This is a genomic window from Streptomyces sp. NRRL S-1813 (assembly GCF_000719605.1).
Lineage (GTDB): Bacteria > Actinomycetota > Actinomycetes > Streptomycetales > Streptomycetaceae > Streptomyces > Streptomyces decoyicus.
In genome coordinates this window covers 1-224,602 of the sequence record NZ_JOHB01000012.1, presented here as the reverse complement: position 1 = coordinate 224,602, position 224,602 = coordinate 1, and the positions used below count along the sequence as shown (strand labels likewise).

Here is a 224,602-nt window from a genome sequence, read left to right as displayed (position 1 = left end):
GGCGGGGTACTGGCGGCGGCCGGCGGCCTGTTGATCGTCCTCGCGCGGCATCCGGCCATGGCGATGGGCGGGTTCGGCCTGATGGGCCTCGGCATCGCGGTGGTCGTCCCACTGTCCTTCGCGGCCGCCGGGCGCAGCGGTCCCGCGCCCAGCCAGGCAATCGCGGGTGTCGCCACGATCACCTACACCTCCGGGCTGATCGCACCCTCCGCCATCGGCGGTATCGCCCAGGCGACCTCGCTGACGATGTCGTTCGTGCTGGTGACGACGCTGGCGTGCGGGCTGGTGGTGGGTGCGCGGGTGCTGCGGGTGCCGAGCCGTACGGCCTCCGGCAGCGCCCCCGCGGTGGCCGGCGATCTGGAGCGGTCCTAGCCCGCTCCCCCGACGGCTCAGGCCGCGTCCGCCTCCGTGCCCGCGTCCGTCTCCTCCGGGCGGAGGAGCTGGGCGGCGACGCTCCGGGCGCGGTCGGACCACGGTGTGGGGCGCAGCGTCTGCGCGTCGACGCGGACCAGCACCCGGTGGCCGTGGGCGTAGGTCTCGGTGCCGTCGGCCGAGCAGAGCCGGAAGCCGTAGGTGAGGCCGGTGCGGCCGAGGCGTGCGACCCACAGGTGCGCCGCATAGCGGCCGGGGCGGGTGACCGAACGCTCGTAGGAGATGTGCATCTCCTTGATGACGTTGCACATGTCACCCGCGGCGGACCAGTCGCCGTCGAAGCCGAAGCCCTGCCCGTGCCAGTACTCCGCCCAGGCGCGTTCGACCAGCAGCGGGTAGCGGGAGTTGTGGAGCATGCCGAGCGCGTCGAGGTCGTCGAAGTGGACGGTGACGGGGACCAGTTCGCCGTACGGGACGGTGGCGGTCTGGAGGGTTTCGACACTCACGGGTGGTGCTCCTGGGGTCGGGGTGCGCCGGCCGGCGCTGTTGATGCGGATGGCGCTGGTGACGTGGGTGGTACTTGTGTGACCATCCGGAGCCATCGTAAGCGGATGCTTAGAATGCTTTGGCCGCCGGGATGCGGGGCGTGAGGGCCTTGAGCCGTCGGTCAGGGAGCAGCGGCCGGGCTCAGTGACCGAGGACATAGCGACCACGAACCGTAATGCACCGGGATGAAGCGGATTTACCCCGCACTAACATTGCCCGGTCATCACCGTGTGAAGAAGTGGAGCAGTCATGGGCCTCGGCGTGCGCTGGACCGTGCATGGCGACGGGCGCAACCCGGCCCCTGGGGCAGTGGTCAGACCGGATGAGCGGCTGTCGTGGCCGCGCACCGTGGGCCTGGGCGCGCAGCATGTCGTCGCGATGTTCGGCGCGAGTTTCGTCGCTCCGGTGCTGATGGGACTGGACCCGAACCTCGCGATCATGATGTCCGGCGTGGCGACGGTCATCTTCCTGCTGGCCACCCGCGGCCGGATCCCCTCGTATCTGGGCTGTTCGCTCTCGTTCGTCGGAGTGGCCGCCGTGATCCGGGCGCAGGGCGGCACCAGCGCGACCGTCACCGGAGCGGTTCTGGTCGTCGGGGTGGCGCTCTTCCTCGTCGGCGTCGCCGTCCAGCGGTTCGGCGCCCGGATCATCCATGCCGCGATGCCGCCGGTGGTCACCGGCGCCGTGGTGATGCTGATCGGCTTCAACCTGGCGCCGGTCACGGCGAGTACGTACTGGCCCCAGGACCAGTGGGTGGCGCTGCTCACCATGCTGTTCACCGGCTTCGCCGTGGTCTGTCTGCGCGGTTTCTGGTCGCGTATCGCGATCTTCCTCGGGCTGGTCTTCGGCTATGCCGTCTCCTGGATCTTCGACCGGGCCTTCGGGATGATCCACTCGCTGAACGGCGCGGGGAAGGTCACCGACCACTGGCGGCTGGACTTCTCCGCGGTCGGCAAGGCCGACTGGATCGGTCTGCCGCACTTCCACGGGCCCAGCTTCCAGTGGTCGGCGGTCCTGGTCGCGCTGCCCGTCGTGATCGCCCTGGTCGCGGAGAACGCCGGACACGTCAAGGCGGTCGGCGAAATGACCGGCGACCCGCTGGACGACCAGCTCGGCACCGCGATCTCCGCCGACGGCGCGGCCTCGGTGCTCTCCACCGCCCTCGGCGGCCCGCCCAACACCACGTACTCCGAGAACATCGGCGTGATGGCGGCGACCCGCGTCTACTCGACCGCCGCCTACTGGGCGGCCGCCGGTTTCGCCCTGCTCTTCGGCCTGTGCCCGAAGTTCGGTGCCATCGTCGCCGCGATTCCCGGCGGGGTGCTGGGCGGCATCACCGTCATCCTGTACGGCATGATCGGCCTGCTCGGCGCACAGATCTGGGTGAACAACAAGGTGGACCTGCGCAATCCGCTCCATCTCGTACCGGTCGCCGCGGGCGTCATCATCGGCGTCGGCGGGGTGAGCCTGCGGATCAGCGACAACTTCGAACTGAGCGGTATCGCTCTGGGCACGATCGTGGTGCTCACGGGCTATCACGCGCTGCGCGCGCTGGCCCCCGCACACCTCAAGCCGCAGCCGCCGCTGCTGGACGAGGGCACCTCGTCGTACGACGAGGACTGACCGCGCGGCGGCCGGCGGGGCCCGGAGGCGGAGCGGGGCCCGGAGGCGGAGCGGGGCGGACCACAACGGGGCGCGCCGCTCATTACCCCGTTCCGGTCAACGGCCACCGGCACAGCGCGTTTTCCGGCCTCGCACTGTCACGCTGAGTGGATGACAACGACTCAGTGTAATGACGGCCGGGTGTGGCCGGACCCGGCCGGAGGGTGCGTCGCCCGGCCCTCCGACGGCCCGGGATCGGCGGGCTCCGCGGGGGTGGTGGAGGTCCTGGCCCGGATGCGGGCGCTGGCCGCGGCGCTGCCGGCCGAGGACGGGGTGGCCGTCTTCAACGGGGTCTATCTGGCCGTCACCGAAGCCGTGGCGCGGCGCATCGGGGACGGCGCCTTCCAGGACCCGGCGGCCGCGGGCGAGCTGGACCTCCGTTTCGCGCGGCGGTACTTCGACGCGGTGGATGCCACGGCCGCCGGGCTGCGGCCACCGGCCTGCTGGCGTCCGCTCTTCCAGCTCCGCCGCCACCCCGGGGTCCATCCGCTTCAGTTCGCGCTGGCCGGGATCAACGCGCACATCGGCCACGATCTGGCGCTGGCGGTGCTGGACACCTGCCGGGCGCTGGAGTGCGAACCGGCCGCGCTGGAGACCGATTTCGACCGGGTCGGCGGGGTGCTGACGAGCCTGGAGGAGGGGATCCGCGAGCGGCTGATGCCCGGCCCCGATGTCCTGGATGTCGCCGATCCGCTGACGCATCTGATCGGGTCGTGGAGTCTGGACAAGGCCAGGGACGGCGCCTGGGCGGCGGCCAGGGCGCTGTGGAGCGTACGCCGGCTGCCGGATGTCACCGAGGAACTCACCGAGCGGCTGGACGCCGGGGTGGGCCTGGTCGGGCGGATGCTGCTGACTCCGCTGCCCGGCTGATCCTGGCGACCGGCCCGGCCGCCGGGTCGCGGCGGTCCTCTGTAACTCCCTTGTTCCGGCAGTACGTTGACCGAGGGGGCCGACAGTGAGGAGTACAGCTATGGCCATTCGGCTCGGTCTGGGTCTTCCGCAGATGCGGCAGTACGACATCGGACGCGACGTCCCCGACGTGGCGCGGGCCGCGGAGGAGACCGGTTACGAGAGCCTCTGGGTCTTCGAGCGGATCCTGTTCCCCGAGCCCGTCTCCCAGGGGCTGTACGGCATCCCGGGCCTCCCCTGGCCCGACGCGTACCGCTCGGTGGCCGACCCGCTGGTGACCCTGGCCCTGGCCGCGGCCGCCACGCGGCGGGCGCGGCTCGGCACGAGTGTGCTGGTCGCCCCGCTGCACATCCCCTTCCAGCTGGCCCGCACCCTCGCGTCGCTGGACGTGGCGAGCGGCGGCCGGGTGGTCGCGGGATTCGGCACGGGCTGGTCGCTGGACGAGTACGCGGCCGCTTCCGTCGCCCCGTTCGAGCAGCGCGGCAGGGTCCTCGACGAGCTGATCGACGTCTGCCACGCGGTGTGGGGCCCGGACCCGGTGGCGTACGAAGGCGAGTGGACGACCATCGCCCCGTCCGTGGTCGGTCCCAAGCCGAGGCGGCCGATCCCGATCCTGCTGCCCGCCAACAGCCCGCGCGCACTGCGCCGGCTGGTCGACCGCGCGGACGGCTGGATGCCGATCGGCATGGGCGCCGAGGCCCTCGCCACCCAGCGGCAGCGGCTTCAGGACCTGGCCGCCGAGCGGGGGCGCAAGGAGCCGGTGGCCAGTGTGCTGCGGGTGAACGCCCAGCACACGGCCAAGCCGTACGAGGGCCGGGACCGCAAGCCCTTCCAGGGCGGCGTCGAGCAGATCGTGGCGGATCTGGCCGCCCATGCCGCGGTGGGTCCGGAGGAGATCCTCATCGATCTACAGGGCGGGGCCCGGGACGCCGAGGAGCTGAAGGACGTTGCCACGGAGGTGTACACGGCGGCGCGGGCGGCCGGTCTCTAGAGGCCGGCGGGCCGGGGAGGCCGGCGAGTCGGGCAGGGGCGGCCAGGCCGTGGTGGAGGGGCCCGCCGATACGACGTGCCGGGCCCCGTCCTCCCAGGGGCGCGCCGCCCCGAGTAGGCCCTTAAGAGGGGCCTCTCCCTAGTCCTCGGGCAGTTCGACCGGGGCGATCTCGTCGTAGACGTCGCCAGGACCCGGGTTGGTGGCGTCCGTCGCACCGCCGAAGTGGTGCATCACGCCCCACACCGCGTTCAGTGCGGTCTGCACGGCGCCCTCCGCCCAGCCCGCGGTCCAGGAGATGTCGTCGCCCGCGAGGAACAGGCCCCGCTTGTCCTCGGGGAGCCGGTCCTGCATGAAGTGCGTGAACAGACGCCGCTGGTAGCGGTAGTGGCCGGGCAGGTTCGCCTTGAAGGCGCCCATGAAGTAGGGCTCGTTCTCCCAGGACACGGTGACCGGGTTGCCGATGATGTGCTTGCGGATGTCGACCTTCGGATAGATCTCCGACAGCGACTTCAGCATGACCTCCATCCGCTCGTTGGCGTTCAGCGGCAGCCACTTCAGGCTGTCGTCGCACCAGGTGTAGGAGAGGCAGATGACGGCGGGCTCGTCCGGTCCGTTGTCGAGCAGATAGGTACCACGGGTCATCCGGTCGGTCAGCGTCATCGACATGACGTCCCGGCCGGTGTCCTCGTCCTTGTCGAGCCAGAACGGCCGGTCGACGGGCACGAAGAGCTTGCTGGACTCCATGTAGTGGGTGCGCTCCATCGCCGTCCAGTGGTCGATGGGGAACAGCGAGTCGTCACACGCGATCTTGCTCAGCAGCATCCAGGACTGCGCGGTGAAGACGGCGGCCTCGTAGGTGCGGATGTCGCTGTCGGCGTCGGTCACCGTGATGCGGTTGCCGGCGGTGCGGTGCAGACGGGTCACCGCGGGACGGGGTGCACCGTCGTGCAGCGACGAGAGCGAGGTGCCCGGCGCCCAGTGCACGATCTTCGCCGGTTCCCGCTCCCACAGGCGCAGCGGCAGCTGCTGGCTGCCGCCGACGATGCCGCGGTGGTGGTCGTCGGCCTCGGTGTAGACGACCCGTAGGATCTCCAGGATGGAGTTGGGGAAGTCGGTGTCCCAGCCGCCGGTGCCGAAGCCGACCTGGCCGAAGATCTCGCGGTGCCGGAAGGACTTGAAGGCCGTCGAGTCGCAGAGGTAGCCGTAGAAGGTCTGGTTGTCGAGCTTCTCGACGAGCCGGGACCAGATCTCGCGGATGCGTGGGACATCGCGCTCGCGGATCGCCCGGTTCATGTCGGAGAAGTCCGCGCCCTCCTCCAGGCAGGCGTTCCACGCGTCCATGACCTGGTGGTAGACCTCGGGGAGGTCGTCGACCGTCCGGGCGTAGTGCGATTCGCCCTTGAGATCGACCACGGTCGACGGGGTGTCCGCCGCCAGCGGGTTGGGGAACGGCGTGGTCGTGAGGCCCACCAGGTCGATGTAGTGCTGGAGCGCCGTCGAGGACGGCGGGAAGCGCATCGCGCCCATCTCGGCGGTCAGGCCCGCGGCGTCGGACGAGGTGCCCTCGAAGCCGACGGTGCGCAGCCGGCCGCCTATCTGGTCGGCCTCGTAGACGACGGGCTTGAGGCCCATCTTCATCAGCTCGTAGGCGGTGACGATGCCGGAGAGGCCGCCGCCGATGACCGCGACCTCCTTGCCGTGCTCGATCGCGGGGATCTGGCCGAGGCCCGCCGGGTGGGCGAGGAAGTCGTCATAGGCGTACGGGAAGTCCGGGCCGAACATGGTGATCGGCGGCTGGACATCCGCGTGGTGGGCGGCGGTGGGCACCGTGGACGTCATCGGGGACGGACTCCTTGCAGACAGGGCACAGCAGGCAGGGCAGCGCGGACCGGGCAGGCGGCCTGCGGCGGATCAGAGGGGGGGCGGGTCAGTTCATGTCAGCGGGCCGTACAGCTCCGGCCGGCGGTCGTGCAGATAGGGGTTGTCCGCCCGGGATTCCTTCAGGAAGGCGGGGTCGACATCGGCCCGCACCAGCTGCTCGGTACGGCCGGCACGGGTACGGACGACACCGTCCGGACCGGCCAGACAGCTGAGGCCGACGAACTCGAACTCGCCCTCGGCGCCGACCCGGTTGACGTACGCGACGTACATCTGGTTCTCGAAGGCGCGGACCGGGATGACGGACTCGGCGACGAACTGGAAGGGGTGCATCTGCGCGGTGGGGACCAGCAGCAGATCGGTGCCGGCCAGCGCATGGGCCCGGACGTTCTCCGGGAACTCCACGTCGTAGCAGATCAGCAGGCCGATCCGGAGGCCGGCCAGTTCGGCCTGGACGACGGCCTGCTCCCCGGGGGTGAACCATTCGTGCTCGAAGCAGCCGAAGAGGTGGGTCTTGCGGTAGTTCGCGAGTCGCTCGCCCTCCGGGCCGATGAGCTGCGCCGCGTTGTAGACCGCGGCGCTGTCGGGCTCGTCCTGCGCGGCGCGCTCGGGGTAGCCGTAGAGCACCGCGATGCCGTGCTCGGCGGCGATCCTTCCGATGGCCTGTGCGCTGTCGCCGTCGGCGGTCTCGGCGAGGCGGTGGACGTCGCCGCCGATCGCGTAGCCGGTCAGGAACAGCTCGGGGCAGGCGAGCAGTCCGGCGCCGGTCGCCGCCGCCTCGCGCGCCGCGTCGTCGAGGACCCGCAGATTGTGCGCGACATCGCCGGGCCGGCCCGAACTCTGGAGCAGGGCGGTGTGCAGCGACGTCATGGGACCCCTCGGCGGGACGGTGCGGGTGGACGCATTGACGGTACGGGCCGCCGACGATTCCGGACAAGGCGCCACCGTTGCGTGCCGACGGACGATTCGTTGCGCGTTCAAGGGACTGTGCGGTGATTCGTTGCGCCCCGCAGCCGGGGCGCCCCCGGGACCGTGCACGCCGGGCTCCGGGTGCACGTCCGGGTCCGGTACAGGCGGGGGCTCCGGTGCACGCCCGGGTCCGGTACAGGCCCGGCTCCGGTGCACGTCGGTCCGCCCGTCAGCGTCCGGACGCCATGCTGGCCGTCATCCGGTCGAGGACGGCGACGGTACGGACGTAGTCGTCCTCGGTGAGCCCGCGCAGCAGACGGGCGCGGCTGACGTCGACCAGGGACGCTGCCTCCGCGTGGGCCCGCCGGCCGGCCGTGGTGAGCGCGAGGGTGTCACCGTCGGCGGTGATCCGGCCCCGGTCGGCCAGGGCGTGGACGACCTCGTCGAGGGTGCGCGCTCCCGGCTCCCGGAAGGGCCCGAGGAGGCGGCCCAGCGTCTGCCGGGTGAGCGGGCCCTGGAGGGCGAGGCTGTTGAGCACCTGCCAGTCGCGCCGGGTCAGCTCGTGTGCGGACAGGGACCGGGCGAAGTCCTCGTCGATCAGGGCGTCCAGCGCCTTGAGGTAGTAGCCGATGGGCTTGTACGGGGTGGTGGTCATGGTGGTGCCTCCCGGAAGCAGATATGCATGCACAATGACAAGTACCTGTTGCCGAGTATGCTTCTCCCGGAGCGACGGGGCAACGGGTTATGGCGGCGGGACGAGCGCGAGCAGAGCGCGAGGAGAGTGCGGATGCACGACGCGGAGCGGGACAGAGCGGCCGGCGATCCGGATGTGGAGGTCGCGGCGATCGACGCGGAGACCGATGCGGACGTCGATACGGACGTCGATGCGGAGGTCGCGGCGATCGAGCGCGCCATGGTGGCCCTGCGCCGCAGCGCCGCCCGCCGGACGCTGGCGCGCCGGGCGGAGCGGCAGGCCGGGGCGCCGGTGCCGGGGGGCGCCGCGTTCGATGTGCTGGATGTCGTCGAGGCCGCCGAGGAGCGCGGGGAACCGGCCGGGGTGCGCGAGGTGGCGGATGCGCTCCGGGTCGACCAGCCGCGGGCGAGCAAGCTGGTGGCGGCGGCCGTGCAAGCCGGTCATCTCCGCCGGGAGGCCGACCAGACGGACGGCCGGCGCACTCTGCTGGCCGTCACCCCGGACGGACGGGAGCTGCTGGAGACCGTGCACACCTTCCGGCGGGCCATGGTGGCGCGGGTGACCCGGGACTGGCCGGCCGCCGACCGTGCCGCGTTCGCCCGGCTGTTCACCCGCTTCATGGACGATTTCGGCGCGGCGAGCGGGGCGCCGGGGACGGACTGACCGCCCAGGAGGGACTGACCGGACAAGCGAGCCCGCCCAGGACCGACTGACCGGGATGGACCGAGAGGGGTCGCCCGGGACGGACCGACCGGGCAGGAGAGCCGACCGGAACGGACCGACCGGATCCGGGAGCCGACCGGCCCGGCCGGGCCACCGCGCTCAGTCCTCCTCGGGCGGCAGCTCCCGCAGGGCCTCCCGCACCGTCTCCCGCACCATCCCGCGCAGCCAGCGGTGCCCCGCGTCGGCCTCCTGGCGCGGGTGCCAGGCCATCTCCATGATCATTGGGGGCAGTTCGAGCGGGATCGGCAGCGTGCGCAGCCCCAGACCGCGGACCGTCGAGGCCGCGGCGCGTGCGTTGGCCAGGCCGACCGCATCGCTGTCCCGGACCATCATCAGCGAGGCGGCGAAGGTCGGGACGGTAGCGATCACCGTGCGCCGCAGCCCGCGTTCGGCGAGCGCCGCGTCGAGCGGTCCGGTCAGCCGGCCGCGGCGGGAGAAGTTGAGGTGCGGGGCGGCGGCGAAACGGCGCGCGGTGAGTTTCCCGGTGGTCAGCGGGTGCCCCTCGCGCACCACCGCGACGCTGTGGTCGACGAACAGCTGCTCCCTGCGGATCTCCGGCTCCAGGCTGTCGATGACGCCCAGCTCCAGGTCCGCCGCGCCGTCCCGCAGCAACGGCACATCGACATGGCTCTCCCCGAGGAAGCGCAGCACAACCCGCGGCGCCTCCTCGGCGACGCGGGCGACCAGCCGCGGGCCGAGGGCGGTGACGAAGAGGTCATTGGCGTAGAGGGTGAACACCCGGGCCAGTTCGGCCGGGTCGGCCGGCGCGGACGGGGCCAGCACTCCATGGGCCGCCTCCACCAGCCGGCGTACCTCGGCCCTGATCTCCAACGCGCGCGGGGTGGGCACCATATGACGGCCGGCCCGCACCAGGACGGGGTCGCCGACGATGCGGCGGATACGGCCGAGTGCCCGGCTCATGGCCGGTCCGGAGAGCCCGAGCCGGTCGGCGGCCGCGGTCACGCTCTCTTCTTCGAGCAGGGCATCCAGCGCCGTCAGCAGGTTGAGGTCGATGTTTGCGTTTCGCGCAACCATGAAGTGCACCCCTTGCATTTGAGGTCAACTCACCCGGACTCTAGCTTCCTGCCATGACCTCGACCGCTTCACCTCCCCACTCCCCTCCCCCGCTCCTCGGCACCCTCACCCGGCGGCGCTCGGTGACGGCCGCGATGTGCGCCTGCGTGCTGGTGGCGCAGTCGTTGGTGGCCGCGATGAATCTCGCGATACCCAAGATCGCCGCGAGCGGGCTGCACCCCTCCCCCGCCCAGCTGCTGTGGATCGTCGACACCTATGTACTCGTCTTCGCGGGGCTGCTGATCCCGGCCGGTGCGCTCGGCGACCGGGTGGGCCGCAAGGGCGTACTGCTCACCGGGCTCGGCGTGTTCGCCGCGGGCGCCCTGCTGAGTGCGCCCGCGACCACGCTGCCGGTGCTCCTGGCGGGCCGGGCGCTCTCGGGCGCGGGGGCCGCCCTCCTGGTCCCGGCGACCATGTCCGTCCTGCTGCACGCCTCCCCGCCCGACCGCAAGGCCGGGGCCGTCGCCGCATGGAGCACGGCGGTCGGCCTCGGCGGGATGGCGGGCAACGCGGGCGGCGCGCTGATCCTCCAATACCTGCCCTGGCAGGGGCTGTTCTGGGCGTATGTGCCCCTCGCCCTGGCCCTGCTGGCCTGGGTCGCGAAGGCCGCGCCCCGGGTTCCCCGGCAGACCGCGACGCTGGATCTGCCGGGCTCGGCGCTGCTGGTCCTCGGAGCGGCTGCGCTGCTCTTCGGCATCATCGAAGGCCCGGGGCTGGGCTGGCTCTCGTTCCCGGTGGCCGGCGCCTTCGCCCTGGCGCTGGTGGTGTTCGCGCTGTTCGTACGGCACGGGCTGCGGGCCGCGCATCCGGTGCTGGACCCCCGGCTGTTCCGGCTGGGGCGGCTGCGGGCCGGCAGCATCGGCATCGCCGTCACCTTCTTCGGGATGTTCGCGCTCTTCTACGTCAACGCGCAGTTCCTGCAATACGTGAAGGGGTACTCACCGCTACAGACGGGCTGTGCGCTCGTGCCGCTCGCCTTCGGGATGATGGCGGTGACGAAGTACGGGATGCGCGGGGCGCAACGGGCCGGCGAGGCCAGGACGGCCGGCGCGGGGCTGGCGCTGATCGCAGCCGGTCTGCTGCTGCTCTCCACCACGGACGCCCACACCCCCTACCTCCGCTATCTGGCGTTTCTCCTGGTGATGTCGGCCGGTGCGGGGCTGGCGATGCCGACGCTCTCGCATGCGATCGTGGCGTCCGTACCCGCCGGACGCTCCGGGATGGGCTCCGGACTCCAGGGCGCGGCACGGGAGTTGGGCGCGGCGCTGGGCGTCGCCGTGGTGGGCACGGTCCTGTCCGTGCGCTTCGCCTCGGGTATGGGACACGGTGCCGCGGTGGCCGCCGCGTTCACGGATGCCACGGCGCTGGGCTACCGGATCGCGGCGGGTGTGGTGCTGGTGGTGGGACTCTTCGTGGTGCGCGGTCTGCGCACCGGCTCGCGGGCCGAGCGGGATCCGGCCTTGACCTGAAGCGCGCTTGAGGTAGCAGCATCGTCGCCATGGACACCGAAGCGATGCAACGCCAACTCCAGTATCTGACGGACCGGGCGGAGATCACCGACCTGCTGGACCGCTACCTCCGCTCCCTGGACGAGGGGAGGTTCGACGAGGCCTGGGCCCGCGCCTTCCACACCGAGGACGTCACCGCCGAGCTGCCCGTCGGCACCGTCCACGGCCGCAGCGCCCTGCTGGCGCGGGTCGGCGCCGCGATGGCCCTGTTCGACCGCACCGTGCATCTGGGCACCAACGCCGTCCTGGAGATCGACGGCGACCGGGCCACCGCCCGCGGCACCCAGCTGAGCACCCATGTCCTCGCGGACGGCTCCGAGGGGGTCTTCCTCTCGGCAGGTCATGCCGACAGTGAGCTGGTCAGGACCCCGGAGGGCTGGCGGATCGCGGCCTCGTCGCTGCGTATCGCCTGGACACAGGGCACTCCGCCGCGGGTGCCGGCGGATCTCGGGGCGGGCGTCTGAGAGGGCCCGGGAGAACCCCTACCCCGGCGCCCCCGAGCTGTAGCGCCGCAGCAGCGGCGAGAGCACCAGCACGGACTTCGTCCGCTCCACGAACGGCTCGCCCGCGATCCGCTCCAGCACCCGCTCGAAGTGCCGCATGTCGGAGGCGAAGACCTGGACGACGGCGTCCGCCTCACCGGTAACGGTGGAGGCGGACGCCACTTCCGGGTAGCGCGACAGGCCGCGGTGGATCGCCTCGGGCGAGGTGTTGCGGCGGCAGTAGATCTCGATGAACCCCTCGGTCTCCCAGCCGAGCGCGGCCGGATCGACCCGTACCGTGAAGCCGGTGATCGCGCCGTCGGCCCGCAGCCGGTCCACCCGGCGCTTGACGGCCGGCGCGGACAGTCCGACCTCCTGGCCGATGTCGGCATAGCTGCGGCGGGCGTCCTCGGCGAGGGCGTGGACGATGCGTTCGTCGAGATCGTTCAGTCGCACTGCGGGTGGATCACTTCTCTGCGGTGGCCAATCGGGAGCGGCGCAAGCCGTATCCGAAGTAGACCACAAGGCCCACGGCCATCCAGACACCGAAGACCACCCAGGTCACGGCGCCGAGGCTGCCCATCATGTAGAGGCACAGCAGAAAGCCGATCGCCGGGAAGAGCGGCGAGAGCGGGGTGCGGAAGCTGCGCGGCATGTCGGGCCGGGTGCGGCGCAGCACGATCACCGCGATATTGACCAGCGCGAAGGCGAACAGCGTGCCGATGCTGGTGGCGTCGGCCAGCTCGCCCAGCGGCACCGCGGCGGCGAGGATCCCGCAGAACAGCGAGACGATCACGGTGTTGGCACGCGGCGCACCGCTCTTGGGGTGCACTTTGGCGAACACCTTCGGCATCAGCCCGTCCCGGGACATCGCGAACAGGATGCGGGTCTGGCCGTAGAGCACGGTCAGCACGACGCTGGCGATGGCGATGACCGCGCCGAAGGCGAGCAGCACGGCCCAGAAGCTCTGGCCGGTGACGTCCTTCATGATCCCGGCCAGCGCGGCCTCCGAGCCCTTGAACTTCTGCCAGGGCATGGCGCCGACGGCGATGGCCGCGACCAGGCAGTACAGCGCGGTGACGATCACCAGCGAGAGCATGATCGCGCGCGGCATGTCGCGCTGCGGGTTCTTGGCCTCCTCACCCGCGGTGGAGGCGGCGTCGAAGCCGATGTACGAGAAGAACAGGGTGGCGCCGGCGGCGCTGACACCCGCCATGCCCATCGGCATGAAGTTCGCGTAGTTGCCCGACCGCACGCCCTGCACGGCGACGCCGCAGAACAGCAGCAGGGCGACGATCTTGACGACGACCATGATCGTGTTGGCCCGGGCGCTCTCCTTGGCCCCGCCCAGCAGGAACACCATCGCGAGCAGCACGACCAGCAGCGCCGGCAGGTTGAAGATGCCGCCGTCGCCGGGCGGCTGGGACAGCGCGTCCGGGATGGTGAACCCGAGCGTGCCGGCGAGCAGTTCGTTCAGATACTGGCCCCAGCCCACGGCGACGGCCGCGACCGAGACGCCGTACTCCAGGATCAGGCACCAGCCGCAGACCCAGGCGACCAGCTCACCGAGGGTGGCGTAGGCGTAGGAGTACGACGATCCGGAGACCGGGATGGTGCCGGCCAGCTCCGCGTAGGACAGCGCGGAGAACAGGGCGGTGATACCGGCGATGACGAAGGAGATGATGACTGCGGGCCCGGCGTCCGGGACGGCCTCGCCGAGGACCACGAAGATGCCGGTGCCGAGCGTGGCACCGATGCTGATCATGGTCAGCTGCCACATGCCCATCGTGCGGCGGAGCGATCCCCCCTCGCCCTTGCCGCCCTCCGCAACCAGCCGCTCGACGGGCTTGCGCCGCATAAGCCGGGTGCCGAGGCCTCCGGGGGCGGGCGGTGAGGGCCCTGCGGGCGGGGCTGCGCCGTGCTCCAACACTGGGGTGGCTCCTTTATCGCTGCCGATCAGATGACGGGTACGGATGACGGCGACCGGCAGCGGTCGGTACAAGGGCATGCCGGAGCATGCCGCAGCAGGAGACCGCCGAGCAGACGGACTCCGTCACTCCACGTACAGCGCTTGACCTTACGGCCCGCCGCTGACCTGCCGTAATGCAGGTTCTTTGCGCAACAACGAAGGTTCGTTGCGCACCGGTGCGGTGGGCGGCCGTTCGTTGCGCGCCGGGGTCCGATCGTACGGGTTCCGGCGGAGCGGGGCGGACCGGGGGACCGGGTTCCGGATATGCGAGCGGCCCCGCACCGAGTCGGGATGCCGTTGGTTAATCCGGGGCCGAGCGTGACGTCGGCCTTCAAGACCCGGTTGGGGTCTTGAAGGCCGACGTTGTCGTTTGGGGAGGACGCAGGTGTCGATGCAGCCTGGGGAGGCGGGTGAAGTCCCGGGCGAGACGGTACGGGTGGCCAGGGCGGCGTTCCCGAAGGGGAGCCTGGCGATCCGGCTCAGGGACGAGCTGGGAGTGCTGTTCACCGACGAGCAGTTCGCCGCCCTGTTCCCTGTCCGGGGCAGGCCCGCGTGGTCGCCGGGCCGGCTGGCGCTGGTGTCGGTATTGCAGTTCGCCGAAGGGCTGCCGGACCGGCAGGCGGCCCTGGCCGTGCGGGCCCGGATCGACTGGAAGTACGCCTTAGGCCTGGAGCTGACCGATCCCGGCTTCGACTACTGCGTGCTCAGCGAGTTCCGCACCCGGCTGGTGGAGGCCGACGCCGGGCAGCAGGTTTTCGACCGGGTCCTGGACGCCGCCCGCAAGGCCGGCGTGCTCAGGCCGCCAGGCCGGGCCAGGACGGATTCCACACATGTACTGGCCGCGATCCGGTCGCTGAACCGGCTGGAGTTCGTCATCGAGACCCTCCGGGCGGCGCTCAACGCGCTCGCGGCCGCCGCCCCCGACCGGCTGACCGCTCATGCCGACCCTGCCTGGTTCGACCGGTATGCCTCCCGGCCGGAGGATTACCGGCTGCCCTCCGCCAAGGCCAAACGGTGCGAGCCGGCCGAGCAGACCGGCCGGGACGGCATGCGCCTGCTCGCCGGCGCATACGCTCCCGACGCGCCGGGCCGGCTGCGTGAACTACCCGCCGTCCAGACCCTGCGCCAGGCATGGGTGCAGCAGTACTTCCTCGACGCGGAGGGCGAGGCGATCCGGCAGGCCCGCGCCGCCCAGGGCACCCCCGAGTGGAGGGAACGCTACGCGGCCCGCAACGGCATCGAGCAAACCATCTCCCAGGCCATCCGCAGCACGGTCCTGCGGCAATGCCGCTACCGCGGACTCGACAGAACCGCGCTTCAGCACCAACTCCCGCAACCGCGATCAACCTCGCCCGCCTCGACGCCTGGACCACCGCGGCGCCCCGGGCCCGCACCCGAACCTCCCACCTGGCAGCACTTCGCCCCGCCGAGCAACAAGCTCGGCGGGGCGAAACAACCCCGACCCCGGATTAACCAACGGCATCCCGAGTCGGTGCGGGGCCGGTGTGCGGCGGTGCCGGGGCCCGCGCGTGGCCCCGTGGCGGGTCAGTTCCAGCTGTCGTGCAGCGGCTTGCCCTCGGCGTAGCCGGCGGCACTCTGCACACCGACCACGGCCTTCTCGGCGAACTCCGCCAGGGAGGCGGCGCCCGCGTAGGTGCAGGAGCTGCGGACACCCGCGATGACCGAGTCGATCAGGTCCTCGACACCGGGGCGCGCCGGGTCGATGAACATCCGCGAGGTGGAGATGCCCTCCTCGAAGAGTCCCTTGCGGGCACGGTCGTAGGCCGACTCGTCGCTCGTACGGTTGCGCACCGCACGCGCGGAGGCCATGCCGAAGCTCTCCTTGTACGGCCGGCCGTCGGCGGTGTGCTGGAGGTCGCCGGGCGATTCGAGGGTGCCGGCGAACCAGGAGCCGATCATGACGTTGGACGCACCCGCGGCCAGTGCCATGGCGACGTCGCGGGGGTGCCGGATGCCACCGTCGGCCCAGACGTGCTTGCCGAACTTCCTGGCCTCGGCGGCGCACTCCAGGACCGCGGAGAACTGCGGCCGGCCGACGCCGGTCATCATCCGGGTGGTGCACATCGCGCCCGGTCCCACACCGACCTTGATGATGTCCGCGCCGGCCTCGACCAGATCGCGGACGCCCTCGGCGGAGACGATGTTGCCCGCCACGATCGGCACCTGCGGGTCCAGCCCGCGGACGGCCCTGACCGCGGTGATCATCGACTCCTGGTGGCCGTGCGCGGTGTCCACCACGAGGGTGTCCACCCCGGCTTCCAGCAGCGCCTTGGCCCGGCCGGCCACATCGCCGTTGATGCCGACGGCGGCCGCGATCCGCAGCTTGCCGTCGGCGTCCGTGGCGGGGGTGTACAGGGTGGCGCGGAGCGCGCCCTTGCGGGTGAGGATGCCGACCAGCATGCCGTCCGCGTCGACCGCGGGCGCGAGCTTGCGGTTGGCGGCGTCGAGGCGGTTGAAGGCCTCCCGCGGATCGATGTCCGCGTCCAGGACGAGCAGGTCCCTGGACATGACCTCGGCCACCTGGGTGAAGCGGTCCACACCGGCCAGGTCGTGCTCGGTGACGACGCCGACCGGACGGCCGCCGTCGACGACGATGCCCGCGCCGTGCGCCCGCTTGGGCAGCAGCGCCAGGGCGTCGGCCACGGTCGCGACCGGGGACAGCACGATCGGGGTGTCCAGAACCAGATGACGGCGCTTGACCCAGGTCACGACCTCGGTGACGACGTCGAGCGGAATGTCCTGCGGAATGACGACCAGGCCACCACGGCGGGCAACGGTCTCGGCCATCCGGCGGCCGGCGATCGCCGTCATGTTGGCGACCACGAGCGGGATGGTGGTACCCGTCCCGTCGTGCGAGGAGAGGTCCACTCCCTGGCGGGAGCCCACGGCGGAGCGGCCGGGCACCATGAACACATCGTCGTAGGTCAGGTCGTAGGGCACCGAAGAACTCTCTTCGAGCGCGCCGTTCTTCGGATTCAGGAATCGCATATGGCCAGGATACGGGCCCTGACCAGGGGTCATGTGATAATCCGAGCCACGCCCCGGCCGTGTGTGCGATCCGCCAAACGGCACCGTGGCGGCTGAGGTGACCACGCCGGGACGGGGCGTTCCGCGCGGACGGCGGACCGCCTGGCATCGCCGCCGGTCAGGCCGGGTACGGCGGCGCTACACGCCCTGCCGGTCCCGCCCCCTGGCCATGATCACGGCCAGGCCGGTGTCTGTGTCGCGCCAGTAACCCACCGCATCGGCCAGGACGCCCTCGACGATGCTCCACTCGTCCGGCGCCGCGGCCGCATAGCCCTGCCAGCCCGTCAGGACGAGCAGCCGGCCACGGTCGGCGGGGCACCAGGACAGATCGGTGAGGCAGTCGGCGAGCGCGTCCCAGTTGCGGCCGAACCAGTCCGGCAGCCGCAGCGCCCGCACGCACCCCTCCATGAAGGCGGCCTTGTCCACGACCCCCTCCAGGTCCAGGGACCCGGCCGTCCAGCCGGCGTCCCGCGCGGCGGCGAGCGCCTCCGCCACCGAGCGCTCCGCGGGCCACGGCAGCACTCCCGGGGGCGTACTGCCGTCGAGCACCGCCGCGAGCGGCCGGGGCACAGAACCCGTCATCGGAGCACCGCCTTGAAGGTCCGGTAGTGGTCGTCGGTGTAGTAGGTCTCATGGCTCTGGCCGGTGACGAGCCGGCGGGCGCCGCGGTCCGGCGAGCCGGGCGTGCGGACCGTGTACTCGTGGTAGTGGCCGCGCGGCTGACGGGGCAGCAGCCGCTCGCGGTTGCCGAAGACGGTCCCGTCCTGCGCGTACGGAAAGGGCCCGCCGGCGTCGATGAGCCGGAGGGTGTCCCGCGCCTGGGAGGGCAGCGCGCCGACCGGGACGACCGGCATGCCCTGCGCCCAGTCCGGTACGCGGGTGGGGCTCGGCGCCTCGGCGACGGCCGTGGCGGTGGACCGCCCCGATCCGGGTGAACTCCCCGCGTCGCCACCGCCTGTGGCACACCCGGCCAGTACGAGGAGCAGCCCGGCGAGCAGCGTGCCGAGGACAGCGGCGGCACGGCGCGGGATGGAGCGGATCACCATGCGCCGATGCTGTCACAGGGCCGCGCAGGCTGCTCGTCGATGACGGCGTCCGGGGCGCCCGGGGCGGGGCCGCGGGGCGGACGCCCGCTGCCGCCCGCGCCGGGTCATGCTGCGGCGGAGGTCACGCCCCGTCAGGGTCCGCCCGGTCCAGTGCGGGGCGCGGCCCGGGGCCGGTCTCCAGCAGCAGATGGTCGGCGGCGGCGGTGTCCGTGACCAGGCTCGTCACCAGCCCGGAGCGCAGGACCGCGCCGATCGCGTCGGCCTTGCGCCGGCCGCCGGCGATGGCGACGACCTCCGGGATGCGGCGCAGCCGGTCCGCCTCGACGGTGATGCACCGCTCGCCGAGGTCCCGGCCGATCCGCCGCCCCTCGGTGTCGAAGAGGTGCGCCGACATCTCGGCGGCCGCACCCAGCGAGGCGTAGTGCTCTCGCTCCTGCTCCGAGAGCATGTCGTAGACGGTGGAGACGCCCGGCTCCCAGGAACCGATGGAGACACAGGCGACGGTGACCTTGTCGAAGTAGTCGAAGGCGCGGGCGATACCGGTCTGGCGGCGCAGCGCCTCGGCGGTCGCCGAGTCGGGCAGCAGCATCGGCGCATAGATCGGGTGCGCCTCGCCGCCGGCGACATCGGCCGCACGGCGCACCGCCTCGACCGACCCGCGGTCGGCGGTGCCCGCGTCGTAGACACCGGTCAACTGCACGACGGTGCACGGCGGGAGGTGGTGCAGCGCGGCCGCCATGTGAATGGTCGACCGGCCCCAGGCCAGCCCGAGCACATCGCCCTCGGTGACCAGCTCGCCGAGGAGGTCGGCCGCGACCTCGCCGAGGTTCTCGGGGTCGGCGGCGTCATCGGGCGGGGTCTGGCCGCCGAAGGCGGGGGGAGCGTCCGCGGGGGACTCGACGACCACCGCGTGCCGCAGGCCGTAGCGGGCCCGCAGGGCGTCGGAGCGTTCGGCGTCCAGCTCGGAGGGCACCCGGATCTCGATCCGTACGAGATCGCGCTCCAGGGCGGTCTCCAGCACCCGCGCGACCTTGAACCGGCTGACGCCGAACTCCTCCGCGATCTGGATCTTCGACTTGCCCTCAAGATAGAAACGGCGGGCCATGGCCGCGGCCTGCACCAGCTCGGCAGGGCCCATTCCGGACTGTGGGCGGCTGGCTACCACGAAATTCTCCCCTTTTGCGCATCTGATCGAGTCTTTGCTCATCCTTTCAGAAACCCGGCGGCAACGGGGACCACGACCGCCCCGACCTCGTGAACGCTGGGTTGCGCCACGTACAACGGGCGGCACGGCCCCGCCACGGACGGATTTCCGTGGCGTGAATGAGACGGACCGCCTGCCCGTCCCCGCCGGCCGCCGTCAGTGCAGGCAGCCCCAGCCCGCTGCCGCGGTCGCCGTCTCGGCCTTCTCGCGCAGATCCCGGACCGCCTTCGCCGGGTCGTCCGCGCCGTACACCGCGGAGCCCGCCACGAACACGTCGGCGCCCGCCTCCGCGCACCGCTCGATGGTCTCCGCCGAGACCCCGCCGTCCACCTGGAGCGCCAGCTCCAGCCCGTGCCGGGAGATCAGCTCACGGGTGCGGCGGATCTTCGGAAGCATGATGTCCAGGAACGCCTGACCGCCGAAGCCGGGCTCCACGGTCATGATCAGCAGCATGTCGAGCTCGGGCAGCAGATCCTCGTACGGCTCGATCGGCGTGGCCGGCTTCAGCGCCATCGACGCCCGTGCGCCCTTGGCCCGGATCTCCCGTGCCAGCCGCACCGGCGCGGCCGCCGCCTCCACATGGAAGGTCACGGAACCGGCCCCGGCCTCGATGTACTGCGGCGCCCAGCGGTCCGGGTCCTCGATCATCAGATGCAGATCGAGGGGGGTGTCCGTCGCCTTGCTCAGCGACTCGACCACCGGCACACCCAGGGTGAGATTCGGGACGAAGTGGTTGTCCATGACGTCGACGTGCAGCCAGTCGGCGCCCTCGACGGCCCGCGCCTCCTCGGCGAGGCGGGCGAAGTCTGCGGACAGGATGCTGGGGTTGATCAAGGCCATGCCCCCAGTATGGCGTGCGGGCCGGGAGCGGACACAGGCGGGACGGAACGGGACCGGGACGGATGCCGGAGGGGGCTCAGAGGCGATCCGGCGGCGCGTTGCGGCGGCGGGCGACAGGAGCCGTCGACCGCCGCGTGACGCTGCCGGCGGCCGCGGCCCGCCGCGCTCAGCCCGTCCGTCGCAGCAGCGCCAGGTACATCGCGTCCGTGCCGTGCAGATGCGGCCACAGCTGGACGTCCGGGCCGTCGCCCAGGGCCGGTACGCCGGGCATCAGGGGCCGGGCGTCGACCCACTCCACCTGCACCGGTTCGCCGCCCCGCCCCTTGAGGACGTCGTCCACCACGGCCCGGGTCTCGGCGGGATGCGGCGAGCAGGTCGCATAGCCGACGACACCGCCGACCCGCACCGCCGCGAGTGCCTGGCGCAGCAGCTCGCGCTGGAGCGGGGCGAACCCGTCCAGGTCCTCGGGGCGGCGCCGCCAGCGCGCCTCCGGCCGCCGGCGCAGCGCGCCCAGGCCGGTGCACGGCACGTCCACCAGGACCCGGTCGAAGGCGCCGGGCTGCCAGGCGGGGCGGGTGCCGTCGGCGGTGATGACCGCGTACGGGCCGGGGTTGCCCTCCAGCGCCCGTGCCACCAGACGTGCGCGGTGCGGCTGCTTCTCCGACGCCAGCAGGGCGGCACCACGCTGCGCCGCGAGCGCCGCCAGCAGCGCCGCCTTGCCGCCCGGGCCCGCACAGCCGTCGAGCCAGGCGCGGTCGGAGCCCTCGACGGGCGCGTTCGCCAGCGCGAGGGCGACGAGCTGGCTGCCCTCGTCCTGCACCCCGGCGCGTCCCTCGCGGACCGGGTCCAGGGCGCCCGGCTCGCCGCCTTCCGCGAGCCGTACCGCATACGGGGACCAGCGCCCGGGGAGCGCGCTGTCCTCGCCCACCACCGCCAGCAGCTCCTCGGCGGTGGACCGGCCGGGCCGGGCCACCAACGTCACCTCGGGGCGTTCGTTGTCCGCCTCCAGCAGGTCCTCGATGCCGGCCCGGCCTCCGCCGAGCGCGTCCCACAGGGCCGAAACGATCCAGCGGGGGTGCGCATGCACGATGCCGAGGTGGTCCTCGGGGTCCTCGTCGTACTCCGGGGCGACCCGCTCCAGCCAGCCGTCCAGGTCATGGGCCGCGATCTTGCGCAGCACCGCGTTGACGAACTTCGCCCGCCCGTCGCCCAGCACCACCCGCGCCAGCTCGACGCTGGCACTCACCGCGGCATGGGTGGGAATCCTGGTGCCGAGCAACTGGTGCGCCCCGAGGGTCAGCACGTCCAGGACCGGCGGGTCCACCTCCCGCAGCGGGCGGTCCACGCACTGCGCGATGATCGCGTCATACGTCCCCTGCCGCCGCAGCGACCCGTAGACCAGCTCCGTCGCCAGCGCCGCGTCCCGGGAGTCGAAGTCGCCGCCCTCACGCGCCTTGCGCAGCAACGGCGGCAGCACGAGATTCGCGTACGCGTCCCGCTCGTCGACGGCCCGCAACGCCTCGAACGCGAGGATCCTGACCGGGTCCTTCTGCGGGCGGCGATAGGGCTTGCTGGGGCGGCGACGCGGCTGCTGACTCACAGAAAAGGTGCTCCGGGTACGAGATGAGGGGTCCGTCCCAGCCTACGCGGGCGCGCGGCCGGAGCGCGCGCGAGGCCGGACGGCGGACCGGGCCGCCGCCCGGAGGCAACAGGCCCCGCGACAGGGCGGCTCCGGGCCGGGTTCCGGCGGCCGGGGCTCAGTCCCCCAGCCGCTCCCCGCCCTCGATACGCACCCCGCGCGCCCAGTCCGCCGCCTTCATGGGCTTCTTGCCCTGCGGCTGGACCCAGACGAGTTCGACAGGATGACTGCCGGTGCCGACGTACACCGCCTTCTTCGTGACGGCGAGTTCACCGGGCGCCAGGGCCGGCTCGGCGTGGCTCGCGGCGGAGGCGGCCGACATCAGCTTGAGGCGCTCATCGCGGAACACCGTCCAGGCCCCGGGCGCGGGCGCACAACCCCGGATCACCCGGTCGACCCGCAGCGCGGGCGCCGTCCAGTCCACCTTGGCGTCCTCGACCTCGATCTTCGGGGCGAGCGTGACGCCCTCGGCCGGCTGCGGCACCGCCTCCAGCGTGCCGTCCTCGATGCCGTCCATCGTCGCCACGAGCAGCCCTGAACCGGCGAACGCCAGCCGGGTCAGCAGATCGCCGCTGGTGTCCGTCGGCCGGACCTCCTCGGTCAGCACCCCGAAGACCGGACCGGAGTCCAGTCCGGTCTCGATCTGGAACGTCGAGGCGCCGGTCACCTCATCCCCCGCCAGCACCGCATGCTGCACGGGCGCCGCGCCCCGCCATGCGGGCAGCAGCGAGAAGTGCAGATTGACCCACCCCTTGGCGGGAATGTCGAGCGCGGACTTCGGCAGCAGCGCACCGTAGGCGACCACCGGGCAGCAGTCCGGCGCGATCTCCCGCAGCCGGGCCAGAAAGTCCTCGTCGCGCGGCTTGACGGGCTTGAGCACCTCGATGCCCGCCTCCTCCGCACGCTCCGCCACCGGGCTGGCGACCAGCTTCCGGCCGCGTCCGGCGGGCGCGTCGGGCCGGGTGACGACGGCCACGACCTCGTGCCGGTCCGAGGCGATCAGGGCATCGAGGGCGGGTACGGCAACCTCGGGGGTGCCGGCGAAGACAAGCCTCATGGGTGGCGAACTACCTCTCACACGCAGCGGAACGACACACCAGTCTATGGGTCCCGTCCCAGGCCATGGGTGGTGGATCCGGGGGGCGTACAAGATTTCCCGCGCCTCGTACGGAAGCTCGTGCGCCCCCATACCGTGACCAGAGCCGCTGCTGTCGCGTTGGTCAAACAGCATTGACCCGGACCGGGCCGCTTTGGCGGCCCGCTCGCTTTCACCCTTCCTTTTCCACGCCGGTTCGAGAGGCTTGCTCATGGCCGACCACGCAACCCACGACGCCCAGGCGCGCGCCAGCCTGCATCTCCTGGTGCGGGACATCGAGCGGGTGCGCCGGCAGGTGGACGCACTGCGCACGCTGACCGCGCAGCTCGGCAACGTCTACCGGCCGCGGCGCACGGGGCCCTCCGCGGGCTTCGTCGTCTACGGACGCGCCCCCGCCCCGACAGTGCGCCTCGCCCAGGAGCTACGGGACAGCGTCGAAACACTCGTCACGGCCGCGGTCGATTTCGACCGTTCGCTGGGATTCTCCTGGGACGCGGTGGGCTCGGCGCTCGGCGTCACCAAACAGGCGGTGCACCGCCGTTACGGTGCCCGCAGAGCCACCGCCCAGCCCACCGCGGAGACCAACGGCGGTGAGCCGACGGTGCGTTCGTCCGATGCCGCCGCCGCGACCCGCGCGGTGACCATGGCCGCGGGCCTGCCCGGTTCCGCGGCCGTCCCGGCCGCCCGCTCCATGCCCGCCCAGCTCTCCGCGGTCTCCCGCGACGAGCCGGCCCGCCCGGGTGCCTTCCCCGGCCCCCGCAACGGCTGAACCACCCCGGCACCGAGCGCCCACCGCTCCCCCGTCGCTCGCCAACGCCCTGGGACCACCCACTGACACCGGTCCCGGGGCGGCGCCATGTCCGGAGGCTGAAGGGCGACATGACGTCACGTCATCACCCGCGCGTCCCGCCTCGTCTCCGTGCATCACTCGGGCGTCCCGTCCCGTCCCGTCTCGGCTCCGTGCATCCCGGCTCCCGGCTCCCGGCTCCCGGCTCCCGGCTCCCGGCTCCCGGCTCCCGGCTCCCGGCGACAGTGCCACGGCCGGAGCGCCCGCACCTCTCTCACCGCGGTGCGGCGGACTCCCCCGGACCGGACGACGCACCCGCCGACTCCACGGCTGCGCGGCTTCGCCCACAACCCCGTCCGTCGCCCGCCACCCCGCTCATCGCCCCTCACCCCAGATCGGGCGGATCGATCCGCACGCGGACGGCCTCCCCCTCCCGCTTGACCAGCCGGGCCGCGCGGGCGGCCTTGAGCGCCGCGGCGAGGGCGGCTCCCTGGCCGGGACGGACGCGTACCAGTGCGCGCTCCCACTGCTCGCCGGGCGGAGGGTCACCCGGCCGGCGCGGGCGCCCGGGGTCCGGCACCGGCAGCGGTACGGGCCCCAACACCTCGGCTTCCGCGGGGAGTTCGGCGTCCCGCAGCAGCTCGACGACGTCCTCGGCGCGGCCGGCCACGGAGGCCATCCGGGACACCGGAGGGAAACCCAGCTCGGCCCGCTCGGCCAGCTCGCGGACCGCATGGCCGACCGGATCCCAGCGCACCAGCGCCTGCACCGGCCGCAGCGTCGGCTCCGCGATCACCGCGACCGTGCCGCCCTCCGCCTGGCCACGGACCAGCGCGGCGGCGCCCAGCCAGCGGCGCAGCGCCTCCTCCCCCGCCCGCAGATCCGGCCGCCCCAGCAGCGCCCAGCCGTCCAGCAGCAGGGCCGCCGCGTACCCGCCGTCCTCGGCCACCGGCTCGGCGCCCGGGGTGCTCACCACGAGCGCGGGGGCACCCGGAACCGTGACCAGCACATGATCACGCCCCGAGGTGCGCACCGGGACCGAGGGAAACACCCGGCCCAGCTCCTCCGCCGTCCGCCGCGCCCCCACGATCTGGGCCCGCAGCCGCGCGCCGCCGCATTCGGCACAGTGCCAGTCCGGCTCCGGACGGCCGCACCAGGCACAGGCCAGCTCCCCCGCCTCCTGCGACTCCAGCGGACCCGCGCAGGCCCGGCAGCGCGCGGGGGTACGACACCGTTCGCAGGCCAGCCGGGGCGCATATCCGCGGCGCGGCACCTGGACGAGCACCGGTCCGTGCTTGAGGCCCTCGCGCACCACCTGCCAGGCCATCGACGGCAGCCGGGCGGCGCGCGCGGCGGCGTCCCGCGCCTCGTCACCGTCGCTGACCGTACGCACCAGGGGCGCCGCGGCCCGCACCTGCTCGCGCTCGGCGGCCAGCGGGCGCGCCCAGCCCGTCTCGACCAGCTGGGCCGCCTCGACCGTGCAGCTCAGCCCGCCCAGCAGAAACCCGGCGTGCTCGTTGACCGACCGCTGGATGAGGACCTCGCGGGCATGGGGCTGGGGTGCATGCGGATCACTGTGGCTGGCGTCCCCGTCGTCCCACAGGGCGACCAGGCCCAGGTCGGCAACCGGCGCGAACATCGCCGCCCGGGTCCCGACCACGGCGCGCACCGCACCACGGCTGACCGCCAGCCAGCGACGATAGCGCTCCTCGGGCCCGGCATCGGCGGTCAGCAGCACATGCCGGCCCTCCCCGATCAGCTCGCCGAGCGCCGCGTCCACCCGCGCCGCGGCGCGCCCGTCCGGCACCACCACCAGCGCACCACGCCCGCCCGCCAGCGCCGCGGCCGCCGCCCGCGCCAGCTCCCCGGGCCAGGTCGCCCCGGGCAGCGCCGTCCACACCGCGCGCGGCGCATCCCCCCGCGTCAGCGCCGCCAGGAACCCGGGCCCTGCCCCGTACCGCTCCCAACTACCGGGCTCCGGCGGCGCGTTGGGCGGCAGTGGCGCAGGCGACGGCTTGGCCTCCGCCCGTGCCCGCCGTGGCGGCACCGCCAGCTGCACCACATCGGCGAGCGTCCCGGCATAGCGGTCCGCCACCGCCCGGCACAGCCCCAGCAGCTCGGGCGTCAGCACCCGCTCGGACGACAGCACCTGCGCGATCGGGGCGAGCACCCCCCGGTAGTCGCTCTCCGCGGCCCGCTCGACGATGTACCCGCTGACCAGCTTGCCGCCCTCACGGCGGCCGCCCTTCTCGCCCGCCCCGAACCGCACCCGCACCCGCACCCCGGGCTGCGCCTCGGCATCCATCGCCGCGGGCACCGCGTAGTCGAAATACCGGTCGAGGTGCACCAGCCCCTTGTCGACCAGCACCCGCGCCACCGGCAGCCCGGCGGCCAGCTCGGCCCCCCGCCACGTCCGCGGCTTCGCCCGCTCCGCCTTGGTCTCCCGCACGGCCTCCCGGATGAGGGCCAACTGCTCGCCCGCACCCGCCGCCCCCGCCTCCGGTCGCCCGTTCTCCCTGCTCACAGCATCAAGTCTTAGCAGACGGCACTGACAGCGCGCGTCGCCCTGTGGACAGCCGACGGCCCCGGACCGCCAAGCGGTCCGGGGCCGTGCTCACAGCGAGTGGCGTGCAGGGGGACTTACAGCCCCGCAGCCTTCTTCAGTGCCTCCACCCGGTCCGTGCGCTCCCAGGTGAAGTCCTCCAGCTCACGGCCGAAGTGGCCGTAGGCGGCGGTCTCCGCGTAGATGGGGCGGAGCAGGTTGAGGTCACGGATGATCGCGGCCGGGCGGAGGTCGAAGACCTCGGCGATGGCCTGTTCGATCTTGTCCGTGTCGACGGTGGCCGTGCCGAAGGTCTCGACGAAGAGACCGACCGGCTCGGCCTTGCCGATCGCGTACGCGACCTGGACCTCGCAGCGGGCCGCGAGGCCGGCGGCGACGACGTTCTTGGCGACCCAGCGCATCGCGTAGGCGGCCGAACGGTCGACCTTGGACGGGTCCTTGCCGGAGAAGGCGCCGCCACCGTGGCGGGCCATGCCGCCGTAGGTGTCGATGATGATCTTGCGGCCGGTGAGGCCGGCGTCACCCATCGGGCCGCCGATCTCGAAGCGGCCGGTCGGGTTGACCAGCAGGCGGTAGCCGTCGGTGTCCAGCTTGATGCCGTCCTCGACGAGCTGGTTGAGGACGTGCTCGACGACGAACTCGCGGATGTCGGGTGCCAGGAGCGAGTCGAGGTCGATGTCGCTGGCGTGCTGCGAGGAGACCACGACGGTGTCGAGGCGGACGGCCTTGTGGCCGTCGTACTCGATGGTGACCTGGGTCTTGCCGTCGGGACGGAGGTAAGGAATGGTGCCGTTCTTGCGGACCTCGGAGAGACGGCGGGAGAGCCGGTGCGCGAGGTTGATCGGGAGCGGCATCAGCTCCGGGGTCTCGTCGCAGGCGTAGCCGAACATCAGGCCCTGGTCGCCGGCGCCCTGCTTGTCCAGCTCGTCGTCATCGCCCTCGACACGGTTCTCGTACGCGGTGTCGACACCCTGGGCGATGTCCGGGGACTGCGCGCCGATGGACACCGAGACGCCACAGGAAGCGCCGTCGAAGCCCTTCTTGGACGAGTCGTAGCCGATGTCCAGGATCTTGTTGCGGACGAGATTGGGGATGTCGGCGTACGCCTTCGTCGTCACCTCGCCGGCCACATGTACCAGGCCGGTGGTGATCAACGTCTCCACGGCGACCCGGGACGTCGGGTCTTCCTTGAGGAGCGCGTCGAGAATGGTGTCGCTGATCTGGTCAGCGATCTTGTCAGGGTGGCCCTCGGTCACGGACTCCGAGGTGAACAGGCGGCGGGACACATCGCTCCCTGGGGTTGCAGCGGCTGCTGGCTGATCATTGGCGGAAGGGCCGAGAGCTGCGCTCGGCCCGATCCACTCGCCAGTTTATCGGTCGTGTGCGGTGTTCGGGCACGCGGTCTCGATTTATGGACCCCCTGTGACCTGGGACACCGCGGCCCACGGTAGGACGATCACGTTGAGCATGGGCCTGGTCAAGGGGGCATGCCGGATTTTAGGGGGCCGGTGGAGTGGTTCCGCGGCCTGTACGGGCACGTCAGGGGCGACTCTCGGCCAGGCGCGGGGCGACCAGATCCCAGACCGTGTCGGCCAGGTCTTCCTTGGGGCCGTACGGGACCGGGGTCTCGGTTCCGTCAGCCGCCAGGATCACCGCCTCGTTCCCGTCCGAGCCGAACGCCTTGGTCTCCCCGACCTCATTGACGACCAACAGGTCACAGCCCTTGCGGGCGAGCTTGGCGCGGCCGTTGGCGAGCACGTCGTCGGTCTCCGCGGCAAAGCCGACCACGAGCTGACCGGGGCGGGTGCGCTCGGCGGAGAGCTCGGCAAGGATGTCCGGATTTCGTACCAGAGTGACCGGTTCCGGCTCCTGGCCGTCGACTTTCTTGATCTTGCCGGTGGTGTAGACGGCGGGCCGGAAATCGGCGACGGCGGCGGCCATGACCACGGCATCGGCGTCCGCGGCGGCCTTCAGCACGGCCTCGTGGAGCTGACGGGCCGTCCCGATGTGGATCACGTCCACACCGGCCGGATCCGGCAGCTCGGTGTTGCCGGCGACGAGGGTGACCCGGGCACCGCGGGCCGCCGCCGTACCGGCGAGCGCATAGCCCTGCTTGCCGGAGGAACGGTTGCCCAGGTAGCGGACGGGGTCCAGCGGCTCGCGGGTGCCGCCCGCGCTGACCACGACATGGCGGCCGGCCAGATCCTGCTCCGCCGCCCGTGGGCCGCGGGCCAGCACCCGGCGGCAGAATTCGAAGATCGCGGCCGGGTCGGGGAAGCGGCCCTTGCCGGTGTCGACACCGGTCAGCCGGCCGACGGCCGGGTCGATGACGAGCGCGCCACGGCGGCGCAGCGTGGCGACGTTCTCCTGGGTGGCGGGGTTCTCCCACATCTCGGTGTGCATCGCCGGGGCGAACACCACCGGGCAGCGCGCGGTGAGCAGGGTGTTGGTCAGCAGGTCGTCGGCGAGGCCGTGGGCGGCCTTGGCGAGCAGGTCGGCGGTGGCGGGGGCGACCACGACGAGATCGGCGGCCTGGCCGATACGGACGTGCGGGACCTCGTGGACGGACTCCCAGACCTCGGTGGTGGCCGGGTTTCCGGACAGCGCCGACCAGGTGGCCTCGCCGACGAAGTGCAGCGCCGAGGCGGTCGGCACGACCCGTACGTCGTGCCCGGACTCGGTCAGCCGCCGCAGCAGCTCACACGCCTTGTACGCGGCGATCCCGCCGCTGACCCCAAGGACGACCCTGGGCCGCTCCCGCTCACGCTTGTCCATCGCTTCGCCGCTCCCCGGCCTAGGTCCGTCCGTATGCCCCTATGACACACCAAGGGCCCGGCGGTCGCGCCGCCGGGCCCTTGGTGCATTCGTTCCGCTGCTTACTGAGCCGGGCCCTCGATGGCCTCGGAGGTCAGCAGACCCGCGTTGATCTCGCGGAGCGCGATCGACAGGGGCTTCTCGTGGACGTGGGTGTCCACGAGCGGGCCGACGTACTCGAGCAGGCCCTCGCCGAGCTGCGAGTAGTACGCGTTGATCTGACGCGCGCGCTTGGCGGCGTAGATCACAAGGCTGTACTTCGAATCGGTGGCCTCGAGAAGCTCATCAATGGGCGGGTTGATGATGCCCTCGGGTGCAGTGATGGAAGAGGACACTCTCTACCTTCCGAAGGGGGATGAAGCGGGGGTGTAGCGAAAAGTCTCGGACGATCCGGGGAGCTACGCGGTCAGCCGCTGGAGTTCTGGTCTCCGGATCGATTCAGCATCAAGGCTAGCAGCTCACGGCTGACGTCCTCGACGGAGGTGTTGACAAGCGTCACATCGAACTCTTTCTCCGCTGCCAGCTCGACCCTGGCGGCGGCCAGCCGACGCTCGATGACCTCCGGCGCCTCCGTGCCCCGGCCGGTGAGCCGGCGGACCAGCTCGTCCCAGCTCGGCGGGGCCAGGAAGACCAGATTCGCCTCCGGCATGGACTCACGAACCTGGCGGGCGCCCTGGAGGTCGATCTCCAGCAGGACCGGCTCCCCGGCCTCCAGGCGGTCCAGCACCGCCTTGCGGGGGGTGCCGTAGCGGTTGCCCGCGAATTCCGCCCACTCGAGCAGCTCACCGTTGGCGATGAGCTTGTCGAATTCTCCGTCGTCGACGAAGAAGTAGTGGACACCGTGCCGCTCCCCGGGCCGCGGCTTGCGGGTGGTGGCCGAAACCGAGAGCCAGACCTCGGGGTGGACCTTGCGCATATGCGCGACGACCGTGCTCTTGCCGACCCCGGAGGGGCCGGAGAGCACGGTCAGTCGCGGTTGTCTGGCCGGGGGCGCGGGGGTCGTCCCCCCGGAGACTGCAGAACTCATGCAGCGATTATTCCAGCTTCCCGGTGATGCCGGAAAATTCAGGAAGCAGTGCTGCCGAACTCGCGCTCCAGCGACGCGATCTGGTTGGAGCCAAGACCCCGGACTCGGCGGCTCTCGGAGATCCCGAGTCGCTCCATGATCTGCTTGGCGCGGACCTTGCCGACGCCCGGCAGGGACTCAAGGAGCGCGGAGACCTTCATCTTGCCGATGACGTCGTTCTCCTGGCCCTGCTTGATGACCTCATGGAGGGAAGCACCGGAGTGCTTGAGCCGATTCTTGACCTCGGCGCGCTCCCGGCGAGCCGCGGCGGCCTTCTCGAGCGCGGCTGCGCGCTGTTCAGGGGTAAGGGGCGGAAGAGCCACGCCTACGTCACCTCGGATGTCGAACTGTCGGATACGGACCGGTGTGGAACCTAGTCGCCCCGCATCAGCGGAGCAACGAGCAACGCGCTTACGTGCAGTGCTCTCGTCGGAGACTAGCGCCAGAGGGCGCCGGAGTCAGCGAGAACAAGCGAAAAGTCCTGGTCAGACTCTGCTGACCAGGACAATTCGGGACCAAAGTCCCCGTCGGAAGGCTCTCAATCGAGCGCGGTGCGCACTTCCTCGGTGAATCGGGCCGCCGCGTCGCGCAGAGCTGCGGTGTCCGGGCCGTGCCGCAGCACCCCCCGGCTGACGCTCGGCACGACGTTGCGCACGGCGTCACCGAAGACCTTCGGGAGGTCGGCGGGGGTGGCGCCCTGGGCACCGATGCCGGGTGCGAGCAGCGGGCCGTTGATCGCCAGGTCGAACGAGGAGAGATCGCCGAGCGTGGCGCCGACGACCGCGCCGAAGGAGCCCAGCGGCTCGGCACCGGCGTTCTCGGCCGCGAGGTGGCCGAGCATGGTCGCGGCGAGCGTGCGGCCGTCCTCGCGCACCGCCCGCTGGACCTCGGCGCCCTCCGGGTTGGAGGTGAGGGCGAGGACGAAGAGCCCGGCGCCGCTCTCGCGGGCCAGGTCGACGGCCGGCTTCAGCGAGCCGTAGCCGAGGTACGGAGACACGGTGAGCGCGTCGGAGAACAGCGGCGAGTCCTTGCGCAGGTAGGTCTCGGCGTAGGCGGCCATGGTCGAGCCGATGTCGCCGCGCTTGGCGTCCATCAGGACCAGGGCGCCGCGCTCGCGCGCCTCCTCGACGGCGGTCTCCAGTACGGCGAGGCCGCGTGAGCCGAAGCGCTCGAAGAAGGCGGACTGTGGCTTGAAGACGGCGACCGTCTCGCCGAGGGACTCCACGACGGTCCGGGTGAACCGCGCCAGGCCCGCGACATCGTCGTTCAGGCCCCAGTCGGCCAGCAGCGAGGCGTGCGGGTCGATGCCGACGCAGAGCGGGCCGCGCTCGTCCATGGCACGGCGCAGGCGGGCCCCGAAGGGGTTCGCAGACGAATCCTGCGGCCCGGAGGGACTCGGTGAGGGGTGGTGGTCGGGCGACGGGCGGGCGCCGAAGGGCTCGGTCATGCGGTCACCTTCTTGTGCTCGGCGCCGATGGCATCGGCGAGGGTGGCGTACGGGCTGTTGCGCAGACGGGCAGCGAGGCCCTTGTGGATCGCGCGGCACCAGAACGGGCCCTGGTAGATGAAGGCGCTGTAGCCCTGGACGAGGGTGGCGCCGGCGAGGATGCGCTGCCAGGCGTCCTCGGCGTTCTCGATGCCGCCCACCCCGACGAGGGTGATCCGGTCGCCGACCCGGGCGTAGAGGCGGCGCAGGACCTCCAGGGAGCGCTCCTTGACGGGCGCGCCGGAGAGTCCGCCGGTCTCGGCGACCAGCCGGGGGTCGGAGGTCAGGCCGAGGCCCTCGCGGGCGATGGTGGTGTTGGTGGCGATGATCCCGTCCAGGCCCAGCTCGACGGCCAGGTCGGCGACCGCGTCCACGTCCGCGTCGGCGAGGTCGGGAGCGATCTTGACCAGCAGCGGGACCCGGCGCTCGGTGACCGTGCGGTCGGCGGCCTCGCGTACGGCCGTCAGCAGCGGGCGGAGGTGGTCGACGGCCTGGAGGTTGCGCAGCCCCGGGGTGTTCGGGGAGGAGACGTTGACCACCAGGTAGTCGGCGTGCCGGGCGAGGCGCTCGGTGGAGGTGACGTAGTCGGCGGTGGCCTCGGCCTCCGGTACGACCTTGGTCTTGCCGATGTTGACGCCGACGGTGGCCGGGAAAACGGGGTTGCGGGCGGCCAGACGGGCCGCCACGGACGCCGAGCCGTCGTTGTTGAAGCCCATCCGGTTGATCAGCGCGCGGTCCGGTACGAGCCGGAACAGACGCTTCTTGGGGTTGCCGGGCTGCGGCTGGGCGGTGACCGTGCCGATCTCGACGTGGTCAAAGCCGAGCATGGTCATCCCGTCGATGGCGACGGCGTTCTTGTCGAAGCCGGCGGCCAGGCCGAAGGGGCCGTGCATCCGGCGGCCCAGGGCCTCGGTGCGCAGCTCCTTGTAGCGGGGCGCGAGGGCGGCCGCCAGGAAGGTGCGCAGCACGGGGAGGCGCACGGCCAGCTGGATCCAGCGGAAGGCCAGGTGGTGGGCCTGCTCGGGGTCCATGCGCTTGAAGATCAGGTGGAAGAAGAGGCGGTACATCGTCGGGTGGGCCTTCCGGGGTGAGGAGCGAGGGGGCACGAAGAGGGGGACACCGCATCGGTGTCCCCCTCCTGGCCGCTACTCCTCGCGGGCCGCGGTGAGATGTTCGGCGTGTTCCTGGAGGGAACGCACGCCCACATCACCGCGGGACATGGCCTCGATGCCCTGGACCGCGGCCGCCAGCGCCTGGACCGTGGTCAGGCAGGGCACGGCGCGGGCCACCGCGGCGGTGCGGATGTCGTAGCCGTCCAGCCGGCCGCCGGTGCCGTAGGGGGTGTTGACGATCAGGTCGACCTGGCCGTCGTGGATCAGCTGGACGATGGTCTTCTCACCGTCCGGGCCCTCGCCCTCGGACTGCTTGCGCACCACGGTGGCGTTGATGCCGTTGCGGCGCAGCACCTCGGCGGTGCCGGAGGTGGCGAGCAGCTCGAAGCCGTGCGCGACCAGTTCGCGGGCCGGGAAGATCATCGAGCGCTTGTCGCGGTTGGCGACCGAGACGAAGGCGCGGCCCTTGGTGGGCAGTGCCCCGTAGGCGCCGGTCTGCGACTTGGCGTAGGCGGTGCCGAAGACCGAGTCGATACCCATGACCTCGCCGGTGGAGCGCATCTCCGGGCCGAGGATGGTGTCCACACCGCGGCCGTGGATGTCGCGGAACCGCGACCAGGGCATCACGGCTTCCTTGACGGAGATCGGCGCGTCCAGCGGCAGGGTGCCGCCGTCGCCGGTCCTGGGCAGCATGCCCTCGGCGCGCAGCTCGGCGATGGTCGCGCCCAGCGAGATCCGGGCGGCGGCCTTGGCCAGCGGCACCGCGGTGGCCTTCGAGGTGAAGGGCACCGTACGGGAGGCGCGCGGGTTGGCCTCCAGGACGTAGAGGATGTCGCCGGCCATCGCGAACTGGATGTTGATCAGGCCGCGGACGCCGACGCCCTCGGCGATCGCCTCCGTCGAGGCCCGCAGGCGCTTGATGTCGAAGCCGCCGAGGGTGATCGGGGGCAGCGCGCAGGCGGAGTCGCCGGAGTGGATGCCGGCCTCCTCGATGTGCTCCATGACACCGCCGAGGTAGAGCTCGGTGCCGTCGTAGAGCGCGTCGACGTCGATCTCGATGGCGTCGTCGAGGAACCGGTCGATGAGGACCGGGTGGCGGTCGATCAGGCCGGCGTGGCGGGTGAGGTACTCGCCCAGCGACGGCTCGTCGTAGACGATCTCCATACCGCGGCCGCCGAGCACGTAGGACGGGCGGACCATGACCGGGTAGCCGATCTCGGTGGCGATCCGCTTGGCCTCGTCGAAGGAGAAGGCGGTGCCGTACTTGGGGGCGGGCAGCCCGGCCTCGGTGAGCACCCGGCCGAAGGCGCCGCGCTCCTCGGCGAGGTCGATCGCCTCGGGCGAGGTGCCGACGATCGGCACGCCGTTGTCCTTGAGCGCCTGCGCCAGGCCGAGCGGGGTCTGCCCGCCGAGCTGGACGATGACGCCGGCGACCGGTCCTGCCTGGGTCTCGGCGTGCACGACCTCCAGGACGTCCTCCAGGGTGAGCGGCTCGAAGTAGAGCCGGTCGGAGGTGTCGTAGTCCGTGGAGACGGTCTCCGGGTTGCAGTTGACCATCACGGTCTCGTAGCCGGCGTCGCTGAGCGCGAACGAGGCGTGGACGCAGGAGTAGTCGAACTCGATGCCCTGGCCGATGCGGTTGGGCCCGGAGCCGAGGATGATCACGGCCGGCTTCTCGCGGGGCGCGACCTCGCTCTCCTCGTCGTAGGAGGAGTAGAAGTACGGGGTCTTCGCGGCGAATTCGGCGGCGCAGGTGTCGACCGTCTTGTAGACCGGGCGGACACCGAGGGCGTGCCGGACCTCGCGGACGACGTCCTCGCGCAGCCCCCGGATCGCGGCGATCTGGGCGTCGGAGAAGCCGTAGCGCTTTGCGTCCGCAAGGATCTCCGGGTGGAGCTTCTCGGCGGCCGCGATCTCGTCCGCGATCTCCTTGACCAGGAAGAGCTGGTCGACGAACCAGGGGTCGATCTTCGTGGCGTCGAAGACCTCCTGGGGCGTGGCACCGGCCCGGATCGCCGCCATGACGGTGTTGATCCGGCCGTCGGTGGGGACCTGGGCCTTCTCCAGCAGCGCGGCCTTCTCGCCCGGCTCGCCGACGAAGTCGAACTGACTGCCCTTCTTCTCCAGGGAGCGCAGGGCCTTGTTGAGCGCCTCGGGGAAGTTACGGCCGATGGCCATGGCCTCGCCGACCGACTTCATGGTCGTGGTGAGGGTGGCGTCGGCGGCCGGGAACTTCTCGAAGGCGAAGCGCGGCACCTTGACGACGACATAGTCGAGGGTCGGCTCGAAGGAGGCCGGGGTCTTCTCGGTGATGTCGTTGGGGATCTCGTCGAGGGTGTAGCCGACGGCGAGCCGGGCGGCGATCTTCGCGATCGGGAAGCCGGTAGCCTTGGACGCCAGCGCCGACGAGCGCGAGACGCGGGGGTTCATCTCGATGACGATGACCCGGCCGTCCTCGGGGTTGACCGCAAACTGGATGTTGCAGCCGCCGGTGTCGACGCCGACCTCGCGGATCACCGCGATGCCGATGTCCCGCAGGGTCTGGTACTCACGGTCGGTGAGCGTCATCGCCGGGGCGACGGTGATCGAGTCACCGGTGTGCACGCCCATCGGGTCGAAGTTCTCGATGGAGCAGACGACCACGACGTTGTCGTTCTTGTCGCGCATCAGTTCCAGCTCGTACTCCTTCCAGCCGAGGATGGACTCCTCCAGGAGCACCTCGGTGGTCGGCGAGAGCGTCAGGCCCTGGCCGGCGATCCGGCGCAGCTCCTCCTCGTCGTGCGCGAAGCCGGAGCCGGCGCCGCCCATGGTGAAGGAGGGGCGGACGACGACGGGGTAGCCGCCGAGCTCGTCGACGCCCGCCAGGACGTCGTCCATGGAGTGGCAGATGACCGAGCGGGCGGACTCGCCGTGGCCGATCTTGGTGCGGACGGCCTCGACGACCTCCTTGAACAGGTCGCGGTCCTCGCCCTTGTTGATCGCCTCGACGTTCGCGCCGATCAGCTCGACGCCGTACTTGTCGAGGGTGCCGGACTCGTGCAGGGAGATCGCGGTGTTCAGGGCCGTCTGGCCGCCCAGGGTGGGCAGGAGCGCGTCCGGGCGCTCCTTGGCGATGATCTTCTCGACGAAGTCCGGGGTGATCGGCTCGACGTAGGTGGCGTCGGCGATCTCCGGGTCGGTCATGATCGTCGCCGGGTTGGAGTTCACCAGGATGACGCGCAGGCCCTCGGACTTGAGGACCCGGCAGGCCTGGGTGCCGGAGTAGTCGAACTCGGCGGCCTGGCCGATGACGATCGGGCCGGAGCCGATGACCAGGACGGACTGGATATCGGTGCGCTTAGGCACGCTGGCCCTCCATCAGGGAAACGAAGCGGTCGAAGAGGTACGCGGCGTCGTGCGGACCCGCGGCGGCTTCGGGGTGGTACTGGACGCTGAAGGCCGGCTGGTCGAGGAGGTGCAGACCCTCCACCACGTTGTCGTTCAGGCAGACGTGGGAGACCTCGGCGCGGCCGAAGGGGGTGTCGGAGATCTTGTCGAGCGGGGCGTCGACGGCGAACCCGTGGTTGTGCGCGGTGACCTCGACCTTGCCGGTCGTACGGTCCTGCACCGGCTGGTTGATGCCGCGGTGCCCGTACTTGAGCTTGTAGGTGCCGAAGCCCAGCGCGCGGCCCAGGATCTGGTTGCCGAAGCAGATGCCGAACAGCGGCGTCTTCCGCTCCAGGACGCCCTGCATGACGGAGACCGGGTGGCCGGCGGTGGCCGGGTCGCCGGGGCCGTTGGAGAAGAACACGCCGTCCGGGTTCACCGCGTAGACGTCCTCGACGGTGGCGGTGGCGGGCAGGACGTGCACCTCGATGCCGCGCTCGGCCATCCGGTGCGGGGTCATGCCCTTGATGCCCAGGTCGATCGCGGCGACGGTGAACTTCGCCGCACCGACCGGGACGGCTGCGCCGTCGGGGCCGATCGCCGGGACGACGTAGGACTCCTTGGTGGCGACCTGCGTGGAGAGGTCGGCGCCCTCCATCTCGGGGGCCTGGCGGACCTTGGCCAGCATCGTGCCCTCGTCGGGCAGCGCCTCGCCGGAGAAGATGCCGACCCGCATGGCACCGCGCTCGCGCAGATGGCGGGTCAGAGCCCGGGTGTCGACGCCGCTGATGCCGACGACGCCCTGGGCGACCAGCTCGTCGTCCAGCGAGCGCACCGAGCGCCAGTTGGACGGGATACGGGCGGGGTCGCGGACGACATAGCCGGAGACCCAGATCCGCTGCGACTCGGGGTCCTCGTCGTTCACACCGGTGTTGCCGATGTGCGGGGCGGTCATGACGACCACCTGGCGGTGGTACGAGGGATCGGTCAGCGTCTCCTGGTAGCCGGTCATGCCGGTGGAGAACACCGCTTCGCCGAAGGTCTCCCCCACCGCCCCGTAGGCGCGGCCGCGGAAGCTGCGGCCGTCCTCCAGGACGAGAACGGCGGGGAGCCCCCTTGTGCCGTGGGCGGTACCCCTGGTGGAGGTCGTCATCGTGCGCCTTCCGTTTCGGTGTGCTCGGTGGTGCTGGTGTGGTGCTCGGTGGTGCTGAGTTCGTTGAGGGCCTCGACCCAGGCCGGGTGCTCGTCCGCACGGTCGGAGCGGAAGCCGGAGTCGATCTGCCGGCCGCCGTGCTCCCAGGTGACGATCAGCAGGCCGCCCTCGGTCAGGACCTTGCCGGCGATGCCCTTGTCGAGGCGGGCGCCGCGCAGTGCGGCGGCCGGCACGAAGAAGTCCGCGGCGCCCGGCCGTACGACGTCCAGCCCCTGGTCGGTGAGGGTCAGCTCGGCGCGGCTGCGGGTGCCCAGACCGCGCGCCACGATCCGGTCGAGCCACTGCCCGGCGGTGGTGGACCCGTGGTAGCGGCCAGACATGGTCAGCGGCGGCTTGCCGCCTCCACCCGGGGTGGTGGCGGGCGAGGGGCCGGCCGTCAGCAGCGGGCTGCCGGAGTTCTCCGGGGTGGCGGGCAGCTCGGGCAGATCGCCCTGGAGCGTGCCGCGCCACTTCCAGCCCTGACGCATCAGCCAGTAGACGAAGACGATGAAGACCAGCAGGCCGACGACCCAGCCGATCCGTGCGGCCCAGTCGGTGACCGGCGCGGACTTCTGCGCTTCGGCCAAATGGATCAGTGGAGGAGTCACGCCAGCTTCCCGTCGACGACCGTTGCCCGGCCCCGCAGGAAGGTGTGGGTGACGCGCCCCGGCAGCTCACGGCCCTCGTAGGGGGTGTTGCGGCTGCGGGAGGCGAAGCCCGCGGGGTCCACCTCTCCACGGTAAGCGGAATCGAGCAGTGTGAGGTTGGCGGGCTCACCAGCCGAGACGGGGCGGCCGTGGCCCTCCAGGCGGCCGATGTGCGCCGGGCGGAAGGACATCCGGTCGGCGACGCCGGCCCAGTCCAGCAGTCCGCTGTCGACCATCGTGTGCTGGACGACGGAGAGCGCGGTCTCCAGGCCGACCATGCCCATGGCCGCCGCGCCCCACTCGCAGTCCTTGTCCTCGTGCGGGTGCGGGGCATGGTCGGTGGCGACGCAGTCGATGGTGCCGTCGGCGAGCGCCTCGCGCAGCGCCAGGACGTCGGCCTCGGTGCGCAGCGGCGGGTTCACCTTGTAGACGGGGTTGTAGCTGCGGACGAGCTCGTCGGTGAGCAGCAGGTGGTGCGGGGTGACCTCGGCGGTGACGTTCCAGCCCTTGGACTTGGCCCAGCGGACGATCTCGACCGAGCCGGCCGTCGACAGGTGGCAGATGTGGACGCGGGAGCCGACGTGCGCGGCGAGCAGCACATCGCGGGCGATGATCGACTCCTCGGCGACCGCGGGCCAGCCGCCGAGGCCCAGCTCGGCCGAGACGATGCCCTCGTTCATCTGGGCGCCCTCGGTGAGCCGGGGCTCCTGGGCGTGCTGGGCGACGACACCGTCGAAGGCCTTCACGTACTCCAGGGCGCGCCGCATGATCACGGCGTCGTCCACACACTTGCCGTCGTCGGAGAAGACCCGGACGCCGGCCGCGGAGTCGTGCATCGCGCCCAGCTCGGCGAGCTTCTTGCCCTCCAGGCCGACGGTGACCGCACCGACGGGCTGGACGTCGCAGTAGCCGGACTCCTTGCCCAGCCGCCAGACCTGCTCGACGACGCCCGCGGTGTCCGCGACGGGGAAGGTGTTGGCCATGGCGTGGACGGCGGTGAAGCCGCCGACGGCGGCGGCCTTCGTGCCGGTCAGCACGGTCTCGGAGTCCTCGCGGCCCGGCTCGCGCAGGTGGGTGTGGAGATCGACCAGGCCCGGCAGCAGGATCTTGCCGTCCGCCTCGATGACCTGTGCGCCCTCGGCGCTCAGCCCGGTGCCGACCTCCGCGACGGTCTCACCGTCGATCAGCACGTCCTGCGGCTCGCCACCGAGGACCTTCGCCCCGCGAATAAGGATCTTGCTCATGATTACTTGCTCTCCTCGGTGCGCATGCTGGTGCCGTTGCCGGCGGTGAGGGCGGGCTCGTTGCCGCCCAGAAGCAGATAGAGAACGGCCATCCGGATGCTGACGCCGTTGGTGACCTGTTCGACGGCGGTGCAACGGGGCGAGTCGGCGACCTGCGCGGTGATCTCCATGCCGCGGTTCATCGGCCCGGGGTGCATCACGATCGCGTGCTCGGGCATACGGGCCATCCGGTCGCCGTCGAGACCGTAGCGCCGCGCGTACTCCCGCTCCGTCGGGAAGAACGCCGCGTTCATCCGCTCGCGCTGGACGCGCAGCATCATCACCGCGTCGGACTTGGCGACCACCGCGTCCAGGTCGTACGAGACCTCGCAGGGCCACTGCTCCACGCCGATCGGCACCAGCGTCGGCGGTGCGACCAGGGTGACCTCGGCGCCGAGCGTGGTCAGCAGATGAACGTTGGAGCGGGCGACCCGGCTGTGCAGGATGTCGCCGACGATGGTGATGCGGCGGCCGGAGAGGTCCTGGCCCACGCCCGCGTCGACGCCGACCAGGCGACGGCGCATCGTGAAGGCGTCGAGCAGCGCCTGGGTGGGGTGTTCGTGGGTGCCGTCACCGGCGTTCACCACGGAGCCGCCGATCCAGCCGGAGGTCGCCAGGCGGTGCGGGGCGCCGGAATCGTGGTGCCGGATGACCACGGCGTCCGCGCCCATCGCCTCCAGGGTGAGGGCGGTGTCCTTGAGCGACTCGCCCTTGGAGACCGACGAGCCCTTGGCGGAGAAGTTGATGACGTCGGCGGAGAGGCGCTTCGCCGCGGCTTCGAACGAGATACGGGTGCGGGTCGAGTCCTCGAAGAAGAGGTTGACGACGGTGCGCCCGCGCAGGGTGGGGAGCTTCTTGATCGGCCGGTCGGCGACCCGGGCCATCTCCTCGGCGGTGTCGAGGATCAGAACGGCGTCGTCGCGCGTGAGGTCGGCGGCCGAGATGAGGTGACGCTTCATCCGGTTTTCTCCGTGAGTGAAGGAGGTGTACGGGAATGTCCGTCGAGCAGGCATGCCTGCGGGCCCGGGGTCACCGGGTCCGTCAGCGGTGCGCTAACGCTCGCCGGCCGGGGCGGTGTGCTTCAGGCCGAGCAGCACGGCGTCCCGGCCGTCCTCCTCGGTGAGCTGGACCTTGACCGTCTCCCGCAGCGACGTGGGGAGGTTCTTGCCTACGTAGTCGGCGCGGATCGGCAGTTCGCGGTGGCCGCGGTCGACGAGGACCGCCAGCTGCACGGCGCGCGGCCGTCCGATGTCGCCCAGCGCGTCCAGCGCGGCGCGGATGGTGCGGCCGGAGAAGAGGACGTCGTCGACGAGCAGGACGACCCGGCCCTCGACGCCGTCGGCGGGGATGTCCGTGCGGGCGAGCGTGCGGGCCGGGCCCAGGCGCAGGTCGTCGCGGTACATCGTGATGTCGAGCGAGCCGACCGGGACCGTACGGCCGGTGATCTCTTCGAGCTTGGCAGCGAGCCGCCGGGCGAGGAAGACGCCGCGGGTCGGGATCCCCAGGAGCACCACATCGTCCGCGCCCTTGGCGCGCTCGACGATTTCATGGGCGATACGGGTGAGCATCCGCGCGATGTCCGGGCCTTCGAGCACCGGCCGTGCGGGGAGCTGAGCTGTCGTGTCGGAACTGCTTGCGTCCATATGAAACGGACCTCCTTCTCCGCCTCACGGGACGGACCTTAAAGGACGTCGAAATTACACAGCCCAGGCTATCAGGAGCCCCCTCAGGAGCCGTCCGCACCCCTGACGGGTGAGGGTCTGCCCCGTTCCGCTTGACGAAGTCAGATTACGCTGCGTAACCTCACAGTGAGTTACCAGCCCGCGGCGGAGCCGCATGTCGATACAGCCGTCTGGGGAGTTTTATGTCCAGCGAATACGCCAAACAGCTCGGGGCCAAGCTCCGTGCCATCCGCACCCAGCAGGGCCTTTCTCTCCACGGCGTCGAGGAGAAGTCCCAGGGCCGCTGGAAGGCCGTGGTGGTGGGTTCGTACGAGCGCGGCGACCGTGCCGTGACCGTACAGCGCCTTGCCGAGCTGGCGGACTTCTACGGCGTCCCGGTGCAGGAACTGCTGCCGGGCACGACACCGGGCGGAGCGGCCGAGCCGCCGCCGAAGCTGGTGCTCGACCTGGAGCGCCTCGCCCATGTCCCGCAGGAGAAGGCCGGCCCGCTCCAGCGCTACGCCGCCACCATCCAGAGCCAGCGCGGTGACTACAACGGCAAGGTCCTCTCGATCCGCCAGGACGACCTGCGCACCCTCGCGGTCATCTACGACCAGTCGCCCTCGGTGCTGACCGAGCAGCTGATCAGCTGGGGCGTGCTCGACGCCGAAGCACGCCGCGCCGTGCAGCACGACGAGATCTGACCCCCCGCACCACCAGCAGAAACGTACCGCCGCTCCGGTCTGCCGGGCGGCGGTTTCTGCGTACCGGCGCACTGACGGCGCACACCGGCGGCGCGCAGTGCACCAGGAGAGCCCCCGTATGCCGTTCTGCGGGCATGCGAAGGGCCCGGAGCATCACCCATCACTCCGGGCCCGTTCACACGCTCTGCCGACCGCCTACTACGCCTCGCGCCGCAGGCTCGGCTTCAGCTCCTTGAGCCGGCCGAGGAGGCCGTTGACGAAGGCCGGGGAATCGTCCGTGGAGAACTCCCTGGCGAGCTGCACAGCTTCGTCGAGCGCCACGGCGTCCGGCGTGTCGTCCACCCAGAGCAGCTCATAGGCGCCTAGCCGCAGAATGCTGCGGTCGGCCGCCGGCATCCGGTCGAGGTCCCAGTCGACCGCGTAGGTGGAGATCAGCTCGTCGATGCGGGCCACATGATCCGCATACCCCTCGACCAACTGGAGGGTGTATTCGTTCACCGGCGGCTGCCGTGGGTCGGTCCGGGCGTGCCGCATCCAGTCCGCGAGCACGGACTGCACATCGGCACCGCGCTGGTCGGCCTCGAAGAGAATCTGGAAGGCGCGCTTACGGGCCTTGGTACGGGCAGCCACGGTTAGCTGTTCACCCGGCCGAGGTAGTCGCCCGTGCGAGTGTCGACCTTGATCTTCTCGCCCTCGGTGATGAAGAGCGGCACCTGGATCTCGTAGCCGGTCTCCAGCGTGGCGGGCTTGGAGCCGCCGGTGGAGCGGTCGCCCTGGACGCCGGGCTCGGTGTGCTGGATGACGAGCTCGACGGCGGCCGGCAGCTCGACGTAGAGCACCTCGCCCTCGTGCTGCGCCACGACGGCCTCGAAGCCCTCGAGGAGGAAGTTCGCGGCGTCACCGACGGCCTTGCGGTCGACCATCAGCTGGTCGTAGGTGTCCATGTCCATGAAGACGAAGTACTCGCCGTCCATGTACGAGAACTGCATCCCACGCTTGTCGACAGTGGCCGTCTCGACCTTCACACCGGCATTGAAGGTCTTGTCCACCACCTTGCCGGAGAGCACATTCTTCAGCTTGGTGCGGACGAAGGCCGGGCCCTTACCGGGCTTGACGTGCTGGAACTCGACGACGGACCAGAGCTGGCCCCCTTCGAGCTTGAGCACCAGGCCGTTCTTGAGGTCGTTCGTGGAAGCCACGGTTGCGGAATCTCCTGGACTGCAGGTGGTGGGTACCTCGAAGCCGTACGCCGCAAGCCGTGGGGCTCACAGCGCGAGCAGCTCCTTGGTCGTGATCGTGAGTAGCTCGGGTCCGCCGTCCGCCTCGGGGCGGACGACGAGGGTGTCGTCGATCCGGACACCCCCACGGCCCGGGATGTGAACCCCCGGCTCGACGGTGACCGGCACGCAAGCGTCCAGTTTACCCATGGCCGCAGGCGACAATTGAGGGTCCTCGTCGATTTCGAGTCCCACGCCGTGCCCGGTCCACGCCCCGAGCCGCTCACCGTACCCCGCCGCGTCCAGCACATGGCGGGTCACCCGGTCCACGTCACGGCACTCCACACCCGGCGCCAGCGCCTCGCGACCGGCCCGCTGGGCTGCGAAAACAAGGTCGTACAGCTCGATCTGCCAGTCCGAGGGCGTGGTGCCGATGACGAAGGTCCGGCCGATCTCACAACGGTAGCCGCGGTAATTGGCGCCCAGGCAGACACTGAGGAAGTCGCCCTCCTCGACCCGCCGGTCGGTGGGCAGATGTCCGGAGCGGCCGGCGTTCGGGCCGGTCGCGACGGACGTGGGGAAGGCCGGGCCGTCCGCGCCGTGGTCGACCAGCCGGCGCTCCAGTTCCAGCGCGAGATGCCGCTCGGTGCGGCCGACCAGGATCGATTCGAGGAGCTCTCCCAGGGCCTGGTCGGAGATCTCGGCGGCGATCCGCAGACAGGCGATCTCCTCGTCGTCCTTCACCAGCCGCTGCCCCTCGACCGCGCAGGCCAGGTCGGTCAGCCGCAGCCGGGGCGCGACCTGGGAGAGCGCACGGTGCCGGGTGACGGTGAGGTGGTGCTCCTCGACGGCCAGGGTGTCCGCACCGGCCGTCGCGGCCAGGTCGGCGCCGGCCACGACCGGGTCGCCACCGCGGCTGGGCAGCACCGACACCCGGACGTCGTCGGCCGGCCGGCCCTCGGCGGGATCACCGCTCAGCGGTCTGCCGCACAGCAGCACATCGTCGGCCGGACCGAGCAGCAGCGCGGCGCCGGGCGGTGCGCAGCCCGTGAGGTAGCGGACGTTCGCGGGGCGCGAGATCAGTGCGGCGGCACTTCCGGTTGCGGCGCAGCGGTCGCGCAGCCGCGTGCGCCGGGCCGCGTACAACTCGGACATATCACGAGCGTACGGCCGGTCCCCCGAGGCGGCCGGTCGAGCGGGGCCGCCCGGGGGACCGGGCCGGTGCCGCCCGCTACCAGCTCGGCGGGCTGGCGATGCTGCGGGCGACGACGTCGTCCAGCACCCGCACGGTCGTGGCGACATCGTGCTGGGAGTTGTCGATGATCGGCAGGCCCGAGCCGTACCAGCCGGCCATCCGCCCGTGGATCCTGGCCACTTCTTCGTCGGACAGCCGGCGGTTGCCGCTGCGCCGGGCGTTGCGCTCCAGGACGATCTCCAGGCCGGGCAGCAGCACGATCGGCAGCAGGCCGGGGCCCACATGGCGCTTCCAGCCGCCGAGGCCGACGACCGGGCGGTCGGGGAAGACGGCGTCGTCGAGGATGCAGGAGATGCCGTTGGCGAGGAAGTTGCGGGCCGCGAAGCCGCAGGTGCGGCGGGCGAGGCGGTACTGGGCCTCGGAGTGGTCGTTCCAGCCGGCCTGCGGATCGGCGAAACCGGACCGGACCCATTCGCGGACGTCGTCGAGGCTGATGTGCGCGGTCGGCACCCGCCGGCTGTCGGCCCAGTGGCGCGCCACACTGGTCTTGCCGGCCCCGGCCGGACCGATGAGCAGCACCGCGACGGCCGCCAGCGTGGCGTCCGGCGCTGCGGTGTCGGTGGGCGGGCTGGGCAGCGGCACCGGGGCGGCCGGGGGGAGCTGCACATGGCCGGTGATGTCCGTGCTGTGTGAGGTGGGCGGGGCCTGCTGGGGCGCGGGCCCGTGCCAGCCCTGACCGGGGGCGGGCGGAGGCGGGGCCGGCGGCGAAGCGGGCGGGGTGTGCTGCCCCGGGTTGGGCGTCCAGTTCATGGCGGCACCGGGTGATGCCTGCCCGCGGGGCGGTGGCAGCGGAGCCCCCACTGCGTACTGCATCCGGTGGCTCTCCGTCTCGTGCGGTCGATGTGGTGCGGTGCTCCGTCGGCCAACGTCGGGTGGGGCTGCCCACCGGACGCCGGGGCTCGGCTGCCCGGTGCGTCCTGCGGTAACCCACCGGCCCGGAGGGGCCGTTGTGCCCCACGGCCGTCGGCGTGGGCGGTGCTGCTGCGAACGGTACCCTCCCGGCCGCGGCCGCAGGGCTTCCTCCCCCGGCGCTCGGTACATGAACGGCCGGGGGTGGAGTGACGTTCCGTGGGGAGGGTCAGCCGTCCAGTTCCTCGGCCAGCGCACGGAGCGCGAGACGGTACGAGCCGATGCCGAAGCCCGCGACCGTACCGCTGGCGACGGCCGCGAGGACCGAATTGTGGCGGAACTCCTCGCGCGCGTACGGGTTCGAGATGTGCACCTCGATCAGCGGGGCGGTGCGCTGGGCGGCCGCGTCCCGCATGCCGTACGAATAGTGCGTGAAGGCACCGGGGTTGATGACGACCGGAATGCGTCCGTCGGCGGCCTCGTGCAGCCAGCGGATCATCTCCCCCTCGTCGTTGGTCTCCCGGACCTCGGCCTCGAACCCCAGCTCCTTGCCCAGCCGGGTGCACTCCTCGACCAGGCCGGCGTAGGACGTGGCGCCGTAGACATCGGGTTCACGGGAGCCCAGCCGGCCGAGGTTGGGGCCGTTGAGGACCAGCACCCGGCGGGTCATGCCGCGATCTCCGCGTGCGCGGCGAGCAGCATGGCCGGGTCCGGGCCCTCCAGGACGGTCGGCTTGGCGAGGCCGTCCAGGACGATGAAGCGCAGCCGGTCACCGCGGGACTTCTTGTCGACCTTCATGGTCTCCAGCAGCTTGGGCCACTGGTCGCCGCGGTAGGTCAGCGGCAGCCCGACGGACTCCAGGACGGAGCGGTGCCGGTCGGCGGTGGCGTCGTCCAGGCGGCCGGCGATCCGGCCGAGTTCGGCGGCGAAGACCATGCCGACGGAGACGGCCGCGCCGTGCCGCCAGTTGTACCGCTCGTTCTTCTCGATGGCGTGCGCCAGGGTGTGGCCGTAGTTGAGGATCTCGCGCAGACCGGACTCCTTGAGGTCCGCGGAGACCACCTCGGCCTTGACCCGGATCGCCCGCTCGATCAGCTCAGCGGTGTGCTCACCGTCCGGGCGCTTGGCGGCCTCCGGGTCCGACTCGATCAGGTCGAGGATCGCCGGGTCGGCGATGAAGCCGGCCTTGATGACCTCGGCCAGACCGGAGACGTAGTCGTGCACCGGCAGCGAGTCGAGCGCGGCCAGGTCGCAGAGGACTCCGGCCGGCGGGTGGAAGGCGCCGACGAGGTTCTTGCCCTCGGCGGTGTTGATGCCGGTCTTGCCGCCGACCGCCGCGTCCACCATGCCCAGGACCGTCGTCGGCACCGCGATCCAGCGCACCCCGCGCAGCCAGGTCGCGGCGACGAAGCCGGCCAGGTCGGTGGTGGCGCCGCCGCCGACGCCGACGAGCACATCGCTGCGGGTGAAGCCGGACTGGCCGAGCGCCTTCCAGCAGTACGCCGCGACCTCGGCGGTCTTGGCCTCCTCGGCGTTCGGCAGCTGGACGGCGATCGCCTCGTAGCCCTGGGAGGCCAGGTCCTCGCGCAGCGCCTCGCCGGTGGCGGCCAGCGCCTCCGGGTGCAGCACCGCGACCCGCTTCGCGCTGTCGCCGATCAGACCCGGGAGTTCGCCGAGCAGCTGCCGTCCGACGAGCACCTCGTACGGGTCGGTGCCCGCCGTGCCGCCGACCTGGATACGGGTGGCCTGCTCCGTCATGCCTGTTCCTCCCTGTGGGCGGCCGGCGGGGTCTGCCCCGCGGCCTGCCGTAGCTCCAAAGCGTCCAGGATCGCCTCGGCGACCTGCGCGGGGCTGCGCTCCGCCGTGCTGATCACTGCGCGCGCCACCTCGGTGTACAGCGGGCGGCGGCGTTCCATCAGCTCACGCCACTGCTTCCGCGGGTTGACGGCCAGCAGCGGGCGGGGCGCGTCGAGGCCCACCCGCTTGACGGCATCGGCGAGTTGGACGTCCAGGAAGACCACCGGCAGGCCGGCCAGCAGCTTGCGGGTGCCGTCGTCCAGGATCGCGCCGCCGCCGAGCGAGAGCACGCCCGGGTGGCTCTCCAGCGCGTCGCGCACCGCGGTCCGCTCCAGTTCGCGGAAGTGCGGCTCGCCCTCGTCGATGAAGATCTCGGCGATCGGCCGGCCGGCCATGGCGACGATATCGGCGTCGGTGTCCCGGTAGCCGACGCCCAGCCGGTCGGCCAGCAGCGCGCCCACCGTCGACTTGCCGGCCCCGGGCGGGCCGACCAGCACGACGAGCGGGGACGTCATTTGATCGCCAGGTTGTCGAGGAAGCTGCGCACATTGCGGCGGGTCTCGGGCACGCTGTCGCCGCCGAACTTCTCCAGCACCGCGTCCGCCAGCACGAGGGCCACCATCGCCTCGGCGACGATGCCCGCGGCGGGCACCGCGCAGACGTCCGAGCGCTGGTGGTGCGCCTTGGCCGCTTCACCGGTGGTCACATCGATGGTCGCCAGCGCCTTCGGCACCGTCGCGATCGGCTTCATCGCGGCGCGCACCCGCAGCAGCTCGCCGGTCGTCAGCCCGCCCTCGGTGCCGCCGGAGCGGCCCGAGCTGCGCTTGATCCCGTCGTCGGTCGAGAGGATCTCGTCATGGGCCTTCGAGCCCGGCACCCGCGCCAGGTCGAAGCCGTCACCGACCTCGACGCCCTTGATCGCCTGGATGCCCATGAGGGCGGACGCCAGCCGGGCGTCCAGACGCCGGTCCCAGTGGACGTGCGAGCCGAGGCCCACGGGCACGCCGTACGCCAGCACCTCGACCACGCCGCCGAGGGTGTCGCCGTCCTTGTGGGCCTGGTCGATCTCGGCCACCATCGCCTTGCTCGCGTCCGCGTCCAGGCAGCGCACCGGGTCGGCGTCCAGCTTCTCCACGTCGGAGGGCTTCGGGTAGACCCCGTACGGGGCCTTGGCCGCGGCCAGCTCGACGACGTGCGAGACGATCTCGATGCCGGCCGTCTCCTTGAGGAAGGAACGGGCGACGGCCCCCAGGGCGACCCGGGCGGCGGTCTCACGGGCGGAGGCGCGCTCCAGGATCGGGCGGGCCTCGTCGAAGCCGTACTTCTGCATCCCGGCGAGGTCGGCGTGGCCGGGGCGGGGACGGGTCAGCGGCGCGTTACGGGCCAGCGCGGCCAGCTCCTCCGCGTCCACCGGGTCGGCCGCCATCACCTGCTCCCACTTGGGCCACTCGGTGTTGCCGACCATCACGGCCACCGGCGAGCCCAGCGACAGGCCGTGCCGCACCCCGCCCAGGAACGTGACCTGGTCCTGCTCGAACTTCATCCGGGCACCGCGGCCGTAGCCGAGCCGGCGCCGGGCCAGGGCGTCCGCCACCATCGCCGTGGTGATCGGGACTCCGGCCGGAAGGCCCTCCAGCGTCGCCACGAGTGCGGGGCCGTGCGACTCCCCCGCCGTCAGCCAGCGCAACCTGCTCAACGGTGCTCCTCATGTACTGCTCATCCGCATACGGTCTTCCCCCGATCCTCCCACGTCGCGCGCGACGGGCGGCGCCCAGTCCAGGGGGCGGACCGGGCGCGTGAGGACGGAAGGGGCGGGGCGGGACGGACCGGACGGGTCAGCGGGCGGCGAGCGCCGCCTCGCCGGCCGTGCGCATCGCGGCCAGCGGCGCCGGGGACCGCCCCGTCATGTGCTCCATCTGGAGTACGGCCTGGTGGACCAGCAGGTCCAGGCCGCCGACCACGGCGCCGCCACGGGCGGCCCAGGCGGTGGCCAGCGTCGTCGGCCAGGGCTCGTAGAGGACGTCGAAGAGCGTGCCGGGCCGCTCGGGGACGGCTGCGGCGAGCGCGTCGGTGGTGCCCGCCGGGGTCGTGGCGATGGTCAGCGGCGCCTCGAAGGCCGCGGCGGCGTCCTCCCAGGCGGCGGTGCGGACCGTGACGCCCAGCCGCTCGCCCCAGCCGCGCATCTCGTCGGCGCGCGCCCGGCTGCGGACGTACGCGGTGACCTCGCCGGTGCAGATCCGGGAGAGCGCGGCGAGCGCCGAGGAGGCGGTGGCGCCGGCGCCCAGGACCGACGCGCGCTCGACCTGCCGCACGCCGCGTTCGCGCAGCGCGGCGAGCATGCCCGGGATATCGGTGTTGTCGCCGAGGCGGCGCCCGTCGGCGGTGAGGACGACGGTGTTCACCGCCTCGACCGACGCCGCGGTGGCACTGATCTCGTCGAGCAGCGGGATCACCGCGCGCTTGAGCGGCATGGTGAGCGAGAGACCCGCCCAGGTGGCGTCGAGGCGCTCCATGAAGGCGGGCAGCGCCGCTTCATCGACCTCGTGGCGGTCGTACGTCCACTCGCTCAGCCCCAGTTCCCGGTAGGCGGCGCGGTGCAGCACCGGCGAGAGGGAATGGGCAATCGGGGAGCCGAGAACCGCGGCTCGACGTGTGGCGCTCATTGCTTGTTTTTCTCTTGTTCCTTTTCGTAGATGCGCCGGTTCCGCTCGTGCTCTTCGTTCGTCACAGCGAACAGCGTCTTTTCCGGGTTGATCGAGACGAAGTAGTACCAGTTGCCCTTTTCCGGGGCGATGGCCGACTTGAGCGCCACCTCACCCGGATTGCCGATCGGGCCCGGCGGCAGTCCCTTGAACTTGTAGGTGTTGTACGGATCGTTGAAATTCCGCAGATTGTCGACGGATCCGGTGTCCAGGGTGCTCTGGGACTTGGCGTAGTTCACCGTCGAGTCGAAGTCCAGCAGGCCGTACGTCTCGGTGTTGTCCGGCTTGAGGCGGTTGTAGACGACGCGCGCGACCTTGACGAAGTCATGCTTGTACTTGCCTTCGGCCTGCGTGAGGCTGGCGACGGTGAGCAGCTGCATCGGCGAATCGAGCTTGAGCTTGCGCGCATTCCCTTCCAGGTCGTATTTCGTATAGACCTGGTTCGCCCGCGCCACCATCTGCTTCAGGACCGCGGCCGGCTTCGTCTTGCCGCCCACGCTGTACGTGGAGGGGTAGAGGAATCCCTCCAGCGGGTCCTTCAGCTTCGAGGAGTTGTCCGCCCACGACGGGAGCCCGAGGTTCTTGGCCTCGCTCTCGGCGACACCCTCGGTCGTGCCCTTCTTGAGGTGCAGCTTGGTGTCGATGAGTTTGTAGACGTCGGCGGAGCGCAGGCCCTCACGGATCGTCAGGCCGTTACGGCTCTTGGGGTCCAGCATCAGCTCGATGGCCGAGGCCGCCGACATCTGCTTGCGCAGCGAGTACGTACCGGCCTGGAGGCTCTTGTCGCCGGCCGCCTCGGTGAAGGCGCCGACGCTCTTGATGACGCCCTCGCGCTGGAGGATCTGGCCCATGTCCGAGAGCGTCGAACCGTCCGGGATGTCGACCTGGACATCGCCGGACCCCTCGCCCTCGTAGTCGGGGGCCGATCCGAAGTGCGCCATGAAGAAGTCGTAGCCGAAATAGCCGACCGTGCCCACGGCCCCGGCGAAGACCAGCGCGACGACCAGGCAAGCGGTGCCGCTGCGCCGTTTTTTGTTCTTCTTGCCACGGCGCTCGCGGCCGGCCCGGCGCTGTTCGCGCGGGTCGTTGTCGTCGTGGCCGTCGTCCTCGCCGCCACCCGCGAAGAACGCATGCTCCGGCTCCGGCTCGCGGGGTTCCGGTTCGGCCCGCCAGTCGTCGCCGGCGCCGTCGCCCTCGCCGTAGTGCGGCTCCGTCTGCTGCGGATACTGCGGGCTCTGCTGCTGGTACTGCTGCTGTTGTTGCTGCTGCTGCCGCAGATGCTGAGGCTGCGGCGGCGGATAGGCGTCGGGAGTGGCGTAGTAGTCGGGGCTCGTACCGCTGTACGGGTCGACCGGCGGGTGCTGCTGCCCGTAGGGGTCGTACGGCTCGTACGGCAGCTGCCCGCCCTGCGAGGTGTCCCAGCCGCCGTCGTAGTGCTGCTGGGCATACGGGTCGGCCTGCTGCTGGGGGTACCGGGGGGCCGGCTGTCCGTCCCACTGAGGCTGCTGCGCCTGGCCTCCGGAGGAACCCTGGTCTCCGTAGAGCGGGTCCTCGGGGTGCCACGGTTCGGAGCCGTAGCCCCGGCCATACTCGGTCATCGATCCCCTAGAGCCGAGAGGCGGTGCGCTCCGGCCTGGCAGCGCGCTTGCTGTACCCGACCCGCCTCTACTTGCACGCGCGGCTGTTCGAACGCCGCACATCGCGCGGAACGTTACCGTACCGCGATCAGATGACCACTTCGACGCTCTCGCCCGGAGGTTCCCCGGAGACACGTTCGGTCTCCAGCGCGCTCTGGAGGATGACCACCGCCGCCGCCTGGTCGACGACCGAGCGGCCCTTCTTGCTCCGCACGCCCGAGGCCCGCAGGCCCTGGGTCGCGGTGACCGTCGACATCCGCTCGTCGACCAGCCGGACCCCTACGGGTGCGATGTTCCGGGCCATCTCCTGGGCGAAGGCCCGGACCTTGGCCGCGGCCGGCCCCTCTCCCCCATTGAGGGAGCGGGGCAGGCCGACCACGACTTCGAGGGGCTCGTACTCGTCGACGATCGCCTTGAGACGACGGTGTGCTGACGGAACGTCCCGTCCCGGCACGGTCTCGACGGGAGTGGCGAGGACCCCGTCGGGGTCGCACGAGGCGACCCCGATACGGGCGTCCCCGACATCCACCGCGAGGCGTCGGCCGCGTCGCATCTCACTCACGCGCGTCAGGCCGCCTCGGCGACGAGGCGCTCGACGGCCTCGATGGCCTCGGGCACCGCAGCGGCGTTCTGGCCGCCGCCCTGGGCGACGTCCGGCTTGCCGCCGCCACCGCCACCGAGCGTCTTGGCGGCCGTACGAACCAGGTCACCGGCCTTGATGCCGCGCTCGCGGGCGGCCTCGTTGGTGGCGATGACCGTCACCGGGCGGCCGCCCGCCACCGTGAAGAGCGCCACCACGGCGGCCCGGTCGCCGGGGATCCGGCCGCGCACATCGAGCACCAGCTTGCGCAGATCGTCGGCGGAGGTGCCGTCCGGGACCTGACCGGCGGCGAGCGCCACACCGCGGACGTCCTTGGCGCCCGCGGCCAGCCCGGCGGCGGCCTGGAGCACCTTCTCGGCGCGGAACTTCTCGATCTCCTTCTCGGCGTCCTTCAGCTTGGCCAGGACGCCGGAGATCTTCTCGGGCAGCTCCTCCGGGCGTCCCTTGACCAGCTCGGTGAGCTGGGAGACGACGGTGTGCTCGCGGGCGAGGAACTTGTAGGCGTCCACACCGACCAGCGCCTCGACGCGGCGTACGCCGGAGCCGATGGAGGACTCACCGAGCAGCTTCACCAGACCCAGCTGAGCGGTGTTGTGGACGTGCGTGCCGCCGCACAGCTCCTTGGAGAAGTCACCGATGGTGACCACGCGGACGCGGTCGCCGTACTTCTCGCCGAATTCGGCGATGGCGCCCTGCTTCTTGGCGTCCTCCATGCTCATGACCTCGGCGTGCACGTCGAGCTCGCGGGAGAGCACCTCGTTGATCTTCTGCTCGACGTCCGTGAGGACTCCGCCGGGCACGGCGGCCGGCGAACCGAAGTCGAAGCGGAAGCGGCCCGGGGAGTTCTCCGAGCCGGCCTGCGCGGCCGTCGGGCCGAGGGCGTCGCGCAGCGCCTGGTGCGTGAGGTGGGTGGCGCTGTGGGCGCGGGCGATGGCGCGCCGGCGGGTGATGTCGATGGTGGCGTACGCGGCGGAGCCGAGCACCACCTCACCGACCTGGACGGCGCCCTTGTGGACCGTGACACCGGGCACCGGCTGCTGGACGTCGCGGACCTCGACGACGGCGCCGGAGTCCAGCTTGATCCGGCCGGTGTCGGCGAGCTGGCCGCCGCCCTCGGCGTAGAAGGGGGTGCGGTCCAGGACGACCTCGACCTCGTCGCCCTCATGGGCGGCGGGGGCCGGGACGCCGTTGACCAGCAGGCCGACGATGGCGGACTCGCCCTCGGTGGCGCTGTAGCCGGTGAACTCCGTGGCACCGGACTTGTCGGCGACCTCGCGGTAGGCGGACAGGTCGGCGTGGCCGCTCTTCTTCGACTGGGCGTCGGCCTTGGCGCGCTCCCGCTGCTCCTTCATCAGGCGGCGGAAGCCGTCCTCGTCCACCGACAGGCCCTGTTCGGCGGCCATTTCGAGGGTGAGGTCGATCGGGAAGCCCCAGGTGTCGTGGAGCAGGAAGGCCTTGTCGCCGGCCAGGACCTTGCCGCCGGAGGCCTTGGTGTCGGTGACGGCGGTGTCGAGGATGTTCGTGCCGGCCTTCAGTGTCTTGACGAAGGCGGCCTCCTCGGCGAGGGCGACCGTCTCGATGCGACGGCGGTCCTCGAGCAGCTCCGGGTACTGCTGGCCCATGGTCTTGATGACCACGTCCAGCAGCTCGCCGACGACCAGGCCGGAGGCACCGAGCAGCCGCATGTTGCGGATGGCACGGCGCATGATGCGGCGCAGGACGTAACCGCGGCCCTCGTTGCCGGGGGTGACGCCGTCGCCGATGAGCATCGTGGACGTACGGATGTGGTCGGCGACCACGCGCAGCGAGACATCGCTGTCGTGCGCGGTGCCGTAGCGGACCCCGGTCAGCTCGGTGGCCTTGTCGATGACGACACGCAGGGTGTCCGTCTCGTACATGTTCGGGACGTCCTGGAGGATCATCGCCAGGCGCTCGAGGCCGAGGCCGGTGTCGATGTTCTTGCTGGGCAGCTCGCCGAGGATCTCGAAATCCTCCTTGCCGGTGCCCTGGCCCCGCTCGTACTGCATGAAGACCAGGTTCCAGATCTCCACGTACCGCTCGTCGTTGACGGCCGGGCCGCCCTCGACGCCGAATTCCGGACCACGGTCGTAGTTGATCTCGGAGCACGGGCCGCAGGGGCCCGGGACGCCCATGGACCAGTAGTTCTCCTTCTTGCCCAGGCGCTGGATGCGCTCCTTGGGCACCCCGATGACCTCGTGCCAGATGCGCTCGGCGTCGTCGTCCTCGAGGTAGACGGTGATCCAGAGCTTCTCCGGGTCGAGGGCGTAGCCACCGTCGGCCTGGGAGCCGGTCAGCAGCTCCCAGGCGTACTTGATGGCGCCTTCCTTGAAGTAGTCGCCGAAGGAGAAGTTGCCGCACATCTGGAAGAACGTGCCGTGCCGGGTGGTCTTGCCGACCTCTTCGATGTCCGGCGTACGGACGCACTTCTGGACGCTGGTGGCGCGCGGGGCGGGCGGCTTGACCTCACCGAGGAAGTACGGCTTGAAGGGGACCATGCCCGCGTTGACGAGCAGCAGCGTCGGGTCGTCCGCGATGAGCGACGCCGACGGCACGACGGTGTGCCCGCGCTCCTCGAAGAAGCGCAGCCAGCGGCGGCGGATTTCAGCCGACTCCATCAGTGGTCCTCTTTTCCAGTCGGTCCGGTCAGACCGGTAGATCCGGTTGTTCTCGTGGTGCGGTACTGCGATTCGAGCACCGCGCGGCGAGGCGCGGGCAGCTCACGCACCTCGCCCGTCCCGCCGAGGCCCAGGGCCTCGTGCAGCTGCTCTTCACGGTCCGCCATTCCGGTCCGTACGTCCAATGCAAATTGGCGCAGCCGGTGTCCGGTCTCGACGGCCTTGTCCGCGGCCTGTGCGGCGAGGCTGTCGGGCTGCAACTTGCGCAGCTTGCGGTGGACCTTGTTGGTGGCCCAGACGCCGGCGGCGGCGCCGGTGGTGAACCAGAATGCGCGGCGGAACATCGCTGTGATCAGTCCTTGGAGCGACGGTTGCGGCGCCCGCCGCGGCGGGCGCCGGGCAGGGTACGGCCGAGGACGACGGTGCGCTCCGCGCGCCGGGCGGCAGGGGCTTCCTCGCCCTTCTTGCCGATCGCGCGGCGCACGCCGTAGCCGAACGCCGCCATCTTGACCAGCGGGCCGCCGAAGGCGGAGGAGACGGTCGAGGAGAGCGCGGAGGCGTTGGCGGTGACCTCTTGGACGTCGGAGGCAATGGCGTCGACGCGGGCCAGCTGGGTGTGCGCGGAGCGGACGGTCGCGGAGGCGTCGGCCAGGAGCGGGACAGCCCGCTCGGACACTTCGGCCACCATCTTGGTGGTCGCCTTGAGCGTCTGCGCGAGCCTCACCAGCACGAGGGCGAGGAACGACACAAGGATCGCCCAGAAGACGGCCACGAGGATCCCGGCCACCTCTCCACCGGACACGTTGGCACCACACTCCGACTGATTTGGTCTGGGCTCGTTCCCGCTCGGCTGTCCCGCTCGAACGGCAACCTTGACCTTATCGCGCCGTGACTGTCCGTCCGTACCCCGTTCCCCCTGGAACGCGGAGCGCCGGCCCCGGATTCCCGAGGCGTGTTTGTACGGTGCGCATCCTGCCGAGTACGCTCCGTGTGCCATGCGACGCCTCACGCGCCCCGGCCCTGCTCCCCGTCCCTCCCCCGCGCGTCTGCGGGAGCCGGACCGGCCGGGGAATCTGCCCGCGGAGCTCAACGGCTTCATCGGCCGCCACGACGAACTGGCCGCGCTGGCACGGCAGCTGGAATCCGCCCGGCTGGTGACGCTCACCGGCCTCGGCGGCGTCGGCAAGTCGCGACTTGCCCGCCATGCGGCAGGGATCTTGCAGGATCGCTTCTGCGATGGGGTGTGGCTGGTCGAACTGGCCTCCCTGCACGAACCGCACCTCCTGGACCACACCGTCGCCGAGGCGCTGGGAGCCACCGGCCACAGCGGCCGCCCGGTGCGCTCCGCCCTGTGCGACCTCCTCGCCGACCGGGACCTGCTGCTCGTCTTGGACGGCTACGAGCACCTGGTCGACGCCTGCGCCGAACTGACCGGGCAGCTGCTGCGCCGCGCCCCCGGGCTCCAGGTGCTGGCCGCGGGCCGGCGGCCGCTCGGGCTCGACGGCGAGCGGACCGTGCCGCTGGCGCCGATGAACACCGCCGATGCGACCGCCCTGTTCGCCGACCGCGCCGCTGCCGTCGTCCCCGGGTTCACCGTCGAGCCGTCCAACGAGACGGCGGTCACCGAGCTCTGCGACCGGCTCGACGGCATTCCGCTCGCGCTGGAGCTGGCCGCCGGACGGCTGCGGGCACTGTCCGTGGACCAGGTGCTGCACCGGCTCGACGACCGTTTCCGGCTGCTGACCGGCACCCGCCCGCGGCGCTCCCCCGACCTCTCGGCCGCACTCGGTCAAGGGGGACTCCAGTCCAAGGTCCCGGCCCCGCGCCGGCAGGGCGGGCCCCCGCCGCGCCACCAGACGCTGCGTACCGCGATCGGCTGGAGCCACGAGCTGTGTACGTCCGAGGAACGGCTGCTGTGGGCGCGGCTGACGGTCTTCGCCGGGCACTTCGATCTGGAGGCGGCCGAATACGTCTGCTCGGGGCCGGAGCTGCCGGCCGAGGAACTCCTCGACGTCCTCACCGAGTTGGTCACCCAGTCGGTGCTCGTACGCGAGGAGACCGCGGCCGGGGTCCGCTACCGGATGCTGGACACCGTACGGGCCTACGGGGCGGGCTGGCTGGCGGCGACGCCCGACGGCGAGCGGCTGCGGCGCCGGCACCGCGACTGGTATCTGGGGCTGGCCACCTGGTGCGAACTGGACTGGTTCAGCTCCCGGCAGGCCGAGATCGCGGCCCGGATCGAGGCCGAGCTGCCCAATCTGCGGGTGGCGCTGGAACAGAGCCTGGAGACCCCCGCCGATACCCACCTGGGCCAGTACCTGGCGGGCACGCTGTGGTTCTACTGGGTCGGCTGCGGCCGGCTCTCGGAGGGCCGGCACTGGCTGGACTGGGCCCTGGAGCTGGAGAGCACCCACGACGAGGCGCGGATGAAGGCGCTGTGGGTGACCGGCTACGTCGCGGTGCTCCAGGGGGACACCGTCGGCGCGCTGGGGGCCCTCCAGGAGTGCCGTGACGAGGCCGAGCGGACCGGCAACGCCACCGCGGCCGCGTATGCGCTGCACCGCACCGGCTGTCTGGCACTGGTCTGCGACGACATGCCGCGCGCCGAGAAGCTGCTGCGCGCGGCGCTGGACCGCTACCGGGAGATCGGCGAGCTCAACAGCACTGTGCTGCTGGGGCAGGTCGCGCTGGCGATGGCAGTGGCCTTCCAGGGCGAGCTGGCGGACGCGGTGCGGATGTGCGAGGACGTCCTGGAGGTGTGCGAGGAGCACGGCGAGCGCTGGACGCTGGCGTACGCCCAGTACGTGCTGGCCTTCGCGGCATGGTCCCGTGGGGACGGCGGGCGGGCCCGTGCGCTGCTGGAGGAGTGCCTGGCCATCGATCACACCTTCCACGATCTGCTGGGCGCGGTGCTGGCGATCGAGCTGCTGGCCCTGGTGACGCTCGGCGAGGGCGATGCGGAGGAGGCGGCGGTGCTCCAGGGCGCCGCGGGACGGATCTGGCCGTCGGTGGGGCTGCCGCTGTTCGGCTCGCGGCACTTCAACCAGCCGCATGCGCTCTGCGAGGAACAGGCCCGCGAGCGGCTGGGAGCCGAGCGCTACGAGCACTGCCGGCGGGTGGGCGAGCGGCTCGACCTGGACACGGCGGTGGCCCGGGTCCTGCGGCCCGCCGGCCTGCTGCCCGCGCAGCTCCGTACGGTGCGGATCACGGCGCCGGGCACGCACGAGCCCGCCGCCTCCCCCTCCGCGAGCGGCGGGGAGACGGCGGGCTGAGGTGGTGCTGCGCCTGCGGTGGTGCTTAGCGGGCGTAGTACTCGACGACGAGCTGCTCGTCGCAGATCACCGGGATCTCCTTGCGGTTCGGGTCCCGGTCGAGACGGAACGCCAGAGCCGGCAGGTTGACCTCGAGGTAGCGCGGGGTCTCACCGTCGGTGTCGTAGCCACCCTCGCGGGCGACCTGGAAGGGGTGCTTCTCGCGGCTGCGCTCGCGGACCATCACGACGTCGCCGGGGCGGACGCGGAAGGACGGCTTGTCGACCTTGCGGTCGTTCACCGAGATGTGGCCGTGGACGACCATCTGACGAGCCTGGTAGATGGTGCGGGCGATGCCCGACCGCAGGACGAGCGCGTCCAGACGGCGCTCAAGCTCGATGATCAGCGCTTCGCCGGTCTTGCCTTCGACCTTCCGAGCGCGGTCGTAGGCACGCGCCATCTGGCGCTCGCTGATGTCGTACTGCGCACGCAGACGCTGCTTCTCGAGCAGACGGACCTTGTAGTCACTGCTCTGCTTGCGGCCACGGCCGTGCTCGCCGGGCGGGTAGGGACGGGCCTCGAAGTACTTGACGGCCTTCGGCGTCAGCGCGATGCCGAGCGCGCGGGACTTCTTGACCTTGGGACGCGACTGGTTCACGTGGAACGGACCTCCGTGTAAGTTAGGTGAGGCTTACCTTAGCGCGAGGAGGACGTATGTTTCGACCTGGGATCCCCCTGCCCAGTGCGCACCGCACCGAGGCGGGTCAGCCGCGTCCCGTGGAAGACGCCCAGCAGCCCACAGCCGCCGAGCGCGTACGAACCCTCGTCGAGTCCAATGGTATGGCGTCTTTGAGCATCCCTGGTGTCGAGGACCCCGACGAGACGGGTCTCTCGGCTCCTGTCTGCCGCGCGGTGACACCCGACGGAGACGTGCTGTTGCTGGTTCCAGGCGATTCTGCGGCGGCTCGGGCCGCCGCACACGCTCAGGACGACGACCTGACGGCAGTGATGGAGATCACGGACGTCGCACCGGTTTCGGTGCCTCATCGCATCCGCGGACGGGCCTGGGTGGCCGGCTGGCTGACCCCCGTACGCAATGAGCAGCGCGCCGAGGCGGCGATGCTGCTCGCGGAGCGGCATCCGGTGGGCGAGCTGCTCGGTATCGGTGAGGCACTCCAGCCGGACCCGGCACCGGGCCTCTACGGGCGGACCGCCTGGATGATGCTGCGCCTGGAGGTCGGTGAGGGAGCGGTGGACGACCTGTGGGGCGCCGAACCCGTCGAGCCCGACGAGTTCGCCACCGCGGCCCCCGATCCGCTGGCCGCCCATGAGGCGGAGCTGCTCCAGCATCTGCACGCGGCACACAACGAGCAGGTGCGCGGGCTGTGCGCCCTGCTGGGCGACCGCCAGGAGCTCTGCGGCCTGCGCGACCGGGCCGTGCCGGTGGGTCTGGACCGCTTCGGGCTGCGGGTCCGCTTCACGGATGCCGAGCAGCGGTCCTTCGACGCGCGGTTCGACTTCCCCGAGCCCGTACGGGACGTGGCGGAGCTGCGGCGGGCGATGCATCTCCTCTTCGAGGCAGCGGCCGGGTAGCCCGGAGCCGCTCGTCGGCCACGGTGCGCTGCGAGCCCCCGCCCGGCCCGGGGCACCCGGCAGGGCGGTCGTCCCCCGGGGTCCGGCGGGGCCTGCGCGCCGGCCGGTCCGGCCGGATCAGCCGGCAACCACTCGGCTGCCGGCTACTCGGCGGCCGCCTCGCCGGAGGCCGAGCGCAGGCGGACGCGGACGCGCTCGACCACATCGGCATAGCGCGCCTCGGCACCATGGCGGGTGGGCTCGTAGTAGCGCTTGCCGTGCACCTCGTCCGGCGCGTACTGCTGCGCCGCGATGCCGCCCGGCAGGTCATGGGGGTACTGATAGCCCTGGCCGTGGCCGAGCTTCTGAGCACCCTTGTAATGACTGTCGCGCAGATGCGGCGGCACCGCGCCCGCCTGACCGGCCCGCACGTCCGCCAGGGCGGCGTCGATGGCCATATAGGCGGCGTTCGACTTCGGGGCGAGGGCGAGCGCGATGGTGGCCTGGCTCAGCGTGATCCGCGCCTCCGGGAAGCCGATCATCGCCACGGCCTGGGCGGCGGCGACCGCGGTCTGGAGTGCCGTCGGATCGGCCAGGCCGATGTCCTCGCTCGCGGAGATCATCAGCCGGCGGGCGATGAACCGCGGGTCCTCCCCCGCCTCGATCATGCGCGCCAGGTAATGCAGCGCGGCATCGACGTCCGATCCCCGGATGGACTTGATCAGCGCGCTGGCGACGTCGTAATGCTGGTCCCCGTCGCGGTCGTACTTCACCGCCGCCCGGTTGACGGACTCCTCCAGCGTCTGGAGGGTGACCTCCTTCTCCCCCTTGGCCAGCGCGGAGCCGGCACCGGCCTCCAGGGCCGTCAGCGCCCGCCGGGCATCGCCACCCGCGATACGCAGCAGATGCCCTTCGGTGTCCTCGGGGAGGGTGACCGAGCCCGCCAGCCCGCGCGCATCGGTCAGCGCACGCTGGAGCAGGCCGCGCAGATCGTCGTCCGTGAGGGGTTCGAGGGTCAGCAGCAGTGAACGGGACAGCAGCGGCGAGATCACCGAGAAATACGGGTTCTCGGTCGTCGCGGCGATCAGGGTGACCCAGCGGTTCTCCACGGCGGGCAGCAGGGAATCCTGCTGGGCCTTGCTGAAGCGGTGGATCTCGTCGAGGAAGAGGACGGTCTCCTTGCCGAAGCCGCCCGAGGCGCGCCGGGCGCCGTCGATGACCGCGCGGACCTCCTTGACGCCCGCCGTGATCGCCGAGAGCTCCACGAAGCGCTTGTTCGTCGCCTGGCTGACGACATACGCGAGGGTCGTCTTGCCGATCCCCGGCGGCCCCCACAGGAACACCGAGGACGGCCCGGCCGGGCCTCCGTTGCCCTCGCCCACCAGCCGGCGCAACGGCGAGCCCGGCTTGAGCAGATGCTGCTGGCCCACGACTTCGTCGAGGGTGCGCGGACGCATCCGCACGGCGAGCGGGGACCCCGCGGGGTCTTTCTCCTGGCGGTCTTCGGCAGCGGCGGTGAACAGGTCGGGCTCCACGCTCATGAGCCTAAGCCACCCCACTGACAACGCCCCGGCCGCCGTCATGGACGGGCCGGGGCGTCAGCGCCGTACGCGCAGGCTCGGGCCTAGAGCAGGGTGCTCCAGTAGGACCACCACTTGGTAAGGATCAGCAGCGCGATCACGCCGTACCAGAGCACCGGTACGACCCAGTGGAACTCCACCACCGTCCGGCGCAGCCCCGCGGGGGCCGGGATGATGCCGTGCTTGAGGTTGTGCGCGGTGGTGTACCAGAACATCAGGATGGTCACGCACCAGGTCAGCGTGCACCACAGGCACAGCGAATTGATGCTGTACAGCGACTGGTCCATCAGCCACATGCAGAAGACCGCGCCGAGGCCCGTGCCGATGTTCAGCCCGATCCAGTACCAGCGGCGGAAGCGGGCGCCGGCCAGCAGGGCCATGCCGATCGCGACGACCACGCCGAAGCCGACCAGCCCGGCCATCGGGTTCGGGAAGCCGAAGACGTCCGCCTGCTTGCTCTGCATGATGTTGGTGCAGGAGATGATCGGGTTGAGACTGCACGCCGGCTTGTAGTTCGGGTCCTTCAGCAGCTCGAACTTGTCCAGGGTGATGATCCAGGCGGCGAAGATGCCCAGTGCGCCGGTGATCACCAGGAGCAGGGCGAAACCGCGACCCGAGCCGATGGTGCCCGCGCCGCTCGCGCGGTCGTCGTCGGTGGACACGTCGTCAAGCGCTGTCGTCGTCATATCGCCGTTCCGTCGATCCCTGAGGAGATGGTCTGAGCAAGCGGGCCCCGGTCGCGGCGCCGCCGTTCATTCTGCCCCAACTCCACCATGACCCACTGTGCGATGAACATAAAGCCGAGGCGTCCGCACACAGCGTTCTCTCAGCCTTCGCCCGCTCCGGCCCTGCCCGGCCGCCCGTCCGGGGGCGCGCCGCCGCCGCTGCGGCGGTCCCGGAATCCCTCCGCCGGGATGAATGCGCAGCGGGCATTGACACGGGACGCCCGGCAGCACGAGGGCCCGGACGGCCGATCGCCGTCCGGGCCCCTCGGGGTCTGTCTGCCGTGCGGCCTCAGCCCAGCCGGCGCCGGATCTCCTCGGCGACACCGTCCAGCGCGACCGCGGCCTGCTCGCCGCTCTCCAGGTCCTTGAGCTGGACGACGCCCTCGGCGAGGTCCCGCTCGCCCGCCACGAGCGCCAGCCGCGCGCCGGAGCGGTTGGCGGACTTCATGGCGTTCTTCAGGCCCTTGCCGCCGAACGCGAAGTCGGTGGCGACACCGGACCGGCGCAGCTCGGTGACCACCCCGAACAGCACCCGGCGGGCCTCCTCGCCGAGCGGTACCGCGTACACGGCGGTGGCGGCGGGGATGTCGAGCGTGACGCCCTCCGCCTCCAGGGCCAGCGCCGTACGGTCGACGCCCAGCGCCCAGCCGACGGACGGCAGCGCGGGGCCCCCGATCATCTCGGAGAGGCCGTCGTAGCGGCCGCCGCCGCCCACCGCGGACTGCGAGCCGAGGCCGTCGTGGACGAACTCGAAGGTGGTGCGGGTGTAGTAGTCCAGGCCGCGGACCAGCTTCTCGTCGTCCTCGAAGGCCACGCCCGCCGCGGTCAGCAGCTCGCGCACCTGCTCGTGGTACGCCTTGCATGCCTCACAGAGGTAGTCGCGGAGCTTGGGCGCCCCGTCGAGCTGCTTCTGTACGGACTCGCGCTTGTCGTCCAGGACGCGCAGCGGGTTGATGTCGACCCGGCGGCGGGTGTCCTCGTCCAGGTCGAGCCCGCGCAGGAAGTCCTGGAGCGCGGCGCGGTAGACCGGCCGGCACTCCTTGTCGCCCAGGGAGTTCAGCAGGATGCGGAAGCTCCGCAGGCCCAGCGCGCGGTAGGCCTGGTCGGCCAGGATGATCAACTCGGCGTCCAGCGCCGGGTCTTCGGTGCCGATCGCCTCCGCGCCGACCTGCGAGAAGTGGCGGTAACGGCCCTTCTGCGGACGCTCGTAGCGGTAGTACGAGCCGGAGTACCAGAGCTTGACCGGCAGGTTGCCGGCCTTGTGGAGGCTGGCCTCCAGCGCGGCGCGCAGCACGGACGCGGTGCCCTCGGGGCGCAGCGCCAGCTGGTCGCCGCCCTTGGTCTCGAAGGCGTACATCTCCTTGGTCACGATGTCGGTGGACTCACCGACGCCGCGCGCGAACAGCTCGACGTTCTCAAAACCGGGCGTCTCGATGTAGCCGTACCCGGAGTTCTTCAGCGGCGCGGCGATCGCCTCGCGCACCGCGAGATAGGTGGCGGACTGCGGCGGAATCAGGTCGTACGTGCCCTTGGGGGCCTTGAAGGTGCTCACGGAAGCTCTCGTCACATTCCTCGTCGTGGAGCGGCGCTGAAGCCGTCTCCGAGGCCGGCGGCCACTTCCCGCAGGAAGGGGTTGGCGGCGCGCTCGCGGCCGATGGTGGTCTGGGGGCCGTGGCCGGACAGGACGACGGTCGAGTCCTCCAGCGGCAGGCACACACGCGCCAGCGACTGCAAGATCTCGGCGTGGTCGCCGCCCGGCAGGTCGGTGCGTCCGATGGAGCCGGCGAACAGCAGGTCGCCCGAGAAGAAGACCGGCGGAATGTCGGCCTGCTCGGGCATCCTGAACGTCACCGACCCCTTGGTATGGCCCGGGGCGTGCGCGACGGAGAATTCCATCCCGGCGAGTTCCAGGGCGGCACCGTCGCTCAGCTCCTTGACGTCGTCCGGCTCCCCCACCGTGAGTTCGCCCATGAGCTGCTGTCCGATGGAGCGGCCGATGGCCTTCTCCGGGTCGCTCATCATGTAGCGGTCCGAGGGGTGGATCCAGGCCGGGACATCGTGCGCGCCGCACACCGGTACGACGGAGGCGACATGGTCGATGTGGCCATGGGTGAGGACGACCGCGACGGGCTTGAGCCGATGCTTTTTGACCGCGTCCTCGACTCCTTGGGCCGCCTGGTGGCCCGGGTCGATGATGACGCACTCCTCGCCTGCTGCGGGGGCGACCAAGTAGCAGTTGGTGCCCCAGGCCCCGGCGGGGAACCCGGCAATCAGCACGTTCGTCCTTAAAGGTCGGTGTGGAGATCGGTCCGCCAGACCGCTTCTCCCGGACATCTCGGCAGCTCCAGAGCCTACCGGCGGGACTCCCGGCAGGGCGAACCCATATACCGTACGGCCACGGCGCACGAGCGCGATCGATGATCGGACAAGGAGACGACCGGTGGTCAGCAAAGATCAGCGGCGGCGGCAGCTCGCCCGCGAGAAGTACGAGCGTCAGCAGCAACGGCGGTCCGTGGCCCAGCGGAAGAACAAACGCCGCACCGTGATCATCGCGTCCGTCGTGGCCGTCGCGCTGGCCGCCGGAGCCGCGGTCTACGCCACCGCCGGGCTCGCGGGCGGCAGCGACGAGGTGTCCGACCGGGCCGCGGCCCCGACGCCGTCCAAGGCACCGGACCCGTGCAACAGGCCCGTGAAGGGCGCACCGTCGCAGAAGACCTGGCCGAAGGAGCCGGCGATGTCGGTCGACACGTCGGCCTCGTACGCCGTGAAGCTGGCGACGACCTGCGGCACGATCGGTCTGAAGCTGGACGCGGGCAAGGCGCCCCACACGGTCAACTCCTTCGCCTTCCTGGCCGGCCAGGGCTACTTCGACCACAGCAAGTGCCACCGCCTGGTCGACGCGGACATCCACGTCCTCCAGTGCGGCGACCCGAAGGGCACCGGCCGCGGTACCCCCGGCTACACCATCCCGGACGAGAACCTCAAGGACCCGCGGCTCAAGGGCGGCGTCTATCCGGCGGGCACGGTCGCGATGGCCAACCGCTACGACGGAGCGAGCGACAAGAGCCGCAACTCCGGTGGCAGCCAGTTCTTCCTCGTCTACCAGGACAGCAAGCTGCCCGCGAACTACACACCGTTCGGCACCGTCACGGGCGGTATGGACGTCCTGCGGAAGATCGCCAAGGCCGGTTCGACGCTGGACCCGCAGACCCGCAACACGGCGCCCAACGCCACCGTCGTGATCGACAAGGCGTCCGTGAAGAAGTCCTGACCAGCCGGGCGACCCGGGGGCGGCGCCACGGCACCGCCCCCGGCGAACCGCGGAATTTCGTCGTGCTGGATGCGGACAGCCGACCGCCGGTCGCCTAGATTGGCGTTGTGTAGGGTGCCTGCTCCGACGGCTGCCACCCTCACCCGCAAATCAGCCCGTCGGACCGGCCAGGGCGCGGCTCTGCCGGACAGAAACTGTGGACGATGCCGGGGGGCCGCACGCCCCCGTCGGCATCATGTGGAGGAGGCGCTGTGAGCAGCGACCCATGGGGCCGCGTCGACGAGACGGGGACCGTGTACGTGCGTACCGCCGATGGCGAGCAGGTCGTCGGATCGTGGCAGGCGGGAACTCCCGAGGAGGCCCTCGCCTACTTCGAGCGCAAGTATGAGGGCCTGGTCGTCGAGATCGGCCTCCTCGAGCGCCGGGTCAAGACCACCGACCTGTCGGCGAAGGACGCGACGACCGCGATCGGCCATCTGCGCACCCAGGTCGACGAACACCACGCGGTGGGCGATCTGGACGCGCTGCGCAAGCGGCTGGACAAGCTCGTGGAGACCGTCGAGTCGCGCCGCGAGGAGCGCAAGGCGCAGAAGGCCCGGCAGAGCGACGAGGCCCGGCACGCCAAGGAGAAGCTGGTCGCCGAGGCGGAGGAACTGGCGGCCAGCGAGCAGTGGCGGGTGGCCGGCGAGCGGCTGCGTGCGCTGGTCGACACCTGGAAGGGCCTGCCGCGGCTCGACCGCAAGGCGGACGACGAACTGTGGCACCGCTTCTCGCACGCCCGCTCGGCGTTCTCCAAGCGGCGCAAGGCGCACTTCGCGTCGCTGGACGCGCAGCGCGAGGAGTCCCGTAAGGCGAAGGAGAAGCTGGTCTCCGAGGCCGAGTCGCTGTCGAACTCGACGGACTGGGGGGCCACCGCGGCCCGCTACCGCGAGCTGATGGCGGACTGGAAGGCCGCGGGCCGCGCCCAGCGCGAGCACGAGGACGACCTGTGGAACCGCTTCCGCGGCGCCCAGGACATCTTCTTCCAGGCCCGCGGTGAGGTCTTCGCGGAGCGCGACGCCGAGCAGCAGGAGAACCTGACCCGCAAGGAGGAGCTGGCCGTCGAGGCCGAGAAGCTGCTTCCGGTCTCGGACCTGAAGGCCGCGCGGGCGGCGTTCCGCTCGATCAACGAGCGGTGGGAGGCCATCGGCCATGTCCCGCGGGACGCCCGCCCCAAGATCGAGGGCCGGATGCACGCTGTCGAGCGGGCCATCCAGGAGGCCGAGGAGAGCGAGTGGCGCCGTACGAACCCTGAGGCGCGGGCCCGCGCCGCGGGGCTGACCGGCCAGCTCCAGGACGCGGTCGACAAGCTGGAGAAGCAGATCGACACGGCCCGGGCGGCGGGCAACAACGCCAAGGCCGACAAGCTCGGCCGGGAGCTGGAGGGCCGCAAGGCGCTGCTGGACCAGGCGCTCAAGGGCCTGGAGGAGTTCGGCGGGTGACAAGCCCGGTGGACGTGAGGCGGCCCCGGTACGGATCTTCCGTACCGGGGCCGCCTCGTGTGCGTTACGGCCTGCGGGCCGAGGTCACGCGGTAGACGTCGTACACGCCCTCCACGCCCCGCACGGCCTTCAGTACATGCCCCAGATGCTTCGGGTCGCCCATCTCGAAGGTGAAGCGTGAGGTGGCGACGCGGTCGCGGGAGGTCTGGACGGCGGCCGAGAGGATGTTGACGTGCTGGTCGGACAGGATCCGGGTGACGTCCGAGAGGAGCCGTGAACGGTCCAGGGCCTCGACCTGGATGGCGACCAGGAAGACCGAGGACTGGGTGGGCGCCCACTCGACGTCCAGGATCCGCTCCGGCTGCCGGGACAGCGAGTCGACGTTGACGCAGTCGGCGCGGTGCACCGAGACGCCGTTGCCGCGGGTGACGAAGCCGATGATGGGGTCGCCCGGCACCGGCGTACAGCAACGGGCGAGCTTGACCCACACATCGTCGACGCCCTTGACGACCACACCGGGGTCGGTGCTGGAGCGGCGCTTGGAGCGCGGCCGGATCGGGGTGGACTCGGCGATGTCCTCGGTGGCCTCGTCCTGGCCGCCGAGCGCCTGCACCAGCTTCTGGACGACGCCCTGGGCGGCGACATGGCCCTCGCCGATGGCGGCGTAGAGCGAGGAGATGTCCGGGTAGCGCATCTCGTGCGCGAGGGTGACCAGGGAGTCGCCGGTCAGGATCCGCTGGATCGGCAGGTTCTGCTTGCGCATGGCGCGCGCGATGGCGTCCTTGCCCTGCTCGATGGCCTCGTCGCGGCGCTCCTTGGAGAACCAGCCACGGATCTTGTTGCGGGCGCGCGGGGACTTGACGAAGCCGAGCCAGTCGCGGGAGGGCCCGGCGCCCGCCGCCTTGGAGGTGAAGACCTCGACCAAGTCGCCGTTGTCCAGGGTCGATTCGAGCGGTACGAGGCGCCCGTTGACCCGCGCTCCTATCGTGCGGTGGCCGACCTCGGTGTGCACCGCGTACGCGAAGTCGACGGGGGTGGCGCCGGCCGGCAGCGCTATCACGTCGCCCTTCGGCGTGAAGACGAAGACCTCGTTGCGGGACAGGTCGAAGCGCAGCGACTCCAGGAACTCGCCGGGGTCCTCGGTCTCCTTCTGCCAGTCCAGCAACTGTCGCAGCCAGGCCATGTCGTTGACGGTGTCGCCCTTGCCGATGCCCTTGGGCGCGTCCGTGCGCACCTTGGATGTGCCGGCGACCGCCTCCTGCTTGTACTTCCAGTGCGCGGCGATGCCGTACTCGGCGCGGCGGTGCATGTCGAACGTACGGATCTGGAGCTCAACGGGCTTGCCGCTGGGGCCGATCACCGTCGTGTGCAGCGACTGGTACATGTTGAACTTGGGCATCGCGATGTAGTCCTTGAACCGGCCGGGGACCGGGTTCCATCGCGCGTGGATGGTGCCGAGAGCGGCGTAGCAGTCGCGGACGGTGTCGACGAGGACGCGGATGCCCACCAGGTCGTAGATCTCGGCGAAGTCGCGGCCGCGCACGATCATCTTCTGGTAGACGCTGTAGTAGTGCTTCGGGCGGCCCGTGACGGTGGCCTTGATGCGGGCGGCGCGCAGATCGGCCTGGACCTCGTCGGTCACTATGGCCAGATACTCGTCGCGCTTGGGCGCCCGCTCGGCGACCAGCCGCACGATCTCGTCGTACATCTTGGGGTAGAGGATCGCGAAGGCGAGGTCCTCCAGCTCCCACTTGATGGTGTTCATGCCCAGGCGGTGGGCGAGCGGAGCGTAGATCTCCAGCGTCTCGCGGGCCTTCTTCTCCTGCTTCTCCCGCTTGAGGTAGCGCATGGTGCGCATGTTGTGCAGCCGGTCGGCGAGCTTGATCACCAGGACGCGCGGGTCCTTGGCCATCGCGACGACCATCTTGCGCACCGTCTCCGCCTGCGCGGCCTCGCCGAACTTGACGCGGTCGAGCTTGGTGACACCGTCGACCAGCAGCGCGACCTGGTCGCCGAAATCGCTCCGCAGGGTGTCCAGGCCGTACTCGGTGTCCTCGACGGTGTCGTGCAGCAGGCCGGCCATCAGGGTCGCCGGGTCCATGCCCAGCTCGGCGAGGATCGTCGTCACCGCGAGCGGGTGGGTGATGTACGGGTCGCCGCTCTTGCGCTTCTGGCCGCGGTGCCAGCGTTCGGCGACCTGATAGGCACGCTCGATCTGGCGCAGCGTCCCGGTCTCGATCTTGGGGTCGTTGCCGCGCACGGCCCGCAGCAGCGGCTCCAGGACCGGGTTGTACGGGCTGGAGCGCTGGACGCCCAGCCGGGCGAGGCGGGCCCGTACCCGGTTGGGCGAGCCGGAGCGGCCGGCGGGGGTGGGCGTCGGCGGCTTGGGCGCCGGGGGCTGGTCGGCCTTGGCGGGCGGCTTGGCCGCGCGGGACGGCGACGCAGGCTGGGGCGACGAGGCGGCGGGCCCCGGCTGGGGCGCCGTACGGGGCCGCTCGGCGGGGGCCTGCGGCGCGGCGGAGCCGCCGGCGGGGGGCCGGGGCGTGGCGGTGCCGTCGGCGGGCGGCCGGGGCGTGGCGGTGCCGTCGGACGCACCCTGCCGCTCGGGCTGGGGCGCGTCCGAGGAAGCCGCGTCCGACAGCTTGGGCTCGTCCGGGCGCGCGGCGTCGGATCCCGCCGGACGCAGTCCGGGGGAGAGCGGCTGGGCCTCGTCTGGCAAGAGCACTCCTCAAGCGGTTCCGGACCCCAGGACCTCGAACGGGCCGGGGTGCCATCGTATCGACCCCGGGGCCGCTGCTCCCGCCCGGACGGGGTTCCGTACATGACACAGCAGCAGGGGCACCCGAATTCTTCCGGGTGCCCCTGCGTGCGGAGGTGCTGTGCGCGTGCGGCTCAGACCGTGATCAGGACCTCCAGCGGAGCGCCCTTCAGGCCCGGCTCCAGGCGCTGCCGCCCGGCCAGGAAGTCCAGTTCGAGCAGGACCGCCACGCCCGCGACCTCGGCACCCGCACGGCGGATGAGCTGCAACGACGCGTCGGCGGTGCCACCGGTGGCGAGGACGTCGTCGATCACCAGCACCCGGTCTCCCGGGGCCAGCGCATCGGCGTGGATCTCGATCTCGGCGGTGCCGTACTCCAGCTCGTACGCCTGCCGGAGCGTCGCGCGGGGCAGCTTGCCGGCCTTGCGAACGGGGACGAACCCGACGCCGGCCCGGATGGCGACCGGGGCGGCGAGGATGAAGCCGCGCGCCTCCAGGCCCACGACCTTGTCCACCCGATGGCGCTCGCACAGCTCGACGAACGCCTCGGTCAGCGCGCCGAAGGCGGCCGGGTCGTCCAGCAGCGGGGTGATGTCCTTGAACACCACACCCGGCTGCGGGTGGTCCGGGACGTCCGAGATCCGGCTGAGCAGCAGTTCACGCAGGCCCGCCGGGGCGCTCATCGGCGCTTGCCCGACGGGCGGCCGCGGCCGCGGTTGCGGGAGGCGGGCTGCTGACGGGGGCCGACGACCGTGCCGTCGTCACCGTCCTCGGCGTCCGCCGGGTCGGGCGCCGCATCCTGCGCGTCCTCCTGGCTCGCGCCCTTGGCCGCGGCCGCGGCGCGCTTCGCCTTGACCCGCTTGGCCAGCGCCTTCATCTCCGGCTGGCGTTCCTTCAGATCGGCGACCAGCGGCGTCGCGATGAAGATCGAGGAGTACGCACCGGCGGCGAGACCGACGAACAGGGCCAGCGAGATGTCGTTGAGCATGCCCGCGCCGAGGACACCGCCGCCGACGAACAGCAGACCGGCGACCGGGAGCAGCGCCACGACAGTGGTGTTGATGGAGCGCACCAGGGTGCCGTTGATGCTGCGGTTGGCGATCTCGCTGTAGGTGAAGCGGGTCTGCTTGGTGATGTCCTTGGAGGCTTCCTTGAGGCTGTCGAAGACGACGACCGTGTCGTAGAGGGAGTAACCGAGGATCGTCAGCAGACCGATGACCGTGCCGGGGGTGACCTCGAAGCCGACCAGCGCGTAGATACCGACCGTGATCGTGAGGTCGTGGATCAGCGCGACCAGGGCGGCGACCGCCATCCGCCACTCGAAGGCGATGGCCAGGTAGAGCACCACGAGGACCATGAAGATCCCCAGGCCCAGCCAGGCCTTGTTGGCGATCTGCTCACCCCAGCTCGGGCCGACCAGCTGGGTGTTGACGTCCTTGACCGGGACGTTCAGGTCCTTGGCGAGCCCTTCCTGGACGGGCACCGCCTGCTCGGTGTCCAGACCGCTGATCTGGATGCGCAGGGCGCCGTCGCCGAGCTTCTGCACCATGGCCTGGTGGCCGCCGGCCGCCGACTCGGCCTTGTGCTGCGCCTCCGGGGCGGACACGGAGGTCTTCGGGGTGGTGAAGACCGCGCCGCCGGAGAACTCGATGCCCATGTTCAGGCCGCGCACCCCCAGGCCGACGATGGCCACGATGGTGATGAGGATCGAGAGTCCGTACCAGATCTTCCGCTTGCCGATGAAGTCGTAGCCGACCTCGCCGCGGTAGAGCCGGGCGCCGATGTTTCCGAGCTTGGACATCTCACGCCTCCTTCGTGGTGGGGGCGGCGCCGCGACGGCGGCGCAGCGGCGGCTTGGCGCCCAGGCGCTTGGGGTCGAGGCCGGACCAGGGATGGCCGTCGGAGAAGAACTTCCGCCGGGCCAGCAGCGTCATCAGGGGCTTGGTGAAGAGGAAGACCACGACGACGTCGAGGACGGTGGTCAGGCCGAGCGTGAAGGCGAAGCCCTGCACCTTGCCGACGGTGACGGCGAACAGCACCGCGGCGGCCAGGAACGACACGAAGTCGGAGACCAGGATCGTGCGGCGGGCCCGCGGCCAGCCGCGCTCGACGGCCGGGCGCAGGGTGCGTCCCTCGCGGATCTCGTCCCGGATGCGTTCGAAGTAGACGATGAACGAGTCGGCGGTGATACCGATGGCGACGATGGCACCACAGACCGCCGGGAGGTTCAGCGCGAACCCGATGGCCGGGCCGAGCAAGGTCATGATCGTGTACGTCAGGACCGCCGAGACGCCCAGGCTCGCCAGCGCGACCAGCGCCAGTCCCCGGTAGTAGGCGACGAGGTAGATGACGACCAGTGCGAGGCCGATGGCGCCCGCGATCAGACCGGCGTGCAGCTGCTCGCCACCGAGCGCCGCGGTGACCGTGGTCTCGTCGTCGATCTTGAAGGAGAGCGGCAGGGCACCGTAGGACAGCATGTTGCCGAGGTCCTCGGCGGTCTGCTGGGTGAAGCCGCCGGAGATGGTGGCTCCGCCGCCCATGATGGCCTTGTCGACCGAGGGGGAGGAGACGACCGCGCCGTCCAGGACGATGCCGAACTGGTTCTGCGGCGGCGCCTTGGCGGCGAGCTTGCCGGTGATGTCCCCGAACTTCTTGCCGCCCTCGGAGGTGAAGTCCATCTGGACGATCCAGCCCTGGCCCTGCTGGCTGTCGAAGACGGCCTTGGCGCCGCTGACGTCCGTGCCCTCGACGCCGACCGGGCCGAGCGCGTACTTCTGGGCGCCGTCCTCCTTGCACGCCACGATCGGGTCGGACGGCTTGGTGTTGGCTGCCTTCTCGCCCGCGGCGGCGCGGCTCTTCTTCGTGGAGCAGTCCAGCGCGTTGAGCTGCTTCTGGAGAGCCGGCGGGATGTCTGCGCCGGCCGGCGGCGTCGGCTGCGCCGGGGGCGCGGTGGGCTTGCCGGAGGGGGTGGGCTTGGCGGACGGCGCCTTCTTCAGCGAGTCCGTCACCGCGCGGCCCTGCGTCGTCGGCTTCGCGCTCGGCGACTGCGAGGAGGCGTTCTGCTGGGTGCCCGGCTGGGCCTTGTCACCCGAGGCCTTGTCGCCCTTGCCCTTGCCGTTCGCGCCGCTCTGGGAGGGGCTGGGCTTGGGCTCGGGGGTCTTCGTCCCCGCGGTGGTGGTCAGCACCGGCCGGAATCCGAGCTGGGCGGTGGTGCCGACCTGCTGGCGGGCCTGCTTCGCGTCCGTCCCCTTGGGGATGTTCACGATGATGTGGTTGCTGCCCTGCGTCTGGACCTCGGACTCGGTCACACCGAGACCGTTGACCCGCCGCTCCATGATGTCGGCGGCGGTCTTCATGTTGGTCTCGTTGATCGCGTTGGGCTTGCCCGGCTGGTTCTGGGCCGCCAGCGTGAAGCTGGTGCCGCCGGCCAGGTCGATGCCCAGTCGCGGCGTCAGCGTGCCGGAGTAGAACATCCCTCCGACCAGCCCCACCATGGCGATCAGGACCAGGATCAGGGTGCGGCCCGGATGCCCCTGGCTCGCGGGCGCCCTGCGGCCCTTCTTCGGTGCTGCCACCTTCTCGTATCTCCCTGTCCAACCCCTCGGCCCGGGATGCCGGCCGAGCGGCCACGAAGTCTTGTGGGGACGTGCCCCCGCCGGAGCCTAAACCGTCACGGAACCGCGGTGCACGACACACCACGCGTGCTCCGCGGTTCCGTGGGGCGGACTACTTGGCTTCGTCGTCGCCGGACTTCTTCTCGTCCTTGACGGTGTCCGCGTCCGCCTTGACGGCGTCCTTGGTGTCCTCGGCGGCCTTGGTGTCCTTCGCCTGGTCGGCGGCGGGCTCGTCCACGGCGGGCTCGGCGGCCGCGGCCTCGGTCTTGCCCAGGTCGATCTTGTCGCCCTTGTCGCCGGCCTCGTCGGCGGAGGCGGCGGTCAGCGAGGACGCGTCGTCCGGGACGACCGGCTCGCCGCCGTGGATCGGGTCGGCACCGTCCAGGATGCGGTTGTACTCCTCGTCCGCGAGCACGGCGCCGATGGCGTTCTTCGCGTAGATCGCGTGCACGCCGGGGGCGACCTCCAGGAGGACGGTTTCCTCGTGGATTTCCTTGACGGTGGCGTACATGCCGCCGATGGTCCGGACGCCGGTGCCGACCTGCATTTCATTGCGCATCTGCGCGGCCGCCTGCTGCTTCTTCTTGGCAGACCGGGTCATCAGGAACATGGCCCCGATGAGGACGATGAAGGGGAGGAGAGTCACGATACTCACGGGACGGAAATCCTTCGCACGACCGCGGATGCGCGGTCTCATATACGGGGGTGGGTATGCCGTCCATACGGATGGCATCGGCGGAGTCTAAGCGAGTCCCCACCAGTGGAACAACGCCCAGCATCGCACCGCAGTTCCTGACCGGGCGAGTCCCCGCGCCGTCAGGCCCCGAACAAGCCCTGCTGCCCGCTTCCGCCCGCTTGCTGCTGCGGCGGCACGAGTCCCAGATGGGCCCACGCCGCCGGGGTCGCGACCCGGCCCCTGGGGGTCCTGGCCAGCAGTCCTTCCCGTACGAGGAAGGGCTCGGCGACCTCCTCGACGGTCTCGCGCTCCTCCCCCACCGCGACCGCGAGGGTGGACAGGCCGACCGGGCCGCCGCCGAACAGCTTGAGCAGGGCCGTGAGCACGGCGCGGTCGAGACGGTCCAGGCCGCGGGCGTCGACCTCGTAGACCCCGAGCGCCTGGGAGGCGATCTCGCGGGTGATCAAGCCGTCGGCCTTCACCTGGGCGTAGTCGCGGACGCGGCGCAGCAGGCGGTTGGCGATACGGGGCGTGCCGCGGGAGCGGCCGGCGATCTCGGCGGCGCCCTCGGGTTCTATGTCCAGGTCCAGCAGCCCGGCCGAGCGGTGGATGACCCGCTCCAGCTCGGCGGGGGCGTAGAACTCCATATGGGCCGTGAAGCCGAAGCGGTCGCGCAGCGGGGGCGGCAGCAGACCGGCCCGGGTCGTGGCGCCGACCAGGGTGAACGGGGGGAGTTCGAGGGGGATGGCGGTGGCTCCCGGGCCCTTTCCGACGATCACGTCGACGCGGAAGTCCTCCATGGCCATGTAGAGCATTTCCTCGGCGGGCCGGGACATCCGGTGGATCTCGTCGAGAAAGAGGACCTCACCCTCCTGGAGGGAGGAGAGGATCGCGGCGAGATCTCCGGCGTGCTGGATGGCGGGGCCGGAGGTGATCCGGATCGGCGCGCCCATCTCGGCAGCGATGATCATCGAGAGGGTCGTCTTGCCGAGGCCTGGCGCCCCGGACAGCAGGACATGATCGGCGGTGGCGCCGCGGGCGCGGGCGGCGCGCAGCACCAGGTCGAGCTGTTCGCGCACCCGCTCCTGGCCGACGAATTCCTCGAGGTCCTTGGGCCTCAGCGCGGCCTCGACGGCGGTGTCCTCGCCGTCCGCGTCCGCCCCGACCAGCCGGTCGGGCGCGCCTGTGGCGGTCTCCTCGGCGGTGCTGTGCGGTGCGGTGTCGTCCCAGTTCACTGCGGATTGCCTCGCGGGGTCGGGGCGGCCGGGCCGCCTGCGTGGTCGTACGGTCGGGGGCGCGGGGCCCGGCCGGCGGCGGTCATCGCGCCCGGTTGAGGGTCTGGAGGGCGGCCTTGAGCAGCTGCGGCACCTGGGGCACACCGCCCTCGGCCACGGCCGCCTCGGCCTGCGGGGCGACCGCGGCGACCGCTTCGTCCGCCTCGCGGGTGGCATAGCCGAGGCCGATCAGGGCGGCGTGCAGCTGGTCGCGCCAGCCGGCCGTGACGGCGCTGCCGACGCCCGCGCGGCCGGTGCCCACCGGCTCCCCGAGCCGGTCCTTGAGCTCCAGGAGCAGCTTCTGTGCACCCTTCTTGCCGATGCCCGGAACGGCGGTCAGGGTCTTCTCGTCACCGGTCGAGACGGCGAGGCGCAGGGTGTCCGGGGCGTGCACGGCCAGCATCGCCTGCGCGAGCCGGGGGCCGACGCCGCTGGCGGTCTGGAGCAGCTCGAAGGTCTGGCGCTCGTCGTCGTCGGCGAAGCCGTAGAGCGTGAGCGAGTCCTCGCGGACGACGAGGGACGTGGCGAGCTTGGCCTGCTGTCCGATCCGGAGGGTGGACAGGGTGTTCGGTGTGCACTGGACGGCCATGCCGATACCGCCGACCTCGACGACGGCGGTGTCCGGGGCGAGGGCCGCGACCGGGCCGGAGACGAAGGCGATCATCGGGTGCCCTTCTGGGGAGTCGCCCGGCGCGGGCCGGAGGACGAGATGGTGGCGGGAGCGGCGCGGCGGGCCGCGGCATGCGCCTGCTGGAGGCGGTTGACCGCGGGGGCGCGCCAGATATGACAGATGGCCAGGGCCAGGGCATCGGCGGCGTCGGCCGGCTTCGGCGGCGCGTCGAGCCGCAGCAGGCGCGTGACCATCGCGCCGACCTGGGCCTTGTCGGCCCGGCCCGATCCGGTGACGGCGGCCTTGACCTCGCTGGGGGTGTGCAGCGCGACCGGCAGCCCGCGGCGCGCCGCGCACAGCATGGCGACCGCGCTGGCCTGGGCGGTGCCCATGACCGTACGGACGTTGTGCTGGCTGAAGACCCGCTCCACGGCGACGTACTCCGGGCGGTGCTCGTCGAGCCAGGCGTCTATTCCGCGCTCGATCTCGACGAGGCGGAGGGCGATATCGGCGTCCGCGGGAGTGCGGACGACGCCCACGCCGACCATCGTCAGCGGGCGCCCCGCGACCCCGTCGACCACGCCGACTCCGCAGCGCGTCAGCCCCGGGTCCACCCCCAGCACCTTCATCGGTCCCCGCCCCTCGCACTGTCGGTCAGCTGTTCGTGATCAGAGAGCGGATGCCCCCTGATCAGCACAGTAGTGGCTGCCACTGACAAACCGACGGGCCGACGGGGTGTGTCCCCGTCGGCCCGTCAGTCGACCGAGCGTGCCACGCCTGTCAGGCGTCGACCTTGGCCATCACATCGTCCGAGACGTCGAAGTTGGCGAAGACGTTCTGCACGTCGTCGCTGTCCTCCAGCGCGTCGATCAGCTTGAAGATCTTGCGCGCGCCCTCTTCCTCCAGCTCGACCTGCATGGTCGGGACGAAGTTGGCGTCGGCGGAGTCGTAGTCGATACCGGACTCCTGGAGGGCGCTGCGGACCGCGACCAGGTCGGTGGCCTCGCTGAGCACCTCGAAGGACTCGCCGAGGTCGTTGACTTCCTCGGCGCCGGCGTCCAGGACCGCGCCCAGGACGTCGTCCTCGGTCAGTTCACCCTTGGGGACGATCACCACGCCCTTGCGGTTGAACAGGTACGACACCGAACCCGGGTCGGCCATCGAACCGCCGTTGCGGGTCATGGCGACGCGGACGTCCGAGGCGGCACGGTTGCGGTTGTCGGTGAGGCACTCGATGAGCACCGCGACACCGTTGGGGCCGTACCCCTCGTACATGATGGTTTCGTAGTCGGCGCCACCGGCTTCGAGACCCGCACCGCGCTTGACCGCGGAGTCGATGTTCTTGTTGGGCACCGAGCTCTTCTTGGCCTTCTGGATGGCATCGAAGAGGGTCGGGTTTCCGTCCGGGTCGGCGCCGCCGGTCCGGGCGGCGACCTCGATGTTCTTGATCAGCTTCGCGAAGAGCTTGCCGCGCTTGGCATCGATCACGGCCTTCTTGTGCTTCGTCGTAGCCCATTTAGAGTGGCCGGACATCCGCCTGTCTCCTTCGCGTAACCAACGTCTGAAACGAACGCCTAGATCCTACCGGGGACAGGTCACACGGTGTCACTCCCGCCCGTCGCCCGGCCACCACGGGGCGGAGCCCTAAGCGCGCCGCACCATGTCCACGAACAGGGCGTGGACCCGGTGGTCGCCGGTGAGCTCCGGGTGGAAGGACGTGGCGAGGACGTTACCCTGCCGCACGGCCACGGTGTGCCCGTCGTACGTCGCCAGGACCTCGACCGCTCCGCCGACCGACTCGACCCAGGGCGCCCGGATGAAGACGCCTTCGACCGGTCCGCCGGGGATCCCGGTGACGTCGACGGCCGCCTCGAACGACTCGTTCTGCCGCCCGAAGGCGTTACGGCGCACGATCATGTCGATGCCGCCGAACGTCTCCTGGTCCTCACGGGCGTCCAGCAGCTTGTCCGCGACCATGATCATGCCGGCGCAGGTGCCGTAGACCGGCTTGCCCGCGGCGACGAAGGCGCGCAGCGGCTCCAGCATGCCGAAGACGATCGCCAGCTTGGACATTGTGGTGGACTCGCCGCCCGGTATGACCAGGCCGTCGACCTCGTCCAGCTCCTCGGGGCGGCGCACCGGCCGGGCCAGGGCACCGGCGTCCGCGAGCGCCTTGACATGCTCGCGGACGTCACCCTGGAGGGCCAGCACACCGATGGTGGGGGTGCTCATCTACGTTCCTACCAGCCGCGGTTGGCGTAGCGCTCGGCCTCGGGGAGGGTGTCGCAGTTGATGCCGACCATGGCCTCGCCCAGGTTGCGGGAGACATCCGCGATGACCTTCGGGTCGTCGTAGAAGGTGGTGGCCTTCACGATCGCGGCGGCGCGCTTGGCGGGGTCGCCGGACTTGAAGATGCCGGAGCCGACGAACACGCCCTCGGCGCCGAGCTGACGCATCAGCGCGGCATCGGCCGGGGTGGCCACACCACCGGCGGAGAACAGCACGACCGGCAGCTTGCCGAGCTCGGCGACCTCCTTGACCAGCTCGTACGGGGCGCGCAGCTCCTTGGCGGCGGCGAACAGCTCGTTGTTGTCGTAGCTGCGCAGCCGGGCGATCTCGCCCTTGATCTGACGCATGTGGCGCACCGCCTCGACGACGTTGCCGGTGCCGGCCTCGCCCTTCGAGCGGATCATGGCCGCGCCCTCGGTGATCCGGCGCAGCGCCTCGCCCAGGTTGGTGGCACCACACACGAAGGGGGTGGTGAACGCCCACTTGTCGGAGTGGTTGACCTCGTCGGCCGGGGTGAGGACCTCGGACTCGTCGATGTAGTCGACACCCAGCGACTGGAGGACCTGCGCCTCGACGAAGTGGCCGATACGGGACTTGGCCATGACCGGGATGGAGACGGCGCTGATGATGCCGTCGATCATGTCGGGGTCGGACATCCGGGCCACGCCGCCGTCCTTGCGGATGTCGGCGGGGACCCGCTCCAGGGCCATGACGGCGACGGCGCCCGCGTCCTCGGCGATCTTCGCCTCTTCCGGCGTGACGACGTCCATGATCACGCCGCCCTTGAGCTGCTCGGCCATTCCGCGCTTGACGCGCGCGGTTCCGGTCTCGGGGTTCTGGGGCGTGGTGGGCGTGCTGGACACGGTTTGACCTCACTCAATGCGGGTGGCTGTACTGCTGCGCCTACACAACCGTTAGTCAGTGGCCCGGGGAAAGGGCCAATTAGAGGTCAGTGGCTCGTCACCGCTGGGAGTCGCAGCCTCCGGCGCTCATGCGCCGGGTCCCGCATCCCGGCTCAGTTCCCGGCCGAGCGGTCGTCCAGGACGGCCGGCGGCTCGTCGTCCATCTCGAAGGCCAGCGGGAAGGGCGCATGGCCGGCGAGCCGGAGGTAGCGCACCACCCGGTGACGCCGGACGGCGCGGGCGGCCCGTACGGCGTCGTTGTGGAAGCGGCGCGCCATCGGGACCCGGCGCACCGCGGCGGTGAGTTCGGTGACCGTCCGCTCCCCGCCGGGCGCCTCCCGTACGGCCTCCAGCTGCGCCTCCTCGTCGAAGATGGCCCGCAGCGCCTGGCTCAGCTCACTCTCCGCGACCTCCCGGTGGTCCTCCTCGGCCTGCCGGGCCTCGTGCGCGGCCTGGTAGAGGACGATCGAGGCGGCCGGATCGAGGATCCCCGAGGTGCCCACCTCCTGCGCGACGGATGCCCGCCGGAGCAGTTGGGCGTCGAGGGCCGCCCTGGCCGCGTCGATGCGGGCGTGCAGGCGGTCGAGGCGGCCGGCCGTCCAGCTCAGATAGATACCGATGAGGACGATCGCGGCGGCGATCCAGATGAACGTGGTCACGGCGAGTCACGATACGCGTCTTCGCGCTCTGCTTTGCGTCCCACGTTTCCGGCTGTCCCGCCATGGTGGTTGTTCGCCGTTGCGCCTGCGGCGGGCCGGGTCCGCTGCGCGGGACTGTCGGGTGCGGGGCCGCTCCTCCGGACTTCGTCCTGCGGCGCGGCCCCTCCCGTTGGGGGGGGTGGGAGAAGGCCGGTGGGCCCGCCCGCCGCAGGCGCGACGGCGAACAACCACCACGGCGGGACAGCCAAAAACGTGGGCCGCAAGCAAAGCGCAGCGGAGAGGCCCGCCGCAGGCGCAACGGCGAACAACCCCTACGGCGGGCCAGCCGAAAACGTGGGAAGCAAGGCAAAGCGCAGCGGAACGTCAGTCCTTGGCCAGCCAGCGGCGCGCCCGTAGGCCCACCCGTTCGTCCGTGGCCACGGAGGCCGCGCCGGTGGTGACCGTCTCGTAGACGGCGAGGATGTCGGCGCCGACGGTGGACCAGTCGAAGCGACGCACATGGCGGGCGCCGCGTTCCCGCAGCTCGGCGAGGCGCGCCGGGTCACCGAGGAGTCGTACCGCCGCAGCGGCAAGCGCATCGGCGTCCTCGTTGGTGAACAGTTCGCCGGCCTCGCCCTGGTCCAGGACCTGGGCGAAGGCGTCGAGGTCGCTGGCCAGTACGGGCGCCCCGGCCGACATCGCCTCGACGAGGATGATGCCGAACGACTCGCCGCCCGTGTTGGGCGCGACGTAGACATCGACGCTGCGCAGCAGCCGGGCCTTGTCCTCGTCGCTGACCATGCCGAGGAATTCCACCCGGGAGCGCATCTCGGCGGGCAGCGCCGCGACCGCCTCCTCCTCGTCACCGCGTCCGGCGACGAGCAGCCGGGCGTCCGATACCTCGGCGAGGATCGCGGGCAGCGCCTTCACCAGGACCGGCAGGCCCTTGCGCGGTTCGTCGATCCGGCCGATGAAGCCGATTGTTTTGCCCTGCCACTCGGCCTTGGGCTCGGCGGAGCCGAAGAAGTCGACGTCCACGCCGTTGGGGATCACCACCGCGTCGCCGCCGAGGTGTTCGACGAGCGTGCGGCGGGCGTATTCGCTCACCGCGATGCGTGCGCTGATCTTCTCCAGGGCGGGCTGGAGGATCGGGTACGCGGCGATCATCGCCCGCGAGCGCGGGTTGGAGGTGTGGAAGGTCGCCACGATCGGGCCCTGGGCGGCCCAGCAGGCGAGCAGGCCGAGCGAGGGCGAGGCCGGTTCGTGGATGTGGATGACGTCGAAGGCGCCGTGCTGGAGCCAGCGGCGTACCCGGGCCGCGGAGAGGAAGCCGAAGTTGAGCCGGGCGACCGAGCCGTTGTACGGGACGGGGACGGCGCGGCCGGCGGAGACGACGTACGGCGGGAGCGGGGTCTCGTCGTCGGCGGGCGCGAGGACCGACACCTCGTGGCCGAGGCGGATCAGGTGGTCGGCCAGGTCCCGGATGTGGAACTGCACGCCGCCGGGGACGTCCCAGGCGTACGGACAGACGATGCCGATCTTCACGCGGTCTCCGTTCCGGGTGCCTCGGGGCCGCCCGGTGCGCCGGACTCCTCGCGCGGCTCCAGATCGGCGAGCCAGAGCCGCTGAAGCATGTGCCAGTCCTCGGGGTGGTCGGCGATGCCGGAGGCGAAGGCGTCGGCGAGCGCCTGGGTCATCTGGGCGGCCTTCTCGGCGCGGGTGCCGGTCTCCGGCGCCTCGATCTCCGGGTGGACCCGGCCGCGCATCACGGGGGTGTCGTCGTACCAGAGGGTGACGGGCAGCAGCATCGCACCGGTCTGGAGGGCGAGCACCGCGGGGCCGGCCGGCATCTTCGTCGCCTCGCCGAAAAACTTGACCTCTATCCCGGAGACGGACAGATCACGGTCGGCGACCAGGCAGACCAGGCCACCGGCCCGCAGCCGGCGGGCGAGCGTGCCGAAGGCCGAGCCGCCGGTGTGCGGCAGCACCTCCATGCCCAGGCCCTCGCGGTAGGCGACGAAGCGGTCGTAGAGGGATTCCGGCTTGAGGCGCTGGGCGACGGTGGTGAAGGGGGTACCGAGTTTGGTGGTGACCCAGGCACCGGCGAGGTCGTAGTTGCCCATGTGCGGCAGCGCGATGATGACGCCGCGGTCGCTCTTGAGCCCGTCCACCAGGTGGTGCACGTCCTCCGGCGTGAAGCCGGCCCTTATCCGGTCCTTGCTCCAGGCCGGGAGCCGGAAGGACTCCATCCAGTAGCGCATGTACGAGCGCATCCCGGCCCGGGAGAGCTCGGCGAGCCGCTGCGGTGCGGCGTCCGGGACGACCCGGGCGAGGTTCGCCTCCAGGCGCAGGACGCCCTTGCCGCGGCGCTTCCAGGCCGTGTCGGCGATCCGGCGGCCGAGCCGTACGGCCACGCCCTCGGGCAGTTTCTTGACGGTGCTCCAGCCCAGCGCGTAGAGCGCGTCCGCCAGTTTGTCGGTGTCGAACCGCGGACGGCGGGTCTCGCGTGGACTCATGCGCTGTTTCCCCCTTGTGCCATGGCGTCGGCCTCGGCCGACTCCCGTCGTACGGTCACCACTCGCTGGCCGAGGGTGACGGCACTGCCGATGCCGACGACCCACAGGGCGATCGGCAGCAGAATCTCGACGCCGGGCACCCCGAAGGCGTGCAGACCCGACAAGCCGCAGGCGACCAGCGTGATGACCAGCCGCTCGGCGCGCTCCACCAGACCGTTGACGTCCACCGGCAGCCCGATGGCCTCGCCGCGCGCCTTCGTATACGAGACCACCTGGCCGCTGGCGAGGCAGAAGATCGCCATCGCGCAGAGCATCAGGCTGTCGCCGCGCCCCGCGTACCAGAGGGCGAGCCCGCCGAAGATCGCCGAGTCGGCGACCCGGTCGAGGGTGGAGTCGAGAAAGGCCCCCCAGCGGCTGGAGCGGCCCAGCTGCCGCGCCATGTTGCCGTCGACCAGATCGGAGAAGACGAACAGGGTGATGACGACCGTGCCCCAGAAGAATTCGCCCAGCGGGTAGAAGACCAGGGCACCGGCGACCACGCCTCCGGTTCCGACGAGGGTGACCGCGTCCGGGCTGACGCCGATACGGATGAGCAGGGCGGCGAACGGCGTGAGAACACGCGTGAAGAAAGCACGCGCGTACTTGTTCAGCATGGCCTTCCCGGAGGTCGATACGGGCCGCGCGGTCGATGGGCCACCGGCGGGCCCATCGTAGCCAGGAGGTCTGGGGCCTCCACGAACGCATCGCGGCGCAGAGCGCATCCCACGGCTCGGCGCCGCCGCCGCGCGCCGTCGGGCGCGCCCGCGGGCCCCGCGCGCGGTGCGCATGACCCTTGGGAGCACCGGCTCCCGTGTGCCACGTATGGACGCGGCATGACCTCGGTGGAAAGCTCGAATCACCGCAAAGTGTCGACCTGGAGGCGAGACACATGAGCGAGAAATCGAGTACACACCCGGGAGCCGCCGGCAGGGCATCAACGGCCGGCCAGCCCACGGCCCTGCGGAATGTGGTGCTGGTCGGCCACTCCGGATCGGGAAAAACCACCCTGGTCGAAGCCCTCGCGCTGGCATCCGGCGCGGTCAACCGGGCGGGCCGGGTCGAGGACGGCGGCTGTCTGTCCGACTACGACGAGATCGAACACCGCCAGCAACGCTCCGTACAGCTCTCCCTGGTCCCGGTCGACTGGGGCGGAGTCAAGATCAATATCTTGGACACCCCCGGATACGCCGATTTCGTCGGGGAACTCAGGGCCGGTCTGCGCGCTGCGGACGCGGCCCTTTTCGTTGTCTCGGCGGCCGACGGCGTGGCCGGCGCGACCCGGATGGTCTGGGACGAGTGCGCGGCCGTCGGCATGCCGCGCGCGCTGGTCATCACCCACCTCGAGGCATCCCGCTCCGACTTCGACGAGATGACCGAGCGCTGCCGGGCGTCGTTCGGCGGCGAGGACCCGGACGCCGTCGTCCCCCTCTATCTCCCGCTGTACGGAACGCCGGGCGCCGACGGGCACGCCCCCGTCCACGGCCTGATCGGCCTGCTCACCCAACGGGTCTTCGACTACTCCTCCGACGAGCGCACCGAGCGCGCCCCCACCCAGGACGAGCTGCCGCAGATCGAGGCGGCCCGCAACCGCCTCATCGAGGCGATCATCGCCGAGAGCGAGGACGAGTCCTTGATGGACCGCTACCTCGGCGGCGAGGAGATCGACATCAAGACCCTCATCGGGGACCTGGAGACGGCGGTCGCCCGCGGCACGTTCCACCCCGTGCTGGCCGCGGCCCCGGCCGCCGAGGGCTCCAAACAGGGGCTGGGCACCGTAGAGCTGCTGGAGTTGATCAGCGGCGGCTTCCCGACCCCCGCGGAGCGCGAGGCACCCGCCGTGACCAGCCCGGACGGCGACCCGCGCCCGGAACTGAGCTGTGACCCCGACGGTCCGCTCGCGGCCGAGGTGGTCAAGACCTCCTCCGACCCGTACGTCGGCCGGATCTCCCTCGTCCGCGTCTTCTCCGGCACCCTGCGCCCGGACGAGACGGTGCATGTCTCCGGCCACGGGCTGGAGGACCGGGGCCACGAGGACCACGACGTCGACGAGCGGGTCGGCGCGCTGTCCACCCCGTTCGGCAAACAGCAGCGCTCGCTGTCCAAGGCGATCGCCGGCGATCTGGCCTGTGTGGCGAAGCTGACCCGTGCCGAGACCGGGGACACCCTGTCCGACAAGGGCAGCCCGCTGCTGATGGAGCCCTGGACGAAGCCGGACCCGCTGCTGCCGGTCGCCATCCAGGCGCACAGCAAGGCCGACGAGGACAAGCTGTCGCAGGGCCTGGCCCGCCTCGTCGCGGAGGACCCGACGATGCGCCTGGAGCACAATCAGGACACCCATCAGGTGGTCCTGTGGTGCCTCGGCGAGGCGCATGTCGATGTCGCGCTGGAGCGGCTGCGGGCCCGCTACGGCGTCCAGGTGGACGCGGTCGCACACAAGGTGTCGCTCCGGGAGACCTTCGGTGCGCCCGCCGCGGGCCGCGGGCGCCATGTGAAACAGTCCGGCGGCCACGGCCAGTTCGCGATCTGCGAGATCGAGGTCGAACCGCTGCCGGGCGGCTCCGGCATCGAGTTCGTGGACAAGGTCGTGGGCGGCGCGGTGCCCCGGCAGTTCATCCCGTCCGTGGAGAAGGGCATACGCGCCCAGGCCGCGCGCGGGGTCGCCGCCGGACATCCGCTCGTCGACATCCGCGTCACGCTGCTCGACGGCAAGGCGCACTCGGTCGACTCCTCGGACGCCGCCTTCCAGATGGCGGGCGCACTGGCGCTGCGCGAAGCCGCCGGCGAGGTCCGGATCGAGCTCCTCGAACCGGTGTCCGAGGTGAGCGTGATGGTTCCGGACGATTTCGTCGGCCAGGTGATGAGCGATCTCTCGGGGCGCCGTGGCCGGGTCGTGGGCACCGAACAGTCAGGCTCGGGCCGCACGGTGGTGCGCGCCGAGGTGCCCGAGATCGAGATCGACCGGTACGCCATCGATCTGCGCTCCCTCTCGCACGGCGCCGGGCGGTTCTCCCGCGCCCACCTGCGGCATGAGCCGATGCCGCAGCAGCTCGCCGACAAGTGGCGGGAACAAGCCGAGAACGGCGCATAGTTAACGTCGGATCAGCCGTTGACGCAGCCGCTGTCCCGCTCAACTCCCTTGGGCCGGACGGCGGCTGTACGCTGAGAGCCTGCCGTCGGCCCGGGGGTCCGGCGCCAGGACACGAGGTCACAGGCTCGAACACAGCTCTCAGCAGGTGTGCCGTCAGCAGAAGCAGGGAAGAGCCGCATCATCGGATGCGTCGGGTGTGGGGGCGGTAGTGGCAGACGGCTTTGACTTCAGTCCCGGGGCGCAGGTCCCGCTCTCGGGGAGCGCCGGGCAGACGGCGGCGACCCAGGCGCTGGCCTCGGCCGCCTACCGGGACAGCCCGCTCGCCGACATCTCCAAGGCGGACTCCGACTCCGGCAAGTCCGCCATCAAGAAGCCCAAGCTGTCGCTGTTCGCGCCCAATCTCGGCGAGGCCTTCTCGCGCGCCGTGCAGGTGCGGATGCTCGGCGGCGGCCGCGCCGCGCTCATCCAGTCCTTCGGGACCGAGCCGCAGACCATCGTCGAGCACTGTCTGTCCGCCACCCGCGTCCGCAAGCAGCGGGATGCCAAGCTGACGCTGCTGATGGTGCTGTTCGGGGTGCTGTTCCTGCCCGGTGTGCTGGTGTGGCTGGGCGTCTTCCAGCTGCGCAAGATGCTCTCCAAGGACGGTGCGGGCAGCGGTCTCTCGCTGATCGGCGGGGTGCTGCTGACGCTGCTGGCGGGCGTCGGCCTGTTCTTCATGATCAAGCTGCCGCTCAACGGCTTCTGGCCGATGTACGCCCGTGCCGCGGTCGTCGTCCCGGTGGTCGGCTGGTGGCTGGCCAAACAGATCTGCGAGAAGACCGCGGTGGCCATGCGGGAGTCCTGGAAGGGGCTGCTCGAGGGCGGCGGCGTGGCCGCGAAGATCCCCGAGGCGGTGCCCCAGGACCCGAACCAGATCGCCGCCGAGACCCTCCGGCAGAATCTCGCCAAAATCTCCGCCGAGCAGAGCAGCAACGTCGTCTTCTACGCCGGCCCCAAGGGCATACTCGGCATGGGTACGCGCTGGGGCAGCTGGCAGCTCGCCGAGGAGCTCACGCCGGCGCAGGCAGGCAGCGAGATCCACCCGTTCCGCAGCTGGGACGTCATCCGGGCGATCCACGACAAGCTGCGGCTGCTGGAGCGCAGCCCGCTGCACACCGGCGGATTCCCCACTCCGTCCGTCCGCCACTGGATCGTCTCGCCGGTCGGCGAGAAGGCCGCCGCCGTCACCCGCCCCGAGGGCACCCATGTGGAGACGTTCCAGATCCGTGGCCACGAGATAGAGCGGATCTGCAACGAGCAGCAGTTCGGCAGCGGCAACCGCCACTACCTCGGCGTCCAGTTCGTCCTGTGGGACGGCCAGTTGGTGATCACCCTGATGATCACCGTCACGGTGCTGCACGAGACCCTGCGCATCGAGGTGACCGGCCATGCCCTCGGCCCGGTCAACGGCCTGTTCACGACCAAGCCGGAGCCCAAGACCAAGGAGGTCTCCAAGGTCGTCAAGTTCTGGGAGACCAAGACCCAGCACCTCCCGCTCATCGAGCCGCAGGAGGTGGTCCGGCTCGCCGCGCGCGCCCCGCTGACCTGGTTCCCGCCGGTCCTGGACTTCCTCGGCGGCAAGCTGACCCTCCCCGAGCCGTTCGGCCTGCGGCACGTCTGGGCCGACAAGCCCTGGCGCCACCGCTTCATGGCCGATGACGCGCTGCGCGCCGCGACCCCGGTGCTGCGCACGGTCCACGCCGCCGCGATGAGCGTCCTCAAGGAGAACGGCGTGGACACCGAGCGCTTCACCAACCGCTCCCTGGTGCTCAGCGGCATGATCCAGGGCGTGGAGCCGCAGAAGGCCGACGAGTACAACGCCTAGGACTCGCCTGGGCCGCGCGGGCTAGCGGAAGATGCCCGTGTGCCCCAGGGAGTACCGCCCGGGCTGCGGGTAGACCGCCAGCCCGTGCGGACCCTGGCCGACGGGGATCTTGGCCAGAGTTTTGCCGGTACGGGCGTCCAGCGCATAGACCTCGGAGTTGTAGCGGCCGGACAGCCACAGGACCTTGCCGTCGGTGGACAGGCCGCCCATGTCGGGGCTGCCGCCGCCGCGGATGCGCCACTTGCCCACGAGCGAGCCGGTCTTGAAGTCCAGCCGGGAGATGGAGCCCTCGCCGCGGTTGGAGACGTACATATAGCGCGAGTCGCGGCTGACGTAGAGGCCGTGGGCCCCCTTGCCGGTCGGCATGAGCCTGGGCCGGGAGAAGGTGTCGCCGTTGAGGACCCAGATGCCGTCGGCCATCATGTCGGCGACGTACCAGGTCCTGCCGTCCGGGGAGATCTTCACGTCCTGCGGCATCGCCCCCTCGAACGGCAGCTTCTCCTGGCCGATGACCTTCATCTTCTCGGTGTCGACCTTGAGCAGTTCACCGGAGAACTCGCAGGAGACGATGAAGTACCGCCCGTCCGGCGAGAAGTCGGCATGGTTGACGCCCGCGCAGCCGACCGGCAGCGTCTTGCGGACCTCCATGGTGTGCGGGTCGCGGAAGACCAGCTGACGGTCCATCGAGGCCATCACGATGGCGTACTTCCCGTTGGGCGTGAAGTAGAGGTTGTACGGGTCGTGGACCTTGACGGGCTTGCCGGCCTTGCCGGTCGCGGGGTCGATGGGTGTGAGGTCGTGCCCCCGGTTGTTGTTGACCCAGAGCGTCTTCAGGTCCCAGGACGGCACGACGTGCTGCGGCTGCACCCCCACCGGAATGGTCTCGATGACCTTGTAGGTCTTCGGGTCGATGACCGTGACCGTGTCGGAGCCGGTGTTGGGGACATAGATCCGCGAGGGGAAGTCCTTGACCTGCGGCGCCAGCCTGCCCGGCCGGTCCGCCGCGTAGAGGTCGTGCTCGTCCAGCAGCGGCGGCATCCCCGGCAGGCCCGACTTGGCGGCCTCGGCCGGCGCGCGTTCGACCGGCCGCGGGCTGTGCGCGGCCGGTTTGCTCTCGCCGCCGCCGCAGCCCGCCGCCACCAGCGCGCAGGCCACGGCGAGCAGCGCGGCCCGGTGGCGCGCGCGCAGGCTTGGACGGTCGTGGGTACGGTTCCGGTCAGCCATCAGGTCACTAGCTCCGTTGTCGTCACCGCGCGCAGACCGCGTCGGCGGAGGCCGTCGAGGATCGGGGGCAGCGCGGCCACCGTGCCGGCGTGCCCGAGGTGGAGGCTCACGACCGAGCCCGGCTCGACGGCGTCCAGGACCGTGCGCTGGACGGCCGGGGCGCCGGGGTCGTTCGCGTCGAGGGAGTCCACGCCGTAGGACAGGACATGCGGATAGCCGGCCTTGCGGGCCAGCCCGGCCACCAGGTCCGTGGCCCGCCGGGCCTGCGAGGGACGGAACCAGCTGCCGATGGTGCCGGTGAGGGCGCGCAGCCGGTCGGCGCACTGGCTGATCTCGGCGTATGCCTCGGCGGCCGGCAGGGCGCAGATATTGCGGTGGTGCATGGTGTGATTGCCCAGCTCATGGCCGCCGTCGAGGATCCGGCGGGCCATCGCGGGCTGCTCGTCGAGCCAGTCGCCGATGGCGAGCACGGTGACCTTGGCTCCGGCCCGCTCGGCCTCGCCGAGCAGGGCGGTCGCCATCTTGGGGTCGCCCCTGCCGTGGAAGGTCAGCGCGACCGCCCGGCCGTTCCGCGGCCCGTGCGCGATCTGTACGGGCAGGCCGGGCACCCTGGTCGGCGGACGGGCGGCGCGGGCCCGGGCGGGCGGGGCATGGCCCGCCCGGGAGGGGCTCGGCCCGCCGGCGGACCGTACGACGCCGGAGTCCACGTCCCGGTGGGGGTCGCAGCCCGACGCCAGCGCCCCGGCGGCCGCGGCCCAGGCGGCCGCGCGCAGCACGGAGCGGCGATCTAGGGAAGTCACCATCCCATTAGAGAGGCAACTAATCCCAATTAGAGCGATCTGTCTGATTCGCCCTGGTGCGTGTCGCCTCGGAACCCGGTCCCGGGCGAGGGCGGCAGGCGCCCTACGCGGGCCAGGCGTCGGCGAGCATCGCCCGCGTGTCGGCGAGGAGTTGGGGCAGCACCTTGGTGTGACCGACCACCGGCATGAAGTTGGTGTCACCGCCCCAGCGGGGGACGACATGCTGGTGGAGATGGGCCGCGATCCCGGCGCCGGCGACGGTGCCCTGGTTCATCCCGATGTTGAAGCCGTGCGCCCCGGACGCGGTGCGCAGCGCGGTCATCGCATGCTTCGTCAGCTCGGCCAGCTCCGCGGTCTCCGGCCCGTCCAGCTCGGTGTAGTCGGCGACATGGCGGAACGGGACGATCATGAGGTGACCGCCGTTGTACGGGTACAGATTGAGCACCGCGTAGACGTACTCGCCGCGCGCGATCACGAGGCCGTCCTCGTCCGACTTCGCGGGGATCGCGCAGAACGGACAGCCGTCGCCGGCCCCCGGGCCGGTCGGCTTGTTCTCCCCCTGGATGTAAGCCATCCGGTGGGGCGTCCACAGGCGCTGGAAGGCGTCCTGCGTCCCGACTCCGATCTGCTGCTCCGGCTCGCTTGTCATACGGGCCAGCATATGGCTTCGCCCGTTGGCGCCGTGTCGTTGGGGCGTATACCGCGACCCGCTCCGCGATGCTGAGCCGGTGGACAGGGAACAGCGACTGTGGGACTGGGAGGAGACCGCCCAGCCGTATCTCCTTGGCGCCTCGCTCCTCTTCCTCACCTCCTACGCGGTCCGGGTCCTGATCCCCGGCCTCTCCCCCGGCTGGCAGGTCTGGTGGGAGCTGGTCACCCTCGTCAGCTGGAGCTTCTTCGTCGTCGAATATCTGGCGCGGCTGGCGTTCAGCAACGACCGGCGGCACTTCCTCCGCACCCGCTGGCTGGATCTGATCGTGACCGTGCTGCCCCTGCTGCGGCCGCTGCGGCTCATCGACATGCACGAGCGGATGCAGCGGCGCAGGGACCATCCACGGCTCGTCCTCGAAGCGCGGGTGATGGCGTACACCGGGCTCACCTCGCTGCTGCTGGGCTTCGCCGCCAGCCTGGCGGTCTACCACGACGAACGGTCCGCTCCGGGCGCCAACATCCACACCTTCGGTGACGCGGTGTGGTGGGCCAGTTCGACCCTGACGACGACGGGGTACGGCGACGCCACCCCCGTCACCCCGCGCGGCCGGGTGATCGCCGTGGGGCTGATGTTCGCCGGGGTGGCCCTGGTGGGAGCGGTGGTGGGCTCCTTCTCCTCCTACCTGCTGCGCCGCTTCCGGCAGGAGGGCGAGAAATGACAAGGCCCCGGAGAGCGGGTTCGCTCTCCGGGGCCTCGGACTCAAACGGGCGTCACACCTGGACGCGGCGCTCCACGACGTCGAGGATCTCGGCGATCGCCTCGGCGCGCGGGATGCCGTTCTTCTGCGACCCGTCGCGGTAGCGGAAGGAGACCGCGCCGTTGGCCACGTCCTCGTCACCGGCGATGATCATGAACGGGACCTTGGCCTTCTGGGCGTTCCTGATCTTCTTCTGCATCCGGTCCGAGGAGGAGTCCACCTCGATCCGCAGCCCCTTGGCCTTCGCCTCGGCCGCGAACTCCTGGAGGTAGGGGACATGCGCGTCACCGATCGGGATCCCGGTCGCCTGGACCGGCGCCAGCCACGCCGGGAACGCTCCCGCGTAGTGCTCCAGCAGCACCGCGAAGAACCGCTCGATCGAGCCGAACAGCGCGCGGTGGATCATGACCGGACGCTGCTTGGAACCGTCCGCCGAGGTGTACTCGAGGTCGAACCGCTCCGGCAGGTTGAAGTCCAGCTGGATGGTCGACATCTGCCAGGTACGGCCGATGGCGTCCTTGGTCTGCACGGAGATCTTAGGCCCGTAGAACGCGGCGCCGCCCGGGTCAGGGACCAGCGGCAGCCCCTGCTTCTCGGCCACCTTCCGCAGCGTCTCGGTGGCCTCCTCCCAGGTGTCGTCCGAGCCGACGAACTTCTCCGGGTCCTTGGTGGACAGCTCCAGGTAGAAGTCGGTCAGACCGTAGTCGCGCAGCAGGTCGAGCACGAAGGTGAGCGTGGCGTCCAGCTCGTCCGCCATCTGCTCCTTGGTGCAGTAGATGTGCGCATCGTCCTGGGTGAAGCCGCGGGCGCGGGTCAGTCCGTGCACGACACCGGACTTCTCGTACCGGTACACGGTCCCGAACTCGAAGAGGCGCAGCGGCAGTTCACGGTACGAGCGGCCGCGCGCATCGAAGATCAGGTTGTGCATCGGGCAGTTCATGGGCTTGAGGTAGTAGTCCACGCCCTCGTCGAGCTGCATGGGCGGGTACATGCCGTCGGCGTACCAGTCCAGGTGGCCCGACTTCTCGAACAGCTTCCCCTTGGTGGCGTGGGGGGTGTAGACGAACTCGTAGCCCGACTCCTCATGGCGCCGGCGGGAGTAGTCCTCCATGACCCGGCGGATGATGCCGCCCCTGGGGTGGAAGACCGCCAGCCCCGAACCGATGTCCTCGGGAACGGAGAACAGATCCAGCTCGGCACCGAGCTTGCGGTGGTCGCGCTTCTCGGCCTCGGCGAGGAACTCCAGATGCGCCTTGAGCTCGTCCTTGGTGGGCCAGGCGGTGCCGTAGATCCGCTGGAGCTGCTTGTTCTTCTCGCTGCCGCGCCAGTAGGCGGCGGCCGAGCGCATCAGCTTGAACGCGGGGATGGCGCGGGTGCTGGGGAGGTGCGGACCGCGGCACAGGTCCTTCCAGCACAGCTCGCCGGTCTTGGCGTCGAGGTTGTCGTAGATGGTCAGCTCACCGGCGCCGACCTCGGCGGACGCACCCTCGGCGGCGTCCGCGGCGGAGCCCTTGAGCCCGATCAGCTCGAGCTTGTACGGCTCGTCGGCCAGCTCCTCGCGGGCGGCGTCGTCGGCGACCGCACGGCGCGCGAACTTCTGGCCCCGCTTCTGGATCTCCTGCATCTTCTTCTCGATGCGCTTGAGATCGTCGGGGTGGAACGGGGTCTCGACGTCGAAGTCGTAGTAGAAGCCGTCCTTGATCGGCGGGCCGATGCCGAGCTTCGCCTCCGGGAACAGCTCCTGCACGGCCTGCGCCATCACATGCGCGGTGGAGTGCCGGAGGATGTTCAGCCCGTCCTCGGAGGTGATCTCGACGGGCTCGACCGCGTCACCGTCCGCGACCTCGTACGCCAGGTCCTTCAGCTCTCCGGCCACCCGCGCGGCCACGACACTGCGCTCGCCCTGGAAGAGGTCGGCGGCCGTAGTCCCCGTGGTCACCACGCGTTCTTCCCGCTCGGAATCGCGTTGGACGGTCACACGGACGTCTGACACCGGTCTCTCCTGACTCATGTCTCTTCACGTCAGCGATTGCTGCGCAGCCGAATCGTACCGAGCCACCCGACCTGACCGCGAAACGGTTTCACCACCCCCGGCTCACAGCCGCTATTCCTCCGCCCCGCAGGCCTCCTCGAAGAAGTCGAGATTCTCCTGGAGCGACTTCAGCAGCCGGTCCCGCTCCGCCTCGTCGACCTGTACGGGCGTGACATCGCGGCCGCCGGTGATCCGGCGGAACCCGCCCCGGCTCTCCAGCCGCCCGCTCACCCGGACCGGCAGTCCCACCAGGTGCGCATGCGCGGCGATGCGGTAGTCCTCCTCCCCCAGCGCGACCCGTACCTGCACCACGTCCGCGCCGGTGATCACCCGCAGCCGCACCGTGCCGGGCCCGCCCGGCCGCTCCCTGCGCAGCCGTATCACCGCGCCGGTCACCCGGACCGGCAGCGAGGGCTCGTCCCGGACATAGCGCTGGGCGGCCTGCTGCAACGCGGGCAGATCGCCGGCCGAGAACTCGACCGGTTCGGGACGGGCCGGGCAGCCGGCCGGGGCGCCGGACCCCGGCGACCACTCGACCGCGATCCGCACCCCTTCCGCGTCCCGCACCAGCGCGATCAGCGCCTGGACCAGCTCATGGCAGACCCCCAGCTCGACGGCCGCGTCGAAGGCCTCCATACCGCCGGTGGCCCGCTGGTAGTCGGTGGCGTCGCGGGCCGCGTGCAATGCCTGCTGAAGCCCGGCGACCGCACCGCGCCCGCCGCGCACCGGGACGAACGCGGTCAGCCGGCGCCCGGCCGCCGCCGGGCCGACCAGCACCTCGGCCATGAACCCCTCGGCCTGCCGTTTGTGCCGGGCGCCGTAATAACCGGCCCGGCCGTACGTCCCCAGCGCCCCGGCGATCAGCATCGAGCGGGCCGCGCCGCGCAGCTGCTCCTGCGCGACCCAGTACGCGGCCCCCGAGCCGCCGTCGGGCACCTCGCGCTCCCAGCGCACCTCGTCGCTGGGCACCGCCAGCCCCACCAGCACCTCGCGGGCGGAGGACGAGGAGCTCTGCGCCAACGCCGCCAGCGCCTCCGCGAGCAGCTCCCCGCTGTCGGGGAAGCGGCGGTCGTGCGGCACCAGCAGGCTGGTGCCGCCGGCGCCGCCGGGCGGTGTCCACCGGGCATAGTGGCCCGCGGCCCCGCCCCGGCGCCGCCAGCCGTGCCGGGCCAGCAGCGCGCTGAGCACCGCCGGATCGAGCCGCGCGGGATCCAGGAGCCGCGCGTCATAATCGTCGGTCGGCCGGTACATCAGGGTCTCCCTCCCGCCCCGACCCGCGTCATGATCTCGCAGAGCGCTCGGTCGTCGAAGATCCGCGCGGTCGGGATCCGCACGGTGGTCCTGCGCCGGCCGGTCACCGGATGGCCGGCCAGATTGATCCAGTAGCAGCAGTGCCGCAGTGCGAGACGGTCGTGGGAGGCCCGCAGCCAGTCCTCCTGGGTCCGCGGGACCAGCATCACGACCAGGATCTTGTGTACCGATACGGGCGTACGGGCCAGCTTCACCAGGTGGTCGTTGTCGAGCGTGAAGGCGAAAGTCGGCCCCGGCGGGCGGGGGGCGGTCTGGTAGGTGCACTTGAGCTGCACCTTGATGGTCACTTCGTCGTCGACGGTGTGGCCGGGCGCGCCATGGCTGACGTGCCAGTCGATTCCGTTGTCCGGGAAGGGCTGCGCCAGCGAACATCCGGAGGCGGCGGCGACCGCGTGCAGATAGCCCACCTGGAGGGTCTCCATGCAAGCAGTGGTGGCGAGTCCGCCGCGCTGCGGTGTGGTCAGCTGGGGCAGCAGCCCGCCCGGTTCGGGCTGCGCGAGCGTCATCGCGGGGATGCCTTCCGGGCTGTGCCGATCGATGCGTGTGGATGACGGGGAGAAGGCGGAGCGTTTTGGCCCGTCCCTCTGGTTGTCTCCGCGTCAAGTGGTCGGCAAACAAAGACGGTTCGAGCACCGGCCGAGTCGGGTATCACCAGCTCGGGTGGCGTGCACGTCATCCCCCCGTACGAGCGCGAGGAGTTGGGATGATGCCGTGCTGGTATGACGGACCGCTTGCCGCCTTCGACACCGAGACCACGGGCATCGACGTCGAGCGCGACCGCATCGTCTCCGCCGCCCTGGTGGTCCAGGAGACGCCGCGCTCCGCACCCCGGGTCACCCGTTGGCTGATCAACCCGGGCGTCGAGATACCCGAGGCCGCGACGGCGGTGCACGGCCTGACGGCCGACCATCTCGCGCTGCACGGCCGCTGGCCCGCGCCGGTGCTGGAGGAGGTCGCGCGCGCCCTGGCCGCCCAGTCGGTGGCCGGCCGGCCGCTGGTCGTGATGAACGCGCCGTTCGATCTGACGCTCCTGGAGCGCGAGTTGAAGCGGCATCGCGCCAGCTCGCTCGGCACCTATCTGGGCGGCCATCCGCTGCACGTCCTCGATCCCCGCGTCCTCGACAAGCACCTGGACCGCTACCGCAAGGGCCGCCGTACGCTCACCGATCTGTGTGCCCATTACGAGGTCGAGCTGGACGACGCCCATGAGGCGGCCGCCGACGCGCTCGCCGCGCTGCGCGTCGTCCGGGCCCTGGGGCAGCGCTTCGCCGAACGCCTGGAGGGGCTGCATCCGCCGGAGCTGCACACCCGCCAGGCGGTCTGGTACGCGGCCCAGGCCCGCGGGCTCCAGGCGTGGTTCGCCCGCAGCGGCAATCCGGAGGTCGTCGATCCGCATTGGCCGCTGCGCCCCGAACTCCCCGCCGCGGCCTGATCACCCATCAGCAATTCCGGTCCGGGGCGGCAAAGGCACCGGACGGACCGGACGGAATTCCCGGTTCCGTGTTCTTCCGAGTTCTCCCAACAAAAAGAACCGGGCCGCTTTTTGGCGGCCCGGTTCCTGATCCCGGTGGGCGATACTGGGTTCGAACCAGTGACCTCTTCGGTGTGAACGAAGCGCTCTCCCACTGAGCTAATCGCCCGGGTGTCGGCGAGGTTTCCCTCGCGAACGACCTGAACAATACAGGCAGCCCGTGCCTTCCATCAAATTCCTGTTCCGCCGTGGTCCCGGATCCCCGCGCAGGGGCGGCCCGGGTACTCATCCGCGGGCCAGCCAGGCGGCGAGACCGCGGCGCCCGGACCGCATCATCAGCGCGTGATTGGCGAGGAACACCGGCCGCCCCAGCAGCGCGAGCCGCCGCAGCAGCGGCTTGCAGACCTCCACGTCCTGCTCGAAGACGGCACGGGTGCCGCCGGCACCGGGCACCACGGTCCAGCGCGCCCAGCCCGCCAGATCACCGCGCATCCCGATCTCCAGCACCCCCGCGCCCGGGTCCCGCAGACGCTCGGTCGCCACCACGGTCAGGTCGTACGGCAGCAGCGAACGGAAGCGGGCGGTGCCGCTGCGGTCGTCGAGCAGGTTGACCTCGCGCACCTGCGGCCACCACCGGGGGTACGCCTCGGCGCGTTCGAGGACGGCGTAGACGACGGTCGGCGGGGCATCGAGCAGCCAGACGCTGCGGAAGCGGTAGCGGTTCAGTCGGCGTGACCAGTCGGGCATGATGCCAGTGTGCGCCCCACGGCGGTGCGGACACCCAACAACAGCGACGGCCCGGAGACTTGAAGTCTCCGGGCCGTCGTCCGGGGTGGGCGATACTGGGTTCGAACCAGTGACCTCTTCGGTGTGAACGAAGCGCTCTCCCACTGAGCTAATCGCCCGGGCGCACCGCCAACATTACCCCACGTCGGCGGGCACTTCTGACCATGGCGGTGTCACTCGGAGACGTTCCACGGCATCGCGAAGCCGAACTTCCAGACATAGACCGCGAGCGCCGCGGCGATGATCACCAGGCCGATGGCGGTGAGGATGATGTTGCGTCGCCGCACCTTGGGGTCGAGCGCCTTCTGAGCCGCCTCCGTGACCTTTCGCTTGGTCCAGCGCAGCACCAGCTGGGCCCAGACGAATTCCGTCGCCCAGATCGCCATACCGCCGAAGATCACCAGCCAGCCCGGCCCCGGCAGCGGCAGCATGATCACGCCGGCCACCACGACCGCGAGACCGACGACGAAGACTCCGACCTGCCAGCTCACGTGGAGCGGCCGGGAGCGCTTGATGAAGTGCGGCGCTCGCGAGCCGAGCGGCTGCTCGGCCGGAGCGGCGTCCTCCTCCACCGTTCCCGGCCCCCCGTTACTCTGCGTATTCATACTCACAAACTTACCGGACGGGATGAGTCCGCGGAATTACCGCCGAGGACGATCTCGCAATCCGCCGGAAGAGGTACCTGAAGCCACACAAAACCGTCAGAGGGGTTTACAACGGCACCGTAGGTGGCATGTCGATTTCGCCGACGTGCGAATCCCCGAGCGCACACTGAGCGAAAGGCCCTGGCGCTTATGAACACCACGGTCAGCTGCGAGCTGCACCTGCGCCTCGTTGTGTCGAGCGAGTCCTCACTGCCTGTACCCGCGGGCCTGCGGTATGACACGGCCGATCCTTATGCCGTGCATGCCACCTTCCATACCGGAGCCGAGGAGACCGTGGAGTGGGTTTTTGCCCGCGACCTCCTCGCCGAGGGCCTGCACCGGCCCACGGGCACCGGAGACGTCCGTGTATGGCCGTCCCGGAGCCACGGACAGGGCGTTGTCTGCATCGCCCTGAGCTCGCCGGAAGGCGAAGCCCTGCTCGAGGCGCCCGCACGGGCCCTCGAGTCGTTCCTCAAAAGGACCGATGCCGCCGTGCCACCCGGTACGGAGCACCGGCATTTCGATCTCGACACCGAGCTCTCCCACATCCTTGCGGAGAGCTGAGACGCAGCACGGTTACCGAAAGCACCCACCCGCTCACACTTGCGTCCGTCCGACTCGGGGAGACGGCGCAGGACCGACAAGTTCATACGGCACACTTCGGCGTCGTCGCCGCGGACCCACCGCGGAGTCGGCGCTGAAGCTTGTTCGAAGCGCTAGAGTCGGCGACCATTCGGCAACGACACCGGGGGCGGTACCCGTCCGGCCCCACCCTGCCAGGGAGCGGAACCGTGATGATCAGCCATGACACCCGGTGCGCGCTGGACGCGGTCGTCGATCTGCTGAACACCGCTCCGGAAGGCGAAGCGCCCGGAGCGCCGGACAGCCTGACCGGCCTCGCGGCCCTCGAGGAGTTCGTACAGCGCAACGACGTCAGCGATGTGGGCGCGCTCGGCGCGGGCGACCTGGCGGCCGTACGGTCCGTCCGCGCGCGGTTCGCGAAGATCTTCGCGGCCGAGGACGACCGCACCGCGGCCGAACAGCTGAACTCGCTGGTCGCCTCGGCGGGCACCACACCGCAGCTGACCGATCACGACGGGTACGACTGGCACGTCCACTACTTCGCGCCGGGTGCGTCGGTCGCCGAGCATCTGGCCGCGGACGGCGGGATGGCGCTGGCCTTCATCCTCGTCGCCGGGGAACGCGAGCGGCTGCGGCACTGCGAGGCGCCGGACTGCCGGCACGCCTTCGTCGACCTCTCCCGTAATCGCTCCCGGCGCTACTGCGACAGCCGCACCTGCGGAAACCGGCTGCATGTCGCGGCCTACCGGGCACGGCGGCGGGAGGCCGCGGCCGGCTGAGTGCCTGGCGGGCCCCACGACGGGGCCCGGGGCGGCGGCGCATACCGGCCTCACAGGAGGAAGAGGTCGTGCACTGCTCCGAGAAGGAGCAGAAAGCCGATGACGGCGAGGAAGAGCATCAGCGGCGGCTGGGACAGCGCGAACAGGCAACCGCGCGGTTCGGGGGACGGGGCGTCGTCTTGGGCGAGGGCGCACTCATCGTTCATCTCGGGCGCATCATGACGCAGATGATCGTCCCAATGCGCCCGATAAGCGGCTCAGCAGCGGTAGTTCATCAGATCCCGTGCTTTTTCAGGATCGCTTCGATGTCCGAGAAGTCATCCTTGGGTGCACCGCCCTTGCCCTGAGCGGCCTTCCCCTTGGCGGCCGGCTGCGCGACGCCCCGGCCGGCACCGAGGGAGGGCACGGAGGCGGCCGGAGCCACCGCGTCGGACCGGTCGGCCGCCGCGGCCTTGCGCTCCTTGCGGTTGCCGATCCCGCCCCTGCGGCGCTCCACTCCCCTGCTGATCATGAACAGCAGGGCGGAGAGCGCGAGCACGCCGAAGCCGGCCCAGACCGTGGGCTTGAAGACGATGTTGGTGACCCAGTCGATGACGCCCGTCATCACCAGGCCGATGGGGATCAGAGAGAAAGCGGCGATGCGGGTCGCGGCCAGGAACCGCTTGCGGTATGCCGTCAGCGCGGCGATGCCCAGGCCCGCTGCCGACACCGCGGCACAGACGGTCGAGGTCAGCATCCGGTCCTCCTGCCGGTGAAAGGCGAGCAGGCGTTCTGCTCCCTTCCATCCTGCCTTGTCCGGACGCATGAGGGCCATGTTCCGGAGCGGGCTCAGGGACATCTCGGGGTAGCGCTCCTCCCCAGGTCCCGGTTCGGGCACCGGGCCGGGGGTACCACCCGGGCGTCAGCCGGGGAAAGGCTGGAAGACTGACTGCCATGAACGACGCCACCACCTCCGCCGCCCCTCCCGTCCGCCCCGTGCTGGACGTGTGGTGCGAACTCCAGTGCCCGGACTGCCATGCCGCCCTGGAGGACCTGCGGGCACTGCGGGCGCAATACGGCGACCGGCTGGACATCCGCCTGCGCCACTTCCCCCTCCCCAAGCACAAGCACGCCTACGTCGCCGCCCAGGCCGCCGAGGAGGCCATCGAGCAGGGCCAGGGCTGGCCGTACATCGAGGCGGTGCTGGCACGGACCGAGGAGCTCGGCGCGCGCGGTGAGAAGCTGCTGCTGGAGGTCGCCGCAGAGCTGGGGCTGGACGCCGAGGAGCTGGACACCGCGCTGATCGACGGGCGGCATCTGCTGATCGTCGACGCGGACCAGGCCGAGGGCAAGGCGATCGGGGTGACCGGGACGCCGACGTATGTGATCGGCGGCGAGCGGCTGGACGGCGGCAAGAGCCAGGAGGGGCTGCGCGCCCGTATCGAGGAGATCACCGACCGGCTGCTGGCCGGGCAGGGCTGAGCCGGCCTCACGGGCGCCGTCCGGGCTCCCTCACAGGATCGGCTTCCACAGCAGGTATCCGGTGGGCCGGTAGCCCAGCGAGCTGTAGAGGCCGAGTGCCGGCGCGTTGTCCGCGTAGACGTTCAGCCCCAGGGTGGCGTGGCCGGCGGCGAGACTTTCGCGCTCGGCGACCAGCATCAGGGAGCGGCCGTGGCCCTGCCCACGGTGTGCGGGCGCGACCTGGATGTCGACGACATAGCCGCCCGGCACGTCCGGCATCCGCAGGGCGACCCAGATGCTGCCGACGTCCGCACCGCGGTGCGTCAGGACGCGCAGCGCCTGGTCGGGCGTGTCCACGCCGTCCGGCAGCAGGGCGCGATGGCCCGCGGCCGAGGTCTCCTCGGCACGTGCACGGGGCATCCCCTGGCCCAGCTGCGTACGGACGTGCTCGGCGAGCGCGGCCTCCCGCCAGGCCGGGTACTCCGCCTCGCTGAGCGCACGGTCGCCGCTGTCCTCGGGCAGCGGAGGCGGTCCGTCGAGGGTTTTGCTCATCGTGCGGCTGCGCTCGGTGTAGCCCAGCGCAGCCGCGAGCCGCCCGGCGGCCTCCGCACCGGCCGGGACGGTCACCTCGATCTGCCGGCAGCCCCAGCCGCGCAGCACTTCCTCGGCGGCGAGGGCGGCGACCGTGGCGCGGCCGCGGTGCCGGTCCGGCGCCTCGATGGCCAGCTCCGCGATCCGGCCCGCCGTCGGGCCGAACCGGGCGTCCGTCGTCAGCCGGATCCCGCCGACCCGGCGGCTGTTGACGCAGATGTCGTACGGACGGGCCCGGCGCCCGTCGTCGTGCCGTTCTTCCGGTCCCGCGGGGCGCAGCGTTGTGGTCACGAGGACTTTCTACTCGCCCGTGCGCGGGCCCGTCATCACCGCGGGTCGAAGTCGGCGGCGGACTGCTCCTCGAAGATCCGCATGGCTTCCGCCGTCACCGGGCCCGGGACGTCGGCGAGTTGGCGGCGGTCGATCCGCGTCACGGCCTGGACGTCGCGCAGGGTGGAGGTCAGGAAGATCTCCTCGGCCCGCTCCAGGGCGTCCAGCGGCAGATCGGTCTCCTTGGCGCCGGCCCAGCTGATCGTCAGGGCGCGGGTGATGCCCGCCAGGCAGCCGGAGTGCAGCGGCGGGGTGTGCAGTTCGCCGTCCAGGACGACGAAGACATTGGAGCCGGTGCCTTCGCAGAGCGCGCCGACGGTGTTGGCGAACAGCGCCTCGGAGGCGTCCCGTTCACGTGCCCGGGCCAGGGCGACGACGTTCTCGCCGTACGAGGTGGTCTTCAGGCCGGTGAGCGCACCGCGTTCGTTACGGGTCCACGGGACGGTGACGGCGGCGGTGGTGTCGGGGCGGCGCGTGGTCTCGGAGAGCGCGATGACCAGCGTGGGGCCGGCGTCGCCGCGGTCCGAGCCGAGCGGTGAGACGCCGCCGGTGTAGGTGAGGCGAAGCCGCCCGAGGGCCATCGGGTTGGCCGCCATGACCGCCTCACAGCCGCGCCGTACCTCGTCGAGATCGGGATCGGGCAGCCCCAGCCCGCGGGCGGAGGTGGTCAGCCGCTCCAGATGGCGGGTGAGGGCGAAGGCGCGGCCGTGCTCGGCCTTGATGGTCTCGAAGACTCCGTCGCCGACCGTCAGCCCGTGGTCGAAGACCGAGACCCGGGCTCCCTCGGCGTCCTGTAGCCCTCCGTTGAGCCAGATCTTCATCGCTTTCCTCCACTCGCCTCGTGCAGGCCCGACGCTACCGCGAGCAGCCTGCGCGCCTTCAACTCGGTCTCGGCCCACTCCCGCTCCGGATCGGAGTCCCAGATGATCCCGGCGCCGGCGCCGAAGCGGAGCACCGGGCCGCCGGGCGGAGTGCGGTCGATCCAGAACGTACGGATGCCGACCGCGAGCTCGCCGGTGCGGCGGTCCGCGTCGACCCAGCCGATGCCTCCGCAATACGGACCGCGGGGCGCGGTCTCCAGCTCGTCGATGATCCGCAGCGCGCTGGACTTGGGGGCGCCGGTGACCGACCCGGGCGGGAAGGTGGCGCCCAGCAGATCCGCCCAGGCGGTCTTCTCGTTCGCCCCGTCCAGTTCACCGCGCACCGTGGACACGAGGTGGACCAGGCCGGGGTGCTCCTCGACGGCGCACAGTGCGGGGACGGTGACGGAGCCGGTGGCGCAGACCCGGCCGAGATCGTTGCGGACCAGGTCCACGATCATCACGTTCTCCGCCCGGTCCTTCGCCGAGAGGTCCGCCGCGGTCCGGCCGGTGCCCTTGATGGGACCGGAGGCGACGATGCGGTCGTCGCGCCGCAGATACAGCTCCGGGGAGGCACTGGCGATCTCGATGCCATGACCGGGCAGCCGGATCGTCCCTGCATACGGCGCCGGGTTACCGCGGGCCAGCACCGCGGACAGCGCGTCCACGTCGGCACGGCCGGGGTCCGGCAGCGGCGCGGTCAGCACCCGGCAGAGGTTCACCTGGTAGACGTCGCCGGCCGCGATGTGTTCACGGATCCGCCGCACGCCGCCGGTATAGGCGTCGCGGTCCAGGGAGCTGGTCCAGGCGCCGGGTACGGGGCCGCGCCAGCCGTCGGGGGCGGGACCGTCCGCCGCGGTGGCCGGCCGTACGTCGCCGAAGCGGGCGCAGACCACCGCCCCCTCGAAGTCGGCGGCCACGGCCCACCAGCCCGTGGAGTCCAGAGCCGCGGGATCGCTGGTCACATCCAGCAGGTCGGTGGCTATCAGGCCGCCGAAGCGTGCCATCGGAGCGAAGTCGTGCACGTCAGCGAGTCTATGGCGGCGGCCCCGACCCTGCCTGTGCCGAGCGAGCAGCGCAGCACGCTGCACAAACGCGTTTTTGTACTGGCCCCGGAATCCGCTAGAGTTCAACACGTCGCCGGGACACGCAAGCGCCCCGGAGGCCGAGTAGCTCCCGGACGTAGTCTGGGAGAGACATCTGCGGACGTAGCTCAGTTGGTAGAGCACCACCTTGCCAAGGTGGATGTCGCGAGTTCGAGTCTCGTCGTCCGCTCGATGTGGGGGATCTTCCCGAACCCCCTCACTCCTGGTGGAGTGGCCGAGAGGCGAGGCAACGGCCTGCAAAGCCGTCTACACGGGTTCAAATCCCGTCTCCACCTCCAAGGACGATTAGCTCAGCGGGAGAGCGCTTCCCTGACACGGAAGAGGTCACTGGTTCAATCCCAGTATCGTCCACTGGCCCGGGTTCACCCGGGTCCCCGCGCGATTAGCTCAGCGGGAGAGCGCTTCCCTGACACGGAAGAGGTCACTGGTTCAATCCCAGTATCGCGCACGCAGCTGCGGATCTTCACGATCCGTGGTCCCGAGGACGATTAGCTCAGCGGGAGAGCGCTTCCCTGACACGGAAGAGGTCACTGGTTCAATCCCAGTATCGTCCACATCTGAACCCGAGGGCCGGAGCATTTCGCTCCGGCCCTCGGTCGTTGTTCAGGACGCGTGTGTTCAGGACGCGGTCGTCGCTCAGGACGAGAAGAGCATGTGGCCGAAGCTGCGGTGGTGGCCGTGGTGTCCATGGTGGCCGTGGTGGCCCTGATGTGGGGCGCCCCACGCGGGGGCGGCCGGGTAGGCCTGCGGGGCGGGCGGCGGCGGGGCCTGCTGGGACCACTGTGACTCGAGACGGGTCAGCGCCTCCAGCTCCCCGTAGTCCAGGAAGATCCCCCGGCAGCCGGCGCACTGCTCTATCTGCACGCCGTTGCGCTGGTACGTCTGCATCGGCGCATGACACTTGGGGCACTGCATCGTCGGCTCAACTCCTGTCATCCGGCACTGCTCACTGCGTTGCCGCCGGAACGGCCTCCCGGCGGCGGGGTGTTCACCCTACGTCCGGGCCGGCGGGCGCCAACTGGTCCGGCAGGGAAGTCATCCGGGCACAGGCATCGACCACCGCGGTCTCGATCTCGTCCAGGGCGCGGGTGGCGGTGGCGGCCTTGGCGACGGCGAGCGCGGCGGTCTGCACGGTCAGGGCGCGCGCCGGAACCTCCAGGTCGGGCCAGGGGTCGCCGGCCGGCCGTACGGCGGGGCCGCCGGCGGCGCGGTAGGCGGCGAGGAAGCGCGTCCACAGGTCCGGTGCGAGCAGGCCGGTGGCGAACCAGGCGGCGGGGCGGGCCAGGTCCCAGGCGCCGTCGCCGGTGCCGAGGTCGTCGATGTCGATGAGGAGCCAGGGACCGTCGGTGGCCGGGTGGCGGACGAGCTGGCCCAGATGCAGATCGCCGTGGCAGAGGGTGCCGGCGCGCGGCGGCGGGCCGGCGTCCCGGGCCCACGGCGGCAGCAGGGCCCAGGCACGTTCGACGGCCGCGGCGGCCGCGGGCAGCGATCCGGCGCCGGGCCGGGGTGCGGACGGCGGGCCGCCGGCCGGGGCCAGGGCGCCGCGCAGGCGGGCCAGGGCGCGGGCGGCCTTGGCGGGGCCACGCATCGGCGGTACGGGGCCGGGAAGTTGACGCGGGTCGACGCGGTGCAGACGGGCCAGCAGGCGGGCGGCGTCCGCCCAGGGCGCGGCGTCGGGGTCGTCGGGCGGGACCGGGCTGCCGTACGGCCAGCGGGAGAGGGCGCGGCCGTCCTCGGTGAGGGTGAGGAAGCCGTCGGGGGCGGTGACCGGGAGCGGGGGCAGCAGGATGCCGTGCAGGAGGGGGTGGGCGGCGATCCGCAGCCGGGCCGCCAGGTCGTGCGGGTCGTCGTCGGGGGCGTGTGCCTTGGCGACCGTACGGCCGCTGCGGAGGACCGTGCCGTCGGGGCGGTCGGCGAGCACCTCGGGGGCGGCGGCCGGTGTGCCTTCCCGGGCCGCCGACGCGGACAGGGCGGCCAGGCACACGAGCAGTGAGGTGGTCATCGTTCCCCCGAGTCCTGCGCGGCCGAGGCGCCGTGGGTGGCGGTACGAGCGGTGGGCGGCCCGGCTTGGGATCGTACGCGCGGAGCGGTGGGCAGGGCAGGGCCGCGACCGGGAAAGCTCGAAGGCCGGGCATCTCCCCAGATGCCCGGCCGTCGTGCCGTCCGCCGCACCCCCGTCCCCACGGGGTTTACAGCCGGAGGTCCCCGTCCCGGGCCGCTCTCCCGGGCCTGGGGCGCTGCTCAGCGCCCCAGCATTCCGACCACGGACGACGCCTGTGTCATGACGGCCTCCCAGCCGCCGAAAACCACGGCGAGAACGATCGCCAGCGGCAGCACCATGGCCACCGCGACGAGGGGGTGGCGAGTGCCGGCGGACTGCCGGCCCCCGAGCGCGGCGGCGGCTCGGCGCCCCTGCGCCCGAAGGGCCGTCCGCCCTGGGGTCTCCACCATGGTCCCGCTCCCGTCGTGACTGGGGCGGCGGGCGTCTGACCTCGGGGGACGAGTGCTCCGCCCGCCGCTTGAAGACAACAGTAGGCACCCGCCCGACGCGGGGCGTCATGCCGTCGTACCGATTGATCGGCATCCAGGAGGATGACGGGGCCGCGCCTCACGTACTCCCCTGGGTGGAGAGACGGGTCCGGGCCCTGGGGATCTCCCCCAAGGGGTACCGTCGCGCTGCCTTGGCCCGCGCACTCCTGAGGGTGACCTCGCTCACTCCGGCCGCTCCCCCGCGCACCGCGATCCCGCCCCCGCGGACCGCTCGGCTCACCGCCGCTTGCCGCACCCCGACCGCATCCCCGGCATCCACGACCAACCTGCCCCGATCCCCCTTCATCATCCCAATCCCCCTTCTGTGGCGGATCATTGGGATCGGGTACGGGAAGTCGGGCCGCGCGGCGGCAGGTTTTCCACCCGCCCTTCGAGAATCGCACCCGTTACCGGCAATCCGGCCGCCGACGCATGCGCGGCCTCTCAGCACAGCGAGCCGTCAATCCGTAAGCTGTGCCACGTCAGACGGTTGGCAGCGGAGGGGGCTCCCCACCGCAGGTAGGGGACGGACATGGCGATGATGCGGCTCCGACGCGAGGACCCGCGTGTCGTCGGGACGTTCCGGCTGCACCGCCGGCTCGGCGCGGGCGGAATGGGCGTGGTCTATCTCGGCTCGGACAAACGCGGGCAGCGGGTAGCCCTCAAGGTGATCCGGCCGGACCTGGCGGAGGATCAGGAATTCCGCTCGCGGTTCGCGCGGGAGGTCTCGGCCGCCCGGCGGATCCGCGGCGGCTGTACCGCCCGGCTGGTCGCGGCCGATCTCGATGCGGACCGCCCCTGGTTCGCCACGCAGTACGTCCCGGGGCCCTCGCTGCACGACAAGGTCAACGAGGCCGGTCCACTGTCCCCCGCGCAGGTCGCCTCCATCGGCGCCGCACTGTCCGAGGGGCTGTTGGCCGTCCATGACGCGGGCGTGGTGCACCGCGACCTGAAGCCGTCCAACATTCTGCTGTCGCCCAAGGGCCCGCGGATCATCGACTTCGGTATCGCCTGGGCGACCGGCGCCAGCACGCTGACCCATGTGGGTACCGCCGTCGGCTCACCGGGGTTTCTGGCACCGGAGCAGGTGCGCGGGGCCGCGGTGACACCGGCGACGGACATCTTCGCGCTGGGCGCCACCCTCGCGTACGCCTGTACCGCCGACTCCCCCTTCGGGCAGGGAAGTTCGGAGGTCATGCTCTACCGCGTGGTCCATGAGGAGGCGCAGCTCGCCGGGGTGCCGGACGCACTGGCGCCGCTGCTCGCCTCATGTCTGGCCAAGGATCCGGCGGACCGCCCCAGCACCCTGTCGCTGTCACTGAGGCTCAAGGAGATCGCGGCCCGTGAGGCGCACGGTCCGTCGGGCGGGCCGCTGGAGAACGGGTCGGGTGCCGGGGCCGGTTGGGAGCGCGCGGAGCGCCGTCCCTCGGACCGGCCGACCGGGCAGCGGGCCGAGGAGTACGCACGCCAGCGCACCGAGCGGGGGGCGGCGGGTACCTCCTCGCCGCGTCCGCACCCGTCCCGTCCCCCGGCCCCCCGGGACGCGGCCTCCCGGCCGGCCGGCCCGGCATCGGCGGCGAGGAAGAACCCGCGGAAGACCGGCGGGCACACCGGGCGACGGGCTCCGGCCTCACGCCCGACAGGACGCAACGGCAGCCGCACCCCGGTGCGTACGACGTCGGGTGGTCGCCGCCCCGGCCCCGACCGCCGGCTGCTGCGCCAGCGCGTCATTGTGTTCGTGGTGGTGACCCTGCTGGTGGCGCTCGGTATCGCGGCCGCTCAGGGGTGCCAGGGGCCGGCCCGCGGGCTGGGTGTGGAGCGGCCGGTGCCGGTCGCCCCGCCGTCCGGAGGCGTGGACGGGCCCTACGGTGCGGGGGAACAGAACCCGTAGGGGGTGCGGACGCCCCCTGCGGGCCTCAACGCGGCGGGGGCGGGGCGGTATTCCTCTCTGGGCCCGGGATGGTTTTCCCGTGGAGCCCGGGGTCGCCTTCCCGCGGAGTCCCGGGCGGTATTCCCATGGGGCCTGGGGTCGCCTTCCCGCCGCGCCCCGGGCCGTATTCTCATGGGGCCTGGGGTCGCATTACCGCCACGTCGGGGGCGATATGCCCGTGGAGCCCGGGGTGGTACTCCCGTGGAGGCGGCCCTGACCGGGCGGGCTGCCGGGGCAGGACCGACCACCCGCAGGACCTGACCTGGCGCCGACGCAGAGCTCCCTGGGTTCTGTCCGCCGGATCATGTGACCCCATCGCGTGGGGGCCCATGTTCGGCTCCCTCCCGGAGCCGAAGGACCAGCGGTCAAGCCGTCGGCGCAGGGGCGTCCGAGGAGGCCGGCCCGCGGGCTCGGCACGGAGAGGTACAAGCGCCGGAACGGGGGCGAGTCAACCGGCTCAAGCGCTCCCGGGCCGTGGCGACGCGTTGCGACCAGCTGCGCCTGCGTCTTCCACGGCACTGTCACCGTCGCCTCGATACGCCTCTGGCTCAGGCCTTGATCAGCCCGCTTCCAGCGCATCCGCCCGCTTCACCAGATCAGCTGCGACGCCGTCCCAGTCCGGGCCGTGCAACCACAGGTTCTCGGCGGCCTCTCGCATCAGTGCCGGCTCGTCCGGCCGCTGCAAGAGCACCAGGCGATAGGCCAGGTTCCGGGTCCAGACCGGCAAGCGGCCGTCAACCACGTGCGGGCAGAGTTCGCGCAGCATGGCCAGGATCGAATCCACGTCAGCGAAGGTCAGCTCCTCGACGAAGAAGTGCTCACGGTGTTCGAGCCCGCACTGCGGCGTGGGCCGGTACTCGTCTCCGTAGAGACACCGGGCATGCTCCGTCAGGGTGCTGTGCATGGCCTGGAGCCTATGACGCCCTGATCCGCCGGACAGGCCCTCAAGCGGGCCGGCCCGTAGCCACCGCGTAGAAGGCCACCGCGGCGGCTGCTCCCACGTTGAGCGAGTCCACGCCGTGCGCCATCGGGATGCGGACCCATTCGTCGGCCGCTCGCAGCGCGCCGGTGCTCAGACCGCCGCCCTCCGCGCCCAGCATCAGGGCGGCGCGCTCCAGGGTGTGCGGGGCGGCCTCGTCGATGGGGGTCGCCTTCTCGGCCGGGGTGAGGGCGAGCAGCTTGAAGCCCGCTTCCCGTACGGCGGCCAGGTCCCGCGGCCAGCCCTCCAGGCGTGCGTACGGCACGGAGAACACCGCGCCCATGGAGACCTTCACCGAGCGGCGGTAGAGCGGATCGGCGCAGTCCGGGGAGAGCAGCACCGCATCCATGCCGAGGGCCGCCGCACTGCGGAAGATCGCACCGATGTTGGTGTGGTCGTTGACCGCTTCCATGACGACGATGCGCCGGCCCCCGGCAAGGAGTTCGGTGGCGTCCGGCAACGGCTTGCGCTGCATGGAGGCCAGTGCGCCACGGTGCACGTGGTAGCCGGTCACCCGCTCGGCGAGGTCCGGGCTGACGGCGTAGACCGGCGCCGGGACCTCGTCGATGACATCGCGCATGACGTCGACCCACTTGGCCGAGAGCAGCATGGAGCGCATCTCGTAGCCGGCGTGCCGGGCGCGCCGGATGACCTTCTCGCCCTCGGCGATGAAGAGCCCTTCAGCGGGCTCGCGCCGGCGCCGCAGCTCGACGTCGGTCAGTCCGGTGTAGTCGGCCAGCCGCGGGTCGTCCGGGTCATCGACGGTGATGATTTCTGCCACGGGGAGATAGTGCCTTGTCGGTCTCGGGGTTCCAATGCCGCGTACGGGATCGGTTACCGGTGGGTAGGGGCGGTCGCGACGGCGACGACTTCGCCGATGACGATGACCGCCGGGGGACGCACGCCCTCGGCCCGTACCGTCTCGCCGAGCGTCGCCAGAGTGGCGTCGACCCGGCGCTGGGCCGCGGTGGTCCCCTCCTGGATGACGGCGGCCGGGGTGTCCGCGGCGCGGCCGTGCTCGACCAGCTTGGCGGCGATGGCGCCGCTGTTCTCCACGCCCATCAGGACCACGAGGGTGCCGCGCAGCTTGGCGAGCGAGGGCCAGTCCACGAGCGAGCGCTCGTCGTCGGGGGCGACGTGGCCGCTGACGACGGTGAACTCATGGGCGACTCCGCGGTGGGTGACCGGGATGCCGGCGGCGCCGGGCACCGAGATGGTGCTGGAGATGCCGGGGACGACCGTGCAGGGGATGCCGGCCTCGGCGAGCGCCTGGGCCTCTTCCATGCCGCGGCCGAAGACGAACGGGTCGCCGCCCTTGAGCCGGACCACGGCCTTGCCGGCCTTGGCGTGCTCGATCAGCGCGTTGTTGATGGCCTCCTGGGCCATGAACCGGCCGTAGGGGATCTTGGCGGCGTCGATGACCTCGACATGCGGCGGGAGTTCGGCGAGGAGGTCGCGGGGGCCGAGGCGGTCGGCGATGACGACGTCGGCCTCGGCGAGCAGCCGGCGGCCGCGGACGGTGATCAGGTCGGGGTCGCCGGGGCCGCCGCCGACCAGGGCCACACCCGGGGTGTGCGGGCGGCGGTGGTGCGGGGCGGCGATGCTGCCGTCGCGGAGGCCCTCGACGATCGCGTCGCGCACGGCGGCGGAGCGGCGCGGGTCGCGGCCGGTGAGCACAGCGACGGTGACGCCCTCGCTGCGGCCGGTGGCCGGGGTCCAGGCGGTGGCCGCCTCGGCGTCGTCGGAGCGCACGCACCACACCCGGCGGTCCTCGGCCTCCTGGGAAGCTGCGGCATTGGCCTCGGGGTCGTCGGTGGAGATCAGCGCGTACCAGGCGTCGGCGAGGTCGCCGTCCTGGTAGCGGCGGCGCTCCCAGCGGACCTCACCGGCGTCGGCCATCGCCTCGACGGACGGGGTGGCGGACGGGGAGATCAGCAGGACATCGGCGCCCGCGGCGACGAGGGACGGGAGCCGGCGCTGGGCGACCTGTCCGGCGCCCAGGACGACCACCCGGCGGCCGGACAGCCGCAGTCCGACGGGGTAAGCGGCGTGTTCGGCGGCATGCTCAGCCATGACGGTACGGCTCCTTGTGCGGATGATGCGAAGGCGGCGGCCGGCTCAGCCGCTGCGGCGCCGGAGCGGCTGGTGAAGGGGGGTACGGCCCTGGGGCGGTACGGCCCCGGCCCACAGCCTATGGGGCTGCGGGCCGGGGGTCATGCGGGGGCGGTGGCTGCCCCCGCTCAGCTCTTCTCGGTGACTCCGGCGGAGTCAAAGGTGGCGACCTCGTGCATGGCGCGGGCGGCGCTCTGCACCACGGGCAGCGCCAGCAGGGCACCGGTGCCCTCGCCGAGGCGCAGATCGAGGTCGACCAGCGGGCGCAGGCCCAGCTTGTTCAGGGCCGCGACATGGCCCGGCTCGGCGCTGCGGTGGCCCGCGATGCAGGCCGCCAGCGCCTCGGGGGCGATGGCACGGGCCACCAGAGCGGCGGCGCCGGCGCTCACCCCGTCCAGGATCACCGGCGTACGCAGCGAGGCGCCGCCGAGGATCAGACCGACGAGGGCGGCGTGCTCCAGGCCGCCGATCGCGGCGAGGACGCCGATGGGGTCGGCCGGGTCGGGCTGATGGAGCTCCAGGGCGCGGCGGACCACATCGACCTTGCGGGCGTGCGTCTCGTCGTTGATGCCGGTGCCGCGGCCGGTGACCTCGACCGGGTCGTCGCCGGTGTAGACGGAGATCAGTGCGGCGGAGGTGGTGGTGTTGGCGATGCCCATCTCGCCCGTGAGCAGCGCCTTGTTGCCGGCCGCGACGAGGTCACGGGCGGTGTCGATACCGACCTCGATGGCCTTGAGCACGTCCTCCTGGGTCATCGCCGGGCCCGCCGTGAAGTCGGCGGTGCCCGGGCGGACCTTGCGCGGCAGCAGACCGGGGGTGGCGGGGAGTTCGCCCGCCACCCCGACGTCCACGACACAGACCTCGGCGCCGACCTGGTTGGCGAAGGCGTTGCAGACCGCGCCGCCGCCCAGGAAGTTGGCGACCATCTGGCCGGTGACCTCCTGGGGCCAGGGGGTCACGCCCTGGGCGTGCACCCCGTGGTCACCGGCGAAGATCGCGACGGCGGCCGGCTCCGGGATGGGCGGCGGGCACTTGCGGGACAGCCCGGACAGCTGCGCGGAGATGATCTCCAGCATGCCCAGCGCCCCGGCGGGCTTGGTCATCCGCTTCTGCCGCTCCCAGGCCTCGCCGAGCGCCTTGGCGTCCAGCGGGCGGATGCCCTGGAGGGTCTCCTGGAGGAGGTCGTGCGGGCTCTCGCCGGGCAGCGCGCGCCGGCCGTAGGTCTCCTCGTGGACGACCCAGGACAGCGGGCGGCGCTTGGACCAGCCGGCCTGGAGCAGCTCGGGCTCCTCCGGGAACTCGTCGACGTAGCCGATGCACAGGTAGGCGACGACTTCGAGGTGCTCGGGCAGGCCCAGTTCGCGGACCATCTCCCGCTCGTCGAAGAAGCTGACCCAGCCGACGCCCAGGCCCTCGGCGCGGGCGGCGAGCCAGAGGTTCTCGACGGCGAGCGCGGAGGAGTACGGCGCCATCTGCGGCTGGGTGTGCCGGCCGAGGGTGTGCCGGCCGCCGCGGGTGGAGTCGGCGGTGACGACGATGTTCACCGGCGTTTCGAGGATCGCCTCGATCTTCAGCTCGCGGAACTGCTTGGCGCGCGCCTTGGGCAGCGACTTGGCGTAGGCCTCGCGCTGCGCCGTCGCGAGCTGGTGCATCTTCTCGCGGGTCTCGTCCGAGCGGATGACGACGAAGTCCCAGGGCTGGGAGTGGCCGACGCTGGGGGCGGTGTGGGCCGCCTCCAGGACGCGCAGCAGTACGTCGTTGGGGATCGCGTCGCTGCGGAAGCCGTTGCGGATGTCGCGGCGTTCGCGCATCACGCGGTGTACGGCGGCACGCTCGGAGTCGTCGTACCCGGCGGCCGGGGACGGGCCCTCGGCCGGGCCGGGCGCCACCGCGGGGTCGGAGCCGTCGGGCGCCACGGAGCCGTCGGGCGCTTCGGCGGGCCGCTGACCGGCCGTCTGCGGCTGGTCGTCCTCCTGGCCCTCGCCGAGCTGGACGAGTTCGGCGATGTCCTGCTGCTCGGGTGTCTCGTCGGCGGGCGCGTCGACGGCGGGGGCGCTGCCGGGCTGGGGCCCGGCCGTCGTGGGCTCTTCGCCGGCGGCCGCGGCCTGCGGGGTCGTGCCGTCCGTGGGGGACGGCTCGCCGGAGGCCTGGGCCGGGATGTGGACAGCGACGGGTGGGGCGTCGGCGGGCGCATCGGCGAGGTCCGCGGGGGCGTCGGCCTCGGCGGGCTCGTCGGTCCCGGCAGTCTCTGCGGGCTCGTCACCGGCAGTCGCTACGGGCTCCTCCGCCCCGGCCGCCTCTGCGGGCTCGTCGGGTGTCGCGTCCGCGGCGGGGCCGTTGCCCGGGGCCGGCTCGGCCGTCGGGTCGTTCGGCTCGCCGAGGTGGTCCGGGGTGTCGGCGCCGGCGGCTACGGGCTGCTGCTCGGCGGCGTCCGCGCCCTGCGGCGGGGCGTCCGGTGCGGGCACCTCGGCGGTCTGCTGCCCGGCGGCGTCCGCGGGGGCGTCGGACTGCGGCTGTCCGGCGGCCGCTTCCTGCGCCTCGGGCGGCTCTATGGCCGTCTGCTCCAGGGGAGCGCCGCTCTCGGACACGGGCTGCGCGACGGGGCCCTGGGGAGCGGTGGCGGGCAGCGGGGCGGCGGCGGTCTCGGCGGCGGGGACGTCGTCGGCACCGGCCTCGGCCGGAACGGCCTCGGGCTCGCTCAGGACGGCCTCGGGCTGCGGCTGGGGCTCGTCGACGGCGGGGGCCGGTTCGGCGGGCTGCGGCTGGTCGGCGGCCTCGGGCCGGCCGACGGGCGGTTCCTGGCCGGCGGTCTGCTCGTCCTGCGGGGCCCGGGCCGGTTCGGCGGTGGCGGCAGGCCCGACGGCGGCGGGCTGCTCCGTCACGGGTTCCACGGGCGCGCCGTCCGCCTCCGCCACGGCGGGGGCCGGGGCCTCGGCGGCCTGTTCCTGAGCCGCGGGCTCGGCCTCGGCGGGCGGTTCCTGGTCCACCGGCTGCTGGGGCACCTCGGCGGCAACCGCCTCGGGCTGCTGGGCGGCCACGGCAGCGTCGTCCGCCGCGGGCGCCTCCTGCGCGGCGGCCTCCGCCACGGGAGCGTTCGCCGCGGCGTCGTCCGGCACCGCGGCCTCCGCCACGGGCATGCCGTCCTGACCGGGCACGGCCGCATCCGGCAGTACGTCCGGAGCCACCTCCTGCGGCGGTGCCGGGGCCGCCGCCTGCGCGTCCTGCACGGCACCGGCCGCGTCCGCGACGACGGCCGCGCCGTCGACGGCCGCCGCGGCGTCCTCGGCCGGCAGCGGCATCGGCTGCGGCTGTTCGGCGAGCGGCGCGGCGTCCTGCGGGACGGACGGCGCGGCCTCGGCGGCGGGTGCGACGGGCGCCTCGGGGGCGACCGTTTCTTCAGTCGGGACCGGCGCCGTCTGCGGGAGGTGGGCGGCCTGGGCGGAGGCCTCGTTCCACGACGGCACCTGCGACGGGATCTCGCCGAGCTGCGGGCCGGGCAACGGGCCCTGGCCCGCGGCCCCGTAGGTCTGCTCGGCGGACAGCTGGCCACCGTAGGGCTGCTCGGCGTACGACGGTGCCGCGAAAGCCTGCTCCGCCGGCACCCCGGGGGTCTGCTCGGCGTACGGGAGGCCCGCACCGGGCTGCGCGTCGGCCACCGGCTGTCCGCCCGGCGCGGTCTCGGGGGCCTCGGCCGGGGCGTCGAAGTATTCGGGCCCGCCGGTGGGCGGTCCCGCGTGCCGTCCGGCGGACTGCGAGGGCGCGTCGGCCGGTCCGCGGTCGGCGAGCGAACGGACCACGCCGCCGGTCGCGTCGGGGACGGGCGGGCCCATGTGCAGCGGACGGCGCTGGGGGGTGGCGGGCGCGGCGGCGCGGGCGCGGTCCTGCTGCTGCGGTGCCGCGGGCTGCGGAATACGGACGGCGCTGAGGTCGACGGAACCGGAATCCCGGCCGCCGCTCTCGTGGTCACCGGCCTGGGCGGGCATCGGCTCGAAACCGGCGGCCCCCTGGGCGGCCGGGTCGTACGGCGCGGCCTGCTGGGGGTGCTGATCCTGCTGGGTCTCCTGCGGGAGCGGCTGGGGCGCCGGCTGTTCGCTCCAGGCGCCCTGGGTGCCCGGCATCAGCAGCAGATCGTCGTCCTCGACGACGGCGTCGGCCTGGTCGAGGTAGGGGTGTGCGCCGGGAGGGGACACCATGCCCGGCAGTTCTGTCGGTCCGGCGTCGGCAGGGGAGGAAGCGGCCGCCGGCTGCGGCTGCCCGGGATGTCCGCCTGCGTTCTCCGGCTGTCCCTCGCCCGGGACCTGGCCGGTGTCGGTCATGCGTACCCCTCGCCCATTGGTAGTGCTCCTTCCAACCGCTCGTGCGACGCGCTCGACCGGGGCGCGCCGACGCCCGATAGCTAGAACGAGCGAGCACGCCTCGCGGCACGTCCGCTCTCCAGAGCTTCATATTCGGCCAAAACCACGGCATTTTCCGGATATTGGCGTACGAAGCCGAATGCGGAACGGCGGCGCAACGATCCGCCAGCCTACCTCGCGCGGGTTGCCGTGCTGGTCATGGGTGAGAAACGCGATAGCCGCTGAGCAAAAACACCACGGACCGCTCGCGTTCGACCCAGACGGAGGTGTCCAGGTCCACGGACTGGAGCAGCGCGCACTCGACTTCGTAGCCGCCGTCGGCCAGTGCCCGGCCCAGCGCTTCGGCCTCGTCGCGGGTGGCGGCGTGGGTGACGATCCGTTCGGGGCGGCGGGCCGCGCAGGCGGTGACGACCTCCGCTCCCCCGCCGCCGACGCGGATCACATCGGGTTCGGGCAGGTCCTCCAGGACCTGCGGCGCGCGCCCGTGCACGACCTGGAGTTGAACGCCGTAGCGGCGGGCGAGGGCGGCGGCGCGCCCGCAGGCGTCCGCGTCGGCGTCCACCGCGATGACGGCGGCACCAAACCGCGCGGCCTCCACCGCGGCGGCTCCGCTGCCCGCGCCGATGTCCCAGACCAGGTCGCCCACCTGCGGCCCGAGACGGGCGAGTTGTGCGGTGCGCAACTGGACGGACTCGCCCTCACCCAGGGCGCCGCCGTAAGCACTGTCCGGAAGTCCCCAGCCGCGCGGGCCCGTCGGGTGGCCCACCTCGCGGCCGGCGATCCAGCCGGTCCCCTGGGCCGCGGCGCCGGCGGGCGAACCACCGACGACAATAACGACATTGGGGTCACGCCAGACATGGTCGGGAACTTTGTCGGATGTGAGGACTGTCACCCGCTCGCGGTCGGTGCCCAGGTCCTCGCAGATGACGAAGGTGCGGTGGACGCGGTCGAGCAGCAGGGCGAGTTCGGCGGGCCCCGCGCCGGGCGAGGTGAGCACCGCGACCTTGGTGTGGGCGCGGCAGACATTCACCGCGCGGCGCAGATCGCGGCTGTGGGCGACGACGACCTGGGCGTCGTCCCAGGGCATACCGGCCCGCGCGAAGGCGGCCGCGACGGAGGAGACGGCCGGAACCACTTCCACTTCCAGGCCGTGCTCGGGTGCCCGGAGGGTGCGCACGACGCCGAAGAAGCCGGGGTCGCCGTCGGCGAGCACGACGGCGGTACCGCGGTGCTGGGCGATGCGGCGGGCGGCCAGGGTCACACTGCCGAGCCGGATCCGCTCGGCGTTCCGCGGGACTTCGGGCAGTGCGAGGTGGTGGGCGGCGCCGGCCACGAGGGTGGCGGCGCCGAGGGCGGAGCGGGCGGCGGCGGTCAGCGCGGAGCCGTCCCATCCGATCACCGTGACCCGGTCGGCCATGCTCGTCAGTCTCCTGGGGCTGCTGTGGGTACGCGGGCGGGGTCAGCGGGCGGGCCGGCCGCGGGGCGGCCGCCGGCCGGCGGAAATGCCGCTGTGGTGCGCTGGTCCGCGCGGGTCGCGCAGGTGCGCGGCAGGCCGAGGGTACCCCGAGAGGTACGGACCGGAGCGGGGGCCTGGGTCAGTTCCACTCGGGGTAGGCAAATCCGTTCGCGTCCGCCAGCAGGCCGGGCACCCCGTCGAGGTCCTCGGGCAGCAGGCTCCACACGATCAGATCGGTGCGGATGTCCGTCCAGCCGCCGTCCTCGGTGCGGCTGCGGGCTATCCAGGCGTTGCGCAGCACGCCCTCGCTGATGCAGCCGATCTTCTGGGCGACCTGCTGGGAGGCGGTGTTGTCGGCCGCCGTGCGCAGCTCGATACGTTCGAACTTCTGGTCGTGGAAGAGCCATTGTGCGACCGCGAGAACGGATTCGGAGGCGTATCCCTCGCCGCGCGCCCAGGGGGCGGTGACATAGCCGATCTCCGTGCTGAGCACCCGCCAGTCGGTGTGGTCGACGTGGATGGTGCCGACCAGGCGCTGGGTGAGGAATTCGGTGACGGCCAGGGCGATGCCGCGGCCGTCGGTGCGTACGGCGGCGGCCTTGCCGGTGGCCCAGGCGCGGGCCTCGTCGGTGGTGTAGGGGTGCGGGACCGTGGTCCAGGCGGTGACGAGTTCGTCGGCCATCATGTCGGCGAGCGCGGGCACATCGGACTCGTCGAACGGGCGCAGCACCAACCGGTCCGTGCTGATGGAGATGTCCGGAAAGGTGGATGTCATGCCGCTGCTCCCACGCCGTTGACTGTGGTGTTCCGGAACGTCGCGGGCTGTGAGACCGCGAGGTCACGGGCCGTCTTGACCGTCTTGAATGCACCAGCATGCAGCATCGGCCCGCGGGTGTGCCATGGGCGTGGGCCCCGGCCGCGCACTGCGCGGGTCCGGGGCCCGGTGGCCGCCCGCGCGGACGGCCACCTGCCGGTGACCTGCGCACGAGCGAGGGCACATCCACACCCGCCCACCCCCCGGAAGGGGGTGGGCGGCGGGGAAAACCTCAGGACAGGGAGGCGTCAGCTCTTGGCGGGGCCGAAGGCCGGGATGACCGAGCCGTCCTTGTACTTGTCCTCGATGAACTTCTTGACCTCGGGGGAGTTCAGGAGCTTGGCGAGCTTCTTGATCCGCGGGTCGCTTTCGTTGCCCTTCTTGACGGCGAGGAAGTTGGCGTAGGGGTTGCCCTTCGCCTTCTCCAGGGCCAGCGCGTCCTTGGAGGGCTTGAGGTGGGCGCCGATGGCGAAGTTGCCGTTGATGATCGCGGCGTCGACGTCGTCGATGCGCGGCGCGGTCTGGGCGGCCTCCAGCTCGGTGATCTTGATGCCCTTGTCGTCCTTGACGTCGGTCAGCTTGGCGTCGGAGCCGACACCGGGCTTGAGGGTGATCACGCCGTTGTCGGCGAGCAGCTTGAGCGCCCGGCCCTCGTTGGAGGGGTCGTTGGGCACCGAGACGGTGCTGCCGGACTTGAGCTGCGACAGCTTGTCGATCTTCTTGGAGTAGACACCGAGCGGCTCGATGAGCACGTTCTGGACGGGCACGATGTGCGTGCCGTTCTCCTTGTTGAAGGTGTCGAGGAACGGCTTGTGCTGGAAGAAGTTGGCGTCTACCTGGCCGTCGTCGGTGACCTTGTTCGGGATCTTGTAGTCGTTGAACGGCTTGACGACGAGCTTGAGGCCTTCCTTCTCCGCCAGCTCGTTCTTGACGAAGTCCAGGATGGTGCCGTGCGGGGTGGGGCTCGCGGCGACGACGAGCGGGGCGTTCTTGTCGCCCTTGTCGCTGCTGGCGGTGGTGTCGGAGGGAGCGCTGCACGCGCTCGCGCCGAGGGCGACGGCGGAGGCGGCGGCTATGGCGACGGAGATCTTCAGGGTGTTGCGCACGAAGAGTGCCTCTTTCTTGTTCACACGCGCGCGTTCACGCGTGGTGTCCGCCCGGCAAAGGGTCCGGGCTCCGGGGTGGTGCGGGTCGTACGGGGTGTTGCGGTCAGGCGGCTTCGGTGACGGCGGCCGGCTCCTCGGTACGGGCACGGCGCAGGCCGACGCCCAGGGAGGAGGCCCGGGTGCCGCGGCCGGCGAGCCGGCGGACGACGAGGTCGCCGAGCAGCTGGACGACCGTGACGAGGAGGACCAGCTCGACGACGGTGGTGATCATCAGCGAGGTCTCGTACTGCTGGTAGCCGTAGGTGTAGGCCAGGTTGCCGAGGCCACCGCCGCCGACCGCACCGGCGATCGCGGAGTAGCCGATCAGCGTGATGACGGTGGTGGTGACGGCCGCGATCAGCGCGGGCAGCGCCTGCGGGAGCAGGACCTTGAAGACGATGGTCCAGGTGCCGCCGCCCATGGCCTGGGCGGCTTCGACCAGGCCGTGGTCGACCTCGCGCAGGGCGGCCTCCACCAGCCGGGCGAAGAACGGGATGGCGGCGATCGCGAGCGGGACGACCGCGCCGGTCGGGCCGATGGAGACGCCGACGACGAGCCGGGTGAAGGGGATCAGCACGACGATCAGGATCAGGAACGGGAAGGACCGTCCGATGTTCACGATCGCGCCGAGGACCTTGCTCACCACGATGTTCTGAAGGAGGGCCCCGCGGTCGGTCAGGTGCAGCAGCACACCGACCGGGATGCCGATGAGCACCGCGTAGAACGTCGACCACCACACCATGAAGAGGGTGTCGAACGTGTTGTCGTACAGCAGCGGCTGCATCTCGTTCCAGGTCACTTGGCACCTTCCTTCTGGAGCGTGGCGGCGGGCGCCGGGATCGCCGGCTGGTCGGCGGGGCCGGCGGCGGGCACCGCGACGCTGCCGTCGACGTCCGCCACGTCCACCTGGAGACCCTGCTCGCGCAGGAAACCGATCGGCACGACGTTCTCCTCGAAGCGGCCGGGGAGCTCGATGCGCATCCGGCCGATCTGCTTGCCGCCGACGGTGTCCATGGCGGCGCCGAGGATCGAGATGTCGACGTTGTAGGTGCGCGACAGCTCGGAGATCACCGGGCGGGTGGCGGCCGAGCCGTGGAAGGTGATGTCGACGACGGTGCGGTCGTCGGCCGACGGCTCGCCGCCGACCGGGAACAGCTCCCTGGCCAGCTCGGAGCCGGGGGTGGCCAGCAGTTCGGCGACGGTGCCCTGCTCGATGACCCGGCCGTTCTTCATCAGCGCGGCCGAGTCGCAGATCGTCTTGACGACGTCCATCTCGTGCGTGATGAGCACGACGGTCAGGCCCAGCTTGCGGTTGAGGTCGCGCAGCAGCTGGAGGATGGAGCGGGTGGTCTCCGGGTCCAGGGCGCTGGTGGCCTCGTCGGAGAGCAGCACCTTGGGGTCGCCGGCCAGCGCGCGGGCGATGCCGACGCGCTGCTTCTGGCCGCCGGAGAGCTGGGCGGGGTAGGCCTTGGCCTTGTCGGCGAGGCCGACCAGGTCCAGCAGCTCCAGCGCCTTGCGGGAGCGCTCGCGGCGGTCGACCTTGAGGATCTCCAGCGGCAGTTCGACGTTGTCCTGGACGGTGCGCGAGGACAGCAGGTTGAAGTGCTGGAAGACCATGCCGATGTGGCTGCGCGCGGCCCGGAGCTGGGCACTGGCGCGCTTGCCGCGTCCGGCGATGGACGTCAGTTCCTGGCCGGCGACCGTGACCGTGCCGGAGGTGGGGCGCTCCAGGAGGTTGAGGCAGCGGATGAGGGTGGACTTGCCGGCGCCGCTCTGGCCGATGACGCCGTACACCTCGCCCTCGCGGACGTGCAGATCGACGCCGTCCAGGGCGGTGACTTCGCGGTCTCCGGAACGGTAGACCTTGGTCAGGCCCGTTGTGGTGATCACTAGGGAATTCCGTCACTGTCGAGTGCTCGGCGGCTCGCCCGCCGGGCACGGGGCATTCTTGCGAGTGCGGCAGAGGGGAACGCGGGGCGGCGGCGGGCGCGGGGCCCGGCTCCGGGTTCCGGTGACGCGGGGCGGTCGGCGTCGTCGGGGGGCGACGCACAGCTCATGAGGGATCCCCCTGCTCTTCGAGAGCTCGGGGGAAGGGTCTCGCTTCGGGGCGCGAGGCTCAGACGGGGGCCCTCAGCAGTCACACATTCGACACATGCAACGAGCACCGGACGTCAGGTACGCCTCGGTCGCAGGGGTGCGGTTGCTCGTCGTGGTCATGGCGGCAAGTAAACCAGACAGCAGGACGGGCCGATCAAGCCAGTCCGGATAGCGGACATGCCTGACCGACCCGTGGACAACGCCTCACTCCGCGATGGCGATCTCCAGCGATCCGTCCGCGGCCTGCGCGGATACCTCCGCGAGCGTGCTGACGACGACATCCGCCGACAGCTCCTCCGCCCGGTGGGTTGTGGTCAACGCCACGGTCAGCATCCCGGCCGCCCGGCCGGCCGCGAGCCCCGCCGGCGCGTCCTCGAAGACCACACAGCGGGCCGGGTCCACCCCCAGCCGCTCGGCGGCGAGCAGGAACGGCTCCGGGTCCGGCTTGCCGCGGCTGATGTCGTCGGCGGCTATCAGCGTCTTGGTACGGATCCCGGCCGCGTCGAGACGGGCCTCGGCCAGCCGGGCGGTCGCGGAGGTGACCACGGCCCACCGCTCGGCGGGCAGGCTCTCCAGCAGGGCGAGGGTGCCGGGCAGTGCCACGACTCCCCCGGCGACGTCCTTGACCTCCAGGTGCTCGATCCGGGCCACCGCCTCGGGCACCCGGTCCGCGGGCAGCAGATCGGCGACGATCTCCGCCGCCGGGCGGCCGTGCAGCTGGATCCGGGCGAACTCCTGCTCGGTGACGCCGTACTCCTTCGCCCACCGGGTCCAGCAGCGGGAGACGGACTCCAGGGAGGAAATCAGGGTGCCGTCGTTGTCGAAAAGGAGCGCATCAGCGGTGATCTTCATACTTCACGAGCGTACGTGCCGGGGCGGGGCCGGACGCGGCCGCCCGCCCGCCGCCGATTAGCATCGCCCTCATGCCCCACAACCCCACGGCGCGCAGCCACGTGGCCCGGAGGTCCCGGTGATCGACGCGCTGACGATCACGGTCGCGGTGACCGCTCTCGCCCTCGCGGCCTGGTGCGGCTTCGCCGCGTTCCGCGACCAGCCCACCAAGGACTGGCACCTCATCGGCATGGCTCTGGTGTCGCTGCTCGGCATCACCCAACTGGTCATCGCCGTCGTGCAGTTGGCCCGCGGCCAGTCGCCGGACCAGGGCACCGCCCTCTTTGTCTCGTATCTGCTCGGGGCGGCCGCCTGTGTCCCCGCGACCGGGTTCATGTCGCTCTCGGAGCGCACCCGCTGGGGTTCGGCCACCGTCGCGGCGGGCGCCGTGGTGCTGGCCGTACTGGAAGTGCGGCTGTTCGACATCTGGGGAGGCGGCAGTGCCTGATTCCACGACGGCCTCCGCGGCGGACGGCACCACGGCCGCCGCCCCGGCGAAGCATTCCCTGGGCACCGGCCCCGGGCGCCTGCTGGTCGCGCTCTACGGCATCTTCACCGTCGCGGCCGCCTCCCGCTCGCTCTACCAGCTCATCGCCCAGCTCGACCGGGCCCCCCTGGCGTACAGCCTCTCGGCCCTCTCCGCGGTCGTCTACGGGTTCATCACGTTCTCGCTGGTGCGCGGCGGCGAGGGCGCCCGCCGGGCCGCGTTCGCCTGCTGCGCGCTGGAGCTGCTCGGGGTGCTCGGTATCGGCACCTGGACGCTGCTCGACCGGTCCGCGTTTCCGGACGCCACGGTCTGGTCGGACTACGGCATGGGCTATCTCTTCATTCCGGTCATCCTGCCCGTCACCGGGCTGATGTGGCTGCGCCGGGCCCGTACGGAGCAGCCCGCCTGAGCCGTCCCGGAGTCCCTGGCGGACGCCGGGAGGGCGGGCCCGGCCACCGCGCGGGCCCGCCCTCCCCCTTTTTCACGCCTGGGCGGCGAACTCCCCCTGGCTCCGGCCGGGAGGCGTCCCCACGGCGGTGGTCTCCTGGCGCAGCTCCTTCTCCAGCGTCACCACGCTCAGGCGGGAGGTGAGCTGCTCGGTGCCCACGGGCAGATAGCCGTGGCTGCGGTACAGACGCAGATTGCCCTCGCTGCGGTGCCCGGTGAACAGGCGGAAGCCCGTGACGGACCACTCGGCCGCCAGCCGTTGCTCTACCGAGTCGAGCAGCCGTCCGCCCAGGCCGTGCCGCTGCATCCGCGGGTGCACGATGAGCTTGGCTATCCGCGCGGTGCCGTCCTCGTCGACCGTGCCGCGCACGGACCCGACCACCTCCTCGCCGAGCCTGGCCACCACCACGCAGGCCCCGCCCAGTTCGGCGCGCAGCGCCTGGAGGGTCTGGGTGAGCGGCTCGATGGCGTAGTCGTCGTACAGCGCGGCTTCCTGCTGGTAGCAGAGGTACTGGAGTTTGAGGATCTGCTCGGCGTCCTGGTCGGTCGCCGCAGAGATGGTCACGCTCGTGCCCATGCGCGTATGCCTCCCCTATTCGGTTTCGCTGGTCCGGGCGCGCTGAGGGTGGTGTGCTTTCCGCGGGACGCTTTCGGTCCCCCGGGGTACGCCCGGAACGATGTGCCCTGACAGACGGCGCCGTGGGGTACCCGGCGCCGCCATGGCGTGGCTGACACTGCTTCTTCCGGGATCCCCTGGATGCGGCAGCGGCAATCTCCGCCGCGAGCATTCTGCGCAGGCATGTGGGGCAGGCGGAACGGACCGGCACCGAGCTCTCCTGTGACATTCCCAACTCAGATGAGAGGGCAGGCGAGGTGTGCCGGTCCGGGCTCCGCCGCGGCAGGCGGCGACCGCGAGCGGTCAGTGCTTGCGGAACTGCGCGGCCGCCAGCAGCGCGGTGTCGGGGTTGTCGGAGAACAGACCGTCGATACCGGTGCCGAGAAGGGCCTTGAAGAAGCCGAGCGAGTCGCCGTAGGCGTTCGGGTCGGTGCCGCGGCGGTAGTCGGTCGGCAGGAAGGTGTTCTCGTTGCGGACCGTATACGGGTGGAGCACCAGTCCGGCGGCGTGGGCGTCCTTGACGACGGAGCTGGGCTCGCCGAGCTTGCCGTCCTTGTCCCGCGGGATGATCACGGTCAGGTCCGGGCCGATGCCCTGGGCGAAGCGGGCGAGCCACGACAGACCCTCGGGCTTGACCAGGTCGGCGACGGTGCGCGGGTCACCGGACGCCGTGAAGTCCCAGGGGCGGTCCTTGAGCGTGCCCAGCAGGACGACCTTGGGGCAGTCGACGAGCTTGTCCAGGCGCTGGATGCTGCTGGGCTCGAAGGACTGGAGGAAGTTCGGGGAGTTCTTGCGGTGCCGGCCGTGCGCACGCAGGGCCTTGGCCAGCCGCTCCTCCAGGCCGAGGCCGAGCCCCCGGAAGTAGGTGGGGTGCTTGGTCTCGATGTGCAGCCAGACGCGGCGGCCCCGCTTGCGGCCCTCGCGCTCGGCCCACTGGAGGACCTCCTCGAAGGTCGGCACCTCCCACACACCGTCGTAGAGGGTGTTGTGCTGACGGGTGCCCGGTATGCGCTCCTTGGCGCGCAGCGTCTTGAGCTCGGCGAGCGTGAAGTCCTCGGTGAACCAGCCGGTCAGCTTGACCCCGTCGACGGACTTGGTGGTCTTGCGGTCCGCGAACTCGGGGTGCGCGGAGACATCGGTGGTGGCGGTGATGTCGTTCTCGTGACGGCAGACCAGATGCCCGTCCTTGGTGGGGACGAGGTCCTGCTCGATGACGTCCGCGCCCATGTCCAGGGCGAGTTGGTAGGAGCCGAAGGTGTGCTCGGGGCGGTAGCCGCTGGCGCCGCGGTGGCCGACGATCAGCGGCACGGGCAGCTCCTGGGGCACACCTGCTCGCTGGCCTGCGCTCGCCTGGCCGGCCGTGCCGAATACCGCCGCTCCCGCGCCGAGGGCCGCGGCGCCCAGCACCATCCGTCGTCCCGGCTGCCGATTGTGCATGCGCACGCTCCTTGCTCTAGGTGTTCTGTGGTGTTCCAGGTGCTTCCGGGTGTATTCCGGTGTGCAATGAGGCGTGTTGCACACCGGTCCGCACCACCGGGCTGATCGTAAGCACGGACGGGTCACGCCCGGGAGACGCACGCCAACATCGGGGGGAAGATGGGGGTAACACATGTCAACTGTGCGTATCGACCTCGTGAACCCGATGTGCGAGCGGGAGTGACCCGCGAGTATTGTCCTGGGCTGCAGAGTTCTGCGCCCGCTTGCCGTTGACCAGTCTCGACCCGGAGGGCCCGTTGTCCCGCATTGTGCTGAAGGCGATCCTCGGATTCGTCATGCGTGTCCTGTACCGCCCGAAGGTAGAGGGCATGGAGCGCATTCCGGCGACCGGACCGGTGATCCTGGCCGGCAATCACGTCACCTTCATCGACTCACTGTTCCTGAGCCTGGTCGTCAAGCGCCCGGTGTACTTCATCGGCAAGGACGAGTACGTCACCGGCAAGGGCTTCAAGGGCCGGCTGATGGCCTGGTTCTTCACCAGCTCCGGCATGATCCCGGTGGACCGGGACGGCGGGCACGGCGGGGTCGCCGCGCTGATGACCGGCCGCCGGATCCTGGAGGAGGGCAGCGTCTTCGGCATCTACCCCGAGGGCACCCGCTCCCCCGACGGCCGTCTCTACCGCGGCCGTACGGGCATCGCCCGGCTCACCCTGATGACCGGCGCGCCCGTCGTCCCGTTCGCGATGATCGGCACCGACAAGGTGCAGCCCGGCGGCAAGGGCCGCCCGCACATCGCCCCGGTGACGGTGCGCTTCGGTGAGCCGCTGGACTTCTCCCGCTACGACGGCATGGACCGCGACCGCTATGTGCTGCGGGCCGTCACCGACGAGGTGATGAGCGACGTCATGGAGCTGTCCGGCCAGGAGTACGTCGACATGTACGCCACCAAGGCCAGGGCCGCCTGACCCGATCCGTCCGCGCCGGGCCCCATCCGTTCCTCGGATGGGGCCCGTTGTGCGTGCTGCGCCCGCGCCTTGGGTCAGCAGGGCACCCGGAAGCCGCCGGGGGCCCGCTGGCCCTCGGCGCCGCCGGTCAGCGCCGTACGCAGCGCCGCCTCGGGCCGCGGCACCACGCTGCCGTCGGCCTGGAGCAGCTGCTGGCGCTGGGTGACGGTGCCGGTGCGGGCGCCGGGCACCTGCGCGTTCTTGACCGCCACCCGGTTCAGCAGGGCGGGCTTCAGCTGCTTCTTGGTGCGGACGAAGGCGATGAAGCTCTCAAAGTCGCGGGTGTGCCGTACCGGTGCGGTGAATCCGGTGAAGGCGCTGAAGCCGTCCTGGTTGATGAGGGTGTACGAGGGAGCGGCGAGCCGGTAGCTGCGGTCGAGGTCGAGTGCGGTGCCGTCGATGAACACCTCGGCGGGGTCGATCCGCCGGCCGACCGGACCCGCGGCGTCGAAGGTGTAGCGGACGTTGCCGGAGACGGCCAGCGGGGAGAAGCCGAGACCGCCGCCCGCGGTCGGCGCCCACTGTTCCTCCAGCGCGTCATGGATCTGCCGGCCGGTGACGGTGACGGTCAGGACCGGGTCGCCGAAGCCCACGGAGTTCCAGGCCTGCGCGAAGGTGACGGTGCCGTTCGTCTCCTCGTCACGGATCAGGTCGCCGGCGATCACCGCCTGGCCGACGCGCGGTGCCACCGCGATGACGGCGAGATCCGCGGGGGTGTTGGGGTGTTGGGCGGGGTCGTCCATCGGGCCGCGCGGCTGCCGGCCCGCCCACAGGGCCCAGTCGGCGACGAGGTTGCCCATGGTGGACTCCCCCACCGCGTTGCGCCGCCGGGTGAAGGAGGCGGTCTGCGTGCCGATCTTGCTGCGGGCGCGCCGGGTGGCGTAGCCCGCCCAGTAGCCGGCGATCGAGCGCAGCTCCGGGTCCGGCGTCACCTCCCGGGTGTTGGGGTGGTTGACGGAGGTGGTCAGCTCCCGGACCACCGATCCGGTGTCCGGGTCGAGGCGCAGATTGATCTCGTTGATGATCTGGCCGTAGCAGCCCGCCTCGACGAAGGGGCGGGGGTCGCCGTTGGGGTCGGGCAGCATCATCGTGAAGGCGCAGTGCCAGTGGCCGGTGACGATGGCATCGATGTCGGGCGAGGCGCGCAGCGCCAGTTCGTACGCGGGCCCCGAGGGGTTCTTGCCGCTGGAGAAGTCGCTGCCGGCCACCGCGCCGTCGTGCATGGAGAGCACGATCGCATGGACGCCGCGTGACTTGAGCTCCGCGGCACAGCGGTTGGCGGTCTCCAGCTCGTCCAGGGTGCGCAGACCCGGCTGGTAGGAGCCGGGGAAGGACTCGGTGCCGATGGCGGTCAGATGGATGAAGCCGATCGCCAGCCGGCGGCCGCGGCCGGCGTCCACGTACTCGATGTTGTACGGCGGCAGTACGGTTTCGCCGTTCGCGTTCCACACCAGGTTCGCGCTGTAGTAGGGGAACTTCGCGCCCTCGAAGCGGCGTCCGGTGGAGTCCTTGAAGTCGTCGTCCCGCCCCACCACCGGGAAGGCGTCGCCGTCCGCCATGTGCGAGGTCAGGAAGGTCGCCGACTTGTCGAACTCGTGGTTGCCGGCCGAGGCGAAGTCCAGGCCCATGGCGTTGAGCGCTTCGATGGTGGGCTCGTCGGCGAAGGAGGAGGCGTCGAATTCCCAGCCGGAGAAGAGGTCACCTGGGGCGAAGAAGAGCGAGTTGCGGCGGCCGTCTCTCAGCCGCTCCAGGTGTGCGGCCATATAGGCCACGCCGCCAACGGTGTACTTCTTTCCGCCGGCGCCGGTGATGAGGGAGTTGGCACCCGGGGCGCCCTGAAGATAGCCGTGCAGATCGGTGATGTTGAGGAGCTGGACGTCGACGTATTCGTCGGCGGTGGCCGCGTCGCGGGCGTGGCCGGTGGCGTAGGCGTTGCTGCCGATGGCGCTCGCGGTGGCCAGAGCCCCCGCGGCGGTGAAGAAGGAGCGTCGTCCGATGTCGCGCACTGCGTCACTCTCCTGAGCGGGCCGTCCGTGAGGGGACGACGGGAGAGTCAAGCAAGCCGCTCGGGACGGCCGGTCGCCACGATGCGTACCGGGCGTGAACGGGCGGGGGACAGTCGCCCCCAGGGCGTGTCCTGTGGATCATGGCGGTTGCAGGGTGCCTTGATCCACAGGACACGCCCTGAGGCGCGGTGTGTGCCCGCCGTCCGGCGGATAGGCCGTACGGCGTCTACGGGCGTTCCGCCGGGCCGCCGGGCGCCGGTCCGTCCCCATGGCCCGGCTTCGGGCCGGCCGCGGAGAGCGCCGCGGTGGCCGCCGGGGCCGGGCTGTTCGCCAGCTCCTGGCCGCGGAGCAGGAACCACGCGGCCACCGCAGCGGACAGCAGCACCACGGCGCCCACCCCGGCCGCGACGTCCACACCCTGGACGAAGGAGTCCTGAGCGGCCTTCACCAGCGCGGCGCCCTGGTCGGCGGGGAGTTGGCCGGCCGTCTCGAAGGCGCCGCCGAGCGATTCACGGGCGGCGTCCGCGGTGGGTTCGGCCACCCCGGGGGGCGTGGCGAAGCCCCGGTAGATGCCGGTGACGATGGAGCCGAGCAGGGCGATGCCGAGGGCGGCGCCCAGCTCGTAGGCGGTCTCCGAGACGGCGGAGGCGGCGCCCGCCTCCTCCTTGGGGACGCTGGAGAGGATCACATCGGCGGTGACGGTGAACGAGAAACCCGCGCCGACGCCGACGACGAAGAGGATCACGCACAGCGCCGCGGTGCCGGTGTCACCGTGCAGGGTGGTGCAGCCGACGAGCGAGAGCCCGACCACCGCGAGGCCGCCGGCCACCACGATCCTGACCGACAGCCGCCGGGCGACCCAGCCGGCTGCCAGACCGGCGCCCACCGCACCGATCGCGGCCGGGAGTTCGACGAGCCCCGCGTTCAGCGGTGAGCGCAGTTGCACCATCTGGAGGAACTGGGAGAGGAAGAAGACCAGCCCGGACAGGCCGAGGATGGTCAGCAGGTCGGCCAGCACCGCTCCGGAGAAGCCTCGGTGGTGAAAGAGCTTCATGTTCAGCAGCGGCGAGGGGAGGGTGAGCTGCCGCCGGACGAACACGAAGAGGGCGAGCACACCGATGACGGCCGTCAGCGCGATGTCCCAGCGGTAGCCGTGCGCCGCCGCTTCCTTGATGGCGTAGACGACACAGACGATGCCCACCAGGGCCAGCAGGACGCTGGGGATGTCCCAGGGGCCGGGGTCCGGGTTGCGCGACTCCGGGATGACCTTGGCACCGACGGCCACCAGCAGCGCCATCACCGGCAGGTTGATCAGGAAGACCGATCCCCACCAGAAGTGCCCCAGCAGAAAACCGCCGAGGACCGGCCCCACGGCCATACCCGCCGAGGCCATCGCGCCCCAGATGCCGACGGCCAGGCTGCGCTCCTTGGGATCGTGGAAGAGGTTGCGGATCAGCGCCAGGGTGGACGGCATCAGCGTCGCACCGGCCACGCCCTGGAGCGCACGGGCGAGGATCATCATCTCGGGCGTGGAGGCGTACGCGGCGAGCACCGACATCGCGCCGAAGCCGACGGAGCCGATCAGCAGCAGCTTCTTCCGGCCGATGCGGTCGCCGAGGCTGCCCATGGAGACCAGCAGGCCGGCGATGACGAAGGAGTAGATGTCACCGATCCACAGCAGCTGCGTCCCGGAGGGCTGGAGGTCTTCGCTGAGGAAGGGGGTGGCGAGGCCGAGGACCGTGGCGTCGACGCCGACCAGCAGCACGGCGAGGACGAGGACGGCGAGCGCGAGCCAGCGGCCCGGGCGGGGCTGGTCGTCCACATGGGCCGAACCTGCCGGTCCTGACGCTATGGTCTCGGTCATTTCTCCATGCTCCGTCGGATGCCGCCGAGCAGCAGCTCGGCGATCGAGTGGTTGAGGTCGTTGCGGGCGACGCGCCCTTCGTACACGGCCCAGGCGCCGGCGCCGATCAGGCCGTAGAAGGCCTCGGTGAGCCAGGCGGCGCTCAGATCGATCCGGAAGTCGCCCTCTTCCTGGCCGCGGCGGAAGAGGGCGGCGATGCGGGCGTCCAGCTCCGCCCAGCCGGCGTTGATCTCGCCGTCCTCGAAGAGCTGGTTCTCGGTGAAGAGGAAGGCCAGTACGGCGGCGACCGGTTCCGCTTCGGCGATCAGCCGGCGCAGCGCGTCGGCGGCGTCCCCCTCCTCCAGCCGCGCCGCGTCCATCGCCTGCACGAACTGCGCGATCCCGTGCTCCTCCAGCGCCCTGATCAGGGCGTCCCGCCCGGCGAAGTGCCGGTGCAGGGTCGCGCGGCTGATGCCCGCGGCGCGGGCGATCTCGTCCATCGGCGTCGACGCCCGCCGCGTGAGCAACGCGGCGGCTTCCTTGAGTACGCGTTCGCGGTCCAGGGCCATGAGACACACACTAGCCGAATGAGACATCAGTGTCTCACTTGGGGCTCACGCATACGACGGCGGCCCGCCCCCGGTCTCTCCCGGGGGCGGGCCGCCGTCGTGCATGTCTGTCCGACTAGGGCAGCTCGGTGACCTTCTTGGCCGCCGCCCATTCCTGCTGCTTCACCAGATCGGTGCGGACCTCGGCGAGCTGGACCGCCACCGCCGAGGGCGCCGTACCGCCCCGGCCGCTGCGCGAGGCGAGGGCGCCGGGAACGTTGAGGACGCCGCGGACCTCGGGCGTCAGATGCGGCGAGATCTTGGCGAACTGCTCGTCGGTGAGCTGGTCCAGCTCGATGCCGAGCCCCTCGCACTCCTTGACGCACTCACCGGCGACCTCATGCGCCACCCGGAACGGCACACCCTGCTTGACCAGCCACTCCGCGATGTCGGTGGCCAGCGAGAAGCCGGCCGGGGCCAGCTCTTCCATGCGCTCGCGGTGGACGGTCAGCGTGGCCATCATGCCGGTGAACGCCGGGAGCAGCACCTCCAGTTGGTCGCAGGAGTCAAAGACCGGCTCCTTGTCCTCCTGGAGGTCGCGGTTGTAGGCGAGCGGCAGCGCCTTGAGCGTCGCCATCAGACCGGTCAGATTGCCGATGAGGCGGCCCGACTTGCCCCGCGCCAGCTCGGCGATGTCCGGGTTCTTCTTCTGCGGCATGATCGACGAGCCGGTGGAGAAGGCGTCGTGGAGCGTGACGAAGGAGAACTCCTTCGTGTTCCAGAGGATGATTTCCTCGGCGATCCGGGAGAGGTTCACCCCGATCATCGCGGTGATGAAGGCGAACTCCGCGGCGAAGTCTCGGGAGGCCGTGCCGTCGATGGAGTTGCCGGCCGAGCCGTGCTCGAAGCCGAGGTCCGCGGCGACCGCCTCCGGGTCGAGGCCGAGCGAGGAGCCGGCCAGCGCGCCCGAGCCGTACGGGGAGACGGCGGTGCGCTCGTCCCACTGGCGCAGCCGCTCCGCGTCCCGGGACAGCGACTGCACATGGGCCAGCACATGGTGGGCGAAGAGCACCGGCTGGGCGTGCTGGAGGTGGGTGCGGCCCGGCATCGCGACGTCCGGGTGGGCCTCGGCGAGGCCGACCAGCGCCTCCTGGAGGTCGGCGATCAGCCCGCCGATGATCCGGGCGTGGTCGCGCAGATACATCCGGAAGAGCGTGGCGACCTGGTCATTACGGGACCGGCCGGCCCGCAGCTTGCCGCCGAGGTCCGGACCGAGCCGCTCCAGCAGCCCGCGCTCCAGGGCGGTGTGGACGTCCTCGTCGGCGATGGTGCCGGTGAACGAACCGTCGGCGACGTCCCGTTCGAGCCGGCCGAGACCGGCGGTCATCCGCTCCAGCTCGTCGGGGGTCAGCAGTCCGGCCTGGTGGAGCACCCGGGCGTGCGCACGGGAGCCCGCGATGTCGTAGGGGGCCAGCCGCCAGTCGAAGTGGACGGACGCCGACAGCTGGGCCAGCGCCTGGGCCGGGCCGTCGGCGAACCGCCCACCCCAGAGCCGGACGTCACCGCTGTTGCTGCTCACTGCTGCTCCTCAAGGCTGCTTCGGATGTGCCGCTCCCCCACGGCCTTGAGGGCCAGGAGGTGTCCCCGCCCGCCGCGAGGGCGGGGAGGCGGTGTGCGTACGGAAGTAACGAGACGGGCTCAGGCCAGGTCGCGCTTGGCCGCAATCTTGCTCGACATGCCGAAGAGCTCGATGAAGCCCTTCGAGAGCGACTGGTCGAAGGTGTCGCCGGAGTCGTAGGTCGCGAGGTTGAAGTCGTACAGCGACTGGTCGGACCTCCGGCCGGTGACCACCGCGCGGCCGCCGTGCAGGGTCATCCGGATGTCGCCGCTGACCTGCTGGTTTGCCTCGGCGATGAAGCCGTCCAGGGCGCGCTTGAGCGGGGAGAACCACAGGCCGTCGTAGACCAGCTCGCCCCAGCGCTGCTCGACCTGACGCTTGTAGCGGGCCAGTTCGCGCTCGACGGTGACGTTCTCCAGCTCCTGGTGCGCGGTGATCAGCGCGATCGCGCCAGGCGCCTCGTACACCTCACGGGACTTGATGCCGACCAGCCGGTCCTCGACCATGTCGATCCGGCCGACGCCCTGGGCACCGGCCCGCTCGTTGAGCTGCTGGATGGCCTGGAGGACGGTGACGGGCCTGCCGTCGATGGCGACCGGGACGCCCTCCTTGAAGGAGATGACGACCTCGTCGGCCTCCCGCTGGGTGGCCGGGTTCTCCGTGTACTCGTACACGTCCTCGATCGGGGCGTTCCAGATGTCTTCCAGGAAGCCGGTCTCCACGGCCCGCCCGAAGACGTTCTGGTCGATGGAGTACGGCGACTTCTTGGTGGTCGCGACCGGCAGCTTCTTGTCCTCGCAGAACGCGATCGCCTTGTCCCGGGTCATCGCGTAGTCGCGGACCGGGGCGATGCACTTCAGGTCGGGGGCGAGGGAGGAGATACCGGCCTCGAAGCGGACCTGATCGTTGCCCTTGCCGGTGCAGCCGTGGGCGACGGTGGTGGCGCCGTGCTTGTGGGCGGCGGCCACCAGGTGCTTGACGATGGTCGGCCGGGAGAGCGCGGAGACCAGCGGGTAGCGGTCCATGTACAGGGCATTGGCCTTGATCGCCGGGAGGCAGTACTCGTCGGCGAATTCGTCCTTGGCGTCCGCAACCTCGGCCTCGACCGCACCACAGGCGAGCGCACGCTTGCGGATGACCTCCAGGTCCTCGCCGCCCTGGCCGACGTCCACGGCAACGGCGATGACCTCGGCGCCCGTCTCCTCGGCGATCCAGCCGATGCAGACAGAGGTGTCCAGGCCCCCCGAGTAGGCGAGTACGACGCGCTCGGTCACGGCTTTCTCCTTACGATCCATGCACTGGTAGGTATAAGTATGCACTCCACCGTATGTTTCGTCAATGCGATGAGGAATATGCGGCCGAAGGGCAGGCCGACGGCGGGGCCGCCTCACAGCCCCTCGCGCAGCACCTCCGTCAGGACGGTCACATGGCTCGCCGACAGTTCCTTCGTCGCCGTCAGGAGCGTCAGCGGCCCCTCCTCGGCGAGCTCCCGCAACTGCTCCAGCGCCCGCCGGGCCGCTCCCTGCGCCAGCTCCTCGCGATAGCGCTCAGCGAACCGCTCGAAGCGCTCCCCCTCGTGCCCGTACCAGCGCCGCAGCTCGGACGAGGGCGCCACGTCCTTGCACCACTCGGTCAGCTGCGCATCCGCCTTGGACAGCCCCCGCGGCCAGAGCCGGTCGACCAGGACCCGCGCCCCGTCCGCCGGCTCCGGCGGCTCGTACACCCGGCGCGTACGGAGGGCATCACCTGCGGACATATCATCCATATTCCTATCGAACCATGGGAGCGCGCCCCCTGCCGGGAGCCCGGAAAGGGCACTGCGGGGGACCCGCTTTGGATTCATGGGCCGGGACAGGGTATTTTTCTTCTGCACGCCCCGGCCGGGACTTCTCCGGCCGGTATGAGCACCGGGACGTGGCGCAGCTTGGTAGCGCACTTGACTGGGGGTCAAGGGGTCGCAGGTTCAAATCCTGTCGTCCCGACGGTGTTTTTGCAGGTCAGAGGCCGCTTCCGAGATCTCGGAAGCGGCCTTTTCCGTTGCTTTGGCCGCTCCCGTACGGGGCCTCGCCCCGGCCTGCCGGTGGCGGACGCGGAGCGAGGCGTGAGCGGGGCCACGGAGCGGCCTCCATGGCGTGGGCGGCTGCCGCCTACGCCACCGGGTCCGCCACCCCGCGCGGGTGCGGTATCGCTATCTCCTCCGGCTTCTGGAGTGCCACGGTCCGCGCCGGGGAGGGAATCCTGATGCCCTCGGCCCGGTAGCGCTGGTGCAGGCGCTTGATGAACTCGTGCTTGATCCGGTACTGGTCGCTGAACTCGCCGACCCCGAGGATCACCGTGAAGCTGATCCGGGAATCACCGAAGGTGTGGAAGCGCACGGCCGGTTCATGGTCCGGGTCACCGCCGTTGACATCGGTCATCACGCTCTCGACGACCTCGGTGGTGACCCGCTCGACATGCTCGAGGTCGCTGTCGTAGCCGACCCCCACCTGCACCAGGATCGTCAACTTCTGTTCCGGCCGGCTGAAGTTGGTCATGTTGGTGTCGGCCAGCTGGCGGTTGGAGATGATCACCAGGTTGTTGGAGAGCTGGCGCACCACGGTGTTACGCCAGTTGACGTCGACGACATAGCCCTCCTCACCGCTGCTGAGCCGGATGTAGTCACCGGGCTGCACGGTCTTCGAGGCGAGGATGTGCACACCGGCGAAGAGGTTGGCGAGGGTGTCCTGCAACGCCAGCGCGACCGCGAGACCACCCACGCCCAGCGCGGTCAGCAGCGGGGCGATGGAGATGCCCAGGGTCTGGAGCACGACGAGAAAGCCCATCGCCAGCACCACGATGCGCGTGATGTTGGCGAAGATGGTGGCCGATCCGGCCACGCCGGACCTGGACTGCGCCAGGGTCTTCACCAGACGGGTGATCACCCGGGCCGCGGTGAGCGTGACGACCAGGATGAGCAGGACGGTCAGCGTCCGGTTGACGGTGTGTCCGACCGTCTCCGTCAGCGGCAGCGCCGCGGCCGCCGCCGCCAGACCGGCAGTGATCGCCGCCCACGGCACCACGGTCCGCAAGGCGTCGACGATGATGTCGTCCCCGCTCCACCGCGTCCTGAGCGCGTGCTTGCCCAGCCACCGCAGGGCCACCCGCAGCACCAGGCCGGCCGCGAGACCGGCGGCCAGCGCGACCCCGGCGACGATCATGTCGTGCAGCGTGAAAGCCCGGTTCACCGGCCGGCTCCCGGGGTCCGGGGGAACGGCTGCACTATGAGCCGGATGTGATGTGTCGTCACCAAGTCACCTGCTTGTCTCTAAGGCTGCGAATGCGCCGGGACATCCGTGGACTCCCCGACGCGAACTGCCATCCTGCCGCATGCGGTTCGGCATGCGGCGCGGGGCTCGGAGGGGGAACGCCGCACGGCCGCCTCCCGGGGGAGACGGCCGTTTCACGGAGTGCTGGTGTGACAGGTGAGCAGCGCGAAGGCCGGCCTTGCGCGCGCCTAGGTACGCCTCAGTGCGCCTTCTGCGCCAATCGCAGCAGATGGTCGGCGAGCGCCTGGCCGCCCGCCGGGTCGCGGCTGATGAGCATCAGCGTGTCGTCGCCCGCGATGGTGCCGAGGATGTCGTGGAGCTCGGCCTGGTCGATGGCCGAGGCCAGGAACTGGGCGGCGCCCGGCGGGGTGCGCAGGACGACGAGGTTGGCGGAGGCCTCGGCGGAGATGAGGAGTTCGCCGGAGAGGCGGCGCATCCGCTCCTCCTTGGCCGACTCGCCCAGCGGTGCCCGTGGCTTGCGGTCGCCGCCCTCGCTGGGCACCGCGTAGATCAGCTCACCACCGGTGTTGCGGATCTTGACCGCGCCCAGCTCGTCCAGATCGCGGGAGAGCGTCGCCTGGGTGACGGACAGGCCGTCGTCGGCGAGCAGCTTGGCGAGCTGGCTCTGGGAGCGGACCGGCAGCCGGTTGAGGATGTCCACGATCCGGCGGTGGCGGGCGGTGCGGGTCTGCGGTACGGCCTGGCCGCCGTTCTGCGCCTCGTTGTCCTGCGGCTCGTTGTCCTGCGGCTCGCTCATCGTTGTCGTCAGTCTCCGGCTCGTTGTTCCCCGTCGGCCCCTTGGCGGACCGTGTTCAGGACGCCCGGGAGCTTGTGGAGGAACACTTCCGCTTCGTCGTCGGAGACGATCAGCGGCGGGGCGAGCCGGATGACATCCGGCGCGACCGCGTTCACCAGGAGGCCCGCGTCCTGAGCCGCCTGCTGCACCTGCGGCGCGAGCGGCTCCGTCAAGACGATACCCAGGAGGAGGCCCGCACCGCGGACCTGTCTGATCAATGGGTGGCCCAGGGCCTCGGTCCCCTTCCTCAGCCGCTCGCCGACCCGCTCGACGTTCTCCAGGATGCCGTCCGCCTCGATGGTGTCCAGGACGGCGAGGGCGCCGGCACAGACGACCGGGTTGCCGCTGAACGTCGAGCCGTGCGAACCGGGCGTGAGCAGCTCGGCCGCCCGGCCGAAGGCCAGCGTCGCACCGATCGGCAGACCGCCGCCCAGGCCCTTGGCGAGGGTGATGATGTCGGCCTCGACGCCCTGCGCCTGCGACTCCAGCCAGTGCCCGGTACGGCCGATGCCGGTCTGGATCTCGTCGAGGACCAGCAGGGTGCCGGTGGCGGCGGTGATCTCGCGGGCGGCCCGGAGGTAGCCGGGCGGCGGGACGATGACGCCGTTCTCGCCCTGGACGGGCTCCAGGATGACGAAGGCGGTGTCGGTGCTGACGGCGGCGCGGAGGGCCTCGACGTCCCCGTACGGGACGTGGTCGACGTCGCCGGGCAGCGGTGCGAACGGCGCCTGCTTGGCGGGCTGGCCGGTGAGGGCGAGGGCGCCCATGGTGCGGCCGTGGAAGCCGCCGGCCGTGGAGACCATGTGGCGGCGCCCGGTCAGTCGGCCGATCTTGAAGGCGGCCTCGTTGGCCTCGGCGCCGGAGTTGGAGAAGTAGACCCGGCCGGGGCGTCCGGCCAGCGCGAGCAGCCGCTCCGCGAGGGCCACGGTGGGCTCGCTGACGAAGAAGTTCGAGACATGGCCGAGGGTGGCGACCTGGTCGGAGACGGCGCGGACCACGGCGGGGTGGGCATGGCCGAGGGCGTTGACCGCGATGCCGCCGAGGAAGTCGAGGTACTCGTTGCCGTCGGCGTCCCACACCTTGGCGCCCTCACCGCGGACGAGCGGGATACGGGGGGTGCCGAAGTTGTCCATCATGGCGCCCTGCCAGCGCCCGGTGAGGCCCTTGTTGGTCGCCGGCCCGTGGCCGTGTGCCGCGTCGCTCATGTCGCCCCCTCGATCGTGTTCGCGTCCGGCACGACCATCGTGCCGATTCCTTCGTCGGTGAAGATCTCCAGCAGGATCGAGTGCTGGACCCGCCCGTCGATGACCCGTGCCGTGTGGACGCCGTTGCGGACGGCGTGCAGGCAGCCCTGCATCTTGGGGACCATGCCGCTGGCCAGGTCGGGCAGCAGCTTCTCCAGTTGGGTGGCGGTGAGGCGGGAGATCACCTCGTCGCTCTGCGGCCAGTCCTCGTAGAGGCCCTCGACGTCGGTGAGCACCATCAGCGTCTCGGCGCCGAGGGCGGCGGCCAGGGCCGCCGCGGCGGTGTCGGCGTTGACGTTGAAGACTCCGGAGGCATCGTCCTCGTCGCTGCTGCGGGCGATCGAGGAGATGACCGGGATCCGGCCGTCGTCCAGGAGCGCCTGGACCGCGCCGGGGTCGATGGCGGTGATCTCGCCGACCCGGCCGATGTCCACCCGCTCGCCGTCGATATCGGCGTAGTGCTTGGTCGCGGCCATCAGATGGGCGTCCTCGCCGGTCATGCCGACGGCCAGCGGACCGTGCTCGTTGAGCAGGCCGACCAGCTCACGCTGCACCTGGCCGGCCAGCACCATCCGCACGACGTTCATCGCCTCGGGGGTGGTGACCCGCAGGCCGCCCTTGAACTCCGACTCCAGGCCGAGCAGGTCCAGCTGGGCGCTGATCTGCGGGCCGCCGCCGTGCACGACGACGGGGCGCAGTCCGGCGTGCCGCAGGAAGACCACGTCCTGGGCGAAGGCCCGCTTGAGCTCCTCGTCGATCATGGCGTTGCCGCCGAACTTGATGACGACGGTCTTGCCGTGGTGCCGGGTCAGCCAGGGCAGCGCCTCGATCAGGATGCGGGCCTTGGGGAGCGCGGTGTGCTTACGGGCATTCATGCGTCGGCCTCACTTCTCCCCACGCTTCGCGCGGGAGGTACCCCCGGGCGGGCTGTGTGCACAGCACGCGCCCCTGAATGACTTGCTCGCTGCGCTCGTTCATGAGGAGTACGCGCTGTTCTCGTGGACGTAGTCGGCGGTCAGGTCGTTGGCCCAGATGACCGCGGACTCGGTGCCGGCGGCGAGGTCGGCGGTGATGCGTACCTCCCGGTAGCGCATGTCGACCAGTTCGCGGTCCTCCCCCACCGAGCCGTTCTTGCAGACCCAGATGTCGTTGATGGCGACGTTCAGCTGGTCGGGCTCGAAGACGGCGGAGGTGGTGCCGATGGCGGAGAGCACCCGGCCCCAGTTGGGGTCCTCGCCATGAAGGGCGCACTTGAGGAGGTTGTTGCGGGCGATGGAGCGGCCCACCTCGACCGCGTCGTCCTCACTGGCCGCGCCCACGACCTCGATCCTGATGTCCTTGCTGGCGCCCTCGGCGTCCCCGATCAGCTGCCGTGCCAGGTCGTCGCAGACCGCGCGCACCGCCTCGGCGAACGCGGCGGTGTCCGGTACGACGCCGGAGGCGCCGGAGGCGAGCAGCAGCACCGTGTCGTTGGTCGACATACAGCCGTCGGAGTCGACCCGGTCGAAGGTGGTACGGGTCGCGGCCCGCAGCGCCGTATCGAGGCCGGCGGCCGGCACGTCGGCGTCGGTGGTCAGCACGACGAGCATGGTGGCCAGGCCCGGAGCGAGCATGCCGGCGCCCTTGGCCATCCCCCCGACGGTCCAACCGTCCCGCGTGACGACCGCGGTCTTGTGCACGCTGTCGGTGGTCTTGATGGCGATGGCGGCCTTCTCGCCGCCGTGCTCGGTCAGCTCGGCCGCGGCGCGGTCGATGCCGGGCAGCAGCTTGTCCATCGGGAGCCGCAGGCCGATCAGCCCGGTGGAGGCGATCGCCACCTCACCGGCGTTGAGCCCCAGCACCTCGGCGGCCTGCTCCGCGGTGGCGTGGGTGTCCTGGAAGCCGAGCGGGCCCGTACAGGCGTTGGCCCCACCGGAGTTGAGGACGACGGCGGAGACCGTGCCGCCCTTGAGGACCTGCTCGGACCAGACGACCGGTGCGGCCTTGACGCGGTTGGAGGTGAAGACACCGGCGGCGGCCAGCCGGGGACCGTTGTTCACCACGAGGGCGAGGTCCGGGTTGCCGTTCTCCTTGAGCCCGGCGGCGATGCCCGCGGCCGTGAACCCTTGTGCTGCCGTGACGCTCACTGCTTCTTCTCCTCCATCGCTTCGCCGGCCCCGCCGGTCACGCCGTGCTGCCCCAGGTCCGTCCGTGTCACGGAGCGACCCCGACCTTCGGAAGCCCCGTCTCCTCGGGGAGACCCAGGGCGATGTTCATGCTCTGCACCGCGCCGCCCGCGGTCCCCTTGGTGAGGTTGTCGAGGGCGCTGATCGCGATGATCCGGCCGGCCGCCGCGTCGAAGGTCACCTGGATCTGGGCGGTGTTGGACCCGTACACGGCGGCGGTCGACGGCCACTGGCCCTCGGGCAGCAGCTGGACGAACGGCTCGTCGGCCAGCGCCTTCTCATACGCGGCCCGTACGGCGGCGGTGCCCACGCCGGGCTTCGCCTTCGCCGAGCAGGTGGCGAGGATGCCGCGCGACATGGGGGCCAGGGTCGGGGTGAAGGAGACGCTGATCCGCTCACCGGCCACCGCGCTCAGGTTCTGGATCATCTCGGGGGTGTGCCGGTGCCCGCCGCCGACGCCGTACGGGCTCATCGAGCCCATGACCTCGGAGCCCAGCAGATGCGGCTTGAGCGCCTTGCCGGCGCCGGAGGTGCCGGTGGCCGCGACGATCACGGCCTCGGGCTCGGCGAGCCGGTCCGCGTACGCGGGGAACAGGGCGAGCGAGACGGCCGTGGGGTAGCAGCCAGGGACCGCGATGCGCCGGGTCCCCTGGAGTGCGCCGCGGCCCCCGGGCAGCTCCGGCAGGCCGTACGGCCAGGTGCCCGCGTGCGCCGAGCCGTAGAACGCCTCCCAGTCGGCGGCGTCGCCGAGCCGGAAGTCCGCGCCGCAGTCCACGACGAGCACGTCGGGCCCGAGCTCCTCGGCGACCGCGGCGGACTGGCCGTGCGGCAGCGCGAGAAAGACGACGTCGTGCCCGGCCAGCACCTCCGAGGAGGTCGGCTGGAGCTCCCGGTCGGCCAGCGGCGTCAGATGCGGTTGCAGCGCACCCAGGCGCTGCCCGGCGTTGGAGTGCCCGGTCAGCGCGCCGATCTCCACCTCCGGGTGCCCCAGAAGCAGGCGCAGCACCTCACCACCCGCATACCCGCTCGCACCGGCCACTGCTGCTCGTACCGTCATGGACCTCTCCTCCTCGATGGCATGACTATACGGATAGCGGCAGTTTTATGCAATGAGGTGTGGTCGAGGCCCCGCTTCGGTGGGGCTCGGGCTTCAGCGGGCCCATGAGGGATGTGGCTACTCGGGTGGGCACTCGCGGTGGTCCCCAGGGCAGGCGGGCGGGTCGGCACTCCGGCCGAGGTTGGCACTCGGTGACGGCCGGACCTCTTGTTCGCCTGATGATCACGGGTTAAGGTCCCCGGGCACGTATCGGGGGATCATGGCAGGTGGGGGATATGGCAGACGATATCGACGCGGCAGTGACGGGCGCGGGCGCTGTCGGGCAGGCACTTGCGGCTGTGGCGCTGGTGGCGGCACTCGGTGTCGGTCTGTGGACGGTCGGGGAGCCGTCGCCGCCTCCGGACAGCGACCCGCCGCCCGCCACGTGCTCGGGCGGGGAGCCCGAGAAAGCGGCGGGTGCGCCCGGAAAGACGCCTCGGCAGGTCTCCGGGGCGCAGCTGTGCAAGGCGTTGAACCGCCCCGACCTCGCTGAACTGCTCGGCACACCGGGGGAGGCCGCGAAGACCGCCGGCGGCAGCGGCAGCTCCACCAGGCTCGGCAACGGCAAGGAGATCGCCACTCCCTCGGCACAGGTCGAGTTCGGGACCTACACCGTGAACCTGTCGGCCACCTACGACCGTCATCCGGTGGCCGGATCCGCCGGACTCCTGGGGGAGGGCGCGCGGCAGCGGAAGGTTCTGGGCCGCCCGGCGGTCATCTACGCGGACCGCACCCTCCGCATCAGCTTCCGCCTCGACGGGAAGGACAGAGCCGGCGGTCCCGGCGTCCCGGCCCGCACCGTCACCGTGGCCCGGGACGCGAAGGACAGCGGCGGCTCCTTCGAGGTGTCCCTGTGGCGCGCGGACGGCGCGGTGCCGGACGACGCGGTGCTGCTCCGCGTCGCCGAGAAGGTGCTGCCGACGGTCCCGTGGTGGGCTGCCGGCGCATGACGGCCCGGCCGAGCGCCTGAGGGTGCCGGCATGGCAGCGGGCGGCTCCCCCGCCGGTCGGCCGGGCTTCGCGAGAAGCGAAGGGCGGCATCCGCCCGAGGCCTCCACCCGAGGCCGGCCCCGGCCGACGGCCTTGAGGAGCCCGCCTGGCGGAGCTCGCCTCATTCGGCCACCGTGGGCTCGCGCGCCGTGCCGGACCGCAGTGTCGTTGACACCGGATGCGTGCCGGTGCTCAGGGCACGGCGGCATCAGGCGCTCAGCCAGGAAAAGGACCGGGCATGCTCATATCGGGATTCCTCGCGGGTCGTCGGCGGTTGGCCGCGGCCCTCGCCGCGTCGGTGATCAGCTCGATGGTGTTCAGCGTGCCGGATCCCGCTCCGGCTGCCACCCGGTCGTCTTCGGTGCCCGCCCCGCAGCTGGACTGGAGACCGTGCGCCCAGGACAGAGCGTTCGACTGCGCGACCGCAAAGGTCCCGCTGGACTACCGCAGGCCCGGTGGTCGCACGATCGAGCTGGCAGTCGTCAAACGGAAGGCGACCGGCCCCGGAAGCCGCATCGGCACCCTGTTCTTCAGCCCCGGCGGCCCCGGCGGCCCCGGGACGGTGCAGATGCCGCAGGTGTACAAGCACTTCCCGCAGCAGGTACGGGAGCGGTTCGACATCGTCAGCTGGGACCCCCGGGGAATCGGCAACAGCACGGCGGTGAACTGCTTCGACAGCCCCGAGGAAGCCGACGCCTGGACTGCCGGCAGACCGGCCGGCTTCCCGGTGGGCGCACAGCAGCGGATGACCTGGATCGCTGCCTACCGAGATCTGGCCCGGCGCTGCCACCGGCATGACCCCGAGCTTCTGCGCCATGTGTCGACCGCCGACACCGCACTCGACCTCGACCAGCTCCGCCGGGCCGTGGGCGACCCGCAGCTCACCTTCCTCGGCGCCTCCTACGGCTCGTTCCTGGGCTCCGCCTACGCCAACCTCTTCCCCGGCAAGGTCCGCGCCATGGTCCTCGACAGCAACATCGACCCGCAGGCCTGGACGAACCACGCCTCGCCCGGCGACCCCCGGCTCCCGATCTTCCTGCGCATGGGCTCCGACCTCAGCGCGGCCACGACGCTGGAGAAGTTCCTCACCCTGTGCGGCTCCACCACCACCGCCCGCTGCGCCTTCTCCGCCGGCAGCCCCAAAGCGACCCGGGACAAGTTCGACCGGCTGATGCAGCGCCTCCGGAAGCATCCGCAGGGTACGTGGACCTACGGCGGCACCGTCGGCGATGCCGTGTACTCCCTCTACACGGTCCACCCCGGATGGACGGACCTCGCCGCCAGGCTCCAGGACCTGTGGCAGGGAGGCGTCCCGCCGCCCACCCCACCCCAGCCGGTGGTTCCGTACCTCGGCGAGGAACAGGCTGCTGCCGTGCTCTGCTCCGACAGCCCCAATCCGCGTGACCCCGGTGCGTACCACGCCATCGAGACGGCCAGCGCCCTCCGTGCGGGCGACGCCGGACGCTTCTGGTCCTGGGCCGCCGAGCCGTGTGCCACCTGGCCGGCCCTGGCCGCCAACCGCTACACCGGCCCGTGGAACAACCCCACGGCGCACACCATCCTGTTGGTCGGCACCACCGACGACCCCTCCACTCCGTACCGGGACTCCCAGGCATTGGCCAAGGAACTGGCCCACGCCCGCCTGCTCACCCATCACGGGTACGGGCACACCGAACTGATCAACCCCAGCAGCTGCGTCGGCGACCACGAGAGCCGCTACCTCATCGAGGGCACCCTCCCGCCGGCCGGAACGACGTGCCGACAGGACACGCCCCCCTTCGCCGCCACCAGGCCACAGGGCGGCGTGGCCACCGGCGGCGGGGCGATGGCCGGCATCGCCTCCTGAGTCCGGTACCGAGTCCGGTGCGGGGAGTCCGGTGCGGGCAAGGCCGGCACGCAAAGGATGTGGGGGCCGGCACGCAAAAGATGCTGTGGCCGGCCCTCGCCCCGTCGGGCGAAGACCGGCCACAGCATCCATGAGCGGGCGCCTGTGTGCGGACGCCGCTCAGCAGTCCGTGGTGCAAAGCCGCCGGGGGCGGCAGGTCAGGAGCGCGGTCAGCGGGTCTGCTCGTCCCGGGCCGCCGTCTTCTCCTTGATGCGGGCCGCTTCCTTGCGGACCTCGGCCTGCGTGGCGCGTTCCTGCTGGAGCCACTCGGGACTTTCCTGCTTCAGGGCGTCGATCTGCTCCGTGGTGAGCGGCTCGGTGACCCCGCCGCGCGCGAGGCCCGAGATGGAGATGCCCAGCTTCGCCGCGACCACCGGCCGGGGGTGCGGGCCGTTGCGTCGCAGCTCCTGGAGCCACTGGGGCGGATCGGCCTGGAGCGCGTTCAACTCGGTGCGCGAGACGACACCCTCCTGGAACTCGGCGGGGGTGGCCTCGAGGTACACACCCAGCTTCTTCGCCGCGGTTGCGGGCTTCATCGTCTGGGTGGTCTGGTGCGACGTCATGTGTCAAGGGTATCGAGCATGTGCGCTACTGCCGACCACGACCGGTAACCTGGCGGAGTGACTGGCTCGGAAGAATCCCCTGCGTTCCGGCTCGCGTACGTCCCGGGGGTGACGCCCACGAAGTGGGTGCGGATCTGGAACGAGCGACTGCCCGACGTCCCGCTGGCCCTTGTGCCGGTGTCCGCCGCCGACGCCTTCGACCTGCTGCGGGACGGCGGCGCCGACGCGGGCTTCGTGCGGTTGCCGGTCGACCGGGAGGATCTCAGCGCGATCCCCCTCTACACCGAGACGACGGTGGTCGTGATCCCCAAGGACCACCTCGTGACGGCGGTCGACGAGGTGTCCGCGGAGGATCTGGCCGACGAGATCGTGCTGCACCCCCTCGACGACACCCTCGACTGGGAGCGCCCTCCGGGCCGGCCCGCGAACGAGCGCCCCGCCACCACCCTGGACGCCGTCGAACTGGTCGCGGCAGGAGTGGGACTCCTCGTCGTCCCGCAGTCCCTCGCCCGTCTGCACCACCGCAAGGACCTCACCTACCGGCCGGTCGCGGACGCTCCCGCGTCACGCGTCGCGCTGTCCTGGCCGCAGGACGAGACCACCGACCTGGTCGAGGACTTCATCGGGATCGTCCGCGGGCGGACCGTCAACAGCTCACGGGGGCGCCGCCCCTCCCCGGCCCCGGCACAGCCGAAGGCCAAGCGTCCCGAGACGGGCGGCGCCCGGCGCAAGCCCGCGGCCGGCAAGCCGGCCGGCAACGGATCACGCAGCGGTTCCGGCGGCCGGAGCGGTTCCGGTGGCGCCAAGGGCGGCAAGGGCGGTACGCGGGGCAAGCCTCGCCGCCGTTCGTAGCTCTGCCACTGCTGTTCGCCGCTCCCCCGCCCGCACCGCTGTTCGCAGCTCCCCCGCCGCCGTGTGCGGCACCCGGCGCACCCGGCACCCGGCACCGCGCTGCCCGCACGCTCGGCGCACCCGGGCACGGCAGCGCCGCCCCGGGCCGGGGCGGCGTGTCGCTGTCGTTCGTCAGGCATGCTGCGGAAGCTCGTCCTTCATCGACGACCTGATCTGTTCCCGCAGCTCCGGGCTGTCCGTGTGCCCATGGACGGATATCGCGTGCTCGCCGGCGGCGCGGAGCACTTCCTCCTCCTCGCCGGAGATGACGAGGGTGCAGTTCATCTCGCTCGGGTAATCCCGGCAGTCGATCTTTTTGCGCATGGGGCACCTCCTCCACCCCCAGTGTCGGCCGGTGCCGCCGGCCGCCGTATACGGCGAATCCCGTATGGCGCGCGGGGTGGCCGGCCTGCTGGAGTGAGAGAGGACGAGGAGGAGGTGACAGCCATGACGGCCTCCGCCGGGGTGAGCCCCGGCGCCGCGGTGGACGAGGACCGGGTGCAGCGGTTCCTGGAGAAAGTGATCACCGACACCGGCGCCGCGGTCGCCGGTCTGTGCACCTCGCTCGGCGACCGCCTCGGTCTGTACACGGCCATGGCCGGCGCCGGTCCGCTCACCTCGGCACAGCTCGCCGCCCGTACGGGACTGGTCGAACGCTATGTGCGCGAATGGCTGGCCGCCCAGGTCGCCGGGGAGTACATCAGCTACGCGCCCGGCACCGACACCTACCTCCTGCCCGACGAGCACGCCGCCGTCCTGGCGGCCCCGGATCTGCCGACGTACGCGGCGGGCTTCTCCACGCTGCTCCAGGCGATCTACGCCACCGAGGACACCCTCATGGAGGCCTTCCGCACCGGCGAGGGCGTCGGCTGGGAGGAACACAGCCCGGCGCTGTTCGCCGGCAGCGCGAAATTCTTCCGCCCCGGCTACGCGGCCTCGCTGGTACCGGAGTGGCTGACCGCGCTGGACGGCGTGGTGGAGAAGCTGGAGCGCGGTGCCCGGGTCGCGGACGTGGGATGCGGCTACGGCTACTCCACGGCGCTGATGGCGCAGGCCTTCCCCCGGTCGCACTTCGACGGCTTCGACTTCCACGGCCCGTCCGTCGAAGCGGCCCGCGGCCTCGTGGCCGAGCAGGGACTGGACGACCGGGTCAGCTTCGAGGTCGCCACCGCCCAGGACTTCCCCGGCGAGGACTTCGACCTGATCACGTTCTTCGACTGCCTGCACGACATCGGCGATCCGGGCGGCGCGCTGCACCACGCCGAGCAGGCACTGGCCGACGGCGGAACCTGCATGGTCGTCGAGCCGAACGCCTCGGCCAACGCGCAGGAGAACGCCAACCCCATCGGCCGGGCGCTGACCGCCGCCTCGGTCGCCGTCTGCCTGCCGTCCGCGCTGGCCCAGCACGGACCGCAGGCACTGGGAAACCACGCGGGTGAGGAGGCGATGCGGCAGATCGCCGACGAAGCCGGACTCCACCACTGGCGACTGGCCGCGAAGAGCCCCGTCAACCGCGTCTATGCCGTCGGGCGCTGAGGCGCCTGACGCGCCCGGCCGGTCTTCCCCCGGCCGGCCGGGTGGCCCTCGCTTGACGGGCCCCTGCCCCCTCGGCACGCTGGAAACATGAGCACGGCCGCGGAGGCCGGCCTGCGGCGCATTCTCGCCGTCGTGGACCTTCTGATCGATGCCGTCGACGAGGAGACCCTGGTTCCGGCACTGCTCCCGCTGCTGCTCGGCGCCGTTCCCGGCGACAGCATCGTCTGGTCCCCCCGCGCCGGCTCCGCCGAGCGGCCGCTCACCCTCCCCGCCGGTCTGCTGACCCCGGACGTGCGGGACGCGTTCGCGCGCGAATCGGCGGCGGACTCCCTGGTCACCCACACCACCCTCGGCCCCGGCACCCCGATGCGCCGCTCGACCCTCCAGACCCGCAGCGAATTCCATGCCCTCGCCGCCTACCGCGACGTCTACCGCCCGTTGGACGCCGAGCAGCAGCTAGCGATGTCGTTCCCCGCGGGCTACGCCGGCGGTGTACCACGGAAGGTCTGTGTGGCGATCAGCCGCAGCGGCAGCGACTTCTCCGACGACGATGTGGCGGCCGCCGCCCTGCTGCGCACCCGGCTCAGCCACGTCCTCAACCGGCTCGCCCCGCAGTCGCCTCCGCCCTCCCCCGTCACCCGCCGCGAATCCGCCGTACTCGCCCTGCTCGCCCGCGGCCTGACGAACCAGCAGATCGCGCACCGGCTGGCGATCAGCCCGCGCACCGTCGACAAGCATCTGGAGCACGCCTACGCGAAGCTGCGGGTGGGCGGCCGGGTCGAGGCGGCGAACGCGTGGCTGACCCGCGGTCGGACGGCGGTACGGAGCGCGCTGTGACGACGGCAGTGAGCGCGCCGGAGGGCCCCTCCGGCGCGCCGGCTTCGCGGCGGCTCAGTCGTCGAGCCTCTCCGGGTCGGCGGCCATCGACTCCCAGAACTCGGCATGGGCCCGCTCGTGCAGCACACCCAGCCGCAGCACCCGTGCGCGCGAGCGCTGCCGGGAATCCTCCGACGGATCGAGCGCAGCGCGCAGCGACGCATAGTGGGCGAGCAAGGTGCGGTGGCGTTCCGCCTGTTGCGTGGCGAGGGCGACGATGTCCGAGGGGTCACCGAGGTCGGCGAAGAAGAGCTTCAGCTGCGCCGGGTCACGGGTTTCCGCCTCGGCCGTGTCCGGGTCGGCCAGCCAGCGCTCCAGTGCGGCGCGGCCGGCGTCGGTGAGGTGGAAGATCCGCCGACGGCGGCCCGCCGTCTCGGTCTCCTCCCGCAGCAGCCCGGCCCGCGCCAGCTCCGGCGGGATCCGGTACAGCTGCGCATGGAGGATCGGCCAGAAGGGCTGGATGTCGTCCTCGACCCGGGCCTTGAGCTCGTACGGCGTCATCGGCCCGTGCCGGGCGATCAGACCGAGCACGACATATCTCGCCGGGCTGTACTCCGCCATCGCCGCCCCTCGCTCCCCTTGACATCTTCTCAATGAGACCATAACTTCCCTCCCGTTGGGACGATATCAATGAGATGGTTGGACATTCGACGGGCTGCGGATCGTCGGCCGGCCGGGGAGGCGAAGTGGTTGTGAGAGACGGAAGCCATGCGGGAGATCTTCGGGCGACGGAGGAGACAGGAGAGACGGGAGAGACGGGAGAGGCTACGGGGGCGAGGGCTTCCGCGGGCGTCGGTGTGCACCCGTACGTCCATCCGGAACTGGCCGGTGTCCTGGCCGCGTTGCCGGAGGGGCCGGAGAATCCGTACACCGACATCGAGGCGACCCGCGCCTCCTTCCGGGCGCTGATGGCACCGCGGATGCCCGCACACGACCCCCGGGTCGGCATCCGGCAGCTGTCCGTCCCCGGGCCGGACGGCAATCGCATCGACGTGCAGGTACTGCGCCCCGCCGGGGCCGCGGGCCTCCTGCCGGGGGTGCTCTACCTCCACGGGGGCGGCTTCGCGTACGGGGAGTTGGACGGGCCCAGCCCCATGGCGCGCGACGTCTGCGCCGCCGTCGGTGCGGTTGTGGTCAATGTGCACTACCGGCTGGCGCCCGAGCACCGGTATCCCGCGGGCGTCGAGGACTGCTACGCCGTCCTGGAATGGATGGCCGCGGCCGCCGGTGAACTCGGCCTCGACGCCGGACGGATCGCCGTCACCGGAGCGTCCGCGGGCGGCGGTCTGAGCGCCGCCCTGTGCCTGATGGCCCGCGACCGCCGGGGGCCGCGGATCGCCTTCCAGAGCCTGCTCGTTCCCTGTCTCGACGACCGGGGCGGCACCGCGTCCCTGCGGCGCGTCACGGACCGGCGCATCGTCAACGGCGACGGCATCCGGCACACCTGGGACACCTACCTGGGCCCCGGCCGGGGCGCCGAGGTCCCCGCGTACGCGGCGCCCGCCCGCGCCACCGGCCTCTCGGGCCTCCCGCCCGCCTACCTCCTCACCTGCGGCCTCGACCCCCTGCGCGACGAAGGGCTCGACTACGCCCGCCGCCTGATGGAGGCGCAGGTGGCCGTCGAGGTCAGGGACGTCCCCGGCGCCTGGCACTTCTTCGAGGCGTACGCCCCGCACAGCGCTCTGGCCCGGCGGACCACCACGCACTGGCTGGACGCGCTGCGCACGGCGCTGACGGAGGGCTGCGGGTAACGGAGAGCCGCGGGGAGCGGAGGGCCGGGGGCAACGGAGGGCCGCGGGGAGACGTCCGGACCGCGCCCTGGGCCGATGAGTTTCCGTGCGCACCGGCGTCCACCCGTTGTACAGAGATTCCGGGCGCCGCGGCGCCGTCCGACGGGAGAACCCCTCATGACCACCGACATCGCACGCAAAGCGGACGAGGAACAGATCCGGGAGCTGCTGGAGGACCGGGCGGCCGCGACGACGGAGCGGGACGCACGACGGTTCCTCTCCTCCTGCGCGCCGGACATGGTGGACTTCAGCCTCGCTCCCCCGCTCCAGTACAAGGGGCCGGAGGCGCTGGACCAGCAGGCCGTCGAGGCCTGGTACGCGACCTGGAACGGACCGATCGAGGTGTCGCTGACCCAGGTCGAGATCACGGTCGGCGACGATGTCGCCTTCAGCCACAGCATCAACCGGATGCACGGAACGAAGAGCGACGGCTTCGAGGTGGAGCTGTGGAGCCGGGCCACCGTCGGCCTCCGCAAGATCGGCGGAACCTGGACGGTCACGCATACGCACAGCTCGGTGCCGTTCTGGATGGACGGGTCGGGACGGGCCGCCCTGGACCTGAAGCCGTAGCACGCTCGGGCGTGCGTGGCGCGCCGTAGCGGTCCGCGCCCTCAGCGGGGCAGGGCGTGGCGCCGGTAGGTGACCTGGTTGTGGCGGACGTGGGTGACCTCGACGGCCAGGTGGCGGTCCGGACCGAGGGGGAAGTGCGCGGTGCAGCGCACTTCCGCGTACGGCACGGGCCGGAGGTCGCCGGAGCAGCGCACCGCCTCCGGCCCGCCGCGGAAGGGCAGGGTCAGCTGGCCGCTGAGCGTTCTGGCGATCTCGGTGCGCGGCACGGTGTGGGTGCCGCCGTCGACCTCGCTGGTGGCCTCGCGGGCACGGAGATGGACGGCGGCGAGCGCGAGCACGCCCGCCGTGGCGAGGGCCGTGACGAGGCCGATGACCAGGGCGCGCAGTGACGGATGCGCGGTCACCGCCGTCAGCTCCGGGTGTCGCGGGGGCGCCGGCGGCGGAGGGCTCCCCAGCCTGCCGCGGCCAGCAGCAGCACACCGGTCAGGGTGGTGGCCGTCCCGCCGGTGCCGGCCGCCCCGCCGGCGCCGGTGTCCGCACCGCCCTGGGGCACGGCCTCGTCGGCGCCACCGGAGACGATCATGGTGCCGGTGAGCGTCTTCCGGCCGTCGCCGGATTCCTCACCGCGCTCTTCGGCACGTCCGTGGCCGTAGCCGTCCGCCTTGCCTCGTGCCCCGCCGCGCTCCTCGTCGCCCGCCCGGCCGGGGTCCAGGGCGCTCTGCCGGGCTCCGGAGGTGCCGCCGCAGGTGAGGGTGACCTGGTAGGAGCCGGGCGCGGTACCCTCCGGCACGATCGCGGTGCCACTGATCTCGCCGCTCTGGGCGGACAGCTGCATCGCGGGGATGTCCGCGTCGTCGAAGGTGGCCTCCGCGGTGTCCCCCTGGCAGCTGCCGCCGTCGGAGACGGAGAACCCGGCGCCCGGTGCCACCGGGTCGGGCTGAACGACCACGGCCTGCGCGGTGTCCGCAGCGGACTCGGTCCCCGTCCCGGTGGCGGCGTCAGCACCCTCGCCCTCGCCGAACAGCATGACGGGCACCACCAGGGCGCCGGCCGCCAGCGCGTACAGAGCAATGTGGCGTATGTGCATAACCCGAGAGAAGCGCCCGGCCCGGCGGTGCGCACCTCGATGGTGCCCCGCGCCCGGGGCCAACTGCCGCGGATGGCCTCGGCCGCCACCTCTTTCCGCAGGTCACAAGGGTGCGTACGCCCCGGGCGGCGGAACGGGCGGGATGGGCTTTCCGGGTGGTGCACACACCGACGGTCCCGGCACACCCCCCCGCGACGGCGGCATCACGGCCTCACTCATGACCGCGGCTGCCCGCAAGACCCTGGCCCCGCCGGGGCGAGCGGACCGACCGTCCGCGCCTGCTACAGGCCCTGGCACCATCCGGGCGCCGCGTCACCCCGCCAGCTGGAGGTCCCACTTGCCCGACCGGCCGGTGAGGGTGGTCACCGACAGCGGCTGGACGTCTATCCGCCAGTACGAGTGCGGCGGCGCCTGGAGCGCATAGACCAGGGCGGCGCGGACGACACCGGGCTCGGCGACCGCGAGCAGGCCGTCGGCGTCCTCGACCGGCCGGGTGTCCAGCCAGCCGGCGACCCGGGTGATGAACGCCAGCAGTGACTCCCCGCCGTGCGGTGCGGACCGCGGGTCGGCCAGCCAGGTGTCCACCGCGCGCGGTTCTTCGGCGGCCACTTCGCCCAGCGTGCGGCCGGTCCAGCGCCCCATGTCGCAGTCGCGCAGCGCCGGTTGGGCGAGCGGGCGCAGCCCGAGGACCTCGCCGGTGTCCCGGCAACGGGCGGACGGCGAGCAGTAGCGCAGTTCGGCGGCGGCGAGCCGGCACAGGACGGGCGCGGCCCGCTCGGCCTCGCGCCATCCTGCGGCGTCGAGCGGCCGGTCGTCACCGAACCGCGTTCCGAGCAGCGAGGAGCGGCCCGCGGCGAGCAGCTTGAGTCGGACGCTCATCCGCCGATGGTAAGAGCCGCGCCGCCCCCGCGGACCCGGTTGATCAGATCTCGACAGGCCCCGGGTCGATCAGCCCGAGGGTCATCCACTGTTCCGGGGACACCAGGGCGCGGAAGCCGACCTTCTCGTACACGCCGTGGGCGTCCTTGGTGGCGAGCGTGAGCCGGCTCAGACCGCAGGGCGTCAGATGGTCGGCTATGGCCTCGACCAGGGCGGTGCCCAGGCCCTTGCCGCGGTCGTCGCGGCAGATGTAGACGTCGCAGAGCCAGGCGAAGGTGGCGTGGTCGGTGACCACCCGGGCGTACCCGGCCTGACGGCCGGAACCGGTCTCGTACAGGCCGAAGTTGAGCGAGCCCGCGACGGCGCGATCCTGGAGCTCCCGGGGCCGGTCCACGGCCCAGTAGGAGTCGCTGGACAGCCAGTGGTGGACCCGGTCGGCGTCCAGGCGCGCCGGGTCGGTGGAGATCTCGTAGCCGTCGAGGGCGTGATCGTTCATGCCGGGAGGTTCGCAGAAGGGCCGGGGCGGCGTCGAACCGATTGCCGGGGTGGACGGTGCCGCCGCCCTCGCGGGGACCGGCCCGCGCACCTCCGCCTCCGGCCCGTCAGCCCACCGCGACTCCCACCTCCTCGCACGCCGTACGAAGCCTGCGGACACCTTCCGTGATCTCGGCCGTGCCGGAGGCGGCCGCGAAGCTCAGCCGCAGGTGCGCGGCCGGCGGCTCGGCGGCGAAGTACGGGCGGCCGGCCGCGACCGCGACGCCCGCCCGCAGCGCCGCACCGGTCAGCGCCGCCTCGTCGGTGCCGTCCGGCAGCCGCAGCCAGAGGTGGTAGCCGCCCGGCGGGACGTAGAGGCCGCCCGGCGCGGGGTCGTGACCGAACGCCGCCCCGTGCCCCCCGTCCCGCTCGGCGAGTGCGGGCAGATGCTGGTACAGGGCCGCGGTCAGGGCGTTCCGGCGGGTGGTCAGCTCACCGGCGATCAGCCGTAGATGGCGGGCCCAGGCGGGCGATCCGACGAGTTCCAGGGCGGCTTCCTGGAGCGGGCCCGGCACGAAGAAGCTGTCCACGACCTGGATGGCGCGCAGCCGGTCGAGAACCGGGCCGTGGGCGGCCAGGGCGCCCACCCGGAGGTTGGGCGAGGTGGCCTTGGTGAGCGAGCGGACATGGACGACCGTGCCGTCCCGGTCGTCCGCGATCAGCGTCGGCGGCAGCGCGGGTGCGTCGCCGTGGACCAGCAGCCGCGCGAAGTCGTCCTCGATCACGAAGGCGCCGGCCGCGCGGGCCACCCGCAGCACGTCGCGCCGCCGCCCGTCGGCCAGCACCGCGCCGGTCGGATTCTGGAACAGCGGCTGGCAGACGAACAGCCGCGCGCCGCTGGCACGGAAGGCGTCGGCGAGCAGGTCCGTACGGACCCCGTCCGCGTCCACCGGTACGGGGACCGGCCGCAGCCCGGAGGCGCGGGCGACGGCCAGCATGCCCGGATAGGTCGGGGACTCGACGAGCACCGGGGCGCCGGGGGCGGCGAGGGCGCGCAGTGCGGCGGTCAGCGCGCTCTGGCCGCCCCCGGTGATCAGGACGTCGCTGGCGGCGAGCGGGCCACCGGGGCCGGCGATCTCCCGTGCGAACCAGGCCCGCAGTTCCGGCACGCCGCCGACCATGGGCCGTGCCCAGGCGCCCGGCCGCCGTCCGGCCCGTGCCAGTGCGGCGGCGAGGGCGCGTTCGGGCTGGAGATCGGGGTGCAGATAGCCGCCGATGAATTCGATGACGCCGGCGGCGGGGGTGGCGAGCGTGGCGAGGACGCCCGAGGCGTCGACGCTGCGCGGCACCTGGTCACCGGCCGGCTCGGCGCTCAGCGCGATCTCCTGCCAGGAAGTGTCGAGCGGCCGGGGCGCCTCGCTGCGCGGCTCGGCACGGAAGGCCCCCGCGCCCGGCCGGGTCACGACCAGGCCCTCCGCCGCCAGCTCCGCGAGCGCCCGGGAGACGGTCACCGGACTGACGCGATGGCGCTCCACGAGAACACGGCTAGAGGGCAGCTTCTCTCCTGGAGAGTAGCGATTCAGCTCCGCACGGAGGGCTGCGGCCAGTTCCGACCCACTGCTACGCTCTTGCATGAGAGACAACGATAGCGCTACTGCCCCGGTCGCGATAGCGGTCAGCACCACGGGTGCCCCGGCCGCCCCCGTCCAGGGCACCCCGGGCACCCCCATCGCCTCGGAGCCCGCCGCTCCCGCCCGCAGCGCCCTCGTCAGCCGTGGTGCCCTGCTCGCCGCACTCGGCGTCGCCGCCTTCTCCCTCACCTTCCCCGCGACCGCCTGGGCGCTGGAGGGCATGGGGCCGTGGACGGTGGTGATGCTGCGCAGCGTGCTGGCCACCGCGCTGGCCGGCGGCGCGCTGGCCGTGTTCCGGGTACGTCCTCCGGAGCGGCGCCACTGGGCGGGCATCGCGGTGGTCGCGGGCGGCGTGGTCCTCGGCTTCCCGCTGCTGACGACCCTCGCGCTGGAGACCTCCACCACCTCGCATGCGGCCGTCGTCGTCGGTCTGCTGCCGCTGACCACCGCCGCCTTCTCGGCCGTACGGACCGGCGCCCGGCCCTCCCGTACGTTCTGGATCGCCTCACTGGTCGGCGCCGTCGTCGTCATCGGTTTTGCGGTGCAGCAGAGCGGCGGGGCGCCGGGCCGCGGGGATCTGCTGCTGTTCGCGGCCCTGCTGGTGTGCGCGGCCGGCTACACCGAGGGCGGCCGCCTCGCCCGCCATATGCCGGGCTGGCAGGTGATCGGCTGGGCGCTGGTACTGGCACTTCCGGTGACGGTGGCGGGCGCGGCTCTCGCGCTGTCCGCGGAGCCGATGCGGCTCACGGTGCATTCGGTGAGCGGGCTGCTGTGGCTGGCGTTCGGCTCGCAGTTCCTCGGGATGATCGCCTGGTACCGCGGAATGGCCGCGATCGGCATCTCCAAGGCGAGCCAGTTGCAGCTCGCCCAGCCGCTGCTGACGCTGGTGTGGTCCGTGCTGCTGCTCGGCGAACAGCTGCCGCCGGCCGCTCCCGCGGCGGCGCTGGCCGTCCTGGCATGCATCGCCGTCACCCAGCGGACCCGTGGCTGACGGACCGGCTGCCGGAGCGGGACGAAAACATACGTACCGGGTGCGGTCGCGGCCCGCGGACGTAAAATTGCCGCGACGGCAGGTACCGCCGTCGCGGGTCACGCCAGGACCGTGAACCGTGGAAACCCGTGGCCGTTCAACCGCCGGCCGTCGCACTGGTCGGCCTGCCGGTCGTACGGCCGCCCCGAGGCGGGGAGGACCCTGATGCATGCAAGCAGGGGCGACCGGCTGGTGGTGCACGGCAGGACCGTCGGGCATCACGACCGGGTCGTCGAAATTGTCGAAGTCATGGGAACGGACGGCGATCCGCCCTACCGCGTCCGCGGCGAGGACGGGCATGAGGCGATCATGTCGCCGGGCCCCGACTGCGTCGTCCGGCACGGCAAGGCCACCGACGCCGACCCCGGCCGCTAGGCACCGTCACCGGCCGGCACACACCGACCCCGGCCGGTGACGGAATCCCTCGGCGGATCGCCGCCGCGGCCCGCGCGGATCCTTGCGGCAGACGCGCGGACCGCTCCTACGGGCGCCCCGCGCCCGTGTAGTGGTCGCGCACGACCCGTGCCATGGCGCCCGCGCGGTCCTTGGCCACGTCCTTCGCCGAGAAGTAGACATGGCCGCCCACCTGCGGATAGCCGCGGGCGAAGGTGAGGTGGCGGGAGAGTTCGGCCGGGTCCTTCCAGGCGGCGGGCTCCGTGCCGCCCGCCTTGTAGAGGGCCTCGCCGATGTAGAGGTCCACTCCGGTGCCGTCGACGGTCCGCGCCCACCAGGGCACGAGTTCGGCGTAGTCGGCGGCTGCGAAGCCGAGGGGCCAGTAGACCTGCGGCACGATGTAGTCGATCCACCCCTCGCGCACCCAGCGACGGGTGTCGGCGTACAGATCGTCGTAGGTCTGGACCCCGGCCTGGGTACGGGAGCCCTGCTGGTCGGTGCTGCGATTGCGCCAGACCGCGAAGGGGCTGACCCCGAACCGCACCCGGCGTCCCTCCCGCCGGCTCCCGTCCTCGAGCTTGCGCGCCATCTCGTAGACCAGCCGGTCGATGTTGTCCCGGCGCCAGGCGGCCCGGCTCCCGAAGCCGCTGCCGTACCGCTCGAACGCCGCGTCGTCGTCGAAGCGCTGCCCCGCGACCGGATACGGATAGAAGTAGTCGTCGAAGTGCACGCCGTCGACGGGGTAGCGCTGCACCGCGTCGAGCATCGCGTCCTGGACGAAGCTCCGGACCTCCGGCAGCCCGGGGTTGTAGTAGAGCTTGCCGCCGTACGGGAGGACCCAGCCCGGGTTCCGGCGGGCGGGGTGGTCCGGCGTGAGCCGTCCGGGGTCGGTGTGGTTGGCGACCCGGTAGGGATTGAACCAGGCGTGCAGTTCGAGATTGCGCCGGTGGGCCTCGCGGACCGCGAAGTCGAGCGGATCCCAGCCCGGGTCGCGGCCCTGCTGCCCGGTCAGGTACTGCGCCCACGGCTCGAACGGGGAGGGCCACAGGGCATCGGCGGTGGGCCGCACCTGGAAGAACACCGCATTGAGCTTGCGGGCGACGGCCCGGTCGAAGTGGGCGCGCAGTTCGCGCTGTTGCTCGGCGGGCGGGAGCTTCGCGCTGGAGGGCCAGTCCAGGTTGGCGACGGTCGCCAGCCACATGCCCCGCATCTCGCGCCGCGCCACGCCGTCCGCGGCCGCCGCCCCCGCGGTGAGCAGCGAAGACGCCGCCCCCATCGCGGCGACGGCAAAACCTCTGCGTGTGATACGTCTCATCAAAAGTCCCCAGGTTGTCCGGTTCATCCCGTCCTGAGGGCTCAGAATGCCCGCCCCGCCACCCTTAGCACAGCACCCCGCGGAGTAACGTCGGGGCCGAGGCGGGCGCCGGACCCTTACGGCATACCGCCGGTCCTGAAGATCAGCGAAAGGCACGATGTGACCGACATCGAACGCGTCGGAGTGGTCGGTTGCGGCCAGATGGGCGCAGGCATCGCCGAGGTGTGCGCCCGCGCCGGACTGGACGTCATGGTCGCCGAGACCACCGGCGAAGCTCTGGAGCTGGGTCGCACCCGTTTGACCAACTCTCTCGGCAAGGCTGCCGAGCGCGGCAAGATCACCGCCGAGGAGCGCGACGCGACGCTCGACCGGCTCAGCTTCACCACCGACCTCGGAGAGTTCGCCGACCGCGATCTCGTCATCGAGGCCGTCGTGGAGAACGAGCAGGTCAAGACCGAGATCTTCCAGGTCCTCGACCAGGTGATCACCCGGCCGGACGCCATCTTGGCGTCCAACACCTCGTCGATCCCGCTGGTGAAGCTGGCGGTCGCCACCTCCCGGCCCGACCAGGTCATCGGGATCCACTTCTTCAACCCGGCACCGGTGCAGAAGCTCGTCGAGCTGATCCCCGCGCTGACCACCGGCGAGGAGACCATCAAGCGGGCCGAGGCCCTGGTGCAGGACGTGCTGGACAAGCATGCGATCCGCGCCCAGGACCGCTCGGGCTTCGTCGTCAACGCCCTGCTCATCCCGTATCTGCTCTCCGCGATCCGGATGTTCGAGTCGGGCATCGCCAGCCGCGAGGACATCGACAACGGCATGGAGATGGGCTGCGCCCACCCGATGGGCCCGCTCAAGCTGACCGACCTGATCGGCCTGGACACCGTCGCCTCGGTCGCCGAGTCGATGTACCACGAGTACAAGGAGCCCCTGTACGCCGCTCCCCCGCTGCTCGCCCGGATGGTCGACGCGGGCCGGCTGGGCCGTAAGTCCGGGTCGGGCTTCTACTCGTACTGAGTCCGGGGCGGTCCGCCCGCCGCTCGGGGGAAAACCGGCGGGCGGACCCCGGGCCGGCGGGCGCCCGTCCGCCGGCGTCGGCCCCCGTGGCACTTCCGAGTCAACTCCCGCGCGGGCGCGTACGGGAGCGTGTGAAGCGCCCCGTTCGGAGTGCGCTCTTCACACCCCGTACGAACGACCGCCCGCCGTCACCCCCCGTCACTTCACACGGGGTGTGCGCCGCAGACCCGCATATCCCCACCGCACACGCTCCCGTCCCTCGCCGCAGCGCAGTTGACTGATGCCCGTACGGACCACGACGTCACTGACTGAAGGAATGAGGAGCGGACCGTGACCGCCCACCCCGAACCCGATCTGGTCACCGCCGACTTAGCGGAGCTGAGACGTCTCCTGGACGTCCGCACCGCCCGGGTCGACGGCCAACTCGCGCTGCTCACCCAGCGCTCCGAGCAGAAGGAGCGTGACGCGGACGAACTACAGGCCCGCGTCACACGGCTGGAGAGCACCCGCTGGCCACTGCCGTCCCTCGCCGCACTCACGGGGCTCGCGGCGCTGGTGGTGGCACTGTGGCAGGCCATGGGCCGGTGACCGCAGGCCGCGGTCACCGGCCGGATCCGGTCAGCCCAGCCGGAGGTGATGCAGCATCAGCAACCCGGCCGCCATATTGGCGGCCGGCACCTCCCCTCGCGCCACCATGTCGGGCACCAGCTTCAGTGACACCCACTCCCGTCGCTCGGATTCGAAGCCGTCCTGGGGCGGGCCGGTGTACTCGCCCTCCTCGGACCAGTAGAGGTGATGCCGGGCATCGGTGAGGCCGTTGGAGGGCTCCACCGTCAGGAGATGGTGGAGGGGCCCCGGGCGCCACCCGGTCTCCTCCTCCAGCTCCCGGGCGGCCGCCGCCGCGATGTCCTCGCCGTCCTCGACGACACCGGCGGCCAGCTCCCAGCCCCAGGTGTCGGTGATGAACCGGTGCCGCCACAACAGCAGCACCTCGTTGGCCTCATTGACCACTGTGGCCACGGCGACGGGACGCATCCGGATCAGATAGTGATCCAGGTGACGGCCGTCGGGCAGTTCCACATCGGCCAGATTGACCCGGAACCAGGGATTCGCATAGACGGGCTTTTCGCTGAGATTGTTCCAACGCACGTAACTGCCACCTTCCGCTGAGGAGCCGGCAAGGTGACACGAGCCCGGTCAGAGGGGAACGCGCAGCACCTCGTCGATGAGATCGGCAGCCTCGTCCGTCGCGGAGCTCCCGGTCTCCGCCAGATGCTCGCGCACCGCCCGCAGCCGGTCCCGCAGCCGTTGCGACTCCATGCCGCGAGCCTGCTCCGTCATCTGCGCGGCATTGGCCACGGCCCGGTCCGCATCGCCTTGGCGCAGCTCGATATGGGTGAGCATGGCCAGCCGGTGGACCCGGCCGCGGTCGTGTGCGGGGGTGTCGACGGCGGCATCCGCCTGCTCCCTGGCGGCCCGCAGGTCACCGAGGCTGAGCAGCGCCTCCGCCACTTGTACGTTCACCAGGCCGGGCTGGACATAGCCCGTCTCGGCGGGCTCCAGGCCGGGCCGGATGCGCTCCGCGGCCGCCTCCGCGCGCCGGATGCACGACAGCGCGCCCGCGCCGTCGCCGAGCCGGGCGTAGGACTTGGCCTGCATCGCGTAGAGGTCCGCGGAGAGCGCCGGGGTGATCTGCGGGCCCGCGGCCCGCAGCGCCGCCTCCGCGAAGGCGACGGCCTGGCGGTATTCCCGTACGAAGAGGGACTGGTTGACCAGCAGCGCGATGACATACGCGCCCAGGCCGCGGTCCCCGCTGGCCTTGGCCAGCCGTAACGCCTGGTGTAAATAGCGCTGGGCCAGCCCGAGAGAGTCCGAGTCGTACGCGCAGATGCCCGCGACCGCGACCAGCCCGCCGGTCGCCCGGTGGAGCTGACGTCCCGTCGCATCGCTGTAGCTGCCCCGCAGCAGCGGCGCCGCCTCGGCGTTGAGGAATCCCACGATGCGTGCTCTGGTAGCGACACCACCCGCCTTCCGGTACATCGTCTCGTAGTGCGTCCGCGCGGCGCGCAGCATCTCGATGTCGGCCATACCGACCCGGGTCAGCCCGTCGCGCGACACATCGGAGTCCTCGGGCGGGTTCTCCCACTCCCATACGGGGATGACCGCCGAGGTTCCGGTGAGCGCCGGGGCGTCGAGGAGATGCGGCCGCTGCTGCTCATCGGACCGCCACAGCGCGGTGGCCCGTTCGACGAAACCGGAGAGCGGGGTGCCGGAGGCACGCGCCGAGCCCGGACCGCTGAAGCCGATGTCGTCGAGCCCGACCGGCCGGTGCAGCCGTTCGCCGAGGATCTCGCAGATCAGATCGGGCACCTGCCCACGCGGCCGCTGCCCCTTCAACCACCGGGCCACCGCCGTGTGTTCGTAGCGCAGCGCCAGACCGCGACACCTGCCGAGCTGGTTGATGCGCGCGGCGAGCCCGGCATGCGAGATACCGGCCTCGTCGAGGATCGCGTCCAGCAGGGTGTTGGGCTCCATACCGGCCTCCCGGTGAGCCGGGCCCGCCCGCGGGCCCTCGGCTCATGGCCTCGTCGACTCCACGACTCCGTGAGTCGAGCGTAGTCAACCGCCCCTCACACGGGGTGTGAAGGGCGTCGGCGGCTCAACGCGGCGCGCAGCCCCGCACCATGTACGCGATGACCGCATCGAGGCCGGACCCCACCTGTTCGGCGGAGAGCACACCGCTCACCGCGAAGCTGGCGAATCCGTGCAGGGTGGTGAACACCGGCATCGCGATGTCGTCGACGGGCCCCTCCCGCACCTCACCGCTGCGCTGTCCCTCCGCGACCAGCTCCACCGCCATCGCCCCCAGCCGCTGAGCGGCCGTGATCAGCGCTTCGGACGCCGCCGGGTCGTGCTTGACCGTGTACATGAGGTCGAGCAGCTCGGCATTGGCGAGGGCGAAGTCCACATAGGCGCGGACGAGCCTGCCGAGCCGGTCGGCGAAGGTCTCGCCCGCCGCCCGGGACGCCGCCAGCGCCTCGTCCAGCCGCTCGAATCCGGCCAGCGCCAGCGCGTCGAGCAGCGCCTGCTTGTCCTTGAAGTGCCGGCTCGGCGCGGCATGACTGACACCGAGGTCGCGGGCCAGCTCCCGCAGGGACAGTGCGCCGGGCCCCTTCTCGCGGAGCGTCTGCTCGGCGCGGGTGAGCAGCGCGGCGCGCAGGTCTCCGTGGTGGTAACGACGAGTCTGCATGTCCGCCATCCTATCCCCCATGTATTCACTGGCTACATTGTTGGCATTGACATCATTGTTGGCGTTGCCTACATTGATGCCCATGACTCACACCCCGAAATGGAACGCCACCGACATTCCCGACCAGACCGGCCGCACCGCCGTGGTGACCGGCGCCAACAGCGGACTCGGCATCGCCACCGTCGACGCCCTCGCCCGAGCGGGTGCCCATGTCGTCCTCGCCGTTCGCGACACCGCACGCGGCGAGGCCGCCGCCGACACCGTGCGCGGCGCCCGGGGCAGCGTCGAGGTCCGCCGCCTCGACCTGGCCGACCTCGCCTCCGTACGCGAGTTCGCCGCCGCCTGGCACGGTCCGGTCGATCTGCTGATCAACAACGCCGGCGTCATGAACATCCCGGAGTCCCGGACCAAGGACGGCTTCGAGATGCAGCTCGGCACCAACCACCTCGGTCACTTCGCGCTGACCAACCTGCTGCTGCCGCACGTCACCGACCGCGTGGTGACCGTGTCCTCCGGCGCCCACCGGATGCCCGGCAACCGCATCCACTTCGACAACCTGAACCTGACCGGCGCCTACCGCCCCGTCACCGCCTACAGCCAGTCCAAGCTGGCCAACCTGCTGTTCACCCTGGAGCTTCAGCGCCGTCTCGCCGCCGCGGGATCGCCGGTGCGCGCCCTCGCCGCACACCCGGGCTGGGCCGCCACCAACCTCCAGGGCGCCGATGTCAGCGTGCTGCGGCGTGCGGTGATGCAGGTGGGCAACCGCGTGGTCGCACAGGACAACAAGGCCGGTGCGCTGCCCACGCTCTACGCCGCCACCCAGGACCTGCCCGGCGCCTCCTACCTCGGCCCGGACGGCCTCGGCGAGATGCGCGGCGCACCGACGATGGTCGGCAGGACGGCCGCTGCCAGCGACCCGGAGAGCGCCCGGCGCCTGTGGCAGGCGTCCGAGGATCTGACCGGCGTCGCCTTCCCCTCCCCGGTCGGCCGGGAGGTCACCGCGGAAGGCGCTCCCCAGTAGGCGGGGTGCCGGCCGACGACGCCGGCACCCGCACCCGGTCATTGCTCAGCATCAGCAGCGCCACATCGTCCGTCAGCCGCCCGCCCGCATGCCGCAGCAGCGCCTTCCGCACCGCACCGACCACGCCGGACGGCGAGGGACCGCACGGTGCCGCGGCCGCCACGACGCTGCTGCGCAGTTCCTGCGCCAACGGAAAGAACTCCCCCGCCGCATCCCGCGCGTCGGCCGCCCCGTCGGTGTGCAGGAACAGCCCCTCCCCGGGCCGCAGCCGCCCGCACCGCACCGCGGACAGCTCCTGCGGTAACGGGAACAGCCCCAACGGCGGCATCGGCTCGGCCGCGGCGACCGGTGCGACCGCCCGGCAGGCGACCCGGTACGGCCACGGATGCCCGCAGTTCAGCGCCGTGACGGACCCGTCCTGCGCCACCTCCAGGAGCAGCAGCGTCACAAACTCCTCCGCGAGCACACTCACCGGCTCCCCGGCACCGGCCACCGGACCCCCGGCAAGCGCCCTCTCCCGCAGATGCCGCTGGTGCGACCGCTCCAACCGGCGCAGCACCGCGCCCAGTTCGGGCTCGTCGTGCACCACTTCGCGAAAGCTGCCGAGCATCGCCGCCACCGTGCCTATGGCCTCCAGGCCGTGCCCGCGCACGTCCCCGATCACCGCCCGCACCCCGTGCCGGGTCCCCACGACCTCGTAGAGATCCCCGCCGACCATGGCACCCTCACTCGCGGAGAGATGGTCGGCCGCCAGCAGCACCCCGTCGATCCGCCGGGGCAACGGCCGCAGCACCACCCGCTGGGCGGCGACGGCCACCTCCCGGGTGCGCTCCAACTCCCGTACCAGCCGCAGCCGCCGCCCCGCCGTCAGATAGCTGGCACCGATCACCGCGAGGGTCGCACCGCAGGTCATGAGGCGCGTGCCGGCCCCGGCACCGGGCTCCACCTCGCCGAACGGCACCAGCGCCAGCAGCGCGCACAGCCCGCCGAGCAGCACACACTGGCGGCGGCCGGTGCCCGCGCAGGCGATGGCCGGTGCTGCGGAGAGCAGCTGCAACAGCCGGCCGCTGGTCGGATGGCACAGCTCCCAGGCCACCACCCCGAGCACCCAGAGGCCGGGCAGGACGAAGACGAAGGCGCGCCGCGCGGTTTCCGCTCCGGCGCGTGCTCCGCCCCTCGCCCGGGTTCGGATCATGCCGATGGTCCCCCTAGCAGGCGTTGAGCGGATCGGTCGGGCCCGCTGCCGCGCCTCGCGCAGCCCGCCACGACCGGGTCGATTCTTGCGACGTTCCGTATCCGTCCGACGACGATCCGTACACCATCACCCGATTGAGTGATGGTGTACGGATCTGATCGTCTCCCTGGGACCGACGGGCACGCCCCCATCCGCCACGGACGGGCTCAGGGCACCCGGCACGCCCCACCGCACCCTCCCGCCGCACAGCGGGAAAAGGGTGAGGGCCCGGACGGTCTCACCGTCCGGGCCCTCACCCCTCGATCACGCCATGGCGGGCCGTGTTCAGCCGCGCTGCACCGCCGCCGTCCGCTCGACGGCCGCCGCGACCGCCGCGTCACGCGCCGCCGAGGCCTCCTCGGCGGTCAGCGTCCGGTCGGCTGCACGGAAGCGCAGCGCATACGCCAGCGACTTCTTGCCGGCGCCGATCTGCTCACCGGTGAAGACGTCGAACAGCCGCAGCGACTCCAGCAGTTCCCCCGCACCGTCGCGCAGCGCGCCCTCGACCTCGGCAGCCGGGACGGAGTCGTCGACCACGAGGGCGACGTCCTGGGTCGCGACCGGGAAGGCCGAGATCTTCGGGGCCCGCAGCGGTCCGGTGCCGGCCTGCTCCAGCCGGTCCAGGTCGATCTCCATCGCGCAGGTGCGCTCGGGCAGGGCGAGTGCCTTGATGACGCGCGGGTGCAGCTCACCGGCGTTGCCAACGAGGATCTCCTCACCGTCGGCGACGGCGAGCAGCGCCGCACAGCGGCCCGGGTGGAAGGGCGCGTGCTGGTCCTGACGGACGATCAGCTCGACGCCCGCCTCACGCGCGACCTTACGGCCCGCCTCGATGGCGTCCGCCCAGACCGCGGGGCGTGCGCCGCCCCACCAGCCGTCCTGCTCACGGTCCCCGGCGAGCACCACGGCGGCACGCCGCGGCTGCTGCGGCAGCGAGGCGTCCAGCGAGGCGATCTCGTCGTCGGTCGGCCGGCGGTCGACGACCAGCCGGCTGGCCGGCTGCTCGTCACCGGTCGCCCGGAAGACCGGTCCGGTCTCGAAGAGCGCCAGATCGTGCGTGCCGCGGCCGTAGTTGCGGCGCAGCGCGTTCAGCAGCCCCGGGATCAGCGTCGTACGGAGGTCGGGCTCCTCGTCGGAGAGCGGGTTGACGAGGGTGACGGCCGCGCGGCGCGGGTCGTCGGACTCGATGCCGAGCTGGTCGAGCACGTGCGAGCCGGTGAACGGGTAGTTCAGCACCTCGACATAGCCCGCGCCGGCCAGCACCCGGCCGACCCTGCGGTGCAGCCGCTGACGCTCGGTCAGCCCACGGCCGGCCGGCGGCTTCGGGAGGGTGGAGGGCAGGTTCTCGTAGCCCTCCAGCCGGATGACCTCTTCGGCCAGGTCGTTCGGCTCGCTGAGATCCGGCCGCCAGGACGGCACGGTCACGACCAGCTCGTCCTGGCCGTAGGCGTCGCAGCCGACCTGCTGGAGGCGGCGGACGACGGTCTCCCGGCCGTAGGCGACGCCGGCGACCTTGTCCGGGTGGTCGGCGGAGAGGGTGATCGTGCGCGGCCCGCTGGGCGTGACGACCTCGGTGACGCCGTCCTCGGCGGTGCCGCCCGCGAGCAGCACCAGCAGGTCGACGGTGCGCTGCGCCGCGGCGGACGCGGCCTCCGGGTCCACCCCGCGCTCGAAGCGCTTGGCGGCCTCCGAGGACAGCTTGTGCCGGCGGGCCGTACGGGCGATGGAGAGCGCGTCGAAGTGCGCGGCCTCGATCACGACGTCGGTGGTGCCGCGCTGCTCGCCGGTCCCGGGGTCGGTGACCCCGCCCGCGATCTCGGTGTTGGCGCCGCCCATGACACCCGCGAGGCCGATGGGACCGCGGTTGTCGGTGATGACCAGGTCCGCGGCGTCCAGCACCCGCTTGGTGCCGTCCAGGGTGGTCAGCTTCTCACCGGGGGCCGCCCGCCGGACGCCGATCGGACCGTCCACGCTGGTGCGGTCGTAGGCGTGCAGCGGCTGGCCGAGCTCCAGCATCACGTAGTTGGTGATGTCGACGGCCAGCGAGACCGGACGCATCCCGGCCTTCTGGAGCCGGCGCTGCATCCACAGCGGGGTGCGCGCGCCGGGCTCCAGACCGGTGACCGTACGGGCGGTGAAGCGGTCGCAGCCCAACGGGTCGGAGACCTGGACGGGGTAGCCGGCGGAGTTCGGCGGCGGCACGTCCAGCAGCGCCGGGTCGCGCAGCGGCAGGCCGTAGGCGGTCGCGGTCTCACGGGCGACACCGCGCATCGACAGACAGTAGCCGCGGTCCGGGGTGACGGCGATGTCCAGCACCTCGTCGACGAGCTCCAGCAGCTCGATCGCGTCGGTGCCGATCTCGTACTCGGGCGGCAGCACGATGATGCCGTGCGTGCCGTCGTCGCCCATGCCCAGCTCGTCGCCGGAGCAGATCATGCCGTGCGAGGTCTTGCCGTACGTCTTGCGCGCGGCGATCTTGAAATCGCCGGGCAGCACGGCGCCGGGGAGGACGACCACGACCTTGTCGCCGACGGCGAAGTTCCGCGCGCCACAGACGATTTCCTGCGGCTCGCCCGTGCCGTTGGCCTGGCCGACGTCCACCGTGCAGAAGCGGATCGGCTTCTTGAAGCCCTCCAGCTCCTCGATGGTCAGCACCTGACCGACGACGAGCGGGCCCTTGAGGCCCTCGCCGAGGCGCTCGACGGTCTCGACCTCCAGGCCGACGGCAATGAGCTTGGCCTGTACGTCACGGCCGGTCTCCGTCGCCGGCAGGTCGACGTACTCCCGCAGCCAAGAAAGCGGGACCCGCATCAGATCTCCATCCCGAACGGCCGGGTGAACCGGACGTCGCCCTCGAACATGTCGCGCATGTCTTCCACGTTGTGCCGGAACATCAGCATCCGGTCGATGCCGAACCCGAAGGCGAAGCCGCTGTACTTCTCCGGGTCGACGCCGCAGGCCACGAGCACCTTGGGGTTGACCATTCCGCAGCCGCCGAGCTCGATCCAGCCCTCGCTGGAGCAGGTGCGGCAGGGACGGTCGGGGTTGCCCACGGACTCGCCACGGCAGACGTAGCAGACCATGTCCATCTCGGCGGACGGCTCGGTGAACGGGAAGTAGTTCGGCCGCAGCCGGGTCTTCATGTCCGGGCCGAACAGCGCCCGGACCATGTGGTCGAGGGTGCCCTTGAGGTCGGCCATGGTCAGGCCCTCGTCGACGGCGAGCAGCTCGATCTGGTGGAAGACCGGGGAGTGCGTGGCGTCCAGCTCGTCGGTGCGGTAGACCCGCCCCGGGCAGACGACATAGACCGGCGGCTCGCGGTCGACGAGCGTACGGGCCTGGACCGGCGAGGTGTGGGTGCGCAGCACGACACCGGACTCATCGCCCTCGGTGCCTCCCCCAGACTCCGTCTGGGAGGTGCCCCCACCCTGGACGAAGAAGGTGTCCTGCATCTGGCGCGCCGGGTGGTCGGGCACGAAGTTGAGGGCGTCGAAGTTGAACCACTCCGCCTCGACCTCGGGGCCCTCGGCGATCTCGTAGCCCATGGCCACGAAGACGTCCGCGACCCGCTCCATGAACGTGGTGAGCGGGTGCCGGGCGCCGGCCGGGGTCCGGTCGTAGGGCAGCGTGACATCCACCGCCTCCTCGACCAGCACACGGGCGTCGCGCTCCGCCTCCAGCTCCTCCTGGCGGGCCTTGAGCGCCTGGTTCACCCGGCCACGGGCCTGGCCGACGCGCTTGCCGGCGTCCGCCTTGGCGTGCGGGGGCAGGGCGCCGATCTCACGGTTGGCGAGCGCGAGCGGCGAGCGGTCGCCGGTGTGCGCGACCTTCACCTCACGCAGCTCCTCGAGATCGGCCGCGGCGGCGATGGCGGCCAGCGCCTCGTCCAGCCGTGCGGCGATCTCTTCCGGTTTCAGGGCTTCGACCTCGACAGGGTCGTACGACTTATTGGGTGCGGACATCTCTTCCCGTGCTTCCGGTGGACTGGCTTGGCTTGGCTCGCGTCGCCTCGGCTCCTCGATCACAAAGGTCGGATGCCGAGCCCGCGCTGTGCCCGCGATGCCTGTGCGCCAAAGGTGCCAAAGGTCAAGTCTAAGGGGGACGGGCCGCGCGGCCGGTCCGCGCCCCCGCGGGGCGCCCGCCGCTTCCTCTTCAGGCCATGAAGGCCGGGGCCGCGACGGGCAGGCTAAATCGGAACTGCGCGCCGCCGGCCGGCGCCCGGCCGACCGTGATCGTCCCGCCGTGGGCCTCGACGATGCCCTTGACGATGTAGAGGCCCAGGCCCGTGCCGCCGCGCTTGCTGCCCCGCCAGAAGCGGGTGAACACGCGGCTCATCGATTCCTCCGGGATGCCGGGGCCCTCGTCGCTCACGGTGACGCTCGTCCCCTCCGTGCTGGTCGCATCCGATACCGGTCCGACCTCGATCGTGACGGTTCCCTCGCCGTGGCGCACCGCATTTTCCAGCAGGTTGCCCAGTACCTGGTCGACCTTGTCCGGGTCCGCCCACAGATCGGGCAGCGGTTCCAGCATCCGGATCAGGAAGCGGTCCGGGTGCTGGCCGGCGGTGGTCTGCGCCTGGACGTGCCGGCGGACCGCGGCGCTCATGTCGACCCGCTGCCGGCGCACCTCCAGACGGCCGGAGTCGATCCGGGAGATGTCCAGCAGCTCGGCGATCAGCCGGGTGACACGGTTGGCGTCGGCGTCCACCGTCTCCAGCATCAGCCGCTTCTGGTCGTCGGTGAAGCGTTCCCACTTCTGGAGGAGGGTGGCGGTGAAGCCCTTGACGGAGGTCAGCGGCGAGCGCAGCTCATGGGCGACGGTGGCGATCAGCTCGGCGTGGCTGAGCTCCGTGCGGCGCCGGGCCTCGGTGCCGCGCAGCGCGATCACCAGCCGCTGGACAGGACCCGTCGGCCGGCTGCGGACATAGCGGGCGGAGACCAGCACCTCGCGGCCGCCGAGCAGCAGATTGCGCTCGGGCTGGCCGCGGCGGATGGCGAGCCCGCCGTAGGGGTCGGTGAGCCGCCACCAGCGGCGGCCCTCGATGTCCTGGAGCGGCAGGGCGTGTTCGAGGGAGCGGCCGAGCGCATGCTCGGGGGTGATGTCGGTGATCCTGGCCGCCGCGGCGTTGAAACAGATCACCCGGCCGGTCTCGTCGGCGACGACCAGACCGTCGGGCAGGTCGTCGGGATCCAGTCCGAGACCGGTCCCCAGGATGTCCGGTGCCGCGGCAGCCGTGGGCGACGGCCCGCGTGCCGGTCCGCCGGACGGGCTGCTGTCAGCGGTGGCTGCGGTGCCGGAAGTCCTCACACTCATCCCCGTTACCCCCTTCCGGGCCCCCGAGCACGCAAGCCTACTAGCTCGGATCGGAAGTGCCGCGGAGTTCCCCGGTACGCCCCTCAGGCGGGTGACACCGCGCGGCATCCGCCGGGGCTGCGCTGGGCGCGGGCGGAGGCGTAGAGGCAGACCGCGGCGGCCGTCGCGAGGTTGAGGCTCTCGGCCCTGCCGTGGATGGGGACCCGTACGACCGCGTCCGCCAGCGCCCGGGTCTCCTCCGGCAGGCCCCAGGCCTCGTTGCCGAAGACCCAGGCGGTGGGCCCGCCCATGGAGCCGGTGTCCAGCTCGGCGTCCAGGTCACGGTCGCCCGCACCGTCGGCGGCGAGGATCCGTACGCCGGCGGCCTGGAGTCCGCCCACCACCCGCTCGACCGGTACGCCCACCGCGACCGGGAGGTGGAAGAGCGAACCGACCGAGGCCCGTACGGACTTGGGGTTGTAGAGGTCCACGGAGGCGTCGGTCAGCACGACGGCGTCCGCGCCCGCGGCGTCCGCGCAGCGCAGCACCGTGCCGGCGTTGCCGGGGTCACGGACGTTGGCGAGCACCGCGACCAGCTGCGGGCGGGCGGCGAGGATCTCCTCGAACGGCGAGTCGAGGAACTCACAGACGCCGAGGAGGCCCTGCGGGGTGACGGTCTGGGAGATGTCGGCGATGGTCCGGTCGTCGGCGAAGTGCACCCGCACCCCGGCCGCGCGGGCCGCCTCGACGATCTCGGTGTGCCGCTCGGCGGCCTCGACGGTGGCGAACAGCTCGATGAGCGTGGGAGCGCTGCCCGTGCGGTGCGCGATGGCCTCCCGTACGGCCTGCGGGCCCTCGGCGATGAACCGGCGCTCCTTGCCGCGGAAGGCGCGGCGGGCCAGCCGCCGGGCGGCGGTGACGCGCGGGGAACGCGGGGAGATCAGCTCGGGGGTGCCCATGGGCGGCGGCTCGCTTCTTTGGTTCGGTGCGTGGGGGCCGGTCCGTCCGAAGAGACCTGGCCCGGTCCGGAAAAGCAGCGGACCCGCAGGCCGGGGCCTGCGGGTCTGCATCACAACGTCGTCAGGCTGAGGTTCAGGCAGCCTTCGGGGCGTTGACGTCACTCGGAAGCGCCTTCTGGGCAACCTCGACGAGCGCGGCGAACGCGTTGGCGTCCGTCACCGCGAGGTCGGCCAGGATCTTGCGGTCCACCTCGATGTTGGCGGCCTTCAGACCCTGGATGAAGCGGTTGTACGTCATGCCGTTGGCGCGGGCAGCGGCGTTGATGCGCTGGATCCACAGCTGACGGAAGTCGCCCTTGCGCTTCTTGCGGTCGTTGTAGTTGTAGACGAGGGAGTGGGTGACCTGCTCCTTCGCCTTGCGGTACAGGCGGGAGCGCTGGCCACGGTAGCCGCTGGCCTGCTCGAGGATCGCCCGGCGCTTCTTGTGGGCGTTGACTGCCCGCTTGACGCGTGCCACTTGTTAACTCCTTGTAGCGGGGCCGTGGTTGTCGTCACACGGCCCGAATCGATTGAGTCCCGGTCCGAGTCGCGCGCCCCCTCCAGTCAATGGGGCGCGGCGGCTCACTTGCCGAGAAGCTTCTTGATCTTCGCGGCGTCGCCCGGGGCCATCTCGGCGTTGCCGGTGAGGCGACGCGTCACGCGGGACGACTTGTGCTCGAGCAGGTGGCGCTTGCCGGCGCGCTCGCGGAGCACCTTGCCGGAGCCGGTGATCTTGAAGCGCTTGCTGGCACCGCTGTGCGTCTTGTTCTTCGGCATGCGCCGTTCTCTCCTCGTCAGTGGCGCTCCCGCAGGCAGGAATCCGGCAAGCGGGAGCGTCAGATGTATCGGTTAGGTGTCCGCGGCGCGGTGCCCCGGACGGACTCCGGGGCGCACGCCTCGGGGATCACGCCTGGGCGTGCTCCTCGGTGGGCTCCTCGGCAGGCTCCTCGGTGGGCTCCTCCACGGACTCGTCCGCGGGAACTCCACCCTGGCGCTCCGCCTTGCGGGCGGCCTGCGCCTCGCGGGCTTCGGCCATCGCCTCGGTCTTCTTCTTGTGCGGACCGAGGACCATGATCATGTTTCGGCCGTCCTGCTTCGGATTCGACTCGATGAAGCCGAGGTCCTCCACGTCGGACGCGAGCCGCTGAAGCAGCCGGAAGCCCAGCTCGGGGCGGGACTGCTCGCGACCACGGAACATGATCGTGATCTTGACCTTGTCACCCTGCTTGAGGAACCGGACGACGTGACCCTTTTTGGTGTCGTAGTCGTGCGGGTCGATCTTCGGCCGGAGCTTCATCTCCTTGATGACCGTGTGCGCCTGGTTCTTGCGCGCCTCACGGGCCTTCATGGCCGACTCGTACTTGAACTTCCCGTAGTCCATGAGCTTGCAGACGGGCGGGCGAGCGTTCGCCGCCACCTCGACCAGGTCGAGGTCGTACTCCTGAGCAAGCTCAAGGGCCTTGGCAAGCGGAACAATCCCGACCTGCTCGCCGCTGGGACCGACAAGTCGCACTTCGGGAACGCGAATCCGGTCGTTGATGCGGGGCTCGGCGCTGATGGATCCTCCTCGGTAGCACCACGCGACGGCCTGGCGGACTGCCGCGTAACGTCTTTTCGGTGTGACCAACCGCGCAGGTACATGAAAAATGCCCCGGACGGGACACAGGCGGGGCTCCACATAGATCTGGAGCACCGTCGCGAAGTCTCCGCGGGGCGCAGCCGGACCGTTGACCCGCCAACCCTGAGGTCGGTCGGGTGGGAGATCGGAGCCTCCACTTGTGGGCCGGTCACATGCGTGTCCGGCCGGTCGGAGTACCAGAATACACGAGTCAAGAGGTGGCACCCACTCGTGTGCGGACGCGGCCGCGTCCCGGCGTCCGGGATGACACTCCCGGACGCGGGGTCCGGGCGTGGTGCCCATAGGCTGGAGCCGTCCCCTCAGCAGGAAGAAGCCCGAAGACATGAGCGACCAGACACCGCAGCAGCCCGACGCGCCGAACGCGGCGAACCCTGACTTCGACGCCATGACCCGCGACATCGCCGAGGTGCCGGCGGTCGAGGTGATCACCACGGTCGCGGTGCATCTGATGAGTTCGGCGGCGGTCAACCTCGGGCTCGCCGAGGAGGGCGCGGCGCACAAGGACCTCGACGAGGCGCGCAAGCTCATCCAGGCGCTGGCCGGGCTGGTCACCGCCAGCGCCACCGAGATCGGCTCGTACCACGCGGCCCCGCTCAGGGACGGTCTGAAGTCGCTCCAGCTGGCGTTCCGCGAGGCCTCGGTCGTGCCGGACGAGCCGGGTCAGGGCCCCGGGGAGAAGTACACCGGCCCCGTCTACGGCTGAGGCCGGACCGCGGCACTGCCGTCCGCAGACACAGACGACGAGCCCCGGCCCGGGAACGGCCGGGGCTCGCCGTGTGTGCGGCGCGCCTCGGGTGCGCGTCAGCCGCTTCACCCCGCGGGTTCGTGCGGCACCGCGTCGTCGGCGACGAGGACCGGCTCGTGCGGCGGGTGGGTGATCGGGTGCACCACCGCGGCGATGGCGGCGCCGATCAGGGGCGCGATGATGAACAGCCACAGCTGGGTGATGGCCGCGCCGCCCGCGAACAGCGCCGGGCCGATGGAGCGTGCCGGGTTCACCGAGGTGCCGTCCAGCGGGATGCCGATGAGGTGGACGGTGGCCAGGGCCAGGCCGATCGCCAGGCCGTTGAAGCCGATCACGGCCACCTTGTGGGTGACCGACAGCCACACGTAGACCAGCAGGAAGGTCATCACCATCTCGGCGACGAAGGCACCGCCGAGATTGAGGTGCACCGCCGAGCGGTCGCCCCAGCCGTTCGTACCGAAGGACGCATGGGTCTGGAGCCCCGGGATCTGCCGGGCCACCAGGAAGAGCAGGGCGGAGCCGACGATCGCGCCGACCACCTGGGCGATCCAGTACTCGGCGGCCGTCCGCAGCCCGATCCGGCGGGCCAGGAGCATGCCCAGCGTCACGGCGGGGTTGAGGTGGCAGCCCGAGATGGGGCCGAGGGCGTAGGCAAGCGCCACCATGGTGAAGCCGAAGGCCAGGGCGATGCCGAAGGTGCCGATGTACTCGCCCGCCAGCACTGCCGAGCCGACGGCGAAGAACACCAGGAGCAGCGTGCCGAGGAACTCGGATACGACCGCGCGGGTCAGTACCGTCGAGATCTCCTTTTTCTCCATGGGGGCTCTCCTCGCGTGGATCTTGAGCTCTCCTCGCATTGTGCGGCCCTGGAGACGAACCCGCCCGTCGGCGGCCGGGGGCCCGGCCGTCGCGCCCGGGCCCCGGCGGTGGCGCTCAGCGCCGGTAGAGCGCTTCTCCGGCCGTCGTGGCGCCGGGCGGCAGAAGGGCCAGGTCCAGGCCGCGTACGAGCCGGGCGCGCAGGACCTCGTCGGCGGCCAGTGCCCCGGCCAGCCGCTGGGCCACCTCGGCGGCCGGAGCGTCGGGGGCGAGGCGGAGGGCGAGGGTGGCGTCGGTTTCGTCGGACGGCGCGAGACGGGCGACGAGCACCCCGGGCTCGGCGTCGAGCAGGGCGCGCAGGGCGTCGGTGACGGCCGGATCGGCGAGCGGATCGGCGCTCGTACGCCCCTCGGCCAGCGCGCGCAGGGCCGGGCCGGTGAGCTGGTAGGTGACCGGGCCCGCCAGATCGACGACGACCGTGTCGGCCTTCTCGTGGGACGCGGCGAGCAGGGCCTGCTGGAGCGGGACCGCGACGGGGCGGGCGTCGGCGCGCCAGCGCTGGAGGGTCTCCATGGACGTGAAGGCCGGGAGGGCGCGACGGCCGTCCGGGGCCTGGAGGGTGGGTACGGCCATGTCGCTGGTCTTTTCGCGGCGCAGGCCGTCGGGGCCGGTCTCGACCTCACCGAGGACGGCCACCACGGGCACCAGGACGCGTGCGCCGGCCAGCGCCGACAGGAGCTGGGGCTCGGCGGCCCGGTCGGCTCCGTAAGCCGCCAGGGCCGCCGCGAGCGCGGGGTCGGCGGAGCCGTCGTCGTCGGAGAAACCGGGGTCCGGGATGTTCTTCTGCACGAGGTGAGCGTATCGGCCGGGGGTGGTGCCTTTGCCGTCCGGCCCGGTGGGATCCCCGGCCGGTGGGCGGCCCGGTCAGTGGCGGGTGGGGCGGCCGCGCCAGAGGACGACGGCGGCCGCGACGAGGGCCAGGCCGGCGGCACCGGCGGTCCAGGGCAGCCAGTTGGTGGGGGTGTCGTCGGCGTCGGCGGTGGGGCCGGGGCCGAAGTAGCGGGTGGTGTAGCCGGCAGGGGCCGGCTTCTGCGGGGTGGGCTTGAGGTCTGCCGCGGCCTTGAGGGCGGCGGCGGGGTCGATCAGGCCGGCGCCGTAGTCGTCGTCGCGGCCGCCGTCGGGGCTGTCCTGGGCGGTCGAAGTGAGCAGCCGGCGGACCTGGGCCGGGCTCAGGTCGGGGTGTGCGGAGCGGATCAGGGCGATGGCGCCGGAGACGAAGGCGGCGGCGGGGCTGGTGCCCCAGCCCGAGAGGTAGCCGTCGTCGGTGTCGGCCATGACGATGTCGAAGCCGGGGGCGCTGACCGTGGCGTACCAGTGGCGGGTGGAAAAGCGGGCGCGGCCGCCCAGGTGGGTGACGGCGGTGGCCGCGATGACGCCCGGGTAGGCGGCCGGGTAGGAGACGTGGTTGCCCTTCTGGCCGCCGTTGCCGGCGGAGGCGACGACGGGGATGCCCTTGCCGAGGGCGTATTGGATGGCGGCGTCCTCGCGCGGCTCGGGGTGTGCGGATTCGCTGTCGTCGCCCAGCGACATGTTGATCACGTCGGCGCCGTGGTCGGCGGCCCAGCGGATGCCGTCGGCGAGTGCGCCCGCCTTCTCGGAGCGGGCCCGCTCGCGCTGGGGGTCGCTGTCTTCGAGGATCACCCGGACCGGGAGGATCCTGGCGGCCGGGGCGAGCCCGAGCACTCCGTCCTCGCGGCCGGCACCATGGCCGTGACCTGCGATGATGCTGGCCATTCCGGTTCCGTGCCGGGCCCATGCGGCGTCTCCGGACCCGGCACCGAAGCCGACCAGGTCCTGCTCGGGCAGCACTTGGCCGGCGAGGTCGGGGTGGTTGGCGTCCACACCGGTGTCCAGGACCGCGACGGTGATGCCCTCGCCCTTGGTGGTGCGCCAGGCCTGCTGGGCGTGGACGGCCTGGAGGGCCCACTCCTGGGCGCGGAGGGCGTCGGCCTGCGCAGGTACGGCGGGCAGTACGGCGAGTGCCGCGGAGGCCAGTGCGAGCGCGGTGCCGCGCAGCACGGTCTTCGTCATGACGAGGCCTCCGTTGTCTGCGTGGGGCTGCCGGCCGCCTTGCGGAAATCCGCCTCGATACGGTCCGCCAGGTCCTTCGCGTCGTGTCCCAGGCCGGATTCGGCGGGGGCGGTGGTGGCGCCGGGCCGGGTCGCGGCCTCGGCCGGCTGCGGATCGGTGAACGTGCGGCCGTCGGCGAAGCCGGAGACGGCGAAGACGACGGCCGGGAGGTCGGTGAGCACCCGGACGGTCCAGCTGGCCCGCTGGCCGCGCCCGAAGTCCGCCGCCACGGTGCCCTTGGCGGCGTAGGGCAGCGGCATCAGGTCGGTGCGGATGCCCAGATTCTTGGTGCTGAAGCGGGTGTTGAGGGCCATCATCCCGGCCTGGTCGGCCTTGGTGATCTGCGCACCGACCGTGATGAAGCCGCTGCGGGTGGCGTCGACGTAGGTGGCGCGCAGCAGTCGGACGCAGCCGGCCGGGGCGAGTGCGGTGGCGAGCTTCGGGTCGAAGGCGCCCTTGCAGGCGCTGTCGGGGGCGACCGCGATCCGGGTCCAGGTCCGGTCGGCGCCGCCGGGGCCGACGCCCAGGCCGTTGACGGTGCGCGGGAAGAGGGTGTCGACCGGAGTGTTGCGCCAGACGTCATGGCCCTTGGTGAAAGCGGCCTCGGCGTCGGGTGGGGCGCCGGCGGCCTTCTCGGTGAGCCAACCCCCGGCCGCGGCACCGCCGATGAGGCCGATGCCGAGGACCAGGCAGGCCGCGGCGGCGAGCACCCGGGCGCCGGGGCGGCGGGAGGGGGCAGCCGGTACGCCGGTGGCGGGACCGACTCCCTGGGGAGGAAGGGGGGTTCGGGGCCAGGGCACCTGCGACGGGCGCTCGGCCGCGGGCCCCGGCGGCCGGCTGCCGGGCGCGGCCGGTGAGGTGGCGGAGGCGGGCTCACGGGTGCCCTGACCGGCGCCGCGTTCACCGGGGCCGGTCCACAGTTCCTGGCTGTTGGCCAGATGGAAGGCGGCGGTGTCGCGGAAGGCGGCGGGGCGGGCGGTGGGCGGCGGCGGGGTGCCGGGCGCGCGGTCCGGGCGGGGCGGCGGCCGGTCACCGGCGGAGGGCTGCTGCACACGGGGCGGGGCGGCGGGACGCGGCGGGACCGGGGGTGCGGTGGGGCCGGACGGGGCGGCCGGTGCGGACGAGGGCGCGGGCGGCACCCGGCGCAGCACGGCCGTCTGCGGATCCTCGGCCGGCGCCGGCGCCGCGGCGGGCCGCCGGGGTGGCTGCGGGGGTATGGGTGGGATGTGTCGCGCATCGGCGAATTCAGCGTCGGTGCTCACCCGCGCTCCCCCTTGCGCCGCTGACCTCCGGGCCCGATCCGCAATCGGGGCACGGTGGTTCGTATCCGGACAACACGCCGCTGACCTGCTGGTTGCGGTGTCGAGCCACTCTAAGGGCTGGTGCCGTCGGTGCTCCAACCCTTGTCCGCTCTGTCGCAATCTCTCCCCTACCCGGGGGTTGGGGGTACCTCCCGCACCCTTCAGGTAGGGGGGAAGGTCTGGCAGGCTGCGGCCATGTCCCCGCACACAGTCGATACCTATGGCGGCAAAGCCTCCTACGACCGGGCCACCGCACACCTCGACGCGCCGCTGGCCGTCGTCGACCTGCGGGCCTTCGACGCCAACGCCGCCGATCTGGTGCGCCGCGCGAAGGGGAAGCCGGTCCGGGTGGCGAGCAAGTCGGTGCGCTGCCGGGCGCTGCTGGAGCGGGTGCTGGCGCGGGACGGCTTCGCGGGGATCATGAGCTTCACGCTCGCCGAGTCGCTGTGGCTGGCGCGCTCGGGCTTCACGGACATCCTGCTGGCCTATCCCTCGGTGGACCGGGCGGGTTTCGCCGAGCTGACCGCCGACCCGAAGCTCGCGGCCGCGGTGACGGTGATGGCCGACGATCCGGCGCAGCTGGACCTGATCGACGCGGCCAGGCCGCGCGGCGGGGCGGGCGAGGAGGTGCGGGTGTGCCTGGAACTGGACACCTCCTACCGGCTGGTGGGCGGCAAGGTGCGGGTCGGTGCCCGCCGTTCGCCGTTGCGCACGCCCGCCCAACTGGCCGCGCTGGCCCGGTCGGTGGTGCGCCGCCCCGGTTTCCGGCTGGTGGGGCTGATGGCGTACGAGGGGCATGTGGCCGGTGTGGGCGACGAGGTCGCCGGCAAGCCGGTGTTCTCGCGGGCGATCCGGGTGATGCAGGCGGCGGCGCGCAAGGAGCTGGCGCAGCGGCGCTGGGAGGCCGTACGGGCGGTGCGGGCGGTGGCGCCGCGGCTGGAGTTCGTCAACGGCGGCGGGACCGGCAGTGTGCAGCACACCGCGGCGGAGGCGGCGGTCACCGAGATCGCGGCCGGGTCGGGGCTGTATGTGCCGCGGCTGTTCGACAACTTCCGTTCGTTCAGCGGGCGTCCGGCGGCGCTGTTCGCCCAGCCCGTGGTGCGCCGTCCGGGCCCTGGAGTGGTGACGGTGCTGGGCGGCGGCTATCCGGCGTCGGGAGCGGCGGGTCCGGACCGGCTGCCGGTGCCGTATCTGCCGGCCGGGCTGCGCTACGACCCGCAGGAGGGCCCCGGCGAGGTGCAGACACCGCTGCTGGGCCCGGCCGCGGACGAGCTGCGGATCGGCGACAAGGTGTGGTTCCGGCACGCGAAGGCCGGTGAGCTGTGTGAGCGTTTCACGGAGCTGCAACTGATCGACGGGGACCGGGTGGTGGGGACGGTGCCGACGTACCGGGGCGAGGGCCACGCGTTCCTCTGAGCGTGCGTCCGCCCCGTGAACGGTCGGTGCCTGGGGCCTGTCTTCCTGCCGAGGGCCTGTCCTCGCACCCGGCCGGGTGCGAGGACAGGCCCGTACGGCGGACGGCGCGTCCGTCAGCCGTGGATGCGGTCCTGCTGGTCGGGCACGATGCTCCCGTCGGCACGGCGGACCGGGCCCAGGCTGCCGTCGGGGCGGGTGTAGCCCTCGGTGGCGCAGGGGTAGGCGCCGGACTTGCGGGGCAGCGGGTCGATGAACATCGGGTTGACCACCCAGCGGCCGTCCGCGTTGTCCAGGCCGCGGCACATCAGCTCGTTCTTGTTGCGGTTGATGGCCAGATGCGCGCCGGTGGCGTCGTTCACGAACGTCACATCGGTGTCGGCGTCACCGCCGCCGAGGGCGATGCGGTGGGCCGGGTCCTGCTTGCGCCAGGCCGCGGCGCCCTTGACCTTGAAGATCTCCTGGTTGATCCAGCAGCGCTTGCCGTCGATGTACGGGATGACTTCGCCGTGGCCGTCCTTGACGTCGCCGCAGCCGCGGATGCCGGTGGTGAACCGGCCGCCGTCGACCATGCTGCGCACGCCGATGGTGTGCGCGGCGTCCACACCGACACCGGAGGACCAGGCCTCGGCCACGGTCTCGGCGGAGGCGGAGACGATGTAGACGTCGAAGCCGGCCCGCTTCAGCGTGCGGATCAGGTCCTTCTGCTGGTCGTAGTAGCGGATGTAGCCGGCGAGCTTGTGGGTGCCGACGGTCTGCTCGGTGCCGACGGGCGCGGCGAGGTTCTCGGCGCGGGCCTTCTTGGCGTACGAGGTGAGCGTGGCGGGCCGCAGACCGGCGAACAGCTGGGGCACCCAGGCGTATTCGGGCACCGTACGGCGGTGGTTCCAGTCGCCGGCGAAGGCCTCGGCGCCGCTCATGGTCCTGGCCTCACCGCGGATCTCCATGATCTCGTCGGCGCAGGCGGTCTTCTCGGCGGTGGGCAGCGGGCGGCCGGCCGGGATGTCGGTGCCGCAGGCCTTGGTGAGCGCGCGGTCGGCGGCCTCGGTCAGCCAGGGGCTGGTGTCCCGCCAGTCGGCGGGCCGCAGGATCTTGTCGTGCCGGAGCGCCCAGGCGAGGGTGGCGTCGGAGATGTCGTTCTTGACGACGGTGTTGTCCCAGTCGAAGGCGGCGACGGGGCGCGGGCCGTGATGTCCCGAGCAGCTGCCGCGCTCGTCGATCATCTTCTGGAGCTTGGCGCGGTTGTGGCCGAACCACTTGATGCTCGTGGAGAGCTGGGGACAGGAGGCGCGTGCCGGGGCCTTTGCGGGGGCGGCGGTGGCGGGCGCGGTGGCCGTGAGCGCCGAGAGGGTGGCGGCCCCTGCCAGTCCCAGGGCGAGGGCGTACCTCTTGGAGCCTGTAGTACCCAATGTGTCCTCCGTGGTGAGGGGCGGGGAGCACGCCGGGACCGGCACACGGTGGTGCCGGTCCCGGTGTGGATGTCGGACTTTACCTTCGGGTCCCGCCGGTTTTGCGGCGGCGGGACGGGCGCCTCAGACGGGGGTGACGTAGGCGCCCGCGATACCGCCGTCGACCAGGAACTCGGCGGCGTTGACGAACGAGGAGTCGTCGCTGGCGAGGAAGGCGACGGCGGAGGCGATCTCCTCGGGCTCGGCGAACCGGCCGACGGGGACGTGCACCAGGCGGCGCGCGGCGCGCTCCGGGTCCTTGGCGAACAGCTCCTGGAGCAGCGGGGTGTTGACCGGCCCGGGGCACAGGGCATTGACCCGGATGCCCTCGCGGGCGAACTGGACGCCCAGTTCGCGGGACATGGACAGCACGCCGCCCTTGGAGGCGGTGTAGCTGATCTGGGAGGTGGCGGCGCCCATCACGGCCACGAAGGACGCGGTGTTGATGATGGAGCCGCGGCGCTGGTCGCGCATGTAGGGCAGCGCGTGCTTGCAGCAGAGGTAGACCGAGGTGAGGTTGACCTCCTGGACGCGCTTCCAGGCGTCCAGTCCGGTGGTGAGGATCGAGTCGTCGTCGTCCGGGGAGATCCCGGCGTTGTTGAAGGCGATGTCGACCGAGCCGTAGGTGTCGAAGGCGGTCTTGTAGAGCGCCTCGACCTGGTCGGAGTCGGTCACATCGACCTGGACGAAGAGGCCGCCGACCTCGGCGGCCGCGGCCTTGCCCGCCGTCTCGTCGATGTCGGCGCAGACGACGTTGGCGCCTTCGGAGGCCAGTCGGCGGGCGGTGGCCAGCCCGATGCCGCTGCCGGCACCGGTGATCACGGCGGTACGGCCGACGAGGCGGCGGCACACTGCGGTCTGGTCGGTCACTGGGTCTCCTCTGTGCTGATGAAGATGTTCTTGGTCTCGGTGAAGGCGGTCAGTGCGTCGGGGCCCAGTTCACGGCCGAGGCCGGACTGCTTGAAGCCGCCGAAGGGGGTCCAATAGCGCACTGCGCTGTGGGAGTTGACGGAGAGGTTGCCGGCCGCGACGCCGCGCGAGACCCGCAGGGCGCGGCCGACGTCACGGGTCCACAGCGACCCGGCCAGGCCGTAGTCGCCGGCGTTGGCGAGCCGGACCGCGTCGGCCTCGTCGTCGAAGGGCAGGACGACGGCGACCGGGCCGAAGATCTCCTCGACGGCCGTACGGTCCTCGGGGCGGCCCTCCAGGACGGTTGCCGGGTACCAGAAGCCCTTGCCGGCGGGGGCCTCGCCGCGGATCGCGGCCGGGGCGTCCTCGCGGACGTAGGACCGTACCCGCTCGCGCTGGGCGGCGGAGATCAGCGGGCCCATCTGGGTGGCGGGGTCGGCCGGGTCGCCGACGGTGAACGCCTTGACGGCGGGCTCCAGCAGCTCCATGAAGCGGTCGTAGACGGAGCGCTGGACGAGGATGCGGCTGCGGGCGCAGCAGTCCTGGCCGGTGTTGTCGAGGAAGGAGCCGGGGGCGGCGGCCGCGGCGGCTTCGAGGTCGGCGTCGGCGAAGACGATATTGGGGCTCTTGCCGCCGAGTTCGAGGGTGAGCCGCTTGGTCTGCGCCGCGCAGCGGGCGGCGATCTGCCGGCCGGTGGCGGTGGAGCCGGTGAAGACGACCTTGGCGACGCCGGGGTGGTCGACCAGCGCGGTGCCGGTGACCGGTCCCTCGCCGGGCAGGACCTGGAAGAGACCCTCGGGGAGCCCGGCCTCCAGCGCCAGCTCGGCGAGCTTGAGCGCGGTGAGCGGGGTGGTCTCGGCGGGCTTGAGGAGCACGGCGTTGCCGGCCGCGAGCGCGGGGGCGGTGCCCCAGGCGGCGATCGGCATCGGGAAGTTCCAGGGGGCGATGACGGCGACGACGCCGAGCGGCTCCTGGACGGTGATGTTCAGGCCGCCGGAGACGGGGATCTGGGTGCCGTTCAGGCGCTCCACTCCCCCGGCCGCGTAGTGCAGCAGATCGCGGACGTTGCCCGCTTCCCACCGGGCGTTGCCCAGGGGGTGGCCGGCTTCCTTCAGTTCGAGTTCGGCGAGCGGTGCGATGTGGGCGTCGACGACCTCGGCGAACCGGCGCAGGATGCGGGCCCGGTCGCCGGGTGCCACGGCCGCCCAGGCCTCCTGGGCGGCGGCGGCCCGCCGGACCGCGGCATCGACCTCTTGGGGGGAGGTGGTGGGGACGGTGGCCACCACCTCCTCGGTCGCCGGGTTGAGGATGTGCAGCTCGTGCAGACCAGTGGACACGGTCAGGTTCCTTACATGCGCTCGAAGGAGCGGAAGCGCTCCCAGTCCGTGACGGCGGCGTCGTAGGCGTCCTGCTCGACGCGCGCCATGTGGCGGTAGTGGTCGACGACCTCGTCGCCGAACGCCGCCCGGGCGATCGGGCTCTTCTCCCACAGCTCGGCGGCCTCGCGCAGCGTCGTGGGGACGTGAGCGGCGTCGCCGGTGTAGGCGTTGCCGGTGGTCGCCTCGGGGAGTTCCAGCTCGTGCTCGATTCCGTACAGGCCCGCCGCGACCATTCCGGCGACCGCGAGGTAGGGGTTCACATCGCCGCCGGGCAGGCGGTTCTCCAGGCGGTGGGCCCGGCCGTGGCCGACCACCCGCAGGGCGCAGGTGCGGTTGTCGGGGCCCCAGGCGACGGCGGTGGGCGCGAAGGAGCCGGGGCGGAAGCGCTTGTAGGAGTTGATGTTGGGCGCGTAGAGGAGCGTGAAGTCACGCATCGCGGCGACCTGGCCCGCCAGGAAGTGCTGCATGGTCTTCGACATGCCGTACGGGCCGCTGTCGTCGGCCAGCACCGGCCGGCCCTCCGCGTCCTGGAGCGAGAGGTGGATATGACAGGAGTTGCCCTCGCGCTCGTCGTACTTCGCCATGAAGGTGAGCGACATGCCCTCCTGGGCGGCGATCTCCTTGGCACCCGTCTTGTAGATGGAGTGCTGGTCGCAGGTGGTGAGCGCCTCGTCGTAGACGAACACGATCTCGTGCTGGCCGAGGTTGCACTCGCCCTTGGCGGACTCGACGGTCATGCCGGCCGCGCCCATCTCGTTGCGGATCCGGCGCAGCACGGGTTCGACCCGGCCGGTGCCGAGGACCGAGTAGTCGGCGTTGTACTGGTTGGCGGGGTTCATCTGGCGGTAGCCGCGCGACCAGGCGTCTTCGTAGGTGTCCTTGAAGAGCATGAACTCCAGCTCGGTGCCGGCGTGGGCGCTCCAGCCGCGCTCGGCGAGCCGGTCGAGCTGGCGGCGCAGGATCTGCCGCGGGGAGGCGACGACCGGCGAGCCGTCGTGCCAGGCGAGGTCGGCGGTGATCAGCGCGGTGCCGGGGTTCCAGGGGGTGCGGCGCAGGGTGCCGGGGTCGCCGTGCATGGCGAAGTCGCCGTAGCCGCGTTCCCAGGAGGACATCGCGTAGCCCTCGACGGTGTTGAGGTCGACATCGACGGCGAGGAGGTAGTTGCAGCCCTCCGTACCGTGTTCGAGGACGGTGTCGAGGAAGTATCGGGCCGCGAACCGCTTGCCCTGGAGCCTGCCTTGCATATCGGTGAAGGCGAGGACGACAGTGTCGATCTCCCCGGCGTCGACGAGGACTCTGAGCTCCTCGACGGAGAGTGGGGGCGTGCGGTCTGCCACGGTGTTGCCTCCTGTCACTGCATCCGGAGGTCATAAGGTAGGCACACGAACCATTGATTGGGAAGGGGTATCGATGGACGGTGCGGTCGATCGGCTGGCACCCGTGCTGCGGCCGGTGCGGGCGGGCAACGGTTTCGAGGAAGCGCTGGAGCAGATACTCCAGATCGTCCGGCTCGGCCTGGTACCCCAGGGCGAACGGCTGCCCGCCGAGCGGGAATTGGCCGAACGGCTCCAGATCAGCCGGGTCACCCTGCGCGAGGTGCTCAAGGTGCTCCAGGACGAGGGCCTGGTGGAGAGCCGGCGCGGGCGCTACGGCGGCACGTTCGTACGGGTGCGCACGGAGAACCCGGGCGAGGCCGAGCTGCGACGCCGGATCGAGAAGATCGACGTCGAGGACACCCTGCGCTTCCGGGAGGTGCTGGAGGTGGGCGCGGCCGGGCTGTGCGCGGCCCACGGGCTCTCCGACGCGCAGAGCGACCGGCTGCGGGCGGCGCTCGCGGCCACCCAGGAGGCGCCGCTCGCGGACTACCGCCGGCGCGACACCCTGCTGCATCTGACCCTCGCGGAGCTGTCCGGCTCGCCGTCGCTGGCGGCGCAGTACGCGGCGGTACGGGCGGGCGTCAACGATCTCCTGGACTGCATTCCGCTCCTGGTCCGGAATCTGGAGCATTCGCAGACCCAGCACACCGCGCTGGTGGAGGCGGTGCTGGAGGGCGATGCGGACGGGGCCCGCGAGGTGATGCGCGAGCACTGCTGCGGGACGGCGGCGCTGCTGCGCGGCTTCCTGACGGCTCCGTCACCCTGAGCGCCCGCCCGGGGACCCTGCGGCTGCGTTCACCATTCTTTTACGTCCAGATCTTGCGCTGAGCCGACCCGCCAGCAAAGGTATGCCGCTAAACCTTTGCTCGTTATCCCCTCGGCGAGGCAGGAGCGGCTCATGGCCGACAACACGGATTCGCAGACCGCACCGCCCATCGGGCCGGCGGGCGGCACATCGCCCGACGAGACCTATCTGGAGCGGCGGACACTGCGCCGCGGCAGTGCGGGACCCCTGCTGCTGACCGGCCTGGGCGTCGCCTATGTCGTCTCCGGCGACTTCTCGGGCTGGAACAACGGTCTCGCGCAGGGCGGCTTCGGCGGCCTGGCGATCGCCGCCGTCCTGATGGGCCTGATGTACACCTGTCTGGTCTTCGCGCTGGCGGAGCTGGCCTCGATCCTGCCGACCGCCGGCGGCGGCTACGGCTTCGCCCGGCGGGCCCTGGGCACCTGGGGCGGCTTTCTGACCGGCACCGCGATCCTGATCGAATATGTGCTGGCGCCCGCCGCGATCTCCATCTTCATCGGTGACTACGTCGAATCGCTCGGCCTGTTCGGCCTGCACTCCAGCTGGCCGGTCTATCTCGCCTGCTTCGCGATCTTCATCGGGATCCATCTGTGGGGCGTGGGCGAGGCGCTGCGCTTCAGCCTGATCGTCACCGCCATAGCCGTCGCCGCCGTCGTCGTCTTCGCGATCGCCGCACTGACCGACTTCCATGTGGACACGCTCAACGACATCCCCGTCAAGGCAGGCGCCTTCGGGGCCAACTCCTGGCTGCCGTTCGGCATTCTGGGCATCTGGGCGTCCTTCCCGTTCGGCATGTGGTTCTTCCTCGGCGTCGAGGGCGTACCGCTGGCGGCCGAGGAGACCAAGGACCCGGCCCGCTCCCTGCCCAAGGCGATGGCTGCCGCGATGGGCATCCTGCTGGTGCTGGCGCTGATCACCTTTGTCGCCGCGACCGGGGCGCGCGGTTCGGCGGCGATCCAGTCGGTGGGCGATCCGCTGGTCCAGGCGCTCCAGCCGCACGGCAAGCCGACCACCGTCAGCCGGATCGTCAACTACGCCGGTCTCGCGGGCCTGGTGGCATCCTTCTTCTCCCTGATCTTCGCCGGTTCGCGCCAGCTGTTCGCCCTCTCCCGGGCCGGCTATCTGCCCCGCTTCCTCTCCCTGACCAGCCGCCGCAAGGCTCCCTACCTGGGGCTTCTGGTGCCCGGCGCGCTGGGCTTCGCGCTCGCCGCGGCCACCGGCGACGGTGCCCGGATGCTCAATGTCGCGGTCTTCGGCGCCACCATCTCCTACGCGCTGATGGCGCTCTCGCACATCGTGCTGCGCCGCCGTGAGCCCGGCCTGCCCCGCCCTTACCGCACCCCCGGCGGCCTGCTGACCTCGTCCGTTGCGTTCGTCCTGGCCTGCTCGGCGCTGGTGGCGACGTTCCTGGTCGACAAGGAAGCCGCCTTCATCGCCCTCGGTGTCTACGCCGTGGCGCTCGCCTACTTCGCCTTCTACTCACGCCACCGGCTGGTCGCCGCGGCGCCCGAGGAGGAGTTCGCGGCGCTGGCGGCGGCGGAGGCCGAGCTCGAACGCACCTGACCGGTACGCCGATACGCCGGAACACAGCAACGGCCGGCCGGGGTCTCCCGGCCGGCCCCGCCCGTCCCCGCATCGCCCGCCCGCACCACCCACGGAGGACCACACCCCATGTCCCAGCCCCTCATCGGCATCAGCACGTACCAGGAAGAGGCCCGGTGGGGGGTGTGGACGCTGCCCGCCGCGCTGGTGCCCGCCGGATACCCGAAGCTGGTGCAGCGTTCGGGCGGGCTGGCCGCGCTGCTGCCGCCGGGCGACCCGGCCACGGCCGCCGCGACCGTCGCCCGTCTGGACGGGCTGGTGATCGCCGGCGGCGCGGACGTGGAGCCGGCCCGCTACGGCGCGGAGCCGCACCCCAGGACCGGCCCGCCGGCCCTGGACCGGGACGCCTGGGAACTGGCCCTGATCGAGGCCGCGTTGACGGGCGGCGTCCCGCTGCTGGGCATCTGTCGCGGACTCCAGCTGCTGAACGTGGTGCTGGGCGGCACCCTCGTCCAGCACCTCGACGGGCATGCCGGAGCCCCCGGAGTCTTCGACCGGCACGACATCAAGCCGGTCCCCGGGACGCTGCTGGGCCGTACGCTGCCCGAGCCGGTCTCCGTGCCGACGTACCACCACCAGGCCGTGGACCGGCTCGGCCGCGGGCTGCTGGCCTCCGCCTATGCGGAGGACGGCACCATCGAGGCGCTGGAACTCCCGGGCGCGTACGGCTTCACCCTGGCGGTGCAGTGGCACCCGGAGGCCGGGGACGACACCCGGGTGATGGAGGCGCTGGTGGCGGCGGCGCGCGGGGCGTCCGCCGGGGAGTGACCGGGACGGGTCTGTCAGGCCCTGGGCCCCGGCGGCCCGCTCAGGGCGCCCCGCGCGTGAGCCCCAGCAGCTGCCGGGCCGGGCCCGCGGGCCGCTGACCGGCGGGCCACACGGCCCGCAGATCGCGGCCGAGCCGCAGCTCGCGCACCGGAATCTCGACCAGCCGGCGAGCGGTCAGCTCCTCACCGACGGCGAGTTCACTGAGGACGGACGGTGCCGCCTCGCTCACCACTGCCGCCTTCACGGCGGTGGTCGAGGCGAGTTCGAGGAGCGGTTCGGCCAGCCCGCCGTGCCGGGCGAGCGCCGCGTCCAGCACCTGGCGGGTCCCCGAGCCCCGCTCGCGCAGGATCAGCGGGGTGGCGGCGAGTTCGGCGGCGGTCAGCTCCGTACGGCGCCGGGCCCAGGGGTGGGACGGGGCCGCGACCACCACCAGCCGGTCGTGCCCGATGACCGTCCCGTCCAGCCCCGCAGGCACCTCCAGCCCCTCCACAAATCCGAGGTCCGCCGCGCCCCCCAGCAACCGCTCGGCGACCACGCTGGAGTTGCCCGCGAGCAGCGACACCGCGGTCCCCGGCCGCTGCGCGCGCAGCGCGATCAGCCACCCCGGCAGCAGATACTCGGCGATCGTCATGCTGGCCGCGACCCGCAGCCGCGAATCGCGCTGCCCCCGCAACGCCTGCGCACCCGCGTCGAAGGCCTCGGCCGCCTCCACCACCCGCCGCGCCCAGTCCGTCACCAGGGCGCCGGCGTCCGTCAACCGGGAGCCGCGCGGCGAGCGTTCGACCAGCGCCACCCCCAACTGCCGCTCCATCGACCGGATGCGGCTGCTGGCGGCGGGCTGGCTGATGCCCCGCGCACGGGCTGCCCGGCCCAGGCTGCCGAGCCGGGCGACGGCGAGCAGCAGCTCCAGCGCACCGAGATCCGGGACCCGGTGCGACAGCGGCACGGCGGCGGGCCCTTCCTCATCACTCATAAGTCCCCCTGCACATAACCCCAGCTTATGCCCTCATAGACACAAGGTCCCTGGTGGCGGGCGTCCTGGGCGACGACGCTGCTCCCATGGCAACTCTCGCGCAAGCACCTTCCCGCACCGGCGCCGCCGCAGGCGCCGGCAGTGGCCCACCCGCCACCGCAGCCTCGGTCCGCCATCTCGGACCGAACTGGTACGCCGCCGTCATGGGCACCGCGATCGTCGCCAACGCCGGTGCGGTCCTGCCGCTCACCGCACCGGGCCTGCGCACCGCCTACCAGGTCGTCTGGGCGCTGTCGGCACTGATGCTGCTGACGCTGCTGGCCGCCAGAACCGTGCACTGGGTCCGCCACGGCGACCAGGCACGCCGCCATCTGCTCGACCCGTCCGTCGCCCCCTTCTACGGGTGCCTGGCGATGGCGCTGCTGGCGGTGGGCGGCGGCACGCTCGCCGTGGGCCGGGACGTCGTCGGTGAGCCGGCCGCGCTGGCCGCCGACGCGGTCCTGTGGACCCTGGGCACCCTCGTCGGCCTCACGGCGGCCGCGGCGATTCCGTATCTGATGGTGACCCGGCACCGCATCGAGACCGGCAGCGCCTCTCCCGTCTGGCTCCTGCCGCTGGTCGCCCCCATGGTCTCGGCGGCGCTGGGCCCGGCCCTGGTGCCGCATCTGCCGGCCGGCCAGTGGCAGGCGGCCCTGCTGTTCACCTGCTACGCCCTGTTCGGCATGTCCCTGCTGGCCACGCTGCTCGTCCTGCCGCTCGTGCTGTCCCGGCTGATCCACCACGGCCCGCTCCCCCTCGCGCTCACCCCCACGCTGTTCCTCGTCCTGGGCCCGCTGGGGCAGTCCACCACCGCACTGGCCAACCTCGCCCATGCCGCACCGGGTGTCGTGGACGCCTCCTCCGCACACGCCATGGGGGCCTTCGCGGTGCTGTACGGCGTCCCGGTGACGGGCTTCGCGCTCCTCTGGCTGGCGATCGCGACCGCGATGGTGGTGCGCGCCTTCCGCAACGGCATGGGCTTCGCGATGACCTGGTGGGGCTTCACCTTCCCCCTCGGGACCTGTGTCACGGGCGCGGCGGGCCTGGCCCTGCGCACCGGCCTCGGCGCCTTCGACTGGCTCGCGGTGGGCCTGTTCGCGCTTCTCGTGACCGCCGTGGCGGTGGCCGGCACCCGCACGGCCGCCGGCCTGGTCCGCGGCCGTCTCCTGGCACCGCCCCGGCCGGTCACGGCGTAGCCGTCGTACGCCGCCCGCTCACCGCGCCCCGGCCAGGGCCTGTGCCAGTACGGCCGGGGCGCGCACCAGCGAGGGCCCGCACCAGGTCAGATACCGGCCGCTGACCAGCGCGGCGGGCAGGCCGGGGAACGCCTCGGGACCGTCCTCGGCGCTGAAGCGATAGGGCTCGTCGGGCAGCACCACGAGGTCCGCGGCACCGGCGCGGAGGGCGTCGAGGGGGATACGGGGGTAGCGGTCCGCATGGTCCGCGTAGCGGTTGCGGACGCCCGTGCGGGCCAGGAGATCACCGGCGAAGGTGTCCCGGCCCAGCACCATCCACGGCCGGCGCCAGACCGGCACCACCGCCGTCCGTTCGGCAGGACCGACCGGCAGGTCCCGCCAGGCGGCCTCGGCGGCGTCCAGCCACTCGGGCCGGGCCAGCCCGCAGCCGTGGACGAGGACCCGCTCCAGCTCCCGGAACGCCTGCGGCAGGGTCCGTACCTCGGTGACCAGCACCTCGATCCCGGCGGCGCGCAACGCGGCGAGATCGGGCTCCCGGTTCTCCTCCTCGTTGGCGATCACGAGGTCGGGGGCGAGGGCGGCGATCCGCTCCGTGTCCGGGTTCTTGGTACCGCCGATGCGCACGACATCGAGTCCGGCCGGCTCGCTGCACCAGTCGGTGGCCCCCACCAGCAGACCGGGCGCGGTGCAGGCGACCGCCTCCGTCAGCGAGGGGACGAGTGAGACCACGCGGCGCGGCGGAGTGCGGCTCATCATGGCGCCAGGGTACGCAATTCACTGCCCGCGACGGGCGGTTGTGCACCATCGGACAATAGCGGGGACAGCCCTCGCTTCCCTAGCATCGACGCGAGTTGATCAAGCATCACCAAGGGAGAACTGAGGGATTTTCTGCATGCACAGCCACCGCCGAAAGGGCACCCTCCTCAGCGTGCTGGCCACGGGTCTCGCACTCGTTTCGCCTTTGGCGCTCAGTGCGCCGGCGCAGGCCGCCCCGGTCAAGGGATTTCATTCCAAGTCGGGCGGCACGGGATGCCCGGGCGCCTATGACACGGCGTTCATCTACGTCAAGGGTGCCGCGAAGTTCCGGGTCAGCTGGCGGGTATCGGGTGGAAAACTGCACACCCAGGAGTACTGGAACGACCCGTCCGGTATCTCGTCCAAGGCCATTCCGACCTGGCGGGACCAGGTCTACTGGAAAGTGACCTCGGTCTGGGGCACGAAGAAGAACCTGGTCAAGGTGTACGGATTCTGTAGCGTGAAGGGAAACCGGTGACGCCCCGCATGAAGAAGAAGATCACTGCGGTGCTGGCCGCCGCCGGTGCCACGCTGCTCCTCGCCCCGGGTGCCGCGCACGCCACCGAGAAGGAAGGCGGCTACAAGCGCTGCGGCAAGGGCCAGGAAGTCATCATCACCTCCAAGGCCGTCGGCCACATCGTGCACAAGTTCAAGATCCCGGGTAAGGGACACCACGTCTGGACCCAGGATTTCGGCCACAAGAACTATCTGCTCACGGACCGGCCCACCCCGACCGGACTGCGTTCGGTGAAATACCGGATCTATGCGCTGGACGTGCCGGGAAAGTTCGACGGGGCCAAAGTCCGGAGCTTCAGGCTCCTGTGCCGCAAGTTCTGAGGCCTATCCCGCCGCACCGCCGATCCGTCCCGTCTCGCATTCCGTACCGCATTACGTCTCGCATTCCGTACCGCGGACCGGAAACAGCCGAGCCCCGCCACCGAAGAGTTCCGGTGGCGGGGCTCGCCCTGGCGAAGTGGACGCCGGTGAGGATTACTTCACGGGTGCCATCTTGTCGACGATGCCCGGGTGGGCATCGATCCACTTCTGGACGCCCTTGTCCTCGTTGCCCTTGCCGGCGGCCTGAATGTCCTTCTCCAGGCTGCCGAGCTCATCGGCGTTCATCTTCCAGTTCTTCAACCAGCCGTTGAACTCCGGGAATTTCTTCGGGAAGCTCTTGTTGCCGATCGTCTTGATCTGGTTGTTGGCGCCCCAGGTGCCCTGCGGGTCCTTGAGCTTGGTGAGGTCGTACTTGCTGTACGCCCAGTGCGGGGACCACAGGACCACCGCGATGGGTTCCTTCTTGTCGTAGGCCCGCTCCAGCTCGGTGAGCATGGCGCTGGTCCCGGCCTCGGTGACGTCGAAGCCGTCCAGGCCGTAGGCAGGAGACACCACGCTCTTGAGGCGCTTCATCTCGCCGGTGCCCGGCTCGATTCCGATGATCTTGCCGTCGAAGGTGTCCTTGTGCTTGCGCAGATCGTCCAGGGTCTTCACACCCTTGACGTAGGACGGTACGGCGATCTCCAGCGAGGTCTTGTCGTACCAGGCCCCGACGTCGACGAGATCGTCCTTGTACTTGTCCCAGTACTGCTTCTGCGCCACCGGAAGCCAGGCGTCGGTTTCGACGTCGATCTGCCCCGTCGACAGTCCGGTCCACATCGGCCCGACATCGAGGTTCTGGAGCTTCGGCCGGTAGCCCCGCTTCTCCAGAATGTTCTTCCAGAGGTACGTCGTGGCAATGCCCTCGTCCCACGCCGGGAAGCCCATGGTCGGGGTCTTGCCCGCGTCCTTGCCCTTGGCGTAGGCGGCCTTGGCGGACGGCGCCAGCTTGTTGACCAGGCCCGGGTGCTGCTTGAGCCAGGCGCGCACGCCCTCCTGCTCATGCCCCGTACCGGCGTTCTTGACCTCGCTCTCGAGGCTGGTGAGCTGCTTCTCGTCCAGGTGGAACTTCTTCATCCAGCCGGCGACCTGCGGCTCGTCGTGGGCGAAGCCCTTGCGGCCCAGCATGTGCAGGCTGTCCCCGGAGCCGAAGGAGCCCTTGGGGTCCTTGAGCTTGGTCAGCTTGTACTTGTCGTAGGCCCAGTGCGGCGACCACAGCGTGACGGCGATCGGCTTCTTGTCGTGGATCGAGCGGTCCAGCTCGGTGAGCATGGACGAGGTGCTCGACTCCATGACCTTGTACTCGCCGCCCAGGCCGTAATCCTTGAGGACCTTGTCCTTGAGGATCTTCATCTCGCCCGCGCCCGGCTCGATACCGACGATCTTCCCGCCGAACGTGCCGCCCTTGCCCTTGAGGTCGTCCAGGGTCTTGACGTCCTTCATGTAGGACGGGACCGCGATCTCCAGGGAGGTCTTGTCGTACCAGGCGCCCAGGTCCTCGAGCTTGTCCTTGTACTTCTTCCAGTACTCCGCGTGGGTCGTCGGCAGCCAGGCGTTGGTCTGCACGTCGATGTCACCACGGGCCTGGCCGGTGAAGAGCGGACCGGCATCCAGGGCCTGGACCTTGGGCTTGTACCCGCGCTGTTCGAGGATTTCCTTCCACAGGAACGTCGTGGCCTTGCCCTCGTCCCAGTTGACGTAGCCGAGGCTGACCGGCCGGCCGTTGCCGTCGGTGCCCGCCGCGCCGCCCTTCTCCTTGCCGGCGAAGCTCATCCCTCCGGCGATCAGCGCGAGCACCACCACCGCGACCGTAGCGACCGAGGTCGCGGGCTTCCAGTGGAGGAACTTCAGGCCGCCGAGCGCGGCCTGCGCCTTCGCCAGCGCGCGCCGACCGAGCGGGGAGACCCGCTGGTTGAGCGCGCTGGTCATCCGGTCCAGGTACACCGCGAGGATGACGACCGCGAGACCGCCCTCCGCGCCCAGCTTCACATCGACCGAGCTGAGCGAGAGGTAGACGGTGCCGCCGAGACCGGCGCCGCCGACCATGCCCGCGATGACGACCATGGACAGCGCCAGCATGATGACCTGGTTGATACCGGCCATGATCGTCGGCAGGGCCAGCGGCAGCTGTACGCGGAAGAGCGTGCGCCGTGGATGGGTGCCGAACGCATCGGCGGCCTCGACCAGTTCGCCGTCGACCTGCCGGATGCCCAGTTCGGTCATGCGGACCGCGGGCGGCATGGAGAAGACGATGGTCGACACGATGCCGGGGACGGCACCGAGGCCGAAGAAGAGGATGCCGGGGATCAGGTAGACCATCGCGGGCATCGTCTGCATCAGGTCCAGGACCGGACGCACCGCTCCACTGACGGCACGGTTCCGGGCCGCCCAGACACCGAGGGGTACGGCGACCGCGATGGTGATGATGCAGGCCACGAGCACCAGCGAGAGCGACTGCATGGTCTGGTGCCACTGCTCGATCGAATCGATCAAGGCGAAGCCGAGGAATGTCAGCACAGCGGCCGGCAGACCGCGCAGCCACCAGGCGATCACCGCGAAGATGCCCGTCAGGAGCAGCGGCTCGGGGCCGGAGAGGACCGTGAGGATGCCGTCGTAGAAGCCCCCCAGCACGGTCGTGACGAAGTGGAAGAGCCACTCGGCGTGGTCACGCAGCCATTCGACCAGGCTGTCGGCCCAACTGCCTATCGGAATCCTAGGCACCGGCGCTCACCTTGTCCTCGGGGTCGTGGTCCGTGGGCGCGTTGCCGGACGTGTGCTCGGGGGTCTCGTCCGCGGACGTCTTGTCCGCAGGCGTCTTGTCCGCGGCTATCCCGTCGCCCGAGGCCTCGGCCTGGACGGGAACGGCCGGGGCCTGCACCGCGGATTCGCCGAGGACGGCGAGCAGCCGCTCGGCCGTGACGGCACCGACCAGTTCGCCCTTCTCATCGGTCACGGCGACCGGAACGGTGCTGGTCGAGCAGGGCGTGAACAGTTCGACGAGCAGGGTGTCGACACCGACCGTGGCAGGTGCGGCGGCCCGGAACTCCGCCGCGGTGGCGAGCTTCTTGCCCTCCGGGGTCGTGGCGCCGAGCACGGTCCCGACCTCGGCCATGATCGCGCCCGCGGTCAGTACCCGCGAACGGTCCACGTCCTGGGTGAAGGAGGCGACATAGTCGGTGGCCGGGGTGACGAGGATGTCCTCGGCGCTGCCGATCTGGACGATCCGGCCGTCGCGCATCACGGCGATCTTGTCGCCGAGCCGCATGGCCTCGTTCAGGTCGTGGGTGATGAAGACGATGGTCTTCTTCAGCGCCTTCTGGAGCTCCAGCAGCTGGTCCTGCATATCGCGGCGGATCAGCGGGTCGAGCGCGCTGAAGGACTCGTCCATCAGCAGCAGATCCGCATTGGTGGCCAGCGCACGGGCCAGGCCCACGCGCTGCTGCATCCCGCCGGACAGCTCGTCGGGCCAGGACTTCTCCCAGCCCTTGAGCCCGGTGAGTTCGAGCGCTTCGGTGGCGCGCTTCGTCCGCTCGGCGCGCGGTACACCCTGCACTTCGAGGCCGTAGGCGGCGTTCTCCAGCACACTGCGGTGCGGGAAGAGCGCGAAGTGCTGGAAGACCATGGAGATCTTCTCGGAGCGGACCTTGCGCAGCTCCTTGTCGCTGAGCGAGGTGAGGTCCTGGCCGTCGAACCGGACGGTTCCCGACGTCGGCTCCAGCAGCCCGTTGAGCGTGCGCAGCAGGGTGGACTTGCCGGACCCGGACAGACCCATGACGACGAATATCTGGCCCTCGTCCACCTCGATCGACGCGTCGATCACCGCAGCGGTGGTGCCTTCGGCCCGCAGGTCCTCCCGGCTGGCGCCGGCTTCGAGCTTGCGGACCGCGTCCTCGGGTCGTCTGCCGAACACTTTGTACAGGTGCTCGGCTTGCAGCCTGGACACATATGCCTCTCTTGTCGAACCAGTGACGACCTGCCACCCCCGTAGCCAGGTCGTGGAGTGGCACGGGTTCTGCCCGCCTTTACCGGTCGAAAAGTTGAATTTCGATCGGGTCCACTCCGGCTGCGCACCTGCCCTTCTTTATGCGGCTCAAACAAGACGGTGATTCACCTCACATCCGCGTGACGTATGGGGCATACGGCAAGATGCGGGATGTGACTCGACGCCTGATGCTCCTCGACACCGCCTCTCTCTACTTCCGCGCCTATTTCGGGGTACCGGAATCAGTCAAAGCCCCGGACGGCACCCCGGTGAACGCGGTGCGCGGCCTGCTGGACTTCATCGCCCGGCTCGTCCAGGACCACCACCCCGATGACCTGGTCGCCTGCATGGACTTCGACTGGCGCCCCCAGTGGCGGGTCGACCTGATCCCCTCGTACAAGGCGCACCGGGTCGCCGAGGAGGCTCCGGCCGGATCCGCGGAGCCCGACGAGGAGGAGATCCCCGACACCCTCTCACCCCAGGTCCCGGTCATCGAGGACGTCCTGGACGCCCTGGGCATCGCCCGTATCGGGGCGGCCGGCTACGAGGCCGACGACATCATCGGCACCCTGACCGCGCAGGCCAAGGGCCCGGTGGACATCGTCACCGGCGACCGCGACCTCTTCCAGCTCGTCGACGACCGGCGCGGCATCCGCATCCTGTATCCGCTCAAGGGCGTCGGCACCCTCCAGATCACCGATGAGGCGCTGCTGCGCGAGAAGTACGGCGTGGACGGCCCCGGCTACGTAGATCTGGCGCTGCTGCGCGGCGACCCCAGCGACGGCCTGCCCGGCGTCCCGGGGATCGGCGAGAAGACGGCCGCGAAACTGCTGGACACCTACGGCAACCTGGCGGGCATCATGGCCGCCGCCGAGGACCCCGCTTCGAAGGTGACCCCCGCCCAGCGCAAGCGGCTGCTGGAGGCACGCCCGTATGTCGCGGTCGCCCCGAAGGTCGTGAAGGTGGCCACCGATGCGTCCGTCCCCGTCGTCGACCACGCCCTGCCGGGCGAACCGGCCGACCCCGAGCGGCTGGAAGCGCTGGCCGACCAATGGGGTCTCGGTGGCGCATTGCAGCGCCTGCTCCTCACCCTCCGCCGATGACCTGTTAGGTTAGGTATACCTAACAAATATCGCATCAGGGGAGACCGCCGTGGCAGCAGAGCGACCGTCCCGCAAGAAGCCCACCCTGCACCGCGCCCGGGTGCAGCGCACCGAGCAGCTCACCCCGCACATGGTCCGCGTGGTGCTGGGCGGTGAGGGGCTGGCGGAGTTCACGGCGGGCGAATTCTCCGACCATTACGTCAAGCTGGTCTTTCCGTTGCCCGGCGTGCGCTACCCCGAGCCGTTCGACATCACGCAGATCCGCGCCGAGCTCCCCCGCAACCGCTGGCCCAGGACCCGTACGTACACCGTCCGTGCCTGGGACGCCGGAACCCGCGAGATGACCGTGGACTTCGTGGTGCACGGCGACGAGGGCGTGGCCGGACCGTGGGCGGCCGCGGCGAAGCCGGGCGAGGAGATCTTCCTTCTCGGTCCGGGCGGCGCCTACGCCCCGGAGGCCGGCGCCGACTGGCATCTGCTGGCGGGCGACGAGAGCGCGCTGCCGGCCATCGCCGCGTCCCTGGCGCGGATGCCCGAGGGTGTACCGGTGCACGCCTTCATCGAGGTGGCGGGCCCGGAGGAGCGCCAGGAGCTGGAGGTACCGGCCGGCGCCGAGATCCGCTGGCTGTACCGCGGCGCCGCACCGGTCGGCCGCGAACTGGTCGCCGCCGTACGGGCGCTGGAGTTCCCGGCCGGTCAGGTCCAGGCGTTCGTGCACGGCGAGGCCGGGTTCGTGAAGGAGCTGCGGCGCCTGCTCCGCGTCGAGCGCGACATCCCCCGCGAGGCCCTGTCCATCTCCGGCTACTGGCGCACCGGCCACGACGAGGACGGCTGGCAGGCCGCCAAGCGCGACTGGAACCAGCAGGTCGAGGCCGAGCAGGAGTCCGCGACGGCGACGGCCTCCTGACCCGGCGGCACGGCCCGGCCGGCCCCTTCCACCACGAGACCCTCGCGGGCCCGCAGGCCGTGGGCCCGGGTCACGTCCTCGGCGGCGGAGGGGGCCCGCGCTACGGCGTATGACAGACCGCTTCGATGTTGTTGCCGTCGGGGTCACGGACGAAGGCTCCGTAGTACGACGCGTGGTATTGGGGCCACAGCCGTGGCGCGTGCAGGGACTCGGCGCCGGCCGCAACGGCCGCGGCGTGGAAGGCGTCGACGGCCGCGCGGCCGTCCGCGGCGAAGGCGAGATGCACCTCGCGGGCCGGGCCGTCGTCGGTGGCCGGGACGAGCCAGAGGGTGTGTCCGGTGGTGCCGAAGCTGATGAACTCGCCGAATTCCTTGGTCCGTTGCCCCCCGAGCGGGGCGAGGACACGGTCGTAGAAATCCGCGCTCGCTGCGACATTGCTGACCTGGATCGCGATGTGATCAATCATGCCGTCAGCGTTCCACCGGCACCGGGAGTCTGTCGCGGCGATTACCGCCAGGAGCCCCCTCGGGCGCCCGTCGTAAAGCCCGTCGAAGAGCCCGTCGAAGAGCCCGTCGGCAGCCCCGCCCGGACCGCGGACCGGAGCGCCGGCCGGCTCAGTCGTGGTGGAAGACCTCCCGCATCGGGGTCCACCACTCCCCCGGTACGGCGCCTTCGGTCTGCTCCTGGCAGGGATCGGTGAGCTGCCACCACCGCCTGGTCACCGGGTCGGCGGCCCTCCGCGCCATGTCGGCGGCGTAGTCCTCCCCGGCGTACTCGGCATACGAGAACAGCATCTCGCCCTCGAGGAAGATCGAGTAGTTGCGGAGATGGCAGGCGGTGATCATCGCCAGCACCTCGGGCCAGACCTCCGCATGCAGCCGCAGATACTCCTCGCGGTGTTCCGGGCGCAGGCCGGCACCCGCTGACGAACCCGCAGAACGCCGGGTCACAGCGGCTGCTGGCGGTGGCCGCCGAGGGCGAGCGGCACGACCGGGCGCTATGGACCCCGACCGCCGCGGAGACCGGCGGCGCGGACAACTCCACGGCCCTGGTCGGCACGCCGGAGACCGTCGCCGAGGCCCTGCTCGACTACTACGACCTGGGCGTGGACATCCTTTCCGCGCGCGGCTACGACCTGCTCGACGACGCCATCGACTTCGGGCGGTATGTCATCCCGATCGTGCGCGAGGAGGTCGCCAAGCGCGACGCGGAGCGGGCGGCCACCGGCGGCCGGCAGGCGTTGTCACCCGCCGCCGCCCGCTAGGCGACAGCAGTCGGCGCCGCACCCCCGTCGGAAGGGGTGCGGCGCCGTACCGCTCGGGCCGGGACCGGCCGCTGTCGCTCAGCCCACCGACGAGTACGCCACCACGCCGCGGAGCACACCGTCCACGGCCTTACGGGCGGTACGCGCCACCGTGCCGCCGGGCGGGGCCGCCGCCGCGATCTGGCCGAGGACATCGATCAGCTGCTTGCACCAGCGGACGAAGTCACCAGCGGGCATCTCGGCCTCCCGGAGCACCTCGTCGAGGCCGAAGCCGGAGGCCCAGCGGTAGGCGGCCCAGGCGAAGCCGAGGTCCGGCTCGCGCTGGCCGACGCCCTCCGCCTGGTTGATCTTGTGGTCCTCCTCCAGGGCGTCCAGCCGGCCCCAGATACGCACCATCTCGCCCAGCGCGTCCCTGGCCTTGCCGGCCGGCAGCTTGGGCGCCACCGCATCGTCCGCCTGCCGCGCCTCGTACACCAGCGCCGAGGCGCAGGCCGCCAGCTCCGCCGGGCCGAGGCCCTCCCAGACGCCCTCCCGCAGGCACTCGCTCGCCAGCAGATCCAGCTCGCCGTAGAGCCGGGCCAGCCGACGGCCCTCGTCGGTGACCGTGTCGCCTTCGAGGTAGTCCAGCCCGGTCAGCAGTGCGCAGATCCGGTCGAAGGTGCGGGCAATGGTGTTCGTCCGCCCCTCGATCCGGCGCTCCAACTGGCGGGTGTCGCGCAGCAGTCGGTGATAGCGCTCCGCCCAGCGGGCGTGGTCCTCGCGCTCGGCACAGCCATGGCAGGGGTGCGCCCTGATCTCCGTACGCAGCCGGGCGATCTCCCGGTCGTCGGCCGCCTCCGAGCGCGGCTTGCGATGCCGCGACGGGACGACATGACCGGCCTTCGTCCGCAGCGCGGACGCCAGATCGCGGCGCGACTGCGGGCTGCGGGCGTTGAAGGACTTGGGGATCCGCATCCGGTCCAACGCCTCGACCGGCACCGGGAAGTCCATCGAGGCCAGCCGCTTGACCTGCCGCTCGGCGGTCAGCACCAGCGGCCGCGGCCCGTCCTGCGCATCGAAGCCGCGATGGCCGTTCGTCCGCCCCGAGGGCATACCGGGGTCGAGGACCAGCGCCAGACCCGCGTACTTGCCGGTCGGCACATGGATGACATCGCCGGGCTTCAGCTTCTCCAGCGCCGCCGCGGCCGCCACCCGGCGCTGTGCCGCGCCCTGCTTGGCCAGCTCCGTCTCCCGCTCCTTCAGCTCCCGCCGCAGCCGGGAGTACTCCTCGAAGTCGCCGAGGTGACAGGTCATCGAGCCGCGGTAGCCCTCCAGCCCCTCCTCATTCTTCTGCACCTGCCGCGTGATCCCGACCACCGACTTGTCGGCCTGGAACTGCGCGAAGGACATCTCCAGCAGCTCCCGCGAACGGTGCCGGCCGAACTGGGAGACGAGGTTGACCGCCATGTTGTACGACGGCTTGAAGGAGGACCGCAGCGGATACGTACGGGTCCCGGCGAGCCCGGCCAGCGCGCCCGGGTTCATCCCCCGCTGCCACAGCACCACCGCATGGCCCTCGATGTCGATGCCGCGGCGCCCGGCGCGGCCGGTCAGCTGGGTGTACTCACCGGGAGTGATGTCGGCGTGCTGCTCGCCGTTCCACTTCACCAGCTTTTCCAACACCACGGAACGCGCGGGCATGTTGATGCCCAGCGCCAGCGTCTCGGTGGCGAAGACGGCCTTGACCAGGCCCTTGACGAACAGCTCCTCGACGACCTCCTTGAACGTCGGCAGCATGCCGGCGTGATGCGCCGCGATGCCCCGCTCCAGGCCCTCCAGCCACTCGAAGTAGCCCAGCACATGGAGGTCGTCGTCCGGGATACCGGCCGTCCGCGCCTCCACTATGCGACGGACCTGCTCGCGGCCCTCCTGGTCGTTGAGCCGCAGGCCCGAATACAGGCACTGCTGGACGGCGGCCTCGCAGCCAGCACGGCTGAAGATGAAGGTGATCGCGGGCAGCAGGCCCTCGTTGTCGAGGCGGTCGATGACCTCCGGGCGGCTCGGCGTCCAGATCCGGGCACGCTGGCGCCGCTCACGCTCGCGGTCCGCCTCGCGCAGATTGCGGCCCCGGCGCTTGTCCCGGCCGAACGTCGGGCGGCTGTTCTCCATGCGCGCCAGCCGCTCCAGATCGGGATTGACCTCGCGGCGGCCGCCGCTCTGCCCGTCCCGCTCCTCGAACAGGTCGTATGTCCGGCGGCCCGCGAGGACGTGCTGCCACAGCGGCACCGGCCGGTGCTCGGAGACGATCACGGCGGTGTCACCACGGACCGTGTCCAGCCAGTCACCGAACTCCTCGGCGTTGGAGACCGTGGCCGACAGTGACACCAGCGTCACCGACTCGGGAAGATGGATGATCACCTCTTCCCAGACGGCACCGCGGAAGCGGTCGGAGAGGTAGTGCACCTCGTCCATGACCACATAGCCGAGTCCGACCAGCGACTGCGAGCCGGAATAGAGCATGTTCCGCAGCACCTCGGTGGTCATCACGACCACCGGAGCCTCGGAGTTGACGCTGTTGTCGCCGGTCAGCAGACCGACCTTGTCGGCGCCGTAACGCTTGACCAGGTCCTGGTACTTCTGGTTGGACAGCGCCTTGATGGGCGTGGTGTAGAAGCATTTTCGACCCTGCTCCAGGGCCAGGTGGACGGCGAATTCGCCGACGATCGTCTTTCCGGATCCAGTAGGGGCCGCGACCAGCACGCCCTTGCCGGCCTCCAGGGCCTGGCACGCCTCGACCTGGAACGGATCCAGGCCAAAGTCGTACATTTCTCGGAAAGGGGCGAGTGCGGTGGCCTGCTCGGCCGCCCGGAGCTTGGCGGCGGCATAGCGTTCAGCAGGGGACATGTCCTCGGTCATCGTGCTTACGAGCCTACCGGCCACCTCTGACAACGACCGATCATTATGGGCAGCCTTTGCCCGGCCCCCTTCGGTCCCGGAACGCCGGGACCCCCGTGCACGAGGGAGCGGGGCGGCGGGGCACCGGGGCGGAACGAATTCGCTGTCATGGTCACAAGAGATCCCCTACGATCATCTTGATCATTCCGTGCCTCCGGACGACGAAGGGGGACGATGAACAAGTTCAAGGCAGCAACGGTGACCGCGGCGCTGGCCGTGACTGCGGTGGCGCTTCCGATGGCCACAGCCGGCCCGGCGGCGGCCGCTACCTCGGCCGTGGGCAAGTGCGTCAAGGCGACGTGGCACCCGAGCAACAACTCCGTGGACATCGCCAACAACGGCAAGAAGGCGATCAAGGTGCAGATCGCCGAACGCTTCTGGCCGGACAGCGACTGCTACACGATCCGCGCGGGGGGCGAGCTCCACTACAAGGGCACCGGCCAGCTGACGGGCATCAAGTACTGCTGAACCCGTGTCAGCCGGGCAGACACGGCGGGCAGACACGATGAAGGGGGAGGCTCCATAGGAGCCTCCCCCTTCTGCGGTCCTTCGGCCTCACACGGCCGCCTCCGCGATCCGTGCCGAGCCGGGTGAGAGGGCCCGGCCCGCCGGCTTCGTCAGGTGACGTCGTCGAAGCTGCCGCGCTTCACGTCGCCATCTCCGCTTGCCTGCTCCGGCAACGCCGCGGTCGCCGCCACCGGCTCGATCTCGCCGATCTCCGTAGGCGTCAGATCAAGGTCGGAGGCCTCGTCGTCGGCCGGTCCTGCCGCGAGCCGTCGCCGCCGCCGGGCGTCGTTGGCCAGCGCAACCCCGACGGCGCCGAAGTACAGCACGGTGATCGGGATGGCCAGGGCGAGCATGGTCAGCGGGTCCGTACTCGGCGTCGCGATCGCCGCGAAGACCGTGATGCCCATGACCATCGCCCGCCACCAGCCGAGCATGCGTTTGCCGGTGATGACGCCGGCGAAGTTCAGCATGACCAGGAGCAGAGGCAGCTCGAAGGAAAGGCCGAAGACGATGACCATCCTGGCGATGAGGTCGAGCAGCTTGTCCAGCGTGAGGAGGTTGCCGATGCCGGCCGGGGTGAAGGCGATGAGGACGTCCGCCGTGGTGGGCAGCACCCGGTACGCGAAGTAGCCGCCGGCCACGAACAGCGGAAAGCCCACGCCGACGAAGCTGAGCGTGTACTTCTTCTCGTTCCGGTGCAGCCCCGGGGCGAGGAAGGCCCAGAGCTGGTAGAGCCAGACCGGCGCCGACAGGATGAGACCGGCGACCAGGGAGACCTTCAGCGCGAGGGTGAAGGGGCCGAGCAGGTCCATCATCACGATGCTGGCGCATCGCGAGCCCTTCTCCTGCTTGGCGAGGTCGGTGAAGAGCGAGTTGCAGCCCACCGACTGCAACACCGGCTTCGTGAAGAAGTTGATGATCTCTTCGTAGAAGAAGGCCGCGACGACCGTCGCGACGACAATGGCCAGCAAGCCCTTGGCGAGCCGGTTGCGGAGCTCGCGCAGGTGCTCCACGAGAGGCATGCGCCCCTCGGGGTCTTTCGCCTTCTGTTGTGTGTTGGGGGCAGACTTGAGCAACCCACGTCCTCATCTCATGCGACGGGCAGTGGACGCGCCACTGCCACAGTCAAGCCCTGGATTCAGCGCTGCACGCTGTGATCGTTCTCGGCAACCGGCCGAGCACCGTTCACGTCACCAGGCGCCGCCTTGATCGTCCGGGTCGCACTCTGCGAGTCGGGGTTCGGCGGGTCGGAGGGGGCTTCCTGCTTCTGGCCGCCCTCGGACTTCATCGCCTTCGCCTCGCTCTTGAGGATGCGGGCGGACTTGCCGAGCGAGCGCGCCATGTCGGGCAGCTTCTTGGCGCCGAACAGCAGGACGACGACGACGAGAATGAGAATGATCTCGGGAGCGCCGATCTTTCCGAACAACATAAGCGTCTACCTTCTCACCGAGGCGGCTGGGGATGGAGCTACCTGACTTGGCCGGACATCCGTCCGCCCGCCGTGCTAGCAGCGATCGTAACGCTCACGGGTAAACGCTGGGCAACCCCTGTGCGCACTCCGAGTAGCGGGCCGGGCCTCACGCTTCGGCCCTGCGGAACAGCCTACCGTCCACACGTACGAGAGCTTCGGCCCGTCACGCCCGCTACTCCGTTTCCCGCCAATGCGCCGATGCGGCCAGTGGTGCCGCCGCCCGCTCCAGGTCCTCGGCAGCCCGCTGGATCCGCTCCGACGTCGCTCCGACCTGGCGGGCAAGCCGTCGTACTTCGGCGAAGACGCGGACGGCGAGGACGCCGAGCACGGCGATCCCGACGAAGCCGAGAGCGATTGCGATCATGGGCCAGAGCATGGGGCGAGCCTATCGGTCAGCCCGTGTGCAGCCGCAGCGTGCGGACCCCGCCGCCGGTGAGCAGCTCGATGATCCGCTCGCCGGCCGGTTTGCGCACCGCGCGGCGGCAGTCGGGGCAGGTGAAGGAGTAGAAGGTGGTGCGGCTGCTGCCGCCGATCGCCAGCCGGAAGGCGTCCGAGGCCAGTTCGAAGCGGCCCCGGCAGTCCGGGCAGGCCGCCTTGAAGAGCACCGGGGCGGTCATGCCCGCCAGGGCGGTGGTCGCCCTCGTGGACGTCATCCTTCGCTGCCTCCTCCTTCTCCCTGCGCGACGCGGCGCGCCACCCGGTCCGCCGCGCTCACTCGCCGTACGCCGCGAGCGCCTGGTCGGCGGCCTGCCGCGCACTGTCCGCGAGGGCCTGCGGCGCCACGATCCGGCCGTCGCGGCCCAGTCGCAGCGCCAGCCGCCGCAGCGAGGCCGGGTCGGGGGTGCGCAGCGTGATGCGCAGTCCGCCGTCGGGGAGTTCCTCGGCACTGTCGTGCGGGTAGTACTCGGCGACCCAGCGGCCGCCGGGCCCGACCTCGATGGACACCTCGGGGTCCTCGGCCGCGGGCTGTACCAGCCCCTCCGACAGATCGCGCAGCTCGACCGGCGGCGGGTCGGCGGGCGCGTCCAGCAGCTTGATCTCGGCGACCCGGTCGAGACGGAAGGTGCGCCGGGCCTCCGAGAGCCGGCACCACGCCTCCATATAGGTGTGTCCGACGGCGAAGAGCCGGATCGGGTCGACCTCGCGCTCGGTCAGCTCGTCACGGGCCGGGGAGTAGTAGCGCAGCCACAGCCGGCGCCGCTCGGCGATGGCGCGGTCCACGTCGGCGAACACCCCGCCCTCGGACTCGAAGGTCACCGACAGCCGGGCACTGGCGCCGGCCGCCTCACCGGCCGCCGCCTCCAGCTTCGCAGTGGCGCGCAGCAGCGCCTGCCGGTCGCCCTCGCGCAGCCCGGGGAGGGTGGCCACCGCACGGGCCGCGACGAGCAGCGCGGTCGCCTCGTCGGCGGCCAGCCGCAACGGCTCCGCGACATCGTCGGGGTTGTGCCACCAGATGCGGTCGCCGTCGGTGTCGATGTCCAGGAGGTCGCCGCCGCGGAAGCTCGTACCGCACATCGGCAGGATGTCGAGGTCGGTGATCAGCTCGTCCTCGGTGATGCCGAAGGCGCGGGCGACATCACCGACGCGGGCACCGGGGCGCTCGCGCAGATAGGTCACCAGGGACAGCATCCGGCGGGTCTGGTCGATCGCGTTCGTCGCCATGGGTCTCTTATCCCTCTCAGCCCTTGGCCACGGCGCGCAGCCGGTCGATGACCTCGGCACGCAGTTCCGCGGGTTCCAGTACGACCACGTCGGGCCCGAACTCCACCAGCCAGGCGTCGAGTCCGTGGCCGTTGGGGATCTCCAGTTCGTCCCAGCCGTCGCCCAGGTCGCGAACGGTGAGCGCACGGGCGCGCAGCGGATAGCCGTGCTCGGCACGGAGCCTGATCCGTGCGGTGCCGGTGGCGGTCTCCCCGGCCCAGCTCTCGACGGTCTCGCGGACGGTGACGTGATCGGGCACCGGAGCGGTGAACGCCCCTTGCCGGGAACGGACCTTGCCGGTGATCCGGGAGAGCCGGAAGACCCGCTCCGCCTTGCGCTCGCGGTCCCAGCCGGCCACGTACCAATGACCCCGCCAGCATTCGAGGATCCACGGTTCGACCTGCCGCTGCTCGGGGTGGGCGGCGTTCGACTTGCGGTAGTCGAAGACGACCGGGCGGCGGTCGCGGCAGGCCAGCATCAGCGGCTCGAAGGCGGCCTCATGGGCCGGGATACGGGGTTCCAGAGCGCTGTGCGGCTGCCCGGCGTCATAGCCCGCCCCGTCACCGGCCAGCGGCATACCGGCCGCGCGCAGCTTCTGGAGCGCGCCGCTGGCGGCGCCCGCCAGCCGGGCCTGCTGCCAGATCTTCGCGGCCAGCCCCAGGGCGGCGGCCTCCTCGGCGTCCAGCGTGATCGGGGGCAGTCGGTTGCTGTCGCGGCGGGCGAGATAGCCGATGTCGCCCTCGATGCCCTCGACGGTCTCGATGACCAGGCCGAGCTCGCGCAGGTCATCCTTGTCGCGCTCGAACATGCGGTTGAACGAGTCGTCGCTGCTCGCCTCGATATAGGCCTCGATGGACGACCTGAGCTCACGCTTGGTCAGCGGGCGTCGTGTCCCCAGCAGGCACAGCGCCAGGTTCATCAGCCGCTCGGCCTTGGCAATCGCCATCGACGCCCTTTCTTGTTGAACTCCCGATCGTTGACCGTACCGCTCGGGGAGGTCAGGGCAAAAGCCGGAGGGCCCGCGCCATCTCGGCACGGGCCCTCGGACACGTCAGCAGCGGTCGCGCACGGCGACCGGCACCGGTCTCAGACGGAGACCAGGTCGCAGACGAAGATCAGCGTCTCGCCCGGGGCGATCCGGCCGCCGCCGGCACCGCGGTCGCCGTACGCCAGGTGCGCGGGGATGGTCAGCCGACGGCGGCCGCCGACCTTCATGCCCTGCACGCCCTGGTCCCAGCCGGCGATGACCTGGCCGGCGCCCAGCTGGAACTGGAGCGGCTTGCCGCGGTTCCAGCTCGCGTCGAACTCCTCGCCGGTGCTGAACGACACGCCGACATAGTGGACGGAGACGGTGTCCCCGGCCTTGGCGACCGGCCCGTCGCCCTCCGTCAGGTCCACGATCTCGAGCTCGGTGGGAGCCGCGCCCTCAGGAAAGTCGATCTCGGGCTTGTCGATGCTCACGAATGTGCTCCTACTTACGAATCTTTACGATTACTGCCTCAGTCTCGCAGATCAACGTCAGCTGACGCTGAGGACATCCACGGAGAAGGCAAGATCCGATCCGATGGACTTCTGCTGGTCCGGGGTCAGCTTGCTCTTGGGCACCACGATCAGCACCCGGCTGCCGGCCTTCTTGCCCTTGAGGCCTTCCTGCCAGCCCGGCAGCTGTGCGATGGGCACCTCCTGCGCCCCGGACTGCCCCGGTGCCCAGGTGTCGGCGATCACCTTGCCGTCCTTCCAGGTGGCCACCGTGTAGTTGGCACGTACGGTGGCCTTGGTGCCGATCTTCGGGCCCTTGCCCTCGATGATCGTCTCGCTCTCGATGCCCTTCGGGGCGTCCTGGCCCTTGGGGATGGTGATCTTCGGCGCCTTGCCGTCGATGTTGGTGCCCACCTTGGGCAGCTCGGCGTTGTCCTGCGCGACCGGCTTGCCCTCGATCTTGTTCGGCATGACCTTCTTGAGGTCCACGACGAAGACCAGCGTGGAGTTCGCCGGAATCTTCTGCTGCGCCTGCGCGCCGTAACCCTTGTCCGGCGGGATCACCAACTCGACGCGGCTGCCGAGCTTCTGGCCCACCAGACCCTCGTCCCAGCCCTTGATGACCTTGCCGCTGCCGATCTCGAAGGTGGCCGGGGCACCACGGTCCCAGCTGTTGTCGAAGGCGGAGCCGGTCCAGGTCTGGCCGAGGTAGTTGGCGTTGAGGGCGTCGCCCTTCTTCACCGCCGGGCCGTTGCCCTTCTTCAGCACCTTGACCTGAAGTTTCTTGGGCGGGTCACCTTCGCCCTTTGCCACCTTGGGCTTGGCGTCCGCCTGCCCGCTCACCGCCGGCACTGAGCCGGCCTTGGGTGAGTCGTCATTGCCGCAGGCCGCTGCGGAGACGAGAAGCAGGGGCACGGCGATCAGGGCTGCGATTCGGCGTCGGCGCACGTAAATCCCTCAAGACGGGCTGCGATCAATGTAAATGGACTGGGCCACTCTAACCACGCCACGCAACAGTGGCGGGGTCCATGTCACATGGACCCCGCCACTGTTGCACTCGACCGGCACCCTCACCGGCCTCACACGCCTCGGGCACCGCCACCCGAACGGGTCGGATTTCCCGCCGTGGACCCACGAGGGGAAATCCGCCCGGGCGCGGTGCACCGGACACTCACCGGAATCGGCTCACATGCCGGCGATCAGCTTCTCCACCCGGTCGTCCACCGAACGGAACGGGTCCTTGCACAGGACCGTGCGCTGCGCCTGGTCATTCAGCTTGAGATGCACCCAGTCGACTGTGAAATCACGGCGCTGCTCCTGGGCCCGGCGAATGAAGTCGCCGCGCAGCCTGGCGCGGGTGGTCTGCGGCGGCACCGACTTGCCCTCGAAAATCTTCAAGTCGTTACAGATCCGCGCCGCTTGCCCCTTCCGCTCCAAGAGGTAGTACAGCCCTCGGCGGCGGTGGATGTCGTGATACGCGAGGTCTATCTGCGCCACCCGGGGGTGGGACATGGTGATGTTGTTCTTTGTGCGATACCGCTCGATGAGCTGATGTTTCATCACCCAGTCGATCTCGGTCGAGATACGGTCGAGCTGCTCGTCCCGGATCGCCTCGAGCGTGCGGCCCCACAGTTCCAGGACCTGCTCGACGGTGCCCGTACGGATTCCGCGGCGGTCGCAGAAATCCACGGCCTTCTCGTAGTACTCCTGCTGGACTTCGAGCGCCGATGCCTCGCGCCCGCTGGCCAGCCGCACCTTGCGCTGGCCCGTGATGTCATGACTGACCTCGCGGATGGCCCGGATCGGGTTCTCCAGCGTCAGATCCCGCATGACCGTGCCCGCCTCGATCATGCGCAGGACGAGATCGGTGGCCCCGACCTTCAGCATCATGGTCGTCTCGGACATATTGGAGTCACCGACGATGACATGCAGCCGGCGGTACCGCTCGGCATCCGCATGCGGTTCGTCGCGGGTATTGATGATCGGCCGGGAGCGGGTCGTCGCCGAGGAGACGCCCTCCCAGATGTGCTCCGCACGCTGGCTGACGCAGTAGACGGCGCCACGCGGAGTCTGTAGCACCTTGCCCGCGCCGCACAGCAGCTGACGGGTGACGAGGAACGGAATGAGGATGTCCGCGAGCCGGGAGAACTCACCATGGCGGGCGACGAGATAATTCTCGTGACACCCGTAGGAGTTTCCCGCCGAATCGGTGTTGTTCTTGAAGAGATAGACGTCGCCCGCGATTCCCTCCTCGTGCAGGCGGCGTTCGGCGTCGACGAGCAGGCCTTCGAGAATGCGCTCGCCGGCCTTGTCGTGAGTGACCAGTTCGGTCACGTTGTCGCACTCGGGAGTTGCATATTCCGGGTGCGATCCCACGTCCAAGTACAGGCGGGCGCCGTTCCGCAGGAAGACATTGCTGCTGCGGCCCCATGACACGACACGGCGGAAGAGGTACCGCGCCACTTCGTCAGGCGACAGTCGGCGCTGTCCCCTGAACGTGCACGTGACGCCGTACTCGTTCTCCAGCCCGAAAATGCGGCGGTCCATGACTGAACATTACGCCTGACGGCCTGCTCTGAAACCGAGTTCGACGGCCCCGTTTCGATCATTTTCCGCCGGGGCCGCATCTGCCGTACGCAGCACGGGATCCCCGAGAAATCGCTTCGTCGACAAAAGGACGAGCAGCGCGGCGAGCCCACCGGCTCCGGCCACCGCGAAACCCGCCACCGCGCCGCCGCTCCCCACGGCCGGACCCACCACCGAAGCGCCCACCGCCGACCCGACACCGAACGTCGTCACCAGCCAGGAAAACGCCTCCGTCACCGTGCCCTTGGGCGCATGCCGGTCCACCACCACGAACGCACAGGCCAGCGCCGGCGCCAGGAACACCCCCGCGACACCGGTCAACGCCGTCATCCCGATGACACCCGGCACCAGCACCAGCGGCAGATAGCCCAGTGCCAGCAGGGCGGTCAACAGCCGCAGCCGGCCCTCCGGCCGCCCCGGCCATTCGCGCGCGCCGTAGACGAGGCCACCGGCCAGCGCGCCGACACCCAGCGAGGACAGCAGCAAGCTGGAGACCATCCCCCCGCCGTGCTCATCGGCGTACGCCACCGCCGCGACCGCGATCGACCCCAGCGCCAGCCCCACGAAGAAGAACGCGCCGATCAGCACCAGCATCCCGGCCGAACGCAACGCACCCAGCCAGTGCGCCTCCCGCGGACCGCTGCGCCACTGCCGGGACGGCTCGGAGACGACCACGGAGAGCGCGCCGAGCACCCCGATCAGGTTGATCACCAGCAGCGCCACCCCCTCCGACCAGGCCGCCACGCACAGCGTCACCAGCAAGGGCCCCACCGCGAACATGACTTCCTGCGCCACCGCGTCCAGCGCATAGGCGGCATGCACCCGGTCCGCGCGCTTGAGGACCCCGGGCCACAGCGCCCGCAGGCCGCCCTCCAGGGGCGGGGTGAAGAAACCGGCGATCACCATGGCGACGAAGGCGAGCCACAGCACATCCAGGCCGACGACCGCGAGCAGCGCCGTACCGAGCGCCGAGAGCACCGAGGCGGGCAGCATCACCCGCGGCTGGCCGTAGAGGTCCACCGCCCGGCCCAGCAGTGGCTGGCCGACGGCATTGCAGACGCCGTAGACCGCGGAGAGCGCGCCGGCCAGGGCGTAGCTGCCGCCCTCGGCGCGGATGAAGAGCACCACCGCCAGCGCGGCGGTGGCGTTCGGCAGCCTGCCGACCAGCGTCCCCACCAGGAGCCGGGCCGCGTGCCGGGTTCTGAGCAGCTCCGCATATCCCGCGGCCATCCCTGCCCCTTTCCCGTCCGGAGCGGACGGACATGATACGTATAACCTTCGCCGTTATACGTATCATGACCCCCACCCCAGGTCCACCCCGCAACGGCGACGCGAGGAGCGATACCCCAGGTGACCAGCAACGAGACCACCACACCCGGCAGGCGCCCGGCAGGCGGCCGCACCACCAGCCGGGACGTGGCCCGCGCCGCCGGAGTCTCCCAGGCCGCCGTCTCACTCGTCCTGGGCGACAAATGGCGCGGCCGGGTCTCCCCCGCCAAGGCCGAGGCCGTCCGCACCGCCGCCCGCCAGTTGGGCTACCGTCCCAACCTCGCCGCCCGCAGCCTGCGGATGGGCCGCACCCGCACCGCCCTGCTGGTCGTCCCCGCCCTGACCACCGAATTCTTCGCCCGCGTCTACACCGGCGCGGCCCGGATCGCCGCCGACCACGACTTCGGAGTGGTCCTCTACCCCTCCCCCGAAGGCATCGGCCCCGCCCGCGACCCCTTCGGCTCCGCCTCGGCCACCCTGGACGGCGTGATCGCCTCGTCCATGGCCGCCAAGGCCCTCACCGCCCTCCGGGACGCCGACCTGCCGCTGGTCATGCTGGACAGCGACCCCGACGACGACCGGGCCACCGCCACCGTCAACCTGGACATCGCCGACGGCGCGCGACAATTGGCCGCCCATCTGACAGCGCTCGGCCATCGCCGCATCACCCACCTCGCGGCCGATGTGCACTCCTGGACCTTCGACCTGCGCGCCCGCGCCGTCAGCGCAGCATGCGACGGCGTCCCCGGCACGCTGCTGCGCCGCCGACCGGCCGCCCTCGGTGTCGACGCCGGGCTGCACGCCGCACATGCCGCCCTGACCGCCCCCGGCCCCCGCCCCACGGCGCTGCTCTGCGACGACGACATCATCGCCGCGGGCGCCTGCAAGGCCGTACGCCGGCTGGGCCTGCGGGTCCCCGAGGACGTCTCCGTCACCGGCTTCGACGACCTGGCCCTGGCCGTCGCCGTCGAGCCGGAGCTCACGACCGTACGACTGCCCGCCGAGGAATTCGGCGAGGCCGGCATGCGGGCCCTGATGAGCGTGCTCGACGGCCGCCCCGCCGATGCCCCCACCCTGCCGGTCGAACTGATCACCCGCGGCTCCACCGCCCCGCCCCCGGACGCCCCCGAAAACGCCGCGCGCCCCGGCGGGGAATGACCCACCGGGGCGCGCGACAGGGGCATCCGCCCCACAGCGTTGCGTCAGAGCAGAGGCTCCCCTTCGGGGCCGTCCTCGCCCGAAGCGCCCTTGCCCTTGGTCCCCTTGTCCTTGGCGCCCTTGTCCCCGGCGCCCTCGGCGGCGGTCCCGGACTCCCCGGCACCGGCATCCGCATCCGCCGCGTCCCCGGCATCCGCCCCGCCGCTCTCGTCCAGCAGCCGGGACAGCTGCCGCCCCAGGATCCGCTTGAACTTGCGCTTCTGCGGGCGCGTACGGTCCAGCGTCGCGACCTCGAGCTGCTCGGCGGTCAGCGTACGTTCACCGCCGTTGTTGTCCCGGGAGAGCGAATCCACCGCCAGCTTGAGCGCCTCGGCCAGCGTCATACCGTCGCGGTGACGCTGGTCGAGATAGCTGCTGATCTGGTCGGCGCTGCCACCGACCGCCACCGACCCGTGCTCGTCGACGATCGAGCCGTCGTGCGGCAGCCGGTAGATCTGGTCGTCCTCAGGGGCGGCACCGACCTCGGCAACGATCAGCTCGACCTCGTACGGCTTCTCGGCGGCGCTGGAGAAAATCGTGCCGAGCGTCTGGGCATAGACATTCGCCAGGCCCCGCGCGGTCACATCCTCACGGTCGTAGGTGTAGCCCCGCAGATCGGCGTAGCGCACACCGCCGATCCGCAGATTCTCGAACTCGTTGTACTTGCCGACCGCCGCAAAAGCGATCCGGTCATAGATCTCGCTGACCTTGTGCAGGGCGCGGGAGGGATTCTCGGCGACGAAGACCACGCCGTCGGTGTATTGCAGCACCACGACACTACGGCCGCGGGCAATGCCCTTGCGGGCGTACTCGGCGCGATCGGCCATGGCCTGCTGGGGTGAGACATAGAACGGCGTCGACACCGGCTATCCGTCCCTTCCTGTCAAAAGGTCTCGCAGTGGCTGGGGGCTCCCCCGGCCGAGCCGGGGGAGCATTACGGAACATCCGTCCCGTCAGAGCAGCGCGGCGCGCGGGCCGTCGGGCTGTTCGAGGCGGCGCGCGTGCACGGCACGGGCGATCTCCGAGACCTCGTCGTCGGTGAGCTTCTTGAAGCCGTCTTCGGTGATCACCGTGACGATGGGGTAGATCCTCCGCGCCATATCGGGCCCGCCGGTCGCCGAGTCGTCGTCGGCGGCGTCATAGAGCGCCTGGACGACGGCGGTGGCGGCCTGATTCTCCGTGAAATCTTCCCGGAAGAGCTTCTTCAGCGCGCTGCGCGCAAAGACAGAGCCGGAACCCGTCGCCGCGAAGCCGTGCTCCTCCGACCGCCCGCCGGTCACGTCGTACGAGAAGATACGGCCCTTCTCGCGGTCGAGGTCATAGCCGGCGAACAACGGCACCACGGCCAGGCCCTGCATGGCCATCCCCAGATTGCTGCGAATCATCGTCGACAGACGATTCGCCTTGCCCTCCAAGGAGAGTTGGGCACCCTCGACCTTTTCGAAGTGCTCCAGCTCCAGCTGGAAGAGCTTGACCATCTCCACCGCGAGGCCTGCCGTGCCCGCGATGCCGACCGCCGAATACTCGTCGGCCGGGAAAACCTTCTCGATATCACGCTGCGCGATGACATTGCCCATTGTCGCCCGCCGGTCACCGGCGAGCACCGCCCCTTGCGGGAACGCCGCGGCAACGATCGTCGTGCCGTGCGGCGCCTCGATGGCACCCTGCACCGGCGGCAACGGGCGGTTGCTGGGCAGCAGACCGGGCGAGTGCTCGCCGAGGAAATCCATGAACGACGAGGATCCAGGCGTCAGGAAGGCAGCCGGTAGACGCCCGGTGCTTCGAGTATTGGCTTCCACACGTTTCCTTCCAGATATGCGATGGCCCTGCGCATGGCGTCGGGGTCATCCCTCAACTTGCCGAGTGCCGAATTGCAGTTGAAGCACAGTACGCCTCGGACCTTACCCGTATCGTGGTCGTGATCCACATGCCTCGGGCCCGGCCTGAGACAGATCGGGCGGATACCGAACTGCTCCTTGATCATCGCGTCCCGTTCGGCCACGGTGAGGCCGTAGTGGCGCTTGAGGTGGCCCGCTCGGCTTTGGACGGCCCGGCACGCCTTGCAGCGTGTCGAGAGGCCGTCGGAGGCGGTCGCGTTACGATGCCACTCGCTGTGTGGCTTGATCTCCCCGCAGGTGCGGCACAGCTTGTGTCCAGGCGGGACATCCACCTTTTCCCGCACGGTCTTCCCCAGAGCCTTGCGGCGGCGCCGGTAGTACGTGGCTCCGTACTCCGCCACGCACTCCCGACACCGCACCTGGAGTCCACCACGCCGGTTCTTGTCCGCAGCAAACGAGGGCAGCGGTAAACGGCGATTACACCCGGTGCATTCCTTGTCGACCGAGTCGGACATATGGCCTATTGTCCGCCTTTTTGCACGAAGCTCCGCACGAAATCCTCGGCATTTTCCTCGAGTACATCGTCGATTTCGTCCAGAACGGAATCCACGTCGTCCGACAACTTTTCCTGGCGTTCCTTGAGGTCTTCCGAGGCCTCCGCATCCTGCGTCTGCTCCTCGACCTCTTCGGTGGAACGCGTGGCCTTTGCCTGTCCGCCGCCGCTGTCCTTGGTCGCCATGTCCCTCACCCCGCTCGGTTCGCCCCGCTCGATGTGACCTTCAAGATCCGACCCTACAAGCAGGGTCCGACATCGGCCCTGCACTTGCTGCAACGCCCGGGAGTCACCTCGATGATTCCCGCCCCGCGACGATTTCAGCCGTGGATCGGCTGTGCATCCCGACAAATTCTGTCGTGCACCTGCTGAAACTCAGCGGCCGGACAGCGTCCTCACCAGCTCCTCCGCGGTCCGGCAGCGGTCAAGGAGCTCCTTGACGTGCTTACGGGTCCCCCGCAGCGGCTCCAGTGTGGGAACCCGTTGCAGGGAGTCACGACCGGGCAGGTCGAAGATGACCGAATCCCATGAGGCGGCCGCGACATCGTCCGCGTACTGCTCCAGGCAGCGGCCGCGGAAATAGGCCCTGGTGTCCTCTGGAGGCTTCTGCTCGGCCCGCTCGACCTGTGGCTCGTCCAGGAGGCGCTGCATCTTGCCGCGTGCCGCCAGACGGTTGTACAAGCCCTTGTCGGGCCGTACGTCGGCGTACTGGAGGTCGATGAGGTGCAGCCGCGCCGCGTCCCAGTCCAGGCCGTCGCGGCGCCGGTAGCCCTCCATCAGCTCGCGCTTGGCGACCCAGTCCAGCTCGCCGGACAGGCTCATCGGATCGTTCTCCAGCCGGCCGAGCACGTCCTCCCACCTGGTCAGGACGTCCTTGGTCTGGTCGTCCGCATCCGCTCCGTAACGGTCCTCGACGTATTTGCGGGCCAGCTCGAAGTACTCCATCTGGAGCTGTACGGCGGTGAGCGTGCGGCCGCTGCGGAGCGTGATCAGGTGTTGCAGGGTGGGGTCGTGCGAGACCTGGTGGAGGGTGCGGACGGGCTGGTCGACGGCCAGGTCGACGGCGATGAAGCCGTCCTCGATCATGGAGAGCACCAGGGAGGTGGTGCCCAGCTTCAGATACGTCGAGATCTCGGAGAGGTTCGCGTCCCCGATGATCACGTGCAGCCGGCGGTATTTCTCCGCGTCCGCGTGCGGTTCGTCGCGGGTGTTGATGATGGGCCGTTTGAGCGTCGTCTCCAGGCCGACCTCCACCTCGAAGTAGTCGGCGCGCTGGCTGAGCTGGAAGCCGTGCTCATGACCGTCCTGGCCGATACCGACCCGGCCGGCGCCGGTGACCACCTGGCGGGAGACGAAGAACGGCGTCAGGTGCCGCACGATGTCCGAGAAGGGGGTCTCCCGCTTCATCAGGTAGTTCTCGTGCGTGCCGTAGGAGGCGCCCTTGTTGTCGGTGTTGTTCTTGTAGAGGTGGATGGGCTGGGCGCCGGGGACCTGGGCGGCCCGTTCGGCGGCCTCGGCCATGATCCGCTCGCCGGCCTTGTCCCAGAGGACGGCGTCCCACGGATTGGTGACCTCGGGGGCGCTGTATTCGGGGTGGGCATGGTCGACGTAGAGCCTGGCGCCGTTCGTGAGGATCACGTTCGCCAGGCCGATGTCCTCGTCCGTGAGCTGGCTGGCGTCCGCATTTTCGCGGGAGAGGTCGAAGCCGCGGGCGTCCCGCAGCGGGTTCTCCTCCTCGAAATCCCAGCGGGCACGGCGTGCCCGGTGCATCGCGGCCGCGTAGGCGTTGACGACCTGGGACGAGGTGAGCATGGCATTGGCGTTCGGGTGGCCGGGGACGGAGATCCCGTACTCCGTCTCGATTCCCATTACTCGCCGTACGGTCATGCGGCCCTCCTTGCCCGGCGGCGCCCCCTGATGGGGTCGGCGCTCAAGTACCGCTGTGCTTCCGGTCCGAGTGCGTGCCCCACGTCCGCACAGCGTGACGCAGCGGTACCGAAGAGCCTAGAACGCCTTTGCGGCGCTGTGGAGATCATTACAGTCATTGCTCCAGTCCGGTTTTTCCTGGTCCACCGCGCCCTTATGAGGTGCGGCTCTGGCGCCCCCGGAAAAGCATCCGGCTGCGGACGCCCCGTGCAGGACATCCGCAGCCGGAGAGCGGTGTTACAGGTATTGGCCGGTATTCGCCACCGTGTCGATGGAGCGACCGGTGTCCGCGCCCTGCTTTCCGGTGACGAGCGTGCGGATGTATACGATCCGCTCGCCCTTCTTTCCGGAGATCCGGGCCCAGTCGTCCGGGTTGGTGGTGTTGGGCAGGTCCTCGTTCTCCTTGAACTCGTCCACGCATGCCTGGAGGAGGTGGGAGACCCGAAGCCCCTTCTGATTGTGTTCGAGGAAGGCCTTGATGGCCATCTTCTTTGCGCGTCCTACGATGTTTTCGATCATCGCACCGGAGTTGAAGTCCTTGAAGTAGAGGACTTCCTTGTCACCATTGGCGTAGGTGACCTCCAGGAAGCGATTTTCCTCGGATTCCGCATACATCTGCTCGACGACGGATTGAATCATTCCGCTTACTGCGGCCTTCCGCGAGTCGCCGTGTTCGGCGAGGTCGTCGGAGTGCAGCGGGAGCCTTTCGGTGAGGTACTTCGAGAAGATGTCCTTGGCGGCTTCCGCGTCCGGACGCTCGATCTTGATTTTCACGTCGAGGCGGCCCGGGCGCAGGATCGCCGGGTCGATCATGTCCTCACGGTTCGAGGCGCCGATCACGATCACGTTTTCGAGGCCCTCGACACCGTCGATCTCGGAGAGCAGCTGCGGGACGATGGTGTTCTCCACGTCCGAGCTGACGCCGGATCCCCGGGTGCGGAAGAGGGAGTCCATCTCGTCGAAGAAGACGATGACGGGGGTGCCCTCGCTCGCCTTTTCCCTGGCGCGCTGGAAGACCAGCCGGATGTGCCGCTCCGTCTCACCGACGTACTTGTTGAGCAGCTCGGGGCCCTTGATGTTGAGGAAGAAGCTCTTCCCCGCGGGCTGCCCGGTCACCTCGGCGACCTTCTTGGCGAGAGAGTTGGCGACCGCCTTGGCGATGAGAGTCTTGCCGCAGCCCGGCGGGCCGTAGAGCAAGACGCCCTTGGGCGGGCGGAGTTCGTGCTCCTTGAAGAGGTCGGGGTAGAGGTACGGAAGCTCGACCGCATCCCGGATCAGTTCGATCTGGCCGCCCAGACCGCCGATCTTGGTGTAGTCGATGTCCGGAACCTCTTCGAGGACGAGTTCCTCGACCTCGCTCTTCGGGATGACTTCGTAGACGTAGCCGGAACGAGGTTCGAGCAGCAGGGCGTCGCCGGGGCGGATGGTGATGTCCAGCAGCGGCTCGGCGAGCCTCACCACCCGTTCCTCGTCGGTGTGCCCGATCACCAGGGCGCGCTCGCCGTCCTCGAGGATCTCCTTGAGGGTGACGATGTCGCCGGCGCTCTCGTACGCCATGGCCTCGACCACGTTGAGCGCTTCATTGAGCATGACCTCTTGGCCGCGCCTGAGGCCCTCGGTCTCCACGCTGGGACTGACATTCACCCGGAGTTTTCTGCCTCCGGTGAAAATGTCGACGGTGTCGTCCTCGTTCGCCTGTAGGAAGACACCGAAGCCGGCCGGCGGCTGCGCGAGCCGGTCGACCTCCTCTTTGAGCGCGACGATCTGGTCGCGCGCCTCGCGGAGAGTATTGGCGAGACGCTCGTTCTGCGCCGAGACGCCGGCCAGGTTGGTCTGGAGCTCGACGATCCGCTCTTCGAGAATCCTCGTGTGACGCGGAGAGTCGGCGAGCTTGCGTCGCAGGACGGCGATCTCCTGCTCAAGATAGGCAACCTGACCGGCGGGATCTTCAGACCCTCGCCCCGGCCGGATGCCGCGGTTGATGTCGTCGTCGTGGGCTGCCACGGTCCTCACCTCCTCCAAGGAGCTGGACGCTTCCTGACCCTACCTGGGCCGGTGCAGGTTGAAACCCCTAGATCGAAAAGACTGTCGGGGCGTGTCCGATCTTCACCCTTGCGCACGTCCTCACGCCAAGGGAATACCCACCCAACAACATCAGAAAGCGAGCGGTTGTATCGTCGAGTCGGTCAACACCCGTCAGGGCTGGCGCCACTTAGGCAAAAACGGTTCACGTACGCAGGAACGGCAGGCGAGATGACCGCGCAGGACGAAGCCCCAGAGCTGGAAGTGTGGATCGACCAGGATCTGTGCACCGGGGACGGCATCTGTGCGCAGTACGCGCCGGAGGTCTTCGAGCTCGACATCGACGGGCTGGCTTATGTGAAGAGCGACGACGACGAGCTGCTCCAGGACAAGGGCGCGGCAACGCCCGTCCCGCTGAAGCTGCTCGCTGACGTGCGGGACTCCGCGAAGGAGTGCCCCGGGGACTGCATCCACGTCCGCCGCGTCAAAGACCTCGTCGAGGTCTACGGCCCGGACGCGGAGTAGCCGGCGCGGCGCGGAACGCGCCGGCCGGCCACCTCGTGTGACGGGTCACACACGCCTGGTGCCCATCGCGGCGGGAAGTTCGCTCTGAACGAACTTCCCGCCCTTCCATTGCCACTTGGCGCTCTTGTGCACGTCCGGGCAGCAGCGCGGAACGTCAAGCGTGGAGTAGCCCAGGAGCGCCGCTGAGATCGCGCCATCCTTGATGGTGAGGGTTTGGACGCTGCGCTGCCGGGCGGGCGCGAGGAGTGTCGCCACGATCCGGGGTGCGGCGCCGGCGTCGGACGGCTGCGCGAGGACGTAGACGCCGCTGGGGGGCGTGCCGGTCCCGCTGTGGCAGCGGACCACTGCGACCGTCTCGGTCGTCCCGTCGCCGTCGAGGTCGCCCGAGGCCTTCTTCACCACGTCGAGGCGGTTGGGGCCGCAGTCGACCGGAAAGGTCACCTTGTCCGGGTCGGGGGCGGCCGCGGAGTGCTGCCCGGCCGTGGCGGCGGCGGGGGAGGAGGTCGTGGCCTTGGCGTCGGGGGGCTGGAGGAGGGACGCTGCCGCGACGACCGCCGAGATGGCGGTGGCGGTGGCGAGCCAGTGCATGGGGCGCGGCTGGGTGTGCAAAAGGTCCTGGCCTGCCATGGGCTGCACGCGGGGTAACTCCTGTGAAGTGCTGTACCGGTGGGAGTGCCCAGCATCGTTCCACAGGAGGATGCGCCAAGGAACCGGCCGGGCCGGAGTTTTCCGTGCAGATCCGGTGGTGGAAACGAAGGAGCGCCGCCGGCGGTTCCCGGCGGGGAACTCGTCGGCGGCGCCTGGTGGTTCGTTGGCCGGTTCCGGACGGTCAGCCGCGCTCGGCCGAGCCGCCTCCGGAAGCTGCTGCCTGGTCCTTGCCGGGCCCTGTGTAGTCCTCGCCGTAGGCGCCCTTGGCCGGGCGGCGGCGGCGCAGCGGGGGCTCGACGCCGTCGGCGAGGCGGCGGGCGGTCAGCAGGAAGCCGGTGTGGCCGATCATGCGGTGGTCGGGGCGGACGGCGAGGCCCTCGACGTGCCAGGTGCGGACCATGGTTTCCCAGGCCGACGGCTCGTTGAAGGTGCCGTGTTCGCGGATCGCCTCGACGGTGCGGGCCATCTGCGTCGTCGTCGCGACGTAGGCGCAGAGGATACCGCCGGGGACCAGGGCCTTGGAGACGGCCTCCAGGCACTCCCAGGGGGCGAGCATGTCGAGGATGACCCGGTCGACGTCGGCGTCGGAGAGGTTGTCCTGGAGGTCACCGACGGTGAGCGTCCATGCGGGGTGCGGACCGCCGAAGTAGCGCTCGACGTTCTGCGTGGCGATCTCGGCGAAATCGGCGCGGCGCTCGTAGGAGTGCAGCATGCCGTCGTCGCCGATGGCGCGCAGCAGGAAGCTGCTGAGCGAGCCGGAGCCCACACCGGCCTCGACGACGCGGGCGCCGGGGAAGATGTCGGCCATCGCCAGGATCTGCCCCGCGTCCTTGGGGTAGACCACGGCGGCACCGCGGGGCATGGACAGGACATAGTCGGGGAGCAGCGGGCGCAGCGCGAGGTAGGCGACGTTCCCGGTGGTACGGACAACACTGCCCTCGGGAGCACCGATCAGCTCGTCGTGGGGGAAAGCTCCCTTGTGGGTGTGGAAGCTTTTTCCCTCTTCGAGCGTGAAGGTGTAGTGGCGTCCCTTGGGATCGGTGAGCTGGACCTGGTCCCCGACCTTGAAGGGCCCGCGACGGCGGGCGGCACCGGTCGGTTCGGACATGTGACCAGCCTACCGGCCCGTCGGGACGCCGCGGACCAGTGGGCAGGGCGAGTGAGCCGACGGGGGCGCGCCGGTGTCGGGAGAGCGAGCGCAGACCCCGGCGGAGGAGGGGCTGAGCACGGTCGCTCTCCCCGACACCGGCTTCGGCGCCCTTGGAGGCGAACCGAGCCCGGCTAAGCAGCCTTACGGGCCATGGCGGAGACGAAGGCCCGCTCGACGTCGGCGGTGGACAGCACGCCGTAGATCTCGCCGGTCTCCTCGACGACGAGGTATTCGGTGGCGGGGGTGGCACGCAGGTACTCCAGGAGGTCCTCTCCCGCGAGTTCGGCGGAGACCCGCATGCCTTCCTTGAGGTCCTGGGCGAGGGTGCCCACGGGGACCCAGGGGCGGCGGTGCTCGGGGACCCCGACGATGGCGGCCTCGCGGATGAGGGCGGTGGGGGTGCCCTGACGGTCGACGACGACCAGGGCGCGGGCGCCGGCGTCGTTGGCGCGGCGCAGCGCCTCGGAGAGCGGGGTGTCGGTCTCGACGGGGACGGCGCGCCGGGTCAGGGTGCGGGCGGTGAGGTCGGGGAGGCGTTCCCGTAGCCGGGCCATGCGCAGGCTGTTGCCGGCGCCGGTCCAGATGATGGCGGCGAGGATCGCGGCGAGCAGGGCGTCGGTGAGCGAGTCGGCGCCGCCGATCTCGGGCCGGGCGTTGCCGAGGGCGCCGGTGTGGGTGAGCAGCGGCAGTCCGATGAGGACGGTGACGGCGAGCGCGCGGCCGACCCAGGCGGCGGCGATGGTGCCGCTCATGGGCTTGCCGGTGATCTTCCAGACGAGGGCGCGCAGCATCCGGCCGCCGTCCAGGGGGAGGCCGGGCAGCAGGTTGAAGATCGCCACGATGAGGTTGGAGATCATCAGGCCGGCGACCAGGACGCCGGGGACGGTGTCGGGCTCGACCAGCTGCATAGCGGCGTAGAAGACCCCGGCGAGGGCGAGGGAGAGCAGCGGGCCGACGAAGGCGAGGACGAATTCCCTGCCGGGGGTCTCGGTCTCCTTCTCGATCTCCGAGACGCCGCCGAAGAACTGGAGCTGGATGCGGCGTACGGGGAGCTTGAAGCGCAGCGCGGCCACGGTGTGGGCCAGTTCGTGGACCAGCACCGAGGCGTAGAAGGCGACCGCGAAGAAGAGCGACACGAGGTAGCGGGCGGCGCCCAGCTCGGGAAGTACGCGCTCCAGCTGTCCGCCGAAGACCCAGGTGATCAGGGCGGCGACGAGGAACCAGCTGGGGGCGACGTAGACGGGCACGCCGAAGGGACGGCCCATCAGGATGCCGCCGCCCCTCCTCTTGCCCGGCGGAGGTGTCCTGGGCTCCTTGCCGGGCTCGGGCGGCTCGGGCGGCTGGGACCGCACGGACTCCTCGGGGTCCTGCGACTTCCCGCTCTCGTCCACGGCGTCCCCTCATCGAATACGGCTTTCGCCCCTGCTCGGCCTGATATCTCGATCATGCAGGGCGCAGGGGTCCGGCGTCGATGGTATGCGGAGTGCCCCGGCCCGTTCCGCTGCGGGGCCCTTGCGCGGTGACCCGTCCGCGCTTGTCAGTGGCGGGCCGTAGGGTTTTGTGGCATGGGATGGAGCACGGAGCAGGCCGAGGCGGGCACGCAGAGTGGGCAAGGCGGGTCCGGCATGGAGACTGCCGGGGCGGAGACGCAGGTTGGGGAGCCGGCGCGGGCGCCGGTGGCGCTGTCGCCGTCGCGGGCGAGCGATTTCATGCAGTGTCCGCTGCTGTACCGCTTCCGGGTGATCGACAGACTCCCCGAGAAGCCGAGCGCGGCGGCGACGCGCGGCACGGTTGTGCATGCGGTGCTGGAGCGGCTCTTCGACGCTCCGGCGGCGGAGCGTACGGCCGTCGGGGCGCGCGCGATGGTCCCGGGCGAGTGGGAGAAGCTGCTCGCCAAGCGGCCGGAGCTGGCGGAGCTGTTCGCCGAGGACGCGGAGGGTGAGCGGCTGGCGCAGTGGCTGGCGGAGGCCGAGGCGCTGGTGGAGCGGTGGTTCTCGCTGGAGGATCCGACGCGGCTGGAGCCGGCGGACCGTGAGCTGTATGTCGAGACGGTGCTGGATTCGGGACTCCGGCTGCGGGGGTTCATCGACCGGGTGGATGTCGCGCCGACGGGCGAGGTTCGGATCGTCGACTACAAGACCGGCAAGGCGCCGCGGCCGCAGTTCGCCGAGGGCGCGCTGTTCCAGATGAAGTTCTATGCGCTGGTGATGTGGCGGCTGCGCGGTGTGGTGCCGCGGCGGCTCCAGCTGGTCTATCTGGGCAGCGGCGATGTGGTGACGTACGACCCGGGTGAGGCCGATCTGCGGGGCGTGGAGCGGAAGTTGCTGGCGCTGTGGGAGGCGATCCGGCTGGCGACGGCGACGGGCGACTGGCGGCCGCGGCCGACGAAGCTGTGCGGCTGGTGCGACCACCAGGCGCACTGTCCGGAATTCGGCGGCACTCCCCCGGTGTATCCGCTCCAGGTCCGCCCGGCGGACGGCGGTGTGGTGCCGCAGGGCAGAATGGGGGAAATCTAGGCGCTGATCGCCCGGACAGGCCTATCAAAGGAGAGCTCGTGGCCATCCGCGTCCTGCTGGTCGACGACCAGCCCCTGCTGCGTACGGGATTCCGGATGATTCTGGAGGCGGAGCAGGATCTGGCGGTCGTCGGGGAGGCCGGTGACGGTCTTCAGGCGCTGGAGCAGGTGCGGGCGCTGCAACCCGATGTGGTGCTGATGGACATCCGGATGCCCCGGATGGACGGCGTCGAGGCGACCCGGCAGATCACGGGCCCGGCGAAGGACGGCCCGGCGAAGGTGCTGGTGCTGACGACCTTCGATCTGGACGAGTATGTCGTCGAGGCGCTGCGGGCGGGGGCGAGCGGCTTCCTGCTCAAGGACGCGCCGGCCAATGAACTGGTGCAGGCGATCCGTGTGGTGGCGGGCGGCGAGGCGATGCTCGCGCCGAGCATCACGCGCCGGCTGCTGGACAAGTACGCGGGGCATCTGCCGTCGGGCGAGGAGCCGGTTCCGGACACGCTGCACACCCTCACCGAGCGCGAGGTGGAGGTGCTGAAGCTGGTGGCGCGCGGGTTGTCGAATGCGGAGATCGCCGCGTACCCCGCCGCCTGCCCCGGCGGTGAAGCGGGGGCCTGACCGCCTCCCCCCCCCCCGCCGGCGGGCCCCCGGGAATCCCCCGGGAGCCCCGCCGTCGTGGTGAGAGGAGCCGGTCAGACCTCCGCTTCAGCGCCGGGTCAGGCGTCGGTGGCCTTGCTGATCTCCCAGAACCGGAAGACGGTCGAGGAGTCCAGCGTCCATTCCAGACCGGAGATGCCGTCGCGGGCCACCGCGTACTGCTTGCCCTGCCAGATCGGGATCATCGGCACGTCCTCCGCGACGATCTTCTGAAGCTCCCGGAACTGGGCCTTGGTGGCGCCGCGGTTCGGCTGGTCGGCCGTCTTGGGCAGCAGCTGGCCGGTGATGGTGGGCGAGCTGTAGTTGTTGGCCACCACGCTGTCCTTGCCGAAGAACGGCGCGGTGAAGTTGTCGGGGTCCGGATAGTCGGGGATCCAGCCCTTGACGTAGACGCCGAACTTGCCGTCGGCCATGCCCTGCTCGTACTCCTTGGTGGGCAGGGTGCGCACCTTGGCGTCGAACAGCCCGCTGTGGTTGAGCTGTTGGGCGATTTCCTCGAAGGCCGGGACGGTGCCGGGGCCGTAGCGGTCGGGGGTGGCCCACAGCGTGAGCGGCACCTTGCCGTTGAGGCCGGCGGAGCGCAGCGCGTCCTTCGCCTTGTTGGGCTTGGGGCGGTCGCCGTAGGTGTCGAAGAAGGAGGTGCTGTGGCCGGTGATGCCGGCCGGGACGATGGAGTACAGCGGCACCGCGGTGCGCTGGTAGACGTCCCGGACGAGGGTGGAGCGGTCCAGGAGGTAGGCGATCGCCTTCCGCACGCCCGGCTTGCCGGCGACCGGGTCCTTGAGGTTGAACACCAGGTGCATGACCTCGGCGCTGGCGCCCTCCACGACCTGGGTACCGTGCTGCTGCTCGAGGGAGGCGTTGTCCAGCGCCGCGATGTCCTTCATGGCCAGACCGCGGTAGGCGACATCGACATCGCCGCCCTCGACGGCCTTCTTGAGCTTGTCGGCGGCGTTGAAGAACTTCACGGTCATACCGGAGTTCTTGACCTTGGCCGGGCCCTTGTAGGAGCCGTTGACGGCGAAGACGGCCTTCTGGGAGCTGTAGTCCTTGAGGGTGTAGACGCCGGAGCCGACGGCCTTGCCGTCGGTGCGCAGCCGGTCGGCGGGGTACTCGGCGTGGTCGACGATGGAGCCGGCGCCCGAGGCTATCTTCATGGGGAAGGTCGCGTCGGGCGACTTCAGCCGGAAGACCACGGTCTTGGCGTCCGGCGCCTCGACCTTGTCCAGCGCGGAGAACATCACGGCGGGGCCGTTCACGTCCTTGATGCGCCGGGTGCGGTCGAAGGAGTACTTGACGTCCTTGGAGGTCAGCTTGTCACCGTTGCTGAAGGTGAGGCCGTCCTTCAGGGTGCAGCGGTAGACCTTGCTCTCCCCGTCGGTGAACCCGCAGCGCTCGGCTGCTTCCGGCTCGGGGGTGGTGCCTCCCTTGGGGAAGCTCAGCAGGGACTGGAAGACGTTGTTGAACAACAGCCAGGAGCCGGGCTCGTATCCGGCCGCGGGGTCGGTGGACACGACCTTGTCCGTCATTCCCATGACCACGGGCTCGCCGTTGCCGGCCGCTCCCGAGTCGTCCGTGCCGCACCCGGCGACCGCGAGCAGAGCTGTTGCCAGCCCCGCTCCGATCGGGGCGGCCAGCCACTGGTCACGCTTCCTCACTAAACGGTCCTCACGTTCTGGGTGGTGCCTGTCGGGCCGCGGCGGGGTGGCCGCGGCGGGTGTGTACTGCATGGGCCGCGTCCGCGGGCTCAGTCGGCGACGCCGCGGCTGAGCTCCCAGATCTGGAGCGAGGAGGAGGAGTTGAGGGCCCACTCGATGCCCGTGACGTCGTCGCGGGCGACGACGTACTGCTTGCCCTGCCACAGCGGGAGGAGCGGTACGTCATCGGCGATGATGTCCTGCGCCTCCTTGAAGTTGGCCGCGGCGGCGTTGCGGTCGGACTGCTGCCGGCTGTCCGGGATCAGCTGCGACTCGATCTTGGTGTTGCGGTAGGGGGAGCCGAGGAAGTTCTGCTTGCCGATGAACGGCGCGATGTAGTTGTCCGGGTCCGGGATGTCGGCGAACCAGCCCATGTTGTAGACGCTGTACTTGCCGTCCAGGGCGTCGGTGCGGAACTGCTGCCAGCTGTCGACGCCCTTGACGCCGATGTCGAACAGCTTGGTGCTGTTGAGCTGGCTCGCCAGCGCGCGGACTTCCTTGCCGGTGCTGGAGCCGTAGTGGCTCGTGGTGTAGGTGAGCGTGAACTTCACCGGGGTGTTGATGTTCGCCTGCTGGAGCGTCTTGCGAGCGGCGGCGACGCTGGGGTTCCCGTACTTGCTGAAGAACGAGTTGATGTGACCGGTGAGGCCGGTGGGAACCATCGAGTAGAGCGGGTCGCCGGTGTAGGAGTAGACGTCGCGTACCAGGTCCGAGCGGTTGACGATCTGCGCCATCGCCTTCCGCACGGCCTTGTTGGAGACGGCCGGGTCCTTGGTGTTGAAGGCGAGGTAGCGGATTTCCTGGCCCGGCATCTCCTGGAGCATGAGGTGCTTGTCGCGGGCGTTCTCCAGGCCCTTGATCTGGTCGGGCGACAGCCCGCGGTACATCAGGTCGACGCTCCCCTTGCGCAGCGCCGTCTCCGTGGCCTGGGAGTCGGCGAAGAACCGCATCTCGACCTTGTCGTTCTTCACGTTCACCCCGCCCTTGTAGGTGGGGTTCTTGGTGAAGGTGGCCTTGGTGATGTGGTTGTTCTTGCGCTCCGTCTTGAGGGTGTACGGACCGGAGCCGACCACGTCGAAGCCGCTGTAGAGGCGGCCCTTCGGGTACACGGCGCCGTCGACGATGGCCGCCGCGGGCGTGGCGAGCTTCTGCGGGAACGTGGCGTCCGGCTTGGTGAGGTGGAAGACCACCTCGGTGTCGCTGGGCGCCTCGACCTTGTCGATGTCGTTGAGCAGCGACACCGGGCCGTTGGTGTTGTTGATGGTCCGCATACGGTCGATGGAGAACTTGACGTCCTGCGCCGTCAGGGCATGACCGTTCGAAAACTTCAGGCCACTGCGCAGCTTGCAGCGGTACTGCTCGTTCTGGGTGTCGCGGAACCCGCAGGACTCGGCGGCCTCGGGCACCGGCGCGGTGCCGGTTCTGGGCAGCCGCATCAGCGTCTGGAGGGTGCCGCGCAGCATGTTCCACGCGTCGACGTCATAGGCCTGCGCCGGGTCGAGCGGCGCGGGCGCCGCCTTGGTCGCCTCGATCTGGGTGGCGACTCCCACGACGATCGGATCGCCGCCTTCGCCCGCACCGTCCGTGCTGCCACAGGCAGCGAGAACGGGGGCGAGGAGACCGGCCAGCGCCGGCAGCACCAGGGTCTTGCGATTCATCGTGGGCAGGTTCCTTATCAGCGCAGAGGTGTTGCTCGCGTCGACATTAGTAGGAACGGCCAGCCGCTCTCAGACAGAAAGGAGTTGTATCGATATGGCGCGTGGATAACGACAGCCGGGCGATCGATATCCGGACGGTGGAACGATTCGCGCGTTGCTCCACCAATCCGGACACTTACCCCCGCCGAAGACCCCCGAGACACCCCCTGGACCACCCATGGGGCCCGCTGTCGACGGCCCGGCACGTGAGAAACGTCACGCATTCAAGGACCCGGGGCGATGCAGAAATTCAGTCATCGCATTCGTCACGGAAAATGAGCGGGCCGCTCCCCTCGGTTCCGGGCGGCTTTCTCCGAACCACGCTCAGTGCACGGCTCAACGGCTTTCCGTGATGAGCGTTCGGAGAAATGACAGATCCACTTCTTCCAGCGAACGCACGACCGTGCGCCCCACGGCCGGCGGGATCGGGGTCACCGAGGGCACCGCCACGACCGGGCAGCCCGCCGCCTCACCTGCGGTCACACCGGTCAGCGTGTCCTCGATGACCGCACAGCACGCCGGGTCCGCCCCCAGCCGCGCGGCAGCCGTCAGATACGGGTCCGGGTGCGGTTTGGTGCGTTCCAGGTCGTCGCCCGCCAGGGTCAGCCGGAAGTTCTCCGGGCCCAGCGAATGCAGCATCTGGTCGACGACGGCGCGGTGCGAGGCGGAGACCAGCGCGGCCGGCACCCCGTGCACGGCCAGTTCGGCCAGCAGCCTGCGGGCGCCCGGCATGAGGGGCACGCCGCGCCGGATCCGGGCGAGGAAGGCGGCATTGAGGAGCACGCTGAGCTCGGGCAGGCTGATGTCGACGCCGGTGGCTTGAATCAGATACCCGGCGCTGCGGGTCATCGGGCCGCCGACCACGACTTCGCGGTGGGTGTCATCGAGGATGTGGCCGAGTTCGGCAAAGACCTCCGCCTCCGCCTCCCACCAGAACCCCTCGGTGTCGACGAGGGTGCCGTCCAGATCGAGGAATACGGCTTGGAGGGTCGCGGCTTGGGCCGTTCGGGTGCCGACTACGGGGATGCTGCTGGTCATCCATCCACCTCCGTTACGACGTCCCCGAAGGGACGAAAGGGCCGGTCGCCATCCCCGGCTGGGGAAACGACCGGCCACTACCGGACCGATAAGTGTACGACGATACGGGCCGAAATGCGTCCTGGCAGAGGTCGGCGGCGTCCTGGGGCCTTTGCGGGCGGCCCAGAGCTGCTCATGCGGGATTACCGAGTGTTACCGACCGACACAGCGATCCGGCCGGGGCGATCTGCGGGTCGCCCCGGCCGGGTGCACCGGGCTACCGCGCGTTGAAGTACTTGGCCTCCGGGTGGTGGATCACGATGGCGTCGGTGGACTGCTCGGGGTGGAGCTGGAACTCCTCGGAGAGCTCGACCCCGATCCGCTCCGGCTGGAGCAGGTCGGCGATCTTGGCCCGGTCCTCCAGGTCGGGGCAGGCGCCGTAACCCAGCGAGAAGCGCGCGCCGCGGTACTTGAGCGCGAACATGTCCTCGACATCGGCCGGGTCCTCACCCGCGAAGCCCAGCTCGGCGCGGACCCGGGCGTGCCAGTATTCGGCGAGTGCTTCGGCCAACTGGACGGACAGTCCGTGGAGTTCGAGGTAGTCGCGGTAGGAGTTGGCTTCGAAGAG

211 protein-coding genes, 8 tRNA genes and 4 pseudogenes (1 of these 223 cut by a window edge) are annotated in these 224,602 nt (G+C 71.2%); 61 read left to right on the top strand and 162 right to left on the bottom strand.

The features are described 5' to 3' along the window. Positions 1–372, top strand: the end of a protein-coding gene (locus IF67_RS0119615) for an MFS transporter (protein WP_030987383.1). The gene continues 855 nt to the left of window position 1, outside the view; 372 of the gene's 1,227 nt are visible here — the last part of the coding sequence; its start codon lies beyond the left edge, outside the window; it ends in the stop codon at positions 370–372. A 17-nt stretch (positions 373–389) separates the two neighbouring features. Here IF67_RS0119615 and IF67_RS0119610 read toward each other — a convergent pair whose 3' ends face one another. After that, on the bottom strand, positions 390–878 hold the full coding sequence (locus IF67_RS0119610) for an acyl-CoA thioesterase (RefSeq protein WP_030987381.1): 489 nt from the start codon (positions 876–878) through the stop codon (positions 390–392). Between the two features lie 289 nt (positions 879–1,167). Between IF67_RS0119610 and IF67_RS0119605 the strand changes: the two genes are divergently transcribed. The 3 genes from IF67_RS0119605 to IF67_RS0119595 all read left to right on the top strand — a co-directional run bounded on the left by IF67_RS0119605 (position 1,168) and on the right by IF67_RS0119595 (position 4,480). Next, positions 1,168–2,541 (top strand): uracil-xanthine permease family protein, encoded by a 1,374-nt coding sequence (locus tag IF67_RS0119605; protein WP_030987380.1) that lies wholly within the window; start codon positions 1,168–1,170, stop codon positions 2,539–2,541. Positions 2,542–2,814: 273 nt separating this feature from the next. Further along, positions 2,815–3,450 carry a DUF5995 family protein gene (locus tag IF67_RS0119600; RefSeq protein ID WP_030987378.1) on the top strand — a complete coding sequence of 212 codons (636 nt, stop codon included), beginning with the start codon at positions 2,815–2,817 and terminating at the stop codon, positions 3,448–3,450. A 100-nt stretch (positions 3,451–3,550) separates the two neighbouring features. Beyond that, positions 3,551–4,480, top strand: coding sequence for a TIGR03619 family F420-dependent LLM class oxidoreductase (locus IF67_RS0119595; RefSeq protein ID WP_030987376.1), 930 nt, complete (start codon positions 3,551–3,553; stop codon positions 4,478–4,480). A gap of 138 nt (positions 4,481–4,618) precedes the next feature. Here the strand turns inward: IF67_RS0119595 and IF67_RS0119590 are convergent, their stop codons facing one another. The 3 genes from IF67_RS0119590 to IF67_RS0119580 form a co-directional block, all read right to left on the bottom strand. Beyond that, on the bottom strand, positions 4,619–6,319 hold the full coding sequence (locus IF67_RS0119590) for a flavin monoamine oxidase family protein (protein ID WP_030987374.1): 1,701 nt from the start codon (positions 6,317–6,319) through the stop codon (positions 4,619–4,621). A 93-nt stretch (positions 6,320–6,412) separates the two neighbouring features. Continuing rightward, on the bottom strand, positions 6,413–7,228 hold the full coding sequence (locus IF67_RS0119585) for a carbon-nitrogen hydrolase family protein (protein WP_030987372.1): 816 nt from the start codon (positions 7,226–7,228) through the stop codon (positions 6,413–6,415). Positions 7,229–7,496: 268 nt separating this feature from the next. Continuing rightward, positions 7,497–7,922: a MarR family winged helix-turn-helix transcriptional regulator gene (locus IF67_RS0119580; protein ID WP_030987370.1), complete on the bottom strand. Its 426-nt coding sequence runs from the start codon at positions 7,920–7,922 to the stop codon at positions 7,497–7,499. Between the two features lie 132 nt (positions 7,923–8,054). On the opposite strand from IF67_RS0119580, the gene IF67_RS0119575 reads away from it, so the two are divergent. Next, positions 8,055–8,624, top strand: a complete 570-nt coding sequence (locus IF67_RS0119575; RefSeq protein ID WP_078889510.1) for a MarR family winged helix-turn-helix transcriptional regulator — start codon at positions 8,055–8,057, stop codon at positions 8,622–8,624. 159 nt (positions 8,625–8,783) lie between these two features. On the opposite strand, the gene IF67_RS0119570 is transcribed toward IF67_RS0119575, so the two are convergent. Continuing rightward, positions 8,784–9,719, bottom strand: a complete 936-nt coding sequence (locus IF67_RS0119570; RefSeq protein ID WP_030987365.1) for a LysR family transcriptional regulator — start codon at positions 9,717–9,719, stop codon at positions 8,784–8,786. A gap of 53 nt (positions 9,720–9,772) precedes the next feature. Here IF67_RS0119570 and IF67_RS0119565 point away from each other — a divergent pair, with 53 nt between their 5' ends. Together IF67_RS0119565 and IF67_RS0119560 are read left to right on the top strand one after the other, a co-directional pair. Beyond that, positions 9,773–11,227 (top strand): MFS transporter, encoded by a 1,455-nt coding sequence (locus tag IF67_RS0119565; protein ID WP_051818264.1) that lies wholly within the window; start codon positions 9,773–9,775, stop codon positions 11,225–11,227. Positions 11,228–11,256: 29 nt separating this feature from the next. Further along, complete coding sequence (locus IF67_RS0119560) at positions 11,257–11,730, top strand: nuclear transport factor 2 family protein (protein WP_030987360.1); 474 nt, start codon at positions 11,257–11,259, stop codon at positions 11,728–11,730. 18 nt (positions 11,731–11,748) lie between these two features. Here IF67_RS0119560 and IF67_RS0119555 read toward each other — a convergent pair whose 3' ends face one another. Then, positions 11,749–12,204 carry an Lrp/AsnC family transcriptional regulator gene (locus tag IF67_RS0119555; protein WP_030076492.1) on the bottom strand — a complete coding sequence of 152 codons (456 nt, stop codon included), beginning with the start codon at positions 12,202–12,204 and terminating at the stop codon, positions 11,749–11,751. 10 nt (positions 12,205–12,214) lie between these two features. Beyond that, the gene (locus IF67_RS0119550) at positions 12,215–13,678 is read right to left on the bottom strand and encodes an amino acid permease (RefSeq protein ID WP_030987358.1); all 1,464 of its coding nucleotides are present in this window, start codon (positions 13,676–13,678) and stop codon (positions 12,215–12,217) included. Between the two features lie 424 nt (positions 13,679–14,102). On the opposite strand from IF67_RS0119550, the pseudogene IF67_RS40360 reads away from it, so the two are divergent. Both IF67_RS40360 and IF67_RS46295 read left to right on the top strand, forming a co-directional pair. Continuing rightward, positions 14,103–14,897: pseudogene (locus IF67_RS40360) on the top strand (transposase); the annotation flags it as partial. Beyond that, positions 14,889–15,302 (top strand): transposase, encoded by a 414-nt coding sequence (locus IF67_RS46295; RefSeq protein WP_420708690.1) that lies wholly within the window; start codon positions 14,889–14,891, stop codon positions 15,300–15,302. The pseudogene IF67_RS40360 and the gene IF67_RS46295, both read left to right, overlap by 9 nt. On the opposite strand, the gene IF67_RS0119540 is transcribed toward IF67_RS46295, so the two are convergent. The 7 genes from IF67_RS0119540 to fmt all read right to left on the bottom strand — a co-directional run bounded on the left by IF67_RS0119540 (position 15,263) and on the right by fmt (position 22,551). Beyond that, the gene (locus IF67_RS0119540) at positions 15,263–16,726 is read right to left on the bottom strand and encodes a GuaB1 family IMP dehydrogenase-related protein (RefSeq protein ID WP_030987354.1); all 1,464 of its coding nucleotides are present in this window, start codon (positions 16,724–16,726) and stop codon (positions 15,263–15,265) included. The genes IF67_RS46295 and IF67_RS0119540 overlap by 40 nt on opposite strands. A gap of 177 nt (positions 16,727–16,903) precedes the next feature. Continuing rightward, on the bottom strand, positions 16,904–17,347 hold the full coding sequence (locus IF67_RS0119535; protein WP_030987352.1) for a barstar family protein: 444 nt from the start codon (positions 17,345–17,347) through the stop codon (positions 16,904–16,906). Then, positions 17,344–17,811, bottom strand: a complete 468-nt coding sequence (locus IF67_RS0119530; protein ID WP_030987351.1) for a ribonuclease domain-containing protein — start codon at positions 17,809–17,811, stop codon at positions 17,344–17,346. The genes IF67_RS0119535 and IF67_RS0119530 overlap by 4 nt, the downstream gene beginning before the upstream one ends. Positions 17,812–17,932: 121 nt before the next feature. After that, positions 17,933–18,949 (bottom strand): sugar-binding transcriptional regulator, encoded by a 1,017-nt coding sequence (locus IF67_RS0119525; RefSeq protein WP_030987349.1) that lies wholly within the window; start codon positions 18,947–18,949, stop codon positions 17,933–17,935. Positions 18,950–19,171: 222 nt separating this feature from the next. After that, the gene (gene rpe / locus IF67_RS0119520; RefSeq protein ID WP_030987347.1) at positions 19,172–19,855 is read right to left on the bottom strand and encodes a ribulose-phosphate 3-epimerase; all 684 of its coding nucleotides are present in this window, start codon (positions 19,853–19,855) and stop codon (positions 19,172–19,174) included. A gap of 166 nt (positions 19,856–20,021) precedes the next feature. Further along, positions 20,022–21,455, bottom strand: coding sequence for an RsmB/NOP family class I SAM-dependent RNA methyltransferase (locus IF67_RS0119515; protein WP_030987345.1), 1,434 nt, complete (start codon positions 21,453–21,455; stop codon positions 20,022–20,024). Positions 21,456–21,612: 157 nt separating this feature from the next. Then, entirely contained in the window at positions 21,613–22,551 is a 939-nt protein-coding gene (gene fmt, locus IF67_RS0119510) for a methionyl-tRNA formyltransferase (RefSeq protein WP_030987343.1), read from the bottom strand. 250 nt (positions 22,552–22,801) lie between these two features. Here fmt and IF67_RS0119505 point away from each other — a divergent pair, with 250 nt between their 5' ends. Beyond that, on the top strand, positions 22,802–23,359 hold the full coding sequence (locus IF67_RS0119505; RefSeq protein ID WP_030987341.1) for a hypothetical protein: 558 nt from the start codon (positions 22,802–22,804) through the stop codon (positions 23,357–23,359). Between the two features lie 403 nt (positions 23,360–23,762). Here the strand turns inward: IF67_RS0119505 and IF67_RS0119500 are convergent, their stop codons facing one another. The 14 genes from IF67_RS0119500 to pyrR form a co-directional block, all read right to left on the bottom strand. Beyond that, entirely contained in the window at positions 23,763–25,901 is a 2,139-nt protein-coding gene (locus IF67_RS0119500) for a primosomal protein N' (protein WP_030987339.1), read from the bottom strand. A 116-nt stretch (positions 25,902–26,017) separates the two neighbouring features. After that, entirely contained in the window at positions 26,018–27,226 is a 1,209-nt protein-coding gene (metK, locus tag IF67_RS0119495) for a methionine adenosyltransferase (RefSeq protein WP_030987337.1), read from the bottom strand. Between the two features lie 253 nt (positions 27,227–27,479). Further along, positions 27,480–28,715 carry a bifunctional phosphopantothenoylcysteine decarboxylase/phosphopantothenate--cysteine ligase CoaBC gene (gene coaBC / locus IF67_RS0119490; RefSeq protein WP_030987334.1) on the bottom strand — a complete coding sequence of 412 codons (1,236 nt, stop codon included), beginning with the start codon at positions 28,713–28,715 and terminating at the stop codon, positions 27,480–27,482. A gap of 101 nt (positions 28,716–28,816) precedes the next feature. Continuing rightward, positions 28,817–29,089 (bottom strand): DNA-directed RNA polymerase subunit omega, encoded by a 273-nt coding sequence (rpoZ, locus tag IF67_RS0119485; protein ID WP_005319902.1) that lies wholly within the window; start codon positions 29,087–29,089, stop codon positions 28,817–28,819. Between the two features lie 71 nt (positions 29,090–29,160). Further along, a complete protein-coding gene (gene gmk / locus IF67_RS0119480; protein ID WP_030987331.1) occupies positions 29,161–29,781 on the bottom strand; it encodes a guanylate kinase in 621 nt (206 codons plus the stop codon). Positions 29,782–29,819: 38 nt separating this feature from the next. Continuing rightward, positions 29,820–30,143: an integration host factor gene (locus tag IF67_RS0119475; protein ID WP_006607450.1), complete on the bottom strand. Its 324-nt coding sequence runs from the start codon at positions 30,141–30,143 to the stop codon at positions 29,820–29,822. Positions 30,144–30,358: 215 nt separating this feature from the next. Beyond that, positions 30,359–31,267, bottom strand: coding sequence for an orotidine-5'-phosphate decarboxylase (gene pyrF / locus IF67_RS0119470; protein WP_078889509.1), 909 nt, complete (start codon positions 31,265–31,267; stop codon positions 30,359–30,361). Then, complete coding sequence (locus IF67_RS0119465; protein ID WP_030987325.1) at positions 31,264–32,373, bottom strand: quinone-dependent dihydroorotate dehydrogenase; 1,110 nt, start codon at positions 32,371–32,373, stop codon at positions 31,264–31,266. The genes pyrF and IF67_RS0119465 overlap by 4 nt, the downstream gene beginning before the upstream one ends. Positions 32,374–32,451: 78 nt before the next feature. After that, entirely contained in the window at positions 32,452–35,763 is a 3,312-nt protein-coding gene (gene carB / locus IF67_RS0119460; protein WP_030987323.1) for a carbamoyl-phosphate synthase large subunit, read from the bottom strand. Then, positions 35,756–36,937 (bottom strand): glutamine-hydrolyzing carbamoyl-phosphate synthase small subunit, encoded by a 1,182-nt coding sequence (gene carA / locus IF67_RS0119455; RefSeq protein WP_030987321.1) that lies wholly within the window; start codon positions 36,935–36,937, stop codon positions 35,756–35,758. Before carA ends, carB begins: the two co-directional genes overlap by 8 nt. Beyond that, on the bottom strand, positions 36,934–37,584 hold the full coding sequence (locus IF67_RS0119450) for a hypothetical protein (protein ID WP_030987319.1): 651 nt from the start codon (positions 37,582–37,584) through the stop codon (positions 36,934–36,936). Before IF67_RS0119450 ends, carA begins: the two co-directional genes overlap by 4 nt. Beyond that, on the bottom strand, positions 37,581–38,867 hold the full coding sequence (locus IF67_RS0119445) for a dihydroorotase (RefSeq protein WP_030076448.1): 1,287 nt from the start codon (positions 38,865–38,867) through the stop codon (positions 37,581–37,583). Before IF67_RS0119445 ends, IF67_RS0119450 begins: the two co-directional genes overlap by 4 nt. 2 nt (positions 38,868–38,869) lie before the next feature. Further along, positions 38,870–39,865 (bottom strand): aspartate carbamoyltransferase catalytic subunit, encoded by a 996-nt coding sequence (locus IF67_RS0119440; protein WP_030987317.1) that lies wholly within the window; start codon positions 39,863–39,865, stop codon positions 38,870–38,872. A gap of 93 nt (positions 39,866–39,958) precedes the next feature. Beyond that, positions 39,959–40,549, bottom strand: coding sequence for a bifunctional pyr operon transcriptional regulator/uracil phosphoribosyltransferase PyrR (gene pyrR, locus IF67_RS0119435; RefSeq protein ID WP_030987315.1), 591 nt, complete (start codon positions 40,547–40,549; stop codon positions 39,959–39,961). 221 nt (positions 40,550–40,770) lie between these two features. Between pyrR and bldD the strand changes: the two genes are divergently transcribed. Beyond that, entirely contained in the window at positions 40,771–41,271 is a 501-nt protein-coding gene (bldD, locus tag IF67_RS0119430; protein WP_030987313.1) for a transcriptional regulator BldD, read from the top strand. Positions 41,272–41,469: 198 nt separating this feature from the next. Here bldD and nusB read toward each other — a convergent pair whose 3' ends face one another. The 14 genes from nusB to IF67_RS0119360 all read right to left on the bottom strand — a co-directional run bounded on the left by nusB (position 41,470) and on the right by IF67_RS0119360 (position 54,767). Next, positions 41,470–41,901, bottom strand: coding sequence for a transcription antitermination factor NusB (gene nusB / locus IF67_RS0119425; RefSeq protein WP_030987312.1), 432 nt, complete (start codon positions 41,899–41,901; stop codon positions 41,470–41,472). 2 nt (positions 41,902–41,903) lie between these two features. Continuing rightward, positions 41,904–42,470: an elongation factor P gene (gene efp / locus IF67_RS0119420; RefSeq protein ID WP_030076436.1), complete on the bottom strand. Its 567-nt coding sequence runs from the start codon at positions 42,468–42,470 to the stop codon at positions 41,904–41,906. 66 nt (positions 42,471–42,536) lie between these two features. Further along, positions 42,537–43,643, bottom strand: coding sequence for an aminopeptidase P family protein (locus tag IF67_RS0119415; RefSeq protein WP_030987310.1), 1,107 nt, complete (start codon positions 43,641–43,643; stop codon positions 42,537–42,539). Between the two features lie 76 nt (positions 43,644–43,719). After that, positions 43,720–44,556 (bottom strand): Pro-rich N-terminal domain-containing protein, encoded by an 837-nt coding sequence (locus IF67_RS0119410; protein WP_030987308.1) that lies wholly within the window; start codon positions 44,554–44,556, stop codon positions 43,720–43,722. A gap of 265 nt (positions 44,557–44,821) precedes the next feature. Beyond that, positions 44,822–45,262, bottom strand: a complete 441-nt coding sequence (aroQ, locus tag IF67_RS0119405) for a type II 3-dehydroquinate dehydratase (protein ID WP_030987306.1) — start codon at positions 45,260–45,262, stop codon at positions 44,822–44,824. Then, positions 45,259–46,350, bottom strand: a complete 1,092-nt coding sequence (gene aroB, locus IF67_RS0119400) for a 3-dehydroquinate synthase (RefSeq protein ID WP_030987304.1) — start codon at positions 46,348–46,350, stop codon at positions 45,259–45,261. Before aroB ends, aroQ begins: the two co-directional genes overlap by 4 nt. Further along, complete coding sequence (locus tag IF67_RS0119395) at positions 46,347–46,904, bottom strand: shikimate kinase (protein WP_030987303.1); 558 nt, start codon at positions 46,902–46,904, stop codon at positions 46,347–46,349. The genes aroB and IF67_RS0119395 overlap by 4 nt, the downstream gene beginning before the upstream one ends. Continuing rightward, the gene (gene aroC / locus IF67_RS0119390; protein ID WP_030987301.1) at positions 46,901–48,085 is read right to left on the bottom strand and encodes a chorismate synthase; all 1,185 of its coding nucleotides are present in this window, start codon (positions 48,083–48,085) and stop codon (positions 46,901–46,903) included. The genes IF67_RS0119395 and aroC overlap by 4 nt, the downstream gene beginning before the upstream one ends. A 139-nt stretch (positions 48,086–48,224) precedes the next feature. Further along, positions 48,225–49,052 carry a shikimate dehydrogenase gene (locus tag IF67_RS0119385; protein WP_030987300.1) on the bottom strand — a complete coding sequence of 276 codons (828 nt, stop codon included), beginning with the start codon at positions 49,050–49,052 and terminating at the stop codon, positions 48,225–48,227. Then, positions 49,049–50,689, bottom strand: a complete 1,641-nt coding sequence (gene mltG / locus IF67_RS0119380) for an endolytic transglycosylase MltG (RefSeq protein WP_030987298.1) — start codon at positions 50,687–50,689, stop codon at positions 49,049–49,051. The genes IF67_RS0119385 and mltG overlap by 4 nt, the downstream gene beginning before the upstream one ends. 127 nt (positions 50,690–50,816) lie before the next feature. Beyond that, positions 50,817–51,281: a Holliday junction resolvase RuvX gene (gene ruvX / locus IF67_RS0119375; protein WP_030987296.1), complete on the bottom strand. Its 465-nt coding sequence runs from the start codon at positions 51,279–51,281 to the stop codon at positions 50,817–50,819. 14 nt (positions 51,282–51,295) lie between these two features. After that, positions 51,296–53,965, bottom strand: coding sequence for an alanine--tRNA ligase (gene alaS, locus IF67_RS0119370; protein WP_030987295.1), 2,670 nt, complete (start codon positions 53,963–53,965; stop codon positions 51,296–51,298). Beyond that, entirely contained in the window at positions 53,965–54,309 is a 345-nt protein-coding gene (locus IF67_RS0119365; RefSeq protein WP_030076408.1) for a DUF6167 family protein, read from the bottom strand. The genes alaS and IF67_RS0119365 overlap by 1 nt, the downstream gene beginning before the upstream one ends. 8 nt (positions 54,310–54,317) lie before the next feature. After that, positions 54,318–54,767 (bottom strand): DUF948 domain-containing protein, encoded by a 450-nt coding sequence (locus tag IF67_RS0119360; RefSeq protein WP_234341186.1) that lies wholly within the window; start codon positions 54,765–54,767, stop codon positions 54,318–54,320. A 193-nt stretch (positions 54,768–54,960) separates the two neighbouring features. Here IF67_RS0119360 and IF67_RS0119355 point away from each other — a divergent pair, with 193 nt between their 5' ends. Beyond that, the gene (locus tag IF67_RS0119355) at positions 54,961–57,237 is read left to right on the top strand and encodes an ATP-binding protein (protein ID WP_030987291.1); all 2,277 of its coding nucleotides are present in this window, start codon (positions 54,961–54,963) and stop codon (positions 57,235–57,237) included. A gap of 25 nt (positions 57,238–57,262) precedes the next feature. Here the strand turns inward: IF67_RS0119355 and rpsD are convergent, their stop codons facing one another. After that, positions 57,263–57,874, bottom strand: a complete 612-nt coding sequence (gene rpsD / locus IF67_RS0119350; RefSeq protein ID WP_030987289.1) for a 30S ribosomal protein S4 — start codon at positions 57,872–57,874, stop codon at positions 57,263–57,265. A gap of 182 nt (positions 57,875–58,056) precedes the next feature. On the opposite strand from rpsD, the gene IF67_RS0119345 reads away from it, so the two are divergent. Next, a complete protein-coding gene (locus tag IF67_RS0119345) occupies positions 58,057–58,809 on the top strand; it encodes a DUF2470 domain-containing protein (protein WP_030987288.1) in 753 nt (250 codons plus the stop codon). 143 nt (positions 58,810–58,952) lie between these two features. On the opposite strand, the gene IF67_RS0119340 is transcribed toward IF67_RS0119345, so the two are convergent. The 4 genes from IF67_RS0119340 to IF67_RS0119325 form a co-directional block, all read right to left on the bottom strand. Continuing rightward, positions 58,953–60,329 carry a replication-associated recombination protein A gene (locus IF67_RS0119340; RefSeq protein WP_030987286.1) on the bottom strand — a complete coding sequence of 459 codons (1,377 nt, stop codon included), beginning with the start codon at positions 60,327–60,329 and terminating at the stop codon, positions 58,953–58,955. An 83-nt stretch (positions 60,330–60,412) separates the two neighbouring features. After that, complete coding sequence (locus tag IF67_RS0119335; protein WP_030987284.1) at positions 60,413–61,054, bottom strand: vitamin K epoxide reductase family protein; 642 nt, start codon at positions 61,052–61,054, stop codon at positions 60,413–60,415. Positions 61,055–61,382: 328 nt separating this feature from the next. Beyond that, the gene (hisS, locus tag IF67_RS0119330; RefSeq protein ID WP_030987282.1) at positions 61,383–62,645 is read right to left on the bottom strand and encodes a histidine--tRNA ligase; all 1,263 of its coding nucleotides are present in this window, start codon (positions 62,643–62,645) and stop codon (positions 61,383–61,385) included. 11 nt (positions 62,646–62,656) lie between these two features. Further along, positions 62,657–63,370, bottom strand: a complete 714-nt coding sequence (locus IF67_RS0119325; RefSeq protein WP_030987280.1) for an MBL fold metallo-hydrolase — start codon at positions 63,368–63,370, stop codon at positions 62,657–62,659. Positions 63,371–63,533: 163 nt separating this feature from the next. Between IF67_RS0119325 and IF67_RS0119320 the strand changes: the two genes are divergently transcribed. Both IF67_RS0119320 and IF67_RS0119315 read left to right on the top strand, forming a co-directional pair. Continuing rightward, positions 63,534–64,364 carry a peptidylprolyl isomerase gene (locus IF67_RS0119320; protein ID WP_030987278.1) on the top strand — a complete coding sequence of 277 codons (831 nt, stop codon included), beginning with the start codon at positions 63,534–63,536 and terminating at the stop codon, positions 64,362–64,364. A gap of 251 nt (positions 64,365–64,615) precedes the next feature. After that, a complete protein-coding gene (locus IF67_RS0119315) occupies positions 64,616–65,845 on the top strand; it encodes a DUF349 domain-containing protein (RefSeq protein WP_030987276.1) in 1,230 nt (409 codons plus the stop codon). Positions 65,846–65,909: 64 nt separating this feature from the next. Here the strand turns inward: IF67_RS0119315 and IF67_RS0119310 are convergent, their stop codons facing one another. The 15 genes from IF67_RS0119310 to pgsA all read right to left on the bottom strand — a co-directional run bounded on the left by IF67_RS0119310 (position 65,910) and on the right by pgsA (position 81,775). Next, positions 65,910–68,564, bottom strand: coding sequence for a RelA/SpoT family protein (locus tag IF67_RS0119310; protein ID WP_030987275.1), 2,655 nt, complete (start codon positions 68,562–68,564; stop codon positions 65,910–65,912). A 173-nt stretch (positions 68,565–68,737) separates the two neighbouring features. Then, positions 68,738–69,286 (bottom strand): adenine phosphoribosyltransferase, encoded by a 549-nt coding sequence (locus IF67_RS0119305; protein WP_030987273.1) that lies wholly within the window; start codon positions 69,284–69,286, stop codon positions 68,738–68,740. Further along, the gene (gene secF, locus IF67_RS0119300) at positions 69,283–70,404 is read right to left on the bottom strand and encodes a protein translocase subunit SecF (RefSeq protein ID WP_030987271.1); all 1,122 of its coding nucleotides are present in this window, start codon (positions 70,402–70,404) and stop codon (positions 69,283–69,285) included. Before secF ends, IF67_RS0119305 begins: the two co-directional genes overlap by 4 nt. A gap of 1 nt (position 70,405) precedes the next feature. Further along, positions 70,406–72,178 carry a protein translocase subunit SecD gene (gene secD / locus IF67_RS0119295; RefSeq protein ID WP_030987270.1) on the bottom strand — a complete coding sequence of 591 codons (1,773 nt, stop codon included), beginning with the start codon at positions 72,176–72,178 and terminating at the stop codon, positions 70,406–70,408. A gap of 151 nt (positions 72,179–72,329) precedes the next feature. Continuing rightward, a complete protein-coding gene (gene yajC, locus IF67_RS0119290; protein WP_030987268.1) occupies positions 72,330–72,872 on the bottom strand; it encodes a preprotein translocase subunit YajC in 543 nt (180 codons plus the stop codon). 161 nt (positions 72,873–73,033) lie between these two features. Beyond that, positions 73,034–74,128 carry a Holliday junction branch migration DNA helicase RuvB gene (gene ruvB / locus IF67_RS0119285; RefSeq protein ID WP_030987265.1) on the bottom strand — a complete coding sequence of 365 codons (1,095 nt, stop codon included), beginning with the start codon at positions 74,126–74,128 and terminating at the stop codon, positions 73,034–73,036. A gap of 82 nt (positions 74,129–74,210) precedes the next feature. Then, positions 74,211–74,831 carry a Holliday junction branch migration protein RuvA gene (gene ruvA, locus IF67_RS0119280; protein WP_030987263.1) on the bottom strand — a complete coding sequence of 207 codons (621 nt, stop codon included), beginning with the start codon at positions 74,829–74,831 and terminating at the stop codon, positions 74,211–74,213. After that, positions 74,828–75,406 carry a crossover junction endodeoxyribonuclease RuvC gene (gene ruvC, locus IF67_RS0119275; protein WP_030987261.1) on the bottom strand — a complete coding sequence of 193 codons (579 nt, stop codon included), beginning with the start codon at positions 75,404–75,406 and terminating at the stop codon, positions 74,828–74,830. The genes ruvA and ruvC overlap by 4 nt, the downstream gene beginning before the upstream one ends. Before the next feature lie 151 nt (positions 75,407–75,557). Continuing rightward, positions 75,558–76,310, bottom strand: a complete 753-nt coding sequence (locus IF67_RS0119270) for a YebC/PmpR family DNA-binding transcriptional regulator (RefSeq protein WP_030076370.1) — start codon at positions 76,308–76,310, stop codon at positions 75,558–75,560. A gap of 111 nt (positions 76,311–76,421) precedes the next feature. Further along, the gene (gene pdxT, locus IF67_RS0119265; protein WP_030987259.1) at positions 76,422–77,009 is read right to left on the bottom strand and encodes a pyridoxal 5'-phosphate synthase glutaminase subunit PdxT; all 588 of its coding nucleotides are present in this window, start codon (positions 77,007–77,009) and stop codon (positions 76,422–76,424) included. 8 nt (positions 77,010–77,017) lie between these two features. Next, entirely contained in the window at positions 77,018–77,929 is a 912-nt protein-coding gene (pdxS, locus tag IF67_RS0119260; protein WP_030987256.1) for a pyridoxal 5'-phosphate synthase lyase subunit PdxS, read from the bottom strand. A 152-nt stretch (positions 77,930–78,081) separates the two neighbouring features. Then, positions 78,082–78,627 carry a hypothetical protein gene (locus IF67_RS0119255; RefSeq protein WP_030987254.1) on the bottom strand — a complete coding sequence of 182 codons (546 nt, stop codon included), beginning with the start codon at positions 78,625–78,627 and terminating at the stop codon, positions 78,082–78,084. Between the two features lie 363 nt (positions 78,628–78,990). Then, the gene (locus IF67_RS0119250; protein WP_030987252.1) at positions 78,991–80,151 is read right to left on the bottom strand and encodes a glycosyltransferase family 4 protein; all 1,161 of its coding nucleotides are present in this window, start codon (positions 80,149–80,151) and stop codon (positions 78,991–78,993) included. Beyond that, entirely contained in the window at positions 80,148–81,122 is a 975-nt protein-coding gene (locus tag IF67_RS0119245) for a phosphatidylinositol mannoside acyltransferase (protein WP_030987250.1), read from the bottom strand. The genes IF67_RS0119250 and IF67_RS0119245 overlap by 4 nt, the downstream gene beginning before the upstream one ends. Next, on the bottom strand, positions 81,119–81,775 hold the full coding sequence (gene pgsA, locus IF67_RS0119240; RefSeq protein WP_030987249.1) for a phosphatidylinositol phosphate synthase: 657 nt from the start codon (positions 81,773–81,775) through the stop codon (positions 81,119–81,121). The genes IF67_RS0119245 and pgsA overlap by 4 nt, the downstream gene beginning before the upstream one ends. A gap of 275 nt (positions 81,776–82,050) precedes the next feature. Between pgsA and IF67_RS0119235 the strand changes: the two genes are divergently transcribed. Then, on the top strand, positions 82,051–84,249 hold the full coding sequence (locus IF67_RS0119235) for an elongation factor G-like protein EF-G2 (protein ID WP_030987247.1): 2,199 nt from the start codon (positions 82,051–82,053) through the stop codon (positions 84,247–84,249). A 208-nt stretch (positions 84,250–84,457) separates the two neighbouring features. Then, on the top strand, positions 84,458–86,113 hold the full coding sequence (locus IF67_RS0119230; protein WP_030987245.1) for a hypothetical protein: 1,656 nt from the start codon (positions 84,458–84,460) through the stop codon (positions 86,111–86,113). Between the two features lie 21 nt (positions 86,114–86,134). Here the strand turns inward: IF67_RS0119230 and IF67_RS0119225 are convergent, their stop codons facing one another. The 3 genes from IF67_RS0119225 to IF67_RS0119215 all read right to left on the bottom strand — a co-directional run bounded on the left by IF67_RS0119225 (position 86,135) and on the right by IF67_RS0119215 (position 88,798). After that, positions 86,135–87,337, bottom strand: coding sequence for a YncE family protein (locus IF67_RS0119225; RefSeq protein ID WP_030987243.1), 1,203 nt, complete (start codon positions 87,335–87,337; stop codon positions 86,135–86,137). Continuing rightward, the gene (locus tag IF67_RS0119220) at positions 87,337–88,113 is read right to left on the bottom strand and encodes a polysaccharide deacetylase family protein (protein WP_030987241.1); all 777 of its coding nucleotides are present in this window, start codon (positions 88,111–88,113) and stop codon (positions 87,337–87,339) included. The genes IF67_RS0119225 and IF67_RS0119220 overlap by 1 nt, the downstream gene beginning before the upstream one ends. Positions 88,114–88,240: 127 nt before the next feature. Beyond that, the gene (locus tag IF67_RS0119215; RefSeq protein WP_030987239.1) at positions 88,241–88,798 is read right to left on the bottom strand and encodes an HIT family protein; all 558 of its coding nucleotides are present in this window, start codon (positions 88,796–88,798) and stop codon (positions 88,241–88,243) included. Positions 88,799–88,865: 67 nt separating this feature from the next. Here IF67_RS0119215 and IF67_RS0119210 point away from each other — a divergent pair, with 67 nt between their 5' ends. Then, positions 88,866–89,507 carry a potassium channel family protein gene (locus IF67_RS0119210; protein WP_030987237.1) on the top strand — a complete coding sequence of 214 codons (642 nt, stop codon included), beginning with the start codon at positions 88,866–88,868 and terminating at the stop codon, positions 89,505–89,507. A gap of 52 nt (positions 89,508–89,559) precedes the next feature. Here the strand turns inward: IF67_RS0119210 and thrS are convergent, their stop codons facing one another. The 3 genes from thrS to IF67_RS0119195 form a co-directional block, all read right to left on the bottom strand. Beyond that, complete coding sequence (thrS, locus tag IF67_RS0119205) at positions 89,560–91,539, bottom strand: threonine--tRNA ligase (protein WP_030987235.1); 1,980 nt, start codon at positions 91,537–91,539, stop codon at positions 89,560–89,562. Between the two features lie 111 nt (positions 91,540–91,650). Then, complete coding sequence (locus tag IF67_RS0119200; RefSeq protein ID WP_030987233.1) at positions 91,651–92,829, bottom strand: hypothetical protein; 1,179 nt, start codon at positions 92,827–92,829, stop codon at positions 91,651–91,653. Beyond that, on the bottom strand, positions 92,829–93,395 hold the full coding sequence (locus tag IF67_RS0119195; RefSeq protein ID WP_030987231.1) for a DUF4365 domain-containing protein: 567 nt from the start codon (positions 93,393–93,395) through the stop codon (positions 92,829–92,831). The genes IF67_RS0119200 and IF67_RS0119195 overlap by 1 nt, the downstream gene beginning before the upstream one ends. A 200-nt stretch (positions 93,396–93,595) precedes the next feature. Here IF67_RS0119195 and IF67_RS0119190 point away from each other — a divergent pair, with 200 nt between their 5' ends. Further along, on the top strand, positions 93,596–94,321 hold the full coding sequence (locus tag IF67_RS0119190; protein WP_030987230.1) for an exonuclease domain-containing protein: 726 nt from the start codon (positions 93,596–93,598) through the stop codon (positions 94,319–94,321). Between the two features lie 136 nt (positions 94,322–94,457). On the opposite strand, the gene IF67_RS0119185 is transcribed toward IF67_RS0119190, so the two are convergent. The 4 genes from IF67_RS0119185 to IF67_RS0119170 all read right to left on the bottom strand — a co-directional run bounded on the left by IF67_RS0119185 (position 94,458) and on the right by IF67_RS0119170 (position 95,751). Beyond that, positions 94,458–94,529: transfer RNA gene (locus IF67_RS0119185), tRNA-Val, on the bottom strand. A 116-nt stretch (positions 94,530–94,645) separates the two neighbouring features. After that, positions 94,646–95,107 (bottom strand): SRPBCC family protein, encoded by a 462-nt coding sequence (locus IF67_RS0119180; protein ID WP_030987228.1) that lies wholly within the window; start codon positions 95,105–95,107, stop codon positions 94,646–94,648. An 86-nt stretch (positions 95,108–95,193) separates the two neighbouring features. Next, a tRNA-Val gene (locus tag IF67_RS0119175) sits at positions 95,194–95,265 on the bottom strand. Between the two features lie 54 nt (positions 95,266–95,319). After that, positions 95,320–95,751 carry a TIGR02611 family protein gene (locus IF67_RS0119170; protein ID WP_030987226.1) on the bottom strand — a complete coding sequence of 144 codons (432 nt, stop codon included), beginning with the start codon at positions 95,749–95,751 and terminating at the stop codon, positions 95,320–95,322. Between the two features lie 189 nt (positions 95,752–95,940). Between IF67_RS0119170 and IF67_RS0119165 the strand changes: the two genes are divergently transcribed. Then, entirely contained in the window at positions 95,941–96,354 is a 414-nt protein-coding gene (locus tag IF67_RS0119165) for an SsgA family sporulation/cell division regulator (RefSeq protein ID WP_003959770.1), read from the top strand. 227 nt (positions 96,355–96,581) lie between these two features. Then, a complete protein-coding gene (locus tag IF67_RS0119160) occupies positions 96,582–97,151 on the top strand; it encodes a CGNR zinc finger domain-containing protein (protein WP_030987224.1) in 570 nt (189 codons plus the stop codon). Between the two features lie 50 nt (positions 97,152–97,201). Here IF67_RS0119160 and IF67_RS44280 read toward each other — a convergent pair whose 3' ends face one another. Continuing rightward, entirely contained in the window at positions 97,202–97,357 is a 156-nt protein-coding gene (locus IF67_RS44280) for a hypothetical protein (RefSeq protein ID WP_018087659.1), read from the bottom strand. A 68-nt stretch (positions 97,358–97,425) separates the two neighbouring features. Next, positions 97,426–97,887 (bottom strand): hypothetical protein, encoded by a 462-nt coding sequence (locus IF67_RS0119150; protein ID WP_030987223.1) that lies wholly within the window; start codon positions 97,885–97,887, stop codon positions 97,426–97,428. A 197-nt stretch (positions 97,888–98,084) separates the two neighbouring features. Here IF67_RS0119150 and IF67_RS0119145 point away from each other — a divergent pair, with 197 nt between their 5' ends. Beyond that, positions 98,085–98,612, top strand: coding sequence for a DsbA family protein (locus IF67_RS0119145; protein WP_030987221.1), 528 nt, complete (start codon positions 98,085–98,087; stop codon positions 98,610–98,612). Between the two features lie 30 nt (positions 98,613–98,642). On the opposite strand, the gene IF67_RS0119140 is transcribed toward IF67_RS0119145, so the two are convergent. From IF67_RS0119140 to IF67_RS0119130, 3 genes are read right to left on the bottom strand one after another with little or no spacing between them, the layout of a single operon-like run. Then, positions 98,643–99,473, bottom strand: a complete 831-nt coding sequence (locus tag IF67_RS0119140) for a GNAT family N-acetyltransferase (protein WP_030987218.1) — start codon at positions 99,471–99,473, stop codon at positions 98,643–98,645. A gap of 35 nt (positions 99,474–99,508) precedes the next feature. Then, a complete protein-coding gene (locus IF67_RS0119135; RefSeq protein WP_030987216.1) occupies positions 99,509–100,333 on the bottom strand; it encodes an aminotransferase class IV in 825 nt (274 codons plus the stop codon). After that, a complete protein-coding gene (locus IF67_RS0119130; RefSeq protein ID WP_030987214.1) occupies positions 100,330–101,397 on the bottom strand; it encodes a chorismate-binding protein in 1,068 nt (355 codons plus the stop codon). Before IF67_RS0119130 ends, IF67_RS0119135 begins: the two co-directional genes overlap by 4 nt. Before the next feature lie 177 nt (positions 101,398–101,574). Between IF67_RS0119130 and IF67_RS0119125 the strand changes: the two genes are divergently transcribed. From IF67_RS0119125 to IF67_RS0119105, 5 genes are all read left to right on the top strand, one after another. Then, positions 101,575–101,647 (top strand) — tRNA-Gly (locus IF67_RS0119125). 35 nt (positions 101,648–101,682) lie between these two features. Beyond that, a tRNA-Cys gene (locus IF67_RS0119120) sits at positions 101,683–101,756 on the top strand. Position 101,757: 1 nt separating this feature from the next. After that, positions 101,758–101,829: transfer RNA gene (locus tag IF67_RS0119115), tRNA-Val, on the top strand. 25 nt (positions 101,830–101,854) lie between these two features. Then, positions 101,855–101,926 (top strand) — tRNA-Val (locus tag IF67_RS0119110). Positions 101,927–101,960: 34 nt separating this feature from the next. Then, positions 101,961–102,032: transfer RNA gene (locus IF67_RS0119105), tRNA-Val, on the top strand. Positions 102,033–102,114: 82 nt separating this feature from the next. Here the strand turns inward: IF67_RS0119105 and IF67_RS0119100 are convergent. The 3 genes from IF67_RS0119100 to IF67_RS0119090 all read right to left on the bottom strand — a co-directional run bounded on the left by IF67_RS0119100 (position 102,115) and on the right by IF67_RS0119090 (position 103,929). Further along, entirely contained in the window at positions 102,115–102,393 is a 279-nt protein-coding gene (locus IF67_RS0119100) for a zf-TFIIB domain-containing protein (RefSeq protein WP_030987212.1), read from the bottom strand. Positions 102,394–102,466: 73 nt separating this feature from the next. Beyond that, positions 102,467–103,480, bottom strand: coding sequence for a phosphotransferase (locus IF67_RS0119095; protein WP_030987209.1), 1,014 nt, complete (start codon positions 103,478–103,480; stop codon positions 102,467–102,469). Positions 103,481–103,719: 239 nt separating this feature from the next. Then, the gene (locus IF67_RS0119090; RefSeq protein WP_030083005.1) at positions 103,720–103,929 is read right to left on the bottom strand and encodes a hypothetical protein; all 210 of its coding nucleotides are present in this window, start codon (positions 103,927–103,929) and stop codon (positions 103,720–103,722) included. A gap of 610 nt (positions 103,930–104,539) precedes the next feature. Between IF67_RS0119090 and IF67_RS0119080 the strand changes: the two genes are divergently transcribed. Both IF67_RS0119080 and IF67_RS45005 read left to right on the top strand, forming a co-directional pair. Then, positions 104,540–105,898 (top strand): serine/threonine-protein kinase, encoded by a 1,359-nt coding sequence (locus IF67_RS0119080; protein WP_030987200.1) that lies wholly within the window; start codon positions 104,540–104,542, stop codon positions 105,896–105,898. A gap of 377 nt (positions 105,899–106,275) precedes the next feature. Next, positions 106,276–106,496: pseudogene (locus IF67_RS45005) on the top strand (IS5/IS1182 family transposase); the annotation flags it as partial. Here IF67_RS45005 and IF67_RS0119075 read toward each other — a convergent pair. The 10 genes from IF67_RS0119075 to IF67_RS0119030 form a co-directional block, all read right to left on the bottom strand. After that, positions 106,497–106,841 (bottom strand): hypothetical protein, encoded by a 345-nt coding sequence (locus IF67_RS0119075; RefSeq protein ID WP_030987197.1) that lies wholly within the window; start codon positions 106,839–106,841, stop codon positions 106,497–106,499. Between the two features lie 40 nt (positions 106,842–106,881). Further along, positions 106,882–107,697 (bottom strand): TrmH family RNA methyltransferase, encoded by an 816-nt coding sequence (locus IF67_RS0119070; RefSeq protein ID WP_030987196.1) that lies wholly within the window; start codon positions 107,695–107,697, stop codon positions 106,882–106,884. A 53-nt stretch (positions 107,698–107,750) separates the two neighbouring features. Beyond that, on the bottom strand, positions 107,751–108,989 hold the full coding sequence (gene cobA / locus IF67_RS0119065; protein ID WP_030987194.1) for a uroporphyrinogen-III C-methyltransferase: 1,239 nt from the start codon (positions 108,987–108,989) through the stop codon (positions 107,751–107,753). Positions 108,990–109,156: 167 nt separating this feature from the next. Beyond that, the gene (gene cobT, locus IF67_RS0119060; protein ID WP_030987192.1) at positions 109,157–113,344 is read right to left on the bottom strand and encodes a nicotinate-nucleotide--dimethylbenzimidazole phosphoribosyltransferase; all 4,188 of its coding nucleotides are present in this window, start codon (positions 113,342–113,344) and stop codon (positions 109,157–109,159) included. Positions 113,345–113,579: 235 nt separating this feature from the next. Next, complete coding sequence (cbiE, locus tag IF67_RS0119055) at positions 113,580–114,800, bottom strand: precorrin-6y C5,15-methyltransferase (decarboxylating) subunit CbiE (protein WP_030987190.1); 1,221 nt, start codon at positions 114,798–114,800, stop codon at positions 113,580–113,582. Positions 114,801–114,978: 178 nt separating this feature from the next. After that, positions 114,979–115,614, bottom strand: a complete 636-nt coding sequence (locus IF67_RS0119050; protein ID WP_030987188.1) for a GNAT family N-acetyltransferase — start codon at positions 115,612–115,614, stop codon at positions 114,979–114,981. Between the two features lie 287 nt (positions 115,615–115,901). Further along, positions 115,902–116,759, bottom strand: a complete 858-nt coding sequence (locus IF67_RS0119045) for a MetQ/NlpA family ABC transporter substrate-binding protein (RefSeq protein WP_030083043.1) — start codon at positions 116,757–116,759, stop codon at positions 115,902–115,904. A gap of 103 nt (positions 116,760–116,862) precedes the next feature. Beyond that, complete coding sequence (locus IF67_RS0119040; protein WP_030987186.1) at positions 116,863–117,597, bottom strand: methionine ABC transporter permease; 735 nt, start codon at positions 117,595–117,597, stop codon at positions 116,863–116,865. Next, positions 117,594–118,688 (bottom strand): methionine ABC transporter ATP-binding protein, encoded by a 1,095-nt coding sequence (locus tag IF67_RS0119035; protein WP_030987184.1) that lies wholly within the window; start codon positions 118,686–118,688, stop codon positions 117,594–117,596. The genes IF67_RS0119040 and IF67_RS0119035 overlap by 4 nt, the downstream gene beginning before the upstream one ends. A gap of 411 nt (positions 118,689–119,099) precedes the next feature. Next, on the bottom strand, positions 119,100–119,747 hold the full coding sequence (locus IF67_RS0119030; protein WP_030987183.1) for an HAD-IA family hydrolase: 648 nt from the start codon (positions 119,745–119,747) through the stop codon (positions 119,100–119,102). 118 nt (positions 119,748–119,865) lie between these two features. Here IF67_RS0119030 and IF67_RS0119025 point away from each other — a divergent pair, with 118 nt between their 5' ends. Together IF67_RS0119025 and IF67_RS0119020 are read left to right on the top strand one after the other, a co-directional pair. Then, on the top strand, positions 119,866–120,234 hold the full coding sequence (locus IF67_RS0119025) for a hypothetical protein (RefSeq protein ID WP_030987181.1): 369 nt from the start codon (positions 119,866–119,868) through the stop codon (positions 120,232–120,234). Then, positions 120,227–120,682 (top strand): hypothetical protein, encoded by a 456-nt coding sequence (locus IF67_RS0119020; protein WP_030987179.1) that lies wholly within the window; start codon positions 120,227–120,229, stop codon positions 120,680–120,682. Before IF67_RS0119025 ends, IF67_RS0119020 begins: the two co-directional genes overlap by 8 nt. Before the next feature lie 72 nt (positions 120,683–120,754). Here the strand turns inward: IF67_RS0119020 and IF67_RS0119015 are convergent, their stop codons facing one another. Then, positions 120,755–121,297: a GNAT family N-acetyltransferase gene (locus tag IF67_RS0119015; protein ID WP_030987177.1), complete on the bottom strand. Its 543-nt coding sequence runs from the start codon at positions 121,295–121,297 to the stop codon at positions 120,755–120,757. 342 nt (positions 121,298–121,639) lie between these two features. Continuing rightward, positions 121,640–122,773, bottom strand: coding sequence for a glycerophosphodiester phosphodiesterase (locus IF67_RS0119010; RefSeq protein WP_030987175.1), 1,134 nt, complete (start codon positions 122,771–122,773; stop codon positions 121,640–121,642). Between the two features lie 296 nt (positions 122,774–123,069). On the opposite strand from IF67_RS0119010, the gene IF67_RS0119005 reads away from it, so the two are divergent. Continuing rightward, positions 123,070–123,738, top strand: a complete 669-nt coding sequence (locus IF67_RS0119005; RefSeq protein ID WP_030987173.1) for a lysophospholipid acyltransferase family protein — start codon at positions 123,070–123,072, stop codon at positions 123,736–123,738. 74 nt (positions 123,739–123,812) lie between these two features. Here IF67_RS0119005 and IF67_RS0119000 read toward each other — a convergent pair whose 3' ends face one another. From IF67_RS0119000 to IF67_RS0118975, 6 genes are all read right to left on the bottom strand, one after another. Continuing rightward, on the bottom strand, positions 123,813–125,783 hold the full coding sequence (locus IF67_RS0119000; protein WP_030987172.1) for a bifunctional metallophosphatase/5'-nucleotidase: 1,971 nt from the start codon (positions 125,781–125,783) through the stop codon (positions 123,813–123,815). 226 nt (positions 125,784–126,009) lie between these two features. Then, positions 126,010–127,647, bottom strand: a complete 1,638-nt coding sequence (locus IF67_RS0118995; protein WP_030987171.1) for an MFS transporter — start codon at positions 127,645–127,647, stop codon at positions 126,010–126,012. Further along, positions 127,644–128,195: a TetR/AcrR family transcriptional regulator gene (locus IF67_RS0118990; RefSeq protein WP_030987170.1), complete on the bottom strand. Its 552-nt coding sequence runs from the start codon at positions 128,193–128,195 to the stop codon at positions 127,644–127,646. The genes IF67_RS0118995 and IF67_RS0118990 overlap by 4 nt, the downstream gene beginning before the upstream one ends. A gap of 115 nt (positions 128,196–128,310) precedes the next feature. Then, positions 128,311–129,753: an argininosuccinate lyase gene (gene argH / locus IF67_RS0118985; RefSeq protein WP_030987169.1), complete on the bottom strand. Its 1,443-nt coding sequence runs from the start codon at positions 129,751–129,753 to the stop codon at positions 128,311–128,313. Between the two features lie 119 nt (positions 129,754–129,872). Continuing rightward, the gene (locus IF67_RS0118980; RefSeq protein ID WP_030987168.1) at positions 129,873–131,066 is read right to left on the bottom strand and encodes an argininosuccinate synthase; all 1,194 of its coding nucleotides are present in this window, start codon (positions 131,064–131,066) and stop codon (positions 129,873–129,875) included. Between the two features lie 113 nt (positions 131,067–131,179). Further along, positions 131,180–131,548: a DUF488 family protein gene (locus IF67_RS0118975; protein ID WP_030987167.1), complete on the bottom strand. Its 369-nt coding sequence runs from the start codon at positions 131,546–131,548 to the stop codon at positions 131,180–131,182. 152 nt (positions 131,549–131,700) lie between these two features. Between IF67_RS0118975 and IF67_RS0118970 the strand changes: the two genes are divergently transcribed. Further along, positions 131,701–131,774: transfer RNA gene (locus IF67_RS0118970), tRNA-Pro, on the top strand. Positions 131,775–131,939: 165 nt separating this feature from the next. Here the strand turns inward: IF67_RS0118970 and IF67_RS0118965 are convergent. The 6 genes from IF67_RS0118965 to argC form a co-directional block, all read right to left on the bottom strand. After that, complete coding sequence (locus IF67_RS0118965) at positions 131,940–133,016, bottom strand: mechanosensitive ion channel family protein (RefSeq protein WP_030987165.1); 1,077 nt, start codon at positions 133,014–133,016, stop codon at positions 131,940–131,942. Between the two features lie 280 nt (positions 133,017–133,296). Beyond that, positions 133,297–133,854: an arginine repressor gene (locus tag IF67_RS0118960; RefSeq protein WP_030987163.1), complete on the bottom strand. Its 558-nt coding sequence runs from the start codon at positions 133,852–133,854 to the stop codon at positions 133,297–133,299. 8 nt (positions 133,855–133,862) lie between these two features. Continuing rightward, complete coding sequence (locus tag IF67_RS0118955; protein WP_030987161.1) at positions 133,863–135,098, bottom strand: acetylornithine transaminase; 1,236 nt, start codon at positions 135,096–135,098, stop codon at positions 133,863–133,865. After that, the gene (argB, locus tag IF67_RS0118950) at positions 135,095–136,012 is read right to left on the bottom strand and encodes an acetylglutamate kinase (RefSeq protein WP_030987160.1); all 918 of its coding nucleotides are present in this window, start codon (positions 136,010–136,012) and stop codon (positions 135,095–135,097) included. Before argB ends, IF67_RS0118955 begins: the two co-directional genes overlap by 4 nt. A gap of 99 nt (positions 136,013–136,111) precedes the next feature. Continuing rightward, positions 136,112–137,263 carry a bifunctional glutamate N-acetyltransferase/amino-acid acetyltransferase ArgJ gene (argJ, locus tag IF67_RS0118945; protein ID WP_030987158.1) on the bottom strand — a complete coding sequence of 384 codons (1,152 nt, stop codon included), beginning with the start codon at positions 137,261–137,263 and terminating at the stop codon, positions 136,112–136,114. A gap of 67 nt (positions 137,264–137,330) precedes the next feature. Beyond that, entirely contained in the window at positions 137,331–138,359 is a 1,029-nt protein-coding gene (gene argC / locus IF67_RS0118940) for an N-acetyl-gamma-glutamyl-phosphate reductase (RefSeq protein WP_030987157.1), read from the bottom strand. A 275-nt stretch (positions 138,360–138,634) separates the two neighbouring features. Here argC and IF67_RS0118935 point away from each other — a divergent pair, with 275 nt between their 5' ends. Both IF67_RS0118935 and IF67_RS45750 read left to right on the top strand, forming a co-directional pair. Then, a complete protein-coding gene (locus IF67_RS0118935; RefSeq protein ID WP_030987155.1) occupies positions 138,635–139,348 on the top strand; it encodes a DUF6215 domain-containing protein in 714 nt (237 codons plus the stop codon). A 277-nt stretch (positions 139,349–139,625) separates the two neighbouring features. After that, on the top strand, positions 139,626–141,233 hold the full coding sequence (locus IF67_RS45750) for an alpha/beta hydrolase (RefSeq protein ID WP_030987153.1): 1,608 nt from the start codon (positions 139,626–139,628) through the stop codon (positions 141,231–141,233). Positions 141,234–141,442: 209 nt separating this feature from the next. On the opposite strand, the gene IF67_RS0118925 is transcribed toward IF67_RS45750, so the two are convergent. After that, positions 141,443–141,835, bottom strand: a complete 393-nt coding sequence (locus IF67_RS0118925; RefSeq protein ID WP_030987151.1) for a DUF5997 family protein — start codon at positions 141,833–141,835, stop codon at positions 141,443–141,445. Between the two features lie 57 nt (positions 141,836–141,892). On the opposite strand from IF67_RS0118925, the gene IF67_RS0118920 reads away from it, so the two are divergent. After that, positions 141,893–142,687, top strand: a complete 795-nt coding sequence (locus tag IF67_RS0118920; protein WP_030987150.1) for a LysR family substrate-binding domain-containing protein — start codon at positions 141,893–141,895, stop codon at positions 142,685–142,687. Between the two features lie 171 nt (positions 142,688–142,858). Here IF67_RS0118920 and IF67_RS0118915 read toward each other — a convergent pair whose 3' ends face one another. Next, positions 142,859–143,050, bottom strand: a complete 192-nt coding sequence (locus tag IF67_RS0118915; protein ID WP_030987148.1) for a DUF1059 domain-containing protein — start codon at positions 143,048–143,050, stop codon at positions 142,859–142,861. A gap of 123 nt (positions 143,051–143,173) precedes the next feature. Here IF67_RS0118915 and IF67_RS0118910 point away from each other — a divergent pair, with 123 nt between their 5' ends. Together IF67_RS0118910 and IF67_RS0118905 are read left to right on the top strand one after the other, a co-directional pair. Further along, positions 143,174–144,262 carry a class I SAM-dependent methyltransferase gene (locus IF67_RS0118910; RefSeq protein WP_030987146.1) on the top strand — a complete coding sequence of 363 codons (1,089 nt, stop codon included), beginning with the start codon at positions 143,174–143,176 and terminating at the stop codon, positions 144,260–144,262. Between the two features lie 87 nt (positions 144,263–144,349). Next, positions 144,350–145,099, top strand: coding sequence for a helix-turn-helix transcriptional regulator (locus IF67_RS0118905; RefSeq protein WP_030987144.1), 750 nt, complete (start codon positions 144,350–144,352; stop codon positions 145,097–145,099). A gap of 54 nt (positions 145,100–145,153) precedes the next feature. Here the strand turns inward: IF67_RS0118905 and IF67_RS0118900 are convergent, their stop codons facing one another. Then, positions 145,154–145,699: a PadR family transcriptional regulator gene (locus IF67_RS0118900; protein WP_030987142.1), complete on the bottom strand. Its 546-nt coding sequence runs from the start codon at positions 145,697–145,699 to the stop codon at positions 145,154–145,156. A 236-nt stretch (positions 145,700–145,935) separates the two neighbouring features. On the opposite strand from IF67_RS0118900, the gene IF67_RS0118895 reads away from it, so the two are divergent. Next, positions 145,936–146,889, top strand: a complete 954-nt coding sequence (locus tag IF67_RS0118895) for an alpha/beta hydrolase (RefSeq protein WP_030987140.1) — start codon at positions 145,936–145,938, stop codon at positions 146,887–146,889. A gap of 156 nt (positions 146,890–147,045) precedes the next feature. Further along, entirely contained in the window at positions 147,046–147,498 is a 453-nt protein-coding gene (locus IF67_RS0118890; protein WP_030987138.1) for a YybH family protein, read from the top strand. 41 nt (positions 147,499–147,539) lie between these two features. On the opposite strand, the gene IF67_RS0118885 is transcribed toward IF67_RS0118890, so the two are convergent. The 5 genes from IF67_RS0118885 to IF67_RS0118865 all read right to left on the bottom strand — a co-directional run bounded on the left by IF67_RS0118885 (position 147,540) and on the right by IF67_RS0118865 (position 151,572). Continuing rightward, positions 147,540–147,902: a hypothetical protein gene (locus IF67_RS0118885; protein ID WP_030987136.1), complete on the bottom strand. Its 363-nt coding sequence runs from the start codon at positions 147,900–147,902 to the stop codon at positions 147,540–147,542. 5 nt (positions 147,903–147,907) lie between these two features. Continuing rightward, positions 147,908–148,585, bottom strand: coding sequence for a putative Ig domain-containing protein (locus IF67_RS0118880; protein WP_030987134.1), 678 nt, complete (start codon positions 148,583–148,585; stop codon positions 147,908–147,910). A gap of 312 nt (positions 148,586–148,897) precedes the next feature. Beyond that, positions 148,898–149,464: a histidine phosphatase family protein gene (locus IF67_RS0118875; protein ID WP_030987132.1), complete on the bottom strand. Its 567-nt coding sequence runs from the start codon at positions 149,462–149,464 to the stop codon at positions 148,898–148,900. Positions 149,465–149,507: 43 nt separating this feature from the next. Further along, positions 149,508–149,960 (bottom strand): GNAT family N-acetyltransferase, encoded by a 453-nt coding sequence (locus IF67_RS0118870; protein WP_030987130.1) that lies wholly within the window; start codon positions 149,958–149,960, stop codon positions 149,508–149,510. A 106-nt stretch (positions 149,961–150,066) separates the two neighbouring features. Beyond that, positions 150,067–151,572, bottom strand: coding sequence for a PLP-dependent aminotransferase family protein (locus tag IF67_RS0118865; protein ID WP_030987128.1), 1,506 nt, complete (start codon positions 151,570–151,572; stop codon positions 150,067–150,069). On the opposite strand from IF67_RS0118865, the gene IF67_RS0118860 reads away from it, so the two are divergent. Together IF67_RS0118860 and IF67_RS0118855 are read left to right on the top strand one after the other, a co-directional pair. Further along, positions 151,571–152,560, top strand: a complete 990-nt coding sequence (locus IF67_RS0118860; RefSeq protein WP_030987126.1) for a DMT family transporter — start codon at positions 151,571–151,573, stop codon at positions 152,558–152,560. The two genes, IF67_RS0118865 and IF67_RS0118860, sit on opposite strands and share 2 nt — an antisense overlap. 204 nt (positions 152,561–152,764) lie before the next feature. Next, entirely contained in the window at positions 152,765–152,974 is a 210-nt protein-coding gene (locus IF67_RS0118855) for a DUF1918 domain-containing protein (RefSeq protein WP_030987124.1), read from the top strand. Between the two features lie 106 nt (positions 152,975–153,080). Here the strand turns inward: IF67_RS0118855 and IF67_RS0118850 are convergent, their stop codons facing one another. Beyond that, on the bottom strand, positions 153,081–154,307 hold the full coding sequence (locus IF67_RS0118850) for a glycoside hydrolase family 10 protein (RefSeq protein ID WP_030987122.1): 1,227 nt from the start codon (positions 154,305–154,307) through the stop codon (positions 153,081–153,083). 159 nt (positions 154,308–154,466) lie between these two features. On the opposite strand from IF67_RS0118850, the gene IF67_RS0118845 reads away from it, so the two are divergent. Both IF67_RS0118845 and IF67_RS0118840 read left to right on the top strand, forming a co-directional pair. Then, complete coding sequence (locus tag IF67_RS0118845; protein ID WP_030083121.1) at positions 154,467–155,324, top strand: 3-hydroxybutyryl-CoA dehydrogenase; 858 nt, start codon at positions 154,467–154,469, stop codon at positions 155,322–155,324. 330 nt (positions 155,325–155,654) lie between these two features. Then, positions 155,655–155,912 carry a hypothetical protein gene (locus IF67_RS0118840; protein WP_030987120.1) on the top strand — a complete coding sequence of 86 codons (258 nt, stop codon included), beginning with the start codon at positions 155,655–155,657 and terminating at the stop codon, positions 155,910–155,912. Between the two features lie 30 nt (positions 155,913–155,942). On the opposite strand, the gene IF67_RS0118835 is transcribed toward IF67_RS0118840, so the two are convergent. The 3 genes from IF67_RS0118835 to IF67_RS0118825 all read right to left on the bottom strand — a co-directional run bounded on the left by IF67_RS0118835 (position 155,943) and on the right by IF67_RS0118825 (position 158,574). Then, entirely contained in the window at positions 155,943–156,473 is a 531-nt protein-coding gene (locus tag IF67_RS0118835) for an NUDIX domain-containing protein (protein ID WP_030987118.1), read from the bottom strand. A 48-nt stretch (positions 156,474–156,521) separates the two neighbouring features. Next, a complete protein-coding gene (locus IF67_RS0118830) occupies positions 156,522–157,859 on the bottom strand; it encodes a hypothetical protein (RefSeq protein WP_030987117.1) in 1,338 nt (445 codons plus the stop codon). Positions 157,860–157,983: 124 nt separating this feature from the next. Beyond that, a complete protein-coding gene (locus tag IF67_RS0118825; protein WP_030987115.1) occupies positions 157,984–158,574 on the bottom strand; it encodes a TetR/AcrR family transcriptional regulator in 591 nt (196 codons plus the stop codon). Positions 158,575–158,656: 82 nt separating this feature from the next. Between IF67_RS0118825 and IF67_RS0118820 the strand changes: the two genes are divergently transcribed. Continuing rightward, positions 158,657–159,595, top strand: coding sequence for an oxidoreductase (locus IF67_RS0118820; protein ID WP_030987114.1), 939 nt, complete (start codon positions 158,657–158,659; stop codon positions 159,593–159,595). Here IF67_RS0118820 and IF67_RS0118815 read toward each other — a convergent pair. From IF67_RS0118815 to infC, 8 genes are all read right to left on the bottom strand, one after another. Beyond that, positions 159,570–160,790 (bottom strand): PP2C family protein-serine/threonine phosphatase, encoded by a 1,221-nt coding sequence (locus tag IF67_RS0118815; protein WP_030987112.1) that lies wholly within the window; start codon positions 160,788–160,790, stop codon positions 159,570–159,572. The two genes, IF67_RS0118820 and IF67_RS0118815, sit on opposite strands and share 26 nt — an antisense overlap. A 324-nt stretch (positions 160,791–161,114) precedes the next feature. Then, positions 161,115–163,640, bottom strand: coding sequence for a phenylalanine--tRNA ligase subunit beta (gene pheT, locus IF67_RS0118810; RefSeq protein ID WP_030987110.1), 2,526 nt, complete (start codon positions 163,638–163,640; stop codon positions 161,115–161,117). After that, positions 163,640–164,791, bottom strand: a complete 1,152-nt coding sequence (gene pheS / locus IF67_RS0118805) for a phenylalanine--tRNA ligase subunit alpha (RefSeq protein WP_030987109.1) — start codon at positions 164,789–164,791, stop codon at positions 163,640–163,642. The genes pheT and pheS overlap by 1 nt, the downstream gene beginning before the upstream one ends. 190 nt (positions 164,792–164,981) lie before the next feature. Beyond that, positions 164,982–166,142 (bottom strand): sensor histidine kinase, encoded by a 1,161-nt coding sequence (locus tag IF67_RS0118800; protein WP_030987106.1) that lies wholly within the window; start codon positions 166,140–166,142, stop codon positions 164,982–164,984. Positions 166,143–166,225: 83 nt separating this feature from the next. Beyond that, positions 166,226–167,080: a TrmH family RNA methyltransferase gene (locus IF67_RS0118795; RefSeq protein WP_030987105.1), complete on the bottom strand. Its 855-nt coding sequence runs from the start codon at positions 167,078–167,080 to the stop codon at positions 166,226–166,228. Between the two features lie 133 nt (positions 167,081–167,213). Beyond that, a complete protein-coding gene (gene rplT, locus IF67_RS0118790; protein ID WP_006607577.1) occupies positions 167,214–167,597 on the bottom strand; it encodes a 50S ribosomal protein L20 in 384 nt (127 codons plus the stop codon). Positions 167,598–167,701: 104 nt separating this feature from the next. Beyond that, the gene (rpmI, locus tag IF67_RS0118785; protein WP_006607578.1) at positions 167,702–167,896 is read right to left on the bottom strand and encodes a 50S ribosomal protein L35; all 195 of its coding nucleotides are present in this window, start codon (positions 167,894–167,896) and stop codon (positions 167,702–167,704) included. Between the two features lie 127 nt (positions 167,897–168,023). Next, on the bottom strand, positions 168,024–168,746 hold the full coding sequence (gene infC, locus IF67_RS0118780) for a translation initiation factor IF-3 (RefSeq protein ID WP_078889504.1): 723 nt from the start codon (positions 168,744–168,746) through the stop codon (positions 168,024–168,026). Positions 168,747–169,080: 334 nt separating this feature from the next. On the opposite strand from infC, the gene IF67_RS0118775 reads away from it, so the two are divergent. Next, on the top strand, positions 169,081–169,461 hold the full coding sequence (locus IF67_RS0118775; RefSeq protein ID WP_030083147.1) for a DUF1844 domain-containing protein: 381 nt from the start codon (positions 169,081–169,083) through the stop codon (positions 169,459–169,461). 107 nt (positions 169,462–169,568) lie between these two features. Here IF67_RS0118775 and IF67_RS0118770 read toward each other — a convergent pair whose 3' ends face one another. The 4 genes from IF67_RS0118770 to IF67_RS45745 all read right to left on the bottom strand — a co-directional run bounded on the left by IF67_RS0118770 (position 169,569) and on the right by IF67_RS45745 (position 173,711). Then, entirely contained in the window at positions 169,569–170,321 is a 753-nt protein-coding gene (locus tag IF67_RS0118770) for an MIP family channel protein (RefSeq protein ID WP_030987099.1), read from the bottom strand. A gap of 115 nt (positions 170,322–170,436) precedes the next feature. After that, entirely contained in the window at positions 170,437–171,168 is a 732-nt protein-coding gene (locus tag IF67_RS0118765; protein WP_030987096.1) for an SseB family protein, read from the bottom strand. A 75-nt stretch (positions 171,169–171,243) separates the two neighbouring features. Continuing rightward, entirely contained in the window at positions 171,244–172,410 is a 1,167-nt protein-coding gene (mycP, locus tag IF67_RS0118760) for a type VII secretion-associated serine protease mycosin (RefSeq protein ID WP_030987095.1), read from the bottom strand. After that, on the bottom strand, positions 172,407–173,711 hold the full coding sequence (locus IF67_RS45745) for a hypothetical protein (protein WP_030987093.1): 1,305 nt from the start codon (positions 173,709–173,711) through the stop codon (positions 172,407–172,409). The genes mycP and IF67_RS45745 overlap by 4 nt, the downstream gene beginning before the upstream one ends. Before the next feature lie 234 nt (positions 173,712–173,945). Between IF67_RS45745 and IF67_RS0118750 the strand changes: the two genes are divergently transcribed. After that, positions 173,946–175,166, top strand: coding sequence for an amino acid deaminase/aldolase (locus IF67_RS0118750; protein ID WP_030987091.1), 1,221 nt, complete (start codon positions 173,946–173,948; stop codon positions 175,164–175,166). A 113-nt stretch (positions 175,167–175,279) separates the two neighbouring features. Here IF67_RS0118750 and IF67_RS0118745 read toward each other — a convergent pair whose 3' ends face one another. The 4 genes from IF67_RS0118745 to IF67_RS0118730 all read right to left on the bottom strand — a co-directional run bounded on the left by IF67_RS0118745 (position 175,280) and on the right by IF67_RS0118730 (position 180,236). Further along, entirely contained in the window at positions 175,280–176,572 is a 1,293-nt protein-coding gene (locus IF67_RS0118745) for a haloacid dehalogenase-like hydrolase (RefSeq protein ID WP_199812747.1), read from the bottom strand. Between the two features lie 123 nt (positions 176,573–176,695). Continuing rightward, on the bottom strand, positions 176,696–177,481 hold the full coding sequence (locus IF67_RS0118740; protein ID WP_030987087.1) for a 3-oxoacyl-ACP reductase: 786 nt from the start codon (positions 177,479–177,481) through the stop codon (positions 176,696–176,698). Beyond that, a complete protein-coding gene (locus tag IF67_RS0118735; protein ID WP_030987085.1) occupies positions 177,478–178,857 on the bottom strand; it encodes an aldehyde dehydrogenase family protein in 1,380 nt (459 codons plus the stop codon). Before IF67_RS0118735 ends, IF67_RS0118740 begins: the two co-directional genes overlap by 4 nt. 11 nt (positions 178,858–178,868) lie before the next feature. After that, on the bottom strand, positions 178,869–180,236 hold the full coding sequence (locus IF67_RS0118730; RefSeq protein ID WP_030987083.1) for a glutamine synthetase family protein: 1,368 nt from the start codon (positions 180,234–180,236) through the stop codon (positions 178,869–178,871). Between the two features lie 73 nt (positions 180,237–180,309). On the opposite strand from IF67_RS0118730, the gene IF67_RS0118725 reads away from it, so the two are divergent. The 3 genes from IF67_RS0118725 (at position 180,310) to IF67_RS0118715 (ending at position 183,450) form a co-directional block, all read left to right on the top strand. Then, the gene (locus IF67_RS0118725) at positions 180,310–181,041 is read left to right on the top strand and encodes a FadR/GntR family transcriptional regulator (protein ID WP_030088535.1); all 732 of its coding nucleotides are present in this window, start codon (positions 180,310–180,312) and stop codon (positions 181,039–181,041) included. Positions 181,042–181,173: 132 nt separating this feature from the next. Continuing rightward, positions 181,174–182,643 carry an ethanolamine permease gene (gene eat, locus IF67_RS0118720; protein ID WP_030987081.1) on the top strand — a complete coding sequence of 490 codons (1,470 nt, stop codon included), beginning with the start codon at positions 181,174–181,176 and terminating at the stop codon, positions 182,641–182,643. A gap of 108 nt (positions 182,644–182,751) precedes the next feature. After that, positions 182,752–183,450, top strand: a complete 699-nt coding sequence (locus tag IF67_RS0118715; RefSeq protein WP_030987079.1) for a gamma-glutamyl-gamma-aminobutyrate hydrolase family protein — start codon at positions 182,752–182,754, stop codon at positions 183,448–183,450. A gap of 40 nt (positions 183,451–183,490) precedes the next feature. On the opposite strand, the gene IF67_RS0118710 is transcribed toward IF67_RS0118715, so the two are convergent. Further along, complete coding sequence (locus IF67_RS0118710; protein ID WP_030987077.1) at positions 183,491–184,423, bottom strand: LysR family transcriptional regulator; 933 nt, start codon at positions 184,421–184,423, stop codon at positions 183,491–183,493. A gap of 86 nt (positions 184,424–184,509) precedes the next feature. On the opposite strand from IF67_RS0118710, the gene IF67_RS0118705 reads away from it, so the two are divergent. Further along, on the top strand, positions 184,510–185,658 hold the full coding sequence (locus IF67_RS0118705) for a TDT family transporter (RefSeq protein WP_030987075.1): 1,149 nt from the start codon (positions 184,510–184,512) through the stop codon (positions 185,656–185,658). An 18-nt stretch (positions 185,659–185,676) separates the two neighbouring features. On the opposite strand, the gene IF67_RS0118700 is transcribed toward IF67_RS0118705, so the two are convergent. Continuing rightward, positions 185,677–186,414: a helical backbone metal receptor gene (locus IF67_RS0118700; RefSeq protein WP_107050249.1), complete on the bottom strand. Its 738-nt coding sequence runs from the start codon at positions 186,412–186,414 to the stop codon at positions 185,677–185,679. Positions 186,415–186,550: 136 nt separating this feature from the next. Between IF67_RS0118700 and IF67_RS0118695 the strand changes: the two genes are divergently transcribed. Together IF67_RS0118695 and IF67_RS0118690 are read left to right on the top strand one after the other, a co-directional pair. After that, a complete protein-coding gene (locus IF67_RS0118695; RefSeq protein WP_030987069.1) occupies positions 186,551–186,931 on the top strand; it encodes a hypothetical protein in 381 nt (126 codons plus the stop codon). Then, positions 186,928–187,290, top strand: a complete 363-nt coding sequence (locus IF67_RS0118690; RefSeq protein WP_158713113.1) for a hypothetical protein — start codon at positions 186,928–186,930, stop codon at positions 187,288–187,290. The genes IF67_RS0118695 and IF67_RS0118690 overlap by 4 nt, the downstream gene beginning before the upstream one ends. Positions 187,291–187,443: 153 nt before the next feature. Here IF67_RS0118690 and IF67_RS0118685 read toward each other — a convergent pair whose 3' ends face one another. Then, positions 187,444–190,050 carry an ABC transporter permease/substrate binding protein gene (locus IF67_RS0118685; protein ID WP_030987065.1) on the bottom strand — a complete coding sequence of 869 codons (2,607 nt, stop codon included), beginning with the start codon at positions 190,048–190,050 and terminating at the stop codon, positions 187,444–187,446. After that, entirely contained in the window at positions 190,043–191,272 is a 1,230-nt protein-coding gene (locus IF67_RS0118680) for a quaternary amine ABC transporter ATP-binding protein (RefSeq protein ID WP_037839557.1), read from the bottom strand. Before IF67_RS0118680 ends, IF67_RS0118685 begins: the two co-directional genes overlap by 8 nt. A 227-nt stretch (positions 191,273–191,499) precedes the next feature. On the opposite strand from IF67_RS0118680, the gene IF67_RS0118675 reads away from it, so the two are divergent. Together IF67_RS0118675 and IF67_RS0118670 are read left to right on the top strand one after the other, a co-directional pair. Next, positions 191,500–192,414: a 5'-3' exonuclease gene (locus IF67_RS0118675; protein WP_030987060.1), complete on the top strand. Its 915-nt coding sequence runs from the start codon at positions 191,500–191,502 to the stop codon at positions 192,412–192,414. A 49-nt stretch (positions 192,415–192,463) separates the two neighbouring features. Further along, positions 192,464–193,321 (top strand): siderophore-interacting protein, encoded by an 858-nt coding sequence (locus IF67_RS0118670; protein ID WP_030987059.1) that lies wholly within the window; start codon positions 192,464–192,466, stop codon positions 193,319–193,321. A gap of 100 nt (positions 193,322–193,421) precedes the next feature. Here IF67_RS0118670 and IF67_RS0118665 read toward each other — a convergent pair whose 3' ends face one another. Both IF67_RS0118665 and IF67_RS0118660 read right to left on the bottom strand, forming a co-directional pair. Next, positions 193,422–193,787: a VOC family protein gene (locus IF67_RS0118665; RefSeq protein WP_030987057.1), complete on the bottom strand. Its 366-nt coding sequence runs from the start codon at positions 193,785–193,787 to the stop codon at positions 193,422–193,424. Positions 193,788–193,935: 148 nt separating this feature from the next. After that, complete coding sequence (locus IF67_RS0118660; RefSeq protein ID WP_051818258.1) at positions 193,936–194,271, bottom strand: L-rhamnose mutarotase; 336 nt, start codon at positions 194,269–194,271, stop codon at positions 193,936–193,938. On the opposite strand from IF67_RS0118660, the pseudogene IF67_RS0118655 reads away from it, so the two are divergent. Next, positions 194,244–194,585 (top strand): annotated as a pseudogene (locus tag IF67_RS0118655) (LLM class flavin-dependent oxidoreductase); the annotation flags it as partial. The gene IF67_RS0118660 and the pseudogene IF67_RS0118655 overlap by 28 nt on opposite strands. A 78-nt stretch (positions 194,586–194,663) precedes the next feature. On the opposite strand, the gene IF67_RS0118650 reads toward IF67_RS0118655, so the two are convergent. Further along, on the bottom strand, positions 194,664–197,480 hold the full coding sequence (locus tag IF67_RS0118650; RefSeq protein WP_030987053.1) for a DEAD/DEAH box helicase: 2,817 nt from the start codon (positions 197,478–197,480) through the stop codon (positions 194,664–194,666). 213 nt (positions 197,481–197,693) lie between these two features. On the opposite strand from IF67_RS0118650, the gene IF67_RS0118645 reads away from it, so the two are divergent. Continuing rightward, a complete protein-coding gene (locus IF67_RS0118645; RefSeq protein ID WP_030987051.1) occupies positions 197,694–197,987 on the top strand; it encodes a hypothetical protein in 294 nt (97 codons plus the stop codon). A gap of 149 nt (positions 197,988–198,136) precedes the next feature. Here IF67_RS0118645 and tatC read toward each other — a convergent pair whose 3' ends face one another. From tatC to IF67_RS0118595, 10 genes are all read right to left on the bottom strand, one after another. Further along, positions 198,137–199,102, bottom strand: a complete 966-nt coding sequence (tatC, locus tag IF67_RS0118640; protein WP_030987049.1) for a twin-arginine translocase subunit TatC — start codon at positions 199,100–199,102, stop codon at positions 198,137–198,139. A gap of 62 nt (positions 199,103–199,164) precedes the next feature. Further along, the gene (gene tatA / locus IF67_RS0118635; RefSeq protein ID WP_030084780.1) at positions 199,165–199,452 is read right to left on the bottom strand and encodes a Sec-independent protein translocase subunit TatA; all 288 of its coding nucleotides are present in this window, start codon (positions 199,450–199,452) and stop codon (positions 199,165–199,167) included. A 217-nt stretch (positions 199,453–199,669) separates the two neighbouring features. Further along, the gene (locus IF67_RS0118630) at positions 199,670–199,873 is read right to left on the bottom strand and encodes a hypothetical protein (protein WP_030987047.1); all 204 of its coding nucleotides are present in this window, start codon (positions 199,871–199,873) and stop codon (positions 199,670–199,672) included. 16 nt (positions 199,874–199,889) lie between these two features. Then, entirely contained in the window at positions 199,890–200,150 is a 261-nt protein-coding gene (locus IF67_RS0118625) for a hypothetical protein (RefSeq protein WP_030987045.1), read from the bottom strand. A gap of 58 nt (positions 200,151–200,208) precedes the next feature. After that, positions 200,209–201,159, bottom strand: coding sequence for a helix-turn-helix transcriptional regulator (locus IF67_RS0118620; RefSeq protein ID WP_030987042.1), 951 nt, complete (start codon positions 201,157–201,159; stop codon positions 200,209–200,211). A 16-nt stretch (positions 201,160–201,175) separates the two neighbouring features. Then, the gene (locus IF67_RS0118615) at positions 201,176–202,144 is read right to left on the bottom strand and encodes a helix-turn-helix transcriptional regulator (RefSeq protein WP_030987039.1); all 969 of its coding nucleotides are present in this window, start codon (positions 202,142–202,144) and stop codon (positions 201,176–201,178) included. A 140-nt stretch (positions 202,145–202,284) separates the two neighbouring features. Continuing rightward, entirely contained in the window at positions 202,285–202,659 is a 375-nt protein-coding gene (locus IF67_RS0118610; RefSeq protein WP_030987037.1) for an FKBP-type peptidyl-prolyl cis-trans isomerase, read from the bottom strand. 57 nt (positions 202,660–202,716) lie between these two features. Beyond that, positions 202,717–203,625: an FKBP-type peptidyl-prolyl cis-trans isomerase gene (locus tag IF67_RS0118605; protein ID WP_051818255.1), complete on the bottom strand. Its 909-nt coding sequence runs from the start codon at positions 203,623–203,625 to the stop codon at positions 202,717–202,719. 237 nt (positions 203,626–203,862) lie between these two features. Then, positions 203,863–205,224 (bottom strand): Pup--protein ligase, encoded by a 1,362-nt coding sequence (pafA, locus tag IF67_RS0118600; protein ID WP_030987033.1) that lies wholly within the window; start codon positions 205,222–205,224, stop codon positions 203,863–203,865. Between the two features lie 9 nt (positions 205,225–205,233). Continuing rightward, positions 205,234–206,493 (bottom strand): MFS transporter, encoded by a 1,260-nt coding sequence (locus tag IF67_RS0118595; RefSeq protein WP_030987031.1) that lies wholly within the window; start codon positions 206,491–206,493, stop codon positions 205,234–205,236. Between the two features lie 120 nt (positions 206,494–206,613). Between IF67_RS0118595 and IF67_RS0118590 the strand changes: the two genes are divergently transcribed. Beyond that, on the top strand, positions 206,614–207,690 hold the full coding sequence (locus IF67_RS0118590) for a LacI family DNA-binding transcriptional regulator (protein WP_030987029.1): 1,077 nt from the start codon (positions 206,614–206,616) through the stop codon (positions 207,688–207,690). Between the two features lie 44 nt (positions 207,691–207,734). Here the strand turns inward: IF67_RS0118590 and prcA are convergent, their stop codons facing one another. From prcA to arc, 6 genes are all read right to left on the bottom strand, one after another. Then, the gene (gene prcA, locus IF67_RS0118585; protein WP_030987025.1) at positions 207,735–208,592 is read right to left on the bottom strand and encodes a proteasome subunit alpha; all 858 of its coding nucleotides are present in this window, start codon (positions 208,590–208,592) and stop codon (positions 207,735–207,737) included. A 90-nt stretch (positions 208,593–208,682) separates the two neighbouring features. Next, on the bottom strand, positions 208,683–209,528 hold the full coding sequence (gene prcB, locus IF67_RS0118580; RefSeq protein ID WP_030987024.1) for a proteasome subunit beta: 846 nt from the start codon (positions 209,526–209,528) through the stop codon (positions 208,683–208,685). Continuing rightward, on the bottom strand, positions 209,480–210,082 hold the full coding sequence (locus IF67_RS39335; RefSeq protein ID WP_030987022.1) for an endonuclease VII domain-containing protein: 603 nt from the start codon (positions 210,080–210,082) through the stop codon (positions 209,480–209,482). The genes prcB and IF67_RS39335 overlap by 49 nt, the downstream gene beginning before the upstream one ends. A 5-nt stretch (positions 210,083–210,087) precedes the next feature. Next, positions 210,088–210,306 carry a ubiquitin-like protein Pup gene (locus tag IF67_RS0118570; protein WP_018087774.1) on the bottom strand — a complete coding sequence of 73 codons (219 nt, stop codon included), beginning with the start codon at positions 210,304–210,306 and terminating at the stop codon, positions 210,088–210,090. Positions 210,307–210,495: 189 nt separating this feature from the next. Further along, positions 210,496–212,007 carry a depupylase/deamidase Dop gene (gene dop, locus IF67_RS0118565; RefSeq protein WP_078889503.1) on the bottom strand — a complete coding sequence of 504 codons (1,512 nt, stop codon included), beginning with the start codon at positions 212,005–212,007 and terminating at the stop codon, positions 210,496–210,498. Between the two features lie 276 nt (positions 212,008–212,283). Beyond that, complete coding sequence (arc, locus tag IF67_RS0118560) at positions 212,284–214,050, bottom strand: proteasome ATPase (protein WP_030987017.1); 1,767 nt, start codon at positions 214,048–214,050, stop codon at positions 212,284–212,286. 249 nt (positions 214,051–214,299) lie between these two features. On the opposite strand from arc, the gene IF67_RS0118555 reads away from it, so the two are divergent. Further along, positions 214,300–214,593, top strand: coding sequence for a ferredoxin (locus tag IF67_RS0118555; RefSeq protein WP_030987016.1), 294 nt, complete (start codon positions 214,300–214,302; stop codon positions 214,591–214,593). Positions 214,594–214,638: 45 nt separating this feature from the next. Here IF67_RS0118555 and IF67_RS0118550 read toward each other — a convergent pair whose 3' ends face one another. The 3 genes from IF67_RS0118550 to IF67_RS0118540 form a co-directional block, all read right to left on the bottom strand. Then, positions 214,639–215,220 carry a hypothetical protein gene (locus IF67_RS0118550; RefSeq protein ID WP_078889502.1) on the bottom strand — a complete coding sequence of 194 codons (582 nt, stop codon included), beginning with the start codon at positions 215,218–215,220 and terminating at the stop codon, positions 214,639–214,641. Between the two features lie 202 nt (positions 215,221–215,422). Further along, positions 215,423–216,349, bottom strand: coding sequence for a tRNA (adenine-N1)-methyltransferase (locus IF67_RS0118545; RefSeq protein ID WP_030987012.1), 927 nt, complete (start codon positions 216,347–216,349; stop codon positions 215,423–215,425). 173 nt (positions 216,350–216,522) lie between these two features. Further along, positions 216,523–217,782, bottom strand: a complete 1,260-nt coding sequence (locus IF67_RS0118540; RefSeq protein ID WP_030987010.1) for a site-2 protease family protein — start codon at positions 217,780–217,782, stop codon at positions 216,523–216,525. A gap of 234 nt (positions 217,783–218,016) precedes the next feature. Here IF67_RS0118540 and IF67_RS0118535 point away from each other — a divergent pair, with 234 nt between their 5' ends. Continuing rightward, on the top strand, positions 218,017–218,907 hold the full coding sequence (locus tag IF67_RS0118535) for a RecB family exonuclease (RefSeq protein ID WP_051818254.1): 891 nt from the start codon (positions 218,017–218,019) through the stop codon (positions 218,905–218,907). Between the two features lie 38 nt (positions 218,908–218,945). Then, positions 218,946–219,485 (top strand): annotated as a pseudogene (locus tag IF67_RS0118530) (response regulator); the annotation flags it as partial. A gap of 137 nt (positions 219,486–219,622) precedes the next feature. On the opposite strand, the gene IF67_RS0118525 reads toward IF67_RS0118530, so the two are convergent. From IF67_RS0118525 to IF67_RS39330, 4 genes are all read right to left on the bottom strand, one after another. Then, positions 219,623–221,221: an ABC transporter substrate-binding protein gene (locus tag IF67_RS0118525; protein WP_030987000.1), complete on the bottom strand. Its 1,599-nt coding sequence runs from the start codon at positions 221,219–221,221 to the stop codon at positions 219,623–219,625. Positions 221,222–221,310: 89 nt separating this feature from the next. Continuing rightward, complete coding sequence (locus IF67_RS0118520; protein WP_030986999.1) at positions 221,311–222,918, bottom strand: ABC transporter substrate-binding protein; 1,608 nt, start codon at positions 222,916–222,918, stop codon at positions 221,311–221,313. 375 nt (positions 222,919–223,293) lie between these two features. Beyond that, positions 223,294–223,995, bottom strand: a complete 702-nt coding sequence (locus tag IF67_RS0118515) for an HAD family hydrolase (RefSeq protein WP_030986997.1) — start codon at positions 223,993–223,995, stop codon at positions 223,294–223,296. Between the two features lie 256 nt (positions 223,996–224,251). Next, positions 224,252–224,602, bottom strand: a 351-nt coding sequence (locus IF67_RS39330; RefSeq protein ID WP_037839553.1) for a vitamin B12 dependent-methionine synthase activation domain-containing protein, incomplete at its 5' end; no start/stop codon positions are given.

Excerpts from the sequence above, each read along its gene's own strand:
- IF67_RS0119605 (WP_030987380.1), top strand. The coding sequence starts at position 1,168 with ATGGGCCTCGGCGTGCGCTGGACCGTGCATGGCGACGGGCGCAACCCG.
- IF67_RS0119600 (WP_030987378.1), top strand. The coding sequence starts at position 2,815 with ATGCGGGCGCTGGCCGCGGCGCTGCCGGCCGAGGACGGGGTGGCCGTC.
- IF67_RS0119595 (WP_030987376.1), top strand. The coding sequence starts at position 3,551 with ATGGCCATTCGGCTCGGTCTGGGTCTTCCGCAGATGCGGCAGTACGAC.
- IF67_RS0119590 (WP_030987374.1), bottom strand. The coding sequence starts at position 6,319 with ATGACGTCCACGGTGCCCACCGCCGCCCACCACGCGGATGTCCAGCCG.
- IF67_RS0119585 (WP_030987372.1), bottom strand. The coding sequence starts at position 7,228 with ATGACGTCGCTGCACACCGCCCTGCTCCAGAGTTCGGGCCGGCCCGGC.
- IF67_RS0119580 (WP_030987370.1), bottom strand. The coding sequence starts at position 7,922 with ATGACCACCACCCCGTACAAGCCCATCGGCTACTACCTCAAGGCGCTG.
- IF67_RS0119575 (WP_078889510.1), top strand. The coding sequence starts at position 8,055 with ATGCACGACGCGGAGCGGGACAGAGCGGCCGGCGATCCGGATGTGGAG.
- IF67_RS0119570 (WP_030987365.1), bottom strand. The coding sequence starts at position 9,719 with ATGGTTGCGCGAAACGCAAACATCGACCTCAACCTGCTGACGGCGCTG.
- IF67_RS0119565 (WP_051818264.1), top strand. The coding sequence starts at position 9,773 with ATGACCTCGACCGCTTCACCTCCCCACTCCCCTCCCCCGCTCCTCGGC.
- IF67_RS0119560 (WP_030987360.1), top strand. The coding sequence starts at position 11,257 with ATGGACACCGAAGCGATGCAACGCCAACTCCAGTATCTGACGGACCGG.
- IF67_RS0119540 (WP_030987354.1), bottom strand. The coding sequence starts at position 16,726 with ATGCGATTCCTGAATCCGAAGAACGGCGCGCTCGAAGAGAGTTCTTCG.
- IF67_RS0119535 (WP_030987352.1), bottom strand. The coding sequence starts at position 17,347 with ATGACGGGTTCTGTGCCCCGGCCGCTCGCGGCGGTGCTCGACGGCAGT.
- IF67_RS0119530 (WP_030987351.1), bottom strand. The coding sequence starts at position 17,811 with ATGGTGATCCGCTCCATCCCGCGCCGTGCCGCCGCTGTCCTCGGCACG.
- IF67_RS0119525 (WP_030987349.1), bottom strand. The coding sequence starts at position 18,949 with ATGGGCCCTGCCGAGCTGGTGCAGGCCGCGGCCATGGCCCGCCGTTTC.
- rpe (WP_030987347.1), bottom strand. The coding sequence starts at position 19,855 with ATGGCCTTGATCAACCCCAGCATCCTGTCCGCAGACTTCGCCCGCCTC.
- fmt (WP_030987343.1), bottom strand. The coding sequence starts at position 22,551 with ATGAGGCTTGTCTTCGCCGGCACCCCCGAGGTTGCCGTACCCGCCCTC.
- IF67_RS0119505 (WP_030987341.1), top strand. The coding sequence starts at position 22,802 with ATGGCCGACCACGCAACCCACGACGCCCAGGCGCGCGCCAGCCTGCAT.
- coaBC (WP_030987334.1), bottom strand. The coding sequence starts at position 28,715 with ATGGACAAGCGTGAGCGGGAGCGGCCCAGGGTCGTCCTTGGGGTCAGC.
- gmk (WP_030987331.1), bottom strand. The coding sequence starts at position 29,781 with ATGAGTTCTGCAGTCTCCGGGGGGACGACCCCCGCGCCCCCGGCCAGA.
- pyrF (WP_078889509.1), bottom strand. The coding sequence starts at position 31,267 with ATGACCGAGCCCTTCGGCGCCCGCCCGTCGCCCGACCACCACCCCTCA.
- IF67_RS0119465 (WP_030987325.1), bottom strand. The coding sequence starts at position 32,373 with ATGTACCGCCTCTTCTTCCACCTGATCTTCAAGCGCATGGACCCCGAG.
- carA (WP_030987321.1), bottom strand. The coding sequence starts at position 36,937 with ATGACGACCTCCACCAGGGGTACCGCCCACGGCACAAGGGGGCTCCCC.
- IF67_RS0119445 (WP_030076448.1), bottom strand. The coding sequence starts at position 38,867 with ATGAGCAAGATCCTTATTCGCGGGGCGAAGGTCCTCGGTGGCGAGCCG.
- IF67_RS0119440 (WP_030987317.1), bottom strand. The coding sequence starts at position 39,865 with ATGAAGCGTCACCTCATCTCGGCCGCCGACCTCACGCGCGACGACGCC.
- pyrR (WP_030987315.1), bottom strand. The coding sequence starts at position 40,549 with ATGGACGCAAGCAGTTCCGACACGACAGCTCAGCTCCCCGCACGGCCG.
- bldD (WP_030987313.1), top strand. The coding sequence starts at position 40,771 with ATGTCCAGCGAATACGCCAAACAGCTCGGGGCCAAGCTCCGTGCCATC.
- IF67_RS0119415 (WP_030987310.1), bottom strand. The coding sequence starts at position 43,643 with ATGTCCGAGTTGTACGCGGCCCGGCGCACGCGGCTGCGCGACCGCTGC.
- IF67_RS0119410 (WP_030987308.1), bottom strand. The coding sequence starts at position 44,556 with ATGCAGTACGCAGTGGGGGCTCCGCTGCCACCGCCCCGCGGGCAGGCA.
- aroQ (WP_030987306.1), bottom strand. The coding sequence starts at position 45,262 with ATGACCCGCCGGGTGCTGGTCCTCAACGGCCCCAACCTCGGCCGGCTG.
- aroB (WP_030987304.1), bottom strand. The coding sequence starts at position 46,350 with ATGACGGAGCAGGCCACCCGTATCCAGGTCGGCGGCACGGCGGGCACC.
- IF67_RS0119395 (WP_030987303.1), bottom strand. The coding sequence starts at position 46,904 with ATGACGTCCCCGCTCGTCGTGCTGGTCGGCCCGCCCGGGGCCGGCAAG.
- IF67_RS0119385 (WP_030987300.1), bottom strand. The coding sequence starts at position 49,052 with ATGAGCGCCACACGTCGAGCCGCGGTTCTCGGCTCCCCGATTGCCCAT.
- mltG (WP_030987298.1), bottom strand. The coding sequence starts at position 50,689 with ATGACCGAGTATGGCCGGGGCTACGGCTCCGAACCGTGGCACCCCGAG.
- ruvX (WP_030987296.1), bottom strand. The coding sequence starts at position 51,281 with ATGCGACGCGGCCGACGCCTCGCGGTGGATGTCGGGGACGCCCGTATC.
- alaS (WP_030987295.1), bottom strand. The coding sequence starts at position 53,965 with ATGGAGTCGGCTGAAATCCGCCGCCGCTGGCTGCGCTTCTTCGAGGAG.
- IF67_RS0119365 (WP_030076408.1), bottom strand. The coding sequence starts at position 54,309 with ATGTTCCGCCGCGCATTCTGGTTCACCACCGGCGCCGCCGCCGGCGTC.
- IF67_RS0119355 (WP_030987291.1), top strand. The coding sequence starts at position 54,961 with ATGCGACGCCTCACGCGCCCCGGCCCTGCTCCCCGTCCCTCCCCCGCG.
- IF67_RS0119345 (WP_030987288.1), top strand. The coding sequence starts at position 58,057 with ATGGCGTCTTTGAGCATCCCTGGTGTCGAGGACCCCGACGAGACGGGT.
- IF67_RS0119340 (WP_030987286.1), bottom strand. The coding sequence starts at position 60,329 with ATGAGCGTGGAGCCCGACCTGTTCACCGCCGCTGCCGAAGACCGCCAG.
- IF67_RS0119335 (WP_030987284.1), bottom strand. The coding sequence starts at position 61,054 with ATGACGACGACAGCGCTTGACGACGTGTCCACCGACGACGACCGCGCG.
- IF67_RS0119305 (WP_030987273.1), bottom strand. The coding sequence starts at position 69,286 with ATGAGCGCCCCGGCGGGCCTGCGTGAACTGCTGCTCAGCCGGATCTCG.
- secF (WP_030987271.1), bottom strand. The coding sequence starts at position 70,404 with ATGTCCAAGCTCGGAAACATCGGCGCCCGGCTCTACCGCGGCGAGGTC.
- ruvA (WP_030987263.1), bottom strand. The coding sequence starts at position 74,831 with ATGATCGCCTTCGTCTCCGGCCCGGTCGCGGCCCTCGCCCCGGACACC.
- ruvC (WP_030987261.1), bottom strand. The coding sequence starts at position 75,406 with ATGAAGGTGCTGGGGGTGGACCCGGGGCTGACGCGCTGCGGAGTCGGC.
- IF67_RS0119270 (WP_030076370.1), bottom strand. The coding sequence starts at position 76,310 with ATGTCCGGCCACTCTAAATGGGCTACGACGAAGCACAAGAAGGCCGTG.
- pdxT (WP_030987259.1), bottom strand. The coding sequence starts at position 77,009 with ATGAGCACCCCCACCATCGGTGTGCTGGCCCTCCAGGGTGACGTCCGC.
- IF67_RS0119245 (WP_030987250.1), bottom strand. The coding sequence starts at position 81,122 with ATGAGTCCACGCGAGACCCGCCGTCCGCGGTTCGACACCGACAAACTG.
- pgsA (WP_030987249.1), bottom strand. The coding sequence starts at position 81,775 with ATGCTGAACAAGTACGCGCGTGCTTTCTTCACGCGTGTTCTCACGCCG.
- IF67_RS0119235 (WP_030987247.1), top strand. The coding sequence starts at position 82,051 with ATGAGCGAGAAATCGAGTACACACCCGGGAGCCGCCGGCAGGGCATCA.
- IF67_RS0119225 (WP_030987243.1), bottom strand. The coding sequence starts at position 87,337 with ATGGCTGACCGGAACCGTACCCACGACCGTCCAAGCCTGCGCGCGCGC.
- IF67_RS0119215 (WP_030987239.1), bottom strand. The coding sequence starts at position 88,798 with ATGCTGGCCCGTATGACAAGCGAGCCGGAGCAGCAGATCGGAGTCGGG.
- IF67_RS0119200 (WP_030987233.1), bottom strand. The coding sequence starts at position 92,829 with ATGTACCGGCCGACCGACGATTATGACGCGCGGCTCCTGGATCCCGCG.
- IF67_RS0119195 (WP_030987231.1), bottom strand. The coding sequence starts at position 93,395 with ATGACGCTCGCGCAGCCCGAACCGGGCGGGCTGCTGCCCCAGCTGACC.
- IF67_RS0119190 (WP_030987230.1), top strand. The coding sequence starts at position 93,596 with ATGCCGTGCTGGTATGACGGACCGCTTGCCGCCTTCGACACCGAGACC.
- IF67_RS0119180 (WP_030987228.1), bottom strand. The coding sequence starts at position 95,107 with ATGCCCGACTGGTCACGCCGACTGAACCGCTACCGCTTCCGCAGCGTC.
- IF67_RS0119170 (WP_030987226.1), bottom strand. The coding sequence starts at position 95,751 with ATGAATACGCAGAGTAACGGGGGGCCGGGAACGGTGGAGGAGGACGCC.
- IF67_RS0119165 (WP_003959770.1), top strand. The coding sequence starts at position 95,941 with ATGAACACCACGGTCAGCTGCGAGCTGCACCTGCGCCTCGTTGTGTCG.
- IF67_RS44280 (WP_018087659.1), bottom strand. The coding sequence starts at position 97,357 with ATGAACGATGAGTGCGCCCTCGCCCAAGACGACGCCCCGTCCCCCGAA.
- IF67_RS0119150 (WP_030987223.1), bottom strand. The coding sequence starts at position 97,887 with ATGCTGACCTCGACCGTCTGTGCCGCGGTGTCGGCAGCGGGCCTGGGC.
- IF67_RS0119145 (WP_030987221.1), top strand. The coding sequence starts at position 98,085 with ATGAACGACGCCACCACCTCCGCCGCCCCTCCCGTCCGCCCCGTGCTG.
- IF67_RS0119135 (WP_030987216.1), bottom strand. The coding sequence starts at position 100,333 with ATGAAGATCTGGCTCAACGGAGGGCTACAGGACGCCGAGGGAGCCCGG.
- IF67_RS0119100 (WP_030987212.1), bottom strand. The coding sequence starts at position 102,393 with ATGCAGTGCCCCAAGTGTCATGCGCCGATGCAGACGTACCAGCGCAAC.
- IF67_RS0119095 (WP_030987209.1), bottom strand. The coding sequence starts at position 103,480 with ATGACCACCTCACTGCTCGTGTGCCTGGCCGCCCTGTCCGCGTCGGCG.
- IF67_RS0119090 (WP_030083005.1), bottom strand. The coding sequence starts at position 103,929 with ATGGTGGAGACCCCAGGGCGGACGGCCCTTCGGGCGCAGGGGCGCCGA.
- IF67_RS0119080 (WP_030987200.1), top strand. The coding sequence starts at position 104,540 with ATGGCGATGATGCGGCTCCGACGCGAGGACCCGCGTGTCGTCGGGACG.
- IF67_RS0119075 (WP_030987197.1), bottom strand. The coding sequence starts at position 106,841 with ATGCACAGCACCCTGACGGAGCATGCCCGGTGTCTCTACGGAGACGAG.
- cobA (WP_030987194.1), bottom strand. The coding sequence starts at position 108,989 with ATGGCTGAGCATGCCGCCGAACACGCCGCTTACCCCGTCGGACTGCGG.
- cobT (WP_030987192.1), bottom strand. The coding sequence starts at position 113,344 with ATGACCGACACCGGCCAGGTCCCGGGCGAGGGACAGCCGGAGAACGCA.
- cbiE (WP_030987190.1), bottom strand. The coding sequence starts at position 114,800 with ATGGCCGACCGGGTCACGGTGATCGGATGGGACGGCTCCGCGCTGACC.
- IF67_RS0119050 (WP_030987188.1), bottom strand. The coding sequence starts at position 115,614 with ATGACATCCACCTTTCCGGACATCTCCATCAGCACGGACCGGTTGGTG.
- IF67_RS0119030 (WP_030987183.1), bottom strand. The coding sequence starts at position 119,747 with ATGAAGATCACCGCTGATGCGCTCCTTTTCGACAACGACGGCACCCTG.
- IF67_RS0119015 (WP_030987177.1), bottom strand. The coding sequence starts at position 121,297 with ATGGGCACGAGCGTGACCATCTCTGCGGCGACCGACCAGGACGCCGAG.
- IF67_RS0119010 (WP_030987175.1), bottom strand. The coding sequence starts at position 122,773 with ATGCACAATCGGCAGCCGGGACGACGGATGGTGCTGGGCGCCGCGGCC.
- IF67_RS0118995 (WP_030987171.1), bottom strand. The coding sequence starts at position 127,647 with ATGACCGAGACCATAGCGTCAGGACCGGCAGGTTCGGCCCATGTGGAC.
- IF67_RS0118990 (WP_030987170.1), bottom strand. The coding sequence starts at position 128,195 with ATGGCCCTGGACCGCGAACGCGTACTCAAGGAAGCCGCCGCGTTGCTC.
- IF67_RS0118975 (WP_030987167.1), bottom strand. The coding sequence starts at position 131,548 with ATGTCCGCAGGTGATGCCCTCCGTACGCGCCGGGTGTACGAGCCGCCG.
- IF67_RS0118960 (WP_030987163.1), bottom strand. The coding sequence starts at position 133,854 with ATGAGCGAGCCGCAGGACAACGAGCCGCAGGACAACGAGGCGCAGAAC.
- IF67_RS0118955 (WP_030987161.1), bottom strand. The coding sequence starts at position 135,098 with ATGAGCGACGCGGCACACGGCCACGGGCCGGCGACCAACAAGGGCCTC.
- argB (WP_030987160.1), bottom strand. The coding sequence starts at position 136,012 with ATGAATGCCCGTAAGCACACCGCGCTCCCCAAGGCCCGCATCCTGATC.
- argC (WP_030987157.1), bottom strand. The coding sequence starts at position 138,359 with ATGACGGTACGAGCAGCAGTGGCCGGTGCGAGCGGGTATGCGGGTGGT.
- IF67_RS0118935 (WP_030987155.1), top strand. The coding sequence starts at position 138,635 with ATGGCAGACGATATCGACGCGGCAGTGACGGGCGCGGGCGCTGTCGGG.
- IF67_RS45750 (WP_030987153.1), top strand. The coding sequence starts at position 139,626 with ATGCTCATATCGGGATTCCTCGCGGGTCGTCGGCGGTTGGCCGCGGCC.
- IF67_RS0118925 (WP_030987151.1), bottom strand. The coding sequence starts at position 141,835 with ATGACGTCGCACCAGACCACCCAGACGATGAAGCCCGCAACCGCGGCG.
- IF67_RS0118915 (WP_030987148.1), bottom strand. The coding sequence starts at position 143,050 with ATGCGCAAAAAGATCGACTGCCGGGATTACCCGAGCGAGATGAACTGC.
- IF67_RS0118910 (WP_030987146.1), top strand. The coding sequence starts at position 143,174 with ATGACGGCCTCCGCCGGGGTGAGCCCCGGCGCCGCGGTGGACGAGGAC.
- IF67_RS0118905 (WP_030987144.1), top strand. The coding sequence starts at position 144,350 with ATGAGCACGGCCGCGGAGGCCGGCCTGCGGCGCATTCTCGCCGTCGTG.
- IF67_RS0118900 (WP_030987142.1), bottom strand. The coding sequence starts at position 145,699 with ATGGCGGAGTACAGCCCGGCGAGATATGTCGTGCTCGGTCTGATCGCC.
- IF67_RS0118890 (WP_030987138.1), top strand. The coding sequence starts at position 147,046 with ATGACCACCGACATCGCACGCAAAGCGGACGAGGAACAGATCCGGGAG.
- IF67_RS0118880 (WP_030987134.1), bottom strand. The coding sequence starts at position 148,585 with ATGCACATACGCCACATTGCTCTGTACGCGCTGGCGGCCGGCGCCCTG.
- IF67_RS0118875 (WP_030987132.1), bottom strand. The coding sequence starts at position 149,464 with ATGAGCGTCCGACTCAAGCTGCTCGCCGCGGGCCGCTCCTCGCTGCTC.
- IF67_RS0118870 (WP_030987130.1), bottom strand. The coding sequence starts at position 149,960 with ATGAACGATCACGCCCTCGACGGCTACGAGATCTCCACCGACCCGGCG.
- IF67_RS0118860 (WP_030987126.1), top strand. The coding sequence starts at position 151,571 with ATGAGAGACAACGATAGCGCTACTGCCCCGGTCGCGATAGCGGTCAGC.
- IF67_RS0118865 (WP_030987128.1), bottom strand. The coding sequence starts at position 151,572 with ATGCAAGAGCGTAGCAGTGGGTCGGAACTGGCCGCAGCCCTCCGTGCG.
- IF67_RS0118855 (WP_030987124.1), top strand. The coding sequence starts at position 152,765 with ATGCATGCAAGCAGGGGCGACCGGCTGGTGGTGCACGGCAGGACCGTC.
- IF67_RS0118850 (WP_030987122.1), bottom strand. The coding sequence starts at position 154,307 with ATGAGACGTATCACACGCAGAGGTTTTGCCGTCGCCGCGATGGGGGCG.
- IF67_RS0118830 (WP_030987117.1), bottom strand. The coding sequence starts at position 157,859 with ATGGAGCCCAACACCCTGCTGGACGCGATCCTCGACGAGGCCGGTATC.
- IF67_RS0118825 (WP_030987115.1), bottom strand. The coding sequence starts at position 158,574 with ATGCAGACTCGTCGTTACCACCACGGAGACCTGCGCGCCGCGCTGCTC.
- IF67_RS0118820 (WP_030987114.1), top strand. The coding sequence starts at position 158,657 with ATGACTCACACCCCGAAATGGAACGCCACCGACATTCCCGACCAGACC.
- IF67_RS0118815 (WP_030987112.1), bottom strand. The coding sequence starts at position 160,790 with ATGATCCGAACCCGGGCGAGGGGCGGAGCACGCGCCGGAGCGGAAACC.
- pheT (WP_030987110.1), bottom strand. The coding sequence starts at position 163,640 with ATGCGGGTCCCGCTTTCTTGGCTGCGGGAGTACGTCGACCTGCCGGCG.
- pheS (WP_030987109.1), bottom strand. The coding sequence starts at position 164,791 with ATGTCCGCACCCAATAAGTCGTACGACCCTGTCGAGGTCGAAGCCCTG.
- IF67_RS0118800 (WP_030987106.1), bottom strand. The coding sequence starts at position 166,142 with ATGAGTGTGAGGACTTCCGGCACCGCAGCCACCGCTGACAGCAGCCCG.
- IF67_RS0118795 (WP_030987105.1), bottom strand. The coding sequence starts at position 167,080 with ATGGGCACCCCCGAGCTGATCTCCCCGCGTTCCCCGCGCGTCACCGCC.
- rpmI (WP_006607578.1), bottom strand. The coding sequence starts at position 167,896 with ATGCCGAAGAACAAGACGCACAGCGGTGCCAGCAAGCGCTTCAAGATC.
- IF67_RS0118775 (WP_030083147.1), top strand. The coding sequence starts at position 169,081 with ATGAGCGACCAGACACCGCAGCAGCCCGACGCGCCGAACGCGGCGAAC.
- IF67_RS0118770 (WP_030987099.1), bottom strand. The coding sequence starts at position 170,321 with ATGGAGAAAAAGGAGATCTCGACGGTACTGACCCGCGCGGTCGTATCC.
- mycP (WP_030987095.1), bottom strand. The coding sequence starts at position 172,410 with ATGACGAAGACCGTGCTGCGCGGCACCGCGCTCGCACTGGCCTCCGCG.
- IF67_RS0118750 (WP_030987091.1), top strand. The coding sequence starts at position 173,946 with ATGTCCCCGCACACAGTCGATACCTATGGCGGCAAAGCCTCCTACGAC.
- IF67_RS0118725 (WP_030088535.1), top strand. The coding sequence starts at position 180,310 with ATGGACGGTGCGGTCGATCGGCTGGCACCCGTGCTGCGGCCGGTGCGG.
- eat (WP_030987081.1), top strand. The coding sequence starts at position 181,174 with ATGGCCGACAACACGGATTCGCAGACCGCACCGCCCATCGGGCCGGCG.
- IF67_RS0118715 (WP_030987079.1), top strand. The coding sequence starts at position 182,752 with ATGTCCCAGCCCCTCATCGGCATCAGCACGTACCAGGAAGAGGCCCGG.
- IF67_RS0118710 (WP_030987077.1), bottom strand. The coding sequence starts at position 184,423 with ATGAGTGATGAGGAAGGGCCCGCCGCCGTGCCGCTGTCGCACCGGGTC.
- IF67_RS0118705 (WP_030987075.1), top strand. The coding sequence starts at position 184,510 with ATGGCAACTCTCGCGCAAGCACCTTCCCGCACCGGCGCCGCCGCAGGC.
- IF67_RS0118700 (WP_107050249.1), bottom strand. The coding sequence starts at position 186,414 with ATGATGAGCCGCACTCCGCCGCGCCGCGTGGTCTCACTCGTCCCCTCG.
- IF67_RS0118695 (WP_030987069.1), top strand. The coding sequence starts at position 186,551 with ATGCACAGCCACCGCCGAAAGGGCACCCTCCTCAGCGTGCTGGCCACG.
- IF67_RS0118675 (WP_030987060.1), top strand. The coding sequence starts at position 191,500 with ATGCTCCTCGACACCGCCTCTCTCTACTTCCGCGCCTATTTCGGGGTA.
- IF67_RS0118665 (WP_030987057.1), bottom strand. The coding sequence starts at position 193,787 with ATGATTGATCACATCGCGATCCAGGTCAGCAATGTCGCAGCGAGCGCG.
- IF67_RS0118650 (WP_030987053.1), bottom strand. The coding sequence starts at position 197,480 with ATGACCGAGGACATGTCCCCTGCTGAACGCTATGCCGCCGCCAAGCTC.
- IF67_RS0118645 (WP_030987051.1), top strand. The coding sequence starts at position 197,694 with ATGAACAAGTTCAAGGCAGCAACGGTGACCGCGGCGCTGGCCGTGACT.
- IF67_RS0118630 (WP_030987047.1), bottom strand. The coding sequence starts at position 199,873 with ATGCTCTGGCCCATGATCGCAATCGCTCTCGGCTTCGTCGGGATCGCC.
- IF67_RS0118625 (WP_030987045.1), bottom strand. The coding sequence starts at position 200,150 with ATGACGTCCACGAGGGCGACCACCGCCCTGGCGGGCATGACCGCCCCG.
- IF67_RS0118620 (WP_030987042.1), bottom strand. The coding sequence starts at position 201,159 with ATGGCGACGAACGCGATCGACCAGACCCGCCGGATGCTGTCCCTGGTG.
- IF67_RS0118615 (WP_030987039.1), bottom strand. The coding sequence starts at position 202,144 with ATGGCGATTGCCAAGGCCGAGCGGCTGATGAACCTGGCGCTGTGCCTG.
- pafA (WP_030987033.1), bottom strand. The coding sequence starts at position 205,224 with ATGGACCGCCGCATTTTCGGGCTGGAGAACGAGTACGGCGTCACGTGC.
- IF67_RS0118595 (WP_030987031.1), bottom strand. The coding sequence starts at position 206,493 with ATGGCCGCGGGATATGCGGAGCTGCTCAGAACCCGGCACGCGGCCCGG.
- IF67_RS39335 (WP_030987022.1), bottom strand. The coding sequence starts at position 210,082 with ATGTCCGACTCGGTCGACAAGGAATGCACCGGGTGTAATCGCCGTTTA.
- IF67_RS0118570 (WP_018087774.1), bottom strand. The coding sequence starts at position 210,306 with ATGGCGACCAAGGACAGCGGCGGCGGACAGGCAAAGGCCACGCGTTCC.
- dop (WP_078889503.1), bottom strand. The coding sequence starts at position 212,007 with ATGACCGTACGGCGAGTAATGGGAATCGAGACGGAGTACGGGATCTCC.
- IF67_RS0118555 (WP_030987016.1), top strand. The coding sequence starts at position 214,300 with ATGACCGCGCAGGACGAAGCCCCAGAGCTGGAAGTGTGGATCGACCAG.
- IF67_RS0118550 (WP_078889502.1), bottom strand. The coding sequence starts at position 215,220 with ATGGCAGGCCAGGACCTTTTGCACACCCAGCCGCGCCCCATGCACTGG.
- IF67_RS0118545 (WP_030987012.1), bottom strand. The coding sequence starts at position 216,349 with ATGTCCGAACCGACCGGTGCCGCCCGCCGTCGCGGGCCCTTCAAGGTC.
- IF67_RS0118535 (WP_051818254.1), top strand. The coding sequence starts at position 218,017 with ATGGAGACTGCCGGGGCGGAGACGCAGGTTGGGGAGCCGGCGCGGGCG.
- IF67_RS0118520 (WP_030986999.1), bottom strand. The coding sequence starts at position 222,918 with ATGAATCGCAAGACCCTGGTGCTGCCGGCGCTGGCCGGTCTCCTCGCC.
- IF67_RS0118515 (WP_030986997.1), bottom strand. The coding sequence starts at position 223,995 with ATGACCAGCAGCATCCCCGTAGTCGGCACCCGAACGGCCCAAGCCGCG.